Raw genomic sequence first — 225056 nt, 5'->3', positions numbered from 1 at the left:
GCGAACCAATTGCGCTGCTCCCGTTTGACGGTACCCCCCAGCAAGTTGCGGATGAGATTAAGCGGTGGACGCGGTAAACACCGAGCATCCGTTCTGGGAACAACCACTGGACACGCTAGACCGTGCGCAGTGGGAAGCCTTGTGCGATGGTTGTGGCAAGTGCTGCTTGTTGAAGGCCGAAGATGAGGATGATGGTAAGGTCTATATGACCAACATTGCCTGCAAGCTTTTGGACACACAGAGCGCGCGGTGCAGCGACTATCGGCGGCGCCGCTACTATGTCCCCGATTGCATACGGTTGACACGCGGTAAGCTTGACCAATTTACCTGGCTTCCGGACAGTTGCGCTTATAAGATGCGGGCGCGTAATTTACCGTTGCCGGAATGGCACTATCTGGTCTCCGGTGATCGCGAAACGATACACGAAACCGGGAATTCAATCCGGGGCAAGGTGATAACGGAGGTGGAAGCTGGGCCGATTGAACAGCATATTCTGGACAGACCGCTCTAAGGCACGACCAGTCCCAACCGAAAGGGATGAATTCGAGATTGAACTCGAAGGTCGCTTTTACCCGCTGCAAGTCCGCAAACTGGCGCAGGCGCGCTCCATTGCCGTTTCAGCTGACACAGTGAAGGGGGAGGTAAAGCTGACCATGCCGCGCTATGCCAGTACCGTCCAGGCGCTGCGTTTTGCCCAGTCCAAATCGGACTGGTTAGCGGAGCGCTTTGCCGATGCCTTGCCAGCGGTACCGATTATCAATGGCGCCGAAATTGCCTTTGCGGGGGAAAGTCATACCATAAGATGGTCTGCTGAATATTCCCGCAAACCTTTGAAAATCGAAGGCGAAATCCGCGTTGGCGGCCCGGAAAATCGGATTGAAGCGCGTGTAATCAGCTGGATGAAAGATCAATCGCGGGACATGTATGCGGAGGATCTGGCATTTTATTGCGATCGAGCAGAGGTCGATTTGCCCGCGCTATCGGTGGGCGATGCACGCAGACGTTGGGGCAGCTGTTCAGGGCGCAAATCCATAAGGCTCAGCTGGCGGCTTATCATGGCTCCGCCGATGGTCAGGCGCTCTGTGGTTGCCCATGAAGTGGCCCATTTGCGGCATATGAATCACAGCCCTGCCTTCTATGCACTGCTGGACCAAATTTTTGAAGGCAAACGCAATGAGGCCGATCTTTGGCTGAAACAACATGGTGCTGCGCTGCACCTGATTGGGGCGCCAATCAGATAGCTGGCTCTATTCTTCGGCTGGTTTGGGCAAGATCGAAACTGGCCCATTGGGTCGGTCAGTCGGTAGATCATCCGGTTCCTCTTCAGGCGTGCTGTCCTCGCCTTCTCCCCGGCCCAAAACCGAGTCAATCCAGTCCTGATCCAGCTGCGGCGGTCCATCTTCCGCTTGTCCGCCCTCCAAATCATATTCCAGGCCTTGCCCCGTCTCGATGGGCATGCCGTTTTCGTCGACATAAATACCGTCTTCCGGCGCACCATAAAATTCTTCTTCATCCGGTTCCAGTTGCCAGTCGGGCAAGATCAGCTCGGTATCAAATTTTTCCGCTTTCCGTTTGGCCACGGCAACTTTCATGAAGGACGCGAAAGCCGCCGCAGGTGCGCGGCCTCCTTGCAGCCCGCGAACCGCTTTGGCATCGTCCCGGCCCATCCATACACCCGTGGTCAGTCCGCTTGAAAAGCCCAGAAACCAGCCATCTTTATTGCTGCTGGTGGTACCCGTCTTACCGGCCACTGGTCGCCCAATCTGGGCCGCCCGACCGGTACCGGCGTTCACCGCGGTTTGCATCAGATCGGTGATGCCGGCCGCGACCCATGGATCGACAAGCACCCGGCTGCCATCAAATTTGCTTTGGTATAGAACGTCCCCGTTCATCGTGCTGACCTTGGTGATTGCATAGGGCGTGATCGCAACACCCTTGGCATTGACCGAGGCAAAGGCCCTTGTCATGTCCAGAAGCCGGACGTCCGATGTCCCCAATACCATTGACGGATTGGTATCAATGGGCGTGGTAACCCCGAACCGGCGAGCCATGTTGGCGATGGTTGTGGTTCCGATATCATTGCCAATAGCCGCCGCAACGGTATTTTTCGAATAAGCGAAAGCGGAGCGCAGAGTGATATCACCGGCATAGCGTCCACCGCTGTTCCGCGGCGTCCAGTTACCTATCTTGATCGGCTCATCTGTAACAATATCATTGGGCGTATAGCCGGCCTCCAGCGCAGCCATGTAGACGAAGATTTTCCATGCCGATCCCGGTTGACGCACGGCTTGTGTCGCGCGGTTGTAGTTGGATGATACATAATCGGTTCCGCCAACCATCGCTCTAACGGCACCATCGCGATCAATGGCAACCAATGCACCTTGTGTGCCGGCAGGGGCGCCGGTCTGGATAGCATTGGTGGCTGCCCGCTGCATATCAAGATCCAGGGTTGTCCAAACCTCAATCGGTTCAACCGCTTCATCGATCAGAAGGTCAAGTTGCGGCAGTGCCCAGTCTGTAAAGTAGCGCACACTATTCTGGCGCGGTTCAGGCGCAAGTTTGACCGCTGTTGGTTTGGTTTCTGCTGCCTGTGCTGCGCTTATGGCTCCGGCATCCTGCATGACCCGCAATACAACCGTTGCACGGTCGATGGCGGCTTGCGCATCGGCAGTGGGTGAATAGCGCGATGGAGCTTTGACCAGTCCTGCAATAATCGCCGCTTCGGCAAGGCTCAGCTCACCGGCGCCATGGGCAAAGAACCGGCGAGAGGCGGCATCAATGCCATAGGCCCCGCCGCCATAATAGACCTTGTTGAGATAAAGTTCGAGTATCTGCTCTTTCGAAAACTTGCGTTCCATCGCCAGGGCAATCAGCATTTCCCTACCTTTGCGGCCGAATGTCCGGCTGCTGTTCAGGAAGATATTCCGTGCCAGCTGCTGGGTGATGGTCGAGCCACCCTGGGCCCAGTGTCCCCGCTCCAGACGTACTTTGAACGAACGCGCAATTCCGATGGGATCAACGCCGAGGTGACTTTCATAGCGGCGGTCTTCCACAGCGATCATGGCGTCTTTCATGACCTGGGGAATATCCTCATAGTCCAGCCATTGGCCATAGCTGGGACCCATGGAAAACAGTTCTTTTCCGTTCACGTCCAATACGCGGATCATTTGCCCGTTGGGCGAGGATTTCAGGTCTTCATAGCCCGGTAGCGATGACCGGATGACCATCACCGCGACGACAAGCGCAATGAAGCCGAGCAGGCCGACAACCAGCCCGGTTTTCATTATCCGGGAAAGCCATGTCCGGACTGCTCCCGATTGTTTGCTGCGTTTTTTGCCCCGCGCCATATTGTCCCATTCACCATACGCTTACTATGCATCTGTTTAGCGTGTTACCGTCTTACTGCAGGCTGAACGTTGCAGGACAGCGAAATTTTCAACTGTCTTTGGGTTCAAAATCCAGTGCGGCGCTGTTCATGCAATAGCGCAGGCCATTTTCCGCCGGACCATCAGGGAAAACATGACCCAAATGCCCGTCACAGCTGGTGCAACGCACCTCGATACGGCGCATGCCGTGGCTGAGATCTTCTATTTCGGTAACGGCTTCGGACTCGGCGGGTTCGGTAAAACTTGGCCACCCACAGCCACTGTCGAATTTTTTTGCAGCATCGAACAGCTTTGTCCCGCATCCGGCGCAGAAAAACTCACCGTCGCGTTTTTCCGCGTTGAGTTTTCCGGTAAAGGCGCGCTCTGTCCCCGCTTCGCGGAGCACATGATATTGTTCAGGGGTCAATTTTTCGCGCCATTCATCGGCGCTCAAGACGATTTTTTCCATGACGCCAAGTTGGGGAGAAAAGCTGCTGGCGTCAAGCGGCGGCGGGCGAAGTTTACAATGTTTGCAATGTCCTTTTGGCTATTCTTTGATGGTCCCGCGACAATGGTACGGAGTGAATGTCTTCTGTCAAAGTTCACACAAGTCACAGTCAATCCGGGCCATATTTTGACATTTCCGGCCAAAACGCGTCATATGTAGCTTAAAGAACCAGCAAGAGCGGGCGGAAAATATCACAAATATCTTGGTGTAGGAAAGCCGGATATCCATCTTGCAGGGGACCGTGATCATAAATAATTAACCATTTTTTCAGTGCTTTTCGATAAAACCGGAATGTGGTGATGATTAATGCGACATTTCGGCTGGTTTTTCCGGCTTTGATGCTGCTGTGCGGCTGGATGCTTGTTGCGCCGGACAGTGCTGCGGCGCAGTGCCGGCTATGTGCGGCTCCACCGGACGGCGCGTCATCTGCGCGATCATCTGACAAGACAGAGACACCTCTCAATATCGAAATCACCGCCAATCTGGATTTTTCCAGACTGGCTCTGCTTAATCGGGCGGGCGGTGAGGTTGAGATCGATCCACAATCTGGACAGCGCCGGATTAGCGGAGGATTGACGGATCTGGGCGGCTTATCCCTCAATGGCGAAGGGCGTTTGACCGGGGAGCCGGGGCGTGTGGTGCGCGTGCACCTACCGGAGAGGATCACATTAAGCGCCCCAAATGGCTCGACTGCCGATCTGGTTAAGCTCGACACCGATCTACCGGCGCAGGCGCGACTCGATCGTGATGGAAGGCTGAACTTCTCTTTTGGTGGCCGGCTGCGCGTAACCGGCAATGCCAGCGGCCAGTTTCGAGGCCGGATCGCGATTACCGCCGACTATGAATAGCGATACTAGCGCAAATGCGCGGCTTTTCTGGCAATAGTCAGCAATTCCTGTTCGACCAGCACATGTTCCGGCTGGCCGCTGCTTTTGAGGGCAATCTCCAGTACCAATATCCGTTCGATCAGCCGCCCTATATGAGCGGATGACCAGATATTCAGCTGCCGTGCATAATTGTCCCGGTCTTTCCAGAACACGCTGGGGTGATTGACCAGCTTGCCGATATTCGACCCCTGATCAACTTTGGCGCGCAGTTCGGCCAGCTTGTTCAGATGGCGCAGCATCAACCGGATCAACCCGACCTCGCTAAAGCCCGTGGTGCTGACGGCCGCGAGTTCACTGGTCAGTTTTCTGGTGTCACCGCTCACCGCGGCGTTGATCAAAAGCCCCAGATCTTCTTCGTCATTTTCTGCGCCAAGCAGATTGAGAAGTTCCGCCTCAGCCTCTTTCGGGTTATCCGGCGCGGCATCAAGATACAGCGCAATTTTTTCTACCTCGAGTCTCGCGAGAACGAGATCATTGCTGGTCAGGGCGGCTATTGCAGCTGCGGTGTCGCGCGACATGCGCACGCCTTCATCGCGCGCCATGCCGGAAATGGCTGAAACTGCATCGCTTTGCGAAGTTTCATAGCAGGTGGCGATCAGGGCATCGGGGGCTGCGGCAATTTTTTTGGCCAAGGCAGTTTTGTCCGCCATCCCCGCAGCGACGATAAACACCGGATCACCCTTGGTCTCGCTTTCCAGCAGATTCTCTATGGCCGCTGCCGCCCTTACCGCTTCTCCACTGTTCAGACGAACCATGATGAAGCGCTTGTCGCCAAATAGGGACGCTGATGTCGCCTCGTCATTCAGCCGCGCTGCACTTTCAGTGAGATCGGCGATGGTGAGATCAATTCGTTCCGCGGATTGAGCCAGCGGGGCCGCCAATTCATTGGCCAAAGCCTGACAGCGCGTCGCATTGGGGCCGCATAAAACCGCAAGCCTTATGGCTTCAGGGGCCGCATGAAAACGGCGCACAATTTCATTATCTTTGACTTTCACGGCTTCATCCTCGTGCCGCTTCCACTAGTTGCTGCTGTCGCCAGCCTGTTTGCGTGCAAAAAGGGATAGCCGTTTGACAATCTGATCGGCAACCCTTGTGGACAGGTTCTCCAGCGCTGTTTCTTCGGCCGCCACGGTGGCAAATTCCGAGGACACCACGTCAATACCAGCATCGGAGCCGGCGGTCGCATCCAGCACAACTTTGCTGTCGGACAGGCGGACGAGCTGATAACGCGCGCGCAAGGTCCGGCGTTCCCGGGTGATACGATCATTGCTGCGCACGCCAAAGCCGGCAATTTTATCGTCCAGTTCGACGATCAGGCGATATTTGACGTCGCTGCCTTCCAAGGTGGACAGCTGATCATTCAGCGCGTTGCGCATCAGCCATCCCGCCTTGCCCTGGATCGGTTCAACCTGAACGGCACCAAGCTGAGAGGCGACGACACTATTGGAACCGCCGGAATATAGGGGTTGCAGACCGCAGGAAGCGAGCAGGGCGCTGGCTCCGGCGAGCAGAGAGATTATACGCAGCCGCTTCATATAACGATATTCACCAGTCTGTCGGGCACTACGATCACCTTCTTTATGTCCGCTCCATCAATTGTACGCTGCACCTTCTCTGAGGCGAGTGCAAGCTCCTCCAGCACCGATTTATCGCTACCCTTGGCGGCGGTCAGCGTATCGCGCAGCTTCCCGCGCACCTGGACAGCAATGGTCACTTCATCCTCGACCAGCAGGCTTTCGTCCACTTCCGGCCAGGAAGCGTTGGCGATCAGTTCGCTTTCGCCGAGCAGCGCCCAGGCTTCTTCGGCGATATGGGGAACCATGGGCGCAACAATCCGGGCCAGTGATTTTATGGCGTCATGACGATCTGCCGATGGCGCGGCTTTCTCGATCATGTTGACCAGCTCAAACACTTTTGCGACTGCCTTGTTAAACGACAGGGCTTCAATATCTTCGGCAACACCGGCTATGGTCTGATGCAACTTGCGTTTGAGCTTCTTGTCTTCGCCAGTTGGCGCAGGCTGATCCGCAATCGACACAAACAGGCGCCAAAGCCGCTGGATAAAGCGCCAGCTACCCTCGATCCCGGCCTCGGACCATGGCAGGTCACGTTCCGGCGGACTGTCGGACAGCATGAAGAAGCGAACCGCGTCCGCCCCATATTGGTCGATAATCGGATCAGGGTCGACGACGTTCTTCTTCGACTTCGACATTTTTTCAATGCGGCCTATCTGGATCGGAGCACCGCCGGATGACTTGAACACGCCACCTTCACGGTGTTCGATTTCATCGGGGCTGTAATAGACGATCTGATCGGCCCCGGTATCTTCGTTCTGAACCGTTTCGAAATAAGTCTCGTGTGTCACCATGCCTTGTGTGAACAGACTTTCAAACGGCTCGGCAAAATCGAGCTTGCCAATTGACGCCAGCGCGCGCGTCCAGAAACGGGCGTAGAGCAGGTGCAGGATCGCATGTTCAATGCCACCAATATATTGTGACACCGGCATCCATTGCCTGACGGTATCGGCATCAAATGGCTGATCATCCGGCTGGCTGGCAAAACGCAGGAAGTACCAGCTGGAGTTGGTAAAAGTATCAAGCGTATCGGTTTCGCGCCGCGCCGCGTTGCCGCATTTTGGACAATCGACATGTTTCCATGTTTCATGGCGCTCCAGCGGATTGCCGGGAATATCAAAGCTGACATCATCGGGTAACGTGACTGGCAACTGATCTTTCGGAACAGGAACCGCACCGCAATCATCACAGTGGATGATCGGAATTGGCGTTCCCCAGTAACGCTGCCGCGAAACGCCCCAGTCGCGCAGCCGCCAGGTCGTCTGGGCTTTACCCCATCCTTCGGACTCGGCCCTGTCGATGACCGTTTGTTGCGCGGTTTCAATATCCATGCCGTCGAGCATGCGGCTGTTCACCAGCATGCCGGGACCGGTATAGGATTCATCATGGATGGGCGCATCTTCGTCGCCTTCCGCAGCGACCACACGTGTTACCGGCAGTGCATATTTGCGCGCAAAATCCAGATCGCGCTGGTCATGGGCGGGCACGCCGAAAACAGCGCCGGTGCCATAGTCCATCAACACGAAATTCGCGACGAAAACGGGTAATTCCCATGACGGGTCCAGCGGATGGGTAACTTTCAGGCCCGTATCAAAGCCCTTCTTCTCCATCGTTTCAAGTTCAGCAGCAGTCGTCCCGGTTCTTTTGCAGTCCTCACAAAAGGCCGCGAGCATTTCATCATCTTGCGCCAGTTGCTGCGCCAATGGATGGTCGGCAGACAGAGCGATAAAGCTCGCCCCGAAAATCGTATCCGGGCGCGTCGAGAAAACTTCAACAGTTTCAATATCCTGCTGTTTCTCCGCCAGCGCAAAATGAAATTGCAGGCCCTGAGACTTGCCAATCCAGTTTTCCTGCATTGTACGGACTTTTTCCGGCCAGCCTTTCAGATTATCGAGACCGGCGAGCAGTTCTTCCGCGAAATCGGTGATTTTCAAAAACCACTGGCTGAGCTTGCGCTTCTCCACCGGCGCACCGGAGCGCCAGCCTTTCCCGTCGATCACCTGCTCATTGGCGAGTACGGTCATATCGACCGGATCCCAGTTGACGGCGGACTCTTTACGATAGACCAGCCCGCCTTCGAACATGTCGATAAAAAGCGCCTGTTCCTGTCCGTAATAATCAGGTTCGCAGGTCGCCAATTCGCGGCTCCAGTCCAGTGCAAAGCCCAGCCGTTTTATCTGGTCCCGCATCGCCACGATATTGGCGCGGGTCCATTCGCCGGGATGGACTTTCTTTTCCATAGCGGCATTTTCGGCCGGCATGCCAAAGGCATCCCAACCCATTGGATGAAGCACCTCGAAACCCTGCATCCGCCGGAAACGGGCGAGCACATCGCCCATCGTATAGTTGCGGACATGGCCCATATGAATGCGGCCGGAGGGATAGGGAAACATTTCCAGCACAAAGCTGCGCGGTTTTGGCGAGTTGTCATCCGCTTCAAAAACGCCGGATTCCGACCAGCGGGCTTGCCAGCGCTTGTCCGCCGATAAAGGGTTAAAACGCTGATCGGTCATGCTGGTCCTATAAGAATGTGGCCCGTTTCAGCAGGCCCGTCGTTGGATTAGTTGGTTGTCCCGCTCAATTGGTAAGGGCTCCGCGCCGCAAGTCGCGCGCTTTGGTGAGGATGATCTGTTCCAGCTTCTGCGTCGTCGCAGCTTTTACCGGCGCATCTACCCAGGTGCCGCCATTGCGAACCTGCCGTGATGCCCCGACGCGCAAGGCATCGGCGCGCAAATCCTGATCGAGGATGGAGATGTTCAATTTCATCCGCTCCGACGGGTTTTGCGGGTTCACATACCAGTCAGTGAGGATGACGCCGCCATTGCTGTCGGTCTGGGTCAGCGGCATGAAGGAAAGGCTGTCAAGTGTCGCACGCCACAAATAGCTGTTCACACCGATGGTGGTGATCTGTGACGCGGCAAGATCAGCTGTTGGCCGATCGTTGCTGGCACAGGCGGAAAGGCCGGATACGAGAGCCACGGCCGAAAGACCCATTACCAAAGGACGCATTTTTGCGGTGGATAAAGAAAGGCGGGACATGAACAAGCTCCTCATTGGCAGTCTGGCGGCATATTTGGATTGCACCATCTGCCTGTAAATCTGATTTCAACGCTCTCTATAATTGCTTTGCCGCAAGGGGCAAGCCAAAGCGCAACATTTCGCTCTTGCGAAGTCCCGCGTGAATGGCAGTTGAATGGGGCGGATACCGAATATTTTGCAGCGCGCCGGGTATTGCCGGAGACGAGGCGAGCGAATCGATAATCCTTTGTTCAGCTTAAGGTAATTAAATAATATGCTTAAGAAATGAAAAACCGTAACCCAACTGCAACAGAAAATGTTCAGATCAAGAAAATCGGACAAAATCAGCAAGTTGACTCGTCTCTCGGCGAAAAATTTGATATAGAAAGACTCGAACAAGGGGAAATACCGTCGTCATGAGGAAAAATGGCAATCTTTTGGGTTGGTTAGCAGCGGGACTCGCTGCGTCCGGTCTTGCCATGACTCCTGCTTTGGCCCGCGTATTGTCCGATCAAGGCAATGCGGTTTCGCTGCGTTCGCTGAGCTCCATCGGTTCTTTCACAACTGCCGGTGCTGACCCTGAATTGGCTGCGAGTTTCAAACGCAATGTGCTTGGTAGCAAAACCCAGTTTAAATTTACGCCTGCTGGCGGAACGACAAGCGGTGATCGTGCCGTAACTGTTGTTGTGCGGCAAGACGCGTCGAGCAATGCCATTTCCATTCGGCAGAATGTTGCGTCCGCGGCGCCGGGTGCAGGTGTGCTGACGCCAGCCAAGATTACACCGACATCATTCAGCCTTGGTACGGCCAAAGGTCTGAAGAGCTTTGCTATCCCAGTTAAGAAGCTGGCTGATAACCTGCCGGATCTTTCGGAAATTGGTGCGGGTATCGATTCAGGCGATAAAGAAAAAGGCAAGAAAAGCCGCTTTAATCCGCGTCTGTCGATTGATGCAAAAACGCCCCTTGGTGCAGCTCCAGGTGCTTTGACAGCGAGTGAAAAAGATTATTCGCTTGATCTGGGTGGAAGCTATTCAGTGACGCGCAATCTTGATGTTACCGCTGGCGTTCGTTTGAAGAACGAGCGGGACCGCATGGCTCCGTTGACCGATTCTCGCCAGGATAGCCAGGCTGTCTATGTCGGAACGCAGTTCCGCTTCTGATATTTTTACAATCTGCTTAAACCATCAATGGCGGCCCAGCCATGGGCGCCCAATGTTTCAAGCTGTTGAAACCGCACCGCATTCATCCCGCCAAGTAACATCACCGGCTTTCTGCACAAGCTGATCAGTCGCCGCAATTGCAAACGGTTTAACGGTTTTTGTCCGGGGTGCGACCGCGTTGCAAAAGCGGGCGATAGAAACATGAGGTCTGCGCCATGATGCTGCGCAATGGCTATTTCTCCGGGACTATGAACCGGTGCGCTGTGCAGCAGGCCGTTGGTCTGATGCCGTTTCCACTGCCGCCCATGTACGCCATCTGCGCCCCACTGCCGTGCTAGCGATGGCGATCCGGCCAGCAACAGGATGTGGTCATGGCGCCTTGCGCAAGCCCTGATTGCCTGGAATCTTTCCTGCCGCTGATCGTTGTCCAAATGATAGTGACGGAAGATAATCCCGCTGCCTCGCGGCAAGGCCTTTACGGACTTTTCCAGACTTTCGTCATTGCGTGCATCTGTCATCAGCCAGATTTGCGGATAAAGATCGGAAAACCAGGACTGGTGCATGCATCTTGCCTGCCATATAGGCTGCGAATAGCCAATCGGGAATGTGATAAAAGCGGAATATTATGCAATGACGGAATCTGACGAAAAGCTTGCCACCGAGAATTTGGCTATGATGCAAGGGCAAATGAGCAAGGCGGCGAAAATCGCCCAGCGCAAGGTTGAAGATGTACGCTTGATTGCCATTTCCAAAACCCGCTCCGCTGATGAGATACGGCCGCTACTGGAAGCCGGACACAGGCTTTTCGGTGAGAACCGGGTGCAGGAAGCGGCCGGGAAATGGCCAGCACTGCGTGACGCGTTTGACGGTGTCAAAGTGCATCTGGTGGGACAGTTGCAATCCAACAAGGCGGAAGACGCCGTCGAGTTGTTTGATGCGATCCATTCGCTTGACCGGCCGTCATTGATCAAGGCGCTGGCGAAGGCGATGGACAAGCTGGACCGCCGCATCCCCTGTTTCGTTCAGGTGAATATCGGCGAAGAACCGCAAAAGGGTGGCTGCGAGATCAGCGATTTGTCGGATTTGCTCCGGTCAGCGCGTTCGGCCGGCATTGAAGTCCCTGGCCTTATGTGTGTGCCGCCATCCGGGGTGCACCCTGCGCCCTATTTTGCACTACTCGCCAAACTGGCCAAGGAAAATGACCTTTCCGGTCTCAGCATGGGTATGTCCGGTGATTTCGAAAGCGCGATCAAGCTTGGTGCGACCCATGTGCGTGTCGGCACCGCACTTTTCGGCCCGCGAACCTAGTTCTCGCCTTTCGAAGCTCCATTTTTCTCAGCCCCTTTGGCTGCGCGACCGGCTTTGCGTTCTTCCGGGGTGTCTGGCGCGACAAAGCTGATTACAATATCGCCCTCTTCGATAACTGGTCGGGCTTCGGTGGCGAAGAATAGCAAGCGGCGATCTTCCTTCAGCACGGCAAGGGGCTCTTCACCCGATTCAAGATTCTTGCGATATTCTTCGGCCGAGAAGACCTCGGTAATATTTGTTTTGCTGAACCGCCAGCCATCGCGCTCACGGTCGAGCAGACTGTTAAAGTCCGCACCTGATTCAAACAAAATCCGCCCATGACCAACTTTGCTATTGGCTTTGGCGCGGCTATCATTGGACAGGCGGCTAATCTGGTCAAAGCCCATTTCGGGGCCGAGGTCGGCAGTGATCAGCTGGTTCTGGCTGTCATTATCGGTGGCAACGATCATATGCTGGAACTCGCCTAGTTCGACATGGTCGTTATGAGCCTCATCAAGTATGTCACCCTGATGGGTCTTCAGGTCCTCATGTCTGGCCCGGCGCAGGGCAAACTGGCTAGTGTCTGCGATCAGAACGTCGATATCCAGGGATTTCAAGATTTTACCCAAGGCGACGGACCATCTGGTGGCACCGACAATCAAGACACCTTCGCCCTTGCCTTCGTTAATGCCAAGACGGTCAGCGACCCAGCCAGCGGAAAAACCATGAGCAAAGATGGTGGCGATAACCACTGCAAAACTGAGCGGAACCAAGGCCTCTGCACCGGGCAGGCCATAGTCGACCAGACGGATGGCAAACAGACCGGTAATGGCAACCGCAACAATACCGCGCGGCGCGATCCATGCGATGAACAGCCGCTCTCGCCAGGGTAGCGAACTGAAGAGAAGTGCGATCAGCACAGACAAGGGGCGGACGACGAACAACAGCAGGATAAGGAAAACAATAAATTGCGGCTGGAACTGTTGGACGGTCTCCCAGTCGAGGGTGGCTGACAGGATGATGAAAACCCCCGAAATCAGCAAAACCGCCAGATCTTCCTTAAACCGGTGCAGCGCCTGGCTGGAATAAATCTGTCTGTTGGCCATAACCACACCCATGACCGTGACAGTGATCAGGCCGGTTTCATGCATGATCAAATCAGCGAGCACAAAACCGCCAATCACGGTGATGAGCAAAAACGGCGCCTTCAGATATTCCGGCACATGGCCGCGCGGGAATAGCCAGGTAATCGCATAGCCCAAAGCCGCGCCGATCAGGCCCGCCAGGAAACTCGCCGCCAGCACGTCCATGCTGATCGACGCAATATTCGCATTGGGGCCTTCATAGGTAATATAGGCGTAAATCCCGACCGCGAGCAGGGCGCCGATCGGGTCGTTGACGATACCCTCCCACTTAAGCACGTTGCGCACCCGCGACGGTACGCGCAAGGTCCGCAGCATCGGGCCGATCACTGTCGGCCCGGTAACGATCATTATTCCGCCGAGCAGTGCAGAAATCTCCCAGGATAATCCGGCTCCATAATGGGCTGCTCCTGTGCCGAGTATCCAGGCGATCGGACCGGCAATGAAAATCATCATGAACACCGCGCCGCCTGCCTGGCGAAGTTCGCGGAAGTTGAGGCTCAAGCCGCCTTCAAACAGGATCACCGCAACGGCCAGCTTGATAATCGGCTCCTGTAGCGCGCCAAAGTCCCGTTCAGGGTCGATAATACCCAATATCGGGCCAGCAATAATGCCGACAATCAGCATCAGGGCAATGGCTGGTCGGCCTGTGCGCCAGGCGACCCATTGTGCGCCAATGCCCAAAAGGCCGATCAACGCAATTTTCACCATCAGCGAATCAACAATAATCATTTGTAATCTATGCCGTTTTTTTGACTGTTATGCAAAATGAACGATTGCGTCTTCGATAGCGCGGTAGACCGCCGCGAGTTGCGCATCGGAAATACAATAAGGCGGCATTATATATACCGTGTTGCCAAGCGGGCGCAGCAGAATCTTTCGCTCGGCGAAAAACTTAAGCAGATCCGGGCCGATGGCGGACATGTAATTGCCGCTGGCATCGTTGATTTCAAAAGCCAGTATCGTACCGCATTGACGTATGCCGGAGACATTCTGATATTTGGCCAGTTGTTTGGCAAAATCCCCATGGTTCTCGGTGATATGATCAATTCGCTGCTGCACCGGTTCGTCCCGCCAGATCTGCAAATTGGCGTTGGCGGCAGCACATGCGATCGGGTTGGCGGTGAAGCTGCTGGAATGAAAAAATGTTTTGGTGCGGTCTTTGGAAAAATGCGCGTCATATACCGGCGCGCTCGCCGCGGTGATCGCAAGCGGGATCACACCCCCGGTCAGGCCTTTCGCCATGCACAGGATATCAGGCGTGATACCAGCTTGATCGCAGGCAAAAACAGTTCCGGTACGGCCCCAACCTGTCATGACTTCATCCGCGATAAACAAAACATCATGGCTTTTGCAGATGCGCTGCATCTCGCGCAGTGTTTCCGACGTAAAGATTTTCATACCACCCGCGCCGAGAATCAGCGGTTCCACAATCAGCGCGGCTGGCGGGTCGTCCTGATTTGCGCAAAAAGCGGCTAGCGCATTCAATGTGGCTTGTTCGGCCTCCGGTTCGGGAAAAGGAATTGAACTCACGTCAAAGAGGAGCGGCGCATAGGCATCATTAAACACACCGCGCGCACCAATCGACATCGCGCCGATCGTGTCGCCGTGATAGCTGTGATCCATGACCAATATGCGATGACGCTGCTGGCCCTGATTGTGCCAGAAACCGAGTGCCATTTTGAGCGCGACCTCGACAGCGGTCGATCCGCTATCGGAAAAGAAGATATGGTTGAGCGTGTCGGGCAGAAACCCGGACAGATTCCTCGCCAGTTTCTCGGCGGGTTCATGCGTCCAGCCCGCGAAAATAATCTGGTCCAGCTGGGCGCTTTGCTGCTGTATCGCGCCGACAATCTTGGGGTGGCAATGGCCATGGGTCTGCACCCACCAGCTCGAAATCGCGTCAATAATCTCCCGGCCGTCGTCTGTGTAAAGCGTTGCACCCTCTGCCCTTACGACCTCGGGTATGTCCTGTCCAAGACCATGCTGTGTAAAAGGATGCCAGATTTTTGGGGTCATCAGACGAAGTCCGACACATTGAAATGGGCATGAAAAGCGGCCGATAGGGATTGGGCTGACAGATTATCGATAATCGGCAGGCGGCCCAGCTGCTTTATTTTACCGATGCGACATATGGTATCCTGACTGTCGGCAATTTCAGCACCGACAAAAGCGATGCCCAATATGGGTACATGACGGTTCCGCAGTGCTTCGATGGTCATCAGGCTATGATTGATCGTACCCAGCTTTGTTGACGCAACGATGATGGCGAGCTGTTTCCACTGCGCAAACAGATCAGCATAGAGCAGATTTTCATTGATCGGCACCAGGGCTCCACCGGCTCCTTCAATCACTAGGGGGCCATTGATTTGCGGGATTGGCAGATCATCAGCGGATATCATGACACCCTCTTCTGCCGCTGCAAAATGCGGAGAAGCCGGCGTTTTCAGGCGAAACGTCTCGGGCAGGATATTGCCGGGAGCAATGCCGCCCAATCGTGCGACGGCTTCGCTATCCGTTTCATCTTCCAGACCCGCCTGCACCGGTTTCCAGTAATGGGCGTCGAGCGCCGCGGTCAGCGCGGCGGCAAAGACGGTTTTTCCGATATCCGTATCGGTGCCGGTGACAATGAAATTCTGGCTCAAGCCGCATTCTCCATTTCTTGCGCTTCGGTCAAAGCGTCAGCCAGCGCCGTGATATCCTCCCGAGAGACGTTTAACGTCAGGGACAGCCGCAGACGCGCAGTTCCCGCTGGTACCGTCGGCGGCCGGATTGCACGAACATCAAAGCCCTTCTGCTGCAAAGAGGCCGCTATCTGGACAGCAACACTGTCTTCGCCAATGATGACGGGGAAAATCTGGCTGCCTGCACGAGAGGACGGGCAAAGCGTACCCAGCCGGTTTTCAGCGACCGCAATATGATCCTGCAGCTGTGTCTGCAACGACTGGTTTTCGGCGACATATTCTATTGCCTTGTGCACCAGATGCGCGGTGAGCGGACTGGGCGCGGTTGAGAAGATAAAGGCCCGGGCGCGGTTGATAAAAAAGTTGCGTAGCACCACCGGCATGGTGATCAATCCACCTTCGACTCCCAAGGCCTTGCCGCAGGTACGCAAAACGATAACATTGTCTTGATTTTCCAGGGCGCCAGATAAACCAACGCCGCCTTTGCCGAAAACACCGACCGCATGAGCTTCATCAATGATCAGGACGGCGTCATTGGCGCTGGCAATTTCGGCAAGTCCAGCCAGTGGCGCCCGGTCCCCGTCCATGCTGTAGAGGCTTTCCACCGCTATCCAGATTGTGCCGGTGCCCCCGGCGCGGCGATAGGCGGCTATCCTGTCTGTCAGGTCTGTCAGATCACCATGGCGAAAGCTTTGTGTTTCTGCACGGCCCAGCTTCATACCATCATGGCTGCTGGCATGGACCAGTTCATCATGTAGAACGAGATCGCCGGTTTGCGGCAATGTTGAGAATAGAGCAAGATTGGCGGCATAGCCGGTGCTGAAGAACAGAGCAGATTCTGCGCCATAATGCCCTGCCGCAAATGCCTCTAGTGCTTCATGTTGTAGATGATTGCCGCCCAACAACCGTGACCCGCCAGAGCCATGCGCTATGCCACTATCCAGTGCCTTATGAGCCAATTCTTTCAGATAGCTACTACGCGCTAAACCCAGATAATCATTGGACGAAAAATCCTTGCCCACAGGGGTGACCAGTGCGCGTTTGCGACCTGCATTATCGAGGGCATCCAGTTGTCGGTGAAACGGTTCGAATCGGGGCATCGCCGCGCTGTTAGCAGTCAGCTATTGGCTATGGCCAGTGGTAATGTGAGTTGGGTTTTTGGAGCAGTTTCCTGCTGCGACCGGGATGATGCAGACGCGAATCCGAGATCGAAGCACACAAGCTTTTCTTTAAGTGCGATGACCGCCTCCGCCGGTCCTGCAACAGCTTCTTCAATCGCGCTATGGTTGGCTGCCAGTCCGCCGGTCAACGCACCAAAAGCTGGCATGATCAAATGCTTTTCGCCTTTGACAAAACAGCGCCGGGACACATGCCGTCCGCGCACGGGCACGCGCAATTTAGGATGAAAATGACCGGAAATTTCAGGCAGATCAGTGTCCGGCGTCGCTTCGTGACGCAGAGCGAGACCATCGCCAATCCATTCAGTCATAACTTCGCCGCCCCATAGGCCGCTTACATCGCGGTCATGATTGCCGCTGATCCACACCCAGCGCGTGTTTCGGGTTAGCGTTTCCAGCAAGCGTGCCGCTTCGCCCTCCAAGCGTGCCTCGCCGTCATCATCGTGATAATTATCGCCAAGACAAAAGACCTTCTCTGCAGCTGTTTTTGTGATCAGACTGGACAGTTCATCCAGAGTTGCACGGCTGTCATAAGGTGGCAGCATCTGCCCCTGGCGCGCGTAGAAGCTGGCTTTCTCAAGATGCAGGTCGGCCACCAGCAATGCCTTGTGCACCGGCCAGTACAAAGCCGCTGAACCGGCCACATGGAACAGATGGTTGGCGAACGAAAGGGGAACCATTTATCTGCTATGCGACGATCAGGGCGCGCGTGCAAGCGGGAAGGGTTGGAATTTCAAGCCGGGTCCGACTATATGCGCGCCATGACGGAATCAAATTTTTCATACAAGGTGGCGGCGCTCTATCATTTTGCTGTGGTCGAGGATCCGGCTGCATTGAAGCCAGAGATCCTCGCGGCCTGCGAAACCAATGGGCTGAAAGGCACGATCTTGCTTGCGCCCGAAGGGATTAACGGGACTATTGCGGGCGAAGCGGATGGCATAGATGCGGTCATCGCTTTCCTGCGGAACCTGCCACAATTTACCGGGCTGGAAGTCAAATATTCTGATGCGGAAGATATGCCATTTCTGCGTATGAAGGTGCGGCTGAAAAAGGAGATAGTTACTATGGGTGTCGACGGCATCGATGCCGCGCGGGCCAAGGGCGAATATGTCGACCCGCTGGACTGGAATGCGATGATTGCCGATCCTGACACGGTCGTGATCGACACGCGCAACGCCTATGAAGTCGCGATTGGCAGTTTCGAGGGTGCGATTAATCCGGATACAGAGACATTTCGTGATTTTCCGGGCTGGTTTGATGATTTTTCCAGGCAGTTGCAGGAAAAATCGGAAAAGCAGCCCAAAATCGCAATGTTCTGCACCGGCGGCATACGCTGCGAGAAAGCCACTGCCTATGTGAAGGCACAGGGTTTTGATGATGTCCATCATCTGAAGGGCGGTATCCTTAAATATCTCGAAAATGTGCCGGAAGAAAATAGCAGCTGGAATGGTGATTGTTTCCTGTTCGATCAGCGTGTGGCCGTTGGTCACGGGCTGAAAGAGAGCGATTATGACCAATGCCATGCGTGCCGGATGCCCCTGAATGCCGAAGAGCGCGCATCCGATAAATATGTTCCGGGAGAGGCTTGTCCCCATTGCTATGACAGTCGCACGGACGAACAGCGCGAACGCTATCGCGAACGACAGCGTCAGGTGGAAAGGGCGGCACGGGAAGGCCGTCAGCATCTGGGAACAACATGAGCCCCGCAGAGACCGGAAATAACTTGCCGATCCTCTATAGTTTTCGGCGTTGTCCCTATGCAATGCGCGCGCGCATGGCGCTGCTGATCAGTGAGACACAGGTGCACCTGCGAGAAGTGGTATTGCGCGACAAGCCGGAGGAAATGATTGCCGCTTCGCCCAAGGCGACAGTCCCGGTTCTGGTGCAGGATGATGGTGCGGTCATTGATGAAAGCCTGGCAATCATGCACTGGGCATTAGAGCGGAATGATCCGGCAGACTGGCTGGATGATAGAGAGGCAGGCGCGGATTTGATCGCTGAAGCTGACAGTGACTTCAAAGACAATCTCGACCGCTATAAATATCCGACGCGCTATGATGATGTTGACCCGATAGCGCATCGTTCCGCTGGCCTCGCATTTCTGAAGAAGCTGGAGGCAATGCTGGCCGTAAAGGGGCAGTTGCTGGGAAACGAGCCTCGGCTGGCGGATTTTGCGATTTTTCCGTTCGTCCGCCAATTTGCCAATAATGATCGCAACTGGTTTGACGCTGAGCCGCTGCCAGCACTACAAAAGTGGCTAGCAGCGCATTTGGGCTCCGACTTGTTTGCCAGTACGATGAAAAAATATCCGCAGTGGCAAACAGGCGATACCGAGCCCGCATTTCCGGGATAAACTTTTGCCTCCCTATTGCTGTTCAGTAAAGCCAAACCAGCCAAAGGATGCCGCAATGAAAATCGCCCTGATCATTACCGCCCCCGTTTTGTGCCTGTTATCCGCATGCAGTGAGGAAGCGGAGGCGCCCGTGCTGGATGACGAGGTGCCGGTGGATGCAGAAATGCCGCCACAGCCCGAAATCAACGAGTCACTGACCGAAGAAGAGGCCGATGCCGCGCTTGAGGAACTGCAAGCTGAGCAACAGGCGCTGGAAGATAGCGCGGATACTGAAAACAGCGCAGAGGATAATGAAGAGACTGGGGTCGAATAGCCTTAAGAATTAATGCGGCTGTTTTTTGGTTGCTCGAAATAGCGCCTTGTCTCTTTTGGCAACAGGAAATGGATTTTTCGTTTCTTGAAGTCGATTGCAACCTGATCAAATTTACGCAACACGTCCATGCCGAGCAACAAAGCTGGTTTCTTATGCATACCCAGCCGCTCAAAAGGCGGGGCATCGGCAAAAGCAACCGGCAAGTTGGCGAATTTGGCGCGGCCAATGCGAAAATCCCGGGCTTTGCCGAATTCCACACCCAGTGTCTGGCCTGTCACCGCGATCAGGCTGTTTTCTTCACCCAGTTCTTTCGCGCGTTTTATTAGCCGCCTTTTCAAAACCAGGTTGGCAATCGAAACCTCCGCACCGGTATCAACGATCACATTGACCTTGAGCCCGGAAATCGTTGCTTCGGTGAAGATAAGTTGACCGGACTTGCGCCGCGCGGTCACAATAATTTCACGGTTTGAAGCCATCCGCTGTGGAGCGGCCGTGTCTTCGATGGAAATCTGATTGTTGATAAAGTCGAATAATATCCGTTGATCCTGCAGACCATCAAGACCCAATATTCCATCCGCGCCGATATGGCGGGCAAGCAGAACCGGGGCGATCAAACTGTCATAGCTTTTCTTGCCGAGGGTCAATTCGGGGACATAAACCATATCGACCATGCTGCTGCCGGCGATGCTTATTAACTGCGCTGGTTCTTCGGCATCCAGCGCCAGGTTTTTTGCAATTTTGCGAGAGAGAACGGTACGCTCTGCACCGGTATCAATGACAAAGGAAAATGGTCCGCGGCCTTCAATACTGACTGGAACAGTCATTCGCTGTGCACGGTCTTTGTCGATGGTAATAATTTCATTTTCCGGTTTGGTCAGGCTACCGGGTTCCACCGATTGGCCCATTGGTACCGGATAGGCAAAGGCGAGTGCGGAGGCGGCAAGGGCGGGGAAAAGGTTGGTGGAAAAAAGCGGCATCATACTCTCCTGCTAAATGTTATTCTTTCCTGCTTTTAATCGGGCTTGCAGCAAAAACCCGATCAGGTCGCGCCCTTCGGCAAAAGAAAATAGATTTTGCGGTTGGCGAAATCGATCGCCATCCGGTCAAACTTCCGAAGCGCATCCATGCCCAGGAACATGGCCGGCTTTTTTTGCAGGTTCAGGGCGGCAAAAGGCGCGATATCGGCAAAGGCGATGGGAATCACTCCAAAGCGCGCACGACCGATGTGCAGCTCACTGGCAACACCATAGTCCGCCGCAATGGAACGGCCGGTCACGTCGACCAGACTAATCTGTTGCAGTGCCGAGCGCTTCATCCGCAAGCGGCGTTGCAGCGCCTTGTTTCCGATTGAAAGCTCTCCACCAGTATCGATGATTACACTGACCTTGATACCTGAAATTTCGGCATTGGTAAAAATCAACTGGCCGGAACGGCGTCTGGCGGTGACGACGATTTCCCGGCGAGAGCGGGCCTTCCGCTTTTTCGCTGTATCTTCGACCGAAATGGCGCTGGTGATAAAATCAAATAATATGCGCTGTCCCTGCAGACTATCGAGACCCAATACGCCATCGGCACCAATATTGGTTGACCGAAAGGTCGGCGCGATAATGCCCCCGTAGCTGCGACGGCCCAGAGTCAATTCAGGAACATAGACGGTTTGCACTGTCGTGTTGCCAGCCAACGCAATGATATTGACCTCTTCTTCCAGTTCCAGGGTCAGGCTACCGGCAATTTCTTTCGACAATATTGTGCGTTGTGCTGCCGTATCGATAATGAACTTGAAAGGGCCACTTCCTTCGATACTGACCGGAACTGTCATGCGTGCCCTGCGGTCTTCGGTAATCTCTATTTGTTCGGCATCCGGCTTGATGAACTGATCGGGCAGGCGATCAGCCAATATCGCTTCGGGTTCGACAATTTCCGGTATGGCGGCTGCCGTTTCCGGCAAAGGCGCCGCCGGCTCGGCAATTTGGGCTGAAAATAGCAGCGGTAACACTGCGGTCAGGGGAAAAGACATACTCATCAATAGCTAGTTACCCGAAATTTTAGCAGGCGACAAATATGTTCGAAATACCAAGCCTGTCTAATCACCGCGCATCGCCTCTTCAATCAGGCTTTCCGCTTCGATCAGCAGCGCGTCATCCGTAGCTCCTTGCGCCACATGTTCGCGGCCGATCATCACCAAAACAGGTACGGAAAGGGGACTGACCCGGTCGAGTTCGACATGAACCATGGAACCCGCTGCCCGGTCTAGCAGGTCGCCGAGTCGGGCGACATCGGTCATTCGTGCCCTTGCGTCGGCCCAGGCAGCCTGCATCAACAGATGATCGGGCTCATATTTGCGCAAGACGTCGAAAATCAGGTCGGTGGAAAAAGTCACCTGCTTGCCGGTCTTGCGCTTGCCAGGATGTTGCCGGTCGACCAGTCCGCTAATCACAGCGACTTCCCGAAACGCACGTTTGAGCAGATAGGAACCTTCGATCCAGTCGAAAAACTCGTCTTCCAATATGTCGGCACTGAACAGTGGTGCAGGATGAGTTACCGGCTCAACACTCCAGCAGGCGAGCGCATAATCATTGGCGACAAAGCCGATGGGTTTCAGTCCCCGGGTTTCCATCCGCCGCGTCAGCAGCATACCGAGCGATTGATGGGCGTTCCAGCCTTCAAAGCTATAGGCCGTCATATAGTGCATGCCCTCGTGCGGGAAGGTTTCAACTAGCAGCTCGCCGGGTTCCGGCAGGCGTGATCGATGGTCCTGCATTTCCAACCATTCGCGCACATCATCGGGGAAACGCGCCCACCCTGCCCGGTCGGTCAGAAAACTGCGCACGCGGTCCGACAGATGCGTGGTGAGCGGCAGGCGCAGGCCCATATAGCTGGGGATCATCGCCGCTTTCTTGGTTGCGCGCACAATAACGTCGGACGTGTCGAGCTTGATCAGCTCCAGGCTCATGCCCGCGAAAAAAAACGTATCGCCGGGGCTTAAGATGGCGGCGAAGCTCTCCTCCACCTTGCCGAGATTCCGGCCATTTTTGAACCGCACATTCATCATCGCTGCATCGACGATGGTCCCGGCATTCATTCGGTGCTGGGTCGCAAAGCGCGGATGGACAAGGTGCCACACGCCCTTGTCATCGCGCCGCAGGCGTTTGAATTTGTCATAGGCTTTCAGCGCGTATCCGCCGTCCCGCGTGAAGCCGAGCACGCGGTCAAACGTCTCCCTGTCGAGCGTGCTGTAGGGCAGTGAGGATTGCAGCTCTTCGAGCAAATCATCTTCCTGAAATGGCGCGGCGCAAGCGCAGGTCATGACATGTTGTGCGAGGACATCGAGCCCGCCGGGGCGAAAAGGCTCCCCATCTCGCCTGCCTTCATTGACGGCATCCAGTGCCGCCTGGGCTTCGAGATATTCAAAACGGTTACCGGGGACCAGCAAAGCCTTGGACGAGACATCGAGCCGGTGATTGGCGCGGCCAATGCGCTGGAGCAGGCGCGAGCTGCCCTTGGGCGCGCCCATTTGGATCACACAATCTATATCGCCCCAATCGACGCCGAGATCCAGGGAAGCCGTACAGACCAGCGCGCGCATCTTGCCAGAGGCCATGGCATTCTCGACTTTTCGCCGGGCTTCTTTGGAGAGGCTGCCGTGATGCACCCCGATCGGCAGGGTGTCGTCATTTATCTCCCATAGTTTCTGGAAGATAAACTCGGCCAGAAAACGGGTGTTGGTGAAAACCAGTGTCATCCGGTTGGCTTTGATCTGCTCCATCACCTGCGGGACGGCATAGACACCGGCATGCCCCGCCCATGGTACGCGGATCTTGTCGCCTTCCGGCGTTTCGGGGATCATGATTGCTATGTCAGCAGGTGCGCCCTCTTCGCCCAGCACATGGGTGACAGCGTCAATATCGCCATAGGGTGCCAGCCATGCGCGGAAATCATCAGGGTCGGCCACGGTTGCCGACAAGGCGGCGCGGCGCATATCCGGCGCAATCCGCTGTAGCCGGGCCAGTGATAAGGAAAGCAGGTCACCGCGTTTGCCGGATGCAAAAGCGTGCACTTCATCGATGATCACATGCTTCAGTTTCGCAAAGAGCGTGAAACTGTCTTCCTGGCTGAGCAGCAGGTTGAGCGATTCTGGTGTGGTCAGTAATATTTGCGGCGGCTTGACGCGCTGGCGCGCCTTGCGATTGGCGGGCGTATCCCCGCTGCGGGTCTCGACCTTGATTGGCAGACCCATTTCGTCAATCGGCGTCAGCAGGTTGCGCTGTACGTCGACCGCCAAGGCCTTGAGCGGAGATATATAGAGCGTGTGCAGTCCATCAAAATCGGGCTGCTCGATCAAATCCACCAGCGTTGGCAGAAACCCGGCCAGTGTCTTGCCCGCGCCTGTGGGTGCGGTAAGCAAGGCATGCCTCGCCGCCCTCGCAGCTTCGAGCATTTCCAGCTGATGCCGACGCACCGTCCATTTGCGCGAGGCGAACCAGTCGGAAAGAGGTTTAGGAAGTGCGTTGCCGCTCATCACTTCACCATAAGCAGCGCAGCTGAGATATCTAGTAGGTCCCTATCGCCGCTTCAATGAGATCGAGCGTGGGTTTGCGCACGGCCAGTTTATTGGCGCCATATGCACGCCCGGGAAGTTTGCTGAGCAGTTCGGCCTGTGCTTTTGCTGTTTCCATAACCTGTTCGGCGTCGACCAATATGTCGATATATCCCACGTCCATAGCTTCGGCTGGCTCGTAGAGCTGCGACTGAATCAGCGCTTGGGTAAGCTTGCGGCCGTCTAAGCGCGCTTTGGGAAGCTCAACCGCAAAGACCGGCAGATTCATGTTGTTAATCGTCTCGTTCGCTCCATATCGAAACGCCCCTTTGGCGCCGATGCGGGTATCGCAGGTCAGCAACAGAAACGCACCCATGGCAATGGAATGGCCATTACATGCGGCAACAACCGGAACCCGGCTGCCATAGACTTTGATCAGCATCTGGCTTGCCTGATCCAGCAGCTCGCCAGAGCGCGCCGCGCCTTCAGCGGCCAGCCATTTGAGATCAAATCCGCCGCTGAAGACACCTTCGCGGCCAGACAGGATGACGGCCTTGGCACCGCTTTCCGCTTCTTCAAACTTTGCGACAAAATCGGTCATCCAATCAGGGTTGATCGCATTGGCTTTGCCATCATCCATCGCCAGATGGGCAATGTCCCCGTCTATCGTGACTATAATACTCATTTCGGCCTCCAGACTAAAATTTAATCAATCAATTAAATTTGACCATAAAGCAATCGCTATTTGTGGCAGTGAAAAAGAGGTCTAGCGTTTCAATTCGGCCATTAGCCCGAATAATTGAGTGACATCAGGGGGCGTAGTGTCGCCTGCATATTCCCGGTACAGCGTCGAAACATTGACCGCGATCCGTTCGCTATCGCCCCAACTGGAAAAGTCGCCCAGCCGGATATCATGGGCGGCATCCCGTACCGATAGGCCTGCATCGTAGCGTTTGCGCGCTTCTCCATCGATATAGTGCAGATAGTCTTGCACTCGCCTTACGCCCGCTTCATCGGTGATCGGACCATGGCCGGGCACGATCGTCTCCGCTTCGAGATTGATGATATGATCACAGGCTGCGATCCAGTTAGATACCGGCCCGGCCCACATAATCGGCGTGCCTTCGATAAACAGGATATCGCCGGTGAAAACAGTCTTGTCGCCGGGCGCATGAACCAGAACGTCGCCAGCAGTATGGGCGGGACCGACCTCGATCAGGTCAACCTGTTTATCACCGACTGTTACGCTATATTCCCCGCTGAATGTCTTGGTTGGGTGTTTTTCCGCGACATCGGTAAAGTCAAAGCTGCCGAAAATATCGACGAGATATTGCCCGGTCGGGCCCAAGTCTTTTGCCTGTGCCATGATTGCCGCCAGGGCAGGTGCGGGCAGCTCGTCCATTTCTTTGGCGCTGGCCTTTGATGCAATCACTTCGGCATGCTGGCAGCAGCCATTGCCATGGGTATGATCTCCGTTCGCATGCGTGTTGACGATAGTTCCAATGTCATCGGCGCCGACACCTGCAGCATCAGCCATAGTCGCCAGCATATCGCGGGTGAGGCTGGCATCGAACAATGTATCGACGAGCAAAGATTGCCCGCCATCAGTAATCAGCCCGGCATTGGACCAGCCCCAGCCGCCATCAGGCTGCAAATAGGCGAAGATGCCATTGCCGGTTTCGTACAGGCCTTTCTGGAAGGGAATATTGCCCATGTTACCTCTCGCTTCATTGTTTTTTCGTTTTGCCTGTTCTGGCAGCTTTCGGACCATTTGGATAGAGGACCGAAATGGGGTGTGGTTTCGGGATTTATTGTGTAAAAACTCAAATTGTTATACCAAAGTGGCCGAAAATATATGAATGAATCAGAGCGCCCCCAATTTGGAATAGAACGGCTTTTCGTGCTGGCGCTGTTGGTGATTATCTCACTGGCCTTTGCGATGCTGATCGAGCCGTTTTTTGGCGCGATAGTCTGGGGCGTTGTCGTTGCGGTTCTGTTCCAGCCCGTCTATCAAAAAATATCCGGCTGGCTGTCGCCGCGGGTCAATCTTGCTGCTTTTCTGACGCTGATCCTTGTTATTCTTCTGGTTATCGTTCCTGCTATTTTGCTGGGCATGGCCCTGGTGCGAGAGGCAACCAGCGCCTATGCCAGCATCCAGGCGGGGGAGATCGATTTTGGCGGCGCCTTCATAGCCTTTCAAAATAGCCTGCCATCATGGGCGCAAAATCAAATTGCGGCTATGGGCTATGGCGATCTGGCAACCGTTCGGCCACAAATTGAAGAAGCGATTGGCAGCAGTCTTGAATTTCTGATCGCGCAGGCGCTTAGCTTCGGTCAGGGAGCGTTTCGATTCCTGCTCGCTCTGGGCGTCATGCTCTATCTGACATTCTTCCTGCTGCGTGACGGGCGCGCCCTGGCTGCCCAGATTGAAAATATCGTCCCGCTGTCTGAGAGCAAGAGTGCCATCCTGATCGACAAGTTTTTTGTCGTCATCATCGCCACGATAAAGGGCAGCTTTGTTGTTGCATTGCTGCAGGGAACGATCGGCGGGCTGATATTCTGGGCGCTGGATATTCGCGGCGCTTTGCTTTGGGCCGTTTCGATGGCGATATTGTCGCTCATTCCTGCGATTGGAACCGGTTTTGTCTGGGTGCCGGTTGCGATCTATTTACTGGTTACAGGATCGATTTGGCAGGGGGTTGTTCTTATCCTCGCCGGTATATTCGTCATCAGCTTGGTCGATAATATCGTCCGGCCAATATTGGTCGGCCGGGACACGCGCATGCCGGACTATGTTGTGTTGATCTCGACATTGGGTGGGCTGCAGCTGTTCGGCTTTAATGGTATTGTCATCGGGCCGCTACTGGCCGCCTTGTTTATCGCGGTCTGGCGGATTTTTGCCGAAATGAACAAGAGCGAGAGAGAGCGAATGGCGAAAGTCAGGATCGCAGATGGTAAGTCAAGGCCATAGAAAGGCAGTGTTTTACTGCCTCGGTCGGTAGTTCATTATCGACGTCAAAGATAATCGCGCGGTTGCCTTCAAATGTCAGTATATCGCCATATAATTGCCTGCAGCGTTCGATCAGATTGGACTGGCAATGCACATAGACGGCATAAGCGCTGCCGGTTTTTTTGTGGCGATCAATACGGATGGTCGTACCGGATTTGGTAGCAGGCGTCAGATATGCTGGCTGACCCCATTTGAGCGTTTCCTCCAGCGGCCCGATTGCCGGATTGTCGGCAGCGGTCTCAAATATCAGCGCCCGCAGCGTCACCAGCCGATCAGCCATGGCTGGGGGAAGGCCGTCGAAAACTGCCTGGGTTTGCGATGGTAGCGTGGTGTTCATGATGTCACCTATTTTTCATCAGCCGAAGCGCCAGGCACATAGCGCAGTAGTTCTCCCGGCGTACAATCCAGATACTCACAGATTTTGGAAAGCGTTTCAAAACGAATGCCTTTGACCTTTCCCGATTTTAGCAGGGAGAGATTGGCGTCCGTAATGCCCACATGAGCGGCAAGATCTTTGGACTTAACTTTCCGGACGGCCAGCATGACATCAAGGGTTACTTCTATGGTCATCAGACGATCTGCCTCAGTTCGTCTTGAAGCTCGCGTCCTTCGCGCAGGGCTCCTGCCAGCGCCAACAGAACAATGCCGATGAGCAAACCCAGAGCATTGAGATCGATCAGATAGACAAGGAAATCAACGCTATTCTCAAGGATCGAATCCGGCTCGATGAGCATCGGCAAGAGGACGTCAAAACCAAGGAAAACAACATATAGCAATATCATGGAGATACCCATTCTGGACAACGCATTGGCCGCACTGTCCAAAAATAGCTCGCCTTTTTCTGCGTGAGCCAGAAACCGATTGATGGACCGGAAAAGCAGCAGGAAAGTCAGGACTGCAAGTCCGCTTGTAACCACCAGAGCAATCTGTGCGGCCAGACCCAGATTCGGATCGTCTGACTCGATTTCGATCATATCGGTCAATAGCTCCATATCCCCGGCCAGCGCAGTCAGGGCCGTAAGAATAATGAACAATCCGACCAGCGAAGTCATGACCCCTGCAACAACGCGCAAGAGGCGATAAAGCCATCGATTCTGAATGTAAGATTTTCGTTTCATAGAAACTACCTTTTGGATGACAGATAAAAATTATTGCAAAACAATAAAAAATATTCATGTTTCAGAAAGATTTTAGAGTGTAGCTGGCGATATGCAATCGAAATATACATTGAAGGAAACGCAGAAATGAGAATTCAGAGAAGCAACGCTATTATGGCAATCGCCTGTGGCAGCCTTGTCCTGGGAGGGTGTGCAAATACCGCATCCGGATATCGGCCGATAGTCGATGGCTATGAGGATGAAGCCTATCATGCAGATCTTGCCGATTGTCAGGCACTTGCGAAAACGAAGCGCTATGACAATGGGGATACCAAGACTTCGGCTTTGGCCGGTGCCGTTGTCGGCGGCGCGGTAGGGGCCATAGAAGATGACTCAGTAGAGGGTGCGATAGTCGGTGCGCTTTTGGGCGGCCTGATCGGCGGTGCGAGCGGCGCCGCTGATACCCGAACGGATCGAAAAGACATTGTTATTCGCTGTATGAGTGGTCGCGGTCACGCCGTTGTCGGCTGATAAAATACGAGATTTCTTAGCAATCTGATCCAGTCGGTCACGACCGCAAATTTCACAAAATCAACAAAACAACCATCGGGGCATGTTTTCCGAAGAAGGACTCTTGCGCCCAAATTTTCCCCAAAATGTCGAGAAAGGACATAAAATGAAGAAGACCCTAATGATTTCCACCATCGCCGCTTTCGGCGTTCTGACCGGAGCATCGTCCGCTCATGCGCAGAGCGACGATGAGAATTTTGAAGGCGTAAAAGTTGGCGTGCAAGCTGGATGGGAGCGCCGCAAGATAGATGAAACCTTGCTACCTGCGCCCAATAGTGCGCGACTAAACGACAAAGCCAGCGGAATCTCCTATGGCGGTTTTGCAGGATATGATGCGCAGTTTGGCAGTTTTGTTCTGGGCGTGGAGGCCGATTTTAGCCCCAATGGCAAAACACTGCGTTCTACCCTGCCCGGAGGTGGTTCGATTGAGCTGGATTCCAAATGGAATGCCAGCGCGTCGGCCAGAGCCGGTGTCGCACTCACCCCCAATCTTCTGGCCTATGGTCGGTTCGGTTACGGCCTTAACCGCTACACAGTTCGCGGATTTGCGGCAGGAAACGACACTGCAGTTGCTACGGACAAGGTAACGGGTGATGGCCTGATTTACGGCGGCGGCCTTGAATATGCGATAAACAGAAACGCATCATTCCGTGTCGAATATCGCCGCAATGACAATGAGGCTTCCCTCGGCTCCAATCAGGTTCTTGGTGGTTTGACCCTGCGCTTCTGATCCCTCCCAAGAAGCGCTCCTCCGGAGGCCGGGCGACGGCAATTATCCCCTGATCGCTCGTCCGGCCTCACCTTATCTTCCTTCCTGAACAAGGACGCCGACGATAAAATGAAAATGACAGCATCACAAGGAGAGCAGCCCCGTACAGCTGATAAGCCTCAGAAAAAATCCTCCCTGGAGCGTCGTGGATCTGACATATCCAGCTGCTGCTATTGGCTGGTACGGTTACTGGTCTGGGGAAGCAGAAACTCCTGATATTGCTATTGGCATTACGCTATCCAATCAAGAAATGTCCGCTTTGTGATTCAGGCAGCTGCCAAGCGCCTAGTGCCCCGCCGTTTCCCCGCGCTCCAGACCGGACAAAGCCAGCTGCTCGTCGATTTGCGCCATTAGCCGCTCCAGTCCTTCCTTGGATTTGGCCTCGGCACGGGCTACCAAAACATCCTGCGTATTTGATGCTCGCAGCAGCCACCAGCCGTCTTCCGTATTTACCCGTGCGCCATCAGTATTGTTGACGTCCGCACTGCTTGCTGAAAGGCGTTCAAGTATCTCCTCGATCACAGGGAATTTGCGACTTTCATCGACCTGAAACCGCATTTCTGGCGTGTTGATCATCTCAACCATATCGCTGCGCAGCTGGGTCACGCTTTTGCCGATGTTGGTTGCGGCCTGAATCAGCCGCACGGCGGCATAAGGCGCATCGTCAAAGCCGTAATAATCATGCTTGAAGAACACATGACCGCTCATTTCACCGGCAAGCGGCGAAGAAACTTCCTTCATTTTGGACTTGATCAGGCTATGCCCGGTTTTCCACATCAGCGGTTTGCCACCGAGTGCCGCGATCCGGTCATAGAGCGCCTGTGATGCCTTTACGTCTGCGATAATCGTCGCTCCAGGCTCGGATTTCAGGACATCCTCTGCGAAGATTTGCAGTAGCTGATCACCCCAGATCACCCGCCCTTCTCCGTCAATTGCACCTATCCGGTCGCCATCACCGTCAAAAGCTACTCCGAAATCGAGCTTCTTGTCGGCGACAAGCGCCTTCAGATCGGCGAGATTCTTTTCTTCGGTTGGATCGGGATGATGATTGGGAAAATTGCCATCGACATCGGTAAAAAGGAGATGATGCTCACCGGGCAGGTTGGCAGTGAGCTTCTCAATAACAGGGCCAGCCGCGCCATTGCCCGCGTCCCAGCCGATCTTCAACGCGTCACCCGTAAAATTCTTGGTCAATCGGGCAACATATTCATCCATGATATCAATGCGTTCGATGCTGCCAACCGCGTCATCGACTGCCGCCTCCCAGTCACCGCTTGCCGCCATCGTGCCGAGCTTCTGGATGTCCGCTCCGAAAAAGGGTCGTCCCTGAAATACCATTTTGAAGCCATTATAATTGGCGGGATTATGGCTGCCGGTTATCTCGATGCCGCCCTGCACCTGTTCTAAGACACATTCGGCATAATAGAGCATCGGGGTTGGTCCCATGCCGATGGAAACGGCGTCCACACCAGCATCGTTCAGACCTTTAATCAGCGCATCTTCCAGCATCGGGGAACTGGTCCGCCCATCATAGCCGGTCGCAACCGCCGTTCCCCCTGCCCGTGCGATCAGCGTACCGAAGCCCCGACCAATGGCATAGGCATCATCTTCATCCAGCGTTTCGCCGATGATCCCGCGAATATCATATTCGCGCAGGCTGGTTGGATGAAAGTCATGGGATGTACGTGCGGTCATCAATTATTTTCCTTTGGGGGAGCCGAACATGGCGCGTGGTGTATTTGTTGCGATGTAATAGAAAGCCTGTGGTCCAAAAGCTAGTCCCCGGATCGCCGTCATATCGCACCAGACCGGCAGCTTACCGGCGATTGGCCGCTTCCAATTCTTTCAGCAAAATGTCGCGGGCCCGGTTTATCTGACGGGCCAGCTCTTCATCCCCGCCGCGGTCAGGATGATGTTCGGTCAGGCGTGATCGCCACGCTGCATTGATCGCGGCTTGGTCTGCTCCTTCGGCAATGCCTAATAAGGATCGCGCCCGGTCCAGTTCAAAATTACGCGGCTTGCGATTTTCTTCCGTCTCGGCTTTGCGTGCACCGAAAATCTTGGAGCCGCTCCACGCCAACGCCGCCACTATCAATCCACCACCAAATATCCAGTTACCGCCGCGGCATAAATTAACGCCAACCAACGCTACAGCAACCGCTAACCAGTCATTTGGGCCCATGGTCTTGGCCCGGCCCGACAATATGAGCGCGGCGATGACGGACCCGCTCAATATGAGCATGAACGTCATGGCTTAGGCAACGAGTTGGGGTTTGCCAAAAACGGGCCGCTCACCTTCCGGTTGCGGCAGGGCGAGATGTTTGATCAGTTCGCGCAATTCCTGCCGGGCCGCAATGTGGCTGGTGGCGAGGCGGCCGAGATGCTCTTTGTCCAGCATCGTCAAGCCGGCGGGGAAAAGCTCACGGTAGATCACACGTTCACTCAGGCCAGGTATGACCCGAAAGCCGACCCGTTGTGATAATTCTGTCAGAGCCGAAATGACCCGCTGCATATTGTGTGCCTCGACATGCTGGGTACGGTTGCGCAGCACCACCCAGTCGATGGTCGTGCCATCCGCTTTGGCGCGCGCCTTGCGTGCTTCCCAGATCAATTCGGCATAAAAGCTGAGCTTGCGAACCTTGAAGGTTTCCGGGTCGACTTGGCCGATCAGATCAAAATCAACGAAGCTGTCGTTAATAGGCGTCACCAGTGTATTGGCGCGGGTGGCAACAAAGCGAGCAAATTTGTCATCGCGCCCCGGCGTATCGAACAAGAGATAATCGACACCATGGCCCATCCGTTCAACCAGTTGTTCCAAACGCGCCAGATTATCCTGTTCGAACACCTCGAAATAGGGTTGCGGAATATCGATGTTCAGCCGGTCCATCGTGGCTTTGCGATTTTCCAGATAGCGATAAAGGGTGCGCTGGCGTGGATCGAGATCGATGACCGCGACTTTATGGCCCTGATAGGCGAGCGCAACGGCGACATGAACGGCGGTGGTGGACTTGCCGGTCCCGCCCTTTTCATTGGCAAAGACTATATGATGCGCTTTGCTATCGACCATCTGCTTTGTTGCACCCCCGTTTTGACAACCGGATTTGAAACCAGAATGAATCGCAAAACCCGGTGCCTTGAAGCCCGTGCTAACCTAAACAGCTGTTGAATAAAAGCGCAGGTGACAAAAACTTACCAATGATATGGCCACTGTCCCGGCTTAAGACGATGCCTGGTCCAGAGGCACACCGGCGATCGTGATACGGTTGAGATAGCGGCGATGCCCCTGATAATCATTCAGTGCATAATGCCAGGTGGAACGATTGTCCCACATAGCCAGCATGCCTTCTTGCCATTGCAGGCGAAAGTGAAATTGCGGCTGCTGAATATGGGCATAAAGCTCATCCAGCAATGCCGTGCTTTCCGCCGGGTCCATATCGACAATCTCCAATGTGAAACCCGGATTGACATAGAGACCCTTTGCTCCGGTTTCGGGGTGGCTGAGCACCACGGGATGGATTGCTTCTTGCACAGCAGATTCAGTATTGCCGAATCGGCCACCAAATTTCTTTTGATAGGCGCTGTCTTTACCGAAAATATGGGCGTTGCCGTGCCGGGCCTGCAGGCCATCCAGACGCACTTTCATTTCGTCATCCAGCGCTTCATAGGCAGCGTGCATTCCGGCAAATAATGTGTCGCCGCCGCTCGGCGGGATTTCCAGTGCGTAGAGGATAGAACCCATAGCGGGGATCTCGTCATAACTGTGATCGGTGTGCCAGCCGCCGCCAATATTCACTTCCTGATCTGGTTCTTTCAAGACTTTGGCAATTTGGGGGTAGCCCTCGACGGGCGTGAAAAAGCGGTTGATGTCGATATCGTTCCAACGCTCTGCAAAGGCGATATGGTCTTCTGGTGTCAGCTGCTGGTTTCGGAAAAACAATGCACCGGAATCAAAAAAAGCTTCCCTGATTTCCACGAACTCGTCATCGGTTAAAGACGTTAGATCGACACCTTCGACAATTGCGCCCACAGCTTCGCTTGCTTTGGTTATCTGCACCTATTCTCTCCCGAATCTTATTATCGGATAGGTATATAGCCTATTTCTGTGATATTGGGACGGGCAATTGCGATAAAGGAACACAGCCTATGACCGACACCAAATTAAATCGCCGCCAGATGCTTGCTGCGGGCGCGGCAACGGGTATCGCGCTGACTGCTTGTCAGTCGGTCGCCGCGCAGGAAGACACCGACCTGACCGGAAAATCTGTACTGATCACCGGTTGTTCTTCCGGCTTTGGTTATCTGGGCGCGCTGCATTATGCTGAACAGGGTGCGAAAGTCTTTGCCACCATGCGAAACATGCCGCGTGAGGAAGCAGGTAAACTGGAAGCGGCGGCGAAAGACGGCGCCGACCTGACGTTATTGGAACTTGATGTGCTGTCGGATGAATCCGTTGCCAAGGCGGTGGCGGAAGCAGAACGGCTCAACGGCGGCGCTCTGGATGTCATCGTCAACAATGCTGGTATAGGCACGGGTGCGCCGGTCGAGCTGCAGGATGTCGAGGCGACACAGTTGTTGTTCGAGACCAATACTGTTGGACCGCACCGGGTGGCGCGTGCAGCTTTACCAAAGATGCGTGCTAATAAAGCCGGACTGATCATCAATGTTTCGTCTCAGCTCGGCCGGGTAATGGTGCCGGGCATGGGGCTTTATTCATCCACCAAATTTGCGCTGGAATCGATGAGCGAGCAAATGGCCTATGAGCTGGTGCCGCACGGGGTGGATGTGACGGTGGTGCAGCCGGGCGGCTACCCGACCAAGATCTGGGAGAATGGCAACAAGCTGACCGGACCGATGCTGGAGCGGGCGACCGAAGAACGCAAGGCGGCCTATCCGGAACTGGTGGCGGGGGCGCTGCGCGATGGTGGCGGTTCTACCGATCCAATGGATGTGCCGCGTGCTATTGCCGGCCTGATCGCGATGGGTCCGGGCAAGCGGCCGCTACGTGTTCCTGTTCATCCTGGGCGCAAACCCCAGACAGCGATCAACGAGGTCAGTGCCAAGACCCAGGTGGCCATGTTGGGCAATTCACCTTTTGGCCCCTGGATCAAGGATGTGCATGAACGCGGCTGATCAGGCGTTAACCGCCGCGCCGGCTTGTTTGGCGAGTAAAAGCGGTGCCATGTAAAAGGCTAGGAAGACCAGATTGGGGATCACATTCGTCGCGTTGCCCGACGCGACCGAAGCGCTGCTATCGATCACAAACCAGGTCAGAAACACATAGATGGATCCGCGCCGGATCAACTCATTGCCCTGTTCCACACCGGGCGCAGAGATGAACAGATACATTGCACCCAGTCCGCCGAACACGCCGCCGGCTATCGCCATGGCAAGTTTCGATTCTGGCGTCGTCAGGCCGGCCACGCCTTGGCTTCCGGAGGAGGCCAGATTGAAAAACATATCATTCATGCCGGTGAAATCCGTCACGCCCGCCAAAGCAAACAGGACGGCGGTGATGATCGAAAAGGCGCCGATGATACGCATGGCGCGCGCTGCAGTTGTGGGTGACATGATCTATCTCCTTTTTGTTTCCCGGTAATGAAACCCGATACGGATAGTGAAAACAATTACCTGACAGGTAAGTGCGCCCCTTGTGCTGCGCTGGCATGGTGCAATAATATTGGTTGGAGGAGATGGAGATGCAGACAGAATTTGGCAGTATATTGAAGGAATGGCGCAAGTTACGCCGGTTCAGTCAGCTTGATCTGTCGCTGGAGGCCGACATGTCGGCGCGCCATCTCAGCTTTCTCGAATCGGGTCGCTCCAATCCCAGCCGGGCTATGGTATTGCGGCTGTCGGAGGCCCTGAAACTCCCGCGCGGCACTGCCAATCAGGCTTTAAATGCAGCCGGTTTTGCGGCCATTTATCCCAGTTTGCCAGATGATGCACCGGAACTCGCGCCTGTTCATCAGGCGATTGCAACCATGCTCGACCATCATGACCCCTATCCTGGCATTGCGGTGGACCGGCACTGGAATGTCGTACGGTCCAACAAGGGATCGCAAATGCTGTTGGCGCTGGCTGGTCCGGGCCAGACGGTGAATCTGATGGAGGTTTTGATCAAAAGTGCCGAAATGGACCTTATTGAAAATTGGGACGAAGTAGCGATGCTATCGCTGACCCGCTTACGCACTGAAATATTGGAGCTTGGCGGCGATGAGAAACTATCTGCCTTGATGCAGCGTGTGTCTGATCTGGACCGGGTAAAAAATGCCGATCTTGCTTCGATCAATCTCAACCAGGCGGTCATTCCCACCATCTTGCGGGTTGGTGAAAATCGCTTGTCGCTCTTTTCGACTATCTCGCAATTTGGCTCCGTGCAGGATACACAGGCAGGCGAAACGCGTATTGAACTGATGTTCCCAATGGACGATGAAACCATTCAGTTTTTCGAAAGGTAGCGACGGGCATCTGGCAGCGGAGGGTTTGTCGGGGAGTGGAGTTTTTAACATGCTGAAGATGGGTTTCTTAGCCTTGCCGCTGTTGTCTCTGGCGGCTTGCACGCCCGGGCCCGATCTTACTGAAAGCCCGAAAAATGCCGGCATGATCAAAACAGAATCTTTGCCAGAAAATAGGGTCTCGGCCGAAAATCTTGCCAAGTGGCGCAAGGATAACCCGAGCTGGTATGCTGCTGTAGAACCTTTTCAGGTGATTGGCGAGGATGGTGCAGGCATCTATTATGTCGGAACTGAGGGGTTGGGTATGTTTTTCATCCCGACCCAAGACGGCCATATCGTTATTGATGGCGGCATGCCCGATCACGGACCGATGGTTGCAGAGGCCATCACCCAGCTCGGCTATGATCCCAAGGATATAAAAATCCTCCTCAACAGCCATGCACATCTCGATCATTCTGGCGGGCTGGCCGACCTGAAAGCAATGAGCGGTGCCGAGATGATTGCTAGCGAAGGTGATCGCTCCGCGCTGGAAGGTGGTTTCTATCTTGGGTCGGAAGATCAGGACTTTCTGTTCGCACCGCCGGTGAAGGTCGATCGCATCATCGCCGACGGAGAGAAGGTAAGTCATGGCGGTGTTGCGCTCACAGCCCATATCACCCCCGGTCACTCGCGCGGTTGCACCTCCTGGACCATGGATATCGAACAGGGCGGAAAATATTACGAGGTGCTGGTCTTCTGCTCTGCCACCGTGGCCGCCAACCGGCTGGCCAATCCGCCGCAATATGAAGGCATTGTCGAGGATTATCGCAGTACGTTTGACAAGACGCGCGATTGGACACCGGATGTCTTTCTTGCCAACCATCCTGGTTTTTTTGGATTGATGAAAAAGCGCGAACGGCAACGAGCTGGCGATCCGCTAGCCTTTGTCGATGATCAGGCTTTTGGGAAGTTTATTGTCCGGGTGGAAGGTTGGTTCAAGGATGCGCTGCAAAAACAATCAGCTAATTCAGCGCCCTAGGCTAGTCAAAAGGGCACTTGTCGCCGGGCTGGCTTCAAGCCTATTCCTTCCTGACTAGCCGTTCACAGGAGCAGAATATGTCAAACGCCAAACAGGTCATCGAGAAATTCTGGGAGATCCAGAACGAGCATGATTATACAAAGCTTAGCCCCTTGTTTGCCGACAATGCGGTGTTCGAAGATCCAGCCATCGGGCGGGTTGAGGGCAAGCCGGCTATTGAAAAACTGCTCGCCGGATTGACCAAGGAACTGGCGGACAAGAAAATGTATTTCGAAGTGCTGGAGATAGCCGGCGACGAACATGTTGCCTGGTCGCGCTGGCTCTGGAAAAGACCTGAAGGCGATATTGAGGGGGTTGGACTATACAAGGTCGCGGATGGCCAGCTGACATCCTATCGCGACTTTTATGCGGTGCCCAAAGGATAGCACTTTTAATCCTTCGGTTGAATATCTTCCGGATAGGGATTGCGCGATATCAGGCCCCATGAACTGTTGTTTGACAGGCTTTGGCGCGCATCAATCTCGATCAGCAACTCTTTGGTCTTGATGATATCCGCACCGACAGCGGACGATAATGTCTCGATACTGCGCCACTTATATTTTTCGCCGCGCAGCAAAAGGATCAGCCGCTCTTTGCGCTTGTCATCCAGCCGATATTCGCGGCGCTTGGCCAGCCAATGGGTGAGAAACACAGTCGCGAGCGAAGCAACCGCGCCGACCACGGCGCCGATAAGGACGGCAATTTCTGCACTAACGGTCATTCCGGTTCCTCCAAGTTTCGATCAGGGATTAGGCCGCATCAGGGCGCTTTTCATTTCCGATTCAATGTCAGCAATCAACGTCGCCGCATCTGGCACGTTAGATATCATGCCAGCAGACTCGCCGATACCGATATGTGCTCTGTCAAAATCTGCCTGACGCACGCCGTCATCATAGGCGGCCCGGCCTTCCTCCGGATCATTTCTCAACACATCTATGCGATCTTCCCATTGCCGGTACAGGTCATTCCGGATGGCCCGAAAGTCAAAAGACTCGGGCCAGTTTTTCCGCCGTAATATATCAAAGACCGAGCTGCGCGCTGTATTATCACCATCGGTCTGGGTCGCAACTTTCTTGGCTTTCGGGTTGGCGAGACTTTCGGTGGTGGCCCAAAACCGGGATCCCATCATGGCGCCATCTGCGCCCAGCACCATCGCCGCCGCGAGGCCGCGGCCATCGGCAATGCCTCCAGCACCCAGCAAATGGGTCTCGGGTGCATGGGCGGCAAGCCAGTCCGCCGTTTCCGAAATAAAAGAGAATGTCCCTCTGCCGCGATCTTGGGTCGCGCCATGTCCGCCGGCTTCGGTACCCTGCGCCACAATTATTTTCGCGCCGGCCTCAATCGCCGCCGGCAAATCCTTCAGCGAATGGACCTGACATATTAGCATTGTGCCTGATCGGATAATCCGTTCGGAAAATGGTCGGGGGTCGCCAAAGGACAGCATGATCGCAGCGGGACGATGATTGTCCATCAGCCAGTTTAGCGCGTCGGAATTTTCCGCGAGCTTCCAACTGATGAATCCGCAGCCAAGGCGTTTCATGGCCGCAGGATCGTCTTTGAGCGCATCCGCCGCCATGTCATATTCCCGGCTGGTCCATTCAAGATCACCATAGCCGCCGCCAACCAGCCCCAATGTTCCGGCCCGTGCACAAGCCGATGCCAGCGCGCCGCCAGAGGCCAGCGCCATTGGCGCAAGTGCCAGCGGTATCTTCAGATCGAAATGATCGGCAAAGCGCGTCACTCTTGTTCCTTTAAAAAAGTCGTTATAGCGCCCAGCAATTGAATCCGGAGGTTATGGAGTATTCCGCCAGCAGCGGGGCGATAGCAGTTATCTCCCAAGGGGTTCTGAAGAAATTGGATCCACATATCTATTAGCCTAGATGTGATAGCAGTCTTGGTGCAAAGTTCCATGAACCGAATAGCAAAAGAATAGCGACAAATCGGAACTTGGTGCGCGCATGAATCTGCTGGATTGAGTTTTTACTTTTGTCTGCTTTTGGAATGGTCGATACCCAAACCAGCAATGATCCCATGAAAATGATCCATTGAAATACGATGCAGCCGACCAGTGCTTCGAAGCTATTCAATATACCTGACCAGACTGCTGCCGTCAGAAGGATAGTTATGCCTAGGGCTACTTTGGAATATAGCTCTGGTCTTCTGTTCAGAAGTCTAAAAATCGATCGCCAGTCCCTTATGTTCCCAATCTCCATAACGAGTAGGGCCGTTCTTTTCTAAAATTTCGTCGGCTTTCTCAAGCGGATCAGGTTCCGGAACCGGAGGATTTTTTGACAGATGGGCAGGCGGTTTGACATTGTCGGGACGTTCTCCCGGCTGGCGAGTATCAGATTTTCTATCATTTTCGGCCATATTTTCTATTTTCCATATGTTTGAAAAACCCCGCCTCAGCCCCTATATTGAAGGGGAAAGCACTATAATCAAGCGAGTTGACCTATGAATTTTCTAAAGACAACCATGTTGCTGGCGGCACTGACGGCCTTGTTCATGGTTATGGGATTCTCACTTGGCGGCCCGCGCGGCGCGATATTGGCGCTTCTGGTGGCAGCCGGAATGAACCTCTTCACTTACTGGAACGCCGATAAAATTGTGCTGAAAATGCACAAGGCGGTCGAGGTCGATGCCAGCAGCCATCCCGAATTTTATACGATGGTGCAGCGACTGGCGCAGCGCGCGCAGCTGCCGATGCCGAAAGTCTATATTGTTGATCAGGCGCAGCCCAATGCCTTTGCTACCGGCCGGGATCCTGAACATTCGGCGGTGGCGGCAACAACCGGTCTGCTCAACATGCTGAGCTATGACGAGATTGAAGGCGTGATGGCGCATGAGCTCGGCCATGTGAAAAACCGCGATACGCTGATCATGACAATGGTTGCTACGATTGCCGGTGCCGTTTCGATGCTTGCCAATTTCGGCCTGTTCTTCCGCGACAATCGCGGTATTGCCGGGTTGTTGGCGGTGTTCATCGCGCCCTTTGCGGCGATGATTGTCCAGATGGCGATCAGCCGCACCCGTGAATATGGCGCCGACCGATCGGCAGCCGAGATTAGCGGCAAGCCGCTGGCGCTTGCGTCCGCTTTGCACAAGATTTCGGGACAGGCGCAGCGTATTGCCAACCCGGTGGCCCAGCGCAATCCTGCCGCTGCGCAACTCTATATTGTGCCATCCGGAGTGAAGCAGATGTTCTCGACCCACCCCGCAACCGAAGACCGCATCGCCGCGTTGCAGGATATGGCCAGTGGCGGCGGATCAGACGGCTGGTCAGGCAATGCCGATGAAATTGGTGATATGGGCAGACTCAGAACCAAGCGTAGCGCGCTCGATCCAACACGGTGATGCAAAGCGCCAAGCGCGCCGCACTTGATCCAAAGCAAAGTGTGTTTATGGGGAGATCAGCGTGATCCGCTCTGGATTCCGCAGTAAGTGCGGAATGCAAAATATATGAACAACCCAGGTTCTTCCAAAATTCCCGGTCTCCCGGCCCGCACGGCGGCGCTGCGGCTGCTGGATGCCGTCTGCAGGCGCGGAGAAACGTTGGATCAAGCCATGGCAGCGGCGACCTCGAAACTTTCCAATCCGTCTGACCGGTCGCTGGCGCATAATATCGCAGCTAACGCCCTGCGTTGGATGACCGCGCTCGATGCAATGATCGACAGTGCGACAAAGAAACGCTTGCCCGATGATGCCAAGGCGCGAATGGCGCTGCGCATTGCCTTGGTGCAGGTTCTGGTACTGGAAACACCGCAACATGCTGCGATTGCTACAGCTTTGCCGCTGGTCCATGGCGGACCGCGGCGACTTGTGCATGGGGTTTTCTCCACCGTCATGCGCGGCGTGGAATCCGGTAAGCTGGCCTTGCCCGAGGCTCCCGAGATACCTGGCGAAACGCTCGATCGCTGGACCCATCATTGGGGAGAAGATGTGGCCAGCAGTGCAGATCGTGCCTGGGCCAGCGCGCCGCCGCTCGATCTCAGTTTCAAGGATGATGATATCGGCGCTTTGGAGGGTGAGAGGCTCTCCCCCAAACATCTGCGTATGCCATCGGGGTCGTCCGTCACCGATCTGGCGGGCTTTGACGATGGTGCCTTTTGGGTACAGGATCTGGCAGCGTCCTTGCCAGCCCGATTGCTCGGCGAAGGTGGCGGCAAAACCGTGCTCGATCTTTGTGCTGCGCCGGGTGGCAAAACCATGCAGCTCGCGTCTGCGGGCTGGAAAACCATATCTGTCGACAATAGCGCAAAACGGATGGAGCGGTTCAAGGACAATCTCGCTCGCACCAAACTGGACGCGGAAATTGTGATCGCGGATCTGATGAACTGGGAACCATCACAGCCCGCTGACGCGATCCTGCTGGATGCCCCATGCAGCGCGACGGGTATTTTTCGCCGCCATCCTGATGTGCTGCATTGCATCGGATCGCGCCAGGTTGCCGAGCGCGCAGACGTACAAAAAGCACTGCTCGACCGGATTGCAACATGGGTCAAACCGGGCGGGATGCTGGTCTATGCCGTCTGTTCGCTGGAGCCGGAAGAGGGCGAGGAACAGATAGAGCAATTTTTGGAAAACCATGCGGATTATGCGCTGGTCGCCGCCCGAAGTGATGAACTTCCCCATGGCATCGAACCCGATGATCGGGGGTGCGTTCGGACATTGCCCAATATGCTCTCAGAAAAAGGGTATCTCGACGGCTTTTTCATCGCGCGGTTGCAGCGAAAAGGTTGATCGGACGATGAAATTCAGCCTGTCCCCAAATTGTCCACAGGCCTTTGGGATTCGCGCCGAATCGCGCCTTGCGGGGGCAATGCAAAAATCCTAGAGGCAAGATGGTAAAGGAACCGTCATGACCAGCCCTGTCCGTATAGCCCCGTCCATTCTTTCCGCAGATTTCGCGCGGCTGGGCGAAGAGGTCCGCGCAATTGACGAAGCGGGTTGTGACTGGGTGCATGTTGACGTCATGGACGGTCATTTTGTTCCGAATATTACCATCGGCCCGGCTGTCGTCAAAGCGCTGCGTCCGCATAGCGAGAAGCCGTTTGACGTACATTTAATGATTTCGCCGGTGGATCAGTATCTTGAGGCTTTTGCCGACGCCGGTGCAGATATCATCTCTTTCCATCCCGAGGCCGGTGCCCACCCGCATCGCACCGTGCAAACAATCCACACGCTGGGCAAGCAGGCCGGACTGGTCCTCAATCCTGCTACGTCGCTGGATGTGCTCGATTATCTGATCGACGATCTTGATCTTATTTTGGTCATGAGCGTCAATCCCGGTTTCGGCGGGCAGAGTTTTATCGATACGCAATTGCGAAAGATTGAAGCGATCCGTCAGCGCATTGACGCGACCGGCAAGGATATCCGGCTGGAGGTGGATGGCGGAATTGATTTGAATACGGCGCCCAAGGCTATCGCAGCGGGAGCCGATACATTGGTGGCGGGGACCGCAACCTTCCGCGGTGGTCCTGGCCAATATGCCGCCAACATAAGCGGTCTGAGGGGTGAATGAGCGCAGACCGCCCCGAAAAAGATGATCCGGCCACGGATCCAGGCAGCGGCTTAGAACGCTATAGTGGCGAAGAAAGCGAGGCGCCGGAAGGGCGCAGCCTGACCCTTCGTGCGGGCGGGGATCGCGGGCAATCACTGGCCGAGCAAACCGCGCTTCTCTATTATCGCATGACCTGGCGCATGCCGCTGCACCGGTTGCGGCTATCGGGGAAACTGCCGCTGCGCTTGCTTGCTGTACCAGTTGACCCGGTCGATGGTGACCGGGTGCAGGGCATGGCAGTTCGTGCAGGCCATTTCCTTTTTCGCGGTCTCCAGAAAAAACTCGACGGCATTGATTTTGCTGACCTGAAATTGCCGCCTGCTTTTGAAGACTATGTCCATCGTTTTGTCTGGCTGCGCGATCTTGATACCGCCGCATCCCGCGACCAAGCCTTGCCGGTTGCTGAAAAACTGGTCGAACAATGGCTGGATGCCAATGGCAAGAAAATCCGGCAACCGGCCTGGCGCCCCGACAATTGCGGCTGGCGCCTGCTCATCTGGGCCAGTCATGCACCGCTGATCCTTTCGTCGAACGATTTAATCTACCGTTCGAAGGTTCTCAACAACATTGCCCGCACCGCCCGGCATCTCGACCGGACGGCTGATAAGGCTACCTCCAGTCTCGGGCGCCTCGTTGCGTGGAGCGGAGTGGTTGCCGCGTCGTTGTTGATCCCCGAAGGCCGTGTGCGCCGGATTGTCGGGGAAGCGGGGCTGGAAAAGGCGATGGGCGAGTTTTTCTATCCCGACGGCGGGTCCGTCTCACGCTCTCCGCTTAATCAGATGGACGCGGTGATCCTGCTTTCAATGCTGAAGCAAGTTTATCTGGCCCGTGAAGAAGATGTGCCCGAATTCCTCGAAAATGCGCTGGCACTGGCTGTGCCACCGTTGACCGGCCTCACCCATTTCGATGGCAGTATGGGCAATTGGCAGGGTGGCGGCGCGACGTCGACGGAGCAGGTCGATCAAGCCATTGAAGCCAGCGGTATTCGCGCAAGGCCCCTGCGGCAGGCGCGCGATTGGGGTTATCAACGCGTGTCGTCAGGACGTTCCGTGTTGATAATGGATGCAGCGCCGCCGCCGATCGCAAGGATGGCGGTAGCGGGCTGTGCGTCGACACTGGCATTTGAATTTTCCAACGGCGACAACCGGATTATCGGCAATTGCGGTGGCGCGGGGCTGGTCGGCGCGACCATTCCGGCGGCACTGGCACGCGGACTGCGGACAACGGCGGCACACAGCACCCTGTGTATCGACAACAGCAACAGCACCTCGATCCTGCCTGACGGCAAATTGGGCCGCGGGGTGAACGAGGTGGAACTGTTCCGCCGTGATGTTGAAAATGCGACCCGGCTGGAGGCGAGCCATGATGGTTATGCACGGCGTTTCGGGCTGCTCCACAAACGCTTGTTACTGATGCGCTCTGATGGGCTAGAACTGCGCGGTGAGGATATGCTGATCCCCGATGGCCGCAAACGCCGGCGCAAGAAAAAGGACGTGGAATATGCGCTGCGTTTCCACCTTGGCCCTGATATTGAAAGTGACCTGATATCCGAAGGCAAGGGCGTGCTATTGCGTCTGAAAGACGGAAATCTATGGCAATTTCGCGCTACAAGCGGGACAATCATTCTTGAAGACAGCGTCTGGGTCGATGGCATGGGTATCCCTCATGGCGTCATGCAGATGGTGATAACAGACACGGTGGGCAGCGGCGGCGGCGCGACTGGCTGGCTGCTCAAACATATGGGATAAAGACGATCATGACAGAGAATATTACGATCAAACGGGCTCTGCTTTCGGTGTCCGACAAAAGTGGCTTGGCGGAACTGGGTAAAGAACTGGCGGCCATGGGCGTGGCCCTGATCTCCACAGGCGGTACGGCAAAGGCCTTGCGCGATGCCGGGCTTGAGGTTGCTGACATTTCTGATGTCACCCATTTTCCGGAGATGATGGACGGCCGCGTGAAAACCCTGCATCCCAAGGTCCATGGCGGCTTGCTTGCCCGTCGTGATAATGCGGGCCATGTCGAGTCGATGGAGGAGCATGACATTGCCGGGATCGATCTGGTAATCGTCAACCTCTATCCCTTTGCCCAGACTGTGACCAAAGGCGCGGCTCGTGACGAAATTATTGAGAATATCGACATTGGTGGCCCCAGCATGGTGCGCAGCGCGGCGAAAAACCATGATTTCGTGACCATCGTTACCGACCCGTCGGATTACGACACATTGCTTGCGGAACTGAAAGAAAGCGGTGGCGCGACGAGCCTCGATTTCCGCAAGAAAATGGCGGCCAAGGCCTTTGCCGCGACGGCAAGCTATGACGGCATGATCGCACAATGGTTCGGCTTTGCCGATCAACAGCAGATGTTCCCGCCGACCCTGCCACTCACCATGAGCCAGCCGACGGAACTGCGCTATGGCGAAAACCCGCACCAGATGGCCGCGCTTTACTTGCCCGATGGGCCATCCGCCAAAGGTATCGCCCAGGCAGAACAATTGCAGGGTAAGGCACTGAGCTATAATAATTATAATGACGCCGATGCCGCTCTGGAACTGGTCAGCGAGTTTCGTGACGGGCCGCCAACCGTAGTGATTGTCAAGCATGCCAATCCCTGCGGCGTGGCAAGCGGCGACAGCATATTGGAAGCCTATAAGGCCGCGCTAGCCTGTGACAGTGTTTCGGCCTTTGGCGGGATTATTGCGGTCAACCGGCCGCTGGACGGCGCGGCGGCCGAAGCGATGACCGGCATTTTCACTGAAGTCGTCTGCGCCCCCGATGCAGATGCCGATGCCCGTGCGATTTTTGCGAAGAAGAAGAATCTGCGGCTCTTGCTGACGGGTGAGCTGCCCGATCCGGCGCGCGGCGGCATGGGGTTGAAGTCGATAGCGGGCGGCTATCTCCTGCAATCGCGCGACAATGGGCAGATTGCCGAAGATGACCTGAAATGCGTCACCAGGCGCCAGCCCAGCGCTCAGGAAAAGGCCGATTGCCTGTTCGCCTGGACGGTCGCAAAACATGTGAAATCCAACGCGATTGTCTATGCTAGGGACGGCTCCACCGCGGGCGTTGGCGCGGGGCAGATGAACCGGCTGGAGTCCGCAAGGATTGCCGCATGGAAAGCCAGGGACGCTGCCGAAAAAGCCGGCTGGAGAGAAGCGCGGACGATCGGATCAGCGGTAGCTTCCGACGCCTTCTTCCCTTTTGCCGATGGCCTGATGGCGGCGGTCGAAGCGGGCGCTACGGCGGTGATCCAGCCTGGCGGTTCGATCCGCGATGACGAGGTAATTGCCGCGGCAGACGAGGCGGGCTTGGCGATGCTGTTTACCGGGATGCGGCATTTCCGCCATTGATCATGGGATGTTTGAGTTGGATGTCGGTTTTATAGCAAGGCGGACATTGGAAATCTGAAACCCTTTTGATCCAAGATAGTAGCCAATTTCCCCGGAACCTGGTGCTTAAACTGTTTCCAAACCTGTTTCGCACCACATCTCTCACGTTCAAGATAATTCAGCACCCAAAACGGCAGTTTTGATTTAGCATTTGTGCCAATAGTATTTTTCCTTATGTTACAAGCTGTTGGGTTAGGGGCAGCTGGGTGGATTTTTCATATCGAAGAGATGTTGAGGCAGGGCCTCACAATGGCACATGGGCATCGCTTTTTGGTACTTTCCAGCTCAGGGCACGTGATGGCGCCGAAATTAAAATTTCAAACCGTCGTGCACGCACCTTGCTGGCCATGCTGTGCCTAGTACCCAATGAACCGATTGACCGTGATCATGTGAGCAAGCTTTTGTGGCCCGGTCGATTTGAGGCGCAGGCAAAGGCCAGTCTGCGGCAGTGTTTGCTGGAACTGGGCAAGGTCTTGGGCGCATTCGACTGCGATATTCTCGATATATCTCGGACTCGGATCAGCTTGAAGGCAGGCGCTGTCCGCACCGATCTTGCCGAACTGCAGATTTGCCTCGCGGAAGGGGAGTTTGAGAAAGCGACCGATCGGCTAACCGCCATCGGTACCAAAGCGCTGCTGGATCAGATGCATTTTGGTGATGCATTCAAGGACTGGCTTGCCGGTCATCGCCATGAAGCGGAACAGCGGTTGCAAAATGCCATTACGGCTGCGCTTTCTGCTTTGGAGGAAAGCGATAATCTGACCAACCATGCGCGCCTTTCCAACGCTTGGTCGGTGCGATCTCCTACCGGCAAAACAATATCGGACCGGAAGCAAGGCAAGGCCCGGATTGCTGTGCTGCCATTTAAATCAATAGCCGACCCGGACGATCACGGATTTTTTGCGGATGGCGTTGTTGACGAATTGATCACAAGTCTGGGGCAAGTGCCGCAGCTTCTTGTTGCTGGCCGAACATCATCCTTCCAATTTAAAGATTCTGACAAAACGCCATCTCAGATTGCTGGTGCACTCAACGTATCTCATCTTTTGGAAGGCTCGGTTCACCGGCAAGGAGAACAGGTTCGTGTTGCTGTCAGCCTGGTTGACGCGGATAGCGGCTTTGAATCATGGGCCTTTAGCTATGATGGTAGTCTGGATGATATGTTTGCCGCGCGGGCAGAGGTTGTGCAGGCTGTAACAAACGGGCTGAGTGATGCGCTCAAATTGACGGAGCATGAAAACAAACCCCGCAAGCTGACCAGTAATCGGGAAGCTTATGGGCTTTATCTGCAAGGCCGGGCGCTAACCATCAGAGCCATTGGCGATGGGGTGCTGCCAACCGCCATCGAACTGCTCGAAAAAGCACTGGAAATCGACCCCGAATTTGCTGAATGCTGGACGGCACTGGCCGAAGCAGAGATTAACATGACGGTTTACACGCCCTGTCTGGATAGACTGGAACGCAGTGAAAAAGCGGCTGGATATGCACAAAAAGCTCTCAGTCTATCGCCGCAGCAGGCGCATGCCCGTATCGTCCTCGCCTTTTACGCCTGGACGCAAAATGATATTGTCGGTGCGCTTGACTTGGCTTTCGAGGCTTACCGGCTGGAACCCAATAATCCCGATGTTCTAAACCGTGTCGGTTCTTTTCTGCTCTATTGCGGGCGCTCCCGGGACGCCTTGCCTTATATTGAGGCCAGTATAGATCAAGATCCGGTAAATGGCCGCAGCTACGCCATGCTCTCCGGGGTGCATCTCAACCTTGGGAATATCGATGCCGCCATTGATGCGGGACAGAGGATGGTGGATCTTGGCTTTCCATCCATGTGGCTCGCAGCGGCATTGGCGGTATCGGGCGACAATGATGCTGCGATGGAAACCTATCAGCTGACAAAGAAGTTGATGAACACCGTAATATTTCCGCCAGCTGGCAGTGCACCGCTCGACCCGGATGCGATGGATGCCTATTGGCTGATGGCTGCGAAGGGGCTTTGGGGCGGTGAAGATCAGGACCGCAAAAATTATTGCATGGTGTTGGAGATGCTCCACGCGACACTGCACGATCCCTATGATACCACGATCACATTACCGGCGATCTGGATGGGCCAGGCGCAGATGGTCTTCAAAACCCTTGGTCAGCAGATAACTACTGCCAATTTCTTCTCTTTCATGTCGCTCTGGACCGATGCAGAGCCGATAAACCAGGTTCGATTGCATCCGGACTTTATGGATTTCGCCGAACGAATTGGAATGGTTGCGGCTTGGGAAAAATATGGCTGGCCCGACCTTCCCTTAGGGCCATCTCACGTCAATTGAGATATTATTGACGCTTTTTTGACGGTAGCGCCGTTGACGGAATGTTACATTCGCGCCCATCAATAGCGCACTGAAATTGCAGACAAGTTAGACCATTTGGGTCGGTCCGGAAAACCCCGGTTACCGCCAACGGGAGAACTTTGCCTGTGGTTTCAAGCAAGCCAAAACAGGAGAATGATGATGAAACTGACAAAGAAGATGATGATCGCAACCGCGATGCTGGTGACAACACCAATGGCGCTACCAACCGTTGCAGCGGCGCAGGAATTCCCGCTGGTTGCCGGAGACTATTCCGAAGTTGCCGGAATTTTTGTCAAAGACGGCGGAGCATATAAATATGCGACCCATCTGGCAACCAAGTGGGTCGACGTTCAGGAATTTGCCAAATCCAAGGGCTGGATCAGTGATTACAAAATTCTCATTAACGAATATCCCCGCGATGGCGAACCGACAATCTATCTGATGACCACCTTTTCGCGCATGGCCGACGCCGCGGAAGGTGAAAGACGCAACAAAGCATATGATGCTTACATGAAATCGTCCGCAGAGCAGCAAATAGCAGAATCCGGCAACCGGGCGGAATACCGGACTGTTCAGAGCAGCATGCTTTTGCGCGAATATAAAGTTCGATAGGCCGCCCTTAGGTCTTTTCGGAAAGCACGCGCAAGCGATGCGTCCGGCGGATGGAATTGCGACCTTTCATCCGCCGGAACTTCCCACCATCTTTCGAAAAACCGCGCCATGAAATGAGCGATCTCGACAATCTTGCACATGATTTCTCGTCACTGATCCGGTCAGGCCAGGCGGTTTTGGCCGCAGAAAAATATTGGGCCACGGATATCGTCAGCATTGAACCAGAGCATAGCGCCGAACACACCCTGTCTCTGGCGAGCGGTTATGATGCAGCATATGGCAAGCTGACAAACTGGCTTAACCACAGCGCTATGGAAGAGCTCTGCATCGATGGTCCCTTTGTCACTGGGAACCGTTTTGCTCTATTCATCGACATGCTAATCAAGCGTCGTGCCACCGGTCGACGACAGCCCTTTAGTGAAATCGCGATCTATACTGTACGTGACGGCAAGATTGTCGAGGAACGGTATTTTTATGACTGAACTCTACCCTGCGATCATAGGTCACTATCCTCTGCCTATTCGGGCAGAGCGATCAAATGGGCGATCATGCGAGTGCCTTCAAAAACGGCAGTATCTTCAACATTGATTCCATCTTCAACGAAGACGAAATCAAATACGCGGTCTTGATCTACGTCGCTGTGCAGCATGGCCAGAAACCTGTCACCGGCATCGGCAGGATGCTGAATTCGGATAGTCACATTCTCGCTTTGACCCGGGTTGAGGTAAGTGAAACCGGAAACGATATCACCGTCCGGGCGGCCATCAATGACCGGGTGAAGGACAATCCAGCCCGCCTTTTCAATCGTTACGGCGGGAAAGGTCACCGCGGTTGTATTCGCGCGCAAGGTCGACACATCCGTTCCATCGACGCGAACTTCGGAGGCGATCGACATTCCATTCTGACGGGTCAAGCCTTCAACCTGAATCGCGTTGGCGGTGCCATTGCCCATTGTAATTTGAGATCTTTCGGGCGTTTCCTGTGCCGTGGCCGTTCCGGAGATGAATGCAATTGATAGGGCAAAAGACAGGGCGCGTTTGATGTGCATGACAGGAACCTCTTCACTTTCTTTCAGGCACATACCGGGCCTGCGGGTAATATTTCATTTCAAGTATGAATTGGTTTTGTAAACAACACAATAGCCGGGCAGGCCAGCTGCAAATACCCAAAGAGATATTGCGCACACAAGAGCGGGCTCCCCCTATACATTTGTGCTTCATTCCGCCAAACCTGTTTGCATGAAACTGAAACTGGAAAACAAAACCGTCCTTGTCACCGCTGGCAGCAAGGGCATTGGACTGGCCACCGCTTTGGGATTTCATGAATCCGGCGCCAATGTCGCGATTTGCGGGCGGTCGCAGGACAATCTGGATGCTGCTGCGGCGCAGATGCCCGGTTGTCTGGCTCTGACGGGCGATGTCTCGCAGGGGGAAGATATTGACCGCGTCGTCGGTGCGGTGGCGGATAAATTTGGCGGTATTGATATATTGGTGAACAATGCCGGAGGCCCCCCACCCGGCCTATTTGAAGACCTGGCGGATGCGGACTGGGATCAGGCCGTACAGTTGACCCTGATGTCGGTCATCCGCGCGACGCGGCTGGTTCTGCCTCATATGCGGGCGCAGAAATGGGGACGGATTATCAATATTTCATCCTCGGGCGTGAAACAGCCGGTGCCGGGTCTTACCCTGTCGAACAGCATCAGGATGGCGGTACTCGGCTGGGCCAAAACGCTCGCCAATCAGGTGGCAGGCGATAACATTTTGGTGAACACGGTCTGCCCCGGCTTTACCAATACCGACCGGGTTACACAGATATTGGAGAATCAGTCCAGGGCATCGGGTAAGAGCACCGAAGAAATCGCTGCCGGCATAGCTGCCCAGATTCCCATGCAGCGAATTGGCGAACCGGAAGAAGTCGCCAATCTGGCAATTTTCCTGGGATCAGAGGCGGCGAGCTACATTACGGGCACAGCCATCCAGGTGGACGGCGGATCGGTACAGGGTTTCTGAAAAGCCAGACAATAATTGCCGAACATTTATAGAAATTACTCGGGTGTAGCGGCCTGCGCTGTTTGACCATCGCCTTCCGGTGCGGCGATAATGTCGCGGGTTACGCTGCCCTTGTCGACAGTGAACGTTCCGGTATCACCCACAGAAGAGCGGATACCGGCATCGGCGTCACCAGCCTGACCGACAATCGCGGATTCGGTGACACTGCGTGCCTGCGCGCCGCCAAACATGGCTTCCAGCGTCTGTTGCTGCACACCACCGGTTTGCGGGCGCGGCTGGCCGGGTTGTGGCGGGGTCAGAGCGAAATCGGGTGGAATCACCAGCGGTGCCTGGCGCGACACAGCGAATTCATCGGGACGGTCACGGTCAAACAGGCCGCTAGAACCGCATGCAGACAGTCCAACCAGCGATACCAGGCTGATACAAATTACTGATTTACGCATATTCACTTCCCTTAAAATCTCTCTAGAGCCTTTGGCGGGCTCTTTGCCATGGGTCAACTGTCACCAAGCTGAATATTAATCTTCATCCGGCTTTTCGCGTATTAACAGCGCGCGTGCAAGCAAGATTACAACACCGATGGAAATGCACGCATCCGCAACATTGAAAATCAGGAACGGGCGGAAGTCACCAATATGTAAGTCTGCAAAATCAGCAACATAGCCGAGCCGCGCCCGGTCCAATATATTGCCCATCGCCCCGCCGAGGACGAAGGAAAGCGCAATAATATCCCATTTCGCCTTTTCCCGCCACATCCAGATCAGGACAGCGATGCCGATCGCACCGGTCAGGGCGACCAGCGCCCAGCGTTGAAAATCGGTCGATGCCGTCAGGAATCCCATGGATACCCCGTAATTTTCCGCCCAGGTCAGGTTGAAAAAGGGCAGCAATTCAATCTGGCCCTTGGCCTTCAGATCGAGCGGATGCATCACCATATATTTGGTGAACTGGTCGGCAATGAAGATGAGGAATGCGACAACCAAACCGGTAATCCGGTACTTACTGACGGCTTCGTTCATGCGTTGAGAACTCCATCACAGCGGCCACATAATGCGCCGTCTTCTTCTACATCGGGCAACAGGCGCCAGCAGCGACCGCATTTATGATGATCCGTTTTGGTCACTATAATATCCGCGCCATCCTTCACATCAGCAACAATGCACAGTTCGGCAAACTCGGCGGCATCAATTGGTAGATCGGCCATCGGATAAGTGACTTCGGCTTCGAGGCTGGATCGAATGGTTTTCTCGCGGCGTAGCGGTTCAATCGATTCCGTCACGGCAATCCGTGCGGTGCGGATACTGCCCCATTTGTCAGCCAGCGTGTCATTGGCCCAGGCACTATCGACTTCCGGCCACTCTTTCAGGTGGACTGAGTCATTCTCGTCGGGGAATCGGCTCTGCCAGATTTCTTCCGCGGTAAAGACCAGCACCGGTGCGATATAGCGGGTGAGGGCGTGGAACAATATGTCCATGACCGTCCGGTACGCCATACGCTTGGGATCATCCGGCGCGTCGCAATAGAGGCAATCCTTGCGGATATCGAAGAAAAAGGCGCTGAGATCATCTTGTGCAAAGGCGGTCAGCTCGCGGATATAGGGGCCGAAAGCGAAGTCATTCACATGCTGTTTGAGCTTCGCATCAACCTCGGCCAGGCGGTGGAGAATATAACGCTCCAACTCGGGCATATCGTACACGGCGACGCGCTCGCTCTCCTCAAAATCGCTGAGACCACCGAGCATGTAGCGGAACGTATTGCGCAATTTGCGATAGCTGTCGGTGACACCTTTCAGGATTTCATCGCCTATCCGGTGGTCTTCGGTGAAATCGACGCTGGCCGCCCAGAGGCGCAGGATATCCGCGCCATTGACGTTGATAATCTTCTGCGGGTCAAGCGTGTTGCCGAGCGACTTCGACATTTTCTTGCCGTTCTTGTCGAGCGTCATGCCATGCGTCAGCACTGCCTTGTAAGGCGCACGGCCGCGCGTGCCGCATGACTCCAGCAAACTCGACTGGAACCAGCCGCGATGCTGGTCGCTGCCTTCCAGATAGAGATCGGCGGGCGTCTGGTGATCCGGCCATTTGCCGCTTTCCAGCACAAAGCTATGGGTGCAGCCGCTGTCAAACCAGACATCGAGAATGTCGGTGATCACCTCATAATCATCGAGCCTATATTTATTGCCCAGAAATTCCTGATGATCGGCATCGAACCAGGCATCGGCGCCACCGGTTTTGAAGGCCGCGATAATCCGCTCATTGACCGCCGGGTCGTTGAGATAGTCCCCGGTCTTGCGATCAACATAAAGCGCAATCGGAACGCCCCAGGCGCGCTGGCGGCTCAGCACCCAATCGGGGCGTCCTTCCAGCATGGATTGCAGGCGGCGATGACCGCGGGCAGGCACAAAGCGGGTTTTGTCAATTTCTGCCAGCGCGGTTTCGCGTAGCGTTGCGGCGACGCCTTCGGCATGGCCAACGACAGTTTTGTCTTCGTCGTCTTCAATCGGCTCGATCTGACTGGGCGCAGTCAGTGGTTCATCCATCGGCACAAACCATTGCGGCGTACAGCGATAGATGATCTTCGCCTTGGACCGCCAGCTATGCGGATAGCTGTGCTGGAAATCATCGCTGGCCGAGAGCAAGCCGCCGGCTTTGCGCAGGTCTTCGCAAATCGGGCCAGTGCTGCTGACAAATTTCTTGTTGATCACCCCGCCTGCGCGTTCATCACCGCGCGGCAGCCAGTCCCAATCCTCGCGATACACACCGTCGGCATCGACCGCGAATACCGGGTTGATGCCATTGGCCTTGCACAGCTCGAAATCATCCTCGCCGTGGTCGGGCGACATATGGACAAGGCCGGTGCCTGCCTCAGTCGTGACGAAATGCGAGCCGTCGAGGAAAGGGCGCGGTTTGGTGTAGAAATCGCTGTCTGGGAAGGTATCTGCCATCGGGTGTTTGGCGATAGCGCCGGCGAGAACCGCTCCATCGATAGCTCCGCCTAAGTCTATTCCCTTGAGCAACACCGTTTGGTCAAATTGTGTATCAAGGCGCTTATTGAACTCGGTCACAAGTTGCCGAGCTACCAAGAACCGCTTACCTGCCAGCGCCTCAACATTGGTCGCTTCTACCAAACCGTATAGCACCCTTTTACCGTATGCTAAAGCCTGGTTGACCGGAATCGTCCAGGGCGTCGTTGTCCAGATCACCGCATGCGCGCCGACCAGTTCTGGCGCATTGGGTGCTTCGGTAATCTCGAACGCCACATCAATCTGGGTCGAGGTAATATCCTCATATTCCACTTCGGCTTCCGCCAGCGCGGTTTTCTCGACCGGCGACCACATCACCGGTTTCGCGCCGCGATAGAGCTGTCCCGCTTCCGCGAACTTCAGCAGCTCGGTGACAATCGCCGCTTCGGCGTCATAGTCCATGGTGAGATAGGGCTTGTCCCACTGTGCCAGCACGCCGAGCCGCTTGAATTCCTCGCGCTGCACGCCGACCCATTTGTCCGCATATTCGCGGCATTCGGCGCGAAACTCGCTGGCTGGCACTTCGTCCTTGTTGCGCTTTTTCTTGCGATACTGTTCTTCGATCTTCCACTCGATCGGCAGCCCATGACAATCCCAGCCGGGCACAAAGGGCGCATCCTTGCCAAGCAGATTCTGGCTGCGGACCACCAGATCCTTGAGCGTCTTGTTGAGGCTATGACCAATATGGATATTGCCATTGGCATAAGGCGGACCGTCATGAAAAATGAACTTTTCCCGTCCCGCACGGGCCTCACGCAACTTTTCATACAGCCCGATAGTCTGCCAGCGCTCCAGAATCGCCGGTTCCTTGTTTGCAAGGCCGGCTTTCATCGGGAAATCGGTTTTCGGCAGGAAAACCGTGTCTTTATAATCGCGCTCTTTGGCGGGTGTATTCTCGGTCATGATTGGCGGGGATTAGGCGAGGCAGCGCGCGGGCGCAAGCGGGATTTCACGGCCGCCTGATCACCATTGTCCGCTATCGAACAAGAGCCGGTCCGACCTTCCTGATATCCTCAACCATAACATAGCCGTTGAAGTTCGCCGGAATGTCCGTCAGCTGATCTCCATGGGTAAGGCCGTGGCTCGCTTCGCCGCCCGTCATCGGGCCTATAATCAGGATGCGCGCACCGGCTGCTTCCATCCGGGCAATGGTACGGTTCGGCCACCCGGCAAAGGCCCATTGATAGTTGAGCGGTACCACCAGCGTCCCGTCCTTGCAGCTGTCCGGCATGACGCCAAGCCAGCCCATCCAGGCATAGTCCGTGGCGCAGGTTTTGGCGCCAGCATTGGACCAGGCCCATGTCCCGGGGATGAGTTCTTTCATGCGTTTCACCGGAGCTTCGGCTCCATAAAAACCATCGCCTTCTTTCAGGGCGTTCCGGCCTGCGCTTTTCAGGATGGCATGCAGCTGGTCCGCTTCATCGGAATCATTGCTTTTGAAATTGAACAGAAAGGGTTTGAATCCCCCGGATGCCAGAGCCTCTTCTACAGTCGGGATTTCGCCGACCCCTTTTCCGCGCAACGGGAATGTCTGGCCGCCATCGGACGAATAGCCATAACCGATATCCAGTGATTGCAGTTCCGCCAGCGTCAGGTCTCTTACATTGCCTGTGCCGTCCGTGCGGCAATCGACGGTCCAGTCGTGGAACAGCACCATCTTGCCATCTCTGGTTGGTGCGACATCCACCTCGATCATGTCCGCCTCCATGCCAATAGCTGCTTGAATCGAGCGGATAGTATTCTCGAAAATCTCCAGGTCTTCCTGTCCCGGGAGCATGCGGACCGCCGTGCAATCATCCCGGCCTACACCCGCCGGATCATAGAGATGATGGACGCCGCGATGAGCGACCATCTTCAATTGCCCTTCGGGATCGGGCGCCCATATGGAACTGTTAAGCAAAAGGACGATGAGGAAAAGCATCCAGAGGCCGCCAAGCCCCCATAGCAGCTTGCTCATCATCCAAGCATGTCCCGGGCCTTCGCGCAGTCCTTTTCCATCTGCGCCATCAGGCCATCGAGATCGTCAAATTTCGCCTCACCGCGGAGGAAATGATGGAGCTCGACCTCAATCACCTGCCCGTACAGATCGTCGGAAAAGTCAAAGAAATAGGGCTCAAGCAACTCTTTTGGCGGATCGAAAGTCGGCCGGATGCCCAGGTTGGCGGCTCCATTGACGATACGGCCATCGGGCAAGCGGCCTTTAACGGCATAAATGCCATATTTGGGGCGCAAATAGTGATCGATGTCGATATTCGCGGTGGGATATCCCAGCTTGCGGCCATTTTTATCGCCGTGAATAACCGTTCCTTCAATGGCAAAGGGCCGCGTCAGCAGCTTGGTTGCGGTTTCACAGTCTCCAGCTTTCAGCGCGTCGCGGATACGGCTGGAGGAGATGACTTCATCACTGTCGCTCACGGGTCCGACGGATTTGGTGGCAAGGCCCAAAGGCTCGCCGAGTTGCTTCATCACCTCGATATTGCCGGCGCGTCCCTTGCCAAAGGTGAAGTCCTCGCCGGTGACAATGCCCGCTGCACCAAACCTCTCGACCATCAATTTTTCGACAAAATCCTCAGCCGTGGTGCCCGCAAGTTCTGCGTCAAATTCAAAGACCAGCATTGCGTCGGCACCGGCTGCAGTGAACAGCCGCTCCCGCTGATTCAGTGTCGTCAAGCGGAAGGGCGGAGCATCGGGCTGGAAATGACGTACAGGATGCGGATCAAAGGTTGCGATAATCGCCTGCCGACTTTCTTCTTTGGCCCAGTCTATGGCTGTTTGCGCGACAGCCTGATGACCTTTGTGAAAACCATCAAAATTACCCAGCGCGATGATCGCGCCGCGCATATTTTCTGGAATCCTGTTTTGCCCACTTAGCCGCATGACCTGCGCTATTGACCAGTTTCGCTGGTTTGTTCAACCGCTTCTTTGGGTAAATCTTTTAAAGGGATTAAACCCTGCTGCAGCACCCGCATGGCATTGCCTCCCATCACCGCGCGAATTTCCTCTTCGGTGAAGCCCGCCTGCATCAGGGCTTGAGTGATATGGACAATCCCGCTGGTGTCGAAACGGGTCGTTACCGCGCCGTCAAAATCGCTACCCAAGGCGGCATGTTCGATGCCGACCAGATCACGGACATGCTTCACCGCTTTGGCAACGCTTTTGGGGTCCGTGTCACACATCGCGCCGTCCCAATAGCCCAACCCGATAATACCGTCCGTCGCTGCCACGCCCCTGATCTCCTCATCGGTCAGATTGCGGTTAACTCCGCAGACCGCTTGCACACCGCCGTGGCTTGAGACAACCGGACGCCGCGCCATTTTCAAAATGTCGGCCACCGCTTCATGGCTTGAATGGGCGATATCCACGATCATCCCTTTTTCTTCCATATCCTGGACAATCTGGCGGCCAAATTCAGTGAGTCCGCCTTTTTCTTCGCCGTGCATGGATCCGGCGAGTTTATTGTCGAAAAAATGGACGAGCCCGGCCATACGCATGCCTGCGTCGTAAAGCTTGTCGAGATTCTCCCGTTTCCCCTCCAGTGTTTGCAGCCCTTCGGCAGAGAACATGACGCCAATCGGTTTGTCGTCACCGCCGCGCGCCGCGCCCAACCCTTGCACATGGCCGGCTTCGCTTATTGCAACCATGGCGCCATCAGAAGTGGATACGGCCAGATCCAATTTTGTTGCGTGCCACAACTGGCGTTCCAGCAGGGAAGACCAGGTGCGGATGGGTTGAAGCTGAGCAACAGTGAGCATAGTGATATTGTCGCTGTCGGCGCTGTTGCTGTCATAATTCTGGTTTTTCGGCGTCTTGGTAACGCTGGAAAATATTTGCAGACCGACATTGCCATCTTGCATGCGTTTCAAGTCGACATGACCATAATCGACAGCGTCATTGATTTTGCGCTTCCACAATAATGTATCGCTATGCAGATCGACAATCATCAGGCTGTCATGCAGCTTTTGGGACTCCGCCGTGATTTCCGGCAACGGTTTGCCGTCGACCATATTTGTCTGTTTTTCAAATATGCTGGGCGCGAAAATGAAAAAGGCCGCAATGCAGGCAAGAAGAACGACCAATAGTCCGATGAAAAACTTCTTCATATATTTTTCCGTTTCAGCGTGACGAAGGAAAAGCCCGGCCTGCCATTTTCCGCATCATGCGTTTCTCGTTCGCTTTCTTGCCAGATGTCGGAATCAAAAGGCTCCGTCATCGTGTCGCCCTCGGCGTCGATATGCACTTCAGTGAGCGCAATTCGGTCGGCTTTGGGCAGAAAGAGTCGATAAATTTCAGCACCGCCGATAATCGCTATGTGCGGAGCGTTGGCAATTTTCAACGCATCCTGAATATCGTGAGCCACCTCGGCGCCCTCCGCTTCCCACTCCGTATCACGGGTCAGCACGATATGACGGCGTCCTGGCAGCAGGCCGGGGAGGCTGTCAAAAGTCTTGCGCCCCATGATCATTGGCTTGCCTTGGGTCAGCGATTTGAAATGCCGCAAGTCTGCTGGCAAGTGCCAGGGCATCGTACCGTCTTTGCCAATCACGCCATTGTCAGCGCGGGCCAGGATCATGATGATTTCCGGGTGATTCATGAAATGCGCCTACCCCAGTTTAAATCCTGTGCAAATCAGAAAAACAATTTCGTGACGTGACCCATTTTCCGACCGGGGCGGCTTTCGGTTTTGCCATAGAGATGGAGATGGTTGGCCGGGTCTGTCAGCAGCGCCTGCCACTCGTCGGTATTGCCGCCAATCAGATTGGTCATTTCCACTTTATCAGCAGCCAATCCGGTGTCGCCGAGAGGCAATCCGCAGATCGCCCGGATATGATTTTCAAACTGGCTGGTGATCGCGCCCTCTATTGTCCAGTGGCCGCTATTATGGACACGCGGCGCCATTTCGTTGAACACCGGCCCATCGGCAGTGGCAAAAAACTCGCATGTCAGTACGCCGACATAGTCCATCGCTTCCGCCATTTTTGCTGCCAGTGCGCGGGCAGCTTTCTCTTGCTCGATTATCTGACCGGGTGCGGGCAGCAGGGATTTTGCCAATATACCGTCTTCATGGACATTATGCGGCGTATCCCAGTAGCGGACGGCGCCATCCTGTCCGCGCACCAATATGACCGAAAACTCGTGTGTGAACTCTACAAAGCCTTCAGCCACGCAAGGTTGATGACCGACAGCATCCCAATGAACGGCCAAATCGTCTCCCGGCTTAATTCTGCTTTGCCCCTTGCCGTCATAGCCCATGCGGATGGTTTTCAAGATGGCCGGCGCGCCGATGTCATCGATCGCCTTGTCCAGTGATGCCGAATCCGTGACTTCGGCAAAAGGGGCTGTTGTGCCGCCGTGAGTGCGCGCGAAATTTTTCTCCGCAATCCGGTTTTGTGCAATGTCCAGCGCTCCAACCGGCGGATGAAGCGGGGCACGGCCGGCGGTGGCATTGAGTGATGCGACGGGAACATTTTCAAATTCGAAAGTGATCACGTCGCAGCCATCGGCGAACTTGCCCAATGCCTCAATATCATCATCCTGTGCACAGGTGAATTTTGCAGCAACATCTGCGGCAACGCTGGCTTTGTCGGGCGCGTAGATATGGCAGCGATAGCCAAGTTGTGCCGCGGCGACTGCCAGCATACGGCCCAATTGACCGCCGCCCAATATGCCAATGACCGAGCCGGGAGGGAGTGGAGTCATCGCAGCCAGCTATTCCGGCTCATCTGCTACGGCTGCGCTTTGATCAGCACGCCATTGATCCAGACGATGCCCTAAAGCCTCGTCGTCATTTGCCAGAATCGCGGCGGCCAGCAGAGCGGCATTTTTCGCCCCAGCATCACCAATGGCCAAGGTTCCGACCGGGATACCCGCCGGCATCTGCGCAATGGAAAGCAGGCTGTCGACGCCATTTAAGGTGCGTGACTGTATCGGCACGCCAAGCACAGGTACTCGTGTCATTGCCGCCGCCATGCCCGGCAGATGCGCCGCCCCGCCCGCGCCAGCTATAATCACCTTCAGCTTCCGGGAGGCCGCCGTTTTGGCATAGTCATAGAGTCGGTCCGGTGTCCGGTGTGCCGAAATAATCCTGACTTCATGCGCAACATCCAGCTGTTCCAGAATCTCGGCCGCAAGGCGCATGGTCGCCCAGTCAGACTGGCTGCCCATGATGATGCCAATTTGCGGCGTGGTCTGATGGCCGGTTTTCGGCGTGGCTTCGGTCATGCTTGCACCTGAATAGTGTCGCGGAAGCAAAATCGTTTAGCCATGAAATGCACCACACGCAATGCAGCAATGAGTATCTGGGCCATCATGCAAGATCATTTCAGCCTATAGTTTTACAAAACAGGACTCTGACCGCCGTCGACTATCAATTTTGTTGACTAGCCAATATATGACAAACTAAAGGCCAAGAAAGCGCAAATATTCGTAAAAATAATATCGCTACTGGGGGTGGAAGATTGATAGGTGAAGCGACTAATAGCAATCAAGGTGAACAAAAATGCACCCATTGTACTGCTCTTCAATCAGAAAATATGCGATTGAGAGAAGAGCTTGTTAAAATGGAAATGCGCGCAAATCATGATGCTCTGACGGGACTGCCGAATCGCCGTTTTTTCATTGAGAGTTTGGAAAAACGTATCATGCGGTGCCAACGCTATGGAGATAATACGGCTCTGCTCTTTCTTGATGTTGATGACCTAAAGGTCGTTAACGATGCCCATGGACATGGGGCAGGCGACGCATTGTTGGTCTGTCTGGCCAAAATATTGAAGGGAAATATCCGTGTTTGCGATATGGTTGCGCGGATCGGCGGAGATGAATTCGCGCTGCTCCTCGACAATCTTGATGCTGACCGGGTGGAGAAAAAAATCCTTTCATTGATAGACCTCATTCAATCGACCGATCTGAAATATAACGACCAGGTTCTGAAACTTGGCGCTGCCATCGGCTATAGCTTTGTCGGACCTGCAGATACGGTATCTGCCCTGATGTCCCGCGCTGATGAAGCCATGTATCGGTCAAAAAGGGATGACGGTTAAAAAGGCCGCCAGTACCCACTGCATTTATCTTTCCGATAGATAATAACGTTCGTTTTCATTCAGATCATCGTCCAGATCATAGATAATCGGCTGCCCGGTCGGAATTTCCAGACCGGTAATTTCATCATCCGAAATGCCCGACAGATGTTTAACCAGCGCACGCAGGCTATTGCCATGAGCAGAGATCAGGATGCGCTTGCCTGACTGGAGTTCCGGTGCAATCCGTGTTTTCCAATAAGGCAGTACGCGGGCGATTGTGTCTTTCAGACTCTCGGTCGCAGGCACTTCAATCCCGGCATAGCGCGGGTCGGAGGACATTTGGTATTCGCTGTCGGCGGCCATTGGCGGCGGCGGTGTATCAAAGCTGCGGCGCCAGATATGCACCTGCTCATCACCATGTTTGTGTCGGGTTTCCTGTTTGTTGAGACCGGTCAACCCGCCATAATGCCTCTCGTTCAGCCGGTAGTTTTTCTCCACTGGTAGCCATAGACGGTCCATTTCTTCCAGCGCCAGGTTGAGCGTCTTGATCGCACGGCTTTGCAAGCTGGTAAAACACAAGTCTGATTCAATGCCCTTTTCTTTCATCAGGCGTCCTGCCGCTCTGGCTTCTTCAATTCCTTTTTCGGTGACATCAACATCCCACCAGCCGGTGAATCGATTCTCCAGATTCCATTGTGACTGGCCATGACGAAGAAGGATGAGCTGAGGCATAGGATGTCCTTAAATTTGCTGTTAAGAAACCTGTAGCGGTGAAGGAGAGGTCCGCCAAGCCAGATAATGATGACGGGGTATAGTTATAGACCGCGAAATATATGAAAATTCGTCCTGCAGGAAAGCGATTTCACTACTGCTGCTGTCGGTCGATTACAGGATCCGGCTAAGCGTGTAAAAGGCCCCGAGCCCGCCCACCAGATAGACGGCTGGTATCTCCACCCATTTCCGCCGATCAACAGGTGACCGACCGATCAGCCATAACGCCGCCAATATGGCACTCACGAACAGGATCTGTCCGATCTCCACGCCCAGATTGAACAGCAACAATGCCCAGATTTCCTGACCTTTGGGTAGGCCGATATCGGCCAGCGCCCCCGCGAAACCCAGGCCGTGGAGCAAGCCAAAGCCTAGCGCGATCAACCATGGTCGGCGGATGGTCAGGCTTGTTTTTCCGGCCCATTTGCGGACCACTTCGACGGCGAGGAAGAATATAGACAGCGCGATCAGTAACTCCACGGGCTTGCTCGGTAAGCTGAACAGACCGAGCGCGGTAATCGCCAAGGTTATGCTGTGGCCCAGCGTGAAGGCGGTGATCACCCAAAGCAGTTTGCGCACCGGGGTGAGCAGCAACAGGCCAAGGACGAACAACAAGTGATCCCAGCCGAACAGCATATGCTCTGCACCGATTTGCAGATAGGCGCGAGCAGGGGATCCACCGGGATCGCCCAAGGCAAAAGACGCACTGGCCGGGCGCAGAATATGCGTAGTCTCTTCGCCATCCGCCGTGCTCAGGCGGACAAAAACGTCGGTGAGCGTGCGATCGAGGCCTTCGATCATGATACGACCTTTGTCGAGCTGACATGAAACCTGCCAGCGTTCGACAATTGCGTCACCGGAAATGAGTTGACGTGTCGTCTCCGGCGCCGGGCACTGGTCCGGCAGTACAGGACGCATTTTGAGCTTGCGGCCGGACAGAATTGGCTGTTTCCAGACGACCGTAACAGTGCCGCCGGATTGCTCGGTCAGTTCGAGAGCGGCGGGCCGGATTTCATGGGCATTGGCTGATATGCCGCAGAGCCAGATGAAAAGGGCCCAAAGAAAACTGAGCCGTATGATTGTCACTCGTCTGCGCCCTCAATCACCACATCATAACCGCGCACCAGCTCTTGCAGTGCCGCTTTCTTGGCCTTGGTGCTCTGGTCTTCTTTCCATGCCGCGGCGACCTCGGCCCTGATCGGTTCGAAATTCGCCTCCGCTGCATCGTCAATCGCTTCGATGCGAACCAGATGCAGTCCGAATGCAGACCCGATGGGTGGGCTCCATTGTCCAGGCGACAGTTTGAAGATCGCGCTGGCAAAATCCGGTCCGAACAGACGGGTCACTTCACTTTCCGGTATCGCGGCATAGCTGCGCTTCTGGATGAAGGGATCGCCCAGGCCTTTCCAATCTGTTCCTGGTTGCACGTTCTGCAAAATGTTGGCCGCCACCCTTTCAATCGCACCACCATGTTTCTCCGGACTAAGATAGATATGGATAAAACTTCGCCGTTCTGGCGCGGCAAATTTGTCGCGGTTTGCGTCAAACCATGACTCTAACTCGGCATCAGAAGGATTGTCTGCCTTGCTTTCGCCACTAACCAGAAAATCCATTTTCTGTGCCAGGCGGCGCTTGATGATCGTGTCATCATCGCCAAGGCCAAGCCGCTGGGCCTCGCGCACCAGTACCTCCTGTTGCACATATTGGTCGATAATCTGCTGCTTATCCTCACCAGTGGGCAAGCGACCGGCGGTGTTGGCCCATAGCGCACTCAACCGGTCTATCTCGGCGGCGCTGACAGTGATCGTCCGGCCTTGCTCCCCTTGATAGCCGTTCCAGAAATGATTGATGGCAACCAATGCCAGCCCGATCAGAACGAAATGCGTGATCGGATCTCGAAATATTTTCACAGATTATCCCGTCAATCAGGCCTTGGTCGGCACATACCAGATGGGTGAAGACCAGGCGCGTTCCTGAATGGTTTTTTGCAAGGCCGGGTTAGGCGGTACGCCTGCGCGTATCGCGTCCCATGTTGACCAGCGGCAAACGGGATTCTCCAGCACCCGGACATAATAGGATGCGCGTTGTCCCGCCTTATGCTCAGGATCGCGCCAGAATGTCTTGAGTTCCGGCGCGCCTTTGTCGGTTGAGATGGAGCAATCCGTCAGATTGACTGTCGCGCCATTGTCAGGACAGCGTGCAGTGACCGGATCGACCGTGCCGCCGTCGGAACAGGCAACATCAAAAACCTTTTCATTGGTCTTGCCGCCATCGGTCCAGACTTTGACGATCTGTACTCGCTGCAAGGGCGCGCTCATCGCGTCGCGCATGGCCCAGACGATAAACCCGGGAGCCTTGTCCTCACCAACCAGGTCGCCGCCCATGGCGACGCCATCATTATAGGCTTTGGATACCATTTCCGGATCATCCAGCATGGCGGCATCAAAATCAAAACCGCCAAAGAAGCGCAATTTTATCCGGGTGCCGGTGGTTGCATAAGTTTCCTTGCGCCGCATCGCGTCAAATATCGCCTCGCGGGTGTTTTCTTCGGCCCAGACTGCCGCATAGCCGGATGCGCCCCAGCGTGAGAACCAGCTGGCCGCGCGCGGATCGACCGTCACACCTTCCCAGCTTTTCTTGCCGCCCGGCGGGACGGAGCCTCGCGATTCCGGCGTGCCGTCGACGACACCGATTTTGGACCAGAAATTCTTTTCATCAAATGATCCGCCGGCGACATGAGTGTCAGTGGATCCAATCAAGCCGAATTGAAACGGGTTGCTGCCGATCCTGTCTTCCAGCACCAGACCATTGGCATAAGCCTGCCTGACATAGTCGCCGCTGCTTGTTTTGGACTTGATTTGTGAAGACAGCAGATATTCGTAGATCCCGAAATCCGCCCATTCGTCATTGGGTGATAGGGACGGATGGGTTTCCGATGTACCCTTGACCTGCGTGATCTCGACGATCGGTTCATTGCGCATCCGCTGATCAGCATAGGCTTTGGTCAGTGGCTGGCCATTATAGGTTTCCAGCTTGAACATTTCGCCGTCCGACACATTGCTGTTATGCGGAATCGAAAGTCCGTCAATCCCGGCTGCGCGTTGTTCGTCCATCCATGACCATAAATCTTCGGGGTTGCTCGATTCCAGCGTGCCAAAGGGCATGTCGGGGGCGGAATCGCGGAATACGACATTGCGGTGCAGATTTCCGCCGGCAAAACCACCGCCTTCGCCTTGCGTCACCCGCGTGGCGGTATATTCATAGGCGGCGAAAGTCGTGAATTTACCCGGCTTATAATATTTGTCTGCCGCATCGACGGTGGCTTTCCACACGTCTCCGATGATTTTGGCATCATAAACACCATCCATTTTGCGGCCGTCGCGAACCGATCCACCAATCAGCTGGAAGGCGGCAATAATTTTATCAGGATCCGTGCTGAACATATCCTTTGCCATCTCAAGCTTTGAAATTTCAGTGCCTTCGGTGTCCATTGCCGGTAAGTGACCCAGATAGGCTGCATGATCGGTGACTGCCATGAAATCCAGCGCCGGACCTTCGAGTTTCAGATCATAGCCGGACGGATGGGTGATACCCTCGCCCATGCCGAATTTATATGCATCTTCCGGTGTTGTACGGACATTGAAAATATAGGCGTCAAAGCTGTTGCGGGTATGAATGTGCAGGTCGCCAAAATAGACATTTCGGTCAGGATTGGGTTGCTCAAGCGTCTCGCCCGGGGCGAGAGCGATGCCGGTTTTCTCCTGCGTATCGGTGTCACCGGAACAACCGGCCATCAGCGCACCCATTGCCGTTAGCGTTAAAAATTTGCGTATCATCTCCATCTCCCTCCCCGTCGGGATTTAATGGCCCAGTTAAAACACTTATGCAAGTATGACCGCAGTGGACCAAATTTCTGATCGTCAAGGCGCGCTTGAAATCCCCTCCTCCTGATTGGTTTCGGGGCACCGTGCCGCGTCGCTGCAATGTTTGCGAGTTGACCACAAGTTCCCAGAAAAGCTCAATGCTTAGAAATTGTTACGCGATATTCCGGTCTTGCAATGAAGCCTGTTTCAGCTACCTGTTTGTGCGCCGGATTCACAGACTCCGCCTGATGGTATGCAGGACGCATCAAATATACCACAGATAGTGTTTTGAGCGCTGATTTTGACTGAAATCGGTCATTTTACATTGTATCATTTTTGCCACTGCGCGGCTTTTTCTGTGTCGATCCGCCGATATCAGCTTGATTTAGCGGTCTAATTAAACGACCTGTGTGCAGCGACCGACGTAACAAGATCAGCATCCCCTCCCCATTTTACAGGGATAAATGACAGGCGCCGGAGAGTTCAACGGGAGAGAATGATTATGAAGAGTTTGAATCGCGTCCTTATGGCAGCACTGTGTACGAGTGCCATGACAGTGCCAGCATACGCGCAAGATCAAGGTGCTGAAGAAACAGTTGATGATAATGTCATCATCGTGACCGCGACGCGCCGTGCTGAAGATGTCCAGGATATTCCGATTGCTGTGACGGCGGTTAGCCCGGTGCAGCTGGAGCAACAGGGCGTTGTTAACGTTCAGAATATCGGCAGCGTTTCCCCAAGCTTCTCGACTTCCAATGCCCAGACGGCATCAGGTACGGTTGTTCTGCGTATTCGCGGTGTCGGTACCACATCTAACAATATCGGCTTTGAATCAGCGGTCGGTATTTTCGTAGATGGCGCATATCAGTCCCGCCCAGGCGTCGCGCTTGGTGAGTTTGTTGACGTGGAACGTGTCGAAGTCCTTCGTGGCCCGCAAGGCACGCTCTTCGGACGCAACACATCGGCCGGTGCTCTGAACATTACCAACAAGCGTCCAGACCTGGATGAATTTGGCGGCTTCGTAAACGCGACCTATGGCAATTTCGACCATATAAGTGTGCAGGGTGCTATCAACGCACCAATTATCGAAGACACGCTCGCATTTCGTCTGACCGGCGCTTATCGCCAGCGTGACGGTTTTGTTGATATTATCGACAGCAATGGCGGTAGTGTTGGCGATTCCAACGATACGGAGCAATATCTGATCCGTGGCCAGTTGGGCTTTGAAAGTGATAGCGGCATTCAGGCGCGCTTGATTGCTGACTATTCCAAGAGCACGGCGAGCTGCTGTGCTGCGATTGAAGTTCTGCAATCCGGCATTGAAACGGCAGGATTATTTGCAGCGGTGGGCCTTGGTCCGCGCGGCGGTATGGCCGGACCAGATGTTGCTCTGACTCCTTTCGACGTCACGGCAGCACAGCGTGCCGTGGACAATCGGATTGCAACATCCGACCAGCGTGCTGACCCGTCCAACGATCAATGGGGCATTACGGCGGAAGTTGAAGTTCCTATCAGCGACAGTGCTGATGTGATTTACATCGGTTCCTACCGTGAATATCGGGCAGAAGAAGCCTATGACTCAGACTTCTCGGGCCTTGATATTTTTAACGTTCTGCCCGGTAGCGATACCGCCATTGATACGATGACCCACGAACTGCGTGTTCAGGGTGAAGCATTTGGCGGTGCACTGAACTGGTTGGTTGGTGGTTATTATTCTGATGAGGATATTACGCAGTCAACGAACTTTGGTCTAGGCGCTGATTATGATCGTCTTGTAGGCGCGCTTTTGGCAGCAGGTACCGGCGGTGCTACGCTGAACCCCGCAAGTCCGCTTTTTGCAGGTGCAACGCCGTTGCAGACTTTGACTGGTATTGATCCAGCAACGGTTCGGACCACCAATGCTTATACGCAAAGCAGTAAAAGCTGGTCGATCTTTACGCATAACACGCTGGAAGTTGCGCAAGGTCTGAAACTGACGGTTGGTCTGCGCTATTCGGATGAAAGCAAGGATGGTTCCTTCTCTCAGCCAGCGATCACTAATGATCTCTGCCCTGCGACTTTGGGACAGATTGGTGCCGGGGGTCTTCCCGGTGGTGCTATGAGCCCTCTGATCAACAGTTATTTCGGACTGGGCTGTTTTGCTTTTGTCGCACCAGCCATTGGTTCGGATGCAAATCCATTCCCGCTGCCACGGCCTTTCGTCAGCGAGTTTAGCGACGAAGAGCTGATCTACACAGGTAAGGTAAGCTATGAGTTTGCCGATCCGGTAACGGTCTATGCCAGCTTTACCCATGGCTATAAGTCGGGTGGTTTTAACCTCGATTCCACGGCTGCTGCTGGCGGCGCGGATCCGCGTTTTGCTTCTGAAGAAGTGGATGCTTATGAAGTTGGTCTGAAAGCCAAATTCCTGGATAATGCGATTACCTTGAACGTTGCCGGTTTTCATGAGGAATTCACCGACTTCCAGGTTCTGGAATTCACTGGCGCTCAGTTTACGACGTTTAACGTGCCCAGCGCGAAATCAACTGGCGTCGAAATTGAGACTGTCATTCGTCCGGATGACAATTTCACAATCAATGGCGGTTTGACCTACACGGATGCAAGATATCCGAGCGATTGTGCTGGTACACAAACCTCTCCTAATGTTCTGAGCCTGTGTGGCAACTCGCTGACCAACGCTCCGAAATGGGTGGGTATCATGGGGGCAACCTATGATCGTGACCTTGGTGATAGCCTGAAGTTCTTCGTCAATGGCCAGCTTCGGATCGAAAGTGATCGCCGGACATCAACGCAGGCGATCGTCGTTCCCAATGCTGCAGCCATTACAGCGGCGGGCAGCGTACAGGCGGCTGTTGATGTAGCGGCTCTCAATCCGTTCGATGTTCAGGATGGCACGATCAAAATCAACATGCGCGCTGGTATCGGCGACATTGATGATGCTTGGGGCATTGAAGCCTGGGTGACCAACCTGACCAATGAAGTGACCCGCGGTGTTACGTTTAACACGGTGCTGCGTTCAGGTTCACGTTCGACCTTCATTCAGGAACCACGCATGTACGGTTTGACCCTGCGCGGCAAATTCTAAGAATTAAACAGTTTGGGGGCATTTCGTCACCACAAGGAGGGGCCGGTTTTCCGGCCCCTTTTTTTGACCTCGGTTGATGCCGGTTGCGCAGTGCGATGATCGGTGCAAAAGTCCGGCTATGAATAGCTATAGTTTCCAAACGGTACCGGTCCTGCATTTTGGCGAGGGCTGTCTTTCAATGTTGGCTGATCAAGTCGCTGCGCTTGGCGGAACCCGTCCGCTGATTGTCACCGACAAGGGCATTATCGGCGCTGGTCTTATCGCTCCTGTAGAGCAAGCGCTGTCCGATGCTGGTCTGACAGCGCATATATTTGATGCGGTCATAGCCGACCCGCCTGAAGTGGTGGTCGAGCAAGCCATTGATTTAGCGAAGAGCGCTGATGTCGATATTGTCATTGGCCTGGGCGGCGGTAGTTCACTGGACACCGCTAAAGTTGTAGCAGCGCTGGCGGTCGATAATGCGCAGGTGCTTTCGGACATTTATGGTGTGGGCCAACTGGCACGCAAAGGCTTACCGACGATATTAATCCCGACGACATCGGGCACGGGTTCCGAAGTGACCGCCATCTCTATCCTGACAACGGGTGAGACGACCAAGGCCGGCATCGTGTCGCCGCATCTGTTTGCCGACGCCGCCATACTCGACCCCACGCTAACACTTGGTCTGCCAGCCGCCGTGACCGCAGCTACGGGTATAGATGCGATGGTCCATGCGATAGAGGCTTATACGGGCCGTCATGCGAAGAATCCGGTGTCCGATATGCTTGCGATTGAGGCACTGAAACTGCTCACCGCCCATATTGAAACCGCCTGTTCGAACGGCGCCAACATGGTCGCACGCGAGGCCATGTTGCGCGGCTCCATGCTGGCGGGACAGGCTTTTGCGAACTCGCCCGTCGGTGCGATCCATGCGCTCGCCTATCCGCTCGGCGGGATTTATCATATCCCGCACGGCCTCTCCAACGCGCTCGTCATGCCGCATATCATGCAGTTCAATCTGGAAGCAGCGGCCTCGCTCTATGCGGAATTGGCCGATGCGCTGGATGTGCCAAAAGCGGGTCCGAATAGCGCGGAAGCCCGGGCGCAGGAATTGATCGACTATCTCGAAGGGTTGGCCGTGAAGGTGAACGCGCCCCGTCGCTTGCGTGAAGTCGGCATCGCTGAAGACGCAGTCGATGAGCTCGCTGAGGCCGCCATGTTGCAGACCAGATTGCTGATCAACAATCCCAAAGAATTGGACCTCGCCGATGCCAAGCGGATCTACGCCGATGCCTGGTAAAGAGCGTACCCCACCACCTGTGTGGGATGATTATCGCGTTGGTTCATCCATCACCACTCGCTGGAATGACAATGATCCTTATGGTCACGTTAACAATGCAGTCTATTATTTCTGGTTTGATAGTGCGGTGAATCGCTATTTGATCGAACAAGGTGCGCTCGACATTGAGAAGAGCGATGTCATCGGACTGGTGGTCCAGACTTCTTGCGAATATTTTGCGCCTATTGCCTTTCCCGATCTGGTTGAGGCACGTATCCGCGTCGAGAAGCTTGGCCGGACCAGCGTGACCTATGGAGTCGGTTTGTTTCGCGGCGATGAGACGACCGCATCGGCGGCAGGTAGCTTTACTCATGTCTATGTGGACCGAGAGAACAGGCGACCAACGCCGTTGCCCGCGCCCTTGCGTTCTGCGCTGGAATTGATAACCCTTTAACTGAGCAGTTAAAGGATAAGGATCATGCGCCACGCCGCCGATACCGAAGAACGCCAGCAATTCCGAGACATGACTCGGCGTTTTATCGAAACCGAGTTGCAGCCTCATGCCGATGAGTGGGACGAAGCGGGCGAAATCCCCTGGGAAGTCCATCAAAAAGTAGGTGCCTTAGGCACCTGGGGATTTGGTGTCGCGGAGCAATATGGCGGTCTTGGCTTTGATGATATGTATATGCGCTGCATCTGGGGAGAGGAAGCAGCGCGTGCCCATAATGGCGGTACATTGGCAGCACTGGGCGGGCGCAGCATCTCTATCGGCCCGATCGAAAAACTGGCGTCACAGGAGATCAAGGACCGCATTCTCAAAGACATTGTCCAGGGGCGTGTCGGCTCCAGTCTCGGTGTAACCGAACCGGGTGGCGGCTCCGATGTGGCAAATATGAAAACGACGGCGCGGCAAGATGGTAATCACTGGATTATCAACGGGTCAAAAACCTTCATTACTGGCGGGATGACATCAGACTATTTTGTGGTCGGTGCGCGGACCGGCGGCGAGGGGCTGAATGGCATTTCGCTCTTTCTGGTCGAGAAGGATATGGAAGGATTCTCCCGTACCGCGCTCGACAAGAAAATGGGCTGGTGGGCGTCGGATCAGGCAACGCTCTATTTCGATGATGTCCGTGTCCCCGCTGGCAATATGCTCGGCGACGAAGGGCGCGGTTTTATCCAGATCATGCACAATTTCAACTATGAACGGCTCGGCATGGTTGCTCAGTGCCTGGGGATGATGCGGGTCTTGCTGGAAGAGTCCATCACCTATGCGCAACAGCGTGAAACTTTCGGGAAACCGCTGAGCCAGCATCAGGTTATCCGTCACAAGATTGCCGAGATGTCAGCCCGGGTTGATGCGACTGAGGCTTGGGTCAATCAGATTTGTTTTCTGGCAGAAAATGATCGAATGCCGGTTGACCAGATATGCAAAGCCAAGTTTTTCAGCACCAAGAACCTGGAATATTGTGCTAGCGAAGCGATGCAAATCTGGGGCGGTGCTGGCTATTTGCGGGGTAATGTCGTCGAACGTTTTTACCGCGAGGTGAAAGTCATGGCGATTGGCGGCGGATCAGAGGAAATTATGCGCGATCTGGCTGTGCGGCAAATGGGTCTTTAACACAGCTAGACTTTTTTGTTTGCCAGCCCGATAGCATTTCAATGTCTGTCCATTCCGATTCCCCGTCACAAGGCGCACCAATACTGCCCATTGGATCCGTGCTGACGGGCTTGGCCTTTTTTTGCCTGATGGATGTCACGATGAAAAGCCTCAGCATCTCGCTGGGCGCTTATAATGCGATATTGTGGCGGGTGCTGCTCGCGCTTGGTCTGGTCAGCATATTATATCTGACGCGCCGCCCGAAAATGCCGGCTGGCCCAACGCTGAAAATCCATTTGCAGCGCGGAATCATAACAGTCTTCATGGCCTTCCTGTTTTTCTGGGCATTGATACATGTCCCAATTGCCGAAGCGGTGGCGCTTTCATTCATCGCGCCCATTATCGCGCTGTATCTGGCGGCTGTGTTTCTAGGGGAAACCATTCACCGCAATGCAATTTTCGCGTCTGTTCTTGGTCTTGCCGGTGTCGTCGTGATTGGCTGGGGCAAAATGAGCGGCGACTATACCGATGAAGAGCTGCTCGGTTTCGGGGCCGTCCTGTTATCGGCGCTGCTTTATGCGGCCAATCTGGTGATCCAGCGCAGTCAGGCTTTACTCGCAGACCCGATCGAGATCAGCTTCTTCCAGAATCTTGTGGTCGGGGTAAGCTATGGGCTGGTCGCTCCGTTTCTGGCTGTCGTACCGGAGGTCCAATATGCACCGGAATTTCTTGCAGCCGCTTTGCTATCGGTCATTTCTGCACTGTTCATCGCCTGGGGCTATGCGCGGGCGCAGGCACAGGTGCTGATCAATCTGGAATATAGCGCCTTTGTCTGGGCCGCGATTTTCGGATGGGTTTTCTTTTCGGAACTTGTCAAGCTGCCGACGATATTGGGTACGGTGCTGATCGTTGCAGGATGTATATTGGCTACCCGTCGCGGGCGACCCGTTGCTCATGTTGAAACGACAGCAATCTGATGGTCCAGTGGCGCTAAAAATCAAGAATCGTGATGCGCGCCGCATGTGGCTGGACCGGCAGGGTTTGGCCCGTACGCCAACCGGTCCGCTCGACCTGCTGCAAATCATCACCGATCTCGGCTTTGTTCAACTTGATACGATCCGTAATGTCACGCGCGCGCATCACCATATCCTGTGGAGCCGCAACCAGAATTATCGCGAGCCGATGTTGAATAATTTGCTGGCCAACGAGCGAACCGTTTTTGAACATTTCACCCATGATGCATCGGTGTTGCCAATGGAATTTTACCCGGTCTGGCAGCGCCAGTTTCGCCGTCTGGGAGAACGGGCGGGCAAGCCTAAGGTGATGGCGGAAGAAGATATCGCCGCGATCAAGGGGCGGATAGCGGAAGAAGGACCTCTATCGACCCATGCCTTTGACACGAAGATCATCGGGAAAAAGGAGATGTGGGCGCGGCCGCCGCACAAAAGGGTGCTGGACCAGCTCTGGTATGCCGGGGAGCTTGCGACATCGCATCGCGAGAAATTCGTCAAATATTACGACCTTGCCGAGCGCGTGGTTCCCTCCGCCTACCGGGACATAGCCCATAGCGACGCTAATCAGATAGACTGGTTGTGCAAGGCAGCGCTGGACCGACTGGGCTTTGGTACCATGGGCGAGATACAAAGGTTCTGGGCGGCGCTCGATGCCCGGGAAGTCAGGGCATGGGCAGATACGGCTTCACATCATCTGGTTCCGGTCGAACTGGAAACCGTTGGCGGTGACTGGATCAGCATGGTCGCTCCGCCGGATATCGAGACATTGCTGTCCAGTCTTCCGGCACCAACATCGCGGCTGCGCATATTAAGCCCTTTTGATCCGTCGGTGCGCGATCGTACCCGGCTTAGCCGGCTATTTGGTTTTGAGTATCGTATCGAAATTTTCGTCCCCGCCGCCAAACGGCGCTGGGGCTATTATGTTTATCCGCTGCTGGAACGGGACCGGTTTGTTGGCCGTATCGAGTTAAAAGCAGACCGCAAAGCGGGCCTGTTGAAGGTAATTCAGATATGGTCTGAAAAGGGGATAAAATGGACCAATGATCGCGCTGGCAAGCTCGATGCCGAGTTGGCGCGGCTGGCGCGGTTGATCAATGCTGATCGTGTCGAATGGCATTGCGACCGGATAGGCCGCTAGAGCGGTCTTTTATTTTACGATACCGCTAAAGCGCAGCTCACCCGAAGCTCCGGAAGCAATTGCCTGATCGAAAGTCCAGCGAATATGGGTAACATCGCTTGGCTGTGCGGCGCGGGTAACGCTGGTGCTTGGGGCATCGTTACTTTCGCTGGCTGTGTCAGTTACCGTCAGTTCGGTTAATTTCCCAAAGTTTTGGCCACCGTCTACTGACACCAGGGCCCAATCCTCATTGACACCAGTAAAGGTCACGGCTTTGTGAACCGGATTGTTGACAACGAACCCCGTCACCGCTGCGCCGCCGGTGTTGCGATATGTGTTTACAAAAACAAGCTTGTCGCCGGGAATTACCTTCACCTCGGTCGGCTTATACAATTTTGTTGATTCCTGTCCGGTTGCATCCGGTTCAGTCCGCTCCACCAGCACTGCGCTCTCAATTTTCACATTGGCGCGCGGATCAGCGCTCTGGATGGCAGCTTGCAACGGCGCTGCATGTGCCGTGGCGATACCGGCCATTAATATACCGACGACAAGAGCACCTTCAATCAATAAGGTCCGTATACTCGACATGATCTTACATCCCCACTTTGCTGCAGCCCGATACGCAGGGCCGCTCATATCCACCCGCCGAATATGGTAGAACTTGGTTAACAACCGGTTAAAATAAACCATCGAGACACGCTGAGTGGATGAGCAATCAACAGCTCATACCAACCCGTTCATGCAATCATTTTCGCAGATTGTCTGGCTAATTGATTGGCTTGCCGGAAATTTCAGCTATTTTATTAGCTTCCTTTGAACCGAACGGCTAAAGCACCGGCTATGGGCCTGACCGCGTATCGTTACTGCCTTTTCATGTTGCTGGTTGGTTGTATGCTGGTGGCCTTGTCACCGGTCGTATCATCACCGGCATTTGCACAAAAAGCTGAAACCGAAGGCCAGGGTGATGGGTTGGTCAGCGGTAGCGATACCGATACTTCAAGCGACCTGGAGCCATTGGACCCTGATAAGCCGCTGGCCGAATTGCCTGACTTTGGCGTCGAATGGCCGGAACTTGACGCCCCGACACCTGGAAGCCCCGCACCGGAAGAACCGGCTGTGGACACGGCCCGTGATGTGGAGATGGATCGCCGCCTTGCCGAAGAAGAAATTTCTGAAATTGAAGATCAAGATATCAGGGCCGAGGCGGAAGCCGAGTTGGAACAGGGTATCGCGGCGAGTTTTCAGCCTGGCGATAGTTTGGCAGAGCGCCGTTACGAGTTAGAATTCACCGGATTGCCTGTTACTCTGAGCACGATGTTCAACCAGCGCTTTCAAGCGCTTTCTGCCTTGGAGGAATATCGTGGCGATGAAGCAAATTTTGCTCAGATCAAGCGGCGTGCGGAAACAGATCGCGAACTGGTTGAGCGGTTGCTGCGCATCGAAGGCTATTATGATGCAATTGTTCGTAACAGCTTCGCGGCGGGACGAGGCACTGACATAGATGTAACAATTGCTGTCACGGCTGGCCCGCAATATCAACTCGATGCAATCACGCTGAACGGTCTGGAGCAAGCGGGAGGCAGTGATGCAGAAAAATTCCGCAATGCTTTCGGGCTGCAATCGGATGACATCATCAATAGTGACCGGATCATGGAAGCACGGGCCAGGCTGGACGAGGAAATGGCAGAAAACGGTTATGCCTTTGCCGAAACTGCCGAGCCGGAGCTGACCGTCGACCATGCGGAACGTAATGGTGATCTTGATATCGTCGTTACGCCTGGCGAGAAATATGTTTTCGGTTCGATCCTGATGGACGATACCGAGCTGTTTAGCGCTGATCATGCCGAATTGATCGCGCGGTTTGATGCAGGCGATCTCTATCAACAATCAGATGTAGAGGATTTTAGGCGTGCCTTGATTGCCACCGGACTGGTATCGACGGTCACACTTGAACCTGTGGCCGCAGGTGATGAAGAGGGCGCCGTGGATATCGCCGCCAGCGTTACGGCGGCGCCGCTGCGCACAATATCGGGTGCAATCGGCTATGGGACGGGGGAAGGACTGCGCTCGGAAGTCAGCTGGGAGCATCGCAACTTATTCCCGCCGGAAGGACTGATCCGACTGACCGGCGTCCTGGCTACCCAGGAACAATCGGGCAGCATAACCTATCGGCGTAACAATTTCCGCCGCCGGGACAATGTTCTTAACGGTCAGGTCGCGCTAAGCAACGTTGATAATTCAGCCTTCGAAGCGCGCACATTCTCTGTCTCCGCCAGTCTGGAGCGGCAAAGCAATCTCATTTTCCAAAAGAAATGGAACTGGTCAGCAGGGATCGAACTGCTCGCATCGCAGGAACGTGATATTGATGGCAATATTCAGACAACAGCGCGGGACACCTTCTTCATCGGCTCCCTTCCGCTAACTCTGGCCTATGATGGCAGTGACAATCTGCTGGATCCGACCAGCGGTTTTCGCCTGAGCGCGCGATTGGCACCAGAGGCTTCATTGCAGTCAGGCAGCTTTTTTTATGCCCGTAGCCAGATTGATGGCAGTACCTATTATCCCGTGTCGGATAAAATTATTCTGGCCGGACGGGCCAGATTGGGCTCGATTGTCGGTGCCGGCAGCAACCGGATTGCTCCATCGCGCCGTCTCTATTCTGGCGGTGGCGGCTCGGTGCGCGGTTTCGGTTTTCAGCGGATCGGTCCGCGCGACGTGAATAACGACCCCTCTGGCGGTCGCTCCCTGGTCGAATTTTCACTGGAAGCGCGCGTGCGTGTAGATGCATTTGGCGGTAATTTTGGTGTCGTACCCTTTATTGATGCTGGCAATGTTTACACGAACTCGCTGCCCGATTTTACGGGACTGCGTTTCGGCACCGGATTGGGCCTGCGTTACTATAGCGACTTTGGGCCGATCAGGGTGGATGTCGGCACGCCAATTAATCCGCAGGAAGGGGATTCCCGGATCGCCGTCTATGTCTCGCTGGGTCAGGCATTCTGATGGACAGTGAAGAGCCTATCCAGGATGTTGACGCGGCCAAACCTCGCCGCAGGGTGCGTCGCGCCATCTGGGCGCTATTGGGATCGATTTTGCTGTTCGGTATCATCGTTCTGGCTGGTGCCGCATATTGGTTGGATAGCGATAACGGCCACGCTTTCATCATCGACAAGGTCGAGGCACTGGAGCCCGAAGACGGCCTGCGCATCGGTATTGGCGCTATTGAAGGGTCGATTTACGGACAGATGGAGGTCGTTGACCTTGAACTATCTGATCCCAAGGGTTTGTTTTTCCAGGCCGGCCGCGTCGGGGTTGACTGGAATCCGCTGGCATGGATTTTTAACGAGCTGAACGTTTCCAATGCGGTGGTTACCAAAGCGCGTTTGGACCGACTGCCACAGCTTATTGATACACAGGAAGATGGTCCGCTGCTGCCCGATTTTGACATCTACCTGGGTGCTTTTCGGGCGGATAATCTGGCTGTCGGTAGAGCCATTACCGGCGAAGAACAGCGCGCTGATCTGGCCGGCGCCGTTGATATCCGGTCCGGGCGCGCGATGATCACTCTCGATGCCGCGACGACGCGCAGCGGCGACAAGATAAACGTGATTCTCAACGCGGAGCCAGAGCGCGAGAAGCTTGACCTGAATGCCGAGATCACAGCTCCGGCCGATGGCGCGATTGCTGGTTATCTTGGGTTTCAACAGGATTATGCGATCACGCTTGCTGGTGATGGTGACTGGACGAAATGGGACGGCAATCTGTCGGTAACAAGCGCCGACCAGCAGCTTGCTGACATGATGTTGGAAGCTCGCGACGGACTGTTCGGCTATGATGGCAGTGTCGCGTCGGCCTTGCTGCCGTCTGGATTGGGGCAAAGATTGACCACACCGCAGCTGGCGATCAATGGCAATGCGTCGATAGAAGACCGGCTTGTCATGATTGATTTGATGGCACGTTCCAATGCGGCAACCGTGACCGCGGTGGGGGGCATTGATCTCGCTCGCAACGCTCTGGATGCGCTGCGGGTCGAATTTGATGTGGGCAACCCCGGGGCATTGGTTGCGAATATGAAGGCACAGGATCTGGAGTTGAAAGCGCTGCTCAATGGCAAATTTTCGGAGCTGCGCTACCAATATCTGCTGACCGCACCGCAACTGGCACTTGGCAAAACGCTACTGAGTGATGTGAATGCATCGGGCGAGGGGCAGCGCGATGCCAGTGGTTTTGATGTACCAGTCGAATTGGCAGTCGGCTCACTAATCGGCAATGGTGACCTGCTGAAACAGCTTTTGTCAGGGTTTAATGGCAAGGCCTTTTTGCGGCTGGAGAATGGACGGCTCTATGCTGACAATGCGGTCATCACTACCGATACCGCACGAGGCACAGCTGATATCGAGGTCCCGTTAGCGACCGGCAAATATCAAATTGCAATAGATGCACAGGCGCCAGGATTTGCTGTGCAAGGCGTTGGTGTGGCGGATATCATAGCGACAGTTGTGTTGGAGCCCGGTGCAGGCGGCCTTGCGCTGAGCGGCGATGTCACAGCCAATTTGCGGCGTTTCGACAATGTCTTCCTGCGCGAATTGGGCGGCGGCTTGCCGGTGGTGAAAACGGGTCTGGCGATCGGCGATGACAAGAAGCTACGTTTCACTGATCTTGATATTCAAGCGCCCAAGCTTGGTTTCAAGGGCCGCGGGGTGCAGCAGACCGCGACCATATTCGAGTTTACCGGCAGCGGCACGCATGACCAATATGGTCGCTTTGATCTTGACCTTGAAGGACCATTGGCCCGGCCGCAAATTGGGGTTCTACTCGACAGCCCGCTGCCTGCGGCGGGGCTTTCCGCGGTGCAAGTCAATCTCGACCCGGCGGATAATGGTTTCGCCTTTACCACTGCGGGCGGATCAACGCTGGGGCCATTCAGCGGTAATGGCGCAATCGTAACGCTGCCGGGGCAGGATACGCTGGTCCGTGTTGAACAACTGAAAGTATCTGACACATTGGCAACCGGCACCATTCGGCCCACCGCATCCGGCCTCGCCGGCAATCTGGCGATTAGCGGCGGCGGCGTAGACGGGAATGTCCTGTTTGAACCCGGTGCCAATCGTCAACTCATCCAGGCGAAGCTGACCGCCAAAAATGCCCGCTTCGATGGTGAAACGCCGATATTCATTCGCACAGGCGCGCTGGATGCCGATGTCGTTCTGATCGAGGGTCGGTCAGATATAACCGCAACCGTGCGGGCACAAGGGATCAGTCAGGGCGACCTGATGGTGGGCCGGATCGCGGGGAATACAAAACTGACAAACGGGACAGGCAACGCGACCTTCTCGGTTGCGGGTACGCGTGGCAGCACGTTTAATTTTCAGGCAAAGGCCGATATCACCCCGGACCGGTATGTGATGACAGGTCAAGGTCTATTCGAAGGAAGGGTCCTGAAGCTTCGCCGTCCACTTGAGCTTCGCCGTGTAGGTGGTGGTTGGGCTGCTTCGCCGACAATATTGACTTATGGCGGCGGTTCGGCCCGTTTCTCGGGAATATGGGCCAGTGACTCATCCCGGCTCGATCTGACGCTTTCCAAAATGCCACTATCGCTTGTGGATATTGTCAATGATGATCTGGAGCTGGGCGGAGAGGCCAATGGCACTGTCAAACTGACGCAGACAGGATCGCAAATGCCCGTCGGTGACGCCAAACTGACGATCAAGGGCCTGACTCGTTCAGGACTTATTCTGACATCCACCCCGGTCGATCTGGGCCTCAATGTCGCGATGTCCGCACGAAATGCAGCAGCACGGGGGATTATTAAATCACAGGCCAAGACGATTGGCCGGTTTCAGGGGCGGGTAACTGGCTTTGGTGACGGCAACTGGAAAGACGAATTGTTGCGCAGCCCGTTATTTGCGCAGGCGCGTTTCAATGGTGCGGCTGATGCGCTTTGGCGGCTGACCGGTGTAGAGACATTTGATCTGACCGGTCCTGTTGCCATGAGCGCCGATGTTGGCGGCACACTTGCCAATCCGCAAATTCGCGGGACCGTTAACACCACCAATGCACGGCTGGAAAGCGGACTGACCGGAACCGTGATTTCCGGTATTACAGCAAAAGGGCAGTTTGACGGATCACGGCTGGTGCTGCCCAATATAACAGGCACTACCAGAGGGGGCGGATCGGTAAGCGGCAGCGGGAACTTCAACTTCGCGGTCGCGCCGGGCGAGGGCATTGGTATCATGCTTGACCTCACCGCCCAACAAGCGCGCTTGATAGCGCGGGATGATTTTGCCGCAACGGTGACTGGTCCAATTCAAATTCGCAGTTCTGCCGAAGGCGGCCTGATATCTGGCGATGTAACGCTCAACCGCAGCTTCTTTCAATTTGGTAATGCCAGCGAAACAGCAGCCTTGCCGCAAATCAAAGTCCGTGAGATTAATCGCCGGGCCGATGAACGCCCCCGAGTGGTTAGTAGCCGCCCTTGGCGGTTTGCGCTCAATGCCAACGCGCCCAATCGGTTGCAGGTTGAGGGATTGGGTCTGGACAGCGAATGGCGCGCTAATTTTAAAGTTTCCGGCCCTGTCGACAATTTTTCGATGATTGGCAGCGCGAACCTTATTCGCGGGAACTATACTTTTGCTGGTCGCCGTTTTCAGCTCGAACGCGGCCGCATTCGTTTTGTTGGGGATCAGCCACCCAATCCGGTGCTGGATATTGAAGCAGAGGCGGATCTGACTGGCCTCAACGCTACAATCAATGTTACCGGCACCGGCAATCGCCCCGAAATCGCCTTTAACAGCATACCCGCTCTGCCGCAGGATGAACTGCTATCTCGCGTCCTGTTTGGTGCCTCGATATCTGACCTGTCCGCACCAGAGGCTGTGCAACTGGCCGCTGCCGTTGCTTCCCTCAATAGCGGCGGCGGGCTCGACCCCATAAACCAGCTGCGCAAAGCTGTTGGCCTCGACCGTTTGCGCATATTGCCGGCCGATGTCACCACCGGTCAAAGCACTTCCATCGCGGCGGGCAAATATATTACCCGGCGGGCCTATGTCGAGCTGATAACCGATGGTCAGGGCTATAGTGCGACGCGGTTGGAATTCCAGATCACCCGTTGGCTGTCGATATTGTCCAGCATCTCAACATTGGGACGACAGAGCGCGAATATTCAGATATCCAGGGATTATTGAGAAAGCTTATAATCGCATGCAAATTATCAGAGAACTGGGCCCGCTGCGGAACGCCTTGCAGAATATCCGGCAGGAAAAATCAACATTGGGTTTGGTTCCGACTATGGGCGCCTTGCACGCAGGTCATATGAAGCTCGTTGAGACTGCAACGGCTCAATGCGATGTTGTTGTGGCCTCTATTTTCGTCAATCCGGCGCAATTTGGCGAGGGCGAAGATCTGGACGCCTATCCGCGCCAGGAGGCGGCTGATGCCGCTCTTTTGGAAGCGGCTGGTGTGGAGCTGGTCTGGGCGCCTACAGTGGATCAGGTTTATCCCGATGGCTTTGCGACCAATGTCAGCGTCAGCGGAGTGAGTTCTGGTCTGTGCGGCGGATCACGGCCTGGCCATTTTGACGGCGTAGCGACAGTGGTGGCAAAACTGTTCAATCAGGTCCGGCCCGATGCAGCCTTTTTTGGCGAGAAGGATTATCAGCAACTGGCGGTCATCAGGCGGATGGCACGCGATCTTGATTTCACGCATGATATTATCGGTGTACCGACGGTTCGCGATCCGGACGGTCTGGCTCTGTCTTCTCGCAACGCTTATTTGACGCCCGGGCAGCGCAGCCAGGCGGTGGCTTTGCCCGACGCCATGCGGGCCGCCGCGGAGGCGATCAAAGGAGGCGGCGATATTGCCACTATCTTAAGTGAAGCAGAGGCGAAAATACTGGCATCCGGCTTCCATCAAGTGGATTATTTTGAGCTTAGAAATGCCGATACACTTGAAAACATGACTATTTTTGACAATCCGGCCCGTTTATTGGCGGCGGCGCATATTGGCAGCACCAGATTGATTGACAATATCGCTGTAACTTAGGACCAGCGCGGGATGCGTTAACCTTGCAAACTTGTGTAAAATATCGGTTTTATGGTGTTTTTTGGGTCCGCGGCGCAAGTTTCTGCAGGTTCCGTTAACCATTCTTTTAAGAAATTGCTGTGAAAGTCCACCTGTCGCCAAATGAGGCGCAATAGGAACAGGGACTTGAAGACTATGGGCAACAGCATGAAAAGCGCAGCCTTTTTGATAGAAAGCCGGCTCGCGGAAGCGGCACGGGGCAGCAGCAACGCATATTTTGATCTTGGTGTAATCTATTCCACTGGTTCAGAAGGTGTGGACGTTGATCTGATCGAAGCACATAAATGGTTTAATCTGGCGTCACTATCCGGCCACGATGAAAGCAAAGTTTGCCGGGCAGAGATTTCACTCGAGATGACCGCTCGCGAAATTGCCGAAGCACAGCGCGAAGCCCGCAGCTGGTTGCAGGAAACCTCGCGCCGCGCCGCTTAAAGCGCCTAACCGGATTTCTTGAACGGCCCCATTTCGGCCAGAAATTCAATATCGGCGGCAACCGCCCGCCGTTCCCGGTCCAGATAATCGGCTATGGCCGACCGGAAACCGGGATCAACAATATAATGAGCGGACCAGGTCGGCACGGGTTGATAGCCGCGCGCCAGTTTATGACTGCCTTGCGCTCCGGCCTCGACATATTTCAAGCCCCGCGAAATGGCTGCATCAATGGCCTGATAATAGCAAATCTCGAAATGCAGAAACGGCACATCACGGCTACAGCCCCAATAGCGGCCGTATAGAGTCTCTTCGCCCACCACATTCAGCGCGCCTGCAATCGGGGTACCGTCCTGGACCGCCAGGATCAGCAACAGCTTTTCGCCCATTTTCTGGTGCAGCAGATCAAATGCGGCGCGGGTCAGATAGGGTGTTCCCCATTTGCGCGCGCCAGTATCCTGATAAAATTGCCAGAAATAGTCCCAATGTCCATCGGTGATATCATCGCCGGAAACATGGATGATTTCTGCCGCTTCCTGCGCCTTCCGGCGTTCTTTTTTAATCGCCTTGCGTTTGCGGGATGACAAGGCCGCGAGAAAATCGTCAAAATCGGCATAGTCATCATTGCGCCAGTGAAACTGGCTGTCCGCGCGGATCATCCATTCGGCTTCACGGAAAAAATCGAGCTGGTTTTCAGCTACAAAAGTCGCGTGAACCGATGAAATGCCATTATTGGCTGCCAACTGCTGCGCAGCGCGCAACAAAGGCACGGCCATGGTTTCGTCTTTTAGCAGCAGCCGTGGGCCCGGCACAGGAGAGAAAGGGGAGGCAATCTGAATTTTCGGATAATATTGCCCCCCGGCATTTTCAAATGCATGGGCCCATTGCTGATCAAAAATATACTCGCCCTGGCTATGGGACTTTAAATAGCTGGGCAGGCAGGCCGCTATCTTTCCCGCTTCATCCTCGATGATGATGGGAAGTGATTTCCACCCGGTCCCGGGCCCGACGCTGCCCGATTCCTCCATCGCCGACAGAAAGTCGTGAGATATGAAAGGATTGGCTGTACCTGCACAGGCATCCCACTCATCCGCAGGCAAGCCAGCAATATCGTCCGCCACGCGGGCGATAATTCCGGTGGGATCGTCGGTTGTTGGAGGAGGAGATTCTGACATGTGACGGGAATGTTATCAGCTCTGCGGCATCTCATAAACCGGTTCATCAGCATGAATCGCTGCGATTTTCTCCTGCTGCGCTGTACGGACGGTCCATGTGACGACCGGTAAACCGCGTGCCCGATTGGACGCGGCAAATGACGACGGGAAGTCCCGCACATCATAGGCCAGAAAATCGGGTTTTGCCGTCCATAGGCTCTGATGCCGTGCGACCCGTCCTTTCAGGTTCTTGCTGCCCTCTTCAGTCACAACCAGTCCGCGCACGATATGCGCCGCATTTTTGCGAAACCAGGCGGATACCAGCGGATTGAATGACATAATCGCCGCCTTGCCCGTATAGCCTTCCAGCGCTCTTCGCACCGAAAGGCATAGCGGACCGACGCGCATATCGTTGGACTTGATCTCGATCAGTATCGGCACCTGACCGGCAATCTGCGAAAGTGTCGCGCGAAGGCGCGGGATTTTTCCGTGGCCGTCTTTCAGATCTATCTCGTCAATGTCGCTGGCACGCAGATTTGCCAGCTTGCCCTTTTCTCCTGTCAAGCGATCTAGCTCAAAATCGTGAAAAACGAAGGCAGTGCCGTCTTCGGCGGCCTGCACATCACATTCAATGCCATGGCCCTGTCTTATAGCGGCATCAAAGGCCGCCGGACTATTCTCCAAAACACCATTCCCGTGCAACCCGCGATGGGCATAAGGCTGGCCTTTCAGAAACGCGACCCGAGCCGGTTCGGGCGCTGGTGCGAGCAGCGCATCAAGCCGGCTTGAGAGCGACAATAGCATCCACCTCTACCGCAACACCAAGTGGAAGCGCGGCAACACCGACCGCGCTGCGTGCATGTTGCCCGGCAGCTCCAAAAATGATCTCCATCATGTCAGAGCAGCCATTGGCGACTTTCGGATGATCGGTATAGTCAGCCGTGCTGTTCACGAACACGCCGAGTTTTACGATTCTATCAACGCGGTCCAGTGATCCGGCCGCCTGCTTGATCTGTGCCGCAATCATAAGGGCACAGGCTTTAGCCGCCTGCTGCCCGTCTTCAAGGGTCATGCCATCGCCCAACCGGCCGGTAATCAGCTTGCCATCGGTCATTGATACCTGGCCGCTAATGTGTAGGAGACCGTTGACTTCCACGGCCGGGACATAGGATGCGACAGGCGCGGCGGCCTTAGGAAGCTCTATGCCTTTGTCGTTCAATGCTTTTTCAATATTGTCTGTCATGGCACCAAATCAATCATGTCTTGGCAAACTGGTCAAGCTCTTCCGGCGGCAAATCTATGGTTGGCGCGGCTTTTCCAGATTCAAATTTGTCGATAATCCAGTCAAGCGCATCAGACCAAAGGTCAATGCGGTCGTGAGCGGCGGGATTGGTCTTGATATGCTTGGCCAATATCGGTTCACCGACCATTTGCAATCGCCAAACGTCAGGCGCATATTTGGCGACGCTGCCATGTTGATGTCCCAGATCATCGACAAATACGGTTACACTGGGATTATGATCGGCGACAATTTTCGCCAGCGGTTCACCCTTGCCGCCCTGATTGCAATAGACGGGAAAATCAATCCCGACCGCGCGCAACTGGGCTGCACGGGCATCCCTGCGATCATCGAGAAGATTCGTCAGGATCACGACATCAGCGGTTTCGGATAACCTGTTTATGGCTTCGACAGCGCCATCTATCGCACCCTGCCGATGCATTTCACCGTCAAAAAACTCCTTGAGCATCGGCCAGACAGCATCCTGCGGGACCAATGTGCCATCATGCTTGTGGCGCAGCGCGTCAACAAAACTGCCGGATTCCAGGTCGAAATGAATATGCTTGTCGGCATCCAGCCATTCGCGAAACGGCACGACCATATGCAGCAATACTTCGTCGCAGTCGCTTATCAGAAGCGGCTTCTGGCTCATGTAAAATCTCCGGGATTGTTTAGATATTGTGCCGCGGCGGCCAGTTTTTCAGGCGGAACACCGATGGATTCCGCGCAGGCAACCAGATCGGGTTCATGATTGGCAAGAAATCCCAAAAGCGAGGAAAGCATCGCCGGGTCTTCCAAGCCAGAGCGCAGCTCTCTCGGGTCCAGGCCGGTTAAGGCGAGCAGGCGCTGTGCACGATCTTCGTCCTGCAAGACCCAGCCGAGGGCTTGTAGCGCCAATATTTCGGTTTCTGCAGAGATATTGCTATTTGTTTCCATTTCGGCTTTCGCCTAAAGGGTTAACTGGGCGTTTGGAAGGGGCAAGTCGCACCGTGGCAAAAAGAGTTCTGGTCGTAGAAGATAATGAGCTGAACCTGAAACTGTTCTGCGACCTGCTGCGCGCGCACGGTTTTGTTGTCGAACCGGTGAAAGATGGCCGCGAGGTGCTCGATAAGGCGCGCAGTTTCGTGCCCAATCTGGTGATCATGGATATCCAGCTGCCGCACGTCAGCGGCCTGGACCTGATCGAGCAGATCAAGAAGGACGGACAGCTCAAAGTCATACCGATCATGGCGGTCACTGCCTACGCGGGCAAGGGTGATGAAGACCGGATTTTGACTGCCGGAGCAGAGGCCTATGTTTCAAAGCCCATATCAGTGGCGAAATTTATCGAATCGGTACAGGGCGTCCTGCAACGATAATCGCGATTCAGTTTTTCAAATTTTCAGCAAAAAAGCTTATTTGATTTTCGCTTCTTTGAATTCGACATGCTTGCGCACAACCGGATCATATTTGCGCTGCACCATTTTTTCGGTGAGATTGCGCGGGTTTTTACGGGTTACGTAGAAAAAGCCGGTATCCGCCGTGCTGACGAGTTTGATTTTTACATTGGCTGGTTTCGCCATGGCGCATTCCTTAAAAGCAATTTTCTGAAGGTGCGATTTGCCCAAAAAAGCTGGTGCAATCCGCAGCAATTGAGCGCGCTAATGCTGAAACCTGCGATGATTGTCAAGAAAAAGCATAGGAACGGCCCGTCTGAAACAGTCCCGGCACCATTTACTGCCCATTAACCATATTTTTGCATGGTGCACCGGTAAATGAGGCAATCCTATGGATCATGATCAAAATCTACTCGTTCAGGCAGAAATGCTAGCTTTGCTGGAGGGTATGCCATCTTCTCTGGTGGAAAAGCATCCGGTGCAGTTTCTGATGCATCTGGATCAAATCCGGCAAAAAGCGGCGCAGCATCATTTGACCGCCTTACATGATCTTAGCTGTACGTTTGAATCAGCACTGCAACAGGCGCTGCAAAGCGGAAAAGGGGTCATTGTCGCCGAGTCATATCTGGGTGCCATGCGGGATGCGTTGAAATGCGGACCACTGAACAAGGCTGTGGTGGAAACGTTGATGGCCAATGTAGCGTTGCGGTTGGGCGGACAGCCCTAACGGCCAGTCTGTGGATGCATTCCTGACATCTTTGTTCGCGCTGCTTATGGCGGAAATTGGTGATCGGCCGCAGATTTTATGTGCAGCACTTGCCATTCGCTATGGGCGTGTCACTCCGATAATCTGGGGGCTAGGACTGGCAACGCTGCTCAATTGTCTGATTTCCGCACTTGGCGGTTCTGTGGTGAATGAGTGGATTAGCGAAGAGCCTCTGCGGCTTTTCTACGCTCTTTCTTTACTGCTTGCAGGCATTGGTATGCTGATCTGGCGGCGACCGGTTGATCTGCTCGAAAAATGGACTCTGGGGCCGTTCTGGACATCATTTCTGGGTCTTTTCATTCTGCAATTTGGCGACAAGGGCCAATTCATACTGGCAGCGACAGCCGCGCGTACCGATGCCTGGATCTTTGCGGCCGCCGGTGGATGGATTGGCGTTATGCTCGCCTGTGTTCCAGCCTTGATATTTCAGGAAAAACTGGCGCAGATGTTACCGGTTCGAGCCATCCGCTACACGGGTGGTTCCATATTTCTGATAATCGGTTCGATGATGGCGCTTAGCGCCTGGGGGATATTCTAAAAAGCGGGAAAACCGATTAAAATATTCTCTACATATCGATAAATACGATCATATAAAGCCAAGCTTTGCGTTGGCCATGTCGGATGTAAACGCCTATTTTACTCTCCATAAAGTCCAAGAATAATGGAGAACCGATATGACAACTGGTGACAATGCAAGAAAAGCACTGGCCGAATCCCTTAATACAGTGCTGGCAAACAGCTTTGCCCTATATTTGAAAACCAAAAACTTCCACTGGCACGTGTCCGGACCGCATTTTCGCGACTATCATCTGATGTTTGATGATCAGGCCGCGCAGATACTGGCGACGACGGACGCGATTGCCGAGCGTGTCCGGAAAAATGGCCAGCGGACGCTGACATCCATTGGTGATATTGCGAAACGGCAGGATATTGCAGATAATGACGCTGGCAAAGTTTCTGCTGAAGATATGCTGAAGGAGCTGCGTCAGGACAATCTGGCGCTGGTGGAAAATCTGCGAACCGCGAAAGAGCTGGCTGGCGAGGCTGGCGACAATGCAACAGACGGCATTATCGACGACTGGACCGATCAGGCTGAAGAGCGGGCGTGGTTTCTACTTGAAAGCGCACAGAGCGCCTAATTTCCGATTGGCAAATCAGTATGGAAGGGCCGGTAGACGAAATGCTCCGTCGGCCTTTTTATCGATGGCTGCCTGTCAGACAAAAAAATAGCGGACTTTCGCCCGCTAGTTTTTCTCATTCCAACCTGTGGTCAGGTTGTAACGACTATTTGGAAACCAGATTAACTGCTGCGGTTTTGCCGCGACGGTCCACTTCCAGTTCAAACTCCAGCTTGTCACCTTCTTCCAAGCCGCTCATGCCAGCGCGTTCTACAGCCGAAATATGAACAAATGCATCTGGCTGGCCATCATCACGCTGGATGAATCCAAAGCCTTTCATGCTGTTGAAAAATTTGACGGTGCCACTTGCTTTCTCGCCGGTCAGCTCACGCTGGGGTGGCCCACCGCGATCTTCGCGGGCGACAGGTTCCGGAGCCTCAATCAGGTCACCTTCAATCTGAATATCAGATGCGGAGACTTTGCCGCCGCGATCAACCAGAGAGAAACGCAAGCCTTGTCCCTCCGCGAGGCCTTTAAGGCCAGCGCGCTCAACCTGACTAATATGCACAAATACGTCGTCACCGCCGGTATCCTGAACAATGAAGCCAAAGCCTTTCTGGGCATTGAAGAATTTTACCTTGCCCGTGCTTTCGCCCACAACCTGATCAGGCATTCCGCCTCCGTGGCCGCCGCCATGGCCACCACCGCGCTGTCCGCCGCTATAACCTGTATCCGGCCGCGTATATCTTTCTACTGGAGGGCCGCTATCACCTTGATACCCATCAAAATTCTCATCGCCAAAGCTATCACGCTTGTCCCGGCCTCTGCCACGCCGGTTTCTGTCAAAACCCATTCTTGAATCGTCTTTCACTTCGTCCGATAAATCAAATCCAATGTCGTAGCGGACGATAGCCCGAGCATTTTCCTACGCGAATCCCGATACCGCGCGGCGTAACCATATAGAAAAACCAAAGCTTATGCGAATAAAAATCCGCATAAGGTTAATTTCGGTTGAATCATATAAGAGTCAAATTCGATCGTTTAAAAGAGCCAGGTCTTTGGATCGGCAATAGGTTCCTGTTTCTGGGCTTTTAAAAGCGCTAAAATGGACCGTACCAAAACCCAGATCGCCAAAGCAATCAGGATAGGAATACCTATCAACACGATCGACAGGACAATCCCGATAACACTGCCAATCAGGCCGATTACAAAGGTCATGATGTGAAACTGCAAATGGCTCTCTTCCCAAGTGCCGGCCACTTCGTCTTTCCAGATAAAGGCCAGAACCACGCCGACAATGCCGGTCACGCCAACAAAGAAACTGGCAATGTAGAGCAACGACACAATTGTCGCTTTGTTCATGTCAAAACCGCCTGATGCTGGCTCCGGTGTTTGGTCTGTCATCTCGATCTTCCCCTCTTTAACGCTTCAAATTCTGAACTTTAACAGCAATCTAATTCTTGCTGTTTAGCCTGTGGTGCGGCACATACTATAGCTATGAGTATTATTTTTAAAAGATTTTCCGGTCCAACAGTGCGGAGCGAAGCGTAATGGCAGTATTTTTCCATGAAGAAGATCTGCCTCAGGGTGTTTTGGCAGATGGACCAGTGGCCGTGGATACGGAAACCATGGGTTTGCAAACATTGCGGGATCGTCTGTGCCTGCTCCAGATTTCGGACGGCAACGGAGACGAGCATCTGGTCCGATTTGGTCCCGGCAGTGACTTTGCGGCGCCGAATTTGAAACAGATATTGGCTGATCCCACCCGGACGAAGCTTTATCATTTTGCGCGTTTTGATCTGGCTGCCATCGAATATTATATGGGCGTCATGGCAGAACCGGTTTTTTGCACAAAAATCGCGTCACGACTGATCCGCACATATACTGATCGCCATGGTCTGAAGGAGCTGGTCCGTGAGCTATTGGGTCAGGATATTTCCAAACAGCAGCAGTCCAGCGATTGGGGAGGACCGGAGCTGAGCGATGCACAGCGGGATTATGCAGCATCCGATGTCCGTTTCCTGCACCGGTTGAAAGAGGAGCTGGAAGTTCGTCTGGAACGGGAAGGACGCACCGCGATGGCGCAGGCCTGTTTCGACTTTTTGCCGCATCGGGCGCGGCTTGATATTGCCGGCTGGCCGGAAACCGATATTTTTTCCCATGCCTAGAACATCATGCGGTTCAGCAATGATAAATTTCAACAGGTGCTCTGCGTTTACAGATAGATGACTGCCAAGACCGAACATATCAAAAACAAGCGTCAGCAATTTGCCTCCCCTGGGGGTAGCCATGACCGTAACATCAGGCTTCTGCGGGTGATATTGCCGCTCGCCGTCGGCGCCTTGGGCGCGGTATTGGCATTGGCACCTTTTACGACCGGCGGTGAGCTCAGCTTTGTGCTTGATAAAGATAGTGTCGATGTTGCCAAAGAACGGATGCGGGTAACCGAAGCACTCTACCGCGGCGAAGATAGTCAGGGCCGCCCATTTTCGATCAAGGCGGGATCTGCAGTCCAGAAAAGTTCACAAGAAGCGGTGGTGGAGTTAAATGATCTATCGGCGCGCATATTGTTAAGCGACGGGCCGGCCCAAATTCGCGCCGGCGCCGGCCGCTATAATATGGACCGGGAGGATGTCACGGTGCCAGGCACTGTTCAGGTGGAAAGCGCCGGCGGATACCGATTGACCACCAATAACGTCACGGTGGACCTGCAAAGCCGGTCATTGAAAAGTGACGCGCCGGTGGAAGGCCGCACGAACCTGGGCACCTTTCGGGCTAATAGCCTGAAAGCTGACATGACCAAACGAACAGTTACACTGGATGGCAACGCAAAGTTGCGTATCGTCCAAAACGGACTAAGAGGCCGATAGATGATCAAACGTTCTTTTCTTGCAGCCTCTTTGGGGGCGTTGGCAGTCACCGCTGGTGTACTGACATTGGCTGGCCCTGCCCCTGCTCAGGTTTTTGGCGGGCATAACAGCAATGCACCGGTGAATTTCGATGCTGGACGAATAGAGGTGCAGGATCGGGCTGACCGTGTCGTTCTGTCTGGCGCCGTGCGCGTTGAGCAGGCTGGCCTTGTCCTGAATTCGGCCCGGATGACTGTGGCTTATCGCAATACCAGCGGCATTGAGGTTGACCGGATTGATGCTTCTGGCGGGGTGACGATCCGCAAAGGGGGTGACACCGCTAGCGGAAACGTTGCGATTTATGACCTGAACCGTCGTCTGATAACATTGGTTGGCGGTGTGACGCTGACACAGGGGAGCAATAGATTGTCTGGTGGCCGGGTGATTATTGATCTGGCGTCAGGCCGTTCGACCATAGATGGCCGTGCCGCCGGTGGCTCCACTCCGGGCACCCGAGGATCTGATGGCCGTGTCTCGGGCACATTCACGGTGCCTCAGCGTACCGACTAAATTTCTCCAATTCGGCGATAATATTAATTTTTGGACCAAGTCTTGCGGTGTTTTATAGGCAGATTGGCAATAAAACATGGCTCTTTCGCGCCAAAAAGAACCATTTTCGATCAATCATGCATAAAGCTTGCCAATTTCGAGTGAATTGGGCCATGTTGTTAACCATTATACAATCTAATCAGGTTCAAACAGGACCTGAACCGAAGGACGAAAATGAACGACGCGACCATTATTGAAACGCCAGCCGTGGCCGACACCGGTTCCGCAATGGCGAGCGACGCCATGGAACATGGCCTGGCCGTTGTGTCTATTGCCAAGAGCTATGACAAACGCACGGTCCTGTCAGATGTGTCGCTTTCGGTAGGACGCGGCGAAGTCGTAGGCCTGCTTGGCCCTAATGGTGCGGGTAAGACGACCTGTTTCTATTCCGTCATGGGGCTGGTGCGTCCTGATGCGGGCCGGATCATGCTGGATGGCGAAGATATCACCCCGCTTCCCATGTATCGCCGGGCCATATTGGGATTGGGATATTTGCCTCAGGAGACATCGATTTTCCGGGGGATGACAGTGGAGCAGAATATTCTGGCCGTACTCGAAATGGTCGAGAATGACAAAGCGGTCCGGGCAGAAGCTCTTGACCGCTTGCTCGACGAATTTGGCCTCACAAAATTGCGTAATTCGCCCGCCATGGCTCTGTCTGGCGGTGAACGCCGGCGGTGTGAAATTGCCCGGGCTTTGGCGGCCGACCCCTCCATCATTTTGTTGGATGAGCCATTTGCGGGCATTGATCCGATTTCGATCTCCGATATTCGCGATCTCGTGGTGCAATTGAAAAATCGCGGCATCGGTGTGTTGATCACCGATCACAATGTTCGCGAGACCCTCGATATCGTGGACCGGGCATGCATCATCTATGATGGCCAGGTCCTGTTCGCGGGCAGCCCGGACGCGCTGGTCAAAGATGAAAATGTGCGGCGGCTGTACCTTGGCGAGGGCTTTGCGCTGTGATTAGGTCGAGGCCGATATAATGGCATTGGGGCCGCGTCTTGATTTAAGGCAGAGCCAGTCACTGGTGATGACGCCGCAATTGCAGCAGGCGATCAAGCTGCTGGCATTATCCAATCTCGAGCTGGAAAATTATATTGCCGAAGAGATTGAGAAAAATCCTTTGCTGGACACCGGCGAGCTGAGCGCTGAGGCCAGAGGGGATGAAGGCGGCGACAGTGCAGCAGACCTCTCTCCGGAGCCCGGCACACAAGGCAGTGACGAGATATTGTCTTCTGGTCCCGCCGAAGCGGAATCGACGCTCGACATGGCAGGAGATGCAGATCAGTTTTCAAACAACAGCCTCAGCGAAAGCGATGGCGCTCTGGACGGCGGTCTGGGATTAAATGGCCCCTCTTCGTCGGGCAGCGGTGCTGTGGGCGGTGAGGCGCCGGACTTTGAAAATATGCTGGTGGCCGAAACAACGCTGGCGGAGCATCTGATGGAACAGGCCGGCGCGATATTGTCTGGCAAGGATCTATTCATTGCGCAGCATCTTATCGACCAGATTGACGAATGTGGCTATCTGCAGGCTGATCTGCTGGAATTTGCGCATCGGTTGGGCGTGCAGCTGGACGATGTGAAGCGCATATTAGCCGAGGTCCAGAGCTTGGAACCCGTAGGCGTTGGTGCGCGGGATCTGGCGGAATGCCTGGCGCTGCAGGCCAAGGAAGCGGATCGTTATGATCCTGCGATGGCGCGGCTGATCGACAATCTTGATCTGCTGGCCAAAGGGGCCTTGCCACAACTGAAACGCATGTGCGGCGTGGATGATGAAGATCTGATGGATATGATATCGGAAATCCGCGCCTATGACCCCAAGCCCGGTTGCAAGATTGGCGGCGGGGATGTGCAGGCGGTTGTACCGGATATTTTCATTGCGGAACGCGGAGGCAAATGGCTGATCGAAGTGAATAGCGCGACACTGCCCAAGGTACTGGTAAACCGCACTTACTTTACCGAGTTGAAAGACGGGGCACAGGACAAGGCGTCCAAGGAATGGCTCAATGACTGCCTTGCCGATGCCAGTTGGCTGGTGAAAGCATTGGATCAGCGGCAGCGGACGATCATCAAGGTTGCTACCGAAATTGTGAAACAGCAGGAAAATTTCTTCCGCCAAGGGGTGGAGCATTTACGACCGCTCACGCTGAAAAATGTGGCTGACAAAATCGAGATGCATGAATCGACCGTTAGCCGGGTGACGTCGAACAAATATCTCTCCTGTTCCCGCGGCACGTTTGAGCTGAAATATTTCTTCACCAGCGGCATTCAGTCCTCGACCGGAGGAGAGGCGGCGTCGGCCGAAGCGGTGAAGAGCCATATCAAAGCGCTGATAGACAATGAGGATCCGAAGAAGATCCTGTCGGACGACAAACTGGTCGCTCTGCTCAAAGAGAAAGGCTTTGATATCGCCCGGCGTACGGTGGCCAAATATCGCGAAGCGCTGGGGCTTGGTAGTTCGGTGCAACGCCGCAGGCAAAAGGCGCTTGAGGGTAAGGCGGCCTAGAATTCGTCTTTCGCTGCCGTGCTCCGCACTTGATGCGGAACCCAGGATGGCTGCCCTTACGATCTACTCTAGACTCCGCATCAAGTGCGGAGCACAAACTCTCAACCTCCAATCTCTTTTCGCAGCACCACAAATTCCAGCTCCTGCGTCTTCGGCAAGCCATAGCGCGGGTCATCGAGCGGGAAAGGCCGCTTTTCACCGGTCTGTGCATAGCCCCGCCGTTCGTAATAAGCGATCAGGTCGGCGCGCTGGCGAATGACGGCCATTTCAATTGCATTGGCCTGCCAGTTTTCAGCGACATATTTCTCGGACGCATTGAGCAAGATTTTTCCCAAACCACCGGCTTGCCGGTCCGGATCGACGGTCAGCAGACCAAGATAAGCCAGTCCGTCTTTCACGCGCATCAGTTGCACACAGCCGGCGATCGCGGCTCCGTTCATGGCGAGCAGAATGACCTGGCTCACATCCGCCATCATCTCCTGCAGCGCTGCAAGATCGGTCCTTTGCCCACCGAGTAAGTCCGCTTCATGGGTCCAGCCGCGTTTGGCGCTATCGCCGCGATAGGCACTTTCAACCAGCTTGTGCAAAGTGGGGATATCCTGTTCCTGTGCCGCTCGAATCGTCATCTCTTCGCTCGTCATAGATCAGCTCCCATCCGCCAGCCGCACACCTTCGGCCTCGATCTGATCATCACCGATCAGCAGCCCGGTGACGATGACCTGCTTTTCCACTTCATCAATCGGCGTGCGGAGCAATTCCAGGCGATAGCGCTGACCATCATCGGATTGCAGAACAAAGCCTGAGCCATCACGGACCAACAGCCCGGCATATTCGCTGTCTTTAGGAACGTCTTTCATCAGGCGTCTGCGAGTAATGCTTCGCTCAATTGCCACAACCGTTCGGCTGCATCATCGTCACAGGCATGCGGCGCAACACAGGCAAAGGGGGGCGAATTTTCGTCCATCAACTGGGCGACATCGCAATCCTCACAGTAAAGCCCGTGCTTGTCATTCAGCAGCGGTGATGTTGCGGCCCACAGGCTGGTGGTGCAGCCTTGTGCCGGTGTTTTGAAACCCGCCTTCGCCAGTTCCGATGGTTCGCCATCTTTATCCAGCCAACCCAATTCAATCTGCTCCTCCACCGGCAAATGGCGTTGCAGCGGTGTAAAAATGCCGCCCGGATGGACCGAAAAGGCTCTCCCGCCAAAACCTGCCATCCGCCGGCTGAGTGCATTAGCGAACAGGGCATTGGCGCTCTTGGACTGCGCATAAGATACCCATTTATTATATTCGCTATTTTCAAACTGGATATCGTCCCACAAAATGCCATTGCGTTTATGCGCGATGGACGACAACGCCACAACGCGCGGCGCATCGACTTTTTCTAGCAGGGGCATCAAGCCTTTGGTCAGCGCAAAATGGCCCATATGATTGACGCCAAACTGGCTTTCCCAACCCGGACCGACCCGTTCAAGCGGACAAGCCATGATGCCGGCATTGTTGATCAGCAGGTCCAGCTGGTTCAGGCTTCCACACATGGCATCGGCAAATTTCCGCACCGAAGCAATGTCCGACAGGTCCATGGTGGCAGAAGAAACATTACCTTCCACGCCCGACAGATTGTCCGCCGCCTTGGCTTCATCACGCACGGGTACAATCACTTTGGCACCCTTGGCGGCCAGCGCCCTTGTCGTTTCCAAACCAATGCCGGAATAGCCGCCGGTGACAATCGCGATCTTGCCGGTCAGGTCAATGTCAGCCAGCACCTTATGCGGTTCGCTCTTCGCCGGAAAGCCGGAACCGAGTGGTTTCTGATCTGCTGCTGCCATATGGAAATATCCTTCTATTCGGGTTTATGCCCCACTATCTCTGACACAGGCATATAATCATAGCCCAAATCTTCGGCCACGGCGCGATAGGTGACATGGCCGTTCCATACGTTCAACCCCTCGGCCAGATGGATATCATCGCGCAAGGCCGCTTCCCAGCCCTTGTTCGCAATGGCGAGGGCGTGGGGCAGGGTGACGTTGTTCAGCGCATAGGTAGATGTCCGCGATACCGCGCCCGGCATATTGGCCACACAATAATGCACGACATCATCGACCACATAGGTCGGGTCCTGATGGGTCGTCGCTTTGGACGTTTCAAAACAGCCGCCCTGATCAATCGCGACGTCCGCGAGTACCGAACCGGGCCGCATGGTCGATAGCATGTCGCGGGTCACCAGCTTCGGTGCCTCGGCTCCGGGGATCAGCACCGCGCCGATTACCAAATCCGCCTCGGCGACACATTCGGCCAGATTGGCTTTGTTGGAAAAGCGCGTTTTGGCACGCGCTTCAAAATAATTACCCAAAGTTTCCAGCACTTCGGGATTGCGGTCGAGGATCGTTACGTCCGCGCCCAGGCCAGCAGCCATCTGCGCCGCATTAAAGCCAACCACGCCGCCGCCAATGACGGTAACCTTGCCCGGCGAAACACCCGGCACGCCGCCGAGCAATATGCCGCGGCCGCCATGGGCTTTTTCCAAAGCCGTCGCGCCCGCCTGTATCGACATGCGCCCGGCGACCTGGCTCATTGGTTTGAGCAAGGGCAGACCGCCCGAACCGGTGACGGTTTCATAGGCGATGCATGTCGCCTTTGACTTAACAAGGTCGGCGGTTTGTTCCGGATCGGGAGCAAGGTGGAGATAGGTGAACAAAATCTGCCCCTCTCGCAGCATCGCCCGTTCAGCAGCCTGCGGTTCCTTAACCTTCACCACCATATCGCATTGCTCAAAAACATCGGATGCCTTGGCGGCGATTGTGGCGCCAGCAGCTTGATATTCGGCATCGTCGGCGCCAATGCCGAGACCGGCACCGGTCTCAACCAGCACATCATGACCATGGGCGGACAATTCCCGCACCGATTCCGGGGTCAGGCCGACCCGATATTCATGATTTTTGACTTCTTTGGGTGTTCCAACGCGCATGATCGAGTCTCCTAAATATGTTCAGCCGATAATAGCGCAAACCGGGTAAGAATAATTTCGAAATAGTTGTTTCAAAACCCAATATGATGAAATATATTTCCGGAAAATCACAAAACCATCGGAAAAAATTCAATGGATCGACTCGATATCGCATTGTTGGAACATATGCAGCAGGATAGTCAGGTTCCGCTGACCAGCCTGTCTGAAAAAGTCGGTCTGTCGCCATCTGCCTGTCATCGCCGGATCAAGGCGTTGGAAAAAGATGGAGCGATTAAACGCTATGTTGCGGAGTTGGATAACCGCAAAATCGGATTGCAACTGGATGTATTCATAGAGATTCGTCTGACGGCACAAACCGAAATATCTTTTTCGGCCTTTGAAACTGCGGTTCACCAGATTGACGAAATATTGGAATGCCATCTTATGTCTGGCGAAGCCGATTACCGTCTGCGGGTCGCGGCGCGGGACGTTGCCGACTATGATGATATTCATCGCAATTGTCTGGCGCGCTTGCCCGGCGTTGCTGCAATGCATAGTGCTTTTGCGATCCGTGCGATCAAGAAATGGTCGGGCTATCCGGTGGAGCGTTTACTGGGTTAAAGCGGCTTCATACGTCGAATTGGCACCGGAACTGTGCAAATATTGCCATAGCCGCCATGGGCTTCAATATATTGCAGCAGCGACGGGCTATAGCTGGCGAGATATTCATAGCGCGGCTGTTCGGACACCGGCAACTCGCTGGCCAGCTGAATTGATGTGATCTTTATATGCTCGGATTTGTCGGCATAGAACCCGCCCGCTGCGGTGCCGAGCGGCAGGTTGGTGACATGTTCCAGCCCGTCAATCACCCGCCCGACCATGCCAAAAGTCATGTCGAGACTGCGGGCCGCCTCACCAGTGACGATGGATATTTCTGCACCGGTCCCGGCATCCGGTGGATCATAGTGCGCGGGCGACAAGGCGCCGCGACAAGTTAGCGGAAAGGCTTTGCCATCCTTGGTACCAATCGGCCAGCCAGCACCAAAACCGACTTTGCTGCCATAGCTTTCATAGATCATTTTCATCAGCGGCCGGATCTCCGTGCCCTGATATTGGTTGCTATAGGTGACAGCAGCATCGAGCGCAGCCATATCGGTATCGCGCTTGGCCCCCAGCGCCGCGTTGAAATAGTCGCTCTCCGGCACGGTTTCCAGATTCTTGGGAACCTGTTTATTGTCAGGATTGCCGCCAAATTGGGTTACGAAATCCTTGGCGACGCGATAGATTTTCGTCCCGTCCCACCAGCGCTGGGCCGCGAATTTGCGAACATTGCGGACATGCGCGCCGGACATTTCGGCCGGAATCAGCTGGATGACGGTTTGCCGCTTATTGCCCTCGGCATCGTCGGGCAGGGTGAAGATTATCAGGTCACTGACCGGAATGGGCAGCCAGTGATCGGCGGGCGCGGCGTTGAGAATCTCTTCGGGCGTGGGCTCAGGCTGGGCCTCCTCTTCCTGCGCACGGGCAGGAGCGGCCATCAGCGCCGATCCAGTCATCAGGGCGGCGAGCAGGAGACATATGGATTTTGTGGAGCGAAAAGGCGGCATTTCAAGAGGTTCCTTTTTCAAAGTTCACACAATTCACAGGGTGGTTTTCTGGCCGAGATAGCAGATTGTCCCTTGGCATCGCGGATGCCGATGGCAGCCTGCGCACCAGCACGATCGGACCTGTCTGGCGGACCAAAGTTCACACAAATCACACCCCGATCATTATCTGCTGGTAGTAAGCAGCGCGAAGGGAGGGATGCAGAATTCAGCATAGCCGGAAATTACCGTTTTCGCGGAAAGTAGGAAAGGCAAAATTCACACGTCCTTGCTCGCGCGATTCACTCCGTCTTCATCCGCCGTACCGGCACCGGGATATTGCAGATATCCGCGCCTCCCGCCGGTTTGACAAAAAACGGATCGCGGCGATTGGCGCGGGCATCGGCATAGCGTGCAAAGGCTTCGCTTTCCGTGTCGAGATATTCGAACCGGGGCTGCTCAGCATCGGGAAGGGCGGTGCCGAGGCGGATCGACCGGATCGGCACGCGTTTCTTGGGATCGGCATAAAAGCCGAGCTGCCCCTTGCCACGCGGCAGGCTGGAGAAATGCTCAATGCCTTCGATAATCCGTCCGACCACCGCAATATTGCGATCGAGATGGCGCGGTGCGTGGCCGATCACGGTGTAAAGTTCTGCGCCTGTACCGGTGTCGGGGGAAAGGTTGCGGCCAACGCCGACGGCACCATAGCAGTGGATGGGCCACTGAGAATCAAATTCCTGAGCTATCGGCCAGCCTTGGTCGAAAAAAGCTATATCTGCATAGTCGTCGAACAGAAAATTCGGTTCAGGAGCGTCGCCTTGCGCAACAAAAACTGAGTTTGTTGCGGCCATCATTGCTTTGTTGATCGGGCCCTGCGAAGGGTCAGTTACCTGATACTCACTCTCAGGCACTTCAACCAAACCTTCCGGCAAAGCCTTCTGCTCTGTCTCGCCCGATTCCGGATTGTCGTACCCTGCATCCCCCCATTGCACGACATAATTGTCCTGCACCCGGTTGATGCTGGTGCCGTCCCAGAATTTGGCGGCGGCGAGCTTGCGGATATTGCCGATCCACCCTTGCGAGAAAGGTGGCGGCATCAGCTGGATGATCACGCGGCGCGGCTCGCCCTTGGCATCGGGGATCAGATCCATGACCAGTAAATCTCTGGCCGCCACGGTTTTCCAGTCGCTCGCTGGCGCTGCGTCCACTATCGCATTGGGGCTCGGAAATTGCTGCTTCGGTGGTTCCTGCGCATTGATCGCGGTTAGCGGGGACACGGCCAGAAGCGGAGCGAGCAGCGCGGCGAGCGGCGCAATCAGGATATTTTTCGTCATGCCCCGACCCTAACCGCAAGCAATGACTTGCGAAAGAGCGATTCGCACACTAGGGGAAGCGGCGCTGCCAGAATTTCGACCAAATATGATTCTGAATAGCATTGCGGAGCCGTGGCAGAGTGGTCGATCGCGCACGCTTGGAAAGCGTGTATAGGGCAACCTATCGAGGGTTCGAATCCCTCCGGCTCCGCCATTTTTTCCTAAGCCAAATATCCGGTATGGGGCACCCCCTTGGTCTGGCTTATTCCAGCACCGCATGATTGCGCTTGCCATCGGAGGTAATCGTAACCTTCTTGCCAATCAGATCCCTGTCTTCCGGCGGATTGTCCAGCAGGCCGATGCAGGGCACGCCATTCGCATCCTGCAACCACAAGGTCGCGGCTCCGGCGACACCTTTTGCATAGGGTAGCGCATAGCTTTTGATCACGCCATCACCTGACGCGAAATGATCGGGCTTTGTCCCTTCATCGGGTGGCAGGGCATTGGGCGTCGCGATCCGGTCGGGTGACCAGCCGCCTGCCAGTGGTTGTGCCGCGTAAATACCGACGGATTCCTTGTTGATCGCGCCGCCATTGGCGGAGATCATGCCGGGCTTGCTGCCATCCTGCCGCAGCGCCTGCACCAAAGCGACAATGGCATGGGTGCTGTAACTATTGCCGGGTCCGCCAAAGAAGCTCAGCCCGCCGGTCAGCGTGTAGCTCGCCAAAGGCCGATCAGGTTGGTTCAGCGCCTCCATCACCAGCGATACCGCGACCGGGAAACAGCTGTAAATATCAATCGGACCGATATCGCTCGCCTGCCGCTCGGCAAGGTCGAGCGCCTTACTCACCGCCCATTCGACGGCAGGAGATCGCGACAGGTCCATTTGCTGGCTGATGATCGGTACGCTCGCATCCGCGCCGCTGTGCAGGTAGATTATCTTGTCTTCGGATATGCCGAGATCTTCCGCATGACCCGCAGTCGTGACGATTACCGCTGCACCTAGAGCCACTGCATCCTGTGCCACCATCCAGCGGCGATAGGGATCATTGAGCTGATAGTTGCCGTCGCCATCCTGCAGCAATTTTTCTGCGCTCCAGTCCTTTGCAAATTGCGCATGTTCACGCGTGGATGCAACCGAGGAGAAGCCAGACCAAAGCTCGGCCATGTCTGCCGCATAGCTGGCCCGGTCCATATCGAGGCGGCTGCGGCGCGCGTTTTCGAGCAGGCCATAGGCTATCGGCATGGAGATAATCCCGTGGCGGAATTCATACATGGTGAGGACCGGAAATTCGGTGCGCTTGTCGATATAGTCGCGATCCGAAGGCTGGTTCCAATCCATTGCATGGCCAGCCTTCTTGGCGCGCTTCACCGTGCCAATGGATTCCGAACCGCATAGAATAGCTGCCTTGATTTTCCCTTCGTGTAGCTGGACCGCCAGCTCGTTCAAATGTTTTTGCGGACTTTGACCGCCGACATCGCCATAAATCAGCTGCGCCGGATTAAGACCAGCCGCCTGCGCAATCGCATCGGGGAAATTGTCCGGCGAGCCATAGTCATGCCCAACGCCGCTGTCATAGAACAGACGGGTGGCAAGCAGGCAATCAATTGACGCGCCAAGATTTTCCGCAGCGCCGCTATCGGCCAGCGCGGCTTTTGCCGCGGCCGAAGCCAGGTCAACCGGCGAGGGCCATTCCAGTCCCAATGCCTGCTTCAGGGATTGCCCGCTGGCTTCCCCCACACCAATAAGAACAGGTGCTTGGCGGTCCGAAATTGTCATGCGTGAAAGTCCCTCAAAATAAACAGTTCATCGATCGATTAAAACTGATAACAGACACGCATATTCATGCACCTAAATAATTTGAGGATAAGTTGATGAGCGGATGGCCGGAACTGCAATGGGATGTCGAACCAACCGGGCCGCTAAAGGGCCTGAAGATACTGGACATGTCCACTGTCGTTCTGGGGCCTTTTGCGACCCTGAATTTTGCCGACATGGGTGCGGAAGTCATCAAGGTGGAAAATGACAGCGGCAAGTTTCCGGGCGACATGATGCGCCATGCCGGTGACAGTCCAACCGGCGATCTCGGGCCGATTTTCACGTCGCTCAACCGCAACAAGAAATCGATCACGCTCAATGCCAAGGAAGAAGCCGACAAGGCGGTGATCGTAGAACTGCTCAAACATGCCGATGTGTTTTTCCATAATGTTCGGCTCGCCGGAATGGAGCGGCTGGGGCTGGATTATGAGTCGGTCAAGGCAATCAACCCGGGCATTGTTTATGTTCATTGCGCGGGCTTTGGCCAAGGCGGTGAATATTCCCACCGGCAGGCTTATGATGACTTGATCCAATGTTCCTCCGGCTTTGCGTCGCTGTTTGAAAAGCGCGGCGATAGCGGACGGCCGCTTTATATGCCGTCGCTAGTCGCAGACAAAACCATCGGGCTTTTCGCCGTCAACGCCACACTTGCCGCCATGTATCACAAGGAGAAAACCGGCGAGGGCCAGTTTGTTCAGGTACCGATGTTCGAAGCCTTTACCTGGTTCAATATGGTCGAGAATCTATGGGGTGAAACCTTCATTCCGGGCAATGGCCGCCTCGCCTACACGCGTTCGATTAATCCCAATCGCAAGCCTTATCCGACCAAGGACGGTTATATCGGCCTCGTTCCTTATAGCGACGGGCAATGGGAAACCTTTTTCGAGCTGGGCGGCAAGCCAGGAGTGTTTGAGGAACCGCGCTTTGCCACCTATTCCGAACGCACCAAGAATATCACCGCGCTCTATGCACTCATTGAAGAGATTGCCTCGACCAAGACAACGGACGAATGGCTGGAACTGCTCGACGAGCATAATATTCCCGCGATGCGCTATAACCAGATGGCCGATGTGCTTGAAGATCCGCATCTCCAGCAAGTCGGTTTCTGGACCGAGCGTGAAGGCGAAAAGATCGGCAAATATCGCTCGATCAAACATCCCGTCCACTATTCTGCCAGCCCCGCCAATATCTATGCCGATCCGCCGACACTGGGCGCGGACAATGACGAAATCCGCGACGCGGTCGGGCTACCCAAAACGGAGGATGCATCATGAGCGACGCAGCACCCGTTCACGTCATGGCCAATTTCACCGTCCATGATCCGGCCAAATATCGCGTCTATGAAAAAGGCTTTTTCCCGATTCTGAAAAAACATGGCGGGACGTTCATTACCTTTGATGACGACAGCACTACCTTTGAAGGCAGCGAACCGCCCGAGGGTCGCGTAGTCCTGTTCAAGTTTCCCAGCGCGGAGGCGGCGACGGCCTGGTATAATGATCCCGACTATCAGGCTTTGTCGGAGCATCGCCGGGCCGGGACAGAGCTTAAATTCCTGACGATGCTGCACCCTATTCCGGGGCGCTGAGTTCAATCAGCCAATGCCTTTTTGATCTGGCGAATATATTTCGCAGCGGACCGGTAATGGCTGGGTCCGGTTGACTCCGCCCAGCGGCCAAGCGGGTACTTGCCCTGCCAGTCATATTTGCGCGGGCCATATAGCTGTTTATCGTCACGCTCATCGATGAATTTGGCTAGCCGGGCATGCGCTTCGAACAGCTTGGCTTTGGCTTCGTCCCAGGATTGATCTGCGGTTTCCTCCCGGACTTTGGCGTTATATTCTTTGAGCTGGTTCCACTTGTATCCTTTGGTCGGGACATGAACCGGCCGGCCAGCCAGGCCATCTGCATACCAGCCAAAGAAAAGGTCATTCCAGTGAACCCGGTGTGCGATAGTGTCTTTGATTGTGATATCATCCTCTGGATGCGGGGTCAGGGCGAGCTTTTCGTCGATGTCCCCGATCAGCTTTTCCAGCTTGGCATATTCTTTCGTCATCACTGTGACGAGCTCCTCCTTGCTATGCGCAACCATCTTCATTCTCCTATCGCTTTCTGGCCGTAGGTTGACGATAGCTGGCCTGGACAAAGAATGATTTGACCCGTGTCAAACGCAGCAACAAAAAAGTCCGGAGCAATTGCTTGCTCCGGACTTTTTTAGTCCAATCTGATCGACAGGATCAGCTGGAATAGTACATGTCAAATTCGACAGGCGCTGGCGTGGTTTCCAGACGGCTGACTTCTTCCCATTTCAATTCGGCATAAGCGTCGATCTGATCCTTGGTGAAAACGTCGCCTTTGAGCAGGAATTCGTGATCCGCTTCCAATGCTTCCAGCGCTTCGCGTAGCGAGCCACAAACTGTTGGCACTTCAGCCAGTTCTGCTGGCGGCAGATCATAGAGGTTTTTGTCCATCGCGTCGCCAGGGTGGATTTTATTTTCGATACCATCGAGGCCAGCCATCAACAGAGCGGAAGCCGACAGATACGGGTTGGCCAGTGCATCCGGGAAACGGAATTCAACGCGTTTTGCCTTATCGCCTGCGCCATAAGGGATTCGGCAAGAGGCAGAACGGTTGCGGCTGGAATAAGCCAGCAGCACCGGTGCCTCAAAGCCTGGAACCAGACGCTTGTAGCTGTTGGTCGTGGCATTGGTGAAAGCGTTACATGCCTTGGCATGTTTGATCACGCCGCCAATATAGTGGAGGCAGGTTTCGGACAGGCCAGCATATTCATTGCCGGCGAAAAGCGGCTTGCCTTCTTTCCAGATCGACATGTGGGTATGCATGCCGGAACCGTTATCATCCTTGATCGGCTTGGGCATGAAGGTAGCGGTTTTGCCATAGGCGTGAGCAACCTGCTGCACGACATATTTATAGACTTGCGTCCGGTCAGCGGTTTCGACCAGTGTGCCAAAAGTAATACCCAGCTCATGCTGCGCAGCGGCCACTTCGTGGTGATGCTTGTCCATGGGCAGACCCATTTCCATCATTGTGGCAACCATCTCGCCGCGGATGTCCATGGCGCTGTCGACGGGAGCAACCGGGAAATAACCGCCCTTGGCACGCGGGCGATGACCCATATTGCCAATGTCATAGTCACGGCCAGTGTTGGTCGGCAGCTCGACATCGTCAATTTTATAGCCGCTGCGGTCATAGCCATCTTCAAATTTCACATCGTCGAACATGAAAAATTCTGGCTCTGGTCCGACATAGACGGTGTCACCGATGCCGGTGGACTTCAGATAGGCTTCGGCGCGCACTGCGGTGGAGCGTGGGTCGCGGCCATAAAGCGAACCATCACCGGGCTCGACAATATTACAGACCAATACCATCATTGGTGTGGCTGAAAACGGATCCATATATACTGCATCAAGATCAGGGCGCAGGATCATGTCGGACTCGTTAATCGCTTTCCAGCCTTCGATGGATGATCCATCAAACATGAAGCCTTCTTCCAGAACATCTTCGTCTACAACTTCGGCGCACATGGACAGATGTTGCCACTTGCCGCGTGGATCAGTGAAACGCACGTCGACCCACTCGATCTCATGCTCCTTGATCATTTTCATGATGTCTGCAGTAGTATTGCCCATTATTTCGTCCCTTGGTTTGTTTTGAATTTATTGAAAGTTAAATTGCGTCGCTTCGCTCTTTATCGCGCTGCCCTAAATTGCATCGCTGTCGCGTTCACCGGTGCGGATACGCAGCGCTGATTCGACTGGAATGACGAAGATTTTACCGTCGCCAATGCGGCCGGTTTGGGCGGCGGTGGAAATGGCTTCAACGACCCGTTCAGCGAGATTATCGTCAACGACGACCTCGAGCTTCACCTTGGGCAGGAAGTCCACGACATATTCCGCACCGCGATACAGCTCGGTATGGCCCTTCTGGCGGCCAAAACCTTTTGCTTCGGTGACAGTGATGCCGGATACCCCCACCTCATGAAGAGCCTCTTTGACTTCGTCGAGTTTGAAAGGCTTGATGATCGCTTCGATCTTTTTCATTTTATTCGTTCCTGTCCCGTTTACTCAAGTTCTGGCATGCTTATGCAGCACCAAAATCGGGCGCACTTGCCCGCTACAATTCAATTACCATGCCAGTTTGGAATCGTGAAAAGAATCGCCGGTAAACTGCTAAAGCTAAACCGTGGCAGTTTCAATGCCGCCCAAAAAACGGGCATTTTTGCGATGCTCTGCCTAAATATTAGGCAGGCCTGAGACGCATTATCTATCGGGCAATTGGCGCACTGACGTCGGCGACATTGGCCTTGGTCCAATTGGAGCGATCAATCACATAATGGCGCAGCGCCTCGACCTGATCAGGCTTTAACTGCGATGAGAAGCTGACCATGCCATGCTGCTTCAATGCGCCGCCAGCGATAATAGAAGCCCAGGCTTCCTCGCTGCCCAGAGTGCCCGAGATACGCAGATCAGGCGTAAAGCCATTGCCGACAGCGCTATCGCCATGACAGACTAGACAGAAGCGACCATAGAGTGCTTTGCCCTCGGCAACCTGTTTCGGTGTGCCAGTTGGCTCCGGTGGATCCCAAACGACTTCACCTTTTTCCGGCAATGCAGGCAGAGCGGTCTTACCGCCGAGTTTCATCACAACCAGCCGCGGGATATTTGGCACCATCCGCGATGCCCCGCCAGCCACGCCGGCAACCAATGGGAATGCGCCGCCCTTGCTGGTTAGGAACGCGACATATTGTTCGCCATCTATCATGTAGGTTGAAGGCGCAGCCACAATGCCGGACTGCATGTCCATGCTCAACAGTTCTTCACCGCTATCCGCCGCAAAGGCCTTGAACAGGCCAACACTAGTGCCTTGAAACACCAGATTGCCAGCGGTTGTCATGGTGCCGCCATTCCAGGCAGCGGGATAATCAACTGACCATGCGACCTCGCCCGCTTTAGGGTCAAAGGCGACGAGCTTGCCGGTTGTGGCAGCAATTGCGGCCCTGTAAACATCCTTGTCATCGGGCAGCTGGCCAATTGCCCAGCCGATACCAACATTAAAGCCAAGCCGCTCACGCTTTTTATCCAGATCAGAGGTTGGCACTTCATATCCCTGCGGGATCTGCTGGGCCGGAATATAGACCAGTCCGCTTTTCGGATTGTAGCTCATCGGGTGCCAATTATGCGCGCCGAGAGCGCCTGGGATAGAGACAAATGGCTTGCCCGTTTTATAGAAACGTGCCTCCGGATTTTCGATTGGCCGCCCGGTTTCGAGATCATAGCCTTCGGCCCAGTTGATATTGTCGACAAACGGTTCTGCGCTCATCAACCGGCCATTGGTCCGATCGATGACAAAGAAAAAGCCGTTTTTGGGGGCGTGGAACAGCACCTTGCGCTTTTCCGTCAAGGCCGTGGCTTCGCCATCTTCGGTTTCTTTGGGCCAGTCAATCTCGGCGATAATGATATGCTGCGTAGCGGTATAGTCCCAGGTCTCGGCGGGCGTTTCCTGATAATGCCAGAGATATTTGCCGGTATCGGGGTTTACCGCAACAATGGATGACAGGAACAGGTTATCACCCTCTCCTCCGGAACGCAGGCCATGATTCCACGGATTGCCATTGCCAACACCGAAATAAAGCTGGTCGAGTTCTTCATCATAGACGATGCTGTCCCAAACCGTTCCGCCGCCGCCGGATTCTTTCCATTCTCCATCACCCCAGGTCTTGTTGGCGGCTTTGGCGAAAATCTCGTCGCTCGCCGCCCCATCCGCTTCACCTTCAGGGTTGGGAACCGTGTAAAACCGCCACTTCTGGGAACCGTCCGATACATTATAAGCGGTCAGATAACCGCGCACGCCAAATTCGGCGCCGCCATTGCCGATGATCACCATATTTTTGACCACACGCGGCGCGCCGGTAATTGTGTAGGGTTTGCTATTGTCGGTGGTTTGCTTTTCCCACAACCTCGCGCCGGTATTGGCATCCAGCGCAATCAGGCGGCCATCAATCGTGCCGAAGAACAGTTTGCCGCGAGAAATGGCGACCCCGCGATTGACGACATCGCAGCAGGCATCCACGGCCTTTTCGCCAGGCACCTCGGGATCATAGGACCAGAGTTCCTCGCCGGTTTTTGCATCATAGGCAAAGACTTTGGACCAGGCTGTGGAGATATACATTTTGCCATCGACAACCACGGGGGTCGCTTCCTGACCGCGTGCGTCAGGTAAATCCTTGAACCAGGCAATGCCGAGTTCGCCGACATTGCTGTCATTAATCTGGTCAAGAGGACTGTGCCGCTGTTCTTTGGCGCTAAAGCCGATATTGCTCCATTCTGCGCCGTCAGCTGATACGCTAGCATCATCGCCCGTCTGGCTCTGGCAAGCGGCCAGCAAACAGGTTGCAAAAAAGAGTCCCAGACGGCGCATCATATTTCTCCCGAGCCGATTTTACCTTCATGGGTAAAACCTGATTTAACTGACTAGCTAAATTTCAGCGCTGCGGTCAAGGCTGATGCTTGTTTATGCGTAAGGCGGGCAATCCAGACCGGCAGGGCTTTTGGTGAAAATCTCGCAGCCGGTTTCGGTGATCCCGATGCTATGTTCAAACTGGGCCGACAAAGAGCGGTCCCGCGTGACGGCTGTCCAGCCGTCCTCCAGCATCTTCACGGCATATTTGCCGATATTGATCATCGGCTCGATGGTGAAGAACATGCCGGGACGCAGTTCCGGCCCCGTACCGGGCCGCCCGGCATGGACAACTTCCGGGGCATCATGGAACATTTGACCCAGACCATGGCCGCAAAAATCGCGCACTACACTATATCGATTACCTTCGGCATGGGTCTGGATTGCGTGCGCCACATCGCCCATGCGATTGCCCGGCTTGGCTTGTTCAATGCCCAGCATCAGACATTCATAGGTGGTCTGGACCAGTCTGGAAGCTTTCACAGGTGTCTTGCCAATCAGGAACATGCGGCTGGTGTCACCGTGCCAGCCATCGACGATAACGGTCACGTCAATATTGACGATATCGCCTTCCTTGAGTTTCTTGACGCCCGGAATCCCATGGCATACGACATGGTTGATCGAGGTGCAGCAGCTATGGGTAAAACCGCGATAGCCGAGGGTCGCAGGCACGACACCTTCGCGGAAAGCATGTTGACGGACCATGTCGTCAAGCGCGCCAGTGGTCACGCCCGGCACAACGTGCGGCACCAGCCCATCGAGAATTTCAGCGGCCAGCCGGCCGGCCTTGCGCATGCCCTCAAAGCCTTCCGGACCGTGCAGCTTAATTGCGCCGGTGCGGCTTTGCGGGGTGGTATCTTCTACAGTCAGATAGTCAGTCATAGGTCACATATATGGATAATTGGCAGGTTTGACCATGAGAATTTTGGCAGAAATTTGGGATGGGGATCAGCGATCATTCCGGTTTTGCGGAACGAAACTGCGTGGCAGGCTGTTACCCTGGTCATCGAAATCATTCCCGGCCTGGGCAGAATCACTCATATGCCGGTAGATATAATCGATCACGATTTCGATTTCATAGAGCGCACCCATCACCAGTAAGCCGCCGCGCGGTCCGTCTGGCGCTTTGACATACAGACCCGTTAAAGTGCGTTCAGCGCCCGGTGCGGTGTGATCCACATAACCGGTATCGAATCTTTCGGCCCGACGGTAATCAAAAACGCCTTTTTGGCGATAATTCCAGTCAGCATTTTTGCCAGCAACGATCCGACCATATTCTATCGTCTGCGTGTCGCTGTCCGCGATCACCCGCCTGATATTGTTTTTGCGGCTGAGCATCAGCCATAACAGACCGAGACCAACCAGTGCAAAAAGACCGGCAACAGGATAGCGCAGGGGCTCGCTCGCAGCATCTATGTCCCAAGTGACAACAAACAACCCGAAAGCGATGAACGCCAGTGCAAAAGCGAAGCCGGCCATGAGCGAGACCATGCCCGTTGGTGCGGCATTTTCGTCTATGATCAGGTGTGCGCCGTCCTGGGAAATGCAGAGGGTTGCGTCATCATCATGCAACGCCGCTTCAAAACCAAATTGTCCCAATTGAATGGTCATAATATTCTCCCGTTGGAGAGGATCTGATGCACCCCAGCGCAGTTTAATTGCCGGACCTTACCAAATTGCAAATGGCCGTTGATGATTTGCCGAACTGCTCTATATCCAAGGGCCATGAACACAGCCCGCATTTACACAGCCGCCCTGATCGTCATTGGTGACGAGATTCTCTCTGGCCGTACGCAGGACAAGAATATCGCGCAAATCGCCAAGTGGCTGAACGTGCAGGGCATCAGGCTGGGCGAAGTGCGGGTGATTGCCGACGATATGGACGCCATTGCCGAAGCGGTGAACATCTTACGGGCGCGCAACGATTATCTGTTCACCACTGGCGGCATTGGTCCGACCCATGATGATATCACGGTGGACGCCATCTCAAAGGCGTTGGGGGTCGATGTGATTGTCCATCCGACCGCACGGGCGATATTGGAACGCTATTATGCTGACAAAGGCGGGATTAATGAAGGCCGCTTGCGCATGGCGCGCGTGCCCGATGGTGCGGAACTGATCGAAAATCGCATGTCTGGCGCGCCCGGAATAAAGATCGACAATCTGTATCTGATGGCTGGTGTCCCGCATATAACAGCCGGTATGCTGGATGCATTGACCGGCACATTGGAAGGCGGCGCGCCGCTGCTCTCCGCAACACTAGGGGCGTGGGCGCCGGAAAGCGAAATTGCCGATGTGCTGACCGCCGCCGAAAATGCGCATGAAGGCTGCCAGATTGGCAGCTATCCGTTTTTCCGCAACGGTACTGTCGGCGCAAACTTTGTGGTTCGATCCACCGATGCGGAGGAGCTGGCGACCTGTACGGCGGCGCTGAAGTCCGGTCTGGAAGAGGCCGGTTACGAAGTCACCGACGGTGGTATTTAGGCTTATTCCCGCATTGCTTTTAATGCAGCACCTGCAGCAAAGGGCGTGATTGCGACCAGCAATAGTGATATCGCGCTGAGGAACAGCAGCGCGCTTCCGCTTTGATCGGCCAAGCTACCGGCTCCAAAGATCAGCAACGGAATGGCCAGCGGCACCAGCAGCAATCCACCCAAAGCACCGGCACCTTTCAGGCCCGCCGTCAGGGCTGCGATCATTACTGCGAGGCCCGCGAGAGCAGGAGTGGCAATCGCCAAGCTGGCGAGCAGGGTGATCAGCGGCGGGCCTTCCAAGCCCATTAGACCACTGGCCAGTAAAGCTGCGAACAGCAATGGCGGCCCAAAAGCCAACCAATGCGAGATCAGCCTGGCAAAGGCGATGAGCTCATCGGCAATGCCGCGCACGAGCAATTGGTCATGGAAGCCGCTATCAAGATCCGGCTGCACCAACCTGTCGAGCGGCAGGAGGGTCGCAAGCAATGCCGCGATCCACAATATGCCGCCACCGGTCTGGAGCAGCAGGTCGCGGTCCGGCCCCACTGCAAAAGGAAACAGGGTCGCCGCCGAGAGATAGAAAATCACGGGTAGCCAAGTGCCGCCGCTGGCGTAGCTTTGCCGGACATCGCGCCAGATCATCGTTTTGAGCGCGCCGATCATTGCGGCGTCTCCATCTCTTCCAGCGCAGTGAGTTCAAGTTGAAGGTCGAAGGAAACCGGCAGCGCGATATGACTGGCGGCGAGGATCATGCCGCCGCGCTTCAGATGGGCTTGCAGGCTTTGTCCAAGCAGCTCCACCGATGCTGTATCCAGACCATTGGCAGGTTCGTCCAGTAGCCACAGATCGGCCGCTGTCAGAAAAGTGCGGGCAAGCCGCGCGCGCTGGCGCTGGCCGGTTGAAAAATAGCGGATGGGCACTTCGGCGAGATGGCCCATATCAGCAGCGCCCATGGCGTCGGCACAATCACCTTCTAGCCTGTCATCCAGACTGGCCCAAAACCGGAGCGCGTCTTGCAGGGGCAGATTTTCATCAAGAGCCATCCGGTCATCACATATAGCAACCGATGTCGGAACATGGATGGTGCCGGAAAAAGGCTCCAGCAATCCCGCAATTAGTCGCAGCAGGCTGGATTTACCGACTCCATTGGGTCCGGTGACCAGCCCGGCCTGTCCGGGTTCCAGCGTAAAATTCAGATCGCGAAATAGCAATTTGTCGCCGCGCACGCACGAAAGGGCTTCGGCGCGCAGATTATCGCCGCCGTCTATCCGCATTTTGGTTGACGCCCCTCGGTTCATGAGGAAGACTTAAGCCATGAAACGGCGCCAAAGCCAAGCAAGGAGTATCGAAACATGGTTGCTCAACTGAATGATGCTGAACGGCAGGCCGCTCTGGCGAGCCTACCCGGCTGGGAATATGATGGCAAACGTGATGCGATAAGCCGCAAGTTCAAATTTGCCGATTTCACCGAAGCCTATGCCTTTATGACCCGCGTGGCGATTCACGCCGAGAAAGCGGATCATCATCCCGAGTGGTTTAATGTCTATAATAATGTCGACATCACATTGACCACCCATGATGCCGGTGAAAATGGCGGATTGTCTCAGCGCGATATTGATCTGGCGAAAACCATTGAGGATATTCTCTAGCTTTTATCTTCTACTCCAGCGAGAACATTGCCAAGATCAGCGAGCTCGACGGATTGTTTGCGCAGCCGGCCTGGCATCCACCGCGCAGCGAAAGCCAGTTGCTTTGCCATTTTATTGACCGGTGTATGGACCTTTTTGCCATGGACGGCTTCCCACGCTGCCGGACCAATAATAGACACCGGACTGACAAGCACACCGCTTTCTTCCAGCCGCTCCTTGCCGGTCTGATTGGTGCCTTCCACCACATCCGAGATGATATTGGTGTCAACAAAGCCGGGCATCAATGAACGGGACTTGATGCCATATTTGTTAAATTCCAGATCGTGCGATTCCGCAAGGCCGCGTACGGCAAATTTGGTTGCACTATAGACGCTGAGGTCGGCCACACCGTAGATACCGGCAGCCGAAGCCGTATAGAGCACACAGCTGTCGGGCGTGTTCTTAAGCATTTCAAAACAGGCTCGTGTGCCGCTGATGCAACCGGTAAAATTGATCGCGATCATCAGGTCGATATCCTCGTCGGTCATCTCCTGAATCGGGCCGCCTTCTCCGATGCCGGCATTGTTGAACAGAACATTCATCGTTCCGCCGGTAATTTCGCCGAAGTCGGCAACGGCAGATTTCCAGTTGGCGCGATCTGTTACATCCAGCCTGTGGATCGAACTTTGCCCTTCGGGCAGCAGCGATGCGGTTTCAGCCATCCCGGCATCATTGATATCGGCAATACCGATATACCATCCCTTGCCCGCGAAATAGCGAGCGACTTCGCGGCCCAGTCCTGACGCGCCGCCGGTGATGAAGATTGATTTCTGTCCGCTCTGATATGCCATTTTTGTTCTCGCCCTCTCATCTTTGTCTTATTGACATTAATGTTTGTTCGAGCGGTTTTTGGCGATCAGGTCAAGAGCGATTGGACATATTGAGTAAAGCTGGCCAATAGTGACTATAATGATTTCAACCTCTTCTGCCTCCGGTCCGGCGATCAGCCTGAAAAATGTCAGGCGTAATTATGGTACGGTTACGGCCGTGGACGATATTTCGCTGGAGATCGCGGCGGGCAGTTTTGTTGCGCTGGTCGGGTTATCCGGATCGGGCAAGTCCACTTTGTTGAAAATGATCAACCGGCTGGTCGACCCCACCGCGGGTGAGGTTTTGATCGCGGATGACAATGTGAAGGCCATTGACCCACATGTTTTGCGCCGCCGGATTGGTTATGTTTTCCAGAATATTGGTCTTTTCCCGCATATGACGATTTCGCGCAATATCGCGATTGGGCTCGAGCTGGCAGGTGAGAAGGATGGACGAGCAGAACGTGTCGCCGAATTGCTTGAATTAGTCGAACTCCCTCAGGAAATGGCTGGCCGGATGCCGCATCAATTGAGTGGCGGACAACAGCAAAGGGTCGGTGTCGCCCGGGCGCTGGCAACGCGGCCGGGCTTGATGCTTATGGATGAACCCTTTGGCGCGCTGGACCCGGTCACGCGAGACAGCCTGGCTGGTCAATATAAAGCGCTGCATGAGAAGCTGGGCCTGACAACGATAATCGTCACCCATGACATGGCCGAGGCGCTTTATCTTGCCGACCGGATATTGGTGATGGAGGCGGGTCAGATCAAGGCAGATGCGACGCCAGCGGAACTGTTGTCGGGCAGTGTCGGCGATGAAGCCGAAGCCTTGGTCGCCATTCCCCGTGCGCAGGCGGCGCATCTCATCGCGCTGGGCAATACGGACGGAGCGAAAAAGACATGACGGAGGCATGGCAACAGGCCTTTGTACGGGTTCCGGAATTGCTGGCGGCCCATGTGCAGCTGAGTTTCTCCGCTTTGCTGCTCGCCATGGCCTTGTGTTTACCCTTGGCCATATGGGCGGCGCGGGCGCCGAAAGTGGCTGCGGTCATTCTGGGTTTTGCCAGTCTGGTCCAGACGATTCCGGCATTGGCCTTGCTCGCGTTATTCTATCCCGTTCTGCTGGGGCTTTCGGCTTTACTCGGCGGAGAGATATCTGCGCTTGGCTTTTTGCCGGCCTTGCTTGCGCTTACGCTTTATGCGCTGCTGCCAATTTTGCGCAACGCGGTCACCGGACTGACTGGCGTGGCTCCGGCTGCAAAACAGGCGGCGGACGGACTCGGTATGACGGCGGCACAAAAGCTGCGTCTGGTGGAAGCACCGCTCGCAGCGCCGACGATCATGGCCGGTATCCGCACCGCTGCAGTCTGGACTATCGGAGCCGCGACATTGTCCACAACCGTGGGGCAGGCCAGTCTCGGTGATCTGATCTTTGCCGGCCTGCAGACTCAAAACTGGACATTGGTGCTTACCGGTTGTTTCGCCTCTGCAGGACTGGCGATTATCGTAGATACGCTGCTTGGCCTGATCGAGCGCGCTATCCGGGATCGCCGGAAGCTTGTGGTGTGGGGCAGCGGGGCGGTTATCGGTATCGGCCTGGCCATTGCGTTGTTACCAATGCTGGCCGCGCGTGGCGACGTCGTGGTGATCGGCGCGAAAGGTTTTTCCGAACAGTTCATATTGGCGCGGCTTATCGGTTCGCGGCTGGAGGAAGCGGGCTATGAGGTCCGTTATCAGAACGGTCTCGGTTCGGCCGTGGTGTTTCAGGCGGTGGCGTCGGGAGATATCGATGTTTATGTCGACTATTCCGGTACGATCTGGACCAACCAGATGAAACGGACAGATACGGTGCCTGCCGATGACATGGTGAATGAAATTGCGCAATGGAGTGCGTCTGAGCATGGCGTGACCATGCTGGGTGCTCTGGGGTTTGAAAATACATATGCCTTTGCGGTACGTCCTGACGATGCGGCAAGCAGACGGCTCACGACACTTGATGACCTTGCCCGCATTTCTTCCGACTTTGCATTTGGCACCGATCTTGAATTTCTCGAACGCCCGGAATGGGAGATGGTCAAGGCCGCCTATCCAATCCGGTTTAAAGAATCGCGCTCGTTTAATCCGACCTTCATGTACCCCGCTTTATCGAGCGGGGAAGTGGATGTGATCTCGGCCTTTTCTTCGGACGGCCGCATAGCGGCCAATGGATTTGTCGTGCTCGAAGACACGAAAGGTGCGGTGCCGTCCTATGAGGCGATGATACTGGTTTCTGAAGACCGCAGCGGTGATGAAAGGCTCATCAACGCGATCAAGCCGCTGGTCGGCGCGATCACTGTGGAAAATATGCGAGAGGCCAATTATAAGGTCGATCGTGAAGCCGACAAGCGCTCCCCCAGACAGGCGGCGCGCTGGCTGGATGAGCAGATCAGGAACGGGAAAGATCAGTAAGTGACAAGACAGTTTTTTGTAAGGTTCCGGCTGCGTCTTCTGGCCATTCTGATCCCGTTCTTCATGACCGCCATGCCTGCACATGCACAAGTGGCAGTGACCTTTTACTCCCATGATTTTGGCAAAAATTTTCCGCACGCCTTTTTTGTGATGAAAGGCAAGCTGCAGAACGGCGAGACCGTGGATACCAGCTTTGGCTTCACCGCGGTCAATATCTCGCCCGGAATTTTATGGGGATCGGTCAAGGGCAAGGTTGAGACGCCCAAGCCCAAATATATCACCAACAGCAATCCGCATTTCACGGTGACCGTTGGCGATAACAAATATCGTGAGTTGATGGCGCTGGTTAAAAAATGGCGCGACAAGCCTCAGAAAAGCTACAGCCTCAACAAGCGCAATTGCGTCCATTTTGCCAGCGAGGCGATTGCGATATTGGGTTATCAGTTCAATGCGAAAACCAAATTCTGGAAAAAACCGCGATCCTTCATGGAAGAAGTGATGGCGCTGAACCCCATGCTGAAGAAATAGCGTCCGGCTGTTCGAAAGCTACATCACCATTGTGTTGTAATGATGCCAGATGAAAATTGCGACCGACCCACGATGCGGCGACCAGGGCAGCGCAATCTCTCTCAAGTCCTGTTCTGATGGCCGCGTGTCATGGCCCAATATGTCGCCAACCCCGGCCTGAATGGCGAGATCGCCAGCAGGCCAGATATCGGGACGGCCCAATGCAAACAGCAGATAGATTTCCGCCGACCAGCGGCCAATGCCCTTGACCTGGGTGAGCCGCGCAATGGCCTCCTCATCGTCATCCGGCAAGTTGTTGAGGTCCAATCCGCCGGACAAAATCAACTCCGCCAGACTGCGCGCATAGCCCTGTTTCTGACGCGACAGGCCGCATGCGCGCAATTCGTCAAAGTCGGTTGCGATCAGCGCTTCTGCCGGACAGCCCGCGCCCAGTTTTGCTTCCAGCTTGTTCCAGACAGAGGCCGCGGAAGCCACGCTGACCTGTTGGCCAACAATGGTCCTGAGTAGTGTCTGATAACCCTCGGGGTTGATGCGCGGTTCTGGATAACCGGCCGCCTTGATGGCTTTGTCCAGAACCGGCTCGACCTTGCTGACCGCATCAAGGCTGGTCTTTATCGTCTCTTTTGATAGGCCCATTGCGGCTCTGCCTCAGCTTACAGGCCGTTTGGCCTCTTGATTCTTTTTGATCGAGCGGACATAGCGTGCCGGATTTTGAATGAAAACAGCTTAAGGGGTTTATATGCCAACCATCCACGTCACCGGTCGTACCGGAGAAGAAAAAGCGGTTACCGTCGATAGCGGTATGAACGTCATGGAAGCGATCCGCGATAACGGCTTTGACGAACTGCTGGCACTATGTGGCGGCTGCTGTTCCTGCGCGACCTGCCATGTGCATGTCGATGCGGACTGGAAAGACAGGTTGCCTGCAATGAGCGAAGACGAAGATGATCTTCTGGAAAGCAGCGACCACCGGGACGAGTTTTCCCGCCTGAGCTGCCAGATCGAACTGAATGACGATCTCGATGGTCTGAAAGTGAAAATCGCGGAAGAAGACTGAGCTGGGCGAAATCCATGCAAAAAAAGGGGAGCCGCGAAGCTCCCCTTTTTTGTGCGTCATAGAGATTAGTCAGAATCTGATCAGCGCGCGCGGCCCGTCCTCGGACTGGGCATTCTTGCCGATGTTCCAGCTCATCACCTTCCGGTCACCATTTTCGGTAAAGCCATCAACGCTGTTATTGTTGACGACCGTTCCATTGGTTTCGACGGTCAAAACACCATCAATTTCAGAAATTTTCGGCGCTTTACCACCGCTTTCTTTCATCATCATCACGTTGAACAAGCTGCCTTGCCCAGCAATGCCGGGGGTCAACATTTCGATCGCGCCATCGCTGCGCCGGATGAGCTGGAAGAACGGATATTGCATCTGTGCATCCGGTAAGACCGGGAAGCTGAAATAATTGCCGATAGGGCCGGATTCGCTATATTCGACATCGAAGATATTGCCGCCGGCATGCTCGACCTTTTTCCAGCCCTGATATTTGCTCAATTTCTTGGCAAAGGCAGCCATGCTGTCGTCATCCCCCGGAATAGGGCCGCCGAAAAATGCGCCTGCCATCGCGGTCTCTTCTTCATATCGCTTTAGCTTGCGGGCTTGTGCGCGATCATATTGATCCTTTCTTTTGGTAATTTCTTCCTCGGTGCAGTCACGATCAACGACATCATAAGCAAGTTCGCTGGCATCAATCGAGGGGTCGGCATCTTTTCCATACCTATCATAGTCATCCCCATAAACAGGACGCTCGGCCTTTACTTCCCCATTGCTTTTGTAAACCAGATCGCGGCATTTCAGCTTGGCCGGGTCAAAGGGGTCATTGTCGGGTTTCTTCAATTTTCCATCATCGGGCATGGTCATTTGAATTTGGCCAGTATAGCCAAACTCATAGCGATCGCCGTCAAGGATCTTCAGGTTCGCATTGAATTTGCCGGGCAATAAAAAGCAACCCGATAACAGCAAGGGGGCCGATAGGGCGGCTACAAATTTGAACATCTGTTTCATCTAATTCTCCCGGTCTCGTGTATATTCTGCGTAAAGAGCGATGGCTGCTGCATTGGATACGTTCAGACTTTCCATTTGCGGTGCCATCGGAAGCCGCGCGAGGGCGTCGCAATGAGCCGCGACATTTTGACGCAGGCCTTCGCCCTCAGCGCCCATAACCAATGCCAGTTTGCTTTGTCCCATGACACTGCCCAGTGTTTCTTTCGCTTCACCGTCCATACCGATGCGCCAATATCCCGCCTCGGCAATTTCATCCAGCGCCCGCGCCAGATTGACGACGCGCACCCAGGGCACAATTTCCAGTGCGCCAGAGGCTGATTTCGCCAGTGTCCCTGATTCAGGTGGCGCATGGCGATCCTGTGTCACAATGGCGGCCGCGTCAAAGGCCGCGGCTGAACGCAGGATCGCGCCGACATTGTGAGGGTCGGTTACCTGATCCAGCACCAATATCGGCCGGCCCTTTTCAGCCGCTTTGTCGAGCATGTCACCCAGCCAGATTTCAGGCAGAGGATCCACATCAAGCACCATTCCCTGATGCGGTGCATCACGCGGAATGACCCGGCCCAGATCGGCGACGTCGCTATATACCACGGCCAGATCCTGTGGAAGGTCAAGTGTTGCCAGGGCTTCCCTGGTCCCCGATATTTTCTTTGTGAAGCGATGCGGGTTGGCAAGTGCGGCCTCCACCGCATGCCTTCCCCAGAATTTCAAACCACCGCCGGTTTTCTTCACAGATCTGTTTTTGCGTGCCATATCGTTCTTTAACGGCTCGGCAGCGATGGCACATCCTTTTTTTGCATGGTAAATATGTGATTTTGGAGGGGCAGGCATTGACACCGGGCTATGCTTTCGTCATTGAGCCGCATCTTGCCGAAAAACGGTCAAGACAGGCAACCAAATGGACAGGTGGCCGAGTGGTTAAAGGCAGCAGACTGTAAATCTGCCCGCGCAAGCGTACATAGGTTCGAATCCTATCCTGTCCACCAGCCTTCGCCCTTCGGGCTTCGGCTGGCAGGCCGGTATTTTTCTAGCTTTCGATTGTTACCGATTTTTGATTTTGGCAACGAAGGCTGTCCGCCGAAGCCTTGGCGTAGGAGGGCGTATGGGCTGGGTGTTGCCCGAGCGGCAGTCCCTGAATCTTCTGATATTTATCCAAACCAATCGCTCATCACGCGTGACAAGCGCTCCGGGCTGTGGAAAGGGTGCTCCCATCAAAATCAGGACAGGGAAACAGACATGAAGAACCTATTTGACGTAAGCGGGAAAGTTGCCGTTGTTTCTGGTGGATCGAGCGGTATCGGCGCCATGATGGCGCGCGGCTTGGTGGAGAACGGCGCGAAAGTCTATATTACCGCGCGCAAGGAAGAGCGGTTGATGGCCATGGCGGAAGAGCTTTCCGAGCTGGGTGAATGTATCGCCATTCCTGCCGATCTGTCCAATGTCGAAGGCATAGAGGCCTTTGTTGCGGCGGTAAGCGAACGGGAAAGCAAGGTTGATATCCTGATCAACAATGCCGGTGCCAATTGGGCTGCGCCAATTGAGGATTTCCCCGAAAAGGGATGGGACAAGGTCATGGATATCAACATCAAGGCGATATTCTTTGCGACCCAGAAATTCCTGCCGCTGCTAAAGTCATCCGGCAATGCAGATGATCCGGCAAGGGTCATAAATATTGCGTCGATTAACGGCATAAGAAATTCCGGCATGCCGACCTACGCCTATTCCGCGAGTAAATCGGGGGTCATTCATTTGACCGAGCATCTGGCCACTGACCTTGCGTCTTATCATATCAATGTAAATGCCATTGCACCCGGATTTTTCCCGAGCAACATGACCAAGCAGATTGTTGAAAATGATGGAATGACCAAGATGGCCATTTCGCAGATTCCGCGCGGACGCATGGGTGCACCCGAGGATATTGCCGGTACCGCTCTTTATCTGTGTTCAAGGGCATCATCCTGGTTGATTGGCCAGACGATCGCGCTTGATGGAGGGATGATTTCACGGCCCTAGATGACGTTCATTACGATAACCATTGCGCAAAAAAAGGCGGCCACTTTTCATGGCCGCCTTTTTTGTTTGATTTATGAGAGCAGTTAGAAAGTGAGCTTCGCACCAATGGTATAGCGACGTCCTAGGGCATCATATGTAGATGGATATGTGTTGCCGTTGTTAAACTCGGTCGCGCCAATGGTATTCCCAACCAGCGGTGGTTTCTTGTCAAACAGATTGTCGACCACGAACGTCAGATCCAGCGTATCCATGAGCGTCGTTTGCAGCACCAGATCGAAAATATTATAGGAGCCGATGCTTTCGAATTCTGGAAGAAAGCTACCCTGCAATGAAGGCTCGACTTCCTGACTCGAAATATATTTCCAACCCAGGGAAATGGATCCTTCCTCGCGTGACAGCGAAATCCGGCTGTTCGCCTGGAATTCGGGCTGGATGCTCTCGCAATTGACGCTGTAAAAGCCCACACATTCACGGTTTACGCTAGTTGGTGTGGCCTGGAACTTTCTGTCAAACGTATAGTTGCCGTTCACCTGCAGTCCCAGAGTGGCAAAGTCGAGATCTCGGCTATAATTGATGTTGAAATCAATTCCTGATGTTTCCAGTCGCCCAAGATTAGACAGATCAAGCAGAACGCCGGGCGTATCACTTGCACCGCCATTCAGACTGCCGTTCAAGGGATTGCGGATAACCAGCGCACAAGCAGGATCGGCAGCGTTGGGCGGATTGAAACAGGGTTGAATGACGTCTCCAACCGTTGTCCGTGAAATGGCGTCTTTGATCTCGATATCATAATAGTCGACCGATATGGTCAAGCCGGGAATAACAGCCGGCTGGATAATCGCACCAAAGGTAATGGTCGTGGCTTTTTCAACATCCAGATCAGGGTTGCCACCGCCGGTAAAGTTGATTTGACCTGCGGATGGGACCGGAATGGAACCGATGGCGCCGGCAGGCGCACCCTGAGCAATACATATTGCTGTGAGTTCTGCATTACCAACAGGATTGGCGCCGGCACACGGGTCGACGGCGAGATTGTCCAATCCTGTAACCGGAGGCTCAAAAAGCTCTTCGATATTGGGAGACCGAACTGCGCGCTGATAGATACCACGCAGCTTCAGGCCATCGACTGGTTCCCAGCTGCCACCGGCTTTCCAGGTGAAATTGCCGCCTGTGTTGGAGTAATCAGAATAGCGACCGCCAAGCTCAAGCGTCAGGCTTTTGAAAAACGGACGATCTTCGACAATAGGTGCAACGATTTCACCAAAGACTTCCTTCACACTATAGCGACCGGATTGGGCCAAAAAGGCCTCACCATTGCCGAGTACTTCATCGACCGTGCCAGTTGCAATATCGGGATTAATTGATGCGATATTCTCCCGATATTCGACGCCAAGGGCAAAATTGAGAGGCGTACCGGCCCAGGGTAAGGCAAAGCCGGCGTCACCGGAAACTGACCCGGTAACTACGGTCAACTCGGTCTTTGTCGTCAAAGATACCGGCGGCGCCGAGAAGGCGGCGAAATCCGGGGAGATATCCTGGCCAGTTGGACCGAATAGATTGAGCGGAACGCAGCCATTGGATGAATCTACACAGTTATCCGCATCAATGGCGAAAAGCGCCTGCTGAACACGGGATCGCAAGCCATTGTTCCTCTGACTGCGGACACGTTCGGACTGGCCATGTGTGGCATGGACATCCCATTCGATATTATCGACAATAGTGCCGCGAACACCGGCTTCGATCTGAAATACATTGGATTCGATGGTTTCTTCGCGATTGCCCTGTTCAACCAGCCGACGGTTAATTGTCACCGCCGGAGCGCGAAAAGCAGGATCGCTGGGATCGGTAACGCCAGCTGCTGCGTCGCATTCTGCCTGAGAGATTCCTACGCCCTGCTGCGCACATATCTGGTTGCGGAGGTTGTCGGTCAGGAACGGATTGCTAAGCGGGAGATTATAGGTGGTGCCAAACAGCCCAGATGGCGCTGCCCGAATATCAACCTTGTTGTTGGAAAAAAGTCCCTTGCCGTAAACTTCTATGCCGTCGGCCACTTCATAATGCGCAGCACCGAATATGTTGATCCGTTCCAGCGGCGTTTGATAGAGATTGAACGGATTAAAGTTAAACGTGTTAAACGGGGCGACCAAAGAGTCGGTATTTGGATCATATTGCATCCCGTTAATGGCGGTCGGTACCGATGTTCCGGATCCGAAAGGATTGCCAGAGACCGAACTGATCGAGTCCACACCGAAGCTGCGATCCGCCTGGAAGAGGGGATCGGAACTGTGATATCCGATGTTCAGCACCGCATTGCCGCGATCGTCTGCAAAATTGCCGCCGATGGTCAGATCAGTCCGGAATACGCCGGCATCACTGCTTTCTGTGAGCCCATAGCTGGCTGAGATTTCAGCGCCTTCAAAATCCTGTTTCAACACGAAATTGACCACGCCCGATATGGCATCCGCGCCATAGACGGTGCCGGCTCCCCCGGTCACAATATCGACCCGTTCTATCAACGCCAATGGGATGACATTGGTATCGGTAACCCCTGTTAATCCGGCCGGTACCACACGACTATTGTCAATGAGGACAAGGTTGCGGTTGCTTCCAAGTCCGCGCAAGTTAACCTCGGACGAACCATCATTGCCGTTATTGACAGACGAACCAATGCCCGCAACTACTCCGGGCAAATCTCTGATCAACTCTTCGGCTGTCAACGAAGGGGCAAGGTCAATTTGATCGCGACCCAACACGGTAACCGGACTAGAAAGTTCCAGATTGGGATTGGTGATTCTCGACCCTGTAACGACAATCACATCCGCAGCGTCATCGGTCTCTGCGCCTTCCTGATCTTGCGCGTTGGCTGTTGTTGCCGAGACCGCAACAGCGACTATGGCTACTGAAGTTAGGCATTTTTTTATGGTTTGCGTTCTGAAATTCGGCCGCATTGCTGGCTCCCTTGGTTAAATACAGGGGCAACCAAATAAATAGAAAGAGCAGTTCAGCAATCAAATATGACAGTATTTCGAATATTCCCAATTCAATGAAGTTTAAGTGCAACGGTAGGTCTACACTATTGTGAAGATTAGATTTTTTTATAACGTAATTTGTTCTGCAACATTGGTTAGAAACGAAGATTCATTCGATTTCGGATGAAATGATGGCCATGACATTCTTTGCATATTTTCTACCAACCGGGATTTCATCACCGTTGATTAGTCGGAGCATGCGGCCGCCATTGCTGCTCCGCTTTATTGCTACGATTCTGGTTATATTCACGGCTGCAGATCGGTGCACACGCAAGAAGCCCATCGCGCCATTGCGATCGACAAAATCACCGATCATTCGGCGATAAAGATAGGATTTCCCATCTGTGTATAGGTGGACATATTCCCCTTCAGCTTTCACCCAGTTGATATCATCGTAATCCACCCGCACCATTTCGCCTTGTCGGGGAACCCAAAGATAGTGGTTTTCATCCACCGCTCTGGATCGTTCCTTCCTTAATTGGTCGAGCGTTTTGCCGAGTAGCGCTAACCGCTGGCCAGCTTCTCGGTCCGCACAGGCTATGCGCGCGCGGTCAATTGCGTCTACCAGACGGGCATAACGTACCGGTTTCGGGATAAAATCCAGTGCGCCGGTTTCAAAGGCACGGATCGCAAATTGCGGGTAGGCCGTTACAAAAATTACCAGCGGTGCTGTACTTGCCTTGTCACGAAGTGAAGATGAGAGATGTTCTATGACATCAAAACCGTCTAAACCCGGCATTTCAATATCGAGCAATATGAGCTTTGGACCGAGTTTTTCGACTAGTTCCAGTGTTTCCTTGCCATCGAAAGCCTGGCCGACGACTGATACACCCTCCATCCGGTTCAAAAGCTCTACCAGACGGGAGACGGCCAAAGGCTCGTCATCGCTAATCAGCACGGTGATCGGGGTCATTGTCTGAACCTCAAGAGGGGTTCGATCCGCAGGGAGGTGAATATTAGGATGGCTGATATGAAAACTGGCTGAACAAAGAGAGCCTTACCGTCCTGACATATAGATTTGCAGTGTGGCCATGGTCGAGATTCGATATGCCGTTTACCTATGACGGTCACCGGAATAATGGTTCAAACTCCCGTGACGGTCAGACGGAGAGCGAACGAAATTGCTGCTGCGGGTCGTTCATTTGCCTGAGGATGTCGTTGGTTGTTCCTGCGCCTTTTTGTCGGTTCTCGACATCTGTTCGCAGAATAAGTCGAGATATTTTACATCATTTTACGTAAACCCCGACGTGCATTTGAAAGGTCGACCCCCCGGCCGATAATGATACAGGAGCGTAAAATGGTAGTCAGAGTAAAGTCTACGAATGAGAAGACAGATGCCAATGCAGAAGGATCCGCTTGGCGGCCCGCGTCATCTCGCCGCCTGATTTTGGATGCAGCACGGCGGAAGCTATGTGACCAGAGCTTTAGTGAATTTGCGATGGAGGTAGTTGCGGAAGAGGCAGGTGTTTCTCGGCGCACCGTCTATAATCAGTTTGCCAATCGTGAAGAATTATATTGCGCTTCCCGACTGGAGCTTTTCGAGAAAATTGATCTCGCATTGGCAGAAATTCAGTTCGATCCCGATCAACCGGTTGAACAGATGCTGCACCGGTTTTGTGAGCTCGGTATCGCAATCCTTCTATCTCCGGAAAGCTTGGAGCTCAGGGCATCGCGTGCGCGTGACCGGCTCTCTTTTCAATGGATAGAAGAGCAATATACGCATCGCATTGATGATCCTTTGCGTCTCAAGATTGAACATTTTCTGCTCAACCTGATGCTCAAGGGTGATATTGAACAGACTGATCCCGCGCCTTTGGCGGAATCGTTGTTGTTGGCCGTGAACGCCTGTGTCGGCGACGACGGCAATGCTGAATCCAATTTGAAACAGCCGCCGGTGTTCACGCCGAAGGAAATTGCGGATATTTTCGTGAAGCGGTTGCCTTTGAAGAATAGTGAGCCGGCAAGTTAGATGGGATAGAGGTTCCTGCTTCCGGCAGGTGCTGAATGACCTTTGCCCGAAGGGCTGATTAATCTGACGCGCCGCTATCGAAATCGATCGCGGCGCGTTTATCAAATAGCTCGACATTCGCTGCCGGTCATTTATCCCTTGTGGGATGGTTGGCCTGACATCTTTATGTGAACAAGAAGCGGACCTCCAGTTGTCACCGGAAGGCCAGTTCATTGAAGCGACCAGCCGGAGGCAGCGAAAACAGCGGGGTCAGTTTTTTACGCCTGCATCCTATGCGAACATTATGGTCGACTGGATCCAAACTGCTTCGCCCCGCACGGTGCTCGATCCGGCGGTCGGTACCGGTGTGCTGATCAATGCGTGTCAGCGGCGATCGGTCGGGTGTGCGTTTACCGGTTATGATATTGATCCGCTGGCACTCGAGCTGGCGCAAAAGAGGTTGCAGGGTGCTGCGCTATGTCACCAGGATTTCCTGGCGAGCGACCAGGGCGAACGATTTGATGCGATTATTGCCAATCCGCCTTACATCATCCACCGCGAATATGATCTTGATCCTCAGATAGCTGAACATATTGATCAATTGTCGGGGCAAAAGTTCAGCCGACAATCCAATCTCTATGTCTATTTCGTGGTCAAGATTTGCGAACAGTTGAACGAAGGCGGTCGCGCTGCGATTATCATTCCAGCGGAATGGATGTCAGCCAATTACGGGCAACCGCTAAAAGCCTACCTACTGAATAATGGGCTGCTCCGCGAGTTGGTGACCATCGATTGCGCGGGGCATGCATTTGCGGACAATATGGCAACCGCCTCGATATTGTTGATCGAGAAAGACAATAGCGTTCCTGAACTGTTACAAAGCCATTATGTACCGGTTGGAAAAGTCGTGACGTCGTTGACGGAGTTGGAGCATGACCCTGACGTGGTGCACCAGCGCTTGCCGACCAACGTGCTGCGATCACGCAAAAAATGGGACGCACTGATTTCCCGGTCGGTCGCACCCCGTGCAGAAGGCAGTGTAAAGCTTGGTGATCTGGTGACGACCAAGCGCGGCATTGCGACGGGGGCGAATAGCTTCTTCCTGCTGAGCCGGGATGAAGCAGAGCGGTACGGGCTTGAAACGGGACGAATGGATCGCTGTATTGGGAAGACTGCGCAGGTCGCAGATATCTGTTTTAACGGTACGGATTTCGATGAGCTGGCGGAAGCAGGGCAAGCGTGCTTTTTGTTCAATCCAAAGGGCGATCTGACACCTGCTGAAGCGGACTACATCCGGCGCGGTGAGTGCGAAGGCATCCCGCTAAAGCACGGGCCGCGAACCAAGAAAATTTGGTATGCAGCCGAAACGCGTGAAGCTGCGCCAATTTGGGCAAGTACTTTTGGGCGTGGTCGAATGCGCTTCGTTCACAATGCTGCGAGTGTAAAGACGCTGACCTGTTTCCACGGCGTCTATCCCAAAGGCCTGACAGTCCGACAGATTCGCGCTTTGGCGGCGCTACTGAACAGCGATATGATGCAGCACAGGATTGCCGACCATGTCCGGCGCTTTGCGAGCGGCCTTATGAAGCTGGAGCCGCGAGACATATTGGACATTGAAGTCCCCGACATTCGGTTGGTATCCCCAGAGATTGCCGAACGGTTGTCGGATTGGCTGGAAGGCGATACCTCAGACGGAAACAAGCGTGAAGAGGCCAGGTTGGATCATCTCGCCGCTATATTATTGCAGCATTTCGACAATCTATCGATCCGCAATAGGGAATAGATATCAAAGCCGTGGCACACCAAAAAAAGGTTGAACCAACACTTCCCCTTGATTTTGCAGGCGCGTCTGCGCATGGGTTTACGCAAGATATAGATCAACAAAAGGCCCTTTATGTCCTCTGAGAAACAAGCGCGAACGGGAACTGACTCTGCGCTGCGTAATTTTTTGGAAAGCGAAGCAGCGGGCGGCATATTGCTGATGGTTGCAGCAGCGCTGGCGATGATCGTCGCAAACAGTCCGCTCTATGACATGTACCATCATTTCCTGCATGAGTTGAAGGGACCAGTGCTATCCAAAAAACTCGGGCCGATGACGCCGCATTTGTGGATTAATGACGGATTGATGGCGATATTCTTCCTGCTGGTTGGCCTTGAAATCAAACGTGAATTTGTCGATGGCAGGCTGAACACCTGGGAGCGACGGCGCCTGCCGGTGCTCGCGGCTGCGGCCGGTATGGTGGTTCCGGCTTTGATTTATCTCGCCATCGTTCGCGACATGCCGGAACTCTATAATGGCTGGGCGATACCGGCGGCAACAGATATTGCCTTTGCTATTGGCGTGCTGGCACTGCTTGGACCTCGGGCGCCGACGTCGCTCAAGCTGTTCCTGGTCACTGTTGCAATTGTTGATGATATGGGTGCCGTCGCCATTATCGCTCTGGTCTATACGGCGGAAATCAACGGCGCAGCCTTGCTCGCTTCGGCAGTGATATTGGGTATCATGTATACGATGAACAAGGCCGGTGTAAAATCACTGATTGCCTATTTGTTTTTCGCTCTATTGCTCTGGTTTGCTGTTTTGCTGTCCGGCGTACATGCGACCATTGCTGGCGTGCTGGCGGCGATGGCGATACCAATTGTCGTGACGCCGGGTTCGCCCGATGCAGAAGACTCCCCACTACACAGACTGGAGCATGGAATCGCGCCTTGGAGCGCGTTTCTGATCGTGCCAATATTCGGTTTTGCCAATGCCGGTGTATCACTCGAAGGCTTGGGCGTGGAGCAGATATTTGCGCCATTGCCGTTGGGCATTGCCGCTGGTTTGTTCCTGGGCAAGCAGGTCGGTATTTTTGCCAGTGTCTGGATTGCGGTAAAAACAGGTTTTGCGCAGCGCCTTGGCGGGGCGACATGGCTGCAGGTCTATGGCGTTTCCATGCTCTGCGGTATTGGTTTCACGATGAGCCTTTTCATAGGTGCGCTTGCCTTCCCGGGCGAGGCGCTGTTGATTGAAGAAGCCAAGATTGGTGTATTGATGGGCTCGTTCCTATCTGCGGTTGTCGGCTTTTGTATCCTGCGCTTTGCGCCGCAACCGACAGCCGATGAAGACGAGCTGGCGGCTGAACCGGCCAAAGCGGCATAATGGCATTTCGAGGCAAGAGCGGCCTTGCCTTGATGCTGTTGCTGTGCAGCTGCGCAGCGCCGCAAAATACTGTCTCACCCGCCGACGTGGCGACGGAGAAGGTTGCACGCAGCACTGCCCTGGACAGTATCGCAAGCGACTATGTGCAGCTCACATTGGAATTGGGAGAGCAGGAAGCAGGTTATGTCGATGCTTATTATGGTCCGGCGGATTGGGCAGCAGCAGCCAAAGCCAAGCCTCGTGATATGCGGGAGTTGGGCAACGGTATAGTTGACCTGATGCTGCGGCTTGATGCATTGCCCGCCAGCGACGATGCTCTGGTGGAAGCGCGTAAACGCTTCTTGTCGGCGCAACTGGAAGCAGCTCTGACCCGGCACGCGATGATGCAGGGTGAGGTTTTCCCCTTTGCCAAAGAGGCTAAAGGCCTGTTCGGAGTTACACCAAAATTTCAGCCACTAAGCAGTTATGACACGGCTTTGGCGAAGATCGAAGCGCTGGTCCCCGGGGATGGACCCTTGCATGAGCGGGTCGAAGCTTATCAGGCGCGGTTCACTATTCCAACCGACCGCCTGAAGCCGGTTTTTGATACCGCGATTGCGGAATGCAAGCGCCGGACGGCGGCGCATATCGCGTTACCGGCCGATGAAAATTTCAAGATGGAATTTGTGACCGGCAAAAGCTGGAGCGGTTACAACTATTATCAGGGTGATTTTCAAAGCCTGATCCAGATCAACACGGACCTGCCGATCCGGATCAGCCGTGCCGTCGATCTGGGCTGTCACGAAGGTTATCCCGGCCATCATGTCTACAACATGCTGCTCGAACAACGGCTGACGCGTGAGCTTGGCTGGCAGGAATTTTCCGTCTACCCACTCTACTCGCCGCAATCGCTCATTGCCGAGGGTTCCGCCAATTATGGCATTGATCTGGCGTTTCCTGGGGAAGAGCGACTAACCTTCGAACGTGATGTTTTATATCCACTGGCAGGGTTGGATCCATCAACTGCCGCAGACTATTTCAAGCTGCAACAGGCGTTGAGCGAACTGAAAGGCGCACGTTTTGTCATTGCGCAGGCCTATCTCGACAAGACTGTTACCCGCGATGAGGCGCTGGCCCTGATCCAGAAATACCAATTGGTTAGCCGCGAACGGGCTGAACAATCCCTGTCATTTAATGATCAGTATCGCAGCTATGTGATCAACTATGGCCTTGGCCAGGATATGGTTAAGGCCTGGGTCGAAAAGCAGGGTGATGCTCCGGTGTGGCGCTGGAAGGCTATGGAAAAACTGCTCAGCGAGCCGATGTTGCCAGATGATTTGGTGGATTGAAACACAACGAAACGCCCGACCCGTCGCGAGACAGGTCGGGTGCTTGATCAAGAAATCCTAGCTCTGCAGAGCTTTCCGGAAAGTGATCTTGTCGTCACCATCTGCGTAGAAATCACGAATGCGTGATTCTTGATCATATTGGCATAGCCGATAAAATTCACGGGTACGGGCCAAGGCGTCCGTTCCTGATGTTTCCACTATCAGAACACGCTGCCCCCGTGCAGCCAGATGATCTTCGATATGGCTCATCAGGGCGGCTCCGATGCCTTCGCCCTGAAAATCAGGATTGACCGCGATGAGGAGCAGATTCCACGTCCTGTCGGTCATCTCTTCCGGCCTACAATAGGCAATGGCCTTGGCATTATTCTGATCATCACTGCTGTCAAAAGTAAGCCATATTTCATCATTTTCCTTATCGTTGAAAAAGTCGGCGATCATATCGTCGAGCATTTCAGAGGGAAACATATCGGTTGCGTCGATGACCCGCTTCAAAGCCGGGATGTCGCCAGGGACGGCCGGCCTGATCGGATTGTGCTTGGGTACGTTCATTGTTTTTCCTTATCTGTTGTCGAGTTGAGGGCGTACAGACACCCTGCCGAGATGAGAGATGCGATAGGGGCTACCCCTTCGGGACATGATCAGCCGCCTGCGCCGGAGACGCGCAAAGACGTCAAGCGTGCAGTCGGACAATATGTAACCGTCCCGGGTCACACACATCACTTCATCGATCTTGCTGTTTTTATTGCGTTTATGGCGGATATGCCCGCCTTGAGCGAGCGCGTGGAGCACGCGCTGTTCGGCTTTTGAAATGTTCATTATATCTACTCAGAGATTAAACCATAGGATACGACAAAAAAGCCTGCGCGCGATGCGCACCGGTTCTGTCGCTACTGTGATTTGAACCGCCAAAGGGGTTTCAAATCAGTTGGTTGTTACATTCTCTAACAAAAACGCTCCGAGTGTGGGCAAAGGCATTTTGCCTTTGCGAATCCTGATTTATTCCAGAAATCCCGGAATTTCAACATTTTTCCACCACTTATGGCCAAATTTACACTGGCGTTAACTTATCGCTAACCAATTTCGTTCACTCCGGTTTCTGAAACATGAACTGGCGCTGTCGAGTGCCGTGTTTTTGAACAGGGACCAATTATATGACCGAAGCGACCAACCCCGTAGATGTAGCCATTATCGGCGCAGGGCCAGCGGGCCTGACCGCCGCTTATCTGCTGAGCAAGAAAGGCTATTCCGTCAAAGTGATCGAAAAAGATCCGAACTATGTCGGCGGGATCAGCCGGACGGTGGAATATGAAGGTTTTCGTTTCGACATTGGCGGTCACCGGTTTTTCTCCAAATCCAAGGAAGTCGTTGATCTGTGGAACGAAATCCTGCCCGACGACTTTATCCAGCGGCCGCGGATGAGCCGCATCTATTATGAAGGCAAATTTTACAGCTATCCGCTGCGCGCGTTTGAAGCCCTGTGGAATCTCGGCATCTGGCGTTCGACCTTGTGCATGATCAGCTATGCCAAGGCGAAAGTCTTCCCGAATAAAAATGTCAAAAGCTTTGAAGACTGGACGGTCAACCAGTTTGGCTGGAAGCTCTATTCCATCTTCTTCAAAACCTATACTGAGAAAGTATGGGGCATGCCTTGCGACGAAATGTCTGCCGATTGGGCAGCACAGCGTATCAAGGGCCTGAGCCTTTGGGGCGCTGTTGTCGATGGCTTGAAACGCTCCCTGGGTCTCAACAAGAAACCTAATGACGGCATGGAAACCAAGACCCTTCTGGAAACCTTTCGCTATCCTCGCCTCGGCCCCGGCATGATGTGGGATGCGGCGCGTGATTTCGTGCGGTCCAAGGGCAATGAAGTGTTGATGGGACACAGTCTGAAGCAACTGGCGCAGGATGCCGATGGCAACTGGCGCGTGTCAGCTGCGACTGAAGATGGCGAGACGGTTATCAATGCCAAACATGTAATCAGCTCCGCACCGATGCGTGAACTGGCCACCCGTATTCACCCGCTTCCTCAGTCTTTGCCGGAAGCGCAAGAACTGAACTATCGCGACTTCCTGACCGTAGCTCTGATGGTCAAATCCGAAGACCTGTTCCCGGATAACTGGATCTATATCCATGATGACCGGGTGCAAGTGGGCCGCGTACAGAATTTCCGTAGCTGGTCCCCTGAAATGGTGCCGGATGAATCGATTGCCTGTGTCGGTCTAGAATATTTCTGTTTTGAAAATGATGGCCTGTGGTCGTCGACCGATGAAGACCTGGTCGAGCTGGCCAAGAAAGAAATGGCAATCCTTGGCCTGTGTAAGCCCGAAGATGTCGTGGGCGGCGCTGTCGTGCGTCAGGAAAAAGCCTATCCGGTCTATGACGATAGCTATGAGGAAAATGTCGAAGCCATGCGCAGCGATCTTGAAGAGCGCTTCCCGACACTGCACATGGTCGGTCGCAACGGTATGCATCGCTATAACAATCAAGATCACGCGATGATGACTGCAATGCTGACGGTTGAGAATATCGAAGCAGGATCGCGCAAATGGAATGTTTGGAACGTCAACGAAGATGCCGAATATCATGAAGCCGGTGATGAAGGCGCTGAAACCGTGATTTCCGAAGACCGGGCAGCCGCGCTGGAAAGCATGCGCGATGTTCCGACCCGGATTGAAGACGACGCAGCGGCAACCAAGCCTTCCAAGGCGGCTTAAGCGAGATGGAGCGTAGCGGCCAGGATAGACGGTCTACCGTCGGGCTCTGGGTAGGAAATCTGCCCGGGCCACTGGCTTTGCTGAACCGTTTTTCCATCACCCGCTATTTGCTGGCGAGCATTGTCAGCCTTGCCTTTGATGTTGCCCTGTTCATGGTTCTGGTCGCTTTCGCGTCCGACCCTGGATGGGCATCGGCGGCAGGCTATTCGGCGGGGATAGTCGTGCACTGGCTGATTTCATCAAGCTTTGTATTTCCGGGCAAAACCAGAGAAGGCGCTGCTTTGCAATTGCAGCGTGTGGGGTTCATTGCCACGGCCATTCTTGGCCTCGGTATCACGGTCAGTATTGTCAGCTGGCTAACTGATCTCGGGACTTTGCCGGTTATCGCCAAAGGCGCAGCGGTTTTTGTAAGCTTTTTTGCGGTCTATCTGACGCGGAAATTTGGAGTATTCCGGTGACGGCACTTACAATGGAAGCCCCACGGGCTGGCCTGTCAGCAGATTTGAAAAGGTTTCTCAACTGGTCATTAATCTGGCTTGGTTTGGCCAATATCCCGTTTATGGCAATGTGGTTTGTCGGTGCGCCGCCGCGCTATTTTGAAATTGCTTTGGCTGGCCTTGTCGGCTTGGTCGTCAAGCGCATGCCGCGCTTCATTCAATGGGCTGCCTTTACCGGTATCATGGCCTATTCCATTCTTTCCTTTGTGGCAGGTTTGTTCAATCTCGGGATGAGTTCGCTCCTCTATTCGATGCAATTCCTGGCCGAGATAAGGCCATCCAATTCGGTAGAATATATTGCGGCTGCGATCGTGATTCTCGGCATATTGGTGGCAAGCTGGTTTCTGCTAAAGCGCGATACGAACTTTTCGAAACCGCTATATATTTTGCTCGGGGGTGTTTTAATTTTTGGTCTGGCTGCCACCGATTTTGCAATGGGACAGAGCATGCGCGGTCACTATTTTCGCGAAGCTCCAATTGGCGCCAATTTTGAATCCGCTGCGGAGAAATCCGGTTTTGCAAGCCGCGCTGATGGGAAGCGCCATCTGGTCCTGATCATGGTGGAATCGCTTGGCGTACCCCATGACAATAAGGTTATGTCAGACAAGCTGTTCGCCTATTATGACAATAGCGCCATTCAGGCACGCTATGATGTGAGCGAGGGAACCAGCCTCTATTATAACAGCACCACCGCAGGTGAATTTCGCGAAATGTGCGGAAAATGGGGCGATTATTATGAGTTGCTCGATGCTGCAGATGCCGCAAAGCTGAATTGCCTGCCCGCCATGCTAGCGAAAAAAGGCTATGCTACGCACGCGATGCATAGCTTTAAAGGCGAGTTTTTCAAGCGCACGCAATGGTATCCGAATATCGGGTTTCAGACGCGTGAATTCTGGCCAGAGCTTCAAGAAAGAGGCGCAGAATGGTGCGGCGGTGTTTTTGCCGGCGCTTGCGATAGACAGATTCCGTCCATGCTTGCCGAGAATTTGAAACGGGCCAAACAACCTACTTTTCTCTATTGGTTGACGCTGAATGCCCATCTGCCGGTGCCGACGGGTCTCAATTTGAACGCTGATGACTGTCAAAGAGTGTCAGCCGAACTGGCCAGCGATTTTCCAATGATCTGCCGCCAATTTGCGATTTTTGACGATATTGACAAAGCGCTGGTTCAGGAGATCACGGCCAGCGATTTCCCCGACGCGGATATATTGATTGTCGGTGATCACATGCCGCCCTATTTTGACAGGCACAACCGGTCCCAGTTTGATCCGGAGCGTGTGCCATGGCTATATTTGAAAGCCAAGGGAAAGTCTGAAAGCGGGGAATGACCGTGACCGACCGTTTGCGTGGCAAACTTCCGTTATTTCTGATTTGGCTTGCCGTTTCCGCGGTGATCAGCGCTGTGTCTTTCGAACAAATTGCATCGGGCATAGGCTGGGGCCCGGACGATCAATTGCGCCAGGTACAACTGCGCGACTGGCTGGCTGGTCAAAGCTGGTTCGACACAACCCAGTATCGTATCGCTGCACCAGATAGTCAGCCGATGCACTGGCCGCGCCTGATCGAGCTGCCTCTGGCATTAGTGGTTCTGGCGCTTGGCCCAATCATCGGTCCCGCTGCGGCCGAAACGGCTGCTATGACCATAATCCCCTTGATAGCGCTTGGTGTCGCCATGTGGTTGGTCGCTAGGATCACGGAACAGCTTTTTGATCGCAAGATTGCACTTCTGTCTGCGGCTTTGACGGCCACCGCTGTCCCGGTTATCGCGCAGCTACGGCCCATGCGGATTGATCATCACGGGTGGCAAATTGTGTTGGCACTGGTCGCCCTGTGGACGATGTTCTGGCCCGAAAAGCGCAAGGCAGGAATCGTCATGGGCTTCGCACTTGCGTTGTGGTTGTCTATCTCGCTGGAAGGTCTGCCGCTTTCCGTCGCATTCATCGCGTTGCTGGCCTGGCGCTGGATCATTTCGCTTGATGAAGGCGTTCGGTTGTTCTGGACGCTCGCCGGATTTCTGGTCAGCAGCATCGCACTATATCTGCTCAATCACGGCCAGTTTGATGTGGTGCGAAACTATTGTGACGCGATCGCCCCGGCACATTTGCTGGCGTGTTTTGCAGGTGCCATTATCATCTTGCCGGCGATAAAATTCACCCCTGTTTCCTGGCTGGTGCGATTAACTGCTTTGGCGTTTGCCGGAATAGCAGCTCTGAGCATATTCTACACCAGCGCACCGCAGTGCGTTGGCAGCGCCTTTGGTGAGCTGGACCCGCTGGTGCGTGACTACTGGCTGGTTAGTGTGCGAGAAGGCCTGCCGGTCTGGGATCAACCAGGAAGAGAGATTGTATCACTATTTGGCGGATCAATCATCGTTGGTCTTGGTTGCTTGATATACATCCTTTGGAAACGGCCTGATGCAGCGGACAAGGACAGGCTCTTTCTATTGGCTTATGCTTTGGTCTGGGCGTTTTTGGTGTCCTTGCTGGTGCAACGCGCCGCAGCGGTCGCGGCTGTCTATGCTCTGCCCTTAGTGGGTTGGGCGGTTCATCATGCTTTTCGCGCTGCGCGCAAGATAGAGCGTCCAGCCAAGCGGATATTAGCGACTGTGGCGGTCGTATTTCTGATCCTGCCCGGCCCGTTGGCTCTGGGGCTTGTGAATGCTGCCAGTGGCAATCAGGAAACTGGTGATGACAAGAAAGCTGCAAAGTCGGATGTCGCACCAGCTTGCGATTCAGCGGAGTCGCTAGCGCGGCTTAACGCATTGCCGCGTTCCAATATTGTTGCCCCGTTTGACTTTGGTCCTCAGATACTGGTGCAGACACCGCATAATGTGCTAGCCACTAGTCATCATCGCAACGATGCTGCCATGGCTGACCACATCCGTATTTTTACGTCAAAACCTGCATTGGCGCGGGACATATTGGCCGCAAGAAACATAGACTATATTGCGATATGCCCAGAAGAGTCCGAATTGAAGCTCTATGCTGGCAAGCATCCCGATGGTCTTTGGGCCCGATTGTCGGAGGGGGAGCAGCCCGATTGGCTGCGATCTGTCCCATTACGGGACAGTGATCTGGTGCTGTGGCGCGTGGTACCGAAAGAGTTGCGTAACGGAATGTAAAATAGGATAGCTATCTGTATAGATTGGCAAAACCGGGACGGAGGAAGACTTATGGCTGAGATAACCGGACTAGGCGGAGTGTTTCACATAGTGAAAGATCCGGCGGCAACGCGGCAATGGTATAAGGAATTTCTCGGGTTGGACGGAGAATATGGACCGATGCTCAGCTGGGCCGCTGAAAAGGGCGATAAGCCCTATAGCCTAATCAGTCATTTTTCTCCGGACACTGATTATCTTGAGCCCAGCGAGGCGAAATTCATGATCAATCTGCGCGTCGATGATCTGGACGCATATGTCGAACAACTGAAAGCCAAAGGTCTCGAAATTCTGGGGCAAGTCGATGAAGGCTATGGCAAATTCGCCTGGATTCTCGATTGTGACGGCGTCAAGCTGGAATTCTGGCAACAGGTGGAAGCACCCGAAGCCGGCGGCTAAGAATTTGTCGGTTTAAGCCGGAATGAATTTTAGCGCCAAGCCATTGATACAATGGCGCTCGCCCGTCGGCTTTGGCCCGTCGCTGAATATATGCCCGAGATGCCCGCCGCAGCGACTGCAATGCACTTCGGTTCGCGGATAGCCGATTTTATAGTCGGTTGATGTACCCACACGGCCTTTAATCGGAGCCCAGAAACTCGGCCAGCCGGTTCGACTGTCAAATTTGGTCTTGGACGAATAGAGTCCAAGGTTGCAGCCCGCACAGGCAAATATGCCTTGTCGTTTTTCCTTGTCCAAAGGACTGGAAAAGGCGCGTTCCGTACCCGCTTGACGCAAAATCCGATAGCGCGCCGGGCCTAGCCGCTTTTTCCATTCTGCCGGCGTGCGGGTAATCTTGAATTTCTTGCCCGATTTGGCGCTCGCTACACTGCCGAATATGCTGGTAAAGCTCGCCACACCATAAGCACCTGCGCCGATCAATCCGGCGGTCACAAGTTTGCGTCTGCTAAGACCTGTCATGTTCCATCTTTCTCTGCTGTTCGACTGATATTCGGTCGTCAGGCAAAGATGGTTACAATTTGTTGGCTGAACAAGGGCTTATCGGGTGCCAGTCCGAACCTAATATTTGGAAAGCTTTACCTGCATTTTGCGGAAGCCATGAACGAAACAGGCGTGGACCCGCTTCATCTCTCCGGTCAGATTGACCTGCATCCGCCGGTTGGCCATTTCTTCGAGCAAGATACGAATCTGAAGCTCGGCGAGGCGCGCTCCGACACAGCGATGGATGCCATAGCCAAAGGCGAGATGGCGACGCGCATTTTCGCGATCCACGATCAGCTTATCGGCGTCGGGAAATACACTCTCGTCTCGATTGGCCGAAATATACCACATGATGAGCTTATCGCCCTTCTTGATATCATGTCCGAACAGATCGGCATCCTCGGTCGCCGTCCGCCGCATGTGCGCAAGCGGTGTCTGCCAACGGATGATTTCCTGCACCGCATTGGGAATAAGGTCTGGGTTCTGCTGCAATTTTTGCCGCTGATCAGGAAACTGGTCGAGACCATAAGCCAGGCCGGACATGGTGTTACGGGTCGTGTCATTGCCACCTACGATCAGCAGCACGAGATTGCCCATAAATTCCATCTGATCCATGTCTTTCATGGCTTCGCTATGGATCATCATGGAAATTAAATCGGGTGTCGGCTCAGCATTGACCCGTTCGTTCCAGAGATTTTGAAAATAAGCACCCATTTCATAGAGAATTTTCTGCCGCTGTTCGTCAAGCTCCGGCGCGAGTGACAATTCCACATCGCCGGCCCAGTCCGACCAATAGGTCAGCAGCCGGCGGTCTTCCCAAGGGAATCCGAAAAGAATCGCCAGCATGCCAGTGGTCAGCTCGATAGATACCTTGTCGACCCAGTCAAATTCCTTGTCCCATGGCAAGCTGTCGAGCACTTCGGCTGTGCGATGACGGATCTCATCTTCCATCCGCTTCATTTCCGTCGGCGTGAAGGCCGGGGCTACGGTGCGGCGTTGTCCAGTATGTTTGGGACGGTCCATGGCGATGAACATCGGCAATTGAAAATCGGAATCTTCGCGTTCTTCGGCAATGGTTATGCCGCCATTATTCACATCGGAAGAATAGAGTTCGGGAAGCGCCTCGACATGCTGGATCGTCTTATGATCACAGATATTCCAATAAGGGCCATAATCCGAATCTTCGACCTTGTTAATCGGCGCATTGGCGCGCATCTCGGCAAAAGGCGCCCGCCATAAATCCTTGCTGTAGAGATCCGCTTTACTGACATCACGGGGATTGGCATTTGGATCCGCAACTGGCGGATTATCTTTATACCAAGCTTCCAAAGCCTCCGAAGCGGTGGGGGAAGTGGTAAGGGTTGATGCGTCTAGGACGGGACTGGTGGCCATGATTCTCTCCTGCCGTTACCGTTTTGGGCAATCGGTTGCGTTTCAAAACCCGTTTAGTCTGCCTTTATTGACAGCAATGTCAACGGACTTTCGCCAAATGGCGGGAATCACAGGAGTATTTCCGTTCGCAACTTAGCCGCGAATCCGTGCCAAAAGGTTTTTCTTCCGTCCGCTGTTACCGGACTTCATCACATTGCGGCGGAACAACATCACGCTGAAGCGGATGATGATCAGCGTGAACATAGCCTGCCAGATTAACGCCACGCCATGCTGCCAAACATTGTCCATCTGCGCCGCCCGCGCGATCATTGCGAAAGGAGAACTGAACGGAAAAACGACCGCGAACCATTCGACCGGCTCGCCCAATTTGGTCACTGTAAAGGCGGCCAGAAAGAACACTAATAGCTGCCCCATAGTGACAGGCATGGACAGTGTCTGCACTTCCCGAACAGTGGTTGCCATTGCGCCGATGCCCAAAAATAAAGAACCCAGAAGCAGATAAGCCATGGAAAAATAGAGGACCATCAGGACGCAGAATAACGGCCAGCCCACTGCCGGGGCTGGCAGACTGGGCATGCCGGACAAAATAACCGAAGCGCCGATAAAGCCCAGTGTTGACCAGACCGTAATGCCGACCAATGCCATGCCCAGCATCGCAAACAGCTTGCCGAGGAAGATCGCATCCATAGGAATGGCGGCAGCAAGAATCTCGATAATCTTGTTGGTCTTTTCTTCCACCAGATTGGACAGAACCATGCCGGCCAAGATCATGGTGAGCAGGATAAGGATAATCTGCCCGCCCTGTGCCGTGGCGATCTGTGTCCGCTTTTTGGAGCTTCCGGTTGCGGCGACAAAATCAGTTTTAACCTCAATGGGATTGGATCCTGAGAGGGCGGTTTCTGAAAGAAGCGCGACTTTGCCGCTCCACCGTTTGACGTCGCCCTCTGACCCGGTGAGCAGCGGAGCCTCCAACGATCCTGAAATAATCGCAGTGAGAGGTTTGGACGCGGTGTCAAGTTTCGCCCTTATGTCGGGATCCGACGGGTCAGCACCTTCCAGTACCAGCAATTCCGGTATTGCTCCATTGCCCAGACTTTTTGCCAGCGCCGAGCGCGCATCAGCCAGTTTCGCAGCCTCGGTTTCTTCAAGAGCTACGCCGATAACAGGTCTATCGATATCCTGTCGGACCTGCTGGCCCAGTCCTCCGGCTGCTATCCCGATGATCAGCGGGAAAAGTGGCCCCAATAGAAAGAAGAAAAAGGACTTGGAAAAGATAATCGCGGCAAAGTCCCGGCGAGCAATGACAAAAGAGGCACGGACGGTTTCTATCATGCTGATTCTCCTTCCAGAGCGTTATCCTCTTCCATCTTCTTGGCGACCGCTTCCCCCGCGATATGGACAAACGCGTCATGCAGGCCCGGCCGTTCAATGGACAGCGACTGAATGCCGGCATCACCCTCTATCAGTGCGCGAAGCAGGGGCTCGACCCCGCTTTCAGGCAGGGTGAAATGCCAGTTGTGGCCCAGTGGTTCGCAATCGTCAGGAATGGCGGTGCGCCAAGACCCTTCAAGATTGCGGGTTTCCAGATGTACTTGTGGGCGCAGTCTGTCGCGGGCCGTTGATACCTTGCCGGTAAAGGGGATTTTGCCGTTCGCGACAATGGCGATTTCTTCGCATAAACGTTCGGCATGGGCGATAACATGCGTGGAGAAGATGACTGTTACGCCCTTGTCTGCCTGTCCGCGGATCAGGCGTTCCAGCTTACCCTGGTTTAGCGCATCGAGACCGGAAAAAGGCTCGTCGAGAATGATCAAGTCCGGTTCGTGAACAATTGTGCCGAGCAATTGAACCGTTTGAGCCATGCCTTTGGACAGTTGGCGGATCTGCTTGTTGGCTGCATCGCCGAGACCATGCTCCTCCATCATCTGCCGACCGCGCTTACGCCCTTCGGCGAGCGGCAAGCCGCGCAATGCGCCCATGAAAGCAATGGCGTCATAGGCCTTCATGGATTGATACAGGCCGCGTTCTTCCGGGAGATAGCCGACCTGATGGGCTTTGCTAATCGGATCGGGAGAACCGAGCAAAAACCGTTCGCCTTCATCGGGGTCAATAATGCCAAGCAGCATGCGTAATGTCGTGGTCTTGCCTGCGCCGTTGGGCCCCAATATGCCGAAAATGCTCCCTTTCTTGATGGTCAGGTCGATACCATCGACCGCCGTTTCGCCATCGAATCTTTTGACGATATGGTGAGCTTCTATGGCATTATTGGGGGTATTTACTTGTGCGTGGGAAGTCATTTACGGCTTTCCTAATGGGGCGCGGTCGGTGATAGTGAATTGCTATGCCTGATGACAAGTTAAGAATAACCCAAAGCCTGGAAAAAATGGCGCGAGAAGAGGGCTTCGCCGCCTTTGGTATTGCGCCCGCCGCTTTGGCGCCAGTCACAGCCAAGCGTTTGCGGGACTGGCTCTCGGGCGGCCAGCATGGCGACATGATCTGGATGGAGAGCCGGGCTGACGAGCGAGCGAGCCCGGAAAATCTCTGGCCGGAGGCGCGCTCGGTGATCATGCTGGGGATGAGCTATGCCCCAGCGCGCGATCCGTTTGCCCTTGAAAAAATACCGGATCGCGGCCGCATATCGGTTTATGCGCAGGGCAAGGATTACCATGATGTGGTCAAAAAGGCACTGAAACGCACCGCGCGTTGGTTGGTCGATCAAGTAGATTGTGAGGTGAAGGTTTTCGTAGATACAGCGCCCGTGATGGAAAAACCGCTCGCCGAAGCAGCCGGTCTGGGATGGCAGGGCAAGCATACCAATCTGGTCAGCCAGGGCCATGGCAGCTGGTTGTTTCTCGGCGCGATTTATACGACCCTGAAATTAGAAGCCTCGACCGGGGGGCAGGATCGCTGCGGCAGTTGTTCTGCGTGTCAGGATATCTGCCCGACCAATGCCTTTCCGGAGCCTTACCGGCTGGATGCCAAGGCTTGCATTTCCTATCTGACGATCGAGTCCAAAGGCCCTATTCCGCTCCAATATCGCAAGGCTATAGGTAATCATATTTACGGTTGTGACGATTGTCTGGCGGTCTGCCCATGGAATAAATTTGCCGAATCCGCTGCGGCGAACAAGGCGTTTCTACCTCGCGCCGAATTGGCAGCGCCCGCCCTTGCCGATTTGCTTGCCATGGATGATGCAGGTTTTCGGCAGATATTTTCCGGATCACCGATCAAGCGGTCGGGCCGTAACCGCATGGTTCGCAACAGCCTGATCGCGGCGGGGAATAGTGGAGATGTATCCTTGGTTCCGTCGGTTACGGCTTTGCTGGATGATGAGGATTGCGTCGTGCGGGGATCGGCGATCTGGGCATTGTCGCAGCTTGATTCCACTCAATTCGATCGTGAGAAAGAAGAACGGATGTCAAAGGAGCAAGATACTGATGTTCTTTTGGAATGGGAATCAGGTCAGCCTAACGCACCCGCAGCGCGTTGACACAGGATACACGGTCCACTTCCGCGCCATCGCCGCGCCGGGTGTCGATGTGGGTGACCCTGCCCTCACCACCACTTTTTTCAGGATATAGATAAGCATCCAGCACACAGGCGCCGCTGGCAAATTGCAGTTTCCTAGCGGGCGGCTCTGCCACATCTGCCTGGGGATTACCGAATAGCCGTTTCAGCTGACTGGCGGTTTTACCCATAACCAGTTCCAGCCCCTGAACATTGCTGAGCGGAGATTCCGCTGCGGTGGGCAAGCTTGTCGGCGTCGTTACCGCGCCGCTGGAAACACAAGCGGACAGGGCGGGGATGGTGGATAGAATGATAAGCTTGCGGATCATGTCAGTTGCTTTCTTCCAGACCGGTTTCACGTTTTTTGTGAACCAGATGCGTAGCCATAGCGGCTCCCAAAACCGGCGCAAGAAAATTGACAATAGGGACGGCAAGCAACAGCGCAGTGGTCAGGCCGAGCCCAAAACGGGTTACCTTGCTGATCCGCCATGTGTCATCCATCTGCGCAACATCACTGACATGGCGAGCGGCAACCATATCCTGCAAATCACGTCCGATCAGGATCGCATTGACCGCAAAAAAGGCAATCGGTGCGCCAATGCCGGTAATCAGCAACATAATATAAATCGGCGATGCCAAGAGATTATAACCGATGGCCCGGCCAACCGACGCCAGCCCCATTTTCACACCGAGCACATAACCCGGAGGTTTGGCCAGTTCTGCGCGAGAAGGATAATGCTGCGCCTCAACCGCATCGACGATATCATCGGAAAAAATGTTGAGCACAAAGATCGCAATGACGCGAAACAGAAATATGGCGGTGAGCGCCGTGATAATCGCCGCCGCTGCCGCCGCCCACCATCCGCCGTCATTCAATGCGGTGAGCGATAATATCCATGCGAGCAGAAAATAGGCGCCAACACCGAAAACAGCCAAAAGCAGCAAGGAGATGATGAACACCTTCAAGAGCAGCGATAAAATCCTTCGGTCCGATAGCTGGCCGAAGGAGAGAAGAAAGGCATCAATCATCGCAGACACATGTCATGAAATTGCTCTCCGGGTCAATTCTGCTTGAACCTGCAGCGCCTTACCCTTAACGGACAGCGCTTATCTGCTCGCCATATAAGGACATGTTTATGACCACCGAAGCCCGTTACGATATTGTTGCCGTTGGTAATGCCATTGTTGATGTGATTGCGCAGGCAGACGATGCGTTTCTGGAGGAGGAGCAGCTCAACAAGGGTTCCATGACGCTGATTGACGCGGAACGGGCCACACAGCTTTATCGCGATATGGGCGTAGCGCGCGAAATCAGTGGCGGTTCCGGTTCGAATACATTGGCTGGAGCATCCACACTGGGCCGACAATGTGCGTTGATTGCGCAGGTTGCAGATGACCAGCTTGGCGAAGTATTCACCCACGATATTCGCGCCACCGGCATTGATTTTGATGTACCGCCGCTCGGCAAAGAGCCACCGACAGCACGGTGCCTGATCCTCGTCACTCCCGATGCCCAGCGCACCATGAACACTTTTTTGGGTGCTTCCCAATTTTTGCCCCCCGCGTCTGTCGATGCCGATCTGATTGCCAGCGGTGCAATCCTCTATCTTGAGGGCTATTTGTGGGATGCCGATGAGCCTAAAGCGGCAATGGCTCTGGCGATTGACATTGCGCGCAAAAATGACCGCAAGGTTGCGTTCACCCTGTCGGACGGTTTTTGTATTGAGCGGCACCGGGATGATTTCGCCCGTTTAATCAAAGACGGCATGATCGACATATTGTTCGCCAATGAAGCAGAGATCAGATCGCTATGTGAAACAGAAGATTTTGATGCGGCAGTGGCGCAAACTGCTGCTCAGGTCGAAACCCTGATTGTGACACGCAGCGAAAAGGGCGCAATCGCGGTGCAAGGCGGCGAGACATTTGCAGTAGCGGCCGAGCCGGTCGAAAAAATTGTCGATACGACTGGCGCAGGCGATTTGTTCGCTGCTGGATTCCTCAGCGGATATATAGAAGAGCGGTCTTTGGATGACTGCCTGACCATTGGCGCAATTGCAGCCGCCGAGATTATTTCCCATTATGGCGCGCGACCTGAAGTGGACTTGCGGGCATTGGTGAAACAACGGTTAGGCTAGAACTGGGGTTAAAAACTCAGCTTTTCATCTTGAACAGTTTTCGGTCTTCCGGCCCAAAACCCCATTTCCAGATGACCCAGGCATAGCTGCCCAATATCATCGGAATGCCAATGATCAGCTCTGCCCATTCCGGTAAATAGGTCGCGAGATAACCCACGGCCGTGGCGACGATGACCGCAATGATCAGCGACCAGCGCCACCCATTGACGGGCGCATTGAGCAGCTTTGACAGGAAGATGGCTTTAACCACCGAAGCATAAGCCAGCGCCACCATAAGCGCCGCAGCAACCGAGGCCGCCTGAAACAGCGGTGGCCAGCCCAGCCGCATGCAGATCTGAATGAAGGCGACGCTTAGCGCCGCTTGCAACAACAGCATGGATAAGGAGATGAGCAGATTGCGGTGACGTGCGATATAGACGAGCGCTGCTTCGCTAACCACGGCTGTTGCTGCAACCGCCTCGGCCGCCAAGAGAAATGCCAGCGCGCCGGTACCGCCAACGAAATTGGGGCCGACCAAGCCCATCACGGCTTCGCCGGGAATGGCGAGTGCCAGTGCGATTCCGGCTTGTGCGGCGATGATCCAGAAGCCGACCTGGCTGACCTGATTGGCGATAGCCTTCATATTGCCCGCCTCCAGATTGCGGGTAATGACGGGTCCCAATATCGGGTCAAAACTGGTTTTGAGCTTCTGTGGCAGGCTCGCGACCTGCTGCGCGATATAGTAGATGCCGACAATGGCAGGAGAGGCAAAAAGGCCGAGAATGGCAAGGTCCAGACGCCGCGATCCCCATTCGGCGGCATCGGCGGCAGCAAGCGGCATATTGCGTCGTGCCAGCTTGGCGATAGCGATCGGTTTGGGCCGCCAACCCCATGGCAGGCCGTAGCTTTTGAACAAGGGCCAGAGCGATGCGAGCAAGGCCGCAATCATCGATACAACATAGGAGAGGATCAAACCGTCGCGCAGCGAGTAGTAGGAGAACAGAAAGGCGGCGATGCTGATCGTCCACGGCTCTACGATGGACCGGGCACGGACAGTCGAAGCGATGTCATAGCGATAGGCCAAGGCGGCAAGCGCAATATCTGCGCCTGCAATGGTGAAGATCACGAGCGGTAAAAATCGGTCGAGGCCGTTAATTTCACTGTTCGGAAACATGATTTGAGGCACCAGGATCAGCAGCACCGCCGCCAACATCGATGCGAATAGACTAACCAGCAGTCCATCCCAAACAACATGAACATGCGGTCGTTTCGTGCGGCTAAGTTGCTCGGCCAACCCGCGCTTCAAACCGAGGGTCGCCAGCTGCGCTGCAAATTCCACGATCAATATGGCGTAAGCAAAGCGGCCCAAGGCTTCCGCCCCGTAAATCCGTCCGGCGATGAACAAGAAGGGCAACCGGGCCGCTAACCGCAGTAAGAACCCGAAAACATTGGTCCGACCACCTTTGGCTAGCGCCGCGATATCTTCTTTACCATCTTGCTCGCCTGACGCTGCAGAAGGTGCGCCATCGGCGGCTGATTCCTTGCCCGTCATCGGCTCTGATGACGTGCCGGAAGATGCGCCTGATGATTCCGGGCTGGTCAAAAAACAAATCTCCGGCTGGTAAAGCTATTCAAAAAATGCGGGTTAAAATGCAAAGACGGGCTTTACCCCACTCAACCGGGCTTGTCATCTTTTGTACTAGCGCTGCTCTGAGACCAGAGGACGGCGCATCAGTTGAGCAACGATGGATTTTGAATCGGTTTCGCCAGCAAGCAAGGCACAAACCGCGTCGACAATCGGCATATCAATATCTCGCGCTTTTGCATCACGTTGCAACACCGCCGCGGTAAAGGCGCCTTCTGCAACGGTTGCGCGGTCTGATAAAAGTGCCTTTGCAGACTGCCCCCTGCCCAATCCTTTGCCCAGCGAGAAATTGCGCGAACTATCGGATGAGCAAGTCAGGACGAGATCGCCCAGGCCACAAAGGCCAGACAGGGTTTCTGCACGTGCCCCGCGCGCTGCGCCATAGCGAAGCATTTCGGCAAAGCCGCGACTGATAATCGACGCGCGGGCATTTTGACCGAGGCCGGCGCCCTCGACCACGCCGCAACCAATAGCGAGGACGTTTTTGACCGCCCCGCCAATTTCCGCACCAGCTATATCGTCCGAATAATAGGGACGGAAAGAAGGTTTGGAGATCAGCGGATTGAGCCTGTCCCACAGCGCTTCACTATCGCAGGCCAGCGTCAAGGCAGTTGGCAGTCCCTGGGCGACTTCATGGGCAAATGTCGGTCCGGATAAAACTGCCAGTGGGTTATTTGGCCGAATATCCTGAACAACCTCGCTCATCAATTGCCGGGTCGCTTCTTCAATACCTTTGCTGCACAGGACCAGGGCGGCTTTGCTATCGGGAAGATCCATTAGACTGGCCCGCAAATGCTGAGCAGGCGTAACGATCAGCAAGGCTTCGCAAGACGCAAGTTCGCCCATATTTTTTGTGGCGCGAATATTCTGCCGCAGCGGATAGCCGGCCAGGAAGGTCTGATTCTCGTGACTTTCGTTGATCTGTGCGATTACTTCGGGCTCGCGCGCCCAAAGCAACAGCTCATCCTGCCCTTCCGATAGCACCTGCGCGAGCGCAGTGCCCCATGCGCCGGCCCCGATTACACCGATTCTTGCTTGGGCTTTGGTCATGCTTTCACACCTGCCCCGCGCGCTTTTTCGGCGGTCGGATCGAGCGGCCATCGGGGGCGAGCGACAAAATCAAGCGGATCGATTAAACCCGCCGCGAAACGCTCGGCCCCTGCCCAGGCGATCATGGCTGCATTGTCGGTGCATAGCCATGAGGGAGGCGCAGTAAATTGCATGCCATGATCCGTTGCCAATTGCTCCAGCATCGCCCGAATAGGCCCGTTTGCCGCGACGCCGCCAGCAACCACCAGATGGGGTACTTTCCCGTGATCGCCTATCGCCTTTTCCAGACGATCTTGCAGGCAATCAACGGTGGCTTGCTGAAACGCAGCAGCAATATCTTCCGGCCGGTGCTCACCGCTTTGATGAGCTCTGACCACCGCACTTTTGAGGCCCGCAAAGGAGAAATGCGGTTCTTTCGATCCTTTGAGTGGGCGAGGCAGCAGCACCGCTTCTGCATCACCGGTTTCGGCTAGCGCTTCGACCTTCGGCCCGCCGGGATAGCCAAGACCCAATATTTTCGCTGTTTTATCAAAAGCTTCACCCGCTGCATCATCAATTGTTGTGGCCAGTCGGCGATATTGCCCGACGCCATCCACGCGCAAAATCTGGCAATGCCCGCCCGAAGCCAGCAGCAGCAAATAGGGGAAGTCGAGATCAGCATTGGCGAGGCGCGGTGACAGCGCATGACCTTCAAGATGATTGACCGCCACGAGCGGTTTATCAGCTGCCATCGCTAGCGCTTTGCCGGTGACCAATCCGACCATCACACCGCCAATCAGTCCTGGTCCGGCGGTCGCTGCGATTGCATCGACTTTATCCAGCGTCAGACCGGCTTCGGCAAGGGCTGCGTCGATCAGCGGCGTTATGATCTCGGCATGGGCGCGGGCAGCGATCTCTGGCACCACACCGCCAAAGGGAGCGTGCGCCTCTTCCTGACCCGCCAGTTTATGGGCTAAAATCTCCCGATCTGACGTGACCAATGCCGCCGCTGTCTCATCGCAGCTTGATTCAATGCCCAAAATTATACTCATATTCCTTTTACTTAAGCCATGGTGGGATTAGGACAAGGGCCATGACGGGTGACGGTGTTAGCAAACGGGAAAAATTAGCGGGCATTGATCGGCCCTTGCGGATCGGTACGCGCCAATCTCCGCTGGCTATGGCGCAGGCCGAAATGGCGGCTTCGGCGATATTATCTGCGCATGGCTGGCGGCCCGACCAGGTCGAGCTGGTGCCCATGGTGGCAACCGGTGACAAGATACAGGATCGTGCACTCGCAGAACTTGGCGGTAAGGCGCTGTGGACAAAGGAACTCGACCGGGCGCTGCATGACGGAGATATTGATTGCGCCGTTCACAGCATGAAAGATGTCGAAACCGTGCGGCCAGACGTTTTCATCATCGCGGCCATGATGGAGCGGGCGGATACCCACGACAGACTGATCGGTGCGAGATCTATCGACGATCTACCGCAAGCTGCGATCGTCGGTACCGCTTCTCCGCGGCGCAAGGCCCAATTGCTGCGGCATCGTAGCGATCTTGATATCCGGCTTATTCGCGGCAATGTTCAGACGAGGCTGCAGAAAATCCAAGATGGTGAGTATCACGCCACCTTGTTGGCTGCCGCTGGCCTGAATCGTTTGGACATGGATGACATCGGCGTTGATATATCTCCGGATGTAATGCTGCCAGCACCGGCTCAAGGTGCGATAGGCATCGAAACATTATCCGATTCCAGCCATTTGCGCCGTGTTCTCAAAGAAATATCCTGCTCAAACACATCACGCGCGGTGACGACAGAACGGTCGTTCCTGAAAGAACTCACTGCCGATTGTCATAGTCCGGTTGCAGCCTCAGCGACTGTTGACGGTATGAGAATCCATCTTCGTTCAGAAATATTGCTGCCTGACGGCAGTGAGTGCATCAGCGGAGAATCCGAGTTTGATGCAGGAGACGTTGCGGCTCCGGCACTGCTAGCGCGTAAGCTGTTGGGGCAGGCCAGTACAGAATTGAAAACCATTTTTGGCCGATGACCCGGTCGCTGATTATTCTGCGGCCGATTGAGGGTGCTCGCGAAACCGCGGAGAAGGCCAAAAAAATGGGTTTATCGACCATTGTCGATCCACTATTTGAAATCGAACCAATAGCCTGGGAGGCACCGCCGGCTTCCCAGTTTGATGCTTTGATGCTGACAAGTGCCAATGCGGTCAAATATGCTGGCTCTGCGCTCGAGAAATGCAGGAAATTACCTGTACTGGCTGTGGGGAAAGCAACGGCCCGGATTGCCCGGCAGTCCGGGCTGGATGTCGCGGAAATCGGAGGGGGCGGCGCGGAAGAGCTGCTGCGGTCACTTCCCTCTGGTCGGTACCGGAAAATCCTGCGCCTGACCGGTAAGGATCACGTCAAAACAACGATTTCCGGGCGTGAGCTTGTCCTGCGCCGTGTTTATCAGGCCCGTGGTATGCCATTAGGGGAAAAGGCATCTGCTGCGCTAAGGCAGGGTCACGTGGTTCTCCTTTATTCCGTCCGCGCGGCGAAGATACTGAACCAGGAGCTGGATCGTCTGGGTATCGATCGGTCGGTAAATGATATAGCAGCTCTATCACCCAATATTGCGGAGGCCGCGGGAGACGGGTGGAAAACCGTGCAGGCTGCGAAGCGACCAACGGACGATGCTTTACTGTCTCTGGCTGGGCGACTATGTCTGCGTTCAGGATAAAACTGATATTTGCGGCTGGCGCAGAACGCGCGGGCAGGGTGTAGGAAAATCGAATGAGTCGGGACTATGAAAAAATCGCTTCGTCAGGGGGAAAAAGCAATTTGACCCGCAATGTTCTGGTCCTGATGGTCGTTGCGTTTGTCGGCGGGGCAATTCTCACCGGTTGGGTTTTTTCGCGCTACAACCCTTTTGAGACCGGCACGGAAAGTGCTGTTGCTGCAACCGGAGCCAAGACCGCTCCGACGGCGGTTGCTGACGACCCTGCCTCGGCATTGGCGAAACGGATTGATGCGGACGGGACGGTATTGCCGCCGCCACCGGTAAAACCCGTGCCAACAGAAATTCCCGCGCTGACGCCCGACAAAGAGCGAGCGTTGGCGGTGCGGGTCGCAGACCTTGAAGACCGGCTGTCGCGGATCAATGTGCAAGCGCAGGCAGCGTCCGGCAACGCGGCGCGGGCTGAAGGTTTGCTGATTGCTTTTGCCGCTCGCCGGGCGCTCGACCGCGGGTCCCCGCTCGGTTATATTGAATCGCAGCTTCGTCTGCGCTTTGGTGATGCCCAGCCAAAGGCGGTAACAACGATTGTGAATGCATCCCGTGAGCCAGTGACACTGGAAGAGTTGGCGACGGGTCTTGATGATATCGGCCCGTCTTTGACAAGCGGTTCCAGCGGCGAAGGGTTTTGGACGGATTTCAAGCGGGAAATGTCCGAACTGTTCGTGATCCGCCGTGATGGAACGCCGTCTCCGGTGCCACAGCAACGACTCATCCGTGCGAAGCGTTATGTAGAAAACGGTAATATCGATGCTGCGATTGCAGAGATCGAAAAATTGCCGGGCACAGACAATGGTGATGAGCTGACCAGTCAATGGATGGAAAAAGCACGGCGCTATAATGAAGCGCGCCGGGCGTTGGATGTCATAGAAACGGCAGCGATACTGGAACCGCAGCAGCTGCGCACCGCAGAAGGAGAAAGGGTTGATCAACCTTCTCCGCTGGCTCCAGTAACTCCAATACCAGCGCCCTGAGCGCTTATGCGGGCGGCAGGAACAAGTCTGCGAGCGTCTGCGGCACCCGCACCGGTCTGCCGCTTTTCTGATCAATAATGGCCCAGTTGGTTTTGGCAGATACCTTCAACTTGCCATCTGCTCCTGCAAAACTGACATTACGCCAGAAACGCGCACCTTTGGGCGGGTCTGAAATCCAGGTGCGACCCGTTACCTTTTCGCCAGCAACGACGTTGCCACGATAGTCAATTTCATGTCTGGTTACGACCCAGATGTAGCGCTCAATATATTCCGGCGGTGCAACGGCCTGCCAATGCGCGGTCGCGAGTTCCTGGATCCAGCGAACCCAAACCGCGTTATTGACGTGACCCAGCTCGTCAATATCCTCCGGTTGGGCTGTAATCTCGAGAATGTGCTCGCTCATTTCTCGGTTTCTGTCATACCCATCTGCCACAGGATAAACGCAAACTCCTCTGCGACTTCCTCGATCCGGTTCCAGCGACCGGATTTGCCGCCATGGCCCGCCCCCATATTGGTTTTGAGCAACAGGATATTGTCATCCGTCTTGGTTGCGCGCAGCTTGGCCGCCCATTTAGCTGGTTCCCAATAGGTCACACGCGGATCATTAAGACCGCCGGTGATAAGCATCGGTGGATAGTCTTGCGCGCTGACCTGATCATAGGGGGAATAGCTGCGTATATATTCAAAGGCCGCCTTGTCGGTGATCGGATTGCCCCATTCCGGCCATTCACCGGGCGTGAGCGGCAGGCTTTCATCCAGCATGGTATTCAGCACGTCGACAAAAGGCACATGAGCCACAACTGCGCCCCATAGAGCAGGATCACTGTTAACAACCGCGCCCATTAGCTCGCCACCGGCCGAGCCGCCCGAAGCACTGATCCGCCCCTTGGTGGTATAGCCTTTATCTGCCAGTCCTTTGGCAACATCGACAAAATCGGTGAATGTATTGGTCCTCTGCATCAACTTGCCCTGCAGATACCAGTCGCGCCCCAGATCATCACCGCCGCGGATATGCGCGATGGCATAGATGAATCCGCGGTCGACCAGGGATAGCCTTGTGGTGGAAAAGCTTGGTGGCACGGCGTAGCCATAGGCCCCATAAGCGTAGAGGTGCAGTGGTGCGCTGCCGTCGAGTTTTGTACCATTCTTGTAAACCAGTGATACCGGTACCATCGCACCGTCGCGTGCCCTTATGGTGAGACGCTCGGTAGTATATTGAGCGGCATCGTAGCCGGAAGGAATTTCCTGCACCTTCAGCGTTGCAAGTTTTTTGTCGGCAAGCGTGTAGTCATACACTGTATCCGGTGTGACCATCGATTCGTAGCTCAGCCTGAGCTTTGCCACATCATATTCCGGATTGTCATCTAACCCGGCATTGTAGCTTGCCTCGGGAAAAGCGATACGCTCCACCTTTGTTGGATCGGTGTATGAGCGTATCTCTACCTGATCGAGACCGTTTTCGCGCCCTTCCGTGACATAGAAATCCTTAAAGGCGGTCATATCGGTCAGGTAAAACTCGTCTGAGCCAGCGATCAGTGTCGTCCATTCGCCGGGATTATCAAGCGAAGCCGTCGCTAGCCGGAAATTCACATGATCATCATTGGTGAGAACATAAAGCGTTCCGTCATGCTCCTCGACTGAATATTCACGCCCTTTTTGCCGCGGTGAAATCAGAATCTGCTCCGCGGTTGGATTGTCGGTCGGCACCAATCGCACTTCGCTGGTTTCATTATCACCAGTAGCGATGACGATAAACTTCTCCGATTGGGTCAGGCCGATGCCAACGGTAAAACCGTCCTGCTCCTCTTTGTAGAGTTCCAGATCATCCTTGATATCGGTGCCCAAAACATGCAGCCGTGCGTTGTCAGTGCGCCAGTTTTCATTGGCCAAGCCATAGAGTAGGCTTTTGGAATCAGCCGACCAGACAAGGCTGGATAGAGTCCCTGGAATGACGTCAGGCAATTCTTCCCCGGTCGCCAGCACACGAAAATGCACGTCAAACCGTTCCGATCCATTATCATCATAGGAATAGGCAAGCAGTTTGCCATCTGGAGACACGGAAAATGCGCCAAGGCGGAAATATTCTTTCCCTTCCGCTAGTGCATTTTCGTCAAGGATCAGAATGTCATCACCGTCGGCGACGGGTTTGCGATACCATTTCTTATATTGCGCGCCTTCGTCAAAGGCGGTCCAGTAAATCCAGTCGCCATCCTTTTGCGGGACCGAACTTTCGTCTTCCTTGATCCGCCCCTTCATCTCCTTGAACAGCTCGTTGGTCAGCGCTTTCTGGCCGGCCATATTCTGTTCAAACCACTTATTCTCCTCTTTCAGATAATCGAGCACATCTTCGTCATCGATCTTCGGATAGCTTTGGTCTTTGAGCCAGTGATAGGGATCGCTGATCGTATAGCCATGGCGTTCGTAACTATGGGGTCGCTGCTCGGCGACAGGTGGTTTTTCCATTTTCTTTGTCATGGTCTCTTCTGTTGTTGGAGATTCAGCGAAAGCAGGAGCAGCAGCCAGATTGGCGGCAAGCAGGAGGGGGAACAATATCTGTTTCATAACGCCTCTCATCTTTGAAATCGGTGGCGGAAATCGTCTAAAACACCTATGTGTTTGGTAAGCCACTAATTCAAGGAGTTTCGCAGCCGATGTTGATGTCCACTTATGAAGCGCGGCTTGCCGCCCTGCGCGAGCAAATGGCCAAAGATAATCTTGATGGCTTTGTCATCCCGATTTGTGACGAGCATATGAGCGAGTATGTCGGCGACTATGCCCAGCGTCTGTCCTGGCTCACGGGTTTTGGCGGCTCCGCCGGTTCTGCGGTCGTGCTGAAGGACAAAGCTGCGATTTTTGTGGATGGACGCTATACTATTCAGGTGCGTGATCAGGTCGATGGCAATCTTTATGAATATGTCGGCACCGCGGATAAAAGCGTCATTGACTGGCTGGGCGAAAATGCGCCGGAAGGCTCATCGATTGGCTATGACGCATGGCTGCATACGCAGGATTGGGCGAAATCGGCCAAGGCTAAGCTGGCAAAGAACGGTGCCAAGCTTCTCGCCGTAAAGCCCAACCCTATTGACGCGGTCTGGGAAGATCAGCCAGAGCCATCGCTCGCCAAGCTTGATGTTCAGCCTGATGAATTTGCCGGGAAAAGCGCGGCGGACAAGCGTGCAGATATTGCCGCCTGGTTGAAAGAGGAAGGTCTGGATGCAACCGTCATCGCTGCGCTCGATTCGGTCGCTTGGGCATTTAATATTCGTGGGAAGGATATTAACAATACCCCGGTCCCGCGTGGTTATGCGATTGTCAAAGCGGATGGCAATGCAGAGTTGTTTGTTGCGCCAGAAAAATTGACGGATGAGGTCAGGGTGCATCTGGGTAACGCGGTTGCACTCCGCGACTACAGCGAATTTCCCGACGCATTGGCGGAATATGGCGCCAAGAAGATCGGCGTCGATCCGGAGCGATCGGTAGCCGCGATATTTGAGCAGCTGGAAGGCGCTGGCGCTCATATCGTCAAAAAGCGCGATCCGACCATATTGGCCAAAGCGATTAAAAACGAAACCGAAGTCAACGGCCACAAAGCAGCTCAGGCTCGCGATGGCGCGGCGCTCAGTCAATTTTTGCACTGGTTTGCACAGGAAGCGCCGAAAGGTGGTCAAGACGAACTGTCGGTCGCCGCCAAACTCGCAGAATTTCGCGGAAAATCCGACAAGTTGATGGATCTGTCTTTCCGTACGATTTCCGGTGCAGGACCCAATGGAGCGCTTTGTCATTATAGCGTGAATGAGGAAACCAACCGCAAGATTGAAACCGGTACACTCTATCTGGTTGATAGCGGTGGGCAATATCGCGATGGTACGACCGATGTGACGCGAACTATGGCGGTCGGTGAACCTACGGCGGAAATGATCAAGCGCTATACGCAGGTGCTGCAAGGGCATATCGCGCTGGCAAAGGCGGTCTTCCCCAAAGGCACCACGGGCGGGCAGCTCGACATATTGGCGCGGCAATACCTTTGGGCCGATGGCGTCGATTATGCCCATGGCACAGGCCATGGGGTAGGTGCCTATCTGTCGGTGCACGAAGGACCACAACGGATCGCTGCTTTTGGTGGATTTGCCGAACCCCTGGTTGCAGGCATGATCTGCTCCAATGAACCGGGCTATTACAAGGATGATGCTTTTGGTATTCGGATTGAAAACCTGATCCTTGTCGAAGAGCGGGAAGTCGCTGGGGCAGAACAGGACATGCTGGGTTTTGAAACATTGACATTTGCGCCGCTCGACCGGCGGCTGATTGATGTCGCTATATTGTCCGACAGCCAGCGCCAATGGGTGGACGATTATCATGCGCAAGTGCTGGATATTATCGGACCGCAGGTCGAAGGCGATGTGCATGATTGGCTCAAGGAGCAATGCGCGCGCCTTTAATCTACCGCTTTAAACTATATGCTGACCTGCTTTGCGCCATAGGCAGAGTACCAATATCAACGGACAAATTACTTCATGACAACAGATACTAACGACCCGCGCGCCGGCTTTCGCCTGATCACTCCTGTCCGTGTGCGCTATGCCGAGGCTGATATGCAGGGCATTGTGTTCAACGCGAATTACCTCGCTTTTGCGGATATCGGCGTAACCGAATATTTTCGCGAGCTCGTCGGGGCCACGGGCAATGAAGATTCACCTGGCAAGTTTCTGGAGCTATTTGGCGGAGATAACTGGGTGCGCCATGCGGAAGTTGATTTCCGGGCGCCGGCCAAGGCCGATGATCTGATCGATGTCTGCCTGCGTATCACCCGATTCGGCCGGACCAGCTATTCCGCCATCGCCCACATTGTGCGGGAAAATACATTGCTCAACGTCGTCAAGCTGACTTATGTCTGGTTTGACCCTGCGACAGAAGAAGTTACGCCCGTGGCGCAGAGCTTTATTGATGCCGTTACAGATTTTGAGATTATCGAACCGGAACGGACTGCGGTTACTGTCTAGCGACCCGCTATGCGGTTCTTTACTCCGGGTCAGCCGATTTCAAATTCTTGGCCTGTGTTTTGCGCCGCCGCAAATTGGCTCGCAATTGTTCCGCAAGGCGATCGGCTTTCTCGACCTCCTTGCGTCGTTTTTCTGACTTTGGCTGTGGCTTGGGCATGGAGAATATTTGCCAGTGAAACAGGAAAATTGCAACTGCGCTTGACAAGTCCTTAACCCTTTGGCCATAGGCGCGGGGCCCGAAGCAGATGGCTTCTGGCAATAAAATCAGTGCTGCTGTAGCTCAGTGGTAGAGCGCGTCATTGGTAATGACGAGGTCGGGAGTTCAATTCTCCCTAGCAGCACCATTTCTTTTCCCGATTTCGAGTGTCTCCGGCGGCATGCGCTAGCCGTAGATTTAATCCCCAAGTTTCGGTAACTTAGCCTGTTCCTGTTGGGTGAATAGTGCTCCAGAGACTATTTGGCATCCGCCATATGTTTACTGATGACCAGATTATCTCGAGGCCCCGAAACGCGGATCCCAGATGCACTGTCAGAATGTGATTGATTTCGGCTTCATTCGAACCCGAATAGGGTGCGCTGCTCTTGCCAATCGAGTGGGATCTTTCCAGCTCGCAGAAAGCGCCTTCCAGTCAAATTGACCGGCTGCGACCCTTGAATAATGGCTTTGATAATATCAGGTGCCAGGAAACTTAGCCTGGCAAGCTTCCTTAGATGCCGCTGCGAATAGCCGGATATGATCGGTGATGGTTTTCCATCGATTAGATAGTCTCGAGCCGCGAACGCATTGGCGATCAGCCGTAACAGCACTGGATCGGGTTCGTGCTTTGCAGGACCATTGCCGGGCGCGACTGCCAGCCGCAATTCGGATCCTTTGCTGACCATTTCTGCATCAACGGAGATATCGATTGGATCGGCTCGCTTTTCGATGCTCAGGCTGATTTTGACAGTGTCGGCCTCAACTTGAATCTTGGTTTGGCACTTGAGAAGGAATTTTCGTTGCTCGACAACGCTCAAGCATGGGAGGTGCTTGGCAGTTTGCCGATACTGGTCGATCCTATCATTGTTCAAAGTTCGATCTTCTGTTTCCAGTACGAGTCCATGCGTCAGGTGGTTGGCAACGGCTTTGATAACAGTCTGTTCCAGATCTCCCGCAGGAAGACGCCAGGCAGAGGCCTTGTCCTCCAGAGGTTTGAAGCGCGTGGAATAATAGCGATAGCTTCGTGCCTGTTTCTTCGACTGGGTTGGAGACATGGGCCGGCCATCCGGATCGGTGATCATTCCCGTCAACAGACTGGGATTGTGACTTTTCTTGCCCAGGACTTTGTCTCGGCGATTGTCTGAGAAGATCGCCTGCACCTGATCAAACTGTTCCTGTGAAATTATTGGCGCATGTTCGCCATCATATAACTCCCCGCGATGCCGGATCTTGCCAATATAGATCGGGTTTTGCAGCATCAGTGTTAGGGCACCGGTTCCAATATGAACCCCGCCGAGCACGCGGCCATTGGACATCACCCGTTTGCGGGTTCGAAAGTTTTTCGCTGCCAGATCATCCACCAGCTTCGGAACAGACTTGAGCTCGATATAGCGGTTAAAAATGTAGCGGACCGATTCCACTCCCGATGGCTCAAACAACAGTTTTCTGTCTTCCACTCTATACCCGAGCGGCACTGGTCCACCCATCCACATGCCTTTCTTCTTCGAAGCCGCAACCTTGTCCCGGATACGCTCTCCGGTGACTTCGCGTTCAAACTGGGCGAAGGAAAGCAGGACGTTCAGGGTGAGACGTCCCATGCTAGTTGTTGTGTTGAACGATTGCGTAACACTGACGAAACTCGCTTCGTTCTCATCCAGTATCTCCACAATTTTGGCGAAGTCAGCGAGGGCGCGGGTTAGTCGATCAACCTTGTAGACGACAATGATATCGACCTTACCTGCTTTAACGTCATCCAATAACTGAGCGAGAGCCGGCCGGTCCATATTCCCGCCAGACCAGCCACCATCATCATAAAGCTCGGAAACCGCTTCCCAGCCCTCGCTGGCCTGGCTGAGGATATAGGCGGCACAAGCTTCCCGCTGTGCATCCAGACTGTTAAAATCCTGTTCCAAACCCTCTTCTGTCGATTTGCGGGTGTAGATAGCGCACCGCTTGCGTTTGATGCGCTCAGCCATTGGCAGCAGCCTTTGGCTTATAGCCGCTCCGCTTCTTTAGTCCGAAGAAACGAGGGCCGGACCAATGCGCGCCGGTTATTTCGCGAGCAATGTTGCTGAGACTTGCAAAATGACGCCCATCAAACTCAAAACCATCATCGCAAACAAGCACATGATAGCTTTTACCGTTCCATGACCTGACCAGCCTTGTGCCGGTTTTCAGCGAGATCGCATGCACGTGCCCGGCTTTGCCAGTTCGTTCTACGCGCTTGCGGAGGCGCTCGATCTCACGATTGGTGGCACCCGTCAGGCTACCATGGACGCGTTCCTGCCACCGGTTGGCGATCCCCCGCCGAAGCAGGTCCGGTCCAATATCGGGCGCGGGCGACTTGAAAGTATCGCGCCAGGCAGACCGCAACTGGGCAGGGGGCATTACTGAAAGCTCGGCCAATTTATTGCCCAGCAAAGTCATGCCGCACCTTTGAGCTCGTTTTTGCCCGGGCTTTGTGTGATCCGATAAGCTGTCCCATCATCGCCTCGCTGTTCGCGCGTAAGCACGAAGCCCTTCTTGCGTAGACCTGTGAGGAAGGCGCGGACGCTGTGTGATTTCCAATTGGTGGCTTTGCATATCTCAAGGAGTGTTGCCCCTTTGGTTCGCGATAGCAGCGCTATGACTTTTGCAGACTTAGTTTTTGGTTTTGATGTGGTTGATGACATTGAGGATCTCCAGCTTGACGCCGGACCTTCCAGCGCTTCCACTGACCCGAGCCGCAGATCGCCTAAATGGCGGGCGGCTTAACGCAAATGATGTTTGCGATGCCAATAGCAATGCTCGAACAAACACCGAAGTCCATTGGTTTATTTGCATATTTGTAAAAGCTGCATGTGGACTTCTACGCCAAGTTGAGCATGAGTTGGGACATGATCAACTTGGATGAAATCGACCGCCACGAGGTGCGATCAGGGTTGTTCGCTCTAATCACAGCGCGATTGGAAGATGCACATGAATTGGCAGTGCGTGGTCAAAACGGTGAGCTTGAACAAAATGAATCCATGACATTGCTTGAGGCGCTGGTGGATCAAGTCAGTCAGACCGAAATCCTATTGATGGCGATTGGAGCTACCCGGGAATGACCGCTTTGCGCCCCAATTTCGGACTTTCATATGGATTCCGCTGGATCCCAATAGCGGACGCTAGCCTTGTTAGTGACAAGCCTTCAAATCACGACTCAGTAGCCACCAATTAACGGGCCAAGCAGCCAAGAAACCGGCAGGAATGGCAACAAACATGGCAATCCAGAATTGCGGGGCTAGCAAGCTGCCTGCTGTCATGCCGCCCATATAATAGTCCGTCGCGTTCATAGCGAACTCCATCACGCCAATCGAGATAACTTCACCAATCCAGATAAGCTGGAGCGCTTGCATGAAAGTTTTGCCCTGATCGCGCATCACAGGCAGTAAACCAAGCGTGAAACCGGATAGATAGGCCAACGATGTTGCCATTATGATTGTGGGCCAAACGCCAAGTCCAAGTGCCATAGCTATAATCAAACCCGATACCTCGCCGATCACGCAGCCAGTGAGGCAATGGAGTGTCGCCTTTGCAGAGGTCACAAATGGATTGGCGTCTTTATGGTCATGGCAGGATGCGGCATGTTCGCTCATTTCAATTCTCCTAAAACCAGAACCGCACACCGATGACATAGTTGGTGACGCTGGGGTCTTCACCATCGGCTATGGCAAAGTCACGGCTGCCGCCGAGCTTCCATTCCTGTTCAATACCAACGTAGGGACCAAATTCCGGGGTGATTTCATAACGTAGGCGCAGACCCGCCTCGATGCTGTCAATGCCGGAACCAATTTCCAGCTCGGGAATATCCTGAGCAGAGAGATTGATTTCGGCACGTGGTTGCAGGATGAGTTTTTGCGTTAAGCGGTGATCATATTCCCCTTCAATACGCGCTGTCACATCTCCTTTGTTGGAGACGAAACCCGCAATATCGATTTCCAAATGATATGGTGCGACCCCTTGCACACCCAGCGCAAGATGGGTTCGCTCAGGTCCGTGGAAATCTTGCCTGACACCAGCTTGCAAATCGAAGAACGGACCAATGGCATGGCTCCATAGCGCTTGCACTTCGGCTTGCTCTATCTCTTCGCCAAAACTGCCTTCGCCTTCGCTCTTCAACCAGAATTTGTCCGTGTCATTGCCATAATAGCCCTGAACATCCCACAGATAGCCATTCTCTCCTTCGCGTGCGCGATATTCAAGGCGGTCTCCTTGAAACCAGTAGAGCGACATATTGCCATGTTCATTATAGAGCGCTTTGCGCGATGCCCGCATGGCTTCTGCACCCCAAATTGCATCGGCAGCATTGGGAGGACCAGAGGCTTGCGGGCCTGATTGATTTTGCTGAGATTGCGGCATGGGTTTGGGCCCCATATCATGGCCCGCATGATCGCTATGATCGGTATCGTCGGCCTGCTCTTTCTTGCCATGAGCCATTTTACTGTGGTCCATTTGGCTATGATCCATCTGCGCCAAAGCGGGTGAGGAGAGCATGGCGAACGCCGCTGTTATCAGAAGCCTCTTTTTCATCGGTCTGCCTTTTCGGGAAAGGCGACGCTGACGGTCTGCATCATGCCCGCATGCATGTGATAAAGCAGGTGGCAATGGAATGCCCAGTCGCCCGGCTCATTAAAGGTGGCATCAAAAGTTGCACTGCTGCCCGGTTGCACGATGACCGTATGTTTTTTGGGCTGCGCATGACCAGCGCCATTGACCAGTTCAAAAAAGATACCGTGCAGATGGATAGGGTGCGCCATCATTGTATCATTAACGAGCTTTACTCGTACCTTTTCGTCATAAGCAAAGCGTAGCGGGCTATCGCTAACGGAGCTATATTTCTTGCCGTCGAACGACCACATATAGCGTTCCATATTGCCCGTCAGATGAAGCTCCATCTCACGGTCTGGTGCGCGGGTGTTATGGTCGGGCTTGAGTGCCCGGAGCATTTTATAGTTCAAAACCCGGTGGGGGACATTGTCTAAACCCAATCCCGGATAACCCATCCGATCCTGCGGATTCATTGCTATCATATCGACGCCCGCATTCACGTCCACGCTGGCAGGCAGCAGCGATGTATCACGCATTCGCATTCCACCCATATCGTGATCGGAGTGGTCCATTGCGGGTTTAGGCTTATCGGCAGCACCATGGTTCATCTTGGAATGATCCATCTGGCTGTGATCCATTTTCCCATCGGCCATGCTGCCATGTCCCGAATGACCGCCGCCGCCATGCCCATCATGTCCGCCTTCGGTCATACCGCCATGCCCCATATCAACCATAGAGAGCAGCGGCGGGTCTCGCAGTTCAGGGAAATTCGCTCGCCTGCCAGACTCGGAGGTGAGCGCAGCTTGCGCCATGCCGGAACGATCCATGCTTTCTGCTGCCAGTGCAAATGTGCCAGCCTTTGGCGTGACAATCACATCATAGGTTTCAGCTATACCAATTTGAAACTCATCAACTTCGGTGGGCTGCACATTTTGACCATCGGCTTGCACGACCGTCATAGGAAGGCCGGGAATACGGATATTGAAAAATGTCATCGCGCTTCCGTTAATGAAACGCAGCCGCACCCGCTCGCCCGGCTCAAAAGGTAGCTCCAAATCATCTGCCGGGCCGTGACCGTTGATCATATAGGTATAAGTGGGGGCTGACACATCGGCTATATCGGTCGGCATCATTCGCATACGACCCCACATCACGCGCTCCTGTGTGCTCATATCATAATCGTCAAAAGTCGCCGTCTTTTGCTGGTTGAAATAACCTTCGGCGACTTTGAGTTTTTTCATGATCTGGTGCGGATGCATGTCGGCAAATTCGGACAGCAGGATTATATGTTCGCGGTCATACTCCACCGGGTCTTTGCCTTCCGGGTCAATGATGATTGGACCATAGTGCCCCATCTGTTCCTGCAAACCCGAATGGCTGTGATACCAATATGTGCCCGATTGCCGCACATCGAATTTGGCCGTGAAGTTCCCGCCCGGTATTATACCCGGAAAGCTTAAACCCGGAACACCGTCGAACTGAAATGGCAGCAGCAGCCCGTGCCAATGCACGCTACTATCTTCGCCCAGCATGTTGTGAACCATCAGATTGGCACGTGTACCTTCGCGCAACCGAATAAGCGGCCCCGGGATAGTGCCGTTCAATCCAATGCCATGCCCTGAACGCTTGCCCGTGCGGAACATACCATCTGCAATATGCAGATGCACATTGGGACCAGACACCTCATCCATGCCATTGCGCAGCGCGCCACCCATTTTGTGCCCCATTTTTCCAGATGCCCATGCAGGCATTGGCAAAGAGGCAAGCGCTGCGACGCCTGCCAGACTTTGAACAAATGTCCGGCGGCTTGGGTTAGCAAGGCTATTGTTGAACGCTTTGGTCATCGATATTGATACTCCTGTGATAACAGAGTATATATACCCCCATAGGGTATATCAATAGAAAGGTGCATTATGCCATCGGCAACCCACAAGGATAAACTCAACCGCCTGAAACGCATCGAGGGACAGGTGCGCGGTATAGCCAGCATGGTTGAAGAAGATCGCTATTGCATGGATATCTTGACACAGATGCAGGCTGTGAAATCAGCACTGTCTAAAGTTGAGGATCAGATACTCAAGGATCACGCGGCCTGTTGTGTTGCCGAGGCTATTTCGTCTGGGGATGAGACAGAGCAGAAGGAAAAGTTTGATGAGCTTGTGGAGCTTTTTGGTAAAGTGAAGCGGTAACTTAATGTCCGCTTTTTCGCCCATAGCGGTCAAAACTAGTCAGTCAGCTAACGGCCCATTATCAGACGTTTTGTGTGTTCACGAAAAGGTTGAAAACGTCCGGCATAAATAGTGTCTCCTTCTGGGCCGTTAGCGGATTGTCTGGTTTTGGTCATATTGACGCGAAAGCTGCCACAGATGTCTGTCCAGTTCAGTCTTTTGACTGAGAGCACCTCTTCCTCTCCTAAGCACGAAGTCGACGCACGTTGCAAACAAATCTATTGGCCAAATTTCACGGACTTGATCGCGCTGAGAGCAGCCTCAATCCTCGGAGAGCCGCGAAGACCATAGGGATACATTGCGATTATCTCGATCGCTTCAATTGGTGGGGAAAATCCACACCGAATAAGAGCCCCAATTCGCACGTCCTCCGCGACCAGATAGTCTGGAAGGAAGCCAACACCGGCACCTTCGACGATCATTAGACGTATTGCTGCCAGGTCGTTGGACAGGATCCACGGGCGCAGTGTTGTCATTGCCGACCGACCGGGGCGAGGTCGGCGGGGACGCTTGTCATCGAAGAAGGATGAAAGCCCTATGATCCTGTGGTGTGCCAGATTAGCCAGGGACTTCAGCTCGGCTCCTGCAGCTGCGAGGTAACCGGGAGAGGCGAATACACCGATCGTGCTTTCTCCCAGCTTCTCGGCAATTAGACCAGTCTGTTCGAACGATCGGAGACGTATCGCGATATCTACCTGGCTTTCGCGCAAATCGACATAGCCTTCTGAGAAGTCGAGCTTCAGCGAGAGCTCAGGATGTTTGTCAGCCAGCCGCGCCAGAGGAATGGCGAACTTTGCCCGGCCAAGCGCAGGCGGCAAGGAGATCCTCAGCACGCCCCTCGGTTCCGGACTCGTGTCGGCGATCCTGGCTTCGGCAGCTTCGAGTTGGGCGAAGGCCTCGCGCACGGACTGAGCATAGGCTTCGGCCTCGAGCGTAGGCTCGATCCAGCGCGTGCCCCGCCGGAAAAGGGAGATACCCCCCAGTCTCTGCTCCAGCGCAGCAATGCGCCGGCTGACCGTCGATTGGCCGACGCCGAGAACACCGGCTGCCTCCGAGAAGCTCCCGACCTCCAAGACGGCAAGCAGCGTTTCTCCTAAAAGCAAGCGATCGTTATGCATGCATCAAACGCATATTAATGATCCGTTTCCCGATTTTTCCATCCACTGTATACACGCCTCATTTCCCTGTGCAAGACGGATGAAAACGATGACGACAGTAACCCAAGCCGTGCTCGAGCGACGCTCAACCCGTGCCTTTCTCGACAAACCGGTCGAGCGCTCGACCCTGGTCTCGTTGCTGCAAACCGCTGGGAGAAGTCCTTCGGGAAGTAATCTGCAGCCGTGGTTTGTCGATGCGCTGACGGGTGATGAGCTGGCTGCCTTCCTCGGCGAAGTGAAGAAATCGATGGCCGTCAACCAGCGCGGCGAGGGAAGCGAATACACTCTCTATCCCGACGATATGGCTGAAGAATATCGCTCGCGCCGCTTCAGATGCGGCGAAGACATGTACGCGACCATCGGAGTCGAGCGCGAAAACAAGATGGGCCGGATAATGCAGTTCGCCCGAAATTTCGAATTCTTCGACGCGCCCGTGGGTCTCTTCTTCTCGATCAATCGTAGCTTCGAGCAACCGCAATGGGCACATCTTGGCATGTTCATGCAGAGCTTCATGCTGCTCGCGCATGAGCAGGGCTTGGCGACCTGCCCGCAGGAAGCCTGGTCGGCCATGTACAAGACCGTCTCGCGCTTTCTGCAACTACCCGAAGATCGTATTCTCTACTGCGGCATGGCGCTCGGCTATCCCAATCCCGAGGCGCCGATCAACTCGCTGGTGACCGAGCGCGAATCGGTCAAGAACTTCGCGACTTTGCGGGGTTTTTGAGATGGCGGTCTCTCTCACAAACATGCCGAATGCCGACAAGGCGGCGGCGCGATCGGCTACAGATATCCGCGAATACGAAGCGATCCCGATCACCGAGCGCATTGCCGAGAATTCGATCTACGATCTGGTCTGCAACGCGGCAGAGGCCTGGGGCGAGACGGCCTTTATGAAATTCCTGCCTCATGGCCTTGCCGATGACGAACCGAAGGCGTTGAGTTTCGCCCGGCTGCGGTCCGACGTCACTCAGGCGGCCAACGCCTTGCGCCAACTCGGCCTCAAGCGGAACGAGGCGATCGGATTTCTTGCGCCCAACCTTCCGCAAACCTTCGTCTGCCAACTGGCGGCAGCGACGGCTGGCCGCGCCAACCCGGTTAACCCTCTCCTGTCGGTGGAGCACATCGTCACAATCATGCGCGCCGCCCGCGTCAGGATCATTGCCACCGTCAGTCCTGCAGCGGATAACGAGATCTTCGCCAAGGCGCAGGCCATCGCTGCGGCACTTGGCGAAGGTGTGGACATGCTAGTGCTCGATGCACCTTGCGAGGGAGCGACATTTCTCGGCGAGCTGATGGCGCAATGCCATTACGACCAATTGGTCGGGTTCAACTCGCCCTCGAGCAATGACATCGCAGGCATCTTCCACACCGGCGGTACGACATCTGCGCCCAAGCTGATTTCCATGACTCATCGCAACCAGCTGGCAACGACCTGCATGGGCTTGCTCGGCAGCGGGTACAGGCCCGGCGACGTATCGCTCGCGGGCCTGCCAACCTATCACGTGATCGGCGGTATCGCGACGCCGCTGGTTTCGCTCGCAGGCGGGGTCACCATCCTTCTGTGCGGCCCATCAGGCTTCCGCAATCCGTTCATGATCGGCGACTTCTGGAAGATCGTGGCACGTCATGGCGTGACCACAGCTGCTATCGTGCCGACGATCCTGAGCGTGCTCAAGGACTTGCCCATCACTGAGAACATCTCATCGCTGCGCCAGATCGTGAGCGGTGCGGCGCCGCTTCCGACGGCGCTGATCGAAGCGATCGGGACAAAAACCGACGCCGAAATCGTCGAAACCTACGGCATGACGGAGGCCTCGACCTTCTGCGCGCGCAACCCGGTCGGTGGCGAGAAACGGCCCGGTTCGGTCGGTCCGTTCGTGCCATACCAAGAGTATCGACTTGTCGAAGATGGAGCGGAAGAAAATAAGCCGGAAGTTGCGCAGGGCGAGGTCGGCCGCATCCTGGTTCGCGGCCCCAATATTGTTGGCTCAACTGCGTTCGCGGACGAATGCGGTAATGCCATCGGCGAAGAACGCGTTGACGAAAACGGTTGGCTCGACACCGGCGATCTTGGGCGCATCGACGCAGACGGCTATGTTTGGCTGCAAGGGCGAGCGAAGGACCTTATCATCCGGTCCGGCCATAACATCGACCCCGGGCTGATTGAAGAGGCGCTAAGCGCGCATCCGTCTGTCAACATGGTCGCTGCGGTCGGACAGCCGGACGGCTATGCCGGTGAGGTACCGGTTGCTTTTGTGACTTTGCAGGGAGGCGCGGCTACTGATGAAGAGGCACTCCTGGCCTATGCCCGCGAGCATGTTTCAGAACGGCCAGCGGCACCCGCCCGCATCGAAATGCTCGACGCGCTGCCGCTGACGGCCATCGGCAAGGTCTACAAACCGCAATTGCGGACCCGCGCAGCAGAATATGCAACGCGAATGGCAATCGAGGGCATGATCGCATCCGATGTCTCCGTCGAAATCCAGGCGGAAGAAGCGGCACCAGGTGCCCGGCGTCCTGTCAAAATCTCGGTTGGAGGGGCGGACGGGAGCGACTTCATCGGCTTCGTAGCCAAAGCCGAGCCGATCTTGCTGGCGCTCAATCTCGATCCCACGTTCCTGAGGAGCGCGTGAATATGAAGATCAATGAAGTGTTCACCCGCAATCTGTTCAAAGGGAAGACCGTGGCTGTGACTGGCGGCGGATCGGGTATCAATCTTGGCATCGCACACAGTTTTGCCACCCTCGGTGCCAACTTGGCGATCTGTGGGCGGACGCATGCGAAGCTCGATGCGGCTGCGCAGGAGCTTGCCGGTTATGGTGGCGCGGTCTTCGCCCAGGCCGCCGATGTGCGCGAATTGGATGCTTTGCAGGCCTTTTTCGATGCCTCTGCCGCAGAGCTGGGCCCGTGCGACGTTGTAGTGGCTGGCGCTGCGGGGAATTTCCTGTGTGCGATCGACAAGATGTCCTCCAATGCGTTCAGGACCGTCGTCGATATCGATCTCGTAGGTTCTTTTCATACTGCAAAGGCAGCGCGTGAGCAGCTGACGAAGACATCCGGGACGCTGCTACTCATTTCCGCTGCGCAGGCTTTCATGCCATTCGAGTTCCAAGCCCACGCCGGTGCAGCCAAGGCGGGAGTGGACCAGCTCATGCGCCAGCTGGCAATCGAGTGGGGCCCTGACGGCATTCGCGTGAATTGCATCGTTCCGGGGCCGATCGAAGGTACTCAGGGCATGAGCCGCTTGCTGAAGTCGAGCCTCAAGGACGCGTTGCTCGACACGATCCCGCTTGGCCGGGCTGGAAAGTCGGAAGATATCGGAGCTGTTGCTGCGTTTCTTGCTTCACCCTTGGCTGGCTACATCACCGGTACATCGCTGATTGCAGATGGCGGGCAATATCTAAACGGCACCGGCGTTCTGAATGCGGCAACGAGAGCAGTTATTGCGAACTAGGGCTGACCTATTTGGCACAGTCAATAAATCCTCGTTGGACTGGCGGCGCGAGACTTCATTGTTCTTTGGTCCGATAGCGAAACGTCTTCCTTCCAGCATTGGCCAAATAGAGCCGGTCATTCCTCAATCAACCCAATTTCAGACTAATGGCAGCAGATATTAGCTTATTGAGACAATCGCCGTTTGATCCGGCTGAGCGCCTGCGGTGTGATACCTATATAGGCGGCAAGCTCAGCCTGGCTCACTCGATTCGCAATTTCAGGCATGGTCTCAATCATCACGGCATAGCGATCTTCAGCTGAAAGGCTCAGCAATTGGTATTCGCGCTGCTCCTTGCGCTTGCCATAAGCAGAGAGAAATTCGACGAGTGCATTGGCGAGCGAAATGTCGTTTTGCGCGGCATCCGCCAACACCTTGTAAGGCAATGAAATCGCCAAAGTGGGTTCGCTAGCGACCAGGCTAAAGGTGCACGGATTTCCGTCTACCAGAGCCACCATGCTGCCGATTATCGAACCTTCGGCGAGGAAAGACTTAATATGCTCTTTACCGTCAGCGCGAACATAATACGCTTTTAGAAGGCCAGATTTGACGAAGTAGACATTCGAATCGTTGTCTCCCTGCATGAAGGCATGGTCACCGATTTCCAGTGTGATCTGGCGCCCGTTTCGGACCACAAGCTCTTGAAATTGCGACAAATGAACCTCGGTTAATTACGGCGCACTGCGCTTCGGCAATACCCTAGCGCCATGAAACTGCAAAACAAAACCATCGTTTTGACCGGGGCCAGCTCTGGAGTTGGTCTCGACCTATTGGGTGCGCTTGGCTCGTCCAACACTATCATCAATCTTTCGCGCCACGCTCCACCAGAGGATGCAGTGCAATTGTCGCCTGGATTTGCCCATGTTGCGACAAATCTCGCTGATGCAGCGAGTGTTGACAGGGCGATAGAAGCGATCACACTCTCTCATCCTGATGGGATCGATGGGTTGATCAATTGTGCAGCCGTGCAATTCCTGCCCAAATTTACCGACAGTGATTTTGATCCCGCCAGCATCGCGACAGAGATCGCGATCAACCTCACCAGTCCGGCTCAACTGATCCACGGTCTTCTAGGTGGCCTGCGCAAGCGGTCTGAGAGTTTCGTCCTCAACGTCAATTCCGGTCTGGGTCTAGTGCCAAAGAAAGAGTCGGCGATTTACTGCACCACCAAAGGCGGGCTCGATAACCTCTCTCGCGGTCTGCGGGCGCAATTGGGCGGAACCAGTATACGGGTCCAACAGGCTTTCCTGCCACTGGTCGACACGCCGATGACCACTGGACGCGGAAGCGGCAAGCTCTCGTCGCGAGATGTTGCGCGCCAGATCATTCGCGGGATCGAACGCGGCACGCCTGACAATGATATTGGCAAAGTCAAATTGCTCCGCATCATCAACCGCCTTTCTCCCTCAATTGCCAACGCAATCATGCAAAAAGGTGACTCATGAAAACTATGCTGAGGGTCATGTTGACTATTGCTGCAGTCTTCGCATCGACATTTGTTCTTGGCCGCGTTCTCGGTATGTTGACTGAAGACAATGTGCGAGATTGGCTGGAGATCGCGAGCACTCTCTCTGCGCTCACCGTGATCGCCGTTGTGGTGAGCCTTCTCGCTATCGACCTTTTCGTCGCAGTACCGACACTCACCGTTGTCATCCTGGGCAGCTATTTTCTCGGATTTGAGATGGGCTTCGCCGCAGCTATGGCAGGCTCAGCCATCGCGGCATTTGGCGGCTACGCGATTTGCCACCGCTGGGGCGAAGGCGCGCTTGCCAAAGTGATACGAGACGAGGAGCAACGCGCCGAAATGCGCAATGCCTTTACCGCTCATGGCCCTGGCATGATCGTGCTCTCACGTGCAGCTCCCATTTTGCCTGAAGTCACTGCGTGTATGGCTGGTATGACGCGCATGTCCTTGATGCGCTTTGCAATGTTTTGGTTAGTAGGAACCTTGCCCTATATGGGTATTGCCTCTTACGCAGGATCGGTCAGCACTTTGGACGATCCGCGCCCGGCGATCTTTGCGGCCTTAGGGCTCTATGCCGTAATGTGGACTGGCTGGTTCATCTATCGCAAATACTGGATGACGGGCGGTGAGCGGCTGCTTGTTTGAGTAAGTGTTCAACGTCCCCTTCCACCACCAAATCCCTGACATTAGACTGTGATTAGAGTGGGGCCAGGAGCGGTCGGTCAGCTATTTGGGCCAACAGGGAAGAAAGCTACCTTGCTGCTCACGTCTCCAATTGCGGACATTGCGGCTTTTGCTGTTGGCGAACCCAGCGTACTCTGCTTGCGAAACAGCCTCCAAGGGTTAAGCAATAGGCTCGAATGACGACCGCGTATTGCGCTATAGACGTGAAGAAATTCGTTCGTCTCTGTCAATGGCATTGTCTTAAACGTCTCGGCCGTCTCGACTGCCATTCGACGGGCCGCCAGGTGCCTTGGCGTCCCCGCTCCAACTATGACAGCCATCTGGCTGCTTTCTCGACGCCGTCCATTGCTTGTTCGAGTACATCTCTTTTCCAGCTCGCGCCACAGCTCATGAAGGCATCGAACATCGCCTTCTTGCACTGTTCGTCTCGGGCATTCGCCAGAGCGGCGGAGTGATCAATCCTCAGCGCGTCTAACACCGCCTGTTCGGCAAGGGTTCCGAACTCGTGCGCCGCTGCGGCCACCTCTGCTTGCGGCATGAGGCGGCGTAATCCGCTGAGCAGGTCGCCGGAAACAACATACGAGACGGTGCCGGGGTCGCCGCCCTCGACATAGTCGTCCCCCCAAATATTTCGCTCGAAGCGTCGCTCCTCGGCCGACGCCCAGTGCGAGCCAATAAATTGGCCCCTTCCGTAATTGCCGAGACCGGTATGAAAATCGATCAGACAGATTTGCGATGCTGCCGTTAGCTCTTTTCCGACTATTATTTCGAAGTTCTTACGCGCCCAGGTCGCATGTTTACCACCGTAAGACGGTGAGTATGGATAGGCGTACTGGCCACCCGCAATCGCTGCCCTCATTTCTCGAGGATTTTGCGCTATCCTCTGCAACAGGGCACGGTCGGAATCGGCCTTCACGCTGGCAGCAGGAGTGAGCAGCCTTGCGAACTCTTCGTCGAACGCTTCGTTGACTGGCAGCGGACCTGAAAAATCAATGAAGTTGCGATTCAGGTCCACTCCCTTCTCTGTGACGCGCCGGTAATTTGCCATTCCGTAGGGATTGACGCCGTAGACAAATACAATAGCGAAGCCGGAAGCAGCAGGCATCGCTTCGACCAGCCCGGCTTGGATCATCGATCCGGCATATCCTTCAACGTCGTGCACACCAGAGACCAAGACGAGTTGTGCCGGAGCCTCGCGGCTTCCGAGCCGCGCGACGTCTACGGCGAGTGCCTGGTCGTCGGGTCCGGCGCGTGGGTGTGGATATGAGCATAGCTCAGCGCCTGCGCGACTGGCGGCCTCGAGAAATTCGGTACGGGCGGCTGCATAAGTGATCATACCAAAATCAAGGCCTCGTTTCGAACCGATATTCCGCGCCGTCCCGTTGAATATAACCCCCGCTCGGGTCGGGGAACGCCGTCCCCAAGATGAGCGTCTGATCATCAGCCAATTGCTCGAACATGGCGAGACGGGTGGATACCGATTGTTCTGGCTGCGTATCGAAACTGCTGCTCCATTCCGGATACGCGATCTGGGCAGGGTGGTGTAAAAAGTCGCCTGTGATCAGCGCTTTTTCACCATTGCTTTCGAGCATGATCGCAACATGATGATCGGTATGGCCTGGCGTCGGGACGAAGGTCATCCCCGGCACAATCTCAGCATCGGATGTAACCCAGTCAACCAGACCAGCTTCCACGATAGGCGTAATCGAGTCTGCAAAAAGTTCCGCCCGAGCTGGATCATCGCACTGGCCTCGCCAGCTATCATATTCTTCTTTTACGAACACATAACGGGCGTTAGGAAATGTTGGCACCCATTGGCCATCAACCAACCGTGTGTTCCAACCGACATGATCAATGTGCAGATGAGTACAGATAACCATGTCTATTTTGGATTGGGGGAAGCCCGCTAGCGCGAGGTCCTCCAGCCAAGGCATCGACATCTTGTTCCAGATCGGAACCTTGCGCTTTTTGTCGTTACCGACATTGGTATCGACCAAGATCGTTCTACCGCCGATCTCGACCACGAAGCTATGCACGGAGAGGCGCAACCCGCCGCGCTCGCCCACATGGTCTGGGTGGAGCCAAGGCACTGATGCGAGTGCATTTTTCGCAGCGTCAGGGATGAGAAACTCCCCAAAGCCTTCCCCTTCCATTTCAACGACTTTGGTGGCCCGGATTTCCCCGATACTCCACGAGTGAAAACCATCCGTATTAAAAGACTTTCCGTTCACAGCGCGGCGTTGAAGCAAAAGGCGAACGATCGCACCGAACTTCGCAAAAGGCATGCTATTCTATCCTTGGTCGCATTATCTAATTAGACTATACAGTCTAATCTATATATGGCAAGCGCTGTTCATGACCAAACCTCAGCGAACCACTCGTCACACAAGGTCGGATGCGCGCATCATACAGGCGGCACGAAGGCTTTTTCTTCGGGACGGCTTGGCCAAGGTAAGTATGGATCTGATTGCGCAGGAAGCGGGCGTTGCGCGGCAAACCATCTACAATCGCTTCAAAAACAAGGATGCGCTGTTCGAAGCTGCAATGAAGCAGCATTGGCAGGCACTCAGTGATGCACTCGCCATTGACCTTGACCCAGATGAAGAACCGAGTATCGTTCTTCGAAGAGCAGCTTTGCATGTGATCAGCTTCATCGACGATAATGATCAGGTGGCGGTGACTCGCATGGTGGTCTCGGAGAGCCGCGAGGCTCCGCGTCTCGCGGAGGATTTTTACAGACTTGGAAAAATGCCCCTGCTCCAACGCTTGACCGAATATCTGAGCGCAGCGAAATTACGCGGATTCTTGAGCGTACGCGACACCCATTTGGCCGCCCAGCAATTTTTGGGGATGGTACAAGAGCCTCTCTTCTGGCCGCGGGTCATTGGACTTGACGTTCCATCGGAGCGCGATGCTGCTACGGTGATCGATGAAGCAGTTAGCGTTTTTGTCGCAGCTTATGCTCCTGCCCGATGACTGGATCACCCATCAGATCAAATCAATCGTCAGGCAAAATCTTGGCAATTTCGACTGACAGGGTGGTGCCAACCGGGGAGGTAAACTTTTTGGACCGGATGCGGATCGTCTGGTTTCGCAGCAGACGTGACGCCAAAGCAGAAATAGCGTGTCTAATTTTCGGACTTGCTCAGTCACAACATGGTCGAAATCTAGGCCGATAAATATATCTATTGACTCCTCGAAATAGTTCGCATACGTATCAAATATGGTTTATATACGAACTACTTGCCATGCGTGATCCAAAAGTCTTCTATCTTATGCAGCGAGCGCATAGCGCTTTGTTTCGTGCCGCCGATCGCTATCTGAAATCGAAAGTCGGCCTTTCGTCGTCACAACATGCGGTTCTGCTTGCTCTGACGAAGAATGACGGCATGCCAATTTCGGTCATCGCGAGCCAGCTTAACCTCGGGAAATCGAGTCTGACCGGCCTCATCGACCGTATGTCATCGAAAGGGCTGGTTCGCCGTGAGCAGAGCGAGAAAGACGCCCGAAGCTTCTCAGTCCATATTGAAGACGAGGGTCGCATGCTCGTTGAAGCGACAATTAAGGGGACCAAGCGGATCAATCGCGAGCTCCTTTCGCCATTCTCGATCGAAGAACGCGCCACGATCGGTCGGTTCCTCGAGCACTTGGCTCACAACGCTGGCGATATTGTCAGGATGAACCCATCGAAGACCTCCAAATCCAAAGAAAGCACCCCCGCATGAGCAACCATATCCACATCTCGACCGCAGACAAGGTCACAACGCTAACGATATCGCGGTCGGACAAGAAGAATGCCCTCACCCAGGAGATGTACGGTGCCCTCGCCAACGCCATGGTCGCATACGATACCGGGGACGATGCGCGCGCGCTGGTGATAACTGGCGAAGGTGACATGTTCACCGCAGGCAACGACTTAGACGATTTTTCCATGGGAGGGAACGCGGACGATGAAGTCCCCCCGGTCGCGCGCTTTCTCAATGCTATCTGCGACTGCGAAAAGCCGATTATTGTTGCGGTTAATGGCCCGGCAATTGGTGTTGGACTCACTATGCTGCTTCATGCCGATCTCGTTTATGCGAGCACAAGCGCAACCTTCGTCGCGCCGTTCGTGAAGCTGGGCCTTGTGCCGGAGGCGGCGTCTTCGCTCTTGCTACCCGCTGCTGTCGGCATGGCGATTGCCAATGACATCCTTCTTGCCGGACGGACACTTACCGCCGATGAGGCCCTGCAGTTCGGATTGGTAGCGCGAGTCTTTGCAGGTGATGAACTGCAGAAATCGGTGCAGGAAATTGCCCAAAACATCGCAGGTTCCGCACCAAATGCGCTCAAGGCATCGAAGGCGCTTATTCGCAATCGCCGAGATGCAATTGTCGCGCAGATGGCCGCTGAATCCAAACACTTTGTATCTCAGCTCAAATCACCCGACTTCAGCGAAAGTGTTTCAGCGATGAAGGAGAAACGCAGGCCCTTCTATGCTTGAGCCTCAGCGGAATGTAACATCGAACCACGCAACGAGAGGACAGTGCATTGGCTAAGGTTATCCTTATAACCGGAGCCTCATCGGGGATTGGGGCGCATTGCGCACGCGCGGCGGTCAAAGCGGGTCACAAGGTCGCTTTGGCGGCACGATCCGCCGAAAAGCTAAGGGGCATTGCCGAGGAATTGGGAACAGACCATGCGTTCGCGATCGAGTGCGACGTCACTTCACCCGGCTCGCAGGAAGCGATGTTTGTGGCCGTGGCCGCGCATTTTGTCAGAATCGATGTCGTTTTCGCCAATGCCGGACTGGGCGCAATCGCTACCGGAACCGAGCATGGGGACATCGAGAATTTCCGTGAGATGGTGATGGTGAATAACTTCGCAGTTGCCGTCACGAGCAAGCTCGCAATCCCTCACCTCAGGCGGAGCACGGGGCATCTGGTCGTGATCGGTTCGCAAGCCGGGCATGTCGCGTTGGCCGGATCGGTCTACAGCGCAACCAAGTGGTTCATCCGCGGCTATGCGAAAAACCTGGCGAATGAGCTCGTGCCCCATGGCGTGCGGGTGACAAGTATCGACCCGGGAATGGTCGACACGCCCTTCTTCGAAGAGGCCAAGCCAGGCGCGTTGCGCGTCGATGATATCTCGACCGCGTTCCTCTACGCGATCGAGGCACCGACGCATGCCCGTATCGCTGAGATCGAGATCAATCCGATGGTCGGAGCGCATGACGCGTGACGCGTGGTATTCCGATCGGAAGGTCGCGCTCGTTATCGTCGATCCTTACAATGATTTTCTGACGGCGGGAGGGCGAGCATGGCTGTTTAATCGCGCCACGCTCAAGAAGCTGAAAACAGTTACAAATCTGGAGCAAATTCTAGCGCATGCTCGCGCGACAGGAATGACGGTTTGCTTCGCTCCGCACGCAAGATATCGCCGTGGCATGTTCGATCACCGGCGATACCTTAATCCATCGACCTATCTCGCCAAGTTCTTCCAGACATTGAGCGCCAAGGGATGGGGCGGCAGATTTCGCAATGGGCTAGAACCCGAGCCAGGAGAGTTCGTGGCAAAAGAACATTTGGTCTCCAGCGGCTTTGTCGGGACCGACCTGGGCGAACACCTTTCGCGTGAAGGCGTTGAAGAGATCATCCTGTGTGGCTGCCTTTCCAACACCTGCATAGAGTCGATTGCGCGCAGCGCCATCGAGCTGGGCTACCATGTGACGATCTTAACCGACGCGCTTGCCGCCATGTCTGAAGCCGATCACGGAGCCGCCGTGGCGTCCGGATTTCCGATGTGCGCAAATCGGACCATGTCCTCGCGCGATTGGATCGGGCAGGGAGCGGCATGATAGCGCGTCTCGTCGACCGGCTTGGACGCGCGCTCACGGATCGAAACGCGCGCAGTTATGGCCCGTTCGAGCGAGAAGACACCGCAGTTCTCGCGCTTTCGCTGCAAGTAGATGTGTTCTCATTCGTTGAAGAATGGTCGACGTTCTGTCGCGAGCGGCCGGCAATGGAAAAGTTTGCCAACTTCTTGACCCAATGTCGCGCGCGAAGCCTGCCGATCTATCACTCGCCATTATCCGTGGGCGATGACAACAAAACGAGCGCCATCGGCACGACCCGCTACTTGCTCGATCTTCGGACCCGCCAGCTTCTCGCGCAAGGCGGACCAGGTGCGGATATCGAACCGGCGTTGGTCGCGCCTTCCGATCACATCCTAGCGCCACGTTCGGGGCTCAATGCCTTCGTCGGGACTGGGCTTGGAGAGTGTTTTCAGCAAGACCGACGAAACCGGCTCATTATTTTGGGTGGCGTCGTAAATGCTGATTTGGATTCGTCGGCACGTGCAGCAGTCGAGCTTGACTTCGACGTGACGGTCTTGAGCGATCTGACTTTCGCCTACAGCGCCAAGGATTTGCAGAATACGCTCTCGATTACACTGCCGCGTCTGGTTGCGCGAGTCTCAGAAACTTGCGAAATCCTAGACAGCTTGCCTGACATCGTTAGCGACTAATGGGGCGCTTTCGGAACGGTCCAAACTGGGCCGATTGCGGACTGTCTGCCAATAGGTGGCGCGACATTGGCACCGGTCAATCAGCTCGCGATCCAAAATCAGCTCAATGAGTGGAGCGAAGTATACGTAGAAAGCCAATCTCCACTGTTAAATATGAAAATGATTTCATATTCATTGACAAATTCGAGAAGATACGGCAACCCTACGTCATGGAACGAACAATCGAAGCGCAACAACAGATCGCCGATAGGCAATCACTGACGAAACCGCAGACGAAAGGGGAGCGCACGCGTGCGCGTTTGCTCGAGGCAGCGAAAGTGCTCCTCGAACGTTATGGCTACCACGACCTGAAAGTCACCGATGTCCCGAAAGAAGCAGGCGTAGCTGCGGGCGTTTTCTATACTTATTTCAAGAACAAAGAGGAACTCGTTCTGCAACTGTTCGACGATGTCCTTGCTCGAAACATCGAACTTATTTTCACCGATGAGCGCGCTTCCAACCCTTTCGAAGCGGTGCTTTCGGCCAACCGACGGTATGTCGAGCTATTTGCAACGGGCAAGGGGCTGAACCGAGCCGTGGGTCAGATCGTTGACTCTCTTCCCGAGGCCCGCACATCCTGGCAGCGAGCCAACTGGCGAGTTGCCGAATGGATCGCCAAAGGTATTGCTCGCCACTCTGGCAAAGGGGTTCCGGACGAGACGGACGAGTTCGCTGCACTCGCACTTCAAGCAATGCTCGATTCGATCCTGATGCAAACCTACGCCTATCGCGATCCCGCACTAGCAAAAATGGCGAAGGAGCCCGAGCGGCTCGCCTATGAACTCTCGGTGCTATGGTATCGCGCCGCCTATGGGCGCGAGCCGAGCAATACAGAAAAGGAAAACGTAAATTGACGGAGCAATACGCTTTAGAGTCTGCGCTCAAAGAACTCGACCTAAAAGAAAAAGGTCCGATCGGCACTTCCCCTTGGATCACGATAACGCAGGAGGATATTGACGGTTTCGGCAAGGTAACTCGGGACCTCGATCCTATGCATGTCGATCCCGAATGGTGCGCCGCGAAAGGGCCCTTTCCTACAACGATTGCCTTCGGTTTTTTGTCGCTCTCGCTGATAACCCATATGAGTCATGAAGCGCGGGAGTGGACGGAAGGTACGTACGCCCTCAACTACGGTTTCAATAAGGTGCGGTTCGTCGCTCCTGTTCCCGTTGGATCGCGCGTTCGCGGGCATTTCACTTTCATGTCAGCCAAGCCGCGTGATGATGGCTCGATCCTGACGACGACAGCCGTAACCGTCGAAATTGATGGCGAAGAACGGCCAGCAGTGACCGCTGAGTGGTTGGGTGTTTTCTACCCACCGTCGATCCAAAAAAAACTCGTCTAGACCCGTGACCACTCACTTACGGAATCCAATTGCTAAGGCTGTTGCCCGAATTGCGCGCGAGGACCCCCGGCGCGAAGTCATCGTCGATGGCTCGCTGAGGCTGTCTTATGGTGATCTCGCTCAGTCTATTGATAAGTCATCGAGCGCATTGATCCAGGCGGGTTTGCGGCCGGGCGCGCGAGTGGCGTTCATGGGGTTTCCGGGCGCCATATTTCTGACGAGCGAACTTTCAACTCAGATGGCGGGTGGCGTGTGGCTTGGACTCAATGCGAAATACACTGTTCCAGAGCTTGCATATGTACTTGCCGATGCCATGCCCGATCTCGTTTTTGTCGAAGATCGCGTGGGCGACATTTGCATTGCAAACGTGCTTGCGGCCGCTGGACGTCTTGATCCACAGCCGCGGATTCAGGTTGTGGACTCTGTTGCCGATTTGGCGGATATCGCTGATCTCCACCATACAACCGAGGATCTGCTGGGTCAGGACGATGCGTTGATCGTATACACGTCGGGCACGACAGGGAGCCCGAAAGGCGCGCGACTTACCCATGCTGGGATCAGCGAGGCGACGCGGCTCTATCGAGAGCGTTATCAGCATCCCAAGCTCCGCTCACTTCTAAATCTTCCAATCAATCACGTCGGATCGCTGATCGATCTTGCCGCATCCGGAATAGGGATGGGTGGAACTTTGATCGCAATGCCGGGCTTTGAACCTGAGGTTATCCCAGATCTTATGCGCGAGGAGCGTATTTCGCTCCTTGGCCAAGTGCCTGCCATGCATCTTGCGATCGAGGCGGCCGCTCCATATGATCCCGGCGACTACCCCTCGCTCGCTCATCTTGTCTGGTCGGGCGCAGCCATGCCGCGAAGCTGGATCGAGCGGCACTACAATCGAGGCGCGGAATTGAGTACTTGCTATGGCCAGACTGAATGCACCGGATCGATCACTTTCACTACAAAGGATGCGACGATTGATGAGCTTGCAGACACGATAGGACGAAGCGCAGACGAGAAAGTCACACGCCTTGTTGCAGAAGACGGCAAGGTAATTGAAGGCGAAGGTCGCGGTGAGATACAATTGCGTGGACCGCTTCTGATGAGTGGTTATCACAACAGAGCCGAGGCAACGAAGGAGGCCTTCGCTGATAAGGTTTGGCTGCGAACGGGTGACCTTGCAACCCGGGATGAGAATAGCAACTACGCGATAGTCGGGCGTTTGAAGGAGATGTTCAAGTCAGGCGGATTTAATGTTTACCCGCGCGAGGTAGAGATCACCTTGGAAGAACATCCTGGCGTTACTGCTGCCGCTGTAATCTCTCGCCCGGATGAGCGTTGGCAAGAAGTGGGTTGGGCGTTTCTGATGAAGCGTGCTGATATAACCGATTCCGAACTCAAAACGTTCGCAAGCGATCGACTTGCGAATTACAAGGTGCCCAAGCGGTTTATTGTGCAGGATGAACTGCCGCTGCTTCCGATCGGAAAGATTGATAAGAAGGCGCTTGCTGCAATGGCGGATCGAGGCGAGTTTGGCTGATATCGCGGCTCATAAATATGAAAGCGGCTTCGCTTTCAATCTTCCGCGAGTTTCGCACCGCACGGCCGCGCTCTACGGTGTCGGCTCGATCGGGACTGCAATCTTTGTCATCGTGCCTCAACTCTATCTGCTTTTTTTCATGACCGATGTCCTTGGCATTCCTCCCGTCATGGCCGGGGCAGTTTTGTTGGTTCCTAAAATTTGGGAGTTTGTATTCGATCCGCTTCTCGGCAACTGGTCCGACGGTCTGGATACCCGTTGGGGGCGGCGCGCGCCTCTTATGGTTGTGGGATCAGTGCTCTTTGGAGTCTCGTTCGCTGGACTTTTTGGTCCACCGGTGGTCGAGAGCAAGGCTCTTCAGGCCCTCGTAATGGGCTTGATATTCCTTTTTTCAACCAGCGCCTACGCGCTTTTTTCTATCCCCTACATCACCATCCCGGCCGAAATGCCAGACAAAGGACTTTGCCGGGTTCGAACTGTTTCGTGGCGCATGGCTTTCGTATCGGTTGGCATCCTGTTCGCGGGCACCTCCGCTCCGCTGATGGTGGACCGTTTCGGTGGCGGTGTTGAAGGGTTCTCCATCATGGGGTTTGTGCTCGCCGCGATTGCTGCAGGAACCATGGCGCTCGCGATAACGGCGTTGAAAAAGATGCCTCAGCGCCCAGCATCCAGCCATACCCTCCCGCTCTATCACCAAGTGCGGATGGCGGCATCAAACCGTCCCTTTCTTCTTCTCGGCGCGACATATGTATTGCAGCTCGTCGCAACGGCGATCTCGCTTGCGATGCTTCCTTTCTTCGTGAAATATGTCTTGCAGGAAAAAGAAGCTCTCGTGACGGGCGTATTTGCCGTTTTTACATTTGCTTCGCTTCTTGCGCTACCCGTTACCGCGTGGGCAGCACGTCGTTTCGGCGAAGCTCTAGCCTATCAAATCGCCACGATAATCTATGGTGCTGGGCAAATCGCCATCTTGGGGTCTGCGCTTACAGGTCAAAGTGAATTGTTCGTTCTCGCCATGGGGGTGGTCGGGATAGGTAACGCTGGTCAGCAACTCCTCCCCTTTGCAATGTTACCGCGTGCGATTGACCTTGATCGTAAGAAAACAGGCGAAAACCGAGAAGGCGCTTTCACTGGCTTCTGGATAGCGGGCGAGAAGCTTGGCCTAGCGCTTGGCGGTTTCATTGCCGCGACGGTTCTCAGCATCGCGGGATTCGTAGAAGCGGGGTCCGAGCAAATCACGCAACCGCCATCTGCAATAATTGCGATCGCATGGCAAATGTCTGTGATTCCCGGGGTGCTTTTCCTTTCAAGCCTTTGGCCGCTCACGAGATTCGAAACGGCCCTAAATGGAGATACTATCAAATGACGAAGGTTCTAGTGCTCGGTGCGGGTGAGGTGGGCGCTGCTGCAGTTGATTATACCGCGCGTCTCGAAAATGTAACGTCTGTCACGGCGGCGGATCTCAACAAGGAACGCGCTACGGCCGTTGCGTCTCTATTCGAAAAAGCCAAGCCCCTCGGTCTCGACATCAAAAACTCTCCGGCCTTGGTTCAAACCATGCGCCAGCACGATGCCGTTCTAAACACAGTCGGACCGTTCTTCCGTTTCGCAACGCCGGTCTTTGAAGCCGCGCTTGTAGCTGGTATTACATATCTGGACGTCGCAGACGATTGGGAGCCCACCCTCGAACTGCTTGCCCTGGACGGGCAGGCAAAAGCGCGCGGCGTAACCGCCATTGTCGGGATGGGAGCAAGTCCAGGTTTAGCCAATCTTCTTGCGCGCGCGGCTATGGAAGATCGCCCAGATGCGAACGAGCTTTACACGGCATGGCGCGCAGACGATGTTGGGACCGGCTACTCGGCGGCAAAGGAGCATTGGCTCCACCAATGTACTGGCGCGATCCGCGTTTTGCGCGGCGGAAAGATGGTCGACGAACCTCCACTCCGCTCGATTCCGATCCATTATCCCTCGCTCGGCGAGCTCGAACTTGTCAGCGTTGGCCATCCGGAAGCGGTGACACTACCCCTTCGCTATGGCCGTCTCCAAGACTGTGTGAATGCGATGGTGCTTCCTCCGAAACTGCTTTCTCTTCTTCGAACCCATCTCGCCGAAGATCCAAGCGACCTTCGTGAAAGCGCAACAAGCTTCAACGCCCGCTACGATGCAATGGGACCTGACAACCTCTCGGTTTTCGAGAAGCTCGAAGGCCTATTTGCCGTAGCGCGCTATGCTGAGGGATCGAGCGTCGTAACCCTGCTCACTTATCCTGATGGGTTGGGGCCGGTAACTTCTGCTCCCCTGGCTGCGGCGCTCGATCTCGTTCTCGCTGGCAAAGGGCCTGAACCAGGAGTCTGGACTCCCGAGGATGCGTTCGCACCGGACGACTTCTTCTCGCATTTCGCCAAATTGATCGGCGCAAAAATGCCGATTACCCGGACGACTCGCCTATGACTGCTGCATCTCACCTTTCCAATGAGGAGGCAGCAATCCTGCCACAACTCATGGCAGAACTCGATGCAGGTCTCGCACCGCTCGCAAAGCGGTCACGCCGGATATCGCGCGACTCAACCCCATATCGACCTACAGAATCCGAACAACGCCAGGGATGGGCTTGGAAAGGGGAAATTGCGATCTCTGATGACGGTCCGCTCAAGGGGCTGTCGTTCGCGGTAAAGGACAATATTGCGGCGGAAGGACTACCTCTCACTAACGGCAATCTCGACCGGTCGCCGTATTGGCCGGATCAGCATAACTCGGTCGTTGAACAGTTATTGGAGGCAGGAGCCCGCTGTTTTGGCAAGGCACAATGCGAAGACTTTTGCCAAGGCGGTCAAAGCTTTTCCTCACTGCCTTATCCCGTCCAAAATCCGCATACACCCAACCGCTCGGCTGGTGGCTCCTCGTCCGGCTCGGCGGCGCTTGTGGCGCGCGGAATGGTTGATTTCGCACTCGGATCCGACAGTGCAGGATCGGTACGTATTCCGGCGTCGCATTGCGGTATCGTAGGCCTCAAGCCGACTCGCGGAACTTTCCGGTTTGACAACGCAATGTCGCTGGAACCGTTCCTTGAAACAATTGGGATTCTTGCGCGCTCAGTCTCCGAAACCAACTTTGTTTTCGACGCGTTGAAACCAGCGTCACGATCTGCTTCGAGCCGCCGTCCGCTGAGGGTCGCTCGCGTTCAGCCGTCCGGTTCGATCATAGTCGCGGACGAGATTGGGGAAAGGCTCAACACCATAATCGAACGGACTTTTGGAGAGGGGATCGAGAATATTGAGCTTGACCTTGCAGAAGCGAACCAAGCGCATCTCGGAATCTATATGATCGGTATGGCGCATCGGTTGCGCGGGCTCAGCCAGCCCTTCGGTTCCCAAGACGGACATGAGCCGGAGGCAGCGGCCGCTCTGGCAGAATGGATAGCCGACCGCGACACACATTCGAGCGAGCTGGCCCTTATGCTCGAGGCGGGTGAGCGTGCCTACAAGCGGTATGGTCACGCGGCATATGTTGAAGCCATCGCAATCGCAAACCGCACCACCGACCATGTAAACCAATTGTTCAAACGCTTCGACGTTCTCATCCTTCCGACCGTTGCATCCGAGCCGCCTGTTCGCCCATCCTCGGGCGACGGGCTTCTTGCCCAAGTCGCGACATCTTTTTCAGGTACCGAGCTTACGGCTCCATTCAGCCTTACCGGACATCCTGCAATGAGCGTACCGCTCAACCTAGAATCCAACCTTCCTGTAGGCGCGATGATCGTGGCGCCATATGGCCGTGAAGATCTTCTGTTCGTAGCGGGAAAACTAATGGAGACAAACTTATGACACGTATGGTACTTAGTGATCCCGGCACTGCAATCGGCGAAGCCGCTGACATTCTCGAGCAGGTAATGACCGAGTTCGGAACGATACCGAATGTGTTCAAGCTCCTGGCTATATCGCCCGCACTTCTTGGCACTTACGCATCAGCGACGCAATCGCTTGAAGCTGGCACACTCCCGGCCCGCGTTCGCGAGCTTATTGCGGTCGCGATCGCTTCTGACAACGCGTGCGAGTACTGTCTAGCGGCACACGCTGCTGGTGGACGCGCAGCCGGTTTAAACGCCGAGGAACTCGAAGCTGCCACACGCTTCACGGCATCGGATGACACAGAAGGTGCCGCACTTACCTTCGTGCGTGCGGCGATAGACACTGCTGGCAACGTGAGCGATGAGAGATTGGAACAGGTACGCGCTGCCGGTTGGTCAGACCCGGCCATACTCGAAATGCTCGGCCATATCGCACTCAACCAGCTGACTAACATGGCCAACCGATTGGTAGACACGCCGAACGATATGCCCAAACACACATTAAAACCAAAAGGGAGGATCACTTAATGTATCTTAAAAATGAAACTGTACTCATATTCATACTTGCGAATATGATGGCTGTTCCCGCCACAGCACAGGAGATCGATGAGCTAAAGGACAATGGCCCTAGCGAAGCCGCGGAGAGCGACTCGCAGACTACAAACATGATCGTTGTAACCGCACAACGACGTTCGGAAAGCATTGTCGACGTACCAATTTCGATCAGCGCTTATGATGAGAATTTTCTAGAACGCTCGCGGGTAGAAAAGGTCGACGACCTGGTTCAATTCACCCCAGGCGTGAATGGTGCAAACGTCTCAACTACGACGCCGCGCCTCAATATTCGCGGCGTGAGCACAGAAGATTTCGGCATCGGCTCTGATCCCGTTCTCGGCGTTTATGTTGACGAAATTTACCTCGGTCGGGGCGTCAGCTCCATCAACGATTTGTTCGACGTCGAGCGCGTTGAGATCGTTAAGGGTCCGCAAGGATCGCTGTTCGGCCGTAACACTACTGCAGGGGCAATCAGTGTTACTACCAACAAACCCGATCCGTTCGCGTTCGATGCCGCCGCATCAGCCTCTTATGGCAATTTCGATGAGGTTTCGACACAGGCGATGATCAACACGCCACTTGGAGGAGATTGGGCATTCCGTATCGCGGGAAGCTATCGTGCACGCGACGGCTTCATTGACAACATGCTCGGTGGAGATCTGGCTGATACGGAGACTGGCGCAGTTCGTGCGGCGATCGCAAAGGATGGTTCGACATTTGACATCACTTTGTCCGGTGAGTGGCGGCGGACAAGCGATGGCGGTAACGGCTATCTCAATCGCATACTGGTCGGCGGCGATCCGTTTGGCGACATCAGCACCGATCTTGGTGAAGGCGCGCGCGACGATATCGATAGCTACCGCATCGCTTTGCAGCTGGAGAAAGACTTTGGAGAGGTTACACTCACCTCTATCACTGGCTTTTCAGGCTTCTTCAACCAAGACTATCTCGAGGACACCGACGCTAGCCCACTGAACTTGCTGCATTTTGGGACGAATGGTGACCAGGACACATTCTCTCAAGAGCTGCGATTATCCGGCACTGCGGGACGCCTGGACTGGTTCGTTGGTGCCAGCGCGGCCTTCGATGATGTTCGATCGACGCAATTTGCAAATTACGATGAAGATACAATTTGCGTTGCGCTAAGCGAATTCACCGCTGCTGGCTGTGCCGATATATTCGGCGTGGCGGGTTCGGGTATTATCCTCGAGGAGTCCATCGCCAGCGGCCAATATGAGAATTACGCTATTTATGGGGATGCCACGTTCGCGCTCACTGATCGCCTCGATGTTACGGTTGGCCTGCGATACAGCTACGATCGGAAGGATTTCCGCGCGCGTATTCCGGTCCCAGACAATGTCCTTGGCAACGTCATCATCAATGCACCCGATTTGAATGCCGCTGCTCAATTTGGCGAGGCTTTATTGGATGGTACGGTCCGGCAACGCCAGTCTTGGGACAGTTTTCAGCCTCGTTTTGTCCTCAGCTATGCGGCTAGTGACGACGTAAATTTCTACGCCTCGGCCACGAAGGGTTTCAAGTCCGGCGGTTTCAACCAACTTGAACTGGGGGAAGCATTCGATCCGGAGACGATCTGGTCCTTCGAGATCGGAAGCAAAGGAATTATTCTGGATGGTGCCGTTCGCTACGCTATTGCGGGTTATTACTACACCTATGACGATCTGCAGGTGCTTGTGCAGGTGCAGGGCATTCCAGCACCGGTAACGCGGAATGCTGGTGCATCGGAAGGTTATGGTGTCGAACTCGAACTAGACGCTGAACCGGTTGATGGCCTTCGGATTCTTGCAGGCATCGCTCTACAAAACGCTGAATACACGGAGTTCCAAGCGGCTCCGGATGCTGATTTTTCTGGGAATGCTTTGGTGCGCTCGCCTGATTTCACCGCAAGTATGGTAGCGGACTATCGCGGCGACATTTCTGAAAGCTCTGGCTTCTTTCTTAGAGGCGAATATAGTTATCGCTCGAGCATCTTTTTTCGGCCAACCAATCAAACCGATGTCCGACAGCAAGGCTATTCACTGGTCAATACGAGCGCTGGACTGAGCTTCGGTGATGGGCGATTTGAACTTTCAGCCTACGCCGAAAATCTGTTTGACGAGGACTACCTGATCGACATCTCGGAAGTCATTCCAGAGCTTCTCGAATATACCCAACGTGGTTTACCGAGAACATTTGGCGTCCGGTTCAAAGCTCGTTGGTAAAGCCGCGACCGGCGGCATCATTCTTTTGTTGGCGTGGCCAATGGTCCGTCATCGCAATCCGTCTCGGAAGGTTCATCGTGTGATATAGGAAAGGTATTCCGACTAACCGGACAGTAGGATTCCACCCGATTAGCGGGCGCCAGTCGAAAACCATCTGGCGCCCGCATCAGTTAAATTTCTGTCTTCTCAGCTAGGGTTAGCGCATCTTCTATGTCCACACCGAGGTAACGGACGGTGTTCTCGAGCTTCGAGTGGCCAAGCAGGATTTGAATTGCCCTAAGGTTTCCGGTCGCCTTGTAAATAATCGAGGCTTTGGTTCGGCGAAGCGAATGCGTCCCGTACTCCTCGGGCCGCAATCCAATTGCCTCAACCCACTTATCAACCAATCTCGCATATTGGCGTGTGCTGAGGTGCCTGGAGTGATCGATGCGGCTTGGAAAGGCATAGTCTTCGACCGACCCGCCCCTGCATTCCAACCAAGCGAACAGGCTTTCACGCGCATCCGATGCAATCTCGAATTGGTCTGGCCGCCCGGTCTTGCGCTGTGTTATGGCTGCGCGCGTTCGTATTTCAGGCCCATTGACCAAATCACCGATCTTGATCTCAACTAGATCACAACCTCTTAGCTTACTGTCGATTGCAAGATCGAAGAGTGCTCGATCTCGAATACGCTTCTCCCGATCGAGGAAGAATCGGATAGCCCAAATCTGTTTCTGATTGAATGGTCGCTTGGGGCCAATCTTGACTCCAAAATTCCAGGGAACTCTATTCTGTGCGGCTGGATCAAATTGTGAGTGTGTCATTTACTTTCTCCTTGGCCGGTATGGCCAAGGATAATGTCTGCTTTCGGGATGTAGCAGTCTCTATCAAGATGTCCGTTCTTGGGGCGCATTACAGACAGCCCGCTTTTGGGCCGTAAGCGGACATCGCCAAATTCACTTTTTTCCGAATAGATTCAGTAGAATGACATCCTGTGCCTAAACTTATAGAAAAAAGAATCAGCTGGCCGCTGCCAAGATTTCGTCGCCAGTCAAAATCCGGCTAACGATCCGAGGTAGAGTGACCTTCATGATATTGTCGAGATCAGACTTGGAAACGGCTGTAACCAGATCGCTTGCCACAGTAACATCATAGTCAAGTTCCACCGCCATGCGGGCGGTGGAGTCAAGATCGGCATTGGCCACACCACCCAATATGACCAGTCTTTCGATGCCATGTTTGATCAATGTTGCCTGAAGTTCTGTTCCGTAAAAAGCGTTAAGACCCGCTCGTTCAGGCAGAATGATATCCGTTTCCGAAACCATATCCGTCATCAGCTGGGCTCCCGCAGTTCCGGCTTTCAGGAGGTTGTTCTGACGCAGCAGGCGGAAATATCCGGTTTCCGAGAGAGCGGTAGTCGGTGCATCTTCAGTCCATGCCAAGGGCGCCAGGATGGTCTTCCAATCCCGGCTACGGGCTGAGTCCAGAAAGGTCTTTACACTATCTTGATCAGCCTTGATCGCGAAATGCCTCGACCAACTGTTCTCGCTGGAAAAAACGTCGATCTGGGGTGAGAGCATAAGAACGGCAATATTCTTGCCGTCCAAGCGCCCATAACTTTCCGCGTGACGCCGGGTGAGCCATTTCCCGAACCAATTGACGGCGCGGGCGATCATGATTTGAGACTGCCGATGAAACTGCTGGTTGAAATCACCTCATGCGCGCACATTGGAAAACCGGTCTGCGTTGCAGCTTCGTGATCTGCCTTACTCATCGCGGCGAGCGCATCGGATATAATTGTCACGCGATAGCCAAGCTCTATGGCGCTTCGTGCTGTCGACTCAATGCAGGTGTTGGACAGACAGCCGCAAAGAACAAGATTTTCTATGCCCTTTTCTCGCAAATGCTCGTCCAGATCCGTATTCACAAAGCCACTGGAAACCAGATGCTCGCGTGCTACAAAATCGGATGGCAGCGGCGAACAACCTTTGCGGAACCGGCCGCCCCATTTGCCATCAGTGAAGGTCCGGAAAAAGCGGGCCAGATAAATGGAGGGATTCAAGTATCTTCGACCATCAAAAGCTCCGGTCCGATAGCGGGCATGTGGCGCGAAGCATATCGTCATGTCCACCGAACGAGCAGCGTCAAGCAGTTGTTCCAGGTGTTTGTTCGTATCCAATGCACGCAAAGTTGCGCGATTGAGCAACCAGGACTTTCCTCCAAATGACAGGAAATCATTATAGGGATCAATCACGGCTAGAGCGGTCTTGTCGCGCTTGATCATGTCCTCGGTCATCGACTGAGTGAGCTCCTGAAGATTGCGCAGATGTTCATCTCACGCCCGATGAGCGCCAATCATCGGATTGATTTCAATCTCTCCAATCCGCGCATGTGATGGCGCATCAACAGCATAAAGAAATGCCTGCGCGATATCTTCAGGACGCAACGCCTGCGGTTGCGGATTGTCGAAAAATGGCGTTTCTACCATGCCTGGATCAATGCTGGTGACCCTGACACCATGCTCACTCAGCTCATTGGTCAGATTTTTAGCATAGCCGCGAATGAACCATTTGGTAGCACTGTATACGGATCCGGACAGTGCAACATGTCCCGCCTGTGAGCCGGTAAGTACGAGATGTCCCTTGCTTTTCCGCAAGTGAGGGATTCCAAATTTACAGGTCAGCGTCACCGCGAAATTGTTGACCAGGATCATTTCCCTGAAATTGTCGATTTCGCCATGCTCCGTGCCAGTAGCTGTCGCTCCCAAGCCGGCATTGGCAAATACGACATCGATAGCGCTATAGTGATCCACCGCCTGACTAAACATGGTCTGCTGAGCATCGGGATCCGTGACATCGCATTCGAGGGCAAAAGCGTTTTCCGAACCCAGTTTCTCAACAATATTGGATAACTTGTCTTTGGACCGTGCGGCCAATGCCACCTTATGACCCGCTGCTACCGAAGCACGCGCGCATTCTGCCCCAATGCCAGATGATGCCCCAGTGATAAGAATGATTTTCTGCAACGAAATTTACTCCAATTGGCATAATAAATCTGTGTGCAACAATATTGGAAATCCGGCCGCGGTCAAACTATAAGTTTCAAAGAGAAACCATTTTGCTGCTATGTCATTACTTCCAGCAAGGCCAATGCCGCAGACTCGGAAGAGGCCGGGTTTTGACCGGTAATCAGATTGCCATCGATCTGCACATAGGGAGCAAAATCCTCCAGTTTCGAATAGAGACCCCCGCGTTCAACAAGGGTATCCTCTACGAGAAGTGGTACAATTTGGGTTAATCCAACTGCCTCCTCCTCGCCATTAGTGAAACCGGTGACGTTGCGTCCCTTGATTATATACTCGCCTTGTTCATCCCGCGCATTCATCAATACAATCGGCGCATGGCAAACGCTTGCGACCGGCTTGTCCTGCTTCCAGAACTCTTCGATGATGTGGACCGAATGTACATCAGACACCAGATCCCATAACGGTCCATGGCCTCCGGGATAAAACACCGCATCATATTCCTCAGCCTTCAGATCCGACAGCTTTTCGGTCTCCGCAAGCCGGGCTTGAGCATCAGGGTCTGAATTGAAACGCCGAGTGGCATCAGTCTGGAAGTCCTCTGCAGAAGATTTGGGATCTAGTGGCGGCTGACCACCGAGGGGGGACGCCAGCGTTATCCCGTGTCCCGCATTTTTGAAAACATAAAAGGGTGCTGCAAATTCCTCGAGCCAGAACCCTGTTTTTTCTCCTGTGTCTCCCAATTGGTCATGAGATGTAAGAATAATGAGAATTTTCCTGGTCATCATATAGTCTCCGGCAAATAGGGGGTTAGAGCGCAGCTAGCTGAGGTCGGTTTTGCCAAGTTGGCGAAACCAGTCGGCATTGTCCCAGAAACTAGTCACATGAACGATTTTTCTGTCTTCGTTCAACTCAAATATAAAAAAATGACGCAAATCATAGGCTTTGCCCTTGCTCGCAACTCCAAATGCTTCCTTTTGCTGTGTTCCGAGAATATTGACATCGACAAACGCAAAGCGGTTATCAGCGCTTTGCCTGATGGAATGCACTTTGTTGCGCAAGTCGGGAAAGGCATTGATTAAAACACCCCAGCTTCCCGGGCCAATTTCTTCTACCGGACCGGAAAGCGCGAAGGGCACATATTCAATCACTCCGCCGGGTTCAAACAACGCAATCATGGACGGGACATCCTGTGCATTATAATGATTGAAAAATGTCTCGGCGGTTTCTGTAGCCGACGTAATTAGATCCAGATTCACGATTTTCATTCTCCTGGGTCAATGCGGGATGCGGTCTGGCACTACATGGCGGGCCTATGCCGCCTGCTTACTGGTGATCCGTGCGACATGCTCTCCTTGCTGCCGGGCCAGCGAAAGTTCCTGTTCGCTCGGAGTTCGTGTCCCATCAGCGCCGGCGATAGTTGCCGCCCCATATGGCGAGCCGCCGCGGACTACGCTGGTGTCGGTCAGTTCCGCAGCGCTGTATGGTAGGCCGACAATGATCATGCCATGGTGCAATAAGCTGCTGTGAAAAGACGTGATTGTGGTCTCCTGGCCGCCACCAGTTCCGGTGGAAGTGAAGACAGAACCGACCGTTCCTATCAATTTGCCTTCGGCCCAGAGACCGCCCGTCTGATCAAGGAAGTTTCGCATTTGAGAAGCCATGTTGCCAAAGCGGGTTGGAGTGCCGAATATGATCGCATCATATTCGGCCAACTCCGCCGGATCAGCAATGGGAGCGTCCTGATCCGTTTTGAAATTGTGCTGTGCTGCGACGTCGGGAGGCATGAGCTCAGGCACCCGTTTGAGTGTGGCGATGGCACCGGCAGCCTCGACACCTTCTACAACCGCCTGGGCCATGCTTTCGACATGGCCATAACCGGAATAATAAAGAATAAGAATCTTGGTCACTATTTGTCTCCTACATAAGGGGCTAACGAATTGATTTATTGGGAGGAAGATAGCCGCTCTCGATCATGCGGAGCGGCATAATCCAAATCAGGTCCTACCGGAATCACGCGCGTGGGATTGATCATGTCGTGACTGAAATAGTAATGCCCTTTGATATGCCGCATGTTGATCGTCTCGGCGACGCCAGGCCACTGAAACAGTTCCCGCGTATAATTTGCCAGATTGTGATAGTCGGCAATCCGCCTTTTATTGCATTTGAAATGACCAACATAGACGGGATCAAATCGCACTAAGGTGGTAAACAGACGCCAGTCTGCTTCAGTGATTAGATCACCCATCAAATACTGGTTTGTTTCGAGGCGCTGCTCCAGAAAATCGAGGGTTTCAAACAGGGGGAGAAACGCTGACTCGTAGGCTTCCTGCGTGGTGGCGAAGCCGCATTTGTAGACGCCGTTATTGACAGTGTCATAGATCCGCTGATTTATCGCATCAATTTCATCCTGCAGTTCTAAAGGATAATAGTCGTATTTATCGTCCGTCAGTGCAGCAAAAGCAGAATTGAACATGCGAATGATTTCGCTCGATTCATTCGAAACGATTGTTTCCTGGAATTTGTCCCAAAGGACCGGAACCGTCACTCGACCGGTATAATCAGCCTCCGCCGCAGTATATACCTGATGCATCCGGTCTACCTTCAGCAAAGCGTCTTTTGTCGATCCATCAGCCTCTTCACCGAAGGTCCAGCCCTCGCTGCCCATGAAGAAATCAACGACTGACAAGCTGATCACGGATTCCAGCTTTTTAAGCTTTCGGAAAATGGCCGCCCTGTTTGCCCAGGGACAAGCGTGGGAAATATAGAGATGATAGCGGTTCGCTTCGGCGTGAAAGCCGCCTTCACCACTGGGCCCGGGCCTGCCGTCAGCAGTCACCCAGTTGCGAAAACCGGCATCCATTCGGACAAACTTGCCGCCCGAGCTTTCGGTATCATACCACTCGTCTTTCCATTTTCCTTCCACCAGCAGTCCCATGGTTTTCCTTTCAGTGTCAGGCCTTCGGTTGCCTCCATGCAGGCCCTCAGGGCCGGTTGCGCTTGAGAAAACCACATGATGACGGTCTGGCGCGGTTTTGATCGGTCAGTTCGTCTTGGTATTTAGATGCCAGAACAGAGGAAAAACTCTTTCGTAAAACGCGCTGCCTTTACGAATTCCGGCAACCGGCGATACGTCCAAAAGGCCTAATTGCTCTCTGTCTGGCGGAATGATAATTTTCGATATGTTGGGAGAAGCATGCGAGAAATTAAGGTGGAAGTCGGTAGTCAGAACTTGAAAAAGCCAGTGCTGCTTCTGGCGGCAATTTTGCTCTGCCTGCTGGCGCCATATTCCATCCGAGCTCAAGCGGCGTCATCTTGCGAAAGCTTGATGCGGCTTCAGCCCGCTGCCGGCGAACAAAATCGCAAAGCAGGCCGTAAATGTGCCGATGAACTGCCAGGTCTCGATCCGCAAGAGCAAGCGAGGATCATTCGGGAGTATACAACACGACTGCCCCAATCCATCGATCCGGGCGAGTATGAAAGCCTGGCCAGGAAACTGGCGCCTAATGCCGCTCTTCCTCTTCAGGCTCATGCCGCGCGATATTATGCACACACGCCAGGCCCCGAAACCGTACAACGCATCGATGCCCTAATGGCGAGGGCCAATGCCAATAGAGACAAACTGGCGAAGGCGCACCTTTACTTTGCCAAGGCTACCAGAGTTTTCCGGCTGGGCGGAGATCCTGCCGTTATGGAAAGCTATCTGCAGCAGGGCCTCGACCTCGCGCAGGAAGAGCAGATTTCCGGCTTGCTGCCATTCATATATAACGCCCAGGCAGTACGCGCCAAAGTCGAAGGTGAATATGATATCGCCATCGAGCAGTATCAGAAATCGCTGGGCGCATTCGAGGCGAACGGAGATGTTGCCGGAACCGGTATCATCTACGCAAATATCGGCAATATCTTTTCGGATCTTGGGGACAATGCCCAGGCGGTTAAATTGTATCGTCAGGCGATCACGATATACAAACAGCATAGCCCGGATAAAGTGGACCGGCTGATTACAGTGCTCACCAATTTGGGGTCGGCGCTGACGTTACAGGAGCAGTTCGACTCGGCGATGGCCGCGTTCAACGAAGCGCGAACGCTGGGCCGGCAAACAGACAATCTGCGGATGAATGGTCTGATTGATTATCAGAATGCGGTCGCGCTTCACGGATCGGGTCAAACCGGACCGGCGATAGAGATGGCGGAAAGGTCAGTCAGCCAGATTCTGGAAAACCGTGACCCTTCCGAAGCTGCTACGGCATTGAACTGGCTGGCTTCCCGATACATTGAAGCCGGGCGTCTCGGCGATGCACGGAACGCACTGGACCGGGCACGCCAAATCATGGAACCTGAGGGGGTTGGTGCAGAAGGGCTACTCGAAAATCGGGGCAATACATTCTGGGCCCAGGAATATGCGGAAAGCATGGGCGCGTTGCTTGTCGCCCTGGATCGCCCTGCCGATGCCGCTCCCTATCTGAACGTTGCGCTCCAGCTAAGCAACAATCGGTTCGAACAGGAGAAGATGACGGCCATTGCCAACAGTCAGCTTTTGTTTGATCTGCGGGATCGCGAAGTCCGGCTGTCGGCCATGCAGGGCCAAGCGCTGATAGCAGATCTCGAACTGGATCAGGCACGGTTGCAAACGGTTCTGGGATTTGCGGTTGCGATCGGTATCGGGCTCGTCGCCTTTTTCCTGTATCGATCCTATCTCGCCCAGAGACGCCTGGCAGAAACGAAAGATACATTCCTTTCAGAGATCCATCATCGTACCAAGAATAACCTGCAAGTACTTACCAGTTTGCTCAATATGGATATTCGCCGAAGCCAATCAGGTGCAACCGCAAGGGGCAGCCGTCAGGACGCGGCAAACAGGGCCAGAACAATGGCACTCGTGCATGATCACATCTACAACCACGGCAACCCCAGCTCGACAAAGATTGACGTAAAAATATTTCTCGAAGATCTGCTCGGGTTGCTGTCGGAAAGTCTGGGAAGTGCAAATGTGTCGCTCCACTGGGACGTTGTTTCGGCGAAGGTTGACGTGGATCGGCTGACACCATTTGGTTTGCTGGTCTGCGAACTTGTGACCAATGCATATAAACACGCATTTGATGACAAAGGTGGGGAGATCGCGGTCAGCCTAGCGGGAAAACCAGGAACATTAGAACTGATCGTCAAGGATAACGGCTCGGGGTTCGATCAGGAAAAGGCAAATGGTGACTCGGATTCGGTTGGTCTGTTGTTGCTGGAGGATCTGGCGGATCAAATTGATGGAAAGCTCTCCGTAAAAACAGACACATCAGGCACTACCTGGGTCCTTGCTCCCCAAAAGCGAATAGAAAAATAAACAGCGGAAACCGCCGGAGCGCTATTCAGCGCATGGAATTGCGATAGCTGTGGGGAGTCACTTTGACTGCCTGCCTGAAACTTGTGGTAAAATGCGCCTGGTTTGAAAATCCCACGGCCAGTGCAATCTCTGCAATCGGCCACGATGTGTTTCTCAATAGTCTTTTGGCTTCATCCAATCGCTGTTCGATCAGATATTGATAGGGAGACATGCCAAAAGACGCCTGAAATCGCTTTGCGAACATGCTCGTTCCCATGTTCAATCGGTCGGCTAGATGTTCAACCTTGATGGCCTGATCCATGTTTCTTTCAATATATTGCGTGATTTCTGCAGATTGGGATTGGGTCAAGCAATGCCCGGATGCAGCCTTTGCTTCAGCCAGCTGTTCCTGGTTGATACTTGCCCGTTCTGCGACAAAATTCGACAAGGCCGTGCTGACCAGGGCATCAACGGATGCTTTGTCAAAAGGCTTTACGAGATATCCGTTCGGTCGGGTGGCAGATGCCTGGGTTACGGTATTGTGGTCTGCGTGACTGGAGATGAAAGCCAGCGCCATGGAATGTTCTTCTCTGAGTTCTCCGGCAAGGGCGACGCCATCCCGCTTACCGTCAATATGAATGTCGATCAATGCCAGATCAGGCTGGTGTTCGATTGCCAAGGCTAGGCTGTCTTCAAAATCCGCAGCGACGCCGACGACTTTGTGATCGAGTTCGGTCAAAATCTCCGACAAATCCCGCGCCGCAATCCGCTCGTTCTCAACTACCAATATTTTAGCCATAATATTGACTCACAATCACATGTCTGCCGTTGGCTGGTCGGTCAGCGGAAACTCGATAACCCAGCTTCCTGCTCCGTCAACATCTTGCGATGACATTTCGCCGTCATGTTGTTTCAACAGGTCGGAAATAACAATCAAATTTATTGCTTTGTCTTGTTCGGGCCTTGGCGCGAGATCAAGACGGACCCTTAGCAAGCCGCAGTCGCAGCTAATTGCCACGGAAATGGCCCCCGTTTGACGGAGGTTATTGTCCCGGGCCCAGGGTATCAGCAGCTCATTTAAAATCAGGCAAAGGCTTCTGCACTCATCCTGCGAAAGTGTTCCCGAAACATCAATAGTCCAGTCTTGCCGGGCCGGAGCGTAATGGAGCATCAGCATGTTCAGAGCTTCGTTCAAAAATCTGTCCGCGGGCGCTCGGTTCTTGTGACCTCCGGCGAAAAAGAAATTGTCGAGAAAGGAAAGTATCTCAATGCGAAAACTGATCGCATCCATGGCATGCAGGCAGTCGTTATAACAGCCAGTCGTCAATCGCCTGCGTTCCAGATTGATGAAACTGGACACCAGTTGCATATTGTCGCGAGACGATCGCACTTCCCAATCTAGGCTCTTTGTCATCCGAACATCCCGAGTTTCGATCCGAATGCCCTTTTTCCTTGAATTCGGAACGGGCAGACCAAAAGCTACAGAATTAGATTGCCGGCTTCTTGCCAAATCCACTTCGGTTTATCGAATTGCTCCACCCGGAAGGTAAAAAAAACAAGGCTTTGCGAATCTCGACAGGAAGCGTGGTTTGTTCGTGCGGTGAAGGCAAATGCGGTAATTGGAAAAAGCCGGCGAATATTTGAAATATTGATGAGTGTTCATCATGCACAACGAAAATCCGATAAGCAGCAACTCGTTCAGAACATGGAGAGAGCATAATGAACACGGACCCGATTTCTTCACCTGATGCAATTCAGCGTTCCGCTAGGTTTGTAGGGATGCAAAGTACATATATGTTCAATCGCCACGACAGTCGGCGGCCTCTGAAAAAGCAGCCAAATCGGCGCTACAATATTGCTGCCATAACCGAGAATAGTCCTCCCCGATGGCAAAAACTCATGGTGGCAACTCATGCCGGCAACAAAAGTGCCTATCGCCAGCTACTCGATGAATTTGAAATCTGGTTGCGCCAGTACTTTACACTTCAAACAGAAAGAATCGCCAAAGATCGCTTGGTGAGTGAAATTTTGAAATCAGTTCACGAGAAACTTGCAACTTGTGATCCATCTCGACCCGTTCTGACCTGGCTACTTGCCATTGCCGATTTTCGGTTGAGCCAGCAGGAACCGGAATATCGCTTGCATTAGCTGCGTAATATATTTTGCGCGTTTCCTCCTCCCTCCCAAAAAACGCGCAACCTCGCCCGGTGCCTCCCCCCGATCCACAGCACCGGGCGAACTTTTTTGGCCCCGCTCTCAAGATGACGCGGCCAGGAAGCCAACGTCCGCATTCGGGATAGAGTAGCCGTAACGCCAATGACCGCTAAGGGCGCAAAAGCGGACATTAGGAATGCGGAAGTTGCCGGTCGGGTAAGTGCTCCAATTTCGGACGCCCGATCAGCCTTGGGTTCATCCCGAAAGCGGTCGCAAGGCTTGGATGATATTGCAGGCGACCATTGAACCATTTTCGGCCTTTCAGAAATTGGTTAGCGATTGAAGGAAGCATCTGCCGTAGTATCGAGACGAGGGCGGATCAAAAAGGTCCGCCCTCGCAATCTTATCAGGTTGTGGATGGTTGCAAGGAACCATCGCGTTCCCTGCCGCAAACGATGTACGATACGCCTGCAAAAACGAAGTTAATCCCGACAAGAAATCCTATGAACGCCAGGGATGCGCCGTTTGCAATGCCAGCAACGATCAGGATTGTGAGCATCAATGAAAGGAGTCCCGAGACAAGGAAAAAGGCCCAGGAACGCTCACCGCGAATCTGGATCGCCATAAGGATCCGCAAAATTCCATCAAATGCAAAAAATGCTGCCAAAAGAGCCGTCAGCGTAAAAATTCCGGCTAAGGGGTTGAGCAAGAATATTATCCCGCCGGCGATATAGGTCGCGGCGATAAAAAGCTCGATCAGGAAACCTCCCCATCCCGTGCTCTTGAAGGCATGAACGAGCGTCGCGATACCGCCGATCAGCATTGCAGATCCAACAAAAAGCTCGACTGAGAGCGTTGCTACTTGCGGAAACAACAGAGCGCCGACGCCCGTTGCTATCAGGAATATTCCCAGCGCGATGAACCATCCGCTGGGTGGTTCGTTGTCTTCTATAGATTGTGCTTCAGTAGTCATAGTCTGTCCTCCTAGTCTGCATAGTGGAATGTGGGTAAGGCCTTAAGCCGCGCCTCGGTTGCACCGGGCAGGATGATCCCGTCATCTGCGCCAGCCTCAAATAGATGGGCCGGAACGGCAACGCGTTTGAAGTCGATGCCAATAAAGCGATCAACCTCGACAATGGCCAGCGTCACACTGGCTTCGCTCCCAATGATTAGGTCATGGACTTTGCCAACCTTCTCACCACGATCATTCATCACGGTCGTGCCGATAAGTTTCTTTGCACTATATCCCTTTGCGATCATGCTTTCGAAATAGGAATCGGTGCCGAAGGTTGATCCTCCTACAACCGCATTGTCCTTGGCATAGCCAACTGCGGGCGCGGAAAGTGACAGAACAGCAATCAAAATCGCCAGTGGGTATTTCATATTGATTCTCCAGGTTAAGAGTGGGTTTCCGGCAGCATTATTGCCCCGGTTGCGATCCGCGCCCGTCGGCCAGACCGACATGTTCGCGATATGCTTGTACTGCGGCCTTCAGAGCCATCCAGTGGCGTTCTGCGTCGACCTTCGATTTCTCTACGCCCGCCTCGCCATCGACTTCGATACGATGCGCGATAGTGTCCATTTCAGTCTGGACTACTTGCATGTCGGCTCGAAGTTTCCGCACTTGATTGGTCGCCCATTGATCTTGCTCGTCACCTGCTGCCTTCACCTTGGATTCGAGCGCTTTCAGTTCATTATCAATCCGGTGAAGATCGTTTTTTGCCTGTCCAAGAAACTCTGTTGTTTTCAAAATCTACTCTTTCTCTTGTTACTCGCAGCATTGCTGCTCCGGTCTGGTTGATGTCTTGCAACTGACATGCTTCGCTGCTTCGAAAGAGTGACTCACAGTGAAGGATATGGTAATCGAGAGGTGGGAAGGTATTCCATATTCTAAGGTCGGACACCGCTTCGGGAGCGCACCAATGAGCACGTCAGCCATCACACCGATCAACCCGGACGTGATCGAGCAGCAGCTGGTTCGCATTCTTAGCAGCAGTCAATTTGTTGCTACGACGCGCCTCAATCGTTTTTTGCGCTATCTCGTGGAACAATCGCTGGCTGGAAATGCCGATGCACTAAAAGGATATACTATCGGCGTTGATGTTTTTGACCGCCCAGAAGGTTTCGACCCGGCTTTGGATACTATTGTGCGGGTACAGGCAGGTAAATTGCGCAGCAGGCTTGATCTCTATTACGCCCATGAGGGCAAAGATGATCCGATACGTATCATAGTACCCAAGGGTTCCTACCGTCCTCAGTTCGAAGTTGCATTTAACCCCAAACCTTCCCAATCCGCTGAGGTCAGTGAGACGGATGAAGTTCAAACCACAAGATATTCCATAGCCGTTCTTCCCTTCGACAATCTTAGTGGTGATCCCAATCAGGAATATCTAGCCGATGGATTTACCGAACAAGTCATCAACGCACTGACCAGATTTCGCGAATTTCAAGTAATTTCTCGTCAATCTACCTTTCGTTACAAGGATCGTCCCGCCGATCCGCGCGACATTGGAAGCGAGCTCGGAGTACGTTACACGGTCGAAGGTTCGGTCAGGCGCTGGGAAGATCAGTTAAGGGTAACAGCGCAATTGATTGATGCCGAAACTGGTGCACATCTTTCCAGCGAGGTTTTCGACCGGACGCTGGGAGCGAAAGGACTGTTCGAGATCGAGGAAGAAGTGGCAGCACATATCGCTGCCCAGATTGCCGAACCGCATGGAGTCATTCACCGCCGCAGAAGACATCAGCGCATCAGTACCGAAAAACTGGATGCGCATGAATGTCGTCTCCTCGCGTCGGAATATTGGCGGAGTCCCAATGAGGAAAGTCATTCCAGGGTCCGAGATTTATTGGAGCGTGCCGTTGCCATTGAACCAAGCCATGCCGGAGCGTGGGCAATGCTGTCGATTGTCTATGCCGACGAGCTTCGGGGAAACTACAATTTGCAGCCTGAACCCCTGGAGAGAGCACTTGCGGCAGCTGAGCGTGCGGTTGAAACTGATCCGCAGGAGGTTGCAGGCTTTCATGCGCTATTCATGGTGCACTTCCATCGTGGTGAATTCGTCCGTTTCCGTGCCGCTGCTGATACCGCGTTCAGGATCAATCCCAATTATCCCGACATGCTGGCTGATCTGGCTGCCTTGACCGCCTATTCCGGCGACTGGGCTAAAGCGATTGAAATTCTCGATCGTGCGATTCAGCTAAGCCCTAGCCCGCCCGGCTGGTATCATTGGATACTCACATTCTACCATTGTCTGCAGGGGGAGTTTGAAACCGCACTGACCCACGCACGTCGCGCTGGAAACAGTATATGGGGCGGGGAAATTCTGTTCGAAGCCATGATACTCGGACATCTTGGGAAATCGGAGGAAGCGCGCCCGTTGGTTAGGGAGATTGAGCAAAATTCTGAGCGTTACGCCAAATTTATTCGGCGCAATTTTGAGCTTTACCACCTGCCCGATGATCTCCGGGCAATAATGCGTGAAGGTTGGCGCAAGGGAGGCATCACCGTTGATCTTGAATCGATAAGTTAACCTTCTGGATACGGTGAATCACTCTCCATCAGGAACAAGTCCTGCCAATGTCTTTGTACTCAACCACGAGAAACGGAGACAGTAAATGCACATTCATCAAGACACAATCGACGGCGGTTGGAACGAGTTTAAGGGCGCAGCCCGTGTCGCTTGGGGCAAACTTACCGATGACAAATTGGAACAGGCAAAGGGCAGCGTAGAGGTGCTCGAAGGACTGCTGCAGCGGGAATACGGCCTGACAGTGGAGAAAGCTCGCGACGAAATTGATACCATGGTGTCGCGCTATGACAATATGGCGCTCAAGGGCGAGTGGAACGAAATTAAGGGCAAGATCCGTGAAACCTGGGGCGAGTTGACTGAGGACGAAGTTGAGAAGACCGCTGGTCGCCGCTCACAACTCGTTGGTTTGCTTGAACAGCGTTATGGTCACCAGCGGGCCAAGGCCTGGGAATCAGTCAACGATTTCATTGAGAAACATTTCTAATTTAACCCCTTGAACCCCGAGCCCATGGTTGCCGATTCCTGCAGAATTGCTGCCATGGGCTTATTGATATTGGAAAGAAAACCAACATGCCTACAGTTTTGATAACCGGGTGTTCCCGGCCAACCGGATTTGGACAATTGACCGCCAAGGCCTTCGCCAGCGCCGGATTTGATGTTTTTGCGACCATGCGCAATGCATCGCGCGGTAAAGAGCTAGCCGATTGGGCCGATCAAAATGGCTATTCACTGACCGTGCTCGAACATGATGTCTGTCAGCCCGCCAGCAACCGTTATGCAGTGAGACAAGTTGTGGAGCAAAAAGGCAGTCTGGATGTGGTTGTCAACAATGTCGGGATGAGCAGTTTTGGCGCGTTGGAAACACTTCACGAAGATCATATTCGACAGACCATGGAGACCAATTTTTTCAGTGCCGTTGATATGACTCGTGCAGCCTTGCCGATCATGCGTGATCAATTGGGCGGCCGGATCATTTTCCTGTCCTCAATGGCCGGTGTCACGGGTATCCCCGGAGAGTCCATTTATTGTGCCAGCAAATTTGCTATCGAAGGCATGGCCGAGGCATTGGCTATGGAAGTAGAGCGATTTGGTATCAACATATCCACTATCCGCCCTGCATTTTTCAACACGGGCATGAGCATGCACAACACTGATGCTTCGAGTTTCTTTGCGCGCGGCACCGCATATGATCAGTTTAACGACCAAGTTGTCGCATCCACATCCGAAGGTGAAGTGGCGGGTGAGGATCCTCAATTGGTCGCCGAGATGGTATTGGAGGCGGCCACAACTTCCGAACCAAAATTTCGCTGGGAACCCGGAAAGTCTGCACCGCAAGTCCTGGTCGCGCGTCAATCCATGTCCGATGAGGAATGGCGGAGCTATGTCATGACTGAACTGGGAATGTCTGACTGGTTAGACCCTAAAGCGCCCTTTGCAGGAGAAGCGACATGAACCAGCCCGCTGAAATCGTTCCGGGCCTCAAGAATTCAGAAGTCGCCAAAGCATCTGCCGAGCTTGAAAACGCCTGGACATTGCCTGCGGCTGCATACACATCTGCCGAAATCGGTACGTTGGAAAAGGAGCGGGTTCTCCGGAAGAGCTGGCTGCCTATTGGTCGTATGGAACAGGTTTCCAAGCCGGGAGATTATCTCTGTCTCGATATTCTTAATCAACCACTGATGATTGTACACGGAAGTGATGGAACAGTACGCGTCATGTCGCGGATTTGCCTGCACCGGGGCGCACCGCTTGCTGAAGGGAGCGGAAACAAAAAACTGTTTGTCTGTCCCTATCATGCATGGAGCTATCAGAATGACGGGCGACTTAAAAAGGCTCCGCTCATGGATGGCGCAGAAGATTTTGACGAGAAGAACTGCCGCCTTCCAGAAGTTCGCGCCGAAATCTGGAACGGGTTCGTCATGATCAATTTCGATGATGATGCGGACGATTTTGCTCCGCAAGTTTCAAAGTTTGATGACTATTTCGCGAACTATAAACTCGGGGACATGCGGATTATCCGTTCAATGGAATTTGACAGCCATTGGAACTGGAAGGTGTTGGTTGAGAATTTCATGGAGGCCTATCACCATATCGCCATCCATTCGCGGTCGCTGGAACCATTGTACCGGGCTCGGGATTCAAAAATTATAGATGACGGCCAACCCTGGTCCATTTTGCATATGCCATCTGCCTATGGTCATCCACCTGAGGGGTTTCCGGTCATTGAGGGTCTGGAAGAATGGCAACAAACAGATCTTTTTGCGACAGTGTTGTTCCCCTACTTTCTGCTGGCCGTGCAGGGAAATTCCACAATCTGGTACCAGGTTACCCCTACTGCACATGACCGGTTGATGCTCACAATCCACCTCTGTGTTCCGGAAAGCAGTCTGCAAATGGAAGGTTTTGACGAGACTGCCGAAATGGCTGAGCAGCTTGTTTCTGCGGTTCATCACGAAGATATCGAAGCCAACGATATGGTCTGGAAGGGGCTTAACGCTCCATTGTCCAAACAAGGCAGGTTGTCGCCACTGGAAAAATCTATTTGGCAACTGAACCAATGGTGGCTGGGAAAGATGCAGACGAGCGATGCTTGATTTCGCAATTGCCGATATCATCGGTTCAATTGGAGTCGCTCTGTTGTTGGCTGCATTCGGTTTGAATTTGAATGGAACACTTAATCAGAATCAGATCACCTATCTGATAATGAATTTTTTGGGTGCAGGTTTAGCCACTCTGGCATCTTGGATGATCGATTATATGCCGTTCGTTTTACTTGAGGGCACATGGTGCCTCGTATCGGCAGTGGGATTGATTAGCACCCTTCGACCATCGAAAATGAACCGAAAATAAGGAAACAGTCGATATGAAAGAACAGTCATATTGTAACGCCCCTGAAGGGCTTGAGCAGATAGAACAGCGCCTGATTAAGTTGGAAATGCTGTTGGTCGAGGGATTAAGCCGGGATATCAGCACCTATTTGAGCACATATATTCGTCGACTTCGCAAGATGCGTTCAAAAGTACTGCCAGCCAATCTCTTTTCTGATGCGGCTTGGGACATTCTTTTGGAGCTCAGGCATGCCCAGCGGATGGATATCCAACTGTCAATTACAGTGCTCGCGGAGCTAGTCGACATTCCGCAGAGCTTATTGGATAGATATATGCATATTTTGAGGGAAGACTGTTTGCTTTCATTCGAAGATGGAACGCGAACAGATCATTCGGGCTACGTAAAGCTGACTTGCAAAGGCATCAAAGCCATGGATCAACTGTTCGATAATTTTGTCGCGACCGTCAATGATGACCTTGAAAATGCACGGTTGGCGCGTCGTACAGATTTGGCGGCCTAGTTTTTCTGCAAGCAAGTAGAATCAGGACAAATTCAGCGTTGATATTTCCAAGTTTTGTGGATCCAAAATAGTCTCCTTCTGCGCCTGTAGCAGCCGGAAGCAGACCGTCTGCTGTCGGCCCAATAACTGTCCTTAACAAACAACCTAAGCTAGTGTCCGGTTTCGGGATATTGCCGACATTCACCTAGGCAACGTCGCGACGTATTTGGCTATCTCCTTGGCCACAGACAATGCATTGTTTCTGATATCAGAATTCGCGTCGAAACCCATGTTCTCAGTTTCGATTTTAACAAGATAGTCGGCGACTTCTTCTTCTGAATGGCCAAACCAAAGCTTGCTCGCGGCTTGGAGAAGGTAAGAATCGTATTCGTCTGCTGGCCACCCTTCATCCGGCCCACCAAGTCCGATGGGATCCCATTTAGCCCACCCTATGTCGCGGAGGCGTGGAAGTTGAAAAGTCGGCTGCTTGGTCATACCATTTTCTTGCACAATTTGTGTTTGTTTTCCATCGCGATGTTGCCGACAGATTGATTAGAGCTAATGTCCGCTTTCGGGATAAAGCGGACGTTAGTCCAATAGTTCCCCAGCACTAACTTCCAGTGCTTGGGCTAGCTTTTCCACCAGCCTAATTGTCGGGTTACGCGCACCGCGCTCCAGATCGCTAATATAGGTCCTGTGGATCCCTGCCTCGAACGCCAGCATTTCCTGAGACCAAGTTTTGGCCTTCCGGTGCTTTCGCAAGTTTTTAGCGAGGCGTTGTTGGATATCCACAAGCTAGCAATGCGCCGCGTGTAGACGATTGATCTACAGACTATCAGTGACAATTTGCTTGACTGAGGGCGGCTCGGCAAGCGAATGCAATGTCACTTATAAACGACAAGAAGTTCAATTTTATGCCCAAGGCCTCAATGCAAAGTCATGCAGCGGCCGACCAAGCCAGCCTTTCTTCACACACTCTGGAATCCATCATCGAGCACAGATTTCTGGCGGATTGCGGCACGGAGCTATGGGGCAGGGGGATCCATGATTTCGAGGTATTGCATTCAGAATCGGATAATAGCGGATATGACATTGTTATCGAAGCAAATGGTGTGATGCGCCATGTCCAACTCAAAGCTATGCGTAAAGGCGGTACAAGAGCACGGATTAATGTCCATCAAGCTCTCGGAAATAAGTCATCCGGCTGCGTAGTCTGGATCATATATGATCCGCAAAACCTCAATATAGAACAATATCTATGGTTTGGGGGAGAACCCGATCGGCCGCTGCCAGATTTGGGAGATCGAGTGGTCAAGCACAGCCGCGCCAACTCAGAGGGAGTGAAAGCGATCCGACCAGCGTTGCGCAATATCCCAAAAGGCTGGTTCACGCCGGTTAGCAACATGACCGATCTTGCAAAGCTGATGTTCGGATAAAACCGGACTAATTATCGGGCAGATGTTCACGATATTTGGCCTGATTTTTTTCAGCTTGCTTTGCCCATTCTTCCGGTTCCATCATCCCAGGGACAACAAGAACGCCTTGTCGCTCGGGCTTACCGCCATCAATTCCAGCCTTCTGAAGCTTTTCTTCAAGCAGTTTCATAGCTCGCAAATCGCCCTGCAGAGCCTTTTTCTCGAGTACCCGAAGCCATAACTCCAGTTTGGTCATTTCTTTGCCGTTTACGATAGCGGTTTCGGCAGAAATCTTTCTGAGGATATCTGCCTCACAGGGGTTTTCAGGTTTTTGTTTGGGCGGCCGGCCACGCGGGTTACCGCTGCGCCCCTTCTTGAATTGATGTTCTTTGGGCGGCTTGCGATAGCCCACCTTCGATGGATCACTCATAGTCGTTCCTTTCGATTAATATCGCTGCACTAGCCAATCGCATTGCAAGAGACTGTCACATAAAAGGCGTGAGCATTTTTGTGAGAATGATGGCGCTCAAGTCTCTTCTTGCAGGACTAGTTCGGCGGAGAACTGCGCAGATCATCGAACTTGACATCAAGCCCGGTATGCGTGGCCTGTTTGCCGGTCATCGCTTGCCAGCGCTTGATCGCGACGTCGCAATAGTGCGGATCCAGTTCAATCGCCCGGCATTGGCGTGCAGTTTGTTCTGCGGCGATGATGGTCGTACCAGAACCCGAAAAGGCATCCAGGATGATGCCGCCACGTTTGGAACAATCAAGGATTGCGTCGGCCACAAGCTGCGTTGGTTTGACCGTCGGATGCATCGCCAGTTGTTCATCCCTGCCTTCCTTGAGCGAGTTTATGCCGGCATAGTCCCAGACATTGGTCCGGTAGCGCCCGTGCTGTCCCAGCTCAAAATTGTTGATATGCTTGGCCGAACCATTCTTGAACGCAAATATTAGCTCGTGCTTGGATCGGTAGAATGAGCCCATGCCGCCATTGTCCTTGTTCCAGACAATGAGGTTTTTGAGTTCTGCATAGTGCGAGCCGCCGGCTGCCAGGATTTCGCTCATATGACGCCAGTCCATGCAGACATAGTGGATTGATCCATCATCACTATGTTTTGCTAGCTGCTTGAAACAGTTTTTGAGAAAGCCGGTAAATTCTTCGGATGTCATCTCGCCAGAGGCCATGGCAAAATCATCATGTTTTACCTTGCCGAGCCCGCATACATGACCATCTACAGGAACATTGTAAGGTGGGTCGGTGAAGATCATCTGCGCAGGTTCACCGCCCATGAGTGAGATGTAGGTTTGTTCACACAATGAATCGCCGCAGATCAGTCGGTGATTTCCGAGTTGCCAGATATCGCCAAGTTTGGTGATTGCAGGAACTGATGTATCAACCTCTGGGACTGCATCTTCAGGCTCAACTGCCTCGAGTGGGTCAAGTATTTTGGTAACCTCGGCATCGCTAAAACCGATGCTGTCCAGATCGAAACCCGGTTCAAGGTCTAATATACTTTCATATTCCAGCTTGAGCACGCCTTCATCCCATTCAGCGAGTTCAGCCAGGCGGTTGTCAGCGATAACATAGGCCTTCCGATCTGCTTCACTGAGGCCGTTGATGCAAGCTGTCGGTACCTCGGACATTCCCAACTGCTTTGCAGCCGTAATCCTGCCATGGCCGGCGATTACATTATTATGTTCATCGACCAGTATCGGATTGGTGAAGCCAAATTTTTTGATGCTTTTGGCAATCTGGTCAATTTGTTTGGCGGAATGTTTGCGGGCATTGCCAGCATAGGGTTTGAGATCAGACGGCTTTTGACTGATGATTTTGTCGGCAAGCCGCTTGGGTAAATAGTTCATGTAAACCTCCATTGTTAAAGGAGGTTTCGTCGTGGCTAATTCTTGCGGGCTTTGCCCTCACCAAAAAGCGGGTCACCTTTTTGTGATGAAATTCTATTGATAAGACTGCGCCCACTAATGTGAAAATTATACTCCGCTGCAATTTCATCTGCAGCTTGCTCCATCGGATCTTTCAGGGCTTTGGTTTCCAGTTTGCTCATGCCTTTGCGCTCTTCGCGGATTTCTCTGGCTCGTGCCTGCACATCTTCTCCCGCCCAAAAAACTCTGCCTTTGTATGAAAAGCTGTCTTTGTGGTTCGGCCGTCCGCGCTTGGATTTCAATTGCCCTTTGTGTGAGGCAATGAGAATGGGAAGCATGCGAGGATCTTGGGCAGCCTTGTCATCTTTCTTGAGCACCAAATCAATATCGGCTTTTTCAATCCGCAGTTTGTTGTCAAACTTGTAGAAAAGAGATCCTCTGCATTCGGGATCAAACAGAAAGAATGGCGAGCTCTCGTCCATCAGATTTTCCTCTCATGAGTCAGATAAACTAGGGCCGATGAGGCATTAATCCAATTGGATATTTGGAAGTAAACAGAGAAACATCGATCAGCGTAGCGACAGTCCCTGTTCGGGAAGATAAACTCCCTGTTTCTGATTTTCATCCCCCTGTTACCGATTTAATGTTCCCTGATATATCGAGTAGGGAATTTGTGCCCGAAGCCCGCAGGAATGCGAGGTTGTAGGCACCCGGTTCGCGCAAAAATGCCGGAAAAGTGGATAATTTCCCTGTAAATTGCCCAATAGCAGGGACCTTCTCGCCTGAGACACGTTCTCGACAGACTGCTTCACGCACCATTTCTTTTGCTTCCTTGTTGACATATTCGCCCATCACGCTAGAGCGCTCTCCACAAATTGCGGTTCTGCAAAGAATCACAATTTCCGTCCGAGACAGCCGGTGAGGGGAATTTGCCTCTCTTAATTTCCAGCCTAGACGGGGATCAGTTTTTTCGTGAGGACACTCACGGGTTTGCAATCAGCGTTTTTTAGCGCGAGCAGGCAACCAAAACCCCCCTTCGGATTATACAGGACTGACTTCGGTTGGTTCTTTCGCTCGTCATACCGGTTTGTGCTGGAATGATGGTATTTAAGAAAGCGGATTGCGCCTCAAGAACGCAATCCACGTGAAGGAGCAAAATATGGATCGTGGTCAAAAGACCGAAGCCGTTGCTGCGCTAAACGCGACTTTCAAGGAAGCCGGGGTTGTTGTGGTGACACGCAATCTGGGCCTTACCGTGGCCGAGTCCACGGATCTCCGCGGAAAGATGCGTGAAGCTGGTGCAGGCTTCAAAGTCTCAAAAAACCGCCTTGCCAAACGCGCTCTGGAAGGAACCGACTATGCCCCGATAGCAGATATGCTGTCTGGCCCGGTCGCTCTTGCCACATCGGATGATCCGGTGGCGGCTGCAAAAATCGCAGTCGAATTTGCAAAGTCTAACGATAAACTGGAAATCGTTGGCGGTGCAATGGGTGACACCCTTCTGGACGAAGCTGGCGTTAAATCTCTGGCCTCCATGCCTTCTCTTGATGAACTTCGCGGCACGATTGTTGGTCTGCTTGTTGCACCACAAACGAAAATCGCGCGGGTTGTCAAAGAACCAGCTGGAGCCCTTGCACGCGTAGTCGGCGCTTATGCCGCTTCGGGTGAATAATTTTTACCGAAATAATTGATTAGAAATTTGGAGTGTATTGAAAATGGCTGATATTGCTAAATTGGTTGAAGAACTATCGAAACTGACCGTTATGGAAGCGGCTGAACTGTCCAAAGCTCTGGAAGAAGAGTGGGGCGTATCTGCTGCAGCTGCTGTTGCAGTTGCCGGCCCAGCTGCTGGTGGCGGCGAAGCGGCTGCTGAAGAGAAAGACGAATTTGACGTCGTTCTGACCGGCGACGGCGGCAAGAAAATCCAGGTGATTAAAGAAGTTCGTGCGATCACCGCTCTTGGCCTGACCGACGCGAAAGCCTTGGTCGAAGGCGCGCCTAAGCCAATCAAGGAAGGCGTTAACAAAGCAGAAGCTGAAGAGATCAAATCCAAGATCGAAGCAGCTGGCGGTACGGTTGAACTCAAGTAATAGGTTCTCCGAAATAAGCCGAACGGCTTATTGACAAGATCAAGGGGCGGTTTCCGTTTTGGAAGCCGCCCTTTTTGATTCCAGTTTCCTTGCAATCCATTTTTGTGCGGTATCGACAGCATCTTCCTTTGTTGTTTCGATATCGGGAGTCACTCCGGTCCCCTCCCAATTTCCACCAGTATGGGGACTATAGGGCCTGGTTTCCGGGATCACGATATGCCAGCCACCGGTTAGGGGCACAGCATCGCCCAGCATATGCGCGCCGCCGCCGCTTGGAGAGCCAAAGACAATCGCCCGTCCCTGTGCCTGCAGCGAATAGGCAACGGCCTCTGGTGCGGAAAATGTGCTTTTATCGACAATGATAGCGAGCGGCCGTTCGGCTCCGTATCGCGGCCATTGCAGAGCCGGTTCTTTCGTATCCGGCTTTTTACCATGGCGGGTTTCGCGGTGCAGCGGGATTGTTGAACCCGGTGCCATAAAGGTCCATTGTACGGGCCATTCGGTTTCTGGAGATCCGCCGGGATTATTGCGCAGATCGAGTATCAGGCCATCGCTGCTGCTCACCAGTTCAAAGGCAGCCGTCATTGCTTTTTCGGCCGTTGAAAACTCATAGAAATCAGTCAGGTGAAGATAGGAAATATTACCTTTTAGCCGCTCTACCTGTTTGACACCAAATCCTCTGACCGGTGCACCATCTCGCCATTCTTCCAGCCAGTCATCTTCTCCGGCCTGAGAGGAATTCGGAGCATATTCAACGAAGACATGGCCATCGTTTAGAATAGCGCGCAATTGTTTGGTCATGTGCTTTGCAAAGGCCTCGCTATCGGTACAATGTTGATAGAAAGCGCCTTCGTGCAGTTTTTTCCTGACTGCGGCGGCCGAGCGGGTTGCAACATCGGCAAGGACATATTTGCGGTCGATCGCTTCTGCCATTTCGGCGACTGCGGCCCGTTCTTCGGTGCAATCTGCTGGTATTGGCTGCAGTGACAATAGAAATGCTGATATCATGGGTTTTTGTCTCCATCGGTGAATGCTGTTTCAATACGCTCAGCAAAGCTCAGCCGGTCGAGCGCATCATCCAGCGCGTCTAGTTGCTTGAGAAAATCGGGCGCCGCTTCCATCAATAATGCTTCGGCCGCCTGATCCACCACGCGGGATATTGCCGATACCTGCTCCAACTTTTCGGCACCGGTGGGGGTCAGGTGCAGTATCTTGCTGCGCGCATCGTTTGTGTCTGTCTTGCGCTCCAACAGTCCTGCTTTTTCCATGGCGCGTACAACCTGAACCATTGCCACATGGCTTTGGCCAAGCATTTTTGTCGCATCACGGCTGTTCATCGGGCCGTGCTCGTTGAGCAGCATACCGAGTGCAAACCAGCGTTGTTCAAAGTCCAGCTCGCGGCGGTAAACTTCGGTCACATTACTGTTCAGCCGTTCAAACAGGCGTCTGATGCGCGTGCCAAGTGTCTTTATTCCTGCGTCGCGGAGATAGTCATTTTTCATATATGTAAGTTGTTACATATATTCTGGAATGTCAAGGCAGTTTGATCACCAACCGCAGGCCGACGATATCTAGGCCGGGGTTTTGATTGCGGTTGAACAGCTGCGCATGGCTGACATGAACCCAGCTTGCTTCCAGATCGACACGCTCCGACAATTGCACGCCAGCTGCCAGTTCTGGCTCGAACAATATACGCGACCCCAATTGGGTTTGCGAGCCATCCGCTGCAAAGCGCAAGGATGGGCCATCATGAATGGCAATGCCAATGCCGGGGCGCAGGAATATTTTTTTGCCAATTTTCCAGCTCAAACCCGCCGCGACGAAACTGGTGTCACCGGCGCTGTTGATCGATGCAAAAACATAAGGCGAAGGCGCACCGATGACGGACAAGGCTTCTATGCGCTTGCCGCGATAACCGGCTTGGAAATTTACACCTTCTTCTCCGATTTCAAAGGATAGGGGGGTATCAACTTCATGGGCGGCTAGCCCGATAAATATCTCCTGCGCTGCAGCGGGTTGTGTGGCTGCGAACCAAGCAAAGGTGGTCAAAACCGATATGTAAAAACGTTTCATAAATACGGCCCCCGTTTGCCGCTTGACGCCCGATCGCGGACTATCCATCAAAGCTATAGAATTGGTTCTGCATTTAGGGAAGCAAGCCCGAGCCCCAGTCTCCTATTGGGTCAGTTGGGTTGAGAGACCTTAACGGCTTGGCGGCGGAGGAATGAGGCGTGCGGGGCGGAAACCATTGCTTGATCACCAATGTTTATAGGAAGATTTCCATTCCTGAGATCAAGCGTAAGTCACACAGATCTAAAGATATTATACTTCATTAACTTTATGCAAACTCTCCTAATCTAATGTCCTGTCAAAATTTGTAACATTGAGTAAATCAGGGCGCGCATATGGGAGAGACGATTACATTACAGCGTTTGCTGGAGATGCAGAAGAAGGTCTGGAATTTCAAGATCAATGCCGATCATGAAACGACAGAACTCGTCGCTCGTGAGCAGCTGAAATCTTTCGGACAGATATCGCGTATCGGGGCCCTGATAGCGTTGCCCCTGACTGTCTATGCCATGGTTCTGCTATTCTCCTATGCGGAGGTAGGCTTCATTGCGACAGCCTGTTTCTATGTCGCCATCTCCGCTTTTGTGAGTGTTCGTAATTTTCTTCGGCAGGCGGCATTGGACCCTGACACCGCGGACTACAAGGTAGCGATCAAAAACATCCATACCGAAAGTATTATCAGTAGTATCGCGTTTTCGTGTGTGCTGGCGATCCCGTTTGCTTTTGGGCAGATCCCCTACAGTCTCGACATTGCAATACTTGCCATGGGCGCCCTGGTTGTTGGCGGATTTGTTTTTGGCAGTGTTCCGCGAGCGCAAACCTATAACCTGTCCATTACCACAATATGTTATGCAGGCGCGTTTATCGCGGCAAAGGGATATGGCGGTATAAGTACAGCAATACTGTTGATCTTTTTTGCGCTCTGCATCGACTATATCTACCGGATGTTTTTCTTCAATTTTGTGCAGCGCCATTTGCATGCGGCAAAGCAAAAGGACGCAGCGGAAACTGTCCGGCTTTTGCTCCACGATTATGCCGAACAGAGTTCTGACTGGCTGTGGGAAGTGAATGGTGATCATTTGATCGTCAACCCGTCGGCTCGCTTTGCTACAGCAGTGGACATGGAAATAAGCGAATTGCGTGATCTACCGCTTGTTAATCTGTTCGAAGACTCCATGGAGCGCAACCAGCTTGCCCAGTCTTTGGCGTCTGGAAAAGCCTTCCGTGATATCCATGTACCGATCAAGCTTGGCGGAGAAGAATGCTGGTGGCGACTATCCGGCCGGCGCATTAAGACCGCGGACGGGGAAAGCAGCCATATACGCGGCGTCGCAGCTGATATTACCAGCGCCAAGAAGGCAGAAGCACGTGTTGCCCATCTCGCCCATTTTGACAGCTTGACCGATCTGCCGAACCGAGCTCTGTTTAATCAATCTTTGCAACGCTCAATCGGGCGGATGAAGAATGACCAGAAACTGGCTGTCCTGTATCTCGATCTCGATCATTTCAAAACAATCAATGACACATTGGGACATGGCGCCGGAGATCTTGTTCTGAAGGCGGTGGCTAACCGCTTGGAAAACAACATCGGTATTGAAGATGTTGTCGCGCGTCTCGGAGGTGACGAGTTTGCGATCTCTTTGCGCAATGTCGGCTCATATGAGGATGTCATGCAGGTTGCGGCAAATATTATCGATAAAATCTCGGAACCAGTGATGGTGGAAGGACAGCCGGTTGCCACGGGTGTCAGTATCGGGATTGCGGTGGCGCCGGATTGCGGCAATGACGGCGAGGAATTGATAAAGCATGCTGACATTGCGCTATATAATGCGAAGGAAAATGGCCGCGGCTGCGCTTCCCTGTTTGAAAGATCGATGCACGAAGCAGTGCAGGACCGGCGCAATATCGAAATGGATTTGCGGGCCGCGCTGAAACGCAACGAGCTGGAACTTTACTATCAACCGCTGGTGAATATCGATAGCAACGAGACCATCGGTTACGAAGCCTTGCTCCGCTGGCACCACAGCGAAAAAGGTTTGATCATGCCGGATGTATTCATCCCAGTGGCTGAGGATACCGGTCTTATCGTCCAACTCGGCGAATGGGTTGTTCGGTCAGCTTTGTACGAAGTTGCAAAATGGCCAGAGCATCTCAGCGTTGCCGTCAACCTGTCCCCGGCCCAGATGCGCAGCCCGAATCTTATCCCGACGATTATCAATGCCCTGGCGGCAACCGGAGTGGCACCGCACCGGCTGGAGCTTGAGATCACGGAATCGGTGTTGATGAATGACAACCAGTCCAACGTGGAGCTGCTCCATAAAATCCGTTCTCTGGGTGTACGTATTGCGCTGGATGATTTCGGCACCGGCTACAGTTCGCTCAACTATCTGCGGAGCTTTCCGTTTGACAAGATCAAGATCGACCGGTGTTTTGTGGAGGAAGTTGACAGCCGCGAAGACTGTCGGGCGATTATTCGCGCGGTGACCGGCCTCGCTTCCAGTCTCGGTATGGTGACGACCGCCGAAGGGGTTGAACGCAGTGATCAGCTCAGCCAGCTGAAGGAGGAGGGCTGCGTGCAGGTACAGGGCTATTTGTTCAGCAAGGCGATGCCGGCGGCAAATGTGGAAGGCCGGGTAGAAACAGCATCAACGGCAGGGGCGGAGGCCAGCGAGATTGGCGAGCAAAAAAGCACCAAATCAGAGCGTCGCAAAACACCACGAAAAGCCCAGCGAAGAAAGGCGGGGTAGAGCCAGTCAGTCTGGCCCCGCTACTGACAATATTGTAAATATTTGATTGTTTTGCGTTGCTGCGGTAATACTTGTTCCTGAAGAGGAACGCATCGTGCAATTTGTTTTGAAAAACATCCTCCATTTCATGCCGCTGATTTTCGGCATCGGATTTCTGGGTCCATTGCTCGCGCAGATCATGCAGATGCTCGGCTGGCAGGCGCCGCTAGGGCTTGCCCCGCTGACACTGGGCTTGATCATCGGCGGCGCATGGGGTGCTTTTGCACAAATCAAGGGCCGCTGGATATGAGCGCGACCCTGACCGAAAAAGACCTGCGCAAACAGGAACAGGCAATTGCCCGCAAATATGCCGACCGCTTGCCGTGGGAAGCGGTGGCATGGGGATTGGGTAATTTACTCGTCTGGCTATCGCTTTGGCCGTTGGTGTTTTTCGGTGTCATGCCGCTTTGGCTGGGTTTTATTATTGCCACGTTAAACGTGATGCTCTGTTATCTGCCGTCGCATGAGGCACAGCACGATATTATAGGACGCAAGGGCACCAAATGGCGCTGGCTCAACGAACTGGTTGGACATGTGTCAACCATTCCGCTGGTGCTGCCCTATCGTGTGGCCAAGCTGACCCATATCCAGCATCATCTGCATGCCAATGACCCGGCGCTTGATCCTGATATTAGCAGCAAGGCGCGGGGACCGTGGCATGCCATCTGGAAGTCCATCCAGAACCGTCAGCCTGGAGCAGAGGGCGGGTTCAATAAATATGGGGATGTTCTGCAAGACATTGGCCGCCCGGATGTGTTGATTGACGGCGCTCTGTATCAGATCACCCATTATGGAATATTGATCGCACTGGCCTGGTCTGGTTACGCACTGGAGGCTGCCTTGCTGTGGTGGTTGCCCCGGCAAATCGGCCTTACCTATATCCAGTTTTTCCTAAGCTGGGCACCTCATCATCCAGCGGACAAGTCCGGCCGCTATCGCGACACCCGCGCTTTTAAAAGCACATGGGGCAATATCGGGTCGATGGGCATGCAATATCACATCGTGCATCATCTCCATCCCTATATTCCGCTGACCGATACGCCGCGCGCCTATCGCGAAATGCGGCATATATTGGAGCAGCGCGACTGCCGGCTGGAGGGGATTTAGACGCCCCGGATCAGGCCTGACCAGTCGGGCGGATCATCAGTTCTCCGATACAGACAGAAGGCGGTTGTTCGAGCACATAGGCGACACTGTCGGCCAGGTTTTCCGGTTCGAGAAACTCGAAATTGAACACGCCGCCCATCATCTCCAGCACCGATTCATCCTTGATGCTGCTGCCCAACTCTGTCTTCACGCCGCCCGGGAAAATAGTCGTGACGCGCACGCCATGGGCGGTCATTTCTTTGCGCAGCGTATCGCTCATTGACCTTACGCCAGACTTGGTCGCGGAATAGACGGCGCTGGAGGGAAAGGTCTCTAGCGCCGCGATGGAGGAAATGATGATGATATGCCCGTCCTTGCGTTCGACCATTGCTGGCAGCATGGCGTTAATGCCATAAAGCACGCCGCGCAGGTTGACGTCGATCATCCGGTCCCAGTCTTCAACATGGCCCTTTTGAATGAGCGACACCGGCATGATGCCAGCATTGCATATCAGTGCATCGACCTGTCCAAACCTTTTGATCGTGGCGGCAGCCAAAGCGTCCTGATCTTCCGGGCTGCTGACATCAGTTGCATGAAAGGCGGCCTGCTCTCCCAGCTCTTCGACAATTGCTTGCAATCGGTCTGTTCGCCGGGCGGCGAGCATGACATTATATCCGGACTGCACCAATTTACGGGCAGTAGCTTCGCCGATGCCGCTGGATGCGCCTGTAACTATTACTGTTCTCATGCCCGTCTCCTTTTATTGTCGCGCGTGGAGTGTCAACGACAGCAAGAGGCCCGGCAATCGGTGTTTTTGTTAGGCGGACAGGACCCCAATCCCGAGAATATGATCGAGATAAATTGCGGCATCGCGGATATCGAAAAAAAACGAGAACAGGATCACCGCTGTGATTAGGCCGGACCATAATGCATAGAAAGACCGCTCTTTAAGAAACGGCCGGTTTTTAAGCAGGAGATAAAGTGCCGGTGACCAGAAGATCAAATGTACCAGCGCAACCAAACCCGACAGTTTGACAATTCCCATGGCCGGAATGGCAAATCGGCTGATGAGAATGGCTGTTATGAAACCACCGACGACCCAGCGTGCCTCCACCCGTTTCCAGACGAACAGCAGGCCGAGAGCAAAGCTGGCGAGCATGATCATCAACCAAGTCTGCACCCATTGCGGGGCATTGGCTTGTCCTTCTGCATTCCAAACTTCCAAGGCCGTATGGCCAGGTTGATAGCCGGTAGCGGCATGAACGGCTGTGCCGAATGCCAAGCTCAGCCCTAAGAGGAGCCAGAGGCGTAAGTGGTATTTCATGTTAAAGGCGATCATCGCAAACTCCTGACATTCCGCTCCATCTTGGAAACATCTCAAGCCTGCGACGTGGCAAGTCAAGTATTGTACCTAGCTGGCAATCCAATTGTTATCAAAAGCTGGATAGAACGCCAAACGGTTGCGTCAATTGGTCAAAAGATCTGCTGGTTCTTAAAGTCGATCAGACATGATATGCCCTCAATTCAGAGTATTTGAGAGGACATATATCAGACCATGACGGACAAACTGAAAGGCAGTTGTCTTTGCGGCGGCGTATCATTTTCGGTCTGCGGTCCGCCGGGACCGATTGGACAGTGTCATTGCTCCAAATGCCGAAAAGTCTCGGGCACAAATGGCAATGCGGTCTTCCACGCCACCCGCGATAATTTCGCATGGGAGAGCGGGGAAGATCTAATTTCTACTTTCTTTGTTCCAGATGGGAATGGATGGCATTCGGTATTTTGCAAAACATGCGGTAGCCCGCTTCCATTGGATGGACAGAAGAGCAAACTATTCTTCGTGCCAGCCGGCTTGCTCGACAACGATCCGGGGCAGCGCGGCTATGCGGCCCATATCTTTGTCGGCTCCAAAGCGGACTGGGAGGAAATAACCGACGAAGCCCCGCAATTTTCCGAAGGCTTCGGCTCTGCCAGAATCGAGAGCGACTAGCGTTTAAGCTGCACTGACCCAATTGCCATGAAATCCCGGCGGGATGCGATGCGGGACATGGATGACCGCTTGCGGCTCGCTGTTAAAGTCATTGGCTTTCAGGATCTGCAACTCGGTGGTCTGGTTGTTCATGTCGATTACCAAACCGATCAGCCAGCCATCATCTTCGTCAGCATCGGGTGAGCGGGGCACAAAAACAAATTCGCCCGGATGTCGGTTTTCGCCGAAATTACGGGCGGCCGTTTCTCCGGTTTTCAAATCATGTTTGAACAGCTCGTTGCCAGCCATGTCCAGCTGATCCGGTTCACCGGCGAGGGCGATGCTGTAAATATAGCGATAGTCGTCTGTAGTCCGGCGTTCGTCATAGCGCGGGAATTCTTGTGCACGGTCGTTCAGTATTTTGCGAGCTACTTTCTTGGCTATTGGATCAACGGTCCAGCGTTCCAGCCGTGACCATTCGCCGCCGGGGCCAAAAGTGGTGCGGGCATAGGTGCTTTCATGGACCACGACATCGACGATGACTTTACCATCTTCCGTCTCAAAAGCATTGGCGGGGTGATAGACATAGCAGGGATCGACATCGCACCAGATTGTGTCTGCACCAGAGCCATTGCGCGGGCACAGGCCGACACGGGCTTTATGATCGGGGTTCCAGTCATAGGGGAACGCATAGCCAGCCAGCATCCGCTTCATCGAGAAGGTCGCGGGCAGATCAAAAACCAGCACATGGTTTTCGGTGATCTGACAATCATGGATGGACGGCCCCTGGTTAACCGGAATGGGTTCTTCCCGCTTCACCTTGCCATCTGGTCCCAGCACCACGTGCCAGACCGTATCCATAACCGGCGCATCATAGCAGATTGCATGGATCTCACCGGTTTTGGGGTCGAAATGCGGATGAGCGGAAAAGGCGTTTTGCAGCGTGCCATCGAACGGATTGTGAGAAACCGTTTCAAGCTCATCGGTCAGTTCAACCGGAAAGCCGCCAGCTTCAACAATCGCAAAGGTTCTGCCGCCAATTTCCACGATATTGGTATTTGCGGTATCGGTCCGTGGTTTGCGGGTGCCGGGTTTGCGCTCTTCGCCCAGCGCATCACTCACAGCGTTGGAGCGGATCCAGCGATTGCGATACCATTCGGCTTTGCCTTCTGTGATGCGGATACCATGTGCCATGCCATCGCCCACGAACCAGTGATAGCTGGCCTCGTCGGGCGCGGTTACGGGATTGGGGCCAATGCGCAGATAGCGACCGTCAAGCTGTGCAGGAATTTCGCCATCCACTTGCAGGTTGGCGAGGGTTACCTCTTCCGTCATCGGTTTGTGGATACCGGTCAGATACGGATGCCCGCCTTCCGGTGCTTTCATCCGCTTGCGATTGAAATTCGCGACTGCGCCCATCACGGGTGTGACGGCAGAGCGGATGGTATTTTCAATAACGCTGGCCATGTTCAATTCCTTCTTAGTTAAACCAGATATCGGCAGCGGTCATTCCCGCTGCGAGAAATAATAATATGCCGCCGGGATGCGGACGCTGGAGGGCTGCAAAATTTCCAATCCCGGATGCGGTGAAAATCAGGATAGCGAGATATCCGATCAGATCGCTGCCGCCCTGAAGCCGGTTCAGCAAAACTACGATACCCAGGCTGGCCCAGACCAGCGAGTGCAGCTGGAACATCGCCCATGTCAGATGGCGCATCGTCGGCGCAGCCAACAGACCATCTGTTGGTTCAGCAAAAAGCGGCTTTAGCACCGCCCGTTGCCCGAGAATGTAATGGGCTGCTGCCACGGTAACTGCGACGATAGCAGCGGCAATTGCAAAAATCAGCATTGGTGCAAACTCCCCTTGGCTTACCGACTCCAAATGTTTATGCTGTTAACATGAACGTTAAAGATAACAGTGTCAACATTAAAGAATCGCCCACGGATGCCTCCAAGGAATCGGGTACTTATCATCATGGAGACTTGCGCGCGGCGGCTATTGCAGCGGGAATGGAAAAATTCGGTGGGCAGAATCATCCGGACCTCGGACTGCGTGCGCTGGCCCGCGAACTGGGGGTCTCAGCGACGGCCCTTTATCGGCACTTTCCCAATAAGGACGCATTGCTTGATGCGCTGGCGCTTGAAGCACTGAACCAGCTTGGCGCGCATCAGGCTCAGGCAGCGCAGTCCGTTGGCGGCGGCCGGGAAGGGTTCGGAGAAATGGGCGTCACTTACGTGCGTTGGGCTGTCGAGCATCCGGCGCTGGTGCGCCTCATCTATGACCGGGTCGGCAAGGTGGATCTCGCCGCCGGCAACCCAACCAAGATGGGTGAGGCCTTCTATCAATTGCGTGCTGGCATTGCCGCGACGATGTCGGAAGATATTTCACCGGAACATCGGGCGACGGCAACGCTTCATGCCTGGTCACTGGTTCATGGACTGGCGATGCTGATCCTCGATGGTCAGGTGGAATATGACCCGGATATGATCCGCAAAGTTGTAACTCTTGCGGATTTTGGTCTGGAATAGCCGCTAGGTCGTACGAACGCCTTTGATGGCCAGGTAAAGCGCGGTTGCCACCAAGGCGATCAGATTTGATACCATGAAGCTGGCAGTGACGCTGCTATGTCCGATGATCGGAATGAAATCGCGCAAGATGATAGCCGTGGATACGAATAGAGATGCAAACAGACCCCAGCCGGCAATCAGCTTGGGGATGAGACCGGATTTCAAAAAGAGATAGAAAAAGCCTCCCTTGGACACGCTCGATAACACTAGAGCGAGGTGAAAGGATGTATAGTCCGAGGTGGCCTGCAAGCCGGTCATTAGCAATCGCTGCGATTCACTCGCCATCTGTGCATAAGCGATATCCCCGGCTAATTCCGCCGCATTCATGTTAAAGACCGCACCCAGCAAAGATAGAGTGGCTGCAGCAATGCTGACGATCAAACTCCAGGCAGCCAGCAATTGTCCGGCTGGTCGCAGGAGCAGAAACAGCCCTATGCCAATTGTGGCTTCCAAGCCGAACATCACGAGCGCGATATAGGATTTGGCCCGCAATTGCGTTTCGGCTTCCAACATATTTTGTGCCGTTGCGACAACATCGGCTGACAGGTTTATGTCTATGCCCTGAGCGACAGTCAGTGCACCCGCCACTCCAACAACGATAGTGGCCAACAGCGACCCGCCTACAATTCGTGCCAATGGGCGGAGATCGAGCGGCAAAATTTCAGTTGAAACAGTCATATCAGGGTGTATTACCTAAATAATACACTAATGTCAACCGCCGTTGCTCTGACCATCATCATAATGCAATATATCGCCAGGCTGACATTTGAGCTCTCGGCAAATGGCATCCAAGGTGCTGAACCGGATTGCCTTTGCCTTGCCGGTTTTCAGGATCGACAGATTGGCGATGGTGATACCCACTCGTTCCGCAAGCTCGGTCAGCGTCATGCGCTGGTCGTGCAGCAGATCGTCGAGTTTGACCTGAACGGACATCAGATGGTGCCGTCCAGCTCATCGCGCATATCCGCGCCACGGTCAAAGACCCGGGCCAGAACGATCAGCAGCAGCACCAGCAATATACCCGAAAGCGAGATTCCAAATTCGCCAGAGACGACCATCTGTTCACCTTCTTTTACCTCGCCTAGCAAGCTGATTATAACCCCGATCAACGCCCCGAGCACCCCGGTCAGGATCTGAATCACGAAAATGGCAATGCCCATACCGCGCAGGCGCAGACCATTGGTCCGGTTGAATGGATCACCCTCGCGGACGGAAGCGAGGACTTTGCGCAGTCGATCGATAGTGAAATAGCTGAGTAGCATGATCAAAAGCATCACGAACACAAAGCCGGCCGCCACCCAAAGCACAGTGTTCGGTGGCGCGTTCACAAACTGCTCACCAACATCAGCCAATATCTCCTGACCGAAAATCGCCATGACTGGCAATGAAAGCACCAGAACTAAAGATGCGAAGATCACCGCCAGGCGAAAAAAGCCGAGCAGCAGGCGTGCCGATTTCAGGACGATATCTTCCTCTCCTTTGGCCCCGATATTTGTCATGATAGTCTCCAGTGATTATTGAATTACGATATATGTTTCGTTGCTTATCAATACAGATTTATCGATAAACGTCAAGTGATTTATTGATTATCAATAAACTTCGGCTTATAGGCCCTCGTATCAAACCTTTGACCGAGGATATCATCAATGACGCTTATCATGTTTCTTCATATCAGCATGGGCACCATCGCCATGCTGGCTGGCGCTGCCGCTCTGATTGTTCGTAAAGGTTCGCGAGTGCATCGCGGCATCGGCAATGTTTTTCTTATAACCATGACGATCATGTCCGCCGCCGGGATCTATCTGGCTCTGGTTCTTCCAATGGCTATTTCGGTATTGGTTGGGGCTTTCACCATCTATCTGGTCATCACATCCTGGATGGCGGCCCGGCAAAATGATGAAAGGATAAATCTGTTCCACTATGTCGCATTGGTCGTCACACTGGGCGTCGCGGCTGGTGGATTGTGGTTCGGTCTGGAGGCGCAAAACAGTCCAGATGGACTGAAGGACGGATTGCCGGCTTTCCCGCATTACTTTTTTGGCGCGCTAGCGCTGTTGGCCGCGTTAGGAGATGCAGTGATGATCGCCCGGCGCGGCATAGCGGGTAAACAGCGTATCGCCCGGCATTTGTGGCGCATGTGTTTTGCCTATTTCATTGCTGCCGGCTCCCTGTTCACTGGCCCGGGAGCGACCGCTTTTCCTAAGGCTATTCGCGACACGGGCATATTGTCTGCGCCAGAACCCATCATCCTGTTAGTGATGCTATTTTGGGTGATCCGCGTGCTGGCCACCAAATGGTATGAAGGCAAACCGGTTTGAAACCGCTCTACTGTCTCCATTTCCTCCAATAAGGGGCCGGACTTCCCTTGACCGATATCCAACATCTCCCTATATGAGCGGCTCACCACAGATTTCGAGACAGGGCGTGCAGTTGCGCGGCGCGCCAGAAGAAATGAAGTCTGACCGGTTTTCAGGACGCTATGAGCTGCGACTCTCCTCCCCGAAGAAACGGGCTTGAGAGGCCGTGGCTTTTTGTTCTGGAGCGCCCCACAACATTTGGTTTTCCACCGGCTAAGCGTTTCATAAGTGACGCAAATCCGGTGATGGCGAGAAGGCAAAAATACATGGCGACGAAAGCATCTTCGGTAAAGACAACTGCTCTCACACCGACCCGAAAAAAACGTATCCGTAAAATCTTTGGCGACATTCATGAAGTCATCGATATGCCGAATCTCATCGAGGTTCAGCGCGAATCATATGAGCAGTTCCTGCGCTCCGATCCGTCGATTGATTATGTTTCCGGTCTGGAAAAAACGCTGCGCAGCGTTTTCCCGATCCGCGATTTTGCCGGCACCGCCGAAATGGATTTCGTCAACTACCAGCTCGAAGATCCCAAATATAATGTCGAAGAATGTCGTCAGCGCGGCATTACGTACGCAGCGCCGATGAAAGTGACGCTGCGTCTGATCGTCTTTGAAGTCGATCCGGAAACAGAAGCACGCTCCGTTCTCGATATTAAAGAGCAAGACGTTTACATGGGCGACATGCCTTTGATGACCAAGAACGGCACGTTCGTCATCAACGGCACCGAGCGTGTTATTGTCAGCCAGATGCACCGTTCGCCCGGTGTGCTGTTTGACCATGACCGCGGCAAGACCCACAGCTCTGGCAAGTTCCTGTTCGCTGCCCGCGTTATTCCTTATCGTGGTTCGTGGCTCGACTTTGAATTTGATGCGAAAGACATCGTCAACGTTCGTATCGACCGTAAGCGTAAATTGCCTGTGACCGCCCTGCTGCGTTCGCTGGGTGATGCGATCATTGAAGTGAAAGAGAAGAAGCCACCGTTCAAGGTTGGTGAGATGGTTCGTGTTGCGGGTATGAAGCAGCCGGCTGAGATTACCGAGATTGACGGTAACCGGATCACGATCAAGGAGCCAATGGGTGCGATCGAAATTCAGGGCAAGATTGAAGATGAAGGCCGGACCAAGAGTGCTGAAATCACAGGCATCCTGAAACAAGGCTATTCCGAAGAAGATATTCTCAACGAATTTTACGGGCGCATTGTCTACAAGCGCGCGAAAGACGGCTGGACTATTCCTTTCGTAGCGGAGCAATGGCGCGGTCAGAAGCCGACCTTCGACATTGTCGATGCCGATAGTGGTGAAGTTGTCTTCGCCAGCGGCAGCAAAATCACGCCGCGCGGTGCGAACAAGGCTGAAAAAGACGGCATGAAAAATGTCGTCATACCGACCGAGGAAATTTTCGGCCGCTACAGCGCCTTTGACCTGATCAACGAGAAAACCGGTGAGATTTATATCGAAGCGGGTGATGAAGTAACGGTTGAAAATCTTGAGAAGCTTGACGGTGCTGGCATTGACCAGCTAGAGCTGCTTGACATCGACCATGTTACAACCGGACCATGGATCCGCAACACGTTGAAAGTCGACAAGGCAGACGACCGTGATGGCGCGCTATCCGACATTTACCGTGTCATGCGTCCTGGCGAACCGCCAACCCGCGAAACTGCTGAAGCTCTGTTTGAAGGCCTGTTCTTCGATCCGGAGCGTTACGACCTGTCAGCGGTTGGCCGTGTGAAACTCAATATGCGCCTCGATCTTGATGCGCCGGATGATTACACGGTGCTTCGCAAGGAAGATATTTTGGCTGTGGTCAAAACGCTTGTTGATCTGAAAGACGGCAAGGGTGAAGTCGATGATATCGATAACCTCGGCAACCGCCGTGTACGTTCGGTTGGCGAGCTTCTCGAGAACCAATATCGTGTTGGCCTGTTGCGCATGGAGCGTGCGGTGAAAGAGCGTATGTCCAGCGTAGACGTGTCCACGGTGATGCCGAACGATCTGATCAACGCGAAGCCCGCCGTTGCTACGGTTCGTGAGTTCTTTGGTAGCTCGCAGCTGTCCCAGTTTATGGATCAGACTAACCCGCTTTCAGAGGTCACTCACAAACGCCGCGTATCGGCGCTTGGGCCGGGCGGTCTGACGCGTGAGCGTGCCGGCTTTGAAGTCCGTGACGTTCATCCAACCCATTATGGTCGTATCTGTCCGATTGAAACGCCTGAGGGGCCGAACATTGGTCTCATTAACTCGCTGGCATCGTTCAGTCGGGTGAACAAATATGGCTTTATCGAAACACCTTATCGTCAGATTAAAGACGGAAAGGTTACCGATGAGGTTGTCTACCTCTCCGCGATGGAAGAACAGAAGCATACAGTGGCCCAGGCTAACGCCGATCTCAATGCAGATGGCAGCTTTGTTGAAGAGCTCGTTTCGGCGCGTGAAGCCGGTGAATTTTTGATCGCTCCGCGCGATCACATCACTTTGATGGATGTTTCGCCGAAACAGCTTGTGTCTGTTGCAGCTTCGCTCATCCCGTTCCTGGAAAACGATGACGCCAACCGCGCCCTAATGGGATCGAACATGCAACGTCAGGCTGTGCCGCTCGTGAAAGCAGAGGCACCATTTGTCGGAACCGGTATGGAAGAAACCGTGGCCCGCGATAGTGGCGCCGCGATTGCGGCCCGCCGCGGCGGTATTGTCGATCAGGTCGATGCGACCCGTATCGTGATCCGTGCACAGGGCGATGTCGAAGCAGGCAAGTCCGGCGTTGACATTTATACGCTCCAGAAGTTCCAGCGTTCCAACCAGAACACCTGCATCAACCAGCGTCCGCTGGTGAAAGTGGGCGATATCGTTCAGGAAGGCGACACGCTGGCCGACGGTCCATCAACCGATATGGGTGAACTGGCACTGGGCAAAAACAGCCTCGTCGCCTTCATGCCTTGGAATGGTTATAACTACGAAGATAGTATTCTCATTTCCGAACGTATCGTGAAAGACGATGTCTTCACTTCGATCCACATCGAAGAATTTGAAGTCATGGCCCGTGATACGAAGCTTGGCCCTGAAGATATTACCCGCGATATTCCGAATGTCGGTGAGGAAGCGCTGCGCAACCTCGACGAAGCGGGTATCGTTTATATCGGTGCTGAAATCGAGCCGGGCGATATTCTCGTCGGTAAGATCACGCCGAAGGGTGAAAGCCCAATGACGCCGGAAGAAAAACTTCTCCGTGCGATCTTCGGTGAAAAAGCTTCCGATGTTCGTGATACGTCTCTGCGTCTGCCTCCGGGTGTTGCAGGAACCGTCGTCGAAGTTCGCGTGTTTAACCGCCACGGCATCGACAAGGACGAACGCGCGCTGGCTATTGAACGCGAAGAAATTTCGCGCTTCACGAAAGACCGTGATGACGAACGCGCCATTCTGAACCGTGCAACCTTCAACGCATTGAAAGATATGCTGATCGGTCAGACGGCGACGTCGGCACCCAAGCCAATGAAGAAGGGTGCGGAGATTACAGCAGAAAGCCTGTCCGAACTGGACAATGCCGACTGGTGGAAAATCGCTGTGAAGGATGACAAGGTTCAATCCGACTTCGAAGCGACCCGCGGTCAATATGACGAAGCGATCAAGGAAATTAACGAACGTTTCGAAGATCGCCGTGAGAAGCTGGAGCGTGGTGACGAACTGTCCCCAGGCGTTCTGAAAATGGTCAAGGTCTTTGTGGCTGTAAAACGCAAGTTGCAGCCCGGCGACAAAATGGCTGGCCGTCACGGAAACAAAGGGGTTATCTCCCGCATTCTTCCGCAAGAAGATATGCCGTTCCTTGAAGACGGAACACCGGTTGATATCGTGCTGAACCCATTGGGTGTGCCATCACGTATGAACGTCGGTCAGATTTTCGAAACCCACTTGGGCTGGGCCGCACGTGGTCTGGGCGAGCAGGTGACGAAGGCTCTGGAAGAATGGAAGCTGGCTAATCCCGATCCGCAGGCGGCAGCACCGCCCGATGCGGTGAAAGAGCGGCTCAAGACCATTTACGGCGAGCAATATCACGAAGATATTGATGCCCGTGAGCCATCCGAGATTGTCGAGATGGTTGGTCACTTGCGCAATGGTGTTCCGATGGGAACGCCCGTGTTTGACGGTGCGCATGAAAGCGATGTGTCCGACATGCTGGAACTTGCTGGATTGGATCGGAGTGGTCAGGTCAACCTGTTTGACGGACGGACCGGAGACAAGTTCGACCGTAAGGTGACAGTGGGCTATATCTATATGCTCAAACTGCATCACTTGGTTGACGACAAGATCCACGCCCGTTCGATCGGACCTTATTCTCTCGTTACGCAGCAGCCTCTGGGCGGTAAAGCCCAGTTCGGCGGACAGCGCTTCGGGGAAATGGAAGTCTGGGCACTGCAGGCATATGGTGCGGCTTACACGCTGCAGGAAATGCTGACGGTCAAATCCGATGATGTGATCGGACGGACCAAGGTTTACGAAGCGATCGTCAAAGGCGACGAT

Annotated in this window: 233 protein-coding genes, 3 tRNA genes and 1 pseudogene (2 of these 237 only partly in view); 113 read left to right on the top strand and 124 right to left on the bottom strand. The window is 54.2% G+C overall.

All coding sequences use genetic code 11. From position 1 onward, the window contains the following. The 3 genes in view from AC6I9Z_RS02815 to AC6I9Z_RS02805 are tightly spaced (each overlapping or abutting the next) and all read left to right on the top strand, a layout consistent with a single transcriptional unit that may run on beyond the window. Positions 1-77: the final stretch of an SCO family protein gene (locus AC6I9Z_RS02815; RefSeq protein ID WP_461457225.1), read on the top strand. The gene continues 541 nt to the left of window position 1, outside the view; only the last 77 of its 618 coding nucleotides appear in the window; its start codon lies off the left edge, out of view; it ends in the stop codon at positions 75-77. Further along, positions 65-511, top strand: coding sequence for a YcgN family cysteine cluster protein (locus AC6I9Z_RS02810; RefSeq protein ID WP_461457227.1), 447 nt, complete (start codon positions 65-67; stop codon positions 509-511). Before AC6I9Z_RS02815 ends, AC6I9Z_RS02810 begins: the two co-directional genes overlap by 13 nt. Next, positions 480-1241 (top strand): M48 family metallopeptidase, encoded by a 762-nt coding sequence (locus tag AC6I9Z_RS02805; protein WP_461457229.1) that lies wholly within the window; start codon positions 480-482, stop codon positions 1239-1241. Before AC6I9Z_RS02810 ends, AC6I9Z_RS02805 begins: the two co-directional genes overlap by 32 nt. A 6-nt stretch (positions 1242-1247) precedes the next feature. On the opposite strand, the gene AC6I9Z_RS02800 is transcribed toward AC6I9Z_RS02805, so the two are convergent. Together AC6I9Z_RS02800 and msrB (AC6I9Z_RS02795) are read right to left on the bottom strand one after the other, a co-directional pair. After that, positions 1248-3347 carry a transglycosylase domain-containing protein gene (locus AC6I9Z_RS02800; RefSeq protein WP_461457231.1) on the bottom strand — a complete coding sequence of 700 codons (2100 nt, stop codon included), beginning with the start codon at positions 3345-3347 and terminating at the stop codon, positions 1248-1250. An 88-nt stretch (positions 3348-3435) separates the two neighbouring features. Next, positions 3436-3834 (bottom strand): peptide-methionine (R)-S-oxide reductase MsrB, encoded by a 399-nt coding sequence (msrB, locus tag AC6I9Z_RS02795; protein WP_461457233.1) that lies wholly within the window; start codon positions 3832-3834, stop codon positions 3436-3438. A 338-nt stretch (positions 3835-4172) separates the two neighbouring features. On the opposite strand from msrB (AC6I9Z_RS02795), the gene AC6I9Z_RS02790 reads away from it, so the two are divergent. After that, complete coding sequence (locus AC6I9Z_RS02790; protein WP_461457235.1) at positions 4173-4721, top strand: DUF4402 domain-containing protein; 549 nt, start codon at positions 4173-4175, stop codon at positions 4719-4721. A gap of 5 nt (positions 4722-4726) precedes the next feature. Here the strand turns inward: AC6I9Z_RS02790 and holA are convergent, their stop codons facing one another. The 4 genes from holA to AC6I9Z_RS02770 all read right to left on the bottom strand — a co-directional run bounded on the left by holA (position 4727) and on the right by AC6I9Z_RS02770 (position 9373). Continuing rightward, a complete protein-coding gene (gene holA / locus AC6I9Z_RS02785) occupies positions 4727-5755 on the bottom strand; it encodes a DNA polymerase III subunit delta (protein WP_461457236.1) in 1029 nt (342 codons plus the stop codon). A gap of 24 nt (positions 5756-5779) precedes the next feature. Continuing rightward, entirely contained in the window at positions 5780-6295 is a 516-nt protein-coding gene (gene lptE / locus AC6I9Z_RS02780; protein WP_461457238.1) for an LPS assembly lipoprotein LptE, read from the bottom strand. Then, positions 6292-8847, bottom strand: coding sequence for a leucine--tRNA ligase (gene leuS / locus AC6I9Z_RS02775; RefSeq protein ID WP_461457240.1), 2556 nt, complete (start codon positions 8845-8847; stop codon positions 6292-6294). Before leuS ends, lptE begins: the two co-directional genes overlap by 4 nt. A gap of 64 nt (positions 8848-8911) precedes the next feature. Further along, positions 8912-9373, bottom strand: coding sequence for a DUF3576 domain-containing protein (locus tag AC6I9Z_RS02770; RefSeq protein WP_461457242.1), 462 nt, complete (start codon positions 9371-9373; stop codon positions 8912-8914). Between the two features lie 395 nt (positions 9374-9768). Here AC6I9Z_RS02770 and AC6I9Z_RS02765 point away from each other — a divergent pair, with 395 nt between their 5' ends. Next, positions 9769-10512 (top strand): hypothetical protein, encoded by a 744-nt coding sequence (locus AC6I9Z_RS02765; protein WP_109356040.1) that lies wholly within the window; start codon positions 9769-9771, stop codon positions 10510-10512. A 5-nt stretch (positions 10513-10517) separates the two neighbouring features. On the opposite strand, the gene AC6I9Z_RS02760 is transcribed toward AC6I9Z_RS02765, so the two are convergent. After that, positions 10518-11075 carry a thiamine phosphate synthase gene (locus tag AC6I9Z_RS02760; protein ID WP_461457244.1) on the bottom strand — a complete coding sequence of 186 codons (558 nt, stop codon included), beginning with the start codon at positions 11073-11075 and terminating at the stop codon, positions 10518-10520. Positions 11076-11184: 109 nt separating this feature from the next. Between AC6I9Z_RS02760 and AC6I9Z_RS02755 the strand changes: the two genes are divergently transcribed. Next, complete coding sequence (locus AC6I9Z_RS02755; protein WP_461458217.1) at positions 11185-11820, top strand: YggS family pyridoxal phosphate-dependent enzyme; 636 nt, start codon at positions 11185-11187, stop codon at positions 11818-11820. Here AC6I9Z_RS02755 and AC6I9Z_RS02750 read toward each other — a convergent pair. The 5 genes from AC6I9Z_RS02750 to pdeM are packed head-to-tail and all read right to left on the bottom strand — an operon-like array spanning position 11817 to position 17483. Continuing rightward, the gene (locus AC6I9Z_RS02750; protein WP_174209032.1) at positions 11817-13673 is read right to left on the bottom strand and encodes a cation:proton antiporter; all 1857 of its coding nucleotides are present in this window, start codon (positions 13671-13673) and stop codon (positions 11817-11819) included. The two genes, AC6I9Z_RS02755 and AC6I9Z_RS02750, sit on opposite strands and share 4 nt — an antisense overlap. Before the next feature lie 27 nt (positions 13674-13700). Continuing rightward, positions 13701-14960 (bottom strand): adenosylmethionine--8-amino-7-oxononanoate transaminase, encoded by a 1260-nt coding sequence (locus AC6I9Z_RS02745; RefSeq protein WP_461457246.1) that lies wholly within the window; start codon positions 14958-14960, stop codon positions 13701-13703. After that, a complete protein-coding gene (gene bioD / locus AC6I9Z_RS02740; protein ID WP_461457248.1) occupies positions 14960-15586 on the bottom strand; it encodes a dethiobiotin synthase in 627 nt (208 codons plus the stop codon). Before bioD ends, AC6I9Z_RS02745 begins: the two co-directional genes overlap by 1 nt. After that, positions 15583-16725: an 8-amino-7-oxononanoate synthase gene (locus AC6I9Z_RS02735; protein WP_461457250.1), complete on the bottom strand. Its 1143-nt coding sequence runs from the start codon at positions 16723-16725 to the stop codon at positions 15583-15585. The genes bioD and AC6I9Z_RS02735 overlap by 4 nt, the downstream gene beginning before the upstream one ends. A gap of 17 nt (positions 16726-16742) precedes the next feature. Further along, complete coding sequence (gene pdeM / locus AC6I9Z_RS02730) at positions 16743-17483, bottom strand: ligase-associated DNA damage response endonuclease PdeM (RefSeq protein WP_461457252.1); 741 nt, start codon at positions 17481-17483, stop codon at positions 16743-16745. 81 nt (positions 17484-17564) lie between these two features. On the opposite strand from pdeM, the gene trhO reads away from it, so the two are divergent. From trhO to AC6I9Z_RS02715, 3 genes are read left to right on the top strand one after another with little or no spacing between them, the layout of a single operon-like run. Continuing rightward, positions 17565-18503: an oxygen-dependent tRNA uridine(34) hydroxylase TrhO gene (gene trhO, locus AC6I9Z_RS02725; RefSeq protein WP_461457254.1), complete on the top strand. Its 939-nt coding sequence runs from the start codon at positions 17565-17567 to the stop codon at positions 18501-18503. Next, on the top strand, positions 18500-19156 hold the full coding sequence (locus tag AC6I9Z_RS02720; protein WP_461457256.1) for a glutathione S-transferase: 657 nt from the start codon (positions 18500-18502) through the stop codon (positions 19154-19156). The genes trhO and AC6I9Z_RS02720 overlap by 4 nt, the downstream gene beginning before the upstream one ends. A gap of 55 nt (positions 19157-19211) precedes the next feature. Further along, on the top strand, positions 19212-19469 hold the full coding sequence (locus tag AC6I9Z_RS02715) for a hypothetical protein (RefSeq protein ID WP_461457258.1): 258 nt from the start codon (positions 19212-19214) through the stop codon (positions 19467-19469). Between the two features lie 2 nt (positions 19470-19471). Here AC6I9Z_RS02715 and AC6I9Z_RS02710 read toward each other — a convergent pair whose 3' ends face one another. From AC6I9Z_RS02710 to AC6I9Z_RS02690, 5 genes are all read right to left on the bottom strand, one after another. After that, positions 19472-20449: an aspartyl protease family protein gene (locus AC6I9Z_RS02710; protein WP_461457260.1), complete on the bottom strand. Its 978-nt coding sequence runs from the start codon at positions 20447-20449 to the stop codon at positions 19472-19474. Between the two features lie 59 nt (positions 20450-20508). Then, a complete protein-coding gene (locus tag AC6I9Z_RS02705; RefSeq protein WP_461457262.1) occupies positions 20509-21492 on the bottom strand; it encodes an aspartyl protease family protein in 984 nt (327 codons plus the stop codon). A 60-nt stretch (positions 21493-21552) separates the two neighbouring features. After that, positions 21553-23988, bottom strand: coding sequence for a ligase-associated DNA damage response DEXH box helicase (locus AC6I9Z_RS02700; protein ID WP_461457264.1), 2436 nt, complete (start codon positions 23986-23988; stop codon positions 21553-21555). A gap of 31 nt (positions 23989-24019) precedes the next feature. Then, entirely contained in the window at positions 24020-24691 is a 672-nt protein-coding gene (locus AC6I9Z_RS02695) for a crotonase/enoyl-CoA hydratase family protein (protein ID WP_461457266.1), read from the bottom strand. Between the two features lie 81 nt (positions 24692-24772). Beyond that, positions 24773-25720 (bottom strand): MBL fold metallo-hydrolase, encoded by a 948-nt coding sequence (locus tag AC6I9Z_RS02690; RefSeq protein ID WP_461457268.1) that lies wholly within the window; start codon positions 25718-25720, stop codon positions 24773-24775. Between the two features lie 141 nt (positions 25721-25861). Here AC6I9Z_RS02690 and AC6I9Z_RS02685 point away from each other — a divergent pair, with 141 nt between their 5' ends. After that, complete coding sequence (locus tag AC6I9Z_RS02685; RefSeq protein ID WP_461457270.1) at positions 25862-26977, top strand: AI-2E family transporter; 1116 nt, start codon at positions 25862-25864, stop codon at positions 26975-26977. Here AC6I9Z_RS02685 and AC6I9Z_RS02680 read toward each other — a convergent pair. The 3 genes from AC6I9Z_RS02680 to AC6I9Z_RS02670 are packed head-to-tail and all read right to left on the bottom strand — an operon-like array spanning position 26946 to position 28068. Continuing rightward, entirely contained in the window at positions 26946-27353 is a 408-nt protein-coding gene (locus AC6I9Z_RS02680; protein ID WP_461457272.1) for a DUF1801 domain-containing protein, read from the bottom strand. The genes AC6I9Z_RS02685 and AC6I9Z_RS02680 overlap by 32 nt on opposite strands. Before the next feature lie 8 nt (positions 27354-27361). Then, positions 27362-27586, bottom strand: coding sequence for a helix-turn-helix domain-containing protein (locus AC6I9Z_RS02675; RefSeq protein WP_461457274.1), 225 nt, complete (start codon positions 27584-27586; stop codon positions 27362-27364). After that, positions 27586-28068 carry a hypothetical protein gene (locus AC6I9Z_RS02670; protein ID WP_461457276.1) on the bottom strand — a complete coding sequence of 161 codons (483 nt, stop codon included), beginning with the start codon at positions 28066-28068 and terminating at the stop codon, positions 27586-27588. Before AC6I9Z_RS02670 ends, AC6I9Z_RS02675 begins: the two co-directional genes overlap by 1 nt. Positions 28069-28260: 192 nt before the next feature. Between AC6I9Z_RS02670 and AC6I9Z_RS02665 the strand changes: the two genes are divergently transcribed. Beyond that, positions 28261-28644 (top strand): YMGG-like glycine zipper-containing protein, encoded by a 384-nt coding sequence (locus tag AC6I9Z_RS02665; RefSeq protein WP_461457277.1) that lies wholly within the window; start codon positions 28261-28263, stop codon positions 28642-28644. A 145-nt stretch (positions 28645-28789) separates the two neighbouring features. Further along, positions 28790-29413 (top strand): outer membrane protein, encoded by a 624-nt coding sequence (locus tag AC6I9Z_RS02660; RefSeq protein WP_461457279.1) that lies wholly within the window; start codon positions 28790-28792, stop codon positions 29411-29413. 324 nt (positions 29414-29737) lie between these two features. Here the strand turns inward: AC6I9Z_RS02660 and pgmG are convergent, their stop codons facing one another. From pgmG to AC6I9Z_RS02640, 4 genes are all read right to left on the bottom strand, one after another. After that, positions 29738-31147: a phosphoglucomutase/phosphomannomutase PgmG gene (gene pgmG / locus AC6I9Z_RS02655; RefSeq protein WP_461457280.1), complete on the bottom strand. Its 1410-nt coding sequence runs from the start codon at positions 31145-31147 to the stop codon at positions 29738-29740. Positions 31148-31268: 121 nt separating this feature from the next. Further along, entirely contained in the window at positions 31269-31703 is a 435-nt protein-coding gene (locus AC6I9Z_RS02650) for a J domain-containing protein (protein ID WP_461457282.1), read from the bottom strand. 3 nt (positions 31704-31706) lie between these two features. Beyond that, entirely contained in the window at positions 31707-32519 is an 813-nt protein-coding gene (locus AC6I9Z_RS02645) for a division plane positioning ATPase MipZ (protein ID WP_461457284.1), read from the bottom strand. Between the two features lie 150 nt (positions 32520-32669). After that, positions 32670-33506 (bottom strand): TauD/TfdA dioxygenase family protein, encoded by an 837-nt coding sequence (locus tag AC6I9Z_RS02640; RefSeq protein WP_461457286.1) that lies wholly within the window; start codon positions 33504-33506, stop codon positions 32670-32672. An 89-nt stretch (positions 33507-33595) separates the two neighbouring features. Here AC6I9Z_RS02640 and AC6I9Z_RS02635 point away from each other — a divergent pair, with 89 nt between their 5' ends. Next, positions 33596-34582 carry an SDR family oxidoreductase gene (locus AC6I9Z_RS02635; protein WP_461457288.1) on the top strand — a complete coding sequence of 329 codons (987 nt, stop codon included), beginning with the start codon at positions 33596-33598 and terminating at the stop codon, positions 34580-34582. Here AC6I9Z_RS02635 and AC6I9Z_RS02630 read toward each other — a convergent pair whose 3' ends face one another. Next, complete coding sequence (locus AC6I9Z_RS02630) at positions 34583-35020, bottom strand: hypothetical protein (RefSeq protein ID WP_461457290.1); 438 nt, start codon at positions 35018-35020, stop codon at positions 34583-34585. Positions 35021-35148: 128 nt separating this feature from the next. Between AC6I9Z_RS02630 and AC6I9Z_RS02625 the strand changes: the two genes are divergently transcribed. The 3 genes from AC6I9Z_RS02625 to AC6I9Z_RS02615 all read left to right on the top strand — a co-directional run bounded on the left by AC6I9Z_RS02625 (position 35149) and on the right by AC6I9Z_RS02615 (position 37350). Then, positions 35149-35910 (top strand): helix-turn-helix domain-containing protein, encoded by a 762-nt coding sequence (locus AC6I9Z_RS02625; RefSeq protein WP_162558982.1) that lies wholly within the window; start codon positions 35149-35151, stop codon positions 35908-35910. A gap of 49 nt (positions 35911-35959) precedes the next feature. Next, the gene (gene bla, locus AC6I9Z_RS02620; protein ID WP_461457293.1) at positions 35960-36925 is read left to right on the top strand and encodes a subclass B3 metallo-beta-lactamase; all 966 of its coding nucleotides are present in this window, start codon (positions 35960-35962) and stop codon (positions 36923-36925) included. Positions 36926-37002: 77 nt separating this feature from the next. Continuing rightward, positions 37003-37350: a nuclear transport factor 2 family protein gene (locus AC6I9Z_RS02615; protein ID WP_461457295.1), complete on the top strand. Its 348-nt coding sequence runs from the start codon at positions 37003-37005 to the stop codon at positions 37348-37350. Positions 37351-37355: 5 nt separating this feature from the next. Here the strand turns inward: AC6I9Z_RS02615 and AC6I9Z_RS02610 are convergent, their stop codons facing one another. The 3 genes from AC6I9Z_RS02610 to AC6I9Z_RS02600 all read right to left on the bottom strand — a co-directional run bounded on the left by AC6I9Z_RS02610 (position 37356) and on the right by AC6I9Z_RS02600 (position 39334). Beyond that, the gene (locus tag AC6I9Z_RS02610) at positions 37356-37685 is read right to left on the bottom strand and encodes a hypothetical protein (protein WP_109356069.1); all 330 of its coding nucleotides are present in this window, start codon (positions 37683-37685) and stop codon (positions 37356-37358) included. A gap of 21 nt (positions 37686-37706) precedes the next feature. Beyond that, positions 37707-38705, bottom strand: coding sequence for an NAD(P)H-dependent flavin oxidoreductase (locus AC6I9Z_RS02605; RefSeq protein ID WP_461457298.1), 999 nt, complete (start codon positions 38703-38705; stop codon positions 37707-37709). Between the two features lie 431 nt (positions 38706-39136). Continuing rightward, on the bottom strand, positions 39137-39334 hold the full coding sequence (locus AC6I9Z_RS02600; protein WP_461457300.1) for a DUF1674 domain-containing protein: 198 nt from the start codon (positions 39332-39334) through the stop codon (positions 39137-39139). A gap of 84 nt (positions 39335-39418) precedes the next feature. Between AC6I9Z_RS02600 and AC6I9Z_RS02595 the strand changes: the two genes are divergently transcribed. The 8 genes from AC6I9Z_RS02595 to AC6I9Z_RS02560 all read left to right on the top strand — a co-directional run bounded on the left by AC6I9Z_RS02595 (position 39419) and on the right by AC6I9Z_RS02560 (position 49342). Then, positions 39419-40318: a M48 family metalloprotease gene (locus AC6I9Z_RS02595; protein ID WP_461457302.1), complete on the top strand. Its 900-nt coding sequence runs from the start codon at positions 39419-39421 to the stop codon at positions 40316-40318. A gap of 105 nt (positions 40319-40423) precedes the next feature. After that, entirely contained in the window at positions 40424-41704 is a 1281-nt protein-coding gene (locus tag AC6I9Z_RS02590) for an RsmB/NOP family class I SAM-dependent RNA methyltransferase (protein WP_461457304.1), read from the top strand. A 118-nt stretch (positions 41705-41822) separates the two neighbouring features. Further along, a complete protein-coding gene (gene rpe, locus AC6I9Z_RS02585) occupies positions 41823-42485 on the top strand; it encodes a ribulose-phosphate 3-epimerase (protein ID WP_461457306.1) in 663 nt (220 codons plus the stop codon). Beyond that, a complete protein-coding gene (locus tag AC6I9Z_RS02580) occupies positions 42482-44272 on the top strand; it encodes a heparinase II/III family protein (protein WP_461457307.1) in 1791 nt (596 codons plus the stop codon). The genes rpe and AC6I9Z_RS02580 overlap by 4 nt, the downstream gene beginning before the upstream one ends. Before the next feature lie 8 nt (positions 44273-44280). After that, positions 44281-45873: a bifunctional phosphoribosylaminoimidazolecarboxamide formyltransferase/IMP cyclohydrolase gene (gene purH / locus AC6I9Z_RS02575; RefSeq protein WP_461457309.1), complete on the top strand. Its 1593-nt coding sequence runs from the start codon at positions 44281-44283 to the stop codon at positions 45871-45873. Between the two features lie 245 nt (positions 45874-46118). Beyond that, positions 46119-48227, top strand: a complete 2109-nt coding sequence (locus tag AC6I9Z_RS02570; RefSeq protein WP_461457311.1) for a tetratricopeptide repeat protein — start codon at positions 46119-46121, stop codon at positions 48225-48227. A gap of 180 nt (positions 48228-48407) precedes the next feature. After that, complete coding sequence (locus AC6I9Z_RS02565) at positions 48408-48860, top strand: hypothetical protein (RefSeq protein ID WP_461457313.1); 453 nt, start codon at positions 48408-48410, stop codon at positions 48858-48860. Between the two features lie 50 nt (positions 48861-48910). Continuing rightward, a complete protein-coding gene (locus AC6I9Z_RS02560; RefSeq protein ID WP_461457315.1) occupies positions 48911-49342 on the top strand; it encodes a SnoaL-like domain-containing protein in 432 nt (143 codons plus the stop codon). A 35-nt stretch (positions 49343-49377) separates the two neighbouring features. Here AC6I9Z_RS02560 and AC6I9Z_RS02555 read toward each other — a convergent pair whose 3' ends face one another. Next, positions 49378-49908: a DUF7282 domain-containing protein gene (locus AC6I9Z_RS02555; protein ID WP_461457317.1), complete on the bottom strand. Its 531-nt coding sequence runs from the start codon at positions 49906-49908 to the stop codon at positions 49378-49380. Positions 49909-50098: 190 nt separating this feature from the next. Here AC6I9Z_RS02555 and AC6I9Z_RS02550 point away from each other — a divergent pair, with 190 nt between their 5' ends. Continuing rightward, positions 50099-50872: an SDR family oxidoreductase gene (locus AC6I9Z_RS02550; protein ID WP_461457318.1), complete on the top strand. Its 774-nt coding sequence runs from the start codon at positions 50099-50101 to the stop codon at positions 50870-50872. Between the two features lie 35 nt (positions 50873-50907). Here the strand turns inward: AC6I9Z_RS02550 and AC6I9Z_RS02545 are convergent, their stop codons facing one another. From AC6I9Z_RS02545 to purE, 9 genes are all read right to left on the bottom strand, one after another. Then, positions 50908-51315 carry a DUF3035 domain-containing protein gene (locus AC6I9Z_RS02545; RefSeq protein ID WP_461457320.1) on the bottom strand — a complete coding sequence of 136 codons (408 nt, stop codon included), beginning with the start codon at positions 51313-51315 and terminating at the stop codon, positions 50908-50910. Between the two features lie 75 nt (positions 51316-51390). Further along, positions 51391-51891: a signal peptidase II gene (lspA, locus tag AC6I9Z_RS02540; protein WP_461457321.1), complete on the bottom strand. Its 501-nt coding sequence runs from the start codon at positions 51889-51891 to the stop codon at positions 51391-51393. Continuing rightward, on the bottom strand, positions 51888-54797 hold the full coding sequence (ileS, locus tag AC6I9Z_RS02535) for an isoleucine--tRNA ligase (RefSeq protein WP_461457323.1): 2910 nt from the start codon (positions 54795-54797) through the stop codon (positions 51888-51890). Before ileS ends, lspA begins: the two co-directional genes overlap by 4 nt. Positions 54798-54870: 73 nt before the next feature. Beyond that, positions 54871-55854, bottom strand: coding sequence for a glycerophosphodiester phosphodiesterase family protein (locus AC6I9Z_RS02530; protein ID WP_461457325.1), 984 nt, complete (start codon positions 55852-55854; stop codon positions 54871-54873). After that, positions 55851-56771, bottom strand: a complete 921-nt coding sequence (locus tag AC6I9Z_RS02525) for a bifunctional riboflavin kinase/FAD synthetase (protein WP_461457326.1) — start codon at positions 56769-56771, stop codon at positions 55851-55853. The genes AC6I9Z_RS02530 and AC6I9Z_RS02525 overlap by 4 nt, the downstream gene beginning before the upstream one ends. A gap of 8 nt (positions 56772-56779) precedes the next feature. Then, a complete protein-coding gene (locus tag AC6I9Z_RS02520) occupies positions 56780-57994 on the bottom strand; it encodes a dipeptidase (protein ID WP_461457328.1) in 1215 nt (404 codons plus the stop codon). Then, a complete protein-coding gene (locus AC6I9Z_RS02515) occupies positions 57991-58485 on the bottom strand; it encodes a dihydrofolate reductase (RefSeq protein WP_461457329.1) in 495 nt (164 codons plus the stop codon). The genes AC6I9Z_RS02520 and AC6I9Z_RS02515 overlap by 4 nt, the downstream gene beginning before the upstream one ends. A 35-nt stretch (positions 58486-58520) precedes the next feature. Then, on the bottom strand, positions 58521-59591 hold the full coding sequence (locus AC6I9Z_RS02510) for a 5-(carboxyamino)imidazole ribonucleotide synthase (RefSeq protein WP_461457331.1): 1071 nt from the start codon (positions 59589-59591) through the stop codon (positions 58521-58523). Between the two features lie 9 nt (positions 59592-59600). Further along, entirely contained in the window at positions 59601-60113 is a 513-nt protein-coding gene (gene purE / locus AC6I9Z_RS02505; RefSeq protein ID WP_461457332.1) for a 5-(carboxyamino)imidazole ribonucleotide mutase, read from the bottom strand. A 338-nt stretch (positions 60114-60451) separates the two neighbouring features. Between purE and AC6I9Z_RS02500 the strand changes: the two genes are divergently transcribed. Next, entirely contained in the window at positions 60452-60931 is a 480-nt protein-coding gene (locus AC6I9Z_RS02500; RefSeq protein ID WP_461457334.1) for a GGDEF domain-containing protein, read from the top strand. Positions 60932-60955: 24 nt separating this feature from the next. Here the strand turns inward: AC6I9Z_RS02500 and gpmA are convergent, their stop codons facing one another. From gpmA to AC6I9Z_RS02480, 4 genes are all read right to left on the bottom strand, one after another. Next, a complete protein-coding gene (gene gpmA, locus AC6I9Z_RS02495) occupies positions 60956-61642 on the bottom strand; it encodes a 2,3-diphosphoglycerate-dependent phosphoglycerate mutase (protein WP_461457336.1) in 687 nt (228 codons plus the stop codon). A gap of 153 nt (positions 61643-61795) precedes the next feature. Then, entirely contained in the window at positions 61796-62767 is a 972-nt protein-coding gene (locus AC6I9Z_RS02490) for a HupE/UreJ family protein (protein ID WP_461457337.1), read from the bottom strand. Continuing rightward, entirely contained in the window at positions 62764-63591 is an 828-nt protein-coding gene (locus AC6I9Z_RS02485; protein ID WP_461457339.1) for a peptidyl-prolyl cis-trans isomerase, read from the bottom strand. Before AC6I9Z_RS02485 ends, AC6I9Z_RS02490 begins: the two co-directional genes overlap by 4 nt. Before the next feature lie 15 nt (positions 63592-63606). Further along, positions 63607-65517, bottom strand: coding sequence for a DUF3604 domain-containing protein (locus AC6I9Z_RS02480; RefSeq protein WP_461457340.1), 1911 nt, complete (start codon positions 65515-65517; stop codon positions 63607-63609). A gap of 529 nt (positions 65518-66046) precedes the next feature. Here AC6I9Z_RS02480 and AC6I9Z_RS02475 point away from each other — a divergent pair. The 6 genes from AC6I9Z_RS02475 to AC6I9Z_RS02450 all read left to right on the top strand — a co-directional run bounded on the left by AC6I9Z_RS02475 (position 66047) and on the right by AC6I9Z_RS02450 (position 73638). Beyond that, entirely contained in the window at positions 66047-68629 is a 2583-nt protein-coding gene (locus AC6I9Z_RS02475; RefSeq protein ID WP_461457342.1) for a TonB-dependent receptor, read from the top strand. 76 nt (positions 68630-68705) lie between these two features. After that, on the top strand, positions 68706-69908 hold the full coding sequence (locus tag AC6I9Z_RS02470; RefSeq protein WP_497811156.1) for an iron-containing alcohol dehydrogenase: 1203 nt from the start codon (positions 68706-68708) through the stop codon (positions 69906-69908). Next, positions 69898-70341, top strand: a complete 444-nt coding sequence (locus AC6I9Z_RS02465; protein ID WP_497811154.1) for an acyl-CoA thioesterase — start codon at positions 69898-69900, stop codon at positions 70339-70341. The genes AC6I9Z_RS02470 and AC6I9Z_RS02465 overlap by 11 nt, the downstream gene beginning before the upstream one ends. Positions 70342-70365: 24 nt before the next feature. After that, positions 70366-71508: an acyl-CoA dehydrogenase family protein gene (locus AC6I9Z_RS02460; protein ID WP_461457347.1), complete on the top strand. Its 1143-nt coding sequence runs from the start codon at positions 70366-70368 to the stop codon at positions 71506-71508. Between the two features lie 41 nt (positions 71509-71549). Next, positions 71550-72464 (top strand): DMT family transporter, encoded by a 915-nt coding sequence (locus tag AC6I9Z_RS02455; RefSeq protein WP_461457349.1) that lies wholly within the window; start codon positions 71550-71552, stop codon positions 72462-72464. After that, positions 72442-73638 (top strand): winged helix-turn-helix domain-containing protein, encoded by a 1197-nt coding sequence (locus AC6I9Z_RS02450; protein ID WP_461457351.1) that lies wholly within the window; start codon positions 72442-72444, stop codon positions 73636-73638. The genes AC6I9Z_RS02455 and AC6I9Z_RS02450 overlap by 23 nt, the downstream gene beginning before the upstream one ends. Positions 73639-73647: 9 nt before the next feature. Here AC6I9Z_RS02450 and AC6I9Z_RS02445 read toward each other — a convergent pair whose 3' ends face one another. Beyond that, entirely contained in the window at positions 73648-74205 is a 558-nt protein-coding gene (locus AC6I9Z_RS02445; RefSeq protein WP_461457353.1) for a hypothetical protein, read from the bottom strand. A gap of 252 nt (positions 74206-74457) precedes the next feature. Between AC6I9Z_RS02445 and AC6I9Z_RS02440 the strand changes: the two genes are divergently transcribed. The 4 genes from AC6I9Z_RS02440 (at position 74458) to AC6I9Z_RS02425 (ending at position 82128) form a co-directional block, all read left to right on the top strand. Continuing rightward, on the top strand, positions 74458-76620 hold the full coding sequence (locus tag AC6I9Z_RS02440) for an autotransporter assembly complex protein TamA (protein WP_461457354.1): 2163 nt from the start codon (positions 74458-74460) through the stop codon (positions 76618-76620). Then, positions 76620-80801: a translocation/assembly module TamB domain-containing protein gene (locus tag AC6I9Z_RS02435; protein ID WP_461457356.1), complete on the top strand. Its 4182-nt coding sequence runs from the start codon at positions 76620-76622 to the stop codon at positions 80799-80801. Before AC6I9Z_RS02440 ends, AC6I9Z_RS02435 begins: the two co-directional genes overlap by 1 nt. 16 nt (positions 80802-80817) lie before the next feature. Continuing rightward, the gene (gene panC / locus AC6I9Z_RS02430; protein ID WP_461457358.1) at positions 80818-81657 is read left to right on the top strand and encodes a pantoate--beta-alanine ligase; all 840 of its coding nucleotides are present in this window, start codon (positions 80818-80820) and stop codon (positions 81655-81657) included. Positions 81658-81831: 174 nt separating this feature from the next. Continuing rightward, positions 81832-82128: an SEL1-like repeat protein gene (locus AC6I9Z_RS02425; protein WP_109354674.1), complete on the top strand. Its 297-nt coding sequence runs from the start codon at positions 81832-81834 to the stop codon at positions 82126-82128. Positions 82129-82133: 5 nt separating this feature from the next. Here the strand turns inward: AC6I9Z_RS02425 and AC6I9Z_RS02420 are convergent, their stop codons facing one another. Genes AC6I9Z_RS02420 through AC6I9Z_RS02400 form a run of 5 tightly spaced genes read right to left on the bottom strand, consistent with a single transcriptional unit; the run spans position 82134 to position 85494 of the window. Then, positions 82134-83300 (bottom strand): GNAT family N-acetyltransferase, encoded by a 1167-nt coding sequence (locus tag AC6I9Z_RS02420; RefSeq protein WP_461457360.1) that lies wholly within the window; start codon positions 83298-83300, stop codon positions 82134-82136. Positions 83301-83315: 15 nt separating this feature from the next. Continuing rightward, complete coding sequence (locus AC6I9Z_RS02415; RefSeq protein ID WP_461457361.1) at positions 83316-84083, bottom strand: glycerophosphodiester phosphodiesterase family protein; 768 nt, start codon at positions 84081-84083, stop codon at positions 83316-83318. Beyond that, complete coding sequence (locus AC6I9Z_RS02410; protein WP_461457362.1) at positions 84055-84522, bottom strand: RidA family protein; 468 nt, start codon at positions 84520-84522, stop codon at positions 84055-84057. The genes AC6I9Z_RS02415 and AC6I9Z_RS02410 overlap by 29 nt, the downstream gene beginning before the upstream one ends. A 13-nt stretch (positions 84523-84535) precedes the next feature. Next, a complete protein-coding gene (locus AC6I9Z_RS02405; RefSeq protein WP_461457363.1) occupies positions 84536-85210 on the bottom strand; it encodes an HAD family hydrolase in 675 nt (224 codons plus the stop codon). Further along, positions 85207-85494, bottom strand: a complete 288-nt coding sequence (locus tag AC6I9Z_RS02400; RefSeq protein ID WP_109354666.1) for a DUF3572 domain-containing protein — start codon at positions 85492-85494, stop codon at positions 85207-85209. Before AC6I9Z_RS02400 ends, AC6I9Z_RS02405 begins: the two co-directional genes overlap by 4 nt. Before the next feature lie 53 nt (positions 85495-85547). Between AC6I9Z_RS02400 and AC6I9Z_RS02395 the strand changes: the two genes are divergently transcribed. Further along, complete coding sequence (locus AC6I9Z_RS02395) at positions 85548-85916, top strand: response regulator (protein WP_109354665.1); 369 nt, start codon at positions 85548-85550, stop codon at positions 85914-85916. Between the two features lie 36 nt (positions 85917-85952). On the opposite strand, the gene rpmG is transcribed toward AC6I9Z_RS02395, so the two are convergent. Then, positions 85953-86120, bottom strand: a complete 168-nt coding sequence (gene rpmG, locus AC6I9Z_RS02390; protein ID WP_066741431.1) for a 50S ribosomal protein L33 — start codon at positions 86118-86120, stop codon at positions 85953-85955. 205 nt (positions 86121-86325) lie between these two features. Here rpmG and AC6I9Z_RS02385 point away from each other — a divergent pair, with 205 nt between their 5' ends. The 3 genes from AC6I9Z_RS02385 to AC6I9Z_RS02375 all read left to right on the top strand — a co-directional run bounded on the left by AC6I9Z_RS02385 (position 86326) and on the right by AC6I9Z_RS02375 (position 87839). Then, entirely contained in the window at positions 86326-86661 is a 336-nt protein-coding gene (locus AC6I9Z_RS02385) for a hypothetical protein (protein ID WP_461457366.1), read from the top strand. Between the two features lie 10 nt (positions 86662-86671). Then, positions 86672-87238, top strand: coding sequence for a TMEM165/GDT1 family protein (locus AC6I9Z_RS02380; RefSeq protein ID WP_461457368.1), 567 nt, complete (start codon positions 86672-86674; stop codon positions 87236-87238). A 136-nt stretch (positions 87239-87374) separates the two neighbouring features. Then, a complete protein-coding gene (locus tag AC6I9Z_RS02375) occupies positions 87375-87839 on the top strand; it encodes a Dps family protein (RefSeq protein ID WP_109354661.1) in 465 nt (154 codons plus the stop codon). Positions 87840-87984: 145 nt separating this feature from the next. Here AC6I9Z_RS02375 and AC6I9Z_RS02370 read toward each other — a convergent pair whose 3' ends face one another. After that, complete coding sequence (locus AC6I9Z_RS02370; RefSeq protein WP_109354660.1) at positions 87985-88671, bottom strand: cold-shock protein; 687 nt, start codon at positions 88669-88671, stop codon at positions 87985-87987. 188 nt (positions 88672-88859) lie between these two features. Next, the gene (locus AC6I9Z_RS02365; RefSeq protein ID WP_461457370.1) at positions 88860-89222 is read right to left on the bottom strand and encodes a DUF4870 family protein; all 363 of its coding nucleotides are present in this window, start codon (positions 89220-89222) and stop codon (positions 88860-88862) included. A 146-nt stretch (positions 89223-89368) separates the two neighbouring features. Here AC6I9Z_RS02365 and AC6I9Z_RS02360 point away from each other — a divergent pair, with 146 nt between their 5' ends. The 5 genes from AC6I9Z_RS02360 to rpoN all read left to right on the top strand — a co-directional run bounded on the left by AC6I9Z_RS02360 (position 89369) and on the right by rpoN (position 93788). Next, positions 89369-89986: a ribonuclease D gene (locus tag AC6I9Z_RS02360; RefSeq protein ID WP_461457372.1), complete on the top strand. Its 618-nt coding sequence runs from the start codon at positions 89369-89371 to the stop codon at positions 89984-89986. Between the two features lie 57 nt (positions 89987-90043). Further along, a complete protein-coding gene (gene lptC / locus AC6I9Z_RS02355) occupies positions 90044-90688 on the top strand; it encodes an LPS export ABC transporter periplasmic protein LptC (RefSeq protein ID WP_461457373.1) in 645 nt (214 codons plus the stop codon). Positions 90689-90691: 3 nt separating this feature from the next. Beyond that, positions 90692-91237, top strand: a complete 546-nt coding sequence (locus AC6I9Z_RS02350; RefSeq protein WP_461458219.1) for an LptA/OstA family protein — start codon at positions 90692-90694, stop codon at positions 91235-91237. Between the two features lie 213 nt (positions 91238-91450). After that, on the top strand, positions 91451-92245 hold the full coding sequence (gene lptB, locus AC6I9Z_RS02345) for an LPS export ABC transporter ATP-binding protein (RefSeq protein ID WP_461457375.1): 795 nt from the start codon (positions 91451-91453) through the stop codon (positions 92243-92245). Positions 92246-92264: 19 nt separating this feature from the next. After that, positions 92265-93788, top strand: coding sequence for an RNA polymerase factor sigma-54 (rpoN, locus tag AC6I9Z_RS02340; protein ID WP_109354650.1), 1524 nt, complete (start codon positions 92265-92267; stop codon positions 93786-93788). Between the two features lie 101 nt (positions 93789-93889). On the opposite strand, the gene AC6I9Z_RS02335 is transcribed toward rpoN, so the two are convergent. Genes AC6I9Z_RS02335 through ald form a run of 4 tightly spaced genes read right to left on the bottom strand, consistent with a single transcriptional unit; the run spans position 93890 to position 96755 of the window. Then, entirely contained in the window at positions 93890-94429 is a 540-nt protein-coding gene (locus AC6I9Z_RS02335) for a GNAT family N-acetyltransferase (protein ID WP_461457377.1), read from the bottom strand. Positions 94430-94432: 3 nt separating this feature from the next. Continuing rightward, positions 94433-94645, bottom strand: a complete 213-nt coding sequence (locus tag AC6I9Z_RS02330) for a DUF5818 domain-containing protein (RefSeq protein WP_461457379.1) — start codon at positions 94643-94645, stop codon at positions 94433-94435. After that, complete coding sequence (locus AC6I9Z_RS02325; RefSeq protein ID WP_461457381.1) at positions 94645-95616, bottom strand: oxidoreductase; 972 nt, start codon at positions 95614-95616, stop codon at positions 94645-94647. Before AC6I9Z_RS02325 ends, AC6I9Z_RS02330 begins: the two co-directional genes overlap by 1 nt. A gap of 14 nt (positions 95617-95630) precedes the next feature. After that, positions 95631-96755, bottom strand: coding sequence for an alanine dehydrogenase (gene ald, locus AC6I9Z_RS02320; protein WP_461457383.1), 1125 nt, complete (start codon positions 96753-96755; stop codon positions 95631-95633). Between the two features lie 132 nt (positions 96756-96887). Between ald and AC6I9Z_RS02315 the strand changes: the two genes are divergently transcribed. Continuing rightward, a complete protein-coding gene (locus tag AC6I9Z_RS02315; RefSeq protein WP_461457385.1) occupies positions 96888-97355 on the top strand; it encodes an Lrp/AsnC family transcriptional regulator in 468 nt (155 codons plus the stop codon). On the opposite strand, the gene AC6I9Z_RS02310 is transcribed toward AC6I9Z_RS02315, so the two are convergent. Both AC6I9Z_RS02310 and AC6I9Z_RS02305 read right to left on the bottom strand, forming a co-directional pair. After that, complete coding sequence (locus AC6I9Z_RS02310) at positions 97352-98272, bottom strand: peptidylprolyl isomerase (RefSeq protein WP_497811147.1); 921 nt, start codon at positions 98270-98272, stop codon at positions 97352-97354. The genes AC6I9Z_RS02315 and AC6I9Z_RS02310 overlap by 4 nt on opposite strands. A gap of 347 nt (positions 98273-98619) precedes the next feature. Continuing rightward, positions 98620-99651 carry a peptidylprolyl isomerase gene (locus tag AC6I9Z_RS02305; RefSeq protein WP_461457389.1) on the bottom strand — a complete coding sequence of 344 codons (1032 nt, stop codon included), beginning with the start codon at positions 99649-99651 and terminating at the stop codon, positions 98620-98622. A 105-nt stretch (positions 99652-99756) separates the two neighbouring features. Here AC6I9Z_RS02305 and AC6I9Z_RS02300 point away from each other — a divergent pair. Next, a tRNA-Ser gene (locus AC6I9Z_RS02300) sits at positions 99757-99844 on the top strand. A gap of 48 nt (positions 99845-99892) precedes the next feature. Here the strand turns inward: AC6I9Z_RS02300 and AC6I9Z_RS02295 are convergent. Continuing rightward, entirely contained in the window at positions 99893-101410 is a 1518-nt protein-coding gene (locus tag AC6I9Z_RS02295; protein ID WP_461457391.1) for a hypothetical protein, read from the bottom strand. A gap of 95 nt (positions 101411-101505) precedes the next feature. On the opposite strand from AC6I9Z_RS02295, the gene AC6I9Z_RS02290 reads away from it, so the two are divergent. Together AC6I9Z_RS02290 and AC6I9Z_RS02285 are read left to right on the top strand one after the other, a co-directional pair. Continuing rightward, on the top strand, positions 101506-102723 hold the full coding sequence (locus tag AC6I9Z_RS02290) for a CaiB/BaiF CoA transferase family protein (RefSeq protein WP_461457393.1): 1218 nt from the start codon (positions 101506-101508) through the stop codon (positions 102721-102723). Next, on the top strand, positions 102720-103034 hold the full coding sequence (locus AC6I9Z_RS02285; protein WP_461457395.1) for a DUF1330 domain-containing protein: 315 nt from the start codon (positions 102720-102722) through the stop codon (positions 103032-103034). Before AC6I9Z_RS02290 ends, AC6I9Z_RS02285 begins: the two co-directional genes overlap by 4 nt. Positions 103035-103036: 2 nt before the next feature. On the opposite strand, the gene AC6I9Z_RS02280 is transcribed toward AC6I9Z_RS02285, so the two are convergent. The 6 genes from AC6I9Z_RS02280 to AC6I9Z_RS02255 all read right to left on the bottom strand — a co-directional run bounded on the left by AC6I9Z_RS02280 (position 103037) and on the right by AC6I9Z_RS02255 (position 109533). Further along, the gene (locus tag AC6I9Z_RS02280) at positions 103037-103543 is read right to left on the bottom strand and encodes a ClbS/DfsB family four-helix bundle protein (RefSeq protein ID WP_497811145.1); all 507 of its coding nucleotides are present in this window, start codon (positions 103541-103543) and stop codon (positions 103037-103039) included. Between the two features lie 139 nt (positions 103544-103682). Further along, positions 103683-105095, bottom strand: a complete 1413-nt coding sequence (glnA, locus tag AC6I9Z_RS02275; protein ID WP_461457399.1) for a type I glutamate--ammonia ligase — start codon at positions 105093-105095, stop codon at positions 103683-103685. 72 nt (positions 105096-105167) lie between these two features. After that, on the bottom strand, positions 105168-105506 hold the full coding sequence (locus AC6I9Z_RS02270) for a P-II family nitrogen regulator (RefSeq protein WP_108811770.1): 339 nt from the start codon (positions 105504-105506) through the stop codon (positions 105168-105170). Positions 105507-105729: 223 nt separating this feature from the next. Further along, positions 105730-107886, bottom strand: coding sequence for a PQQ-dependent dehydrogenase, methanol/ethanol family (locus AC6I9Z_RS02265; protein WP_461457401.1), 2157 nt, complete (start codon positions 107884-107886; stop codon positions 105730-105732). A gap of 90 nt (positions 107887-107976) precedes the next feature. Next, the gene (map, locus tag AC6I9Z_RS02260) at positions 107977-108804 is read right to left on the bottom strand and encodes a type I methionyl aminopeptidase (RefSeq protein ID WP_461457403.1); all 828 of its coding nucleotides are present in this window, start codon (positions 108802-108804) and stop codon (positions 107977-107979) included. A gap of 66 nt (positions 108805-108870) precedes the next feature. Beyond that, the gene (locus AC6I9Z_RS02255; protein ID WP_461457405.1) at positions 108871-109533 is read right to left on the bottom strand and encodes a hypothetical protein; all 663 of its coding nucleotides are present in this window, start codon (positions 109531-109533) and stop codon (positions 108871-108873) included. 114 nt (positions 109534-109647) lie between these two features. On the opposite strand from AC6I9Z_RS02255, the gene AC6I9Z_RS02250 reads away from it, so the two are divergent. After that, the gene (locus AC6I9Z_RS02250) at positions 109648-110406 is read left to right on the top strand and encodes a competence/damage-inducible protein A (protein WP_461457407.1); all 759 of its coding nucleotides are present in this window, start codon (positions 109648-109650) and stop codon (positions 110404-110406) included. Positions 110407-110408: 2 nt separating this feature from the next. On the opposite strand, the gene AC6I9Z_RS02245 is transcribed toward AC6I9Z_RS02250, so the two are convergent. Further along, complete coding sequence (locus AC6I9Z_RS02245; RefSeq protein ID WP_461458221.1) at positions 110409-111056, bottom strand: heme exporter protein CcmB; 648 nt, start codon at positions 111054-111056, stop codon at positions 110409-110411. Continuing rightward, positions 111056-111670: a heme ABC exporter ATP-binding protein CcmA gene (ccmA, locus tag AC6I9Z_RS02240; RefSeq protein WP_461457409.1), complete on the bottom strand. Its 615-nt coding sequence runs from the start codon at positions 111668-111670 to the stop codon at positions 111056-111058. The genes AC6I9Z_RS02245 and ccmA overlap by 1 nt, the downstream gene beginning before the upstream one ends. A gap of 75 nt (positions 111671-111745) precedes the next feature. Here ccmA and AC6I9Z_RS02235 point away from each other — a divergent pair. Beyond that, a pseudogene (locus tag AC6I9Z_RS02235) lies at positions 111746-112045 on the top strand (4a-hydroxytetrahydrobiopterin dehydratase); the annotation flags it as partial. On the opposite strand, the gene AC6I9Z_RS02230 reads toward AC6I9Z_RS02235, so the two are convergent. Next, a complete protein-coding gene (locus AC6I9Z_RS02230) occupies positions 112042-112875 on the bottom strand; it encodes an SDR family oxidoreductase (RefSeq protein ID WP_461457411.1) in 834 nt (277 codons plus the stop codon). The pseudogene AC6I9Z_RS02235 and the gene AC6I9Z_RS02230 sit on opposite strands and share 4 nt — an antisense overlap. Before the next feature lie 118 nt (positions 112876-112993). On the opposite strand from AC6I9Z_RS02230, the gene AC6I9Z_RS02225 reads away from it, so the two are divergent. Genes AC6I9Z_RS02225 through AC6I9Z_RS02215 form a run of 3 tightly spaced genes read left to right on the top strand, consistent with a single transcriptional unit; the run spans position 112994 to position 115866 of the window. Next, positions 112994-113794 carry an ATP-binding cassette domain-containing protein gene (locus tag AC6I9Z_RS02225; RefSeq protein WP_461457413.1) on the top strand — a complete coding sequence of 267 codons (801 nt, stop codon included), beginning with the start codon at positions 112994-112996 and terminating at the stop codon, positions 113792-113794. Continuing rightward, positions 113791-115338 (top strand): ABC transporter permease/substrate-binding protein, encoded by a 1548-nt coding sequence (locus AC6I9Z_RS02220; protein WP_461457415.1) that lies wholly within the window; start codon positions 113791-113793, stop codon positions 115336-115338. The genes AC6I9Z_RS02225 and AC6I9Z_RS02220 overlap by 4 nt, the downstream gene beginning before the upstream one ends. Beyond that, positions 115339-115866, top strand: coding sequence for a hypothetical protein (locus AC6I9Z_RS02215; protein WP_461457417.1), 528 nt, complete (start codon positions 115339-115341; stop codon positions 115864-115866). 18 nt (positions 115867-115884) lie between these two features. On the opposite strand, the gene AC6I9Z_RS02210 is transcribed toward AC6I9Z_RS02215, so the two are convergent. After that, a complete protein-coding gene (locus tag AC6I9Z_RS02210) occupies positions 115885-116502 on the bottom strand; it encodes a DNA-3-methyladenine glycosylase family protein (protein WP_461457419.1) in 618 nt (205 codons plus the stop codon). 103 nt (positions 116503-116605) lie between these two features. Here AC6I9Z_RS02210 and AC6I9Z_RS02205 point away from each other — a divergent pair, with 103 nt between their 5' ends. Beyond that, positions 116606-116923: a 2Fe-2S iron-sulfur cluster-binding protein gene (locus AC6I9Z_RS02205; protein WP_461457421.1), complete on the top strand. Its 318-nt coding sequence runs from the start codon at positions 116606-116608 to the stop codon at positions 116921-116923. 69 nt (positions 116924-116992) lie between these two features. Here AC6I9Z_RS02205 and AC6I9Z_RS02200 read toward each other — a convergent pair whose 3' ends face one another. Both AC6I9Z_RS02200 and rlmB read right to left on the bottom strand, forming a co-directional pair. After that, positions 116993-117922, bottom strand: a complete 930-nt coding sequence (locus AC6I9Z_RS02200) for a hypothetical protein (RefSeq protein ID WP_461457423.1) — start codon at positions 117920-117922, stop codon at positions 116993-116995. Further along, positions 117923-118675 (bottom strand): 23S rRNA (guanosine(2251)-2'-O)-methyltransferase RlmB, encoded by a 753-nt coding sequence (rlmB, locus tag AC6I9Z_RS02195; RefSeq protein WP_461457425.1) that lies wholly within the window; start codon positions 118673-118675, stop codon positions 117923-117925. A 147-nt stretch (positions 118676-118822) separates the two neighbouring features. On the opposite strand from rlmB, the gene AC6I9Z_RS02190 reads away from it, so the two are divergent. Continuing rightward, a tRNA-Tyr gene (locus AC6I9Z_RS02190) sits at positions 118823-118908 on the top strand. Positions 118909-119158: 250 nt separating this feature from the next. Next, positions 119159-119935, top strand: coding sequence for a glucose 1-dehydrogenase (locus AC6I9Z_RS02185; protein ID WP_461457426.1), 777 nt, complete (start codon positions 119159-119161; stop codon positions 119933-119935). A gap of 83 nt (positions 119936-120018) precedes the next feature. On the opposite strand, the gene AC6I9Z_RS02180 is transcribed toward AC6I9Z_RS02185, so the two are convergent. Both AC6I9Z_RS02180 and AC6I9Z_RS02175 read right to left on the bottom strand, forming a co-directional pair. Then, positions 120019-122883: a TonB-dependent receptor plug domain-containing protein gene (locus tag AC6I9Z_RS02180; RefSeq protein ID WP_461457428.1), complete on the bottom strand. Its 2865-nt coding sequence runs from the start codon at positions 122881-122883 to the stop codon at positions 120019-120021. A gap of 190 nt (positions 122884-123073) precedes the next feature. Then, positions 123074-123877 carry a LytR/AlgR family response regulator transcription factor gene (locus tag AC6I9Z_RS02175; RefSeq protein WP_461457430.1) on the bottom strand — a complete coding sequence of 268 codons (804 nt, stop codon included), beginning with the start codon at positions 123875-123877 and terminating at the stop codon, positions 123074-123076. A 384-nt stretch (positions 123878-124261) separates the two neighbouring features. Between AC6I9Z_RS02175 and AC6I9Z_RS02170 the strand changes: the two genes are divergently transcribed. The 4 genes from AC6I9Z_RS02170 to AC6I9Z_RS02155 all read left to right on the top strand — a co-directional run bounded on the left by AC6I9Z_RS02170 (position 124262) and on the right by AC6I9Z_RS02155 (position 129382). Then, positions 124262-124933, top strand: a complete 672-nt coding sequence (locus AC6I9Z_RS02170; RefSeq protein ID WP_461457432.1) for a TetR/AcrR family transcriptional regulator — start codon at positions 124262-124264, stop codon at positions 124931-124933. A 145-nt stretch (positions 124934-125078) separates the two neighbouring features. Further along, the gene (locus tag AC6I9Z_RS02165) at positions 125079-126695 is read left to right on the top strand and encodes an HsdM family class I SAM-dependent methyltransferase (protein WP_461457434.1); all 1617 of its coding nucleotides are present in this window, start codon (positions 125079-125081) and stop codon (positions 126693-126695) included. A 111-nt stretch (positions 126696-126806) separates the two neighbouring features. Beyond that, on the top strand, positions 126807-128054 hold the full coding sequence (nhaA, locus tag AC6I9Z_RS02160) for a Na+/H+ antiporter NhaA (protein ID WP_461457436.1): 1248 nt from the start codon (positions 126807-126809) through the stop codon (positions 128052-128054). Beyond that, complete coding sequence (locus AC6I9Z_RS02155) at positions 128054-129382, top strand: hypothetical protein (protein ID WP_461457437.1); 1329 nt, start codon at positions 128054-128056, stop codon at positions 129380-129382. The genes nhaA and AC6I9Z_RS02155 overlap by 1 nt, the downstream gene beginning before the upstream one ends. A 57-nt stretch (positions 129383-129439) precedes the next feature. Here the strand turns inward: AC6I9Z_RS02155 and AC6I9Z_RS02150 are convergent, their stop codons facing one another. Next, positions 129440-129931 (bottom strand): GNAT family N-acetyltransferase, encoded by a 492-nt coding sequence (locus tag AC6I9Z_RS02150; RefSeq protein ID WP_461457439.1) that lies wholly within the window; start codon positions 129929-129931, stop codon positions 129440-129442. Positions 129932-129940: 9 nt separating this feature from the next. Then, the gene (locus AC6I9Z_RS02145) at positions 129941-130198 is read right to left on the bottom strand and encodes a YjhX family toxin (protein WP_109354594.1); all 258 of its coding nucleotides are present in this window, start codon (positions 130196-130198) and stop codon (positions 129941-129943) included. Between the two features lie 335 nt (positions 130199-130533). Here AC6I9Z_RS02145 and AC6I9Z_RS02140 point away from each other — a divergent pair, with 335 nt between their 5' ends. From AC6I9Z_RS02140 to AC6I9Z_RS02120, 5 genes are read left to right on the top strand one after another with little or no spacing between them, the layout of a single operon-like run. After that, positions 130534-132096 (top strand): NAD(P)/FAD-dependent oxidoreductase, encoded by a 1563-nt coding sequence (locus tag AC6I9Z_RS02140; protein WP_461457441.1) that lies wholly within the window; start codon positions 130534-130536, stop codon positions 132094-132096. A 5-nt stretch (positions 132097-132101) separates the two neighbouring features. Next, positions 132102-132554: a GtrA family protein gene (locus tag AC6I9Z_RS02135; protein ID WP_109354591.1), complete on the top strand. Its 453-nt coding sequence runs from the start codon at positions 132102-132104 to the stop codon at positions 132552-132554. Further along, positions 132551-133921, top strand: coding sequence for a sulfatase-like hydrolase/transferase (locus AC6I9Z_RS02130; RefSeq protein WP_461457444.1), 1371 nt, complete (start codon positions 132551-132553; stop codon positions 133919-133921). Before AC6I9Z_RS02135 ends, AC6I9Z_RS02130 begins: the two co-directional genes overlap by 4 nt. A 2-nt stretch (positions 133922-133923) precedes the next feature. After that, the gene (locus tag AC6I9Z_RS02125) at positions 133924-135714 is read left to right on the top strand and encodes a hypothetical protein (RefSeq protein WP_461457446.1); all 1791 of its coding nucleotides are present in this window, start codon (positions 133924-133926) and stop codon (positions 135712-135714) included. 51 nt (positions 135715-135765) lie between these two features. Next, on the top strand, positions 135766-136149 hold the full coding sequence (locus tag AC6I9Z_RS02120; RefSeq protein WP_461457448.1) for a VOC family protein: 384 nt from the start codon (positions 135766-135768) through the stop codon (positions 136147-136149). Between the two features lie 12 nt (positions 136150-136161). On the opposite strand, the gene msrB (AC6I9Z_RS02115) is transcribed toward AC6I9Z_RS02120, so the two are convergent. The 4 genes from msrB (AC6I9Z_RS02115) to AC6I9Z_RS02100 form a co-directional block, all read right to left on the bottom strand. Continuing rightward, positions 136162-136668 carry a peptide-methionine (R)-S-oxide reductase MsrB gene (gene msrB / locus AC6I9Z_RS02115; RefSeq protein ID WP_461457450.1) on the bottom strand — a complete coding sequence of 169 codons (507 nt, stop codon included), beginning with the start codon at positions 136666-136668 and terminating at the stop codon, positions 136162-136164. A 99-nt stretch (positions 136669-136767) separates the two neighbouring features. After that, on the bottom strand, positions 136768-138081 hold the full coding sequence (locus tag AC6I9Z_RS02110; RefSeq protein ID WP_461457452.1) for a cytochrome P450: 1314 nt from the start codon (positions 138079-138081) through the stop codon (positions 136768-136770). Between the two features lie 132 nt (positions 138082-138213). Further along, positions 138214-139413, bottom strand: a complete 1200-nt coding sequence (locus AC6I9Z_RS02105) for an ABC transporter permease (RefSeq protein WP_461457453.1) — start codon at positions 139411-139413, stop codon at positions 138214-138216. Then, entirely contained in the window at positions 139410-140378 is a 969-nt protein-coding gene (locus tag AC6I9Z_RS02100) for an ABC transporter ATP-binding protein (RefSeq protein ID WP_461457455.1), read from the bottom strand. Before AC6I9Z_RS02100 ends, AC6I9Z_RS02105 begins: the two co-directional genes overlap by 4 nt. A 44-nt stretch (positions 140379-140422) precedes the next feature. Between AC6I9Z_RS02100 and queG the strand changes: the two genes are divergently transcribed. Further along, positions 140423-141571: a tRNA epoxyqueuosine(34) reductase QueG gene (gene queG / locus AC6I9Z_RS02095; RefSeq protein WP_461457457.1), complete on the top strand. Its 1149-nt coding sequence runs from the start codon at positions 140423-140425 to the stop codon at positions 141569-141571. Here queG and AC6I9Z_RS02090 read toward each other — a convergent pair. Continuing rightward, positions 141549-141917: a hypothetical protein gene (locus AC6I9Z_RS02090; protein WP_461457459.1), complete on the bottom strand. Its 369-nt coding sequence runs from the start codon at positions 141915-141917 to the stop codon at positions 141549-141551. The genes queG and AC6I9Z_RS02090 overlap by 23 nt on opposite strands. Before the next feature lies 1 nt (position 141918). Continuing rightward, entirely contained in the window at positions 141919-142617 is a 699-nt protein-coding gene (locus AC6I9Z_RS02085) for an EI24 domain-containing protein (RefSeq protein WP_461457461.1), read from the bottom strand. A gap of 107 nt (positions 142618-142724) precedes the next feature. Here AC6I9Z_RS02085 and AC6I9Z_RS02080 point away from each other — a divergent pair, with 107 nt between their 5' ends. Continuing rightward, positions 142725-143723: an adenosine kinase gene (locus tag AC6I9Z_RS02080; RefSeq protein WP_461457463.1), complete on the top strand. Its 999-nt coding sequence runs from the start codon at positions 142725-142727 to the stop codon at positions 143721-143723. A gap of 16 nt (positions 143724-143739) precedes the next feature. On the opposite strand, the gene AC6I9Z_RS02075 is transcribed toward AC6I9Z_RS02080, so the two are convergent. From AC6I9Z_RS02075 to tsaD, 3 genes are all read right to left on the bottom strand, one after another. Continuing rightward, positions 143740-145254 (bottom strand): lipopolysaccharide biosynthesis protein, encoded by a 1515-nt coding sequence (locus tag AC6I9Z_RS02075; protein ID WP_461458223.1) that lies wholly within the window; start codon positions 145252-145254, stop codon positions 143740-143742. A 147-nt stretch (positions 145255-145401) separates the two neighbouring features. After that, positions 145402-146397, bottom strand: a complete 996-nt coding sequence (locus AC6I9Z_RS02070; protein ID WP_461457465.1) for an NAD(P)H-dependent glycerol-3-phosphate dehydrogenase — start codon at positions 146395-146397, stop codon at positions 145402-145404. Next, a complete protein-coding gene (tsaD, locus tag AC6I9Z_RS02065; RefSeq protein ID WP_461457467.1) occupies positions 146394-147428 on the bottom strand; it encodes a tRNA (adenosine(37)-N6)-threonylcarbamoyltransferase complex transferase subunit TsaD in 1035 nt (344 codons plus the stop codon). Before tsaD ends, AC6I9Z_RS02070 begins: the two co-directional genes overlap by 4 nt. Before the next feature lie 41 nt (positions 147429-147469). On the opposite strand from tsaD, the gene hemC reads away from it, so the two are divergent. From hemC to AC6I9Z_RS02050, 3 genes are read left to right on the top strand one after another with little or no spacing between them, the layout of a single operon-like run. Beyond that, positions 147470-148429 (top strand): hydroxymethylbilane synthase, encoded by a 960-nt coding sequence (gene hemC, locus AC6I9Z_RS02060; protein WP_461457469.1) that lies wholly within the window; start codon positions 147470-147472, stop codon positions 148427-148429. Then, complete coding sequence (locus AC6I9Z_RS02055; RefSeq protein ID WP_461457471.1) at positions 148426-149115, top strand: uroporphyrinogen-III synthase; 690 nt, start codon at positions 148426-148428, stop codon at positions 149113-149115. The genes hemC and AC6I9Z_RS02055 overlap by 4 nt, the downstream gene beginning before the upstream one ends. A gap of 53 nt (positions 149116-149168) precedes the next feature. Continuing rightward, positions 149169-150143, top strand: a complete 975-nt coding sequence (locus tag AC6I9Z_RS02050; RefSeq protein WP_461457474.1) for a mitofilin family membrane protein — start codon at positions 149169-149171, stop codon at positions 150141-150143. Between the two features lie 4 nt (positions 150144-150147). Here AC6I9Z_RS02050 and AC6I9Z_RS02045 read toward each other — a convergent pair whose 3' ends face one another. After that, positions 150148-150546, bottom strand: coding sequence for an acyl-CoA thioesterase (locus tag AC6I9Z_RS02045; protein ID WP_461457476.1), 399 nt, complete (start codon positions 150544-150546; stop codon positions 150148-150150). Further along, on the bottom strand, positions 150543-152618 hold the full coding sequence (locus tag AC6I9Z_RS02040; RefSeq protein WP_461458225.1) for a S9 family peptidase: 2076 nt from the start codon (positions 152616-152618) through the stop codon (positions 150543-150545). The genes AC6I9Z_RS02045 and AC6I9Z_RS02040 overlap by 4 nt, the downstream gene beginning before the upstream one ends. A gap of 182 nt (positions 152619-152800) precedes the next feature. Between AC6I9Z_RS02040 and AC6I9Z_RS02035 the strand changes: the two genes are divergently transcribed. From AC6I9Z_RS02035 to AC6I9Z_RS02025, 3 genes are all read left to right on the top strand, one after another. After that, positions 152801-154582 (top strand): aminopeptidase P family protein, encoded by a 1782-nt coding sequence (locus AC6I9Z_RS02035; protein WP_461457478.1) that lies wholly within the window; start codon positions 152801-152803, stop codon positions 154580-154582. Positions 154583-154657: 75 nt separating this feature from the next. Continuing rightward, positions 154658-155143, top strand: a complete 486-nt coding sequence (locus tag AC6I9Z_RS02030) for an acyl-CoA thioesterase (RefSeq protein WP_461457480.1) — start codon at positions 154658-154660, stop codon at positions 155141-155143. Positions 155144-155412: 269 nt separating this feature from the next. Further along, positions 155413-155487 (top strand) — tRNA-Thr (locus AC6I9Z_RS02025). Between the two features lie 208 nt (positions 155488-155695). Here AC6I9Z_RS02025 and AC6I9Z_RS02020 read toward each other — a convergent pair. From AC6I9Z_RS02020 to AC6I9Z_RS02010, 3 genes are read right to left on the bottom strand one after another with little or no spacing between them, the layout of a single operon-like run. Further along, on the bottom strand, positions 155696-157315 hold the full coding sequence (locus tag AC6I9Z_RS02020; protein ID WP_461457484.1) for a recombinase family protein: 1620 nt from the start codon (positions 157313-157315) through the stop codon (positions 155696-155698). Next, positions 157308-157766 (bottom strand): DUF2924 domain-containing protein, encoded by a 459-nt coding sequence (locus tag AC6I9Z_RS02015; protein ID WP_461457485.1) that lies wholly within the window; start codon positions 157764-157766, stop codon positions 157308-157310. The genes AC6I9Z_RS02020 and AC6I9Z_RS02015 overlap by 8 nt, the downstream gene beginning before the upstream one ends. Next, positions 157763-158011 (bottom strand): DUF3489 domain-containing protein, encoded by a 249-nt coding sequence (locus tag AC6I9Z_RS02010; protein WP_461457487.1) that lies wholly within the window; start codon positions 158009-158011, stop codon positions 157763-157765. The genes AC6I9Z_RS02015 and AC6I9Z_RS02010 overlap by 4 nt, the downstream gene beginning before the upstream one ends. Positions 158012-158215: 204 nt before the next feature. On the opposite strand from AC6I9Z_RS02010, the gene AC6I9Z_RS02005 reads away from it, so the two are divergent. Then, positions 158216-158428 carry a hypothetical protein gene (locus AC6I9Z_RS02005; RefSeq protein WP_461457489.1) on the top strand — a complete coding sequence of 71 codons (213 nt, stop codon included), beginning with the start codon at positions 158216-158218 and terminating at the stop codon, positions 158426-158428. 69 nt (positions 158429-158497) lie between these two features. Here the strand turns inward: AC6I9Z_RS02005 and AC6I9Z_RS02000 are convergent, their stop codons facing one another. From AC6I9Z_RS02000 to AC6I9Z_RS01990, 3 genes are read right to left on the bottom strand one after another with little or no spacing between them, the layout of a single operon-like run. After that, positions 158498-158959, bottom strand: a complete 462-nt coding sequence (locus AC6I9Z_RS02000; protein WP_461457491.1) for a DUF4396 domain-containing protein — start codon at positions 158957-158959, stop codon at positions 158498-158500. Positions 158960-158969: 10 nt separating this feature from the next. Then, positions 158970-159893, bottom strand: coding sequence for a copper resistance protein B (locus tag AC6I9Z_RS01995; RefSeq protein WP_461457493.1), 924 nt, complete (start codon positions 159891-159893; stop codon positions 158970-158972). Further along, positions 159890-161755, bottom strand: a complete 1866-nt coding sequence (locus AC6I9Z_RS01990; RefSeq protein WP_461457495.1) for a copper resistance system multicopper oxidase — start codon at positions 161753-161755, stop codon at positions 159890-159892. The genes AC6I9Z_RS01995 and AC6I9Z_RS01990 overlap by 4 nt, the downstream gene beginning before the upstream one ends. Before the next feature lie 69 nt (positions 161756-161824). Here AC6I9Z_RS01990 and AC6I9Z_RS01985 point away from each other — a divergent pair, with 69 nt between their 5' ends. Next, entirely contained in the window at positions 161825-162100 is a 276-nt protein-coding gene (locus tag AC6I9Z_RS01985; RefSeq protein WP_461457497.1) for a metal-sensitive transcriptional regulator, read from the top strand. A 257-nt stretch (positions 162101-162357) separates the two neighbouring features. On the opposite strand, the gene AC6I9Z_RS01980 is transcribed toward AC6I9Z_RS01985, so the two are convergent. Next, on the bottom strand, positions 162358-163257 hold the full coding sequence (locus AC6I9Z_RS01980) for a LysR family transcriptional regulator (protein WP_461457499.1): 900 nt from the start codon (positions 163255-163257) through the stop codon (positions 162358-162360). Positions 163258-163345: 88 nt separating this feature from the next. On the opposite strand from AC6I9Z_RS01980, the gene AC6I9Z_RS01975 reads away from it, so the two are divergent. From AC6I9Z_RS01975 to AC6I9Z_RS01965, 3 genes are read left to right on the top strand one after another with little or no spacing between them, the layout of a single operon-like run. Beyond that, positions 163346-164020: a nitroreductase gene (locus AC6I9Z_RS01975; RefSeq protein ID WP_461457501.1), complete on the top strand. Its 675-nt coding sequence runs from the start codon at positions 163346-163348 to the stop codon at positions 164018-164020. A gap of 1 nt (position 164021) precedes the next feature. Continuing rightward, positions 164022-165929 carry an AMP-binding protein gene (locus AC6I9Z_RS01970; protein WP_461457502.1) on the top strand — a complete coding sequence of 636 codons (1908 nt, stop codon included), beginning with the start codon at positions 164022-164024 and terminating at the stop codon, positions 165927-165929. 2 nt (positions 165930-165931) lie between these two features. Further along, on the top strand, positions 165932-166750 hold the full coding sequence (locus AC6I9Z_RS01965) for an SDR family oxidoreductase (protein WP_461457504.1): 819 nt from the start codon (positions 165932-165934) through the stop codon (positions 166748-166750). A gap of 164 nt (positions 166751-166914) precedes the next feature. On the opposite strand, the gene AC6I9Z_RS01960 is transcribed toward AC6I9Z_RS01965, so the two are convergent. Then, on the bottom strand, positions 166915-167424 hold the full coding sequence (locus AC6I9Z_RS01960) for a Crp/Fnr family transcriptional regulator (protein WP_461457506.1): 510 nt from the start codon (positions 167422-167424) through the stop codon (positions 166915-166917). A 72-nt stretch (positions 167425-167496) separates the two neighbouring features. Between AC6I9Z_RS01960 and AC6I9Z_RS01955 the strand changes: the two genes are divergently transcribed. After that, positions 167497-168234, top strand: a complete 738-nt coding sequence (locus tag AC6I9Z_RS01955) for an SDR family NAD(P)-dependent oxidoreductase (RefSeq protein WP_461457508.1) — start codon at positions 167497-167499, stop codon at positions 168232-168234. Continuing rightward, the gene (locus tag AC6I9Z_RS01950) at positions 168231-168899 is read left to right on the top strand and encodes a TVP38/TMEM64 family protein (protein ID WP_461457510.1); all 669 of its coding nucleotides are present in this window, start codon (positions 168231-168233) and stop codon (positions 168897-168899) included. The genes AC6I9Z_RS01955 and AC6I9Z_RS01950 overlap by 4 nt, the downstream gene beginning before the upstream one ends. 346 nt (positions 168900-169245) lie before the next feature. Here the strand turns inward: AC6I9Z_RS01950 and AC6I9Z_RS01945 are convergent, their stop codons facing one another. Beyond that, the gene (locus AC6I9Z_RS01945) at positions 169246-170274 is read right to left on the bottom strand and encodes a DUF2817 domain-containing protein (RefSeq protein WP_461457512.1); all 1029 of its coding nucleotides are present in this window, start codon (positions 170272-170274) and stop codon (positions 169246-169248) included. Between the two features lie 7 nt (positions 170275-170281). Continuing rightward, the gene (locus tag AC6I9Z_RS01940) at positions 170282-171223 is read right to left on the bottom strand and encodes an MBL fold metallo-hydrolase (RefSeq protein ID WP_461457514.1); all 942 of its coding nucleotides are present in this window, start codon (positions 171221-171223) and stop codon (positions 170282-170284) included. A gap of 70 nt (positions 171224-171293) precedes the next feature. Here AC6I9Z_RS01940 and AC6I9Z_RS01935 point away from each other — a divergent pair, with 70 nt between their 5' ends. From AC6I9Z_RS01935 to AC6I9Z_RS01870, 14 genes are all read left to right on the top strand, one after another. Continuing rightward, positions 171294-171914: a TetR/AcrR family transcriptional regulator gene (locus tag AC6I9Z_RS01935; RefSeq protein ID WP_461457516.1), complete on the top strand. Its 621-nt coding sequence runs from the start codon at positions 171294-171296 to the stop codon at positions 171912-171914. 272 nt (positions 171915-172186) lie between these two features. Then, complete coding sequence (locus AC6I9Z_RS01930) at positions 172187-172663, top strand: MarR family winged helix-turn-helix transcriptional regulator (RefSeq protein ID WP_461457518.1); 477 nt, start codon at positions 172187-172189, stop codon at positions 172661-172663. Beyond that, entirely contained in the window at positions 172660-173421 is a 762-nt protein-coding gene (locus AC6I9Z_RS01925) for an enoyl-CoA hydratase-related protein (protein ID WP_461457520.1), read from the top strand. The genes AC6I9Z_RS01930 and AC6I9Z_RS01925 overlap by 4 nt, the downstream gene beginning before the upstream one ends. A 47-nt stretch (positions 173422-173468) precedes the next feature. Beyond that, positions 173469-174158, top strand: coding sequence for an SDR family oxidoreductase (locus AC6I9Z_RS01920; protein WP_461457521.1), 690 nt, complete (start codon positions 173469-173471; stop codon positions 174156-174158). After that, entirely contained in the window at positions 174148-174774 is a 627-nt protein-coding gene (locus tag AC6I9Z_RS01915) for a cysteine hydrolase family protein (protein WP_461457523.1), read from the top strand. Before AC6I9Z_RS01920 ends, AC6I9Z_RS01915 begins: the two co-directional genes overlap by 11 nt. After that, on the top strand, positions 174771-175442 hold the full coding sequence (locus AC6I9Z_RS01910; RefSeq protein WP_461457524.1) for an isochorismatase family protein: 672 nt from the start codon (positions 174771-174773) through the stop codon (positions 175440-175442). The genes AC6I9Z_RS01915 and AC6I9Z_RS01910 overlap by 4 nt, the downstream gene beginning before the upstream one ends. A 209-nt stretch (positions 175443-175651) precedes the next feature. Then, entirely contained in the window at positions 175652-176335 is a 684-nt protein-coding gene (locus AC6I9Z_RS01905) for a TetR/AcrR family transcriptional regulator (protein ID WP_461457526.1), read from the top strand. Next, complete coding sequence (locus AC6I9Z_RS01900; protein WP_461457528.1) at positions 176332-176826, top strand: MaoC family dehydratase; 495 nt, start codon at positions 176332-176334, stop codon at positions 176824-176826. Before AC6I9Z_RS01905 ends, AC6I9Z_RS01900 begins: the two co-directional genes overlap by 4 nt. Before the next feature lie 4 nt (positions 176827-176830). Continuing rightward, on the top strand, positions 176831-178360 hold the full coding sequence (locus AC6I9Z_RS01895) for a class I adenylate-forming enzyme family protein (RefSeq protein WP_461457530.1): 1530 nt from the start codon (positions 176831-176833) through the stop codon (positions 178358-178360). Continuing rightward, positions 178353-179726 (top strand): MFS transporter, encoded by a 1374-nt coding sequence (locus AC6I9Z_RS01890; protein ID WP_461457532.1) that lies wholly within the window; start codon positions 178353-178355, stop codon positions 179724-179726. Before AC6I9Z_RS01895 ends, AC6I9Z_RS01890 begins: the two co-directional genes overlap by 8 nt. After that, positions 179723-180811 (top strand): saccharopine dehydrogenase family protein, encoded by a 1089-nt coding sequence (locus AC6I9Z_RS01885; protein WP_461457534.1) that lies wholly within the window; start codon positions 179723-179725, stop codon positions 180809-180811. The genes AC6I9Z_RS01890 and AC6I9Z_RS01885 overlap by 4 nt, the downstream gene beginning before the upstream one ends. After that, positions 180808-182184 (top strand): amidase family protein, encoded by a 1377-nt coding sequence (locus AC6I9Z_RS01880; protein ID WP_461457536.1) that lies wholly within the window; start codon positions 180808-180810, stop codon positions 182182-182184. The genes AC6I9Z_RS01885 and AC6I9Z_RS01880 overlap by 4 nt, the downstream gene beginning before the upstream one ends. Continuing rightward, positions 182181-182735 (top strand): carboxymuconolactone decarboxylase family protein, encoded by a 555-nt coding sequence (locus AC6I9Z_RS01875; RefSeq protein WP_461457538.1) that lies wholly within the window; start codon positions 182181-182183, stop codon positions 182733-182735. Before AC6I9Z_RS01880 ends, AC6I9Z_RS01875 begins: the two co-directional genes overlap by 4 nt. Continuing rightward, complete coding sequence (locus AC6I9Z_RS01870) at positions 182735-184984, top strand: TonB-dependent receptor (RefSeq protein WP_461457540.1); 2250 nt, start codon at positions 182735-182737, stop codon at positions 184982-184984. Before AC6I9Z_RS01875 ends, AC6I9Z_RS01870 begins: the two co-directional genes overlap by 1 nt. A 170-nt stretch (positions 184985-185154) precedes the next feature. On the opposite strand, the gene AC6I9Z_RS01865 is transcribed toward AC6I9Z_RS01870, so the two are convergent. The 8 genes from AC6I9Z_RS01865 to AC6I9Z_RS01830 all read right to left on the bottom strand — a co-directional run bounded on the left by AC6I9Z_RS01865 (position 185155) and on the right by AC6I9Z_RS01830 (position 190923). Beyond that, a complete protein-coding gene (locus AC6I9Z_RS01865) occupies positions 185155-185787 on the bottom strand; it encodes a tyrosine-type recombinase/integrase (RefSeq protein WP_461457542.1) in 633 nt (210 codons plus the stop codon). Positions 185788-185982: 195 nt separating this feature from the next. Next, entirely contained in the window at positions 185983-186639 is a 657-nt protein-coding gene (locus AC6I9Z_RS01860; protein ID WP_461457544.1) for a cysteine hydrolase family protein, read from the bottom strand. Next, the gene (locus AC6I9Z_RS01855) at positions 186636-187259 is read right to left on the bottom strand and encodes a cysteine hydrolase family protein (protein ID WP_461457546.1); all 624 of its coding nucleotides are present in this window, start codon (positions 187257-187259) and stop codon (positions 186636-186638) included. The genes AC6I9Z_RS01860 and AC6I9Z_RS01855 overlap by 4 nt, the downstream gene beginning before the upstream one ends. 39 nt (positions 187260-187298) lie before the next feature. After that, positions 187299-187988, bottom strand: a complete 690-nt coding sequence (locus AC6I9Z_RS01850; protein ID WP_461457547.1) for an SDR family oxidoreductase — start codon at positions 187986-187988, stop codon at positions 187299-187301. 98 nt (positions 187989-188086) lie between these two features. Beyond that, entirely contained in the window at positions 188087-188773 is a 687-nt protein-coding gene (locus AC6I9Z_RS01845; protein ID WP_461457549.1) for a type 1 glutamine amidotransferase domain-containing protein, read from the bottom strand. A 33-nt stretch (positions 188774-188806) separates the two neighbouring features. After that, positions 188807-189244, bottom strand: coding sequence for a nuclear transport factor 2 family protein (locus tag AC6I9Z_RS01840; RefSeq protein WP_461457551.1), 438 nt, complete (start codon positions 189242-189244; stop codon positions 188807-188809). A gap of 54 nt (positions 189245-189298) precedes the next feature. Beyond that, entirely contained in the window at positions 189299-189895 is a 597-nt protein-coding gene (gene wrbA, locus AC6I9Z_RS01835; protein ID WP_461457552.1) for an NAD(P)H:quinone oxidoreductase, read from the bottom strand. Between the two features lie 35 nt (positions 189896-189930). Beyond that, positions 189931-190923, bottom strand: a complete 993-nt coding sequence (locus tag AC6I9Z_RS01830; protein WP_461457554.1) for a glutathione S-transferase family protein — start codon at positions 190921-190923, stop codon at positions 189931-189933. Between the two features lie 258 nt (positions 190924-191181). Here AC6I9Z_RS01830 and AC6I9Z_RS01825 point away from each other — a divergent pair, with 258 nt between their 5' ends. Then, positions 191182-193320 carry a tetratricopeptide repeat protein gene (locus AC6I9Z_RS01825; RefSeq protein ID WP_461457556.1) on the top strand — a complete coding sequence of 713 codons (2139 nt, stop codon included), beginning with the start codon at positions 191182-191184 and terminating at the stop codon, positions 193318-193320. 25 nt (positions 193321-193345) lie between these two features. On the opposite strand, the gene AC6I9Z_RS01820 is transcribed toward AC6I9Z_RS01825, so the two are convergent. Together AC6I9Z_RS01820 and AC6I9Z_RS01815 are read right to left on the bottom strand one after the other, a co-directional pair. Beyond that, positions 193346-194098 (bottom strand): response regulator transcription factor, encoded by a 753-nt coding sequence (locus AC6I9Z_RS01820; protein ID WP_461457558.1) that lies wholly within the window; start codon positions 194096-194098, stop codon positions 193346-193348. A gap of 15 nt (positions 194099-194113) precedes the next feature. Next, positions 194114-194713, bottom strand: a complete 600-nt coding sequence (locus tag AC6I9Z_RS01815; RefSeq protein WP_461457560.1) for a sensor histidine kinase family protein — start codon at positions 194711-194713, stop codon at positions 194114-194116. A 305-nt stretch (positions 194714-195018) separates the two neighbouring features. On the opposite strand from AC6I9Z_RS01815, the gene AC6I9Z_RS01810 reads away from it, so the two are divergent. Further along, positions 195019-195447: a hypothetical protein gene (locus AC6I9Z_RS01810; RefSeq protein ID WP_461457562.1), complete on the top strand. Its 429-nt coding sequence runs from the start codon at positions 195019-195021 to the stop codon at positions 195445-195447. Between the two features lie 412 nt (positions 195448-195859). Here AC6I9Z_RS01810 and AC6I9Z_RS01805 read toward each other — a convergent pair whose 3' ends face one another. From AC6I9Z_RS01805 to AC6I9Z_RS01795, 3 genes are read right to left on the bottom strand one after another with little or no spacing between them, the layout of a single operon-like run. Continuing rightward, positions 195860-196426 carry an HdeD family acid-resistance protein gene (locus AC6I9Z_RS01805; protein ID WP_461457564.1) on the bottom strand — a complete coding sequence of 189 codons (567 nt, stop codon included), beginning with the start codon at positions 196424-196426 and terminating at the stop codon, positions 195860-195862. 11 nt (positions 196427-196437) lie between these two features. Beyond that, a complete protein-coding gene (locus tag AC6I9Z_RS01800; RefSeq protein ID WP_461457566.1) occupies positions 196438-196836 on the bottom strand; it encodes a PRC-barrel domain-containing protein in 399 nt (132 codons plus the stop codon). 37 nt (positions 196837-196873) lie between these two features. Then, the gene (locus AC6I9Z_RS01795) at positions 196874-197203 is read right to left on the bottom strand and encodes a hypothetical protein (protein WP_461457567.1); all 330 of its coding nucleotides are present in this window, start codon (positions 197201-197203) and stop codon (positions 196874-196876) included. Positions 197204-197375: 172 nt separating this feature from the next. On the opposite strand from AC6I9Z_RS01795, the gene AC6I9Z_RS01790 reads away from it, so the two are divergent. The 6 genes from AC6I9Z_RS01790 to AC6I9Z_RS01765 all read left to right on the top strand — a co-directional run bounded on the left by AC6I9Z_RS01790 (position 197376) and on the right by AC6I9Z_RS01765 (position 202335). Next, the gene (locus tag AC6I9Z_RS01790; protein WP_461457569.1) at positions 197376-198986 is read left to right on the top strand and encodes a tetratricopeptide repeat protein; all 1611 of its coding nucleotides are present in this window, start codon (positions 197376-197378) and stop codon (positions 198984-198986) included. A gap of 85 nt (positions 198987-199071) precedes the next feature. After that, a complete protein-coding gene (locus AC6I9Z_RS01785; protein ID WP_461457571.1) occupies positions 199072-199470 on the top strand; it encodes a CsbD family protein in 399 nt (132 codons plus the stop codon). Between the two features lie 86 nt (positions 199471-199556). Next, positions 199557-200438 (top strand): SDR family oxidoreductase, encoded by an 882-nt coding sequence (locus AC6I9Z_RS01780; protein WP_461457573.1) that lies wholly within the window; start codon positions 199557-199559, stop codon positions 200436-200438. Then, positions 200435-201580 (top strand): aromatic ring-hydroxylating oxygenase subunit alpha, encoded by a 1146-nt coding sequence (locus AC6I9Z_RS01775; protein ID WP_461457575.1) that lies wholly within the window; start codon positions 200435-200437, stop codon positions 201578-201580. The genes AC6I9Z_RS01780 and AC6I9Z_RS01775 overlap by 4 nt, the downstream gene beginning before the upstream one ends. Further along, on the top strand, positions 201573-201836 hold the full coding sequence (locus tag AC6I9Z_RS01770; protein WP_461457577.1) for a CBU_0592 family membrane protein: 264 nt from the start codon (positions 201573-201575) through the stop codon (positions 201834-201836). Before AC6I9Z_RS01775 ends, AC6I9Z_RS01770 begins: the two co-directional genes overlap by 8 nt. 13 nt (positions 201837-201849) lie before the next feature. Then, positions 201850-202335 carry a hypothetical protein gene (locus tag AC6I9Z_RS01765; RefSeq protein WP_461457579.1) on the top strand — a complete coding sequence of 162 codons (486 nt, stop codon included), beginning with the start codon at positions 201850-201852 and terminating at the stop codon, positions 202333-202335. Between the two features lie 180 nt (positions 202336-202515). On the opposite strand, the gene AC6I9Z_RS01760 is transcribed toward AC6I9Z_RS01765, so the two are convergent. Continuing rightward, positions 202516-202809, bottom strand: a complete 294-nt coding sequence (locus tag AC6I9Z_RS01760; protein WP_461457581.1) for a hypothetical protein — start codon at positions 202807-202809, stop codon at positions 202516-202518. 93 nt (positions 202810-202902) lie between these two features. Next, complete coding sequence (locus AC6I9Z_RS01755; protein ID WP_461458227.1) at positions 202903-203037, bottom strand: helix-turn-helix domain-containing protein; 135 nt, start codon at positions 203035-203037, stop codon at positions 202903-202905. 158 nt (positions 203038-203195) lie between these two features. Here AC6I9Z_RS01755 and AC6I9Z_RS01750 point away from each other — a divergent pair, with 158 nt between their 5' ends. Beyond that, positions 203196-203750, top strand: coding sequence for a hypothetical protein (locus tag AC6I9Z_RS01750; RefSeq protein WP_461457583.1), 555 nt, complete (start codon positions 203196-203198; stop codon positions 203748-203750). Between the two features lie 7 nt (positions 203751-203757). Here the strand turns inward: AC6I9Z_RS01750 and AC6I9Z_RS01745 are convergent, their stop codons facing one another. The 4 genes from AC6I9Z_RS01745 to AC6I9Z_RS01730 all read right to left on the bottom strand — a co-directional run bounded on the left by AC6I9Z_RS01745 (position 203758) and on the right by AC6I9Z_RS01730 (position 206462). Continuing rightward, positions 203758-204159, bottom strand: a complete 402-nt coding sequence (locus tag AC6I9Z_RS01745) for a DUF5681 domain-containing protein (RefSeq protein WP_461457585.1) — start codon at positions 204157-204159, stop codon at positions 203758-203760. 116 nt (positions 204160-204275) lie between these two features. Next, positions 204276-205592 (bottom strand): site-specific DNA-methyltransferase, encoded by a 1317-nt coding sequence (locus AC6I9Z_RS01740; protein WP_461457587.1) that lies wholly within the window; start codon positions 205590-205592, stop codon positions 204276-204278. Between the two features lie 35 nt (positions 205593-205627). Then, the gene (locus AC6I9Z_RS01735; RefSeq protein WP_461457589.1) at positions 205628-206092 is read right to left on the bottom strand and encodes a hypothetical protein; all 465 of its coding nucleotides are present in this window, start codon (positions 206090-206092) and stop codon (positions 205628-205630) included. A 139-nt stretch (positions 206093-206231) separates the two neighbouring features. Further along, positions 206232-206462, bottom strand: a complete 231-nt coding sequence (locus tag AC6I9Z_RS01730) for a hypothetical protein (RefSeq protein ID WP_461457591.1) — start codon at positions 206460-206462, stop codon at positions 206232-206234. A 307-nt stretch (positions 206463-206769) separates the two neighbouring features. Here AC6I9Z_RS01730 and rplJ point away from each other — a divergent pair, with 307 nt between their 5' ends. Together rplJ and rplL are read left to right on the top strand one after the other, a co-directional pair. After that, a complete protein-coding gene (rplJ, locus tag AC6I9Z_RS01725; RefSeq protein WP_109354517.1) occupies positions 206770-207282 on the top strand; it encodes a 50S ribosomal protein L10 in 513 nt (170 codons plus the stop codon). Positions 207283-207325: 43 nt separating this feature from the next. Continuing rightward, positions 207326-207700 (top strand): 50S ribosomal protein L7/L12, encoded by a 375-nt coding sequence (rplL, locus tag AC6I9Z_RS01720; protein WP_109354514.1) that lies wholly within the window; start codon positions 207326-207328, stop codon positions 207698-207700. A 39-nt stretch (positions 207701-207739) separates the two neighbouring features. Here the strand turns inward: rplL and AC6I9Z_RS01715 are convergent, their stop codons facing one another. Genes AC6I9Z_RS01715 through AC6I9Z_RS01705 form a run of 3 tightly spaced genes read right to left on the bottom strand, consistent with a single transcriptional unit; the run spans position 207740 to position 209773 of the window. Beyond that, entirely contained in the window at positions 207740-208708 is a 969-nt protein-coding gene (locus AC6I9Z_RS01715) for a S41 family peptidase (protein WP_461457593.1), read from the bottom strand. Beyond that, positions 208705-209202 (bottom strand): MarR family winged helix-turn-helix transcriptional regulator, encoded by a 498-nt coding sequence (locus AC6I9Z_RS01710; protein WP_461457595.1) that lies wholly within the window; start codon positions 209200-209202, stop codon positions 208705-208707. The genes AC6I9Z_RS01715 and AC6I9Z_RS01710 overlap by 4 nt, the downstream gene beginning before the upstream one ends. 31 nt (positions 209203-209233) lie before the next feature. Then, the gene (locus AC6I9Z_RS01705) at positions 209234-209773 is read right to left on the bottom strand and encodes an acyloxyacyl hydrolase (protein WP_461457597.1); all 540 of its coding nucleotides are present in this window, start codon (positions 209771-209773) and stop codon (positions 209234-209236) included. A 332-nt stretch (positions 209774-210105) separates the two neighbouring features. Here AC6I9Z_RS01705 and AC6I9Z_RS01700 point away from each other — a divergent pair, with 332 nt between their 5' ends. From AC6I9Z_RS01700 to AC6I9Z_RS01690, 3 genes are all read left to right on the top strand, one after another. Continuing rightward, positions 210106-212517, top strand: coding sequence for a putative bifunctional diguanylate cyclase/phosphodiesterase (locus AC6I9Z_RS01700; protein ID WP_461457599.1), 2412 nt, complete (start codon positions 210106-210108; stop codon positions 212515-212517). A 94-nt stretch (positions 212518-212611) separates the two neighbouring features. Further along, positions 212612-212806 (top strand): hypothetical protein, encoded by a 195-nt coding sequence (locus AC6I9Z_RS01695; RefSeq protein WP_162558808.1) that lies wholly within the window; start codon positions 212612-212614, stop codon positions 212804-212806. Continuing rightward, positions 212803-213663: a fatty acid desaturase gene (locus AC6I9Z_RS01690; RefSeq protein WP_461457602.1), complete on the top strand. Its 861-nt coding sequence runs from the start codon at positions 212803-212805 to the stop codon at positions 213661-213663. Before AC6I9Z_RS01695 ends, AC6I9Z_RS01690 begins: the two co-directional genes overlap by 4 nt. 10 nt (positions 213664-213673) lie before the next feature. On the opposite strand, the gene AC6I9Z_RS01685 is transcribed toward AC6I9Z_RS01690, so the two are convergent. Together AC6I9Z_RS01685 and AC6I9Z_RS01680 are read right to left on the bottom strand one after the other, a co-directional pair. Beyond that, positions 213674-214390, bottom strand: a complete 717-nt coding sequence (locus AC6I9Z_RS01685) for an SDR family oxidoreductase (RefSeq protein ID WP_461457604.1) — start codon at positions 214388-214390, stop codon at positions 213674-213676. A 69-nt stretch (positions 214391-214459) separates the two neighbouring features. Then, a complete protein-coding gene (locus AC6I9Z_RS01680; protein ID WP_461457606.1) occupies positions 214460-214981 on the bottom strand; it encodes a hypothetical protein in 522 nt (173 codons plus the stop codon). A gap of 216 nt (positions 214982-215197) precedes the next feature. On the opposite strand from AC6I9Z_RS01680, the gene AC6I9Z_RS01675 reads away from it, so the two are divergent. Further along, positions 215198-215632: a GFA family protein gene (locus tag AC6I9Z_RS01675; RefSeq protein WP_461457608.1), complete on the top strand. Its 435-nt coding sequence runs from the start codon at positions 215198-215200 to the stop codon at positions 215630-215632. 3 nt (positions 215633-215635) lie between these two features. Here AC6I9Z_RS01675 and AC6I9Z_RS01670 read toward each other — a convergent pair whose 3' ends face one another. Together AC6I9Z_RS01670 and AC6I9Z_RS01665 are read right to left on the bottom strand one after the other, a co-directional pair. After that, positions 215636-217078 carry an 8'-apo-carotenoid 13,14-cleaving dioxygenase gene (locus tag AC6I9Z_RS01670; protein WP_461457610.1) on the bottom strand — a complete coding sequence of 481 codons (1443 nt, stop codon included), beginning with the start codon at positions 217076-217078 and terminating at the stop codon, positions 215636-215638. A gap of 13 nt (positions 217079-217091) precedes the next feature. Next, entirely contained in the window at positions 217092-217460 is a 369-nt protein-coding gene (locus tag AC6I9Z_RS01665) for a hypothetical protein (RefSeq protein ID WP_109354500.1), read from the bottom strand. Positions 217461-217510: 50 nt separating this feature from the next. Here AC6I9Z_RS01665 and AC6I9Z_RS01660 point away from each other — a divergent pair, with 50 nt between their 5' ends. After that, on the top strand, positions 217511-218140 hold the full coding sequence (locus AC6I9Z_RS01660) for a TetR/AcrR family transcriptional regulator (protein WP_461457613.1): 630 nt from the start codon (positions 217511-217513) through the stop codon (positions 218138-218140). A 3-nt stretch (positions 218141-218143) separates the two neighbouring features. Here AC6I9Z_RS01660 and AC6I9Z_RS01655 read toward each other — a convergent pair whose 3' ends face one another. From AC6I9Z_RS01655 to AC6I9Z_RS01645, 3 genes are read right to left on the bottom strand one after another with little or no spacing between them, the layout of a single operon-like run. Further along, positions 218144-218857: a DUF4386 domain-containing protein gene (locus AC6I9Z_RS01655; RefSeq protein ID WP_461457615.1), complete on the bottom strand. Its 714-nt coding sequence runs from the start codon at positions 218855-218857 to the stop codon at positions 218144-218146. A gap of 33 nt (positions 218858-218890) precedes the next feature. Further along, entirely contained in the window at positions 218891-219112 is a 222-nt protein-coding gene (locus tag AC6I9Z_RS01650) for a helix-turn-helix domain-containing protein (protein ID WP_109354496.1), read from the bottom strand. Next, positions 219112-219678 carry a DUF2975 domain-containing protein gene (locus tag AC6I9Z_RS01645; protein ID WP_461457617.1) on the bottom strand — a complete coding sequence of 189 codons (567 nt, stop codon included), beginning with the start codon at positions 219676-219678 and terminating at the stop codon, positions 219112-219114. The genes AC6I9Z_RS01650 and AC6I9Z_RS01645 overlap by 1 nt, the downstream gene beginning before the upstream one ends. A 147-nt stretch (positions 219679-219825) precedes the next feature. Between AC6I9Z_RS01645 and AC6I9Z_RS01640 the strand changes: the two genes are divergently transcribed. Together AC6I9Z_RS01640 and rpoB are read left to right on the top strand one after the other, a co-directional pair. Next, positions 219826-220497 (top strand): DUF2306 domain-containing protein, encoded by a 672-nt coding sequence (locus AC6I9Z_RS01640; RefSeq protein WP_461457619.1) that lies wholly within the window; start codon positions 219826-219828, stop codon positions 220495-220497. A gap of 305 nt (positions 220498-220802) precedes the next feature. Continuing rightward, a protein-coding gene (gene rpoB / locus AC6I9Z_RS01635) for a DNA-directed RNA polymerase subunit beta (RefSeq protein WP_461457621.1) crosses the window boundary here: on the top strand, positions 220803-225056 show its 5' portion. 141 nt of this gene lie beyond the right edge of the window; 4254 of the gene's 4395 nt are visible here — the first part of the coding sequence; the start codon lies at positions 220803-220805; its stop codon lies beyond the right edge, outside the window.

It is taken from the genome of Parasphingorhabdus sp. (assembly GCF_059726685.1).
This window is presented reverse-complemented; position numbering and strand designations above follow the sequence as displayed.

Coding starts and splice junctions, on each gene's coding strand:
- AC6I9Z_RS02800 (WP_461457231.1), bottom strand. CDS start 3,347: ATGGCGCGGGGCAAAAAACGCAGCAAACAATCGGGAGCAGTCCGGACA.
- msrB (WP_461457233.1), bottom strand. CDS start 3,834: ATGGAAAAAATCGTCTTGAGCGCCGATGAATGGCGCGAAAAATTGACC.
- AC6I9Z_RS02790 (WP_461457235.1), top strand. CDS start 4,173: ATGATTAATGCGACATTTCGGCTGGTTTTTCCGGCTTTGATGCTGCTG.
- lptE (WP_461457238.1), bottom strand. CDS start 6,295: ATGAAGCGGCTGCGTATAATCTCTCTGCTCGCCGGAGCCAGCGCCCTG.
- leuS (WP_461457240.1), bottom strand. CDS start 8,847: ATGACCGATCAGCGTTTTAACCCTTTATCGGCGGACAAGCGCTGGCAA.
- AC6I9Z_RS02770 (WP_461457242.1), bottom strand. CDS start 9,373: ATGTCCCGCCTTTCTTTATCCACCGCAAAAATGCGTCCTTTGGTAATG.
- AC6I9Z_RS02765 (WP_109356040.1), top strand. CDS start 9,769: ATGAGGAAAAATGGCAATCTTTTGGGTTGGTTAGCAGCGGGACTCGCT.
- AC6I9Z_RS02760 (WP_461457244.1), bottom strand. CDS start 11,075: ATGCACCAGTCCTGGTTTTCCGATCTTTATCCGCAAATCTGGCTGATG.
- AC6I9Z_RS02755 (WP_461458217.1), top strand. CDS start 11,185: ATGATGCAAGGGCAAATGAGCAAGGCGGCGAAAATCGCCCAGCGCAAG.
- AC6I9Z_RS02750 (WP_174209032.1), bottom strand. CDS start 13,673: ATGATTATTGTTGATTCGCTGATGGTGAAAATTGCGTTGATCGGCCTT.
- AC6I9Z_RS02745 (WP_461457246.1), bottom strand. CDS start 14,960: ATGACCCCAAAAATCTGGCATCCTTTTACACAGCATGGTCTTGGACAG.
- AC6I9Z_RS02735 (WP_461457250.1), bottom strand. CDS start 16,725: ATGCCCCGATTCGAACCGTTTCACCGACAACTGGATGCCCTCGATAAT.
- pdeM (WP_461457252.1), bottom strand. CDS start 17,483: ATGGTTCCCCTTTCGTTCGCCAACCATCTGTTCCATGTGGCCGGTTCA.
- trhO (WP_461457254.1), top strand. CDS start 17,565: ATGACGGAATCAAATTTTTCATACAAGGTGGCGGCGCTCTATCATTTT.
- AC6I9Z_RS02720 (WP_461457256.1), top strand. CDS start 18,500: ATGAGCCCCGCAGAGACCGGAAATAACTTGCCGATCCTCTATAGTTTT.
- AC6I9Z_RS02715 (WP_461457258.1), top strand. CDS start 19,212: ATGAAAATCGCCCTGATCATTACCGCCCCCGTTTTGTGCCTGTTATCC.
- AC6I9Z_RS02710 (WP_461457260.1), bottom strand. CDS start 20,449: ATGATGCCGCTTTTTTCCACCAACCTTTTCCCCGCCCTTGCCGCCTCC.
- AC6I9Z_RS02705 (WP_461457262.1), bottom strand. CDS start 21,492: ATGAGTATGTCTTTTCCCCTGACCGCAGTGTTACCGCTGCTATTTTCA.
- AC6I9Z_RS02700 (WP_461457264.1), bottom strand. CDS start 23,988: ATGAGCGGCAACGCACTTCCTAAACCTCTTTCCGACTGGTTCGCCTCG.
- AC6I9Z_RS02695 (WP_461457266.1), bottom strand. CDS start 24,691: ATGAGTATTATAGTCACGATAGACGGGGACATTGCCCATCTGGCGATG.
- AC6I9Z_RS02690 (WP_461457268.1), bottom strand. CDS start 25,720: ATGGGCAATATTCCCTTCCAGAAAGGCCTGTACGAAACCGGCAATGGC.
- AC6I9Z_RS02685 (WP_461457270.1), top strand. CDS start 25,862: ATGAATGAATCAGAGCGCCCCCAATTTGGAATAGAACGGCTTTTCGTG.
- AC6I9Z_RS02680 (WP_461457272.1), bottom strand. CDS start 27,353: ATGAACACCACGCTACCATCGCAAACCCAGGCAGTTTTCGACGGCCTT.
- AC6I9Z_RS02675 (WP_461457274.1), bottom strand. CDS start 27,586: ATGACCATAGAAGTAACCCTTGATGTCATGCTGGCCGTCCGGAAAGTT.
- AC6I9Z_RS02670 (WP_461457276.1), bottom strand. CDS start 28,068: ATGACTTCGCTGGTCGGATTGTTCATTATTCTTACGGCCCTGACTGCG.
- AC6I9Z_RS02665 (WP_461457277.1), top strand. CDS start 28,261: ATGAGAATTCAGAGAAGCAACGCTATTATGGCAATCGCCTGTGGCAGC.
- AC6I9Z_RS02660 (WP_461457279.1), top strand. CDS start 28,790: ATGAAGAAGACCCTAATGATTTCCACCATCGCCGCTTTCGGCGTTCTG.
- pgmG (WP_461457280.1), bottom strand. CDS start 31,147: ATGACCGCACGTACATCCCATGACTTTCATCCAACCAGCCTGCGCGAA.
- AC6I9Z_RS02650 (WP_461457282.1), bottom strand. CDS start 31,703: ATGACGTTCATGCTCATATTGAGCGGGTCCGTCATCGCCGCGCTCATA.
- AC6I9Z_RS02645 (WP_461457284.1), bottom strand. CDS start 32,519: ATGGTCGATAGCAAAGCGCATCATATAGTCTTTGCCAATGAAAAGGGC.
- AC6I9Z_RS02635 (WP_461457288.1), top strand. CDS start 33,596: ATGACCGACACCAAATTAAATCGCCGCCAGATGCTTGCTGCGGGCGCG.
- AC6I9Z_RS02630 (WP_461457290.1), bottom strand. CDS start 35,020: ATGTCACCCACAACTGCAGCGCGCGCCATGCGTATCATCGGCGCCTTT.
- AC6I9Z_RS02625 (WP_162558982.1), top strand. CDS start 35,149: ATGCAGACAGAATTTGGCAGTATATTGAAGGAATGGCGCAAGTTACGC.
- bla (WP_461457293.1), top strand. CDS start 35,960: ATGCTGAAGATGGGTTTCTTAGCCTTGCCGCTGTTGTCTCTGGCGGCT.
- AC6I9Z_RS02615 (WP_461457295.1), top strand. CDS start 37,003: ATGTCAAACGCCAAACAGGTCATCGAGAAATTCTGGGAGATCCAGAAC.
- AC6I9Z_RS02610 (WP_109356069.1), bottom strand. CDS start 37,685: ATGACCGTTAGTGCAGAAATTGCCGTCCTTATCGGCGCCGTGGTCGGC.
- AC6I9Z_RS02600 (WP_461457300.1), bottom strand. CDS start 39,334: ATGGCCGAAAATGATAGAAAATCTGATACTCGCCAGCCGGGAGAACGT.
- AC6I9Z_RS02595 (WP_461457302.1), top strand. CDS start 39,419: ATGAATTTTCTAAAGACAACCATGTTGCTGGCGGCACTGACGGCCTTG.
- AC6I9Z_RS02590 (WP_461457304.1), top strand. CDS start 40,424: ATGAACAACCCAGGTTCTTCCAAAATTCCCGGTCTCCCGGCCCGCACG.
- rpe (WP_461457306.1), top strand. CDS start 41,823: ATGACCAGCCCTGTCCGTATAGCCCCGTCCATTCTTTCCGCAGATTTC.
- AC6I9Z_RS02580 (WP_461457307.1), top strand. CDS start 42,482: ATGAGCGCAGACCGCCCCGAAAAAGATGATCCGGCCACGGATCCAGGC.
- purH (WP_461457309.1), top strand. CDS start 44,281: ATGACAGAGAATATTACGATCAAACGGGCTCTGCTTTCGGTGTCCGAC.
- AC6I9Z_RS02565 (WP_461457313.1), top strand. CDS start 48,408: ATGAAACTGACAAAGAAGATGATGATCGCAACCGCGATGCTGGTGACA.
- AC6I9Z_RS02560 (WP_461457315.1), top strand. CDS start 48,911: ATGGAATTGCGACCTTTCATCCGCCGGAACTTCCCACCATCTTTCGAA.
- AC6I9Z_RS02555 (WP_461457317.1), bottom strand. CDS start 49,908: ATGCACATCAAACGCGCCCTGTCTTTTGCCCTATCAATTGCATTCATC.
- AC6I9Z_RS02550 (WP_461457318.1), top strand. CDS start 50,099: ATGAAACTGAAACTGGAAAACAAAACCGTCCTTGTCACCGCTGGCAGC.
- AC6I9Z_RS02545 (WP_461457320.1), bottom strand. CDS start 51,315: ATGCGTAAATCAGTAATTTGTATCAGCCTGGTATCGCTGGTTGGACTG.
- lspA (WP_461457321.1), bottom strand. CDS start 51,891: ATGAACGAAGCCGTCAGTAAGTACCGGATTACCGGTTTGGTTGTCGCA.
- ileS (WP_461457323.1), bottom strand. CDS start 54,797: ATGACCGAGAATACACCCGCCAAAGAGCGCGATTATAAAGACACGGTT.
- AC6I9Z_RS02530 (WP_461457325.1), bottom strand. CDS start 55,854: ATGATGAGCAAGCTGCTATGGGGGCTTGGCGGCCTCTGGATGCTTTTC.
- AC6I9Z_RS02525 (WP_461457326.1), bottom strand. CDS start 56,771: ATGCGGCTAAGTGGGCAAAACAGGATTCCAGAAAATATGCGCGGCGCG.
- AC6I9Z_RS02520 (WP_461457328.1), bottom strand. CDS start 57,994: ATGAAGAAGTTTTTCATCGGACTATTGGTCGTTCTTCTTGCCTGCATT.
- AC6I9Z_RS02515 (WP_461457329.1), bottom strand. CDS start 58,485: ATGAATCACCCGGAAATCATCATGATCCTGGCCCGCGCTGACAATGGC.
- AC6I9Z_RS02510 (WP_461457331.1), bottom strand. CDS start 59,591: ATGACTCCACTCCCTCCCGGCTCGGTCATTGGCATATTGGGCGGCGGT.
- purE (WP_461457332.1), bottom strand. CDS start 60,113: ATGACCGAAGCCACGCCGAAAACCGGCCATCAGACCACGCCGCAAATT.
- AC6I9Z_RS02500 (WP_461457334.1), top strand. CDS start 60,452: ATGGAAATGCGCGCAAATCATGATGCTCTGACGGGACTGCCGAATCGC.
- gpmA (WP_461457336.1), bottom strand. CDS start 61,642: ATGCCTCAGCTCATCCTTCTTCGTCATGGCCAGTCACAATGGAATCTG.
- AC6I9Z_RS02480 (WP_461457340.1), bottom strand. CDS start 65,517: ATGATACGCAAATTTTTAACGCTAACGGCAATGGGTGCGCTGATGGCC.
- AC6I9Z_RS02475 (WP_461457342.1), top strand. CDS start 66,047: ATGAAGAGTTTGAATCGCGTCCTTATGGCAGCACTGTGTACGAGTGCC.
- AC6I9Z_RS02470 (WP_497811156.1), top strand. CDS start 68,706: ATGCCGGTTGCGCAGTGCGATGATCGGTGCAAAAGTCCGGCTATGAAT.
- AC6I9Z_RS02465 (WP_497811154.1), top strand. CDS start 69,898: ATGCCTGGTAAAGAGCGTACCCCACCACCTGTGTGGGATGATTATCGC.
- AC6I9Z_RS02460 (WP_461457347.1), top strand. CDS start 70,366: ATGCGCCACGCCGCCGATACCGAAGAACGCCAGCAATTCCGAGACATG.
- AC6I9Z_RS02455 (WP_461457349.1), top strand. CDS start 71,550: ATGTCTGTCCATTCCGATTCCCCGTCACAAGGCGCACCAATACTGCCC.
- AC6I9Z_RS02450 (WP_461457351.1), top strand. CDS start 72,442: ATGTTGAAACGACAGCAATCTGATGGTCCAGTGGCGCTAAAAATCAAG.
- AC6I9Z_RS02445 (WP_461457353.1), bottom strand. CDS start 74,205: ATGTCGAGTATACGGACCTTATTGATTGAAGGTGCTCTTGTCGTCGGT.
- AC6I9Z_RS02440 (WP_461457354.1), top strand. CDS start 74,458: ATGGGCCTGACCGCGTATCGTTACTGCCTTTTCATGTTGCTGGTTGGT.
- AC6I9Z_RS02435 (WP_461457356.1), top strand. CDS start 76,620: ATGGACAGTGAAGAGCCTATCCAGGATGTTGACGCGGCCAAACCTCGC.
- panC (WP_461457358.1), top strand. CDS start 80,818: ATGCAAATTATCAGAGAACTGGGCCCGCTGCGGAACGCCTTGCAGAAT.
- AC6I9Z_RS02425 (WP_109354674.1), top strand. CDS start 81,832: ATGGGCAACAGCATGAAAAGCGCAGCCTTTTTGATAGAAAGCCGGCTC.
- AC6I9Z_RS02420 (WP_461457360.1), bottom strand. CDS start 83,300: ATGTCAGAATCTCCTCCTCCAACAACCGACGATCCCACCGGAATTATC.
- AC6I9Z_RS02415 (WP_461457361.1), bottom strand. CDS start 84,083: ATGCTATTGTCGCTCTCAAGCCGGCTTGATGCGCTGCTCGCACCAGCG.
- AC6I9Z_RS02410 (WP_461457362.1), bottom strand. CDS start 84,522: ATGACAGACAATATTGAAAAAGCATTGAACGACAAAGGCATAGAGCTT.
- AC6I9Z_RS02405 (WP_461457363.1), bottom strand. CDS start 85,210: ATGAGCCAGAAGCCGCTTCTGATAAGCGACTGCGACGAAGTATTGCTG.
- AC6I9Z_RS02400 (WP_109354666.1), bottom strand. CDS start 85,494: ATGGAAACAAATAGCAATATCTCTGCAGAAACCGAAATATTGGCGCTA.
- rpmG (WP_066741431.1), bottom strand. CDS start 86,120: ATGGCGAAACCAGCCAATGTAAAAATCAAACTCGTCAGCACGGCGGAT.
- AC6I9Z_RS02385 (WP_461457366.1), top strand. CDS start 86,326: ATGGATCATGATCAAAATCTACTCGTTCAGGCAGAAATGCTAGCTTTG.
- AC6I9Z_RS02375 (WP_109354661.1), top strand. CDS start 87,375: ATGACAACTGGTGACAATGCAAGAAAAGCACTGGCCGAATCCCTTAAT.
- AC6I9Z_RS02370 (WP_109354660.1), bottom strand. CDS start 88,671: ATGGGTTTTGACAGAAACCGGCGTGGCAGAGGCCGGGACAAGCGTGAT.
- AC6I9Z_RS02365 (WP_461457370.1), bottom strand. CDS start 89,222: ATGACAGACCAAACACCGGAGCCAGCATCAGGCGGTTTTGACATGAAC.
- AC6I9Z_RS02360 (WP_461457372.1), top strand. CDS start 89,369: ATGGCAGTATTTTTCCATGAAGAAGATCTGCCTCAGGGTGTTTTGGCA.
- lptC (WP_461457373.1), top strand. CDS start 90,044: ATGACTGCCAAGACCGAACATATCAAAAACAAGCGTCAGCAATTTGCC.
- lptB (WP_461457375.1), top strand. CDS start 91,451: ATGAACGACGCGACCATTATTGAAACGCCAGCCGTGGCCGACACCGGT.
- rpoN (WP_109354650.1), top strand. CDS start 92,265: ATGGCATTGGGGCCGCGTCTTGATTTAAGGCAGAGCCAGTCACTGGTG.
- AC6I9Z_RS02335 (WP_461457377.1), bottom strand. CDS start 94,429: ATGACGAGCGAAGAGATGACGATTCGAGCGGCACAGGAACAGGATATC.
- AC6I9Z_RS02330 (WP_461457379.1), bottom strand. CDS start 94,645: ATGAAAGACGTTCCTAAAGACAGCGAATATGCCGGGCTGTTGGTCCGT.
- AC6I9Z_RS02325 (WP_461457381.1), bottom strand. CDS start 95,616: ATGGCAGCAGCAGATCAGAAACCACTCGGTTCCGGCTTTCCGGCGAAG.
- ald (WP_461457383.1), bottom strand. CDS start 96,755: ATGCGCGTTGGAACACCCAAAGAAGTCAAAAATCATGAATATCGGGTC.
- AC6I9Z_RS02315 (WP_461457385.1), top strand. CDS start 96,888: ATGGATCGACTCGATATCGCATTGTTGGAACATATGCAGCAGGATAGT.
- AC6I9Z_RS02310 (WP_497811147.1), bottom strand. CDS start 98,272: ATGGCCGCTCCTGCCCGTGCGCAGGAAGAGGAGGCCCAGCCTGAGCCC.
- AC6I9Z_RS02305 (WP_461457389.1), bottom strand. CDS start 99,651: ATGACGAAAAATATCCTGATTGCGCCGCTCGCCGCGCTGCTCGCTCCG.
- AC6I9Z_RS02295 (WP_461457391.1), bottom strand. CDS start 101,410: ATGACAATTTCGGACCGCCAAGCACCTGTTCTTATTGGTGTGGGGGAA.
- AC6I9Z_RS02290 (WP_461457393.1), top strand. CDS start 101,506: ATGAGCGGATGGCCGGAACTGCAATGGGATGTCGAACCAACCGGGCCG.
- AC6I9Z_RS02285 (WP_461457395.1), top strand. CDS start 102,720: ATGAGCGACGCAGCACCCGTTCACGTCATGGCCAATTTCACCGTCCAT.
- AC6I9Z_RS02280 (WP_497811145.1), bottom strand. CDS start 103,543: ATGAAGATGGTTGCGCATAGCAAGGAGGAGCTCGTCACAGTGATGACG.
- glnA (WP_461457399.1), bottom strand. CDS start 105,095: ATGGGCAATACTACTGCAGACATCATGAAAATGATCAAGGAGCATGAG.
- AC6I9Z_RS02270 (WP_108811770.1), bottom strand. CDS start 105,506: ATGAAAAAGATCGAAGCGATCATCAAGCCTTTCAAACTCGACGAAGTC.
- AC6I9Z_RS02265 (WP_461457401.1), bottom strand. CDS start 107,886: ATGATGCGCCGTCTGGGACTCTTTTTTGCAACCTGTTTGCTGGCCGCT.
- map (WP_461457403.1), bottom strand. CDS start 108,804: ATGACTGACTATCTGACTGTAGAAGATACCACCCCGCAAAGCCGCACC.
- AC6I9Z_RS02255 (WP_461457405.1), bottom strand. CDS start 109,533: ATGACCATTCAATTGGGACAATTTGGTTTTGAAGCGGCGTTGCATGAT.
- AC6I9Z_RS02250 (WP_461457407.1), top strand. CDS start 109,648: ATGAACACAGCCCGCATTTACACAGCCGCCCTGATCGTCATTGGTGAC.
- ccmA (WP_461457409.1), bottom strand. CDS start 111,670: ATGCGGATAGACGGCGGCGATAATCTGCGCGCCGAAGCCCTTTCGTGC.
- AC6I9Z_RS02230 (WP_461457411.1), bottom strand. CDS start 112,875: ATGGCATATCAGAGCGGACAGAAATCAATCTTCATCACCGGCGGCGCG.
- AC6I9Z_RS02225 (WP_461457413.1), top strand. CDS start 112,994: ATGATTTCAACCTCTTCTGCCTCCGGTCCGGCGATCAGCCTGAAAAAT.
- AC6I9Z_RS02220 (WP_461457415.1), top strand. CDS start 113,791: ATGACGGAGGCATGGCAACAGGCCTTTGTACGGGTTCCGGAATTGCTG.
- AC6I9Z_RS02210 (WP_461457419.1), bottom strand. CDS start 116,502: ATGGGCCTATCAAAAGAGACGATAAAGACCAGCCTTGATGCGGTCAGC.
- AC6I9Z_RS02205 (WP_461457421.1), top strand. CDS start 116,606: ATGCCAACCATCCACGTCACCGGTCGTACCGGAGAAGAAAAAGCGGTT.
- AC6I9Z_RS02200 (WP_461457423.1), bottom strand. CDS start 117,922: ATGAAACAGATGTTCAAATTTGTAGCCGCCCTATCGGCCCCCTTGCTG.
- rlmB (WP_461457425.1), bottom strand. CDS start 118,675: ATGGCACGCAAAAACAGATCTGTGAAGAAAACCGGCGGTGGTTTGAAA.
- AC6I9Z_RS02185 (WP_461457426.1), top strand. CDS start 119,159: ATGAAGAACCTATTTGACGTAAGCGGGAAAGTTGCCGTTGTTTCTGGT.
- AC6I9Z_RS02180 (WP_461457428.1), bottom strand. CDS start 122,883: ATGCGGCCGAATTTCAGAACGCAAACCATAAAAAAATGCCTAACTTCA.
- AC6I9Z_RS02175 (WP_461457430.1), bottom strand. CDS start 123,877: ATGACCCCGATCACCGTGCTGATTAGCGATGACGAGCCTTTGGCCGTC.
- AC6I9Z_RS02170 (WP_461457432.1), top strand. CDS start 124,262: ATGGTAGTCAGAGTAAAGTCTACGAATGAGAAGACAGATGCCAATGCA.
- AC6I9Z_RS02165 (WP_461457434.1), top strand. CDS start 125,079: ATGGTTGGCCTGACATCTTTATGTGAACAAGAAGCGGACCTCCAGTTG.
- nhaA (WP_461457436.1), top strand. CDS start 126,807: ATGTCCTCTGAGAAACAAGCGCGAACGGGAACTGACTCTGCGCTGCGT.
- AC6I9Z_RS02155 (WP_461457437.1), top strand. CDS start 128,054: ATGGCATTTCGAGGCAAGAGCGGCCTTGCCTTGATGCTGTTGCTGTGC.
- AC6I9Z_RS02150 (WP_461457439.1), bottom strand. CDS start 129,931: ATGAACGTACCCAAGCACAATCCGATCAGGCCGGCCGTCCCTGGCGAC.
- AC6I9Z_RS02145 (WP_109354594.1), bottom strand. CDS start 130,198: ATGAACATTTCAAAAGCCGAACAGCGCGTGCTCCACGCGCTCGCTCAA.
- AC6I9Z_RS02140 (WP_461457441.1), top strand. CDS start 130,534: ATGACCGAAGCGACCAACCCCGTAGATGTAGCCATTATCGGCGCAGGG.
- AC6I9Z_RS02135 (WP_109354591.1), top strand. CDS start 132,102: ATGGAGCGTAGCGGCCAGGATAGACGGTCTACCGTCGGGCTCTGGGTA.
- AC6I9Z_RS02120 (WP_461457448.1), top strand. CDS start 135,766: ATGGCTGAGATAACCGGACTAGGCGGAGTGTTTCACATAGTGAAAGAT.
- msrB (WP_461457450.1), bottom strand. CDS start 136,668: ATGACAGGTCTTAGCAGACGCAAACTTGTGACCGCCGGATTGATCGGC.
- AC6I9Z_RS02110 (WP_461457452.1), bottom strand. CDS start 138,081: ATGGCCACCAGTCCCGTCCTAGACGCATCAACCCTTACCACTTCCCCC.
- AC6I9Z_RS02105 (WP_461457453.1), bottom strand. CDS start 139,413: ATGATAGAAACCGTCCGTGCCTCTTTTGTCATTGCTCGCCGGGACTTT.
- AC6I9Z_RS02100 (WP_461457455.1), bottom strand. CDS start 140,378: ATGACTTCCCACGCACAAGTAAATACCCCCAATAATGCCATAGAAGCT.
- queG (WP_461457457.1), top strand. CDS start 140,423: ATGCCTGATGACAAGTTAAGAATAACCCAAAGCCTGGAAAAAATGGCG.
- AC6I9Z_RS02090 (WP_461457459.1), bottom strand. CDS start 141,917: ATGATCCGCAAGCTTATCATTCTATCCACCATCCCCGCCCTGTCCGCT.
- AC6I9Z_RS02085 (WP_461457461.1), bottom strand. CDS start 142,617: ATGATTGATGCCTTTCTTCTCTCCTTCGGCCAGCTATCGGACCGAAGG.
- AC6I9Z_RS02080 (WP_461457463.1), top strand. CDS start 142,725: ATGACCACCGAAGCCCGTTACGATATTGTTGCCGTTGGTAATGCCATT.
- AC6I9Z_RS02075 (WP_461458223.1), bottom strand. CDS start 145,254: ATGACGGGCAAGGAATCAGCCGCCGATGGCGCACCTTCTGCAGCGTCA.
- AC6I9Z_RS02070 (WP_461457465.1), bottom strand. CDS start 146,397: ATGACCAAAGCCCAAGCAAGAATCGGTGTAATCGGGGCCGGCGCATGG.
- tsaD (WP_461457467.1), bottom strand. CDS start 147,428: ATGAGTATAATTTTGGGCATTGAATCAAGCTGCGATGAGACAGCGGCG.
- hemC (WP_461457469.1), top strand. CDS start 147,470: ATGACGGGTGACGGTGTTAGCAAACGGGAAAAATTAGCGGGCATTGAT.
- AC6I9Z_RS02055 (WP_461457471.1), top strand. CDS start 148,426: ATGACCCGGTCGCTGATTATTCTGCGGCCGATTGAGGGTGCTCGCGAA.
- AC6I9Z_RS02050 (WP_461457474.1), top strand. CDS start 149,169: ATGAGTCGGGACTATGAAAAAATCGCTTCGTCAGGGGGAAAAAGCAAT.
- AC6I9Z_RS02045 (WP_461457476.1), bottom strand. CDS start 150,546: ATGAGCGAGCACATTCTCGAGATTACAGCCCAACCGGAGGATATTGAC.
- AC6I9Z_RS02040 (WP_461458225.1), bottom strand. CDS start 152,618: ATGACAAAGAAAATGGAAAAACCACCTGTCGCCGAGCAGCGACCCCAT.
- AC6I9Z_RS02035 (WP_461457478.1), top strand. CDS start 152,801: ATGTCCACTTATGAAGCGCGGCTTGCCGCCCTGCGCGAGCAAATGGCC.
- AC6I9Z_RS02030 (WP_461457480.1), top strand. CDS start 154,658: ATGACAACAGATACTAACGACCCGCGCGCCGGCTTTCGCCTGATCACT.
- AC6I9Z_RS02020 (WP_461457484.1), bottom strand. CDS start 157,315: ATGGCTGAGCGCATCAAACGCAAGCGGTGCGCTATCTACACCCGCAAA.
- AC6I9Z_RS02015 (WP_461457485.1), bottom strand. CDS start 157,766: ATGACTTTGCTGGGCAATAAATTGGCCGAGCTTTCAGTAATGCCCCCT.
- AC6I9Z_RS02010 (WP_461457487.1), bottom strand. CDS start 158,011: ATGTCATCAACCACATCAAAACCAAAAACTAAGTCTGCAAAAGTCATA.
- AC6I9Z_RS02005 (WP_461457489.1), top strand. CDS start 158,216: ATGATCAACTTGGATGAAATCGACCGCCACGAGGTGCGATCAGGGTTG.
- AC6I9Z_RS02000 (WP_461457491.1), bottom strand. CDS start 158,959: ATGAGCGAACATGCCGCATCCTGCCATGACCATAAAGACGCCAATCCA.
- AC6I9Z_RS01995 (WP_461457493.1), bottom strand. CDS start 159,893: ATGAAAAAGAGGCTTCTGATAACAGCGGCGTTCGCCATGCTCTCCTCA.
- AC6I9Z_RS01990 (WP_461457495.1), bottom strand. CDS start 161,755: ATGACCAAAGCGTTCAACAATAGCCTTGCTAACCCAAGCCGCCGGACA.
- AC6I9Z_RS01985 (WP_461457497.1), top strand. CDS start 161,825: ATGCCATCGGCAACCCACAAGGATAAACTCAACCGCCTGAAACGCATC.
- AC6I9Z_RS01980 (WP_461457499.1), bottom strand. CDS start 163,257: ATGCATAACGATCGCTTGCTTTTAGGAGAAACGCTGCTTGCCGTCTTG.
- AC6I9Z_RS01975 (WP_461457501.1), top strand. CDS start 163,346: ATGACGACAGTAACCCAAGCCGTGCTCGAGCGACGCTCAACCCGTGCC.
- AC6I9Z_RS01970 (WP_461457502.1), top strand. CDS start 164,022: ATGGCGGTCTCTCTCACAAACATGCCGAATGCCGACAAGGCGGCGGCG.
- AC6I9Z_RS01965 (WP_461457504.1), top strand. CDS start 165,932: ATGAAGATCAATGAAGTGTTCACCCGCAATCTGTTCAAAGGGAAGACC.
- AC6I9Z_RS01955 (WP_461457508.1), top strand. CDS start 167,497: ATGAAACTGCAAAACAAAACCATCGTTTTGACCGGGGCCAGCTCTGGA.
- AC6I9Z_RS01950 (WP_461457510.1), top strand. CDS start 168,231: ATGAAAACTATGCTGAGGGTCATGTTGACTATTGCTGCAGTCTTCGCA.
- AC6I9Z_RS01945 (WP_461457512.1), bottom strand. CDS start 170,274: ATGATCACTTATGCAGCCGCCCGTACCGAATTTCTCGAGGCCGCCAGT.
- AC6I9Z_RS01940 (WP_461457514.1), bottom strand. CDS start 171,223: ATGCCTTTTGCGAAGTTCGGTGCGATCGTTCGCCTTTTGCTTCAACGC.
- AC6I9Z_RS01935 (WP_461457516.1), top strand. CDS start 171,294: ATGACCAAACCTCAGCGAACCACTCGTCACACAAGGTCGGATGCGCGC.
- AC6I9Z_RS01930 (WP_461457518.1), top strand. CDS start 172,187: ATGCGTGATCCAAAAGTCTTCTATCTTATGCAGCGAGCGCATAGCGCT.
- AC6I9Z_RS01925 (WP_461457520.1), top strand. CDS start 172,660: ATGAGCAACCATATCCACATCTCGACCGCAGACAAGGTCACAACGCTA.
- AC6I9Z_RS01915 (WP_461457523.1), top strand. CDS start 174,148: ATGACGCGTGACGCGTGGTATTCCGATCGGAAGGTCGCGCTCGTTATC.
- AC6I9Z_RS01910 (WP_461457524.1), top strand. CDS start 174,771: ATGATAGCGCGTCTCGTCGACCGGCTTGGACGCGCGCTCACGGATCGA.
- AC6I9Z_RS01905 (WP_461457526.1), top strand. CDS start 175,652: ATGGAACGAACAATCGAAGCGCAACAACAGATCGCCGATAGGCAATCA.
- AC6I9Z_RS01885 (WP_461457534.1), top strand. CDS start 179,723: ATGACGAAGGTTCTAGTGCTCGGTGCGGGTGAGGTGGGCGCTGCTGCA.
- AC6I9Z_RS01880 (WP_461457536.1), top strand. CDS start 180,808: ATGACTGCTGCATCTCACCTTTCCAATGAGGAGGCAGCAATCCTGCCA.
- AC6I9Z_RS01875 (WP_461457538.1), top strand. CDS start 182,181: ATGACACGTATGGTACTTAGTGATCCCGGCACTGCAATCGGCGAAGCC.
- AC6I9Z_RS01870 (WP_461457540.1), top strand. CDS start 182,735: ATGTATCTTAAAAATGAAACTGTACTCATATTCATACTTGCGAATATG.
- AC6I9Z_RS01865 (WP_461457542.1), bottom strand. CDS start 185,787: ATGACACACTCACAATTTGATCCAGCCGCACAGAATAGAGTTCCCTGG.
- AC6I9Z_RS01860 (WP_461457544.1), bottom strand. CDS start 186,639: ATGATCGCCCGCGCCGTCAATTGGTTCGGGAAATGGCTCACCCGGCGT.
- AC6I9Z_RS01855 (WP_461457546.1), bottom strand. CDS start 187,259: ATGACCGAGGACATGATCAAGCGCGACAAGACCGCTCTAGCCGTGATT.
- AC6I9Z_RS01845 (WP_461457549.1), bottom strand. CDS start 188,773: ATGATGACCAGGAAAATTCTCATTATTCTTACATCTCATGACCAATTG.
- AC6I9Z_RS01830 (WP_461457554.1), bottom strand. CDS start 190,923: ATGGGACTGCTGGTGGAAGGAAAATGGAAAGACGAGTGGTATGATACC.
- AC6I9Z_RS01825 (WP_461457556.1), top strand. CDS start 191,182: ATGCGAGAAATTAAGGTGGAAGTCGGTAGTCAGAACTTGAAAAAGCCA.
- AC6I9Z_RS01820 (WP_461457558.1), bottom strand. CDS start 194,098: ATGGCTAAAATATTGGTAGTTGAGAACGAGCGGATTGCGGCGCGGGAT.
- AC6I9Z_RS01815 (WP_461457560.1), bottom strand. CDS start 194,713: ATGACAAAGAGCCTAGATTGGGAAGTGCGATCGTCTCGCGACAATATG.
- AC6I9Z_RS01810 (WP_461457562.1), top strand. CDS start 195,019: ATGAACACGGACCCGATTTCTTCACCTGATGCAATTCAGCGTTCCGCT.
- AC6I9Z_RS01805 (WP_461457564.1), bottom strand. CDS start 196,426: ATGACTACTGAAGCACAATCTATAGAAGACAACGAACCACCCAGCGGA.
- AC6I9Z_RS01800 (WP_461457566.1), bottom strand. CDS start 196,836: ATGAAATACCCACTGGCGATTTTGATTGCTGTTCTGTCACTTTCCGCG.
- AC6I9Z_RS01790 (WP_461457569.1), top strand. CDS start 197,376: ATGAGCACGTCAGCCATCACACCGATCAACCCGGACGTGATCGAGCAG.
- AC6I9Z_RS01785 (WP_461457571.1), top strand. CDS start 199,072: ATGCACATTCATCAAGACACAATCGACGGCGGTTGGAACGAGTTTAAG.
- AC6I9Z_RS01780 (WP_461457573.1), top strand. CDS start 199,557: ATGCCTACAGTTTTGATAACCGGGTGTTCCCGGCCAACCGGATTTGGA.
- AC6I9Z_RS01775 (WP_461457575.1), top strand. CDS start 200,435: ATGAACCAGCCCGCTGAAATCGTTCCGGGCCTCAAGAATTCAGAAGTC.
- AC6I9Z_RS01770 (WP_461457577.1), top strand. CDS start 201,573: ATGCTTGATTTCGCAATTGCCGATATCATCGGTTCAATTGGAGTCGCT.
- AC6I9Z_RS01765 (WP_461457579.1), top strand. CDS start 201,850: ATGAAAGAACAGTCATATTGTAACGCCCCTGAAGGGCTTGAGCAGATA.
- AC6I9Z_RS01760 (WP_461457581.1), bottom strand. CDS start 202,809: ATGACCAAGCAGCCGACTTTTCAACTTCCACGCCTCCGCGACATAGGG.
- AC6I9Z_RS01755 (WP_461458227.1), bottom strand. CDS start 203,037: ATGCTGGCGTTCGAGGCAGGGATCCACAGGACCTATATTAGCGATCTG.
- AC6I9Z_RS01750 (WP_461457583.1), top strand. CDS start 203,196: ATGTCACTTATAAACGACAAGAAGTTCAATTTTATGCCCAAGGCCTCA.
- AC6I9Z_RS01745 (WP_461457585.1), bottom strand. CDS start 204,159: ATGAGTGATCCATCGAAGGTGGGCTATCGCAAGCCGCCCAAAGAACAT.
- AC6I9Z_RS01740 (WP_461457587.1), bottom strand. CDS start 205,592: ATGAACTATTTACCCAAGCGGCTTGCCGACAAAATCATCAGTCAAAAG.
- AC6I9Z_RS01735 (WP_461457589.1), bottom strand. CDS start 206,092: ATGGACGAGAGCTCGCCATTCTTTCTGTTTGATCCCGAATGCAGAGGA.
- AC6I9Z_RS01730 (WP_461457591.1), bottom strand. CDS start 206,462: ATGGGCGAATATGTCAACAAGGAAGCAAAAGAAATGGTGCGTGAAGCA.
- rplJ (WP_109354517.1), top strand. CDS start 206,770: ATGGATCGTGGTCAAAAGACCGAAGCCGTTGCTGCGCTAAACGCGACT.
- rplL (WP_109354514.1), top strand. CDS start 207,326: ATGGCTGATATTGCTAAATTGGTTGAAGAACTATCGAAACTGACCGTT.
- AC6I9Z_RS01715 (WP_461457593.1), bottom strand. CDS start 208,708: ATGATATCAGCATTTCTATTGTCACTGCAGCCAATACCAGCAGATTGC.
- AC6I9Z_RS01710 (WP_461457595.1), bottom strand. CDS start 209,202: ATGAAAAATGACTATCTCCGCGACGCAGGAATAAAGACACTTGGCACG.
- AC6I9Z_RS01705 (WP_461457597.1), bottom strand. CDS start 209,773: ATGAAACGTTTTTACATATCGGTTTTGACCACCTTTGCTTGGTTCGCA.
- AC6I9Z_RS01700 (WP_461457599.1), top strand. CDS start 210,106: ATGGGAGAGACGATTACATTACAGCGTTTGCTGGAGATGCAGAAGAAG.
- AC6I9Z_RS01690 (WP_461457602.1), top strand. CDS start 212,803: ATGAGCGCGACCCTGACCGAAAAAGACCTGCGCAAACAGGAACAGGCA.
- AC6I9Z_RS01685 (WP_461457604.1), bottom strand. CDS start 214,390: ATGAGAACAGTAATAGTTACAGGCGCATCCAGCGGCATCGGCGAAGCT.
- AC6I9Z_RS01680 (WP_461457606.1), bottom strand. CDS start 214,981: ATGATCGCCTTTAACATGAAATACCACTTACGCCTCTGGCTCCTCTTA.
- AC6I9Z_RS01675 (WP_461457608.1), top strand. CDS start 215,198: ATGACGGACAAACTGAAAGGCAGTTGTCTTTGCGGCGGCGTATCATTT.
- AC6I9Z_RS01670 (WP_461457610.1), bottom strand. CDS start 217,078: ATGGCCAGCGTTATTGAAAATACCATCCGCTCTGCCGTCACACCCGTG.
- AC6I9Z_RS01665 (WP_109354500.1), bottom strand. CDS start 217,460: ATGCTGATTTTTGCAATTGCCGCTGCTATCGTCGCAGTTACCGTGGCA.
- AC6I9Z_RS01660 (WP_461457613.1), top strand. CDS start 217,511: ATGAACGTTAAAGATAACAGTGTCAACATTAAAGAATCGCCCACGGAT.
- AC6I9Z_RS01655 (WP_461457615.1), bottom strand. CDS start 218,857: ATGACTGTTTCAACTGAAATTTTGCCGCTCGATCTCCGCCCATTGGCA.
- AC6I9Z_RS01650 (WP_109354496.1), bottom strand. CDS start 219,112: ATGTCCGTTCAGGTCAAACTCGACGATCTGCTGCACGACCAGCGCATG.
- AC6I9Z_RS01645 (WP_461457617.1), bottom strand. CDS start 219,678: ATGACAAATATCGGGGCCAAAGGAGAGGAAGATATCGTCCTGAAATCG.
- AC6I9Z_RS01640 (WP_461457619.1), top strand. CDS start 219,826: ATGACGCTTATCATGTTTCTTCATATCAGCATGGGCACCATCGCCATG.